Here is a 226448-nt window from a genome sequence, read left to right as displayed (position 1 = left end):
CGACATGGTCGAGACAGTCCGTCCCGTCGTGGTCTCATCGTGTGAGGATATCTCCATCGCGCCATCCGCGGTCATTGAGTGGGCAAGCTGGCAGATCTCTGGCGGCGAAACGCCTCCTTGGAAGTTAGTCGGCGAACAGGTCCGGGTGCGCCGGCGGGTCGGCCGGGTACACCAAAAGGCGGGTATCCTGCGGCCGAGCCGCCTCGGTAATGATCGCTCGTTCGATCTTTGCCGCTGAGAGGATATGAAACACCTGCTCACCGGCGGCGAGCAGGTAGTCGGTGATGATCCGCCGGTGGCACCGCCACCACACCGTTTCGGCGCACATTATGGCGCAGCGCTGGGTTGCGCCCAGCCGGCGCAAATGATCAAGCGCGCCACGGAAGCGCTCGCTCATGGCATAGTCGGCATAGTTGTGAAAACTCTTGTTCGTCCAAAACGCGTTCACCTCCGGCGCTACCTCGCGCACGCGACTGCGCAGCCCCCGAGCGGGGCCATGTGCTCATATTGTATGCCATGCGGCCGCAGGGAATCCGGGAGTAGCTCCCGGTTGTACTGCGGGTTAGTGCTGGAACGCGGCATCGTGCGCACATCGCCAAGCAGAGTCACCTCGACGCTTCGCAGCAGGCCGACGAATTCATCCAGCGGCCGCGTGCCGTGACCGATAGTGTAGAAGGGGTGTGCCATTCCGAATCTTCCTCTCCACCTACAATCCAATTTGGGGCTTGATCCGCCGCACGCCAGCGCCTCGGCGTCGGATTCGAGCGGAATGTCAGCAGCGGCCGATCCCTCCTTCGAGAGGAGGCTGATGAACCGAGAATTGGAACTTTGCGGCGGCATGATGGGTCCAATGCGCCGATCAGGATTCAAGGCTCTCCGGAATCCTTCAGTGCCGTCGCAGCGACTCGACGGTCGGCTTCATTGGTTCGCCCGGGAACGCCAAGCCCGTGATTGCTAGAAGAGCGCGGCCAGGCTGGGGCCACCGGATAGGCGTACATGATCCCCGGGTCCACGGAATCGAGAGCCGACGATCCCGCGAATAGCATCCACGTCTACCGCCGCGCTCCGGACGATGTCTGGAGAACGAAGCGTAGGGGAACCCGGGTCCCCGCCCAGTCCGTTGCCAGCTATGCAAGCGACTGTGCATCGCTTGCTGAACAGGCGATCGGATCTCCCGATCTGGCTCAGGTAGTTCTTACCCTATGGCTGGTCGCCATCGCTTTTTTCGCCAAGCTGCGCTCGGCGCGAACCTCGCAGGCAGCGTCCATCGGGCTCATCGTCGACGAACTCGTCACCGATGGCTTCAAATGCGTCTTTCCAGCGGTCGCTCCGTGCCGGTCAAGGTCGACGTGCCCGCCAAGGAGGATCGGACCCTGGTCTGCGTCCCGGCCGACGGCGTCGCTGCTCAAGCGAGGTGAAGAGCGGACCAGGAACTCGGTTTATCAAGCTGCTGACCACGCACATGGGAACGATGACGTGCGATCGTCGCCTAGCCCGACCGCACCTCGATTTTTCAGGGCCGGTGCAACCGAAATCCGGCATCGACGTAGAAGGACTCGGAGCTACTTGCATGACCTTCGAGAAAAAACAGAAGACAGTTGAAGAGCTGACCCGCCTCCGGGAGATGCGGGCCGGCACCACCGATCCCCTGGCGACGCGGCTGCTGCAGGACATCATTATGGAGCTCGAAATCGGCCTCGAGCTTGCATCACAGACGGGAGCATCGGATCAGGCGAGGCCAGCTCCTCCCGAGCCGCCACCTAAGTAGTCCGCTTTCACATCCGACCGGCCCGTCGAGCATCGTCGCAGACGCAGCGACAATTCGGCCGCACAATAGGCTTCAACGTCGGGAACGCTGCCGCGAGGGCTCTCGGCTTGCGAGCGACATCCTAATATAGCCGGCCCAAAAGGGCTCGGGGCCCTTCAGCCCGGGCGGTTAATCTATTGACGCGATAGGCTTCACTCCCAAGGCTCGAGGCAATGCTGGGAGCGAGGTACGCGGATTGCCGATCGTTCCCGGCACCATGCCGCAGGCCAAACGTGCAGCCTCATGAGTTCGACGTGCCTGTATTTCCTGGGGGCCGTCACACTGAAATGCAAAGGCCGCGAAAAACGACATTGCGCCGCGCTAGTGGCGGCAAACAAAGGAGCCCCGCCGAAGCGGGACCCCTCATTGGCCTGCTCCAGGCGATCACTTCTTGCTCGGACCTGAGCCCGACGAACCAGGAGAGCTGCTCTCGTTCGCGCTCGGCTGGTTTGCGCTCGGCTGGTTGGCCGTCGACGAGCTTCCGCTTTGCGATGGCGACTGACCCGTCGTACCCGACGGACTGGGTGAGCTCTGCCCCGTCGAAGACGGCTGGTTCTGCGCCTGACCCGAGTTCTGGCTCGGCGTCTGACTGGTCGCGTTCTGCTGGTTCGACGGCTGGCTGGTCTGGCCCTGAGCGGTACCGGTGCCGCTCTGGCCCTGACCTGTCGAGGTCTGAGTGCCCATCAGAGTCTGGGTGCCGGTCGAGGTCTGAGCCCCGGTCGACGACTGCGACTGGATGCTCTGGCTCGCCTGCTGGCTCAGCCGGCCGGAGACGCCGAGCGACGACACAGTGCGCATGTCGATGCTGCCGGTCACCGCGATTCCCTGCTGACGCTGATACACCGTGATTGCCTCACGGGTTTCCGGACCCCAGATGCCGTCGGCTTCACCATGCAGGATACCGCGCTCGATCAACACGCGCTGGATGACGCGGATGTCGTCCGGCGGAAGATCGACCACCGCCATCGTGCTGCCGCCGCTGCTCGCGCGCCGCCGCCGTGACCGGCGCCGGCGAAGCGCGCCCGCGGACCGACCGGGACTACGTCAACGATGCGGCGATCACGGTCGACGATCACGACTTCGTCCTCCACGACGAAAAAGCTATCGTCGCGATAGGCGGGGAAGACGTCGATCAGCGCCGGATAAGTCGAGACAGACGCGATGGTCACGCTCGGCGGGACCGCGATGCCGGCACGAACCTGGAAGTTGATCGAGCTCGCGTTAACGCGCGGAGCGTTGCTGGCCTGCAGAACCGATTGCTGCAGTGTCGTGCGCTGCTGCGCCGACACGGTCTTGCCGCTCTCGGTCTGGATCTGGCTGTTGGCAGTGGTCTGGCTCTGGGTCTGACCCTGCGTGTTGGTGTGGCCCTGGGCGGCGTTCTGGTTGGTGCCGGAGTTCGGATCCCGCTCCTGCGCGCTCTGGCCGGATCCGCTCTGCGGGCTGGACTTGTTGTCAGCCTTGTTGTCCGCCTTTGCGTCGGCCTTGCCCTTGTCCTGCGAGCGGTCCTCCGTCCGCTGCGTGTTGTCGCGCTCGGACTTGTTCTGACCGGCCGCCTGATCCTTGTCCTTCTGGCCGTGCTGCTGCGCGCGCTCCTTGTTGCTGTCGTGCTGCTCCTTGCTGGAGTCCTGCGAGTGGCGCGCATTGTCACGCTCAGACTCTCGCCCTTGGCCCGCCGTCGGATCCTTGCTGCTGTCGCGCTGACCTCCGGCGTGGCCACGCTCCTGCGTGCCGGATTCATCGCGTTGCGCCCGGCTGGACTCGCCGCCTGGCGCGGATGGTCCTTCGGCTCGGCCGCTGTCGCGAGATTCGGACCCGCGGCCCTGCGTTACTCCGTCGTTGTGGGAAGTACCTTCGCGGCTGGATGCGCCGCTGCCCATCCCGCCGCCGGAATGACCGCCCGCCGACATTCCCTTTTCGGTCGCCGCGCCGCCGGCGCTGCCCGCGCCACCGCCCACGCCTTGCGCAGACGCGAAGCCCACGCTCGCAAGCAGTACCGCCGTCGTGACCAGCAACCTACTCTTCACTCTCTTCAACATCAAAAACTCCTCCTCGATCGTGCGTGTGTTCTCAGATGAAACAGGACACAACCGACGCCCTTTCGACGGGGGTGTCCGTCGCGGGCAACCGGGAGGAGATGCAATCGTTCCTTGGATCTCCTTGCACCTCGGTTACGTCCGGCGATCCAACCACGGAGTAGCCCAAGACCAGTGGCACGTTGCGGGACGATGCGCCTCGAGAAGCTCGGCTCGGCGCATGTGCGCTCGGAGCCGAGCCAAGGCTTTGAGGAGCCGTGATCACCAGTGGTGGCGATGCCAGCGATCGTGGTGGACGACGCGGCGCGCATAGGGACCACCGTAATAGGCGAACGCGGGCCGAATGACACGACGATAGCGAGGCCCGTAGTAAGCCGGCGCGTACCCGCTGCTGTAGTAGGCGGTGGTGTAGCCGCCCCACGGATAGGGATCGTATCCCCCATAGTAGGCCGCCGGCGTATAGCCTCCGTAATATCTATAGCCCGGATAGCCGTAGCCATAACCATAGCCTGGCCCGTAGCCGTACGCCGAAGAGGCAATGCCGCCGATCACTGCGCCGGCGATCAGTCCTCCGGCGATGCCGGGCCCGAACCCGCCACCACGCCAGCGGGCCTCGGCGGGACTCGGTGCGGCCACGGCGCTGACGCCGAGCACGGCGGCTGTTGACAGAACAAGTAGGATTTTCTTCACCTCAAGCTCCTCCTCAATTGAGTTCAATGAAGCTGTAACGAAAGCGCTTTTGGCAGGTTGCAGGCGTCAAACCAAAGAACAAGAACGTCGATGAACAGACATTTATCTAGATGAATAGCCGTGTTGCGCGATCCGATAGATACCGAGGGTCGGCCCATTCGCACTTGAGATGCGTCAAGGCGAACATCGCCGCACCGGCGTAGAGATGATTGAACTCAGACTCCTACGCACTCCGGGCTCCGCGCCTCAATCCCGCTATATGGGGCCGACTCGGAGAGCGGCTCCGCCGATCATGATCGGCGTTGCATTGCGGCCACTGCCGCCGGGCCGGTTACGTCCTGGGATCCAAGCGTAGCTTCCCAGCGCGCCGCCTCAGTTCCAGTAAGCGGGACAAATCTCGCTACGTTGGGCCTAATCATTTGCGCAGCACTCGGTTTCTTCTTCATTCTTCCGGCTTGAGGACCCCCCGATAAGTCTCGCAACGCAGTCAACATAGCGCCATGAACCTGCGGAGGCACCGCCAGACCGGAGTGTTTGGAGAACCTTGAAAGCTGCTAACGAGAGGAAGTTGCGTGGCGGTCATGGTGCTCCCGTTTTTCCCGCTCGCTCCGAAGGATGTGCCGGGTGATTTTTCGATCACGCTTGAAGGCGCCTTTTGTAGCGTGGTATGCGGCCATTCCTGGCGTCTCCTTGGATTTGTCTCGCCCAGCGTAAGCCGGAGCTACCAGCACGAGCGTGAGGGCGCAGATCAGTACGCCGAACAAGTTCTTGGACTTCATGGGTTTTCTCCTCCGGAAGCAGAATACCTATCGGCCACTGAGCTCCTGGGGAGTTGAACGACGCAACTCTCCCACCTGGGATGCGGCTACTTGAGTTGCTGAATTGCCCCAAGCGTTCCTGACGTAAGTAGCGAGGTCTGCAATCTGCTGGTCCGAAAGCTTCCAGTCGAAGGCCGGCATCGATACCTGCGTCGGCCGGGCATCAGTCGTCGCCGCGTGCGCACCATTCAGGATCAACCTGATGATAGTGGTCGGGTCCCGGTCCTGTACGGCGCTGCTTCCCTGAAGCCGCGGAAACATAGCCGACACGCCCTGGCCTTCGGCCTGGTGGCATCCCGAACAATTGTCGACATAGAGCGCTCCGCCGGCGGCCATAGCTTTCGGATCTGGCTCAGCAACCTTGTCGTCCTCGGTAGCTGCTGGAATATCCTTGAGGTAAGTCGCCATAGCCTTGAGATCGTCATCGTTCAGCTTCGAGGTCGAGAAGGTGATCACCTCCGACATGGGACCGTAAGCGACGGTTCGGTCGTTCCGGCCTGTCTTGAGAAACGTGACGATCTCGTCGATGCTCCATTGCCCCAACCCCGACCGAACGTCGGCCGTCAAATTCGGGGCGTACCAATCCTGCAGCTTGCCGCCGCGCAAGGCGGACTGCTTCTCTGCGGAGCCCAGAACATTGGTGGGCGTGTGGCAGGCGCCACAATGTCCCAAGCCCTCGACCAGATATGCTCCGCGATTCCATTCGGGCGACTTTTGGTCGTCCGGCTTGAATGTTCCTGCCCGGAAGAACAGTTCGTTCCACCCCCTCATGACGAACCGGTCATTCAGCGGCCAAACAAGATCGTTCGGCGGAAGGGACTTTGATGCCGGCTCAAGCGAGCTCAAGAAGGCGTGGAGCGCATCTGAATCCTCGCGCGTCACCTTGGTGTACCAGGGATATGGGAACGCGGGGTAGAGATAGCTTCCATCCGCAGCAATTCCCTGATGTAGCGCCCCATAGAACTGATCATCGGACCAAGTGCCGATCCCGGTCTTTCGGTCCGGCGTGATGTTCGCCGAGTAGATCGTGCCGAACGGGGTCGGAATCGCGCGGCCGCCCGCAAATGGCTTGCCTCCGGGTGCCGTGTGGCAGGCCTCGCAGTCTCCGGCCGCGGCCAGATAGCGTCCTCTTTCTACTTGGCCGAAGGACAACTGCTCGCAGCGAGCGGGCGAAGCGAAACAAGCAAAGGCGCAGGAAGAAGCAAGCAATACGAGTTTCAGAGCACTGGATGACATCTTCCCGATCTCCTTACGCCTGAACCAACGGGCCGGGATTCTTGAGGTACTGCGTTCTGATGGCCTGCGCGGACCACAGCGCCAGCGCGGCAACAGTACCTGTCGGATTGTAGCCAGGGTTCTGCGGGAAAGTGGACGACCCCATCACAAAAAGATCTCGAAACGTCCCAATGTTGCAGGTAGCGGTTGAGAACGCTGTCCCGCGGGTTCGAACCCATGATCGCACCGCCGGTGTTGTGCGTCGTCTGGTATGGCGTGATGTCGTAATGTCCCTTACGGGGATTGCTCCTGATCTCCCGCGGCTTCATGGCCCGGGCGATCTGCTCTGCCTTGCCGGTCAGAAAATCCGACATTCTGTGCTCGTTGTCGGTGTAGTCGAAGGTCATCCGCATCAACGGCCTGCCCAGGAAATCGCGGTATGTCGGGTCGAGATCGAGGTAGTTTCCTCGATGGCTCATGACGGCGCCATGCGTGGCGACGGACATCGACCTGAGGTAGTCCCGGACGACCGCCCTCTTCCATTTGGCGCCCCATTTCGGAGTCCCGTCAGGCACCAAATGGGTCTCGATCGGCCGCCCGTTCGTGTTCCAGCAGGCGATATAGCCGCCTCCTAAAAACCCGAGATTGGAATGATCGAAGTTGTCTCCGTTGAATTCGTCAACGACCATTCCCAGCGCGCCGGCGCCGATGAACGGGTTCAGTATCTTGTCGTCGTAGAATACGTCGACACTGGACACGATCTGGTAGGCGTAGTTCTTGCCGAGCGTACCTGCTCCAGTGCTCGGGTCGTACGGTGTGCCGATCCCCGATAGCAGCAGCAGATGCACGTTGTGCAGAACGAACGCGCTGAGAACGATCAAATCAGCTGGCTGCTCGTACTCTTCACCTTGGGTATCGACATATGTGACGCTGACCGCCCGTTTCCTGTCGCTGTCGAGGTTGATCTTGATGACCTCGCACTCCGTCTTGAGCGCAAAGTTCTTCTTGCGAAGCAGAACCGGCAGAATCGTCGTTTGCGGGCTTGCCTTGGAGTAATTCCCGCAGCCGAACTTCTCGCAGAACCCGCAATAGGTGCATGGGCCGAGCTGCACCCCGAGTGGATTGGTATAAGCGCGAGACATGTTGGCGGAGGGAGCCGGGAAAGGCTTTAGGCCGACGTCATTCGCGGCCTGCGCGAAGAGTGTCGGGCCGTACGTCATCTCCATGGGAGGATTGGGATACTCTCTGGTCCGCGGGCCTTCGAACGGGTTTCCGCCGGGCTGGATTTGACCTTTGATATTCCCTGCCTTGCCCGAGATGCCGCAGAGGTACTCCCATTTGTCGAAGTACGGCTCCAGGTCGTCATACGTGACGCCCCAATCCTGGATAGTCATGTCCTGTGGTATTGCTGCCGCGCCGTAGCGATCCGTGTTGTGGCTCCGGGCGAGGAAATCGCTCGGCAGGAAACGCCAGTTCTGTCCATTCCAATGAATTCCCGCCCCGCCCACGCCCGTCCCTGGGAGAAAGGAGCCGAGTTGGCGCATTGGTAGAGCGGTCTCGCTCCTCGAGTTTCGGAAGCTCAGCGTCTCACGCGCAGGCTCTTGGAAGAGTGCATGGCGATAGTAATAGCGGAGCTCGTCTTGAATGAACGTTGTGGCAAAGTCGGTCGTCGTATCCCGCCAGCCACCGCGCTCAAGTGCCAAGACGTTCAGCCCGGCATCACTCAGTTCCTGGCCGAGCAGCGCGCCGGTCCAGCCGAACCCAACGAGGAGCGCATCCACGGGAGGGAGCTTGGTAGCCATCTTGAGGTCTCCCTATCCTTTCGGAGTCCAATGGGGACGGCCATAGAGTGACACCGGCGGTAATGGGTAGCGCTGGCCGTGCTTACTGACGAAGTCACGGTAATCGTATCGCGCGCCCGGAAAGCCGATCATCTTCCAGGCTGCCATATTCTTGTTTCCGCCGTACAAGGGATCTGCGAAGAATCCTTCCTGGGTATTGAGGAGGAGCTGCTTGAAGAATGCCTTCCCGTCGACCTGCTCGAGCTTTGCTTTTCCCTCCTCGAGGTCGCCGAGCACCTTGTCCTGCTGCTCCGCGCCGAGGTCCACGAAAGCCTTTCCACCGAACCCGTTTCGGCAATAGCCATCGACGGCTTTGATCGCGGCTCGATACAATTGGGCTGGCGCCATCCGTGATTGATAGCCCTGAGTTTCCGTGCCCTTTGCCCAAGGGCCACCCATGTACCAGCGTTCGGCTCGCCCGTACGCTCCTGCAAGCTGCCGGTCGATGAAGACCGTGACGCCAAGCTCACGCGCGCCCGGTCCTAGCTCGTCCTTGGGTATCAATCGGGAAACAACCGCATCCACCCAGGCAACTTCGTCTTGGGTGAAAAACTGATAGCCGCCCGTGGCAACTGGCGCCGGGTTGTTGGCTTCGCCCGGCGCCCAGGGGACCTGCTGCGAGATTGTGTCAGCCGTTGCGCTGCCGGAAGAAATCGCCAGGGAGGATCCGGCGACAATTCCCGCAGTGAGTAGCGCGCGGCGGTTGAGGCCAGGACTCGCGGCTCGTTCTGTGTTCGCCATCGCGGGCCCCTTATACCTTCGTGAAGGCTCCAACAACTTACGAGAAGCAATCAACGGCTCGCGAGAACCGCGGGTTCGCACGGTAGCCGGCGGCTTATCGAAGGTTGGTACGGTCCCGCACCATGTGATAAGCTCAAGGTTGGCTCTGCAGCAAGCGTACGAACTCCAACACGTTCTCCGCTTGAGCTGCCTTGAGACGACAGCTCTCCCGTTCTTCGCCGGGAGGCAGATCAGCAGCCTCCCGTTTTGCTCGGTCCGCCAGTTGCTTCAACCGCTCGGGGAGCGAGGAGAGCTGTACGTCAGGACTCCGACGCCGGCGTTTTCTCGGACTCTTTCGGACAGTTCGCCGAGCCAACCGCTGCATGTCGTGTTCCCTCCGAACGAGCACTCCGGCGTCTCGGCCTCTATTTGGAAGTGCCCTGCCGCGGCGAATTCGACCCGGTGGTCCCTTGAGATGAGCTGCCCGACTTGGAATCGGGCGGATTCACATTCATGGCTTCGAAAACCGACATTCCATGCGGGCCGATTGTCATCAGCACCGGATTGCCGTCCTTGCTTTTGGCCTGCACGACGAAGGATTCGGCTACGACCTTGACGTCGGTGAAGCCGGCCTTCTGCAGATCCTGCTGGATCTTTTGCGCCGCGGCAAGATTCTGGTTCGAGTTACCGGAAGGTTGTGATGAGGCCTGAGATCCGTTCGTGGCGTTCTGTGCGGCGGCGGGGGTCGCCAGCGCCATCAGCACGACGGCCGAACCCGCAATGAGCATCCTGTTCATGTGATGACCTTTCCAACTTGGAGGATTTAACATCCATATAGCTAACGGGCGGCCACTACGTTCCGAGACTTAGGGCCGACGCCGAGTAAAGGTCGGTACGTAAGCGAACACAGATGGTAAGGCCTCGCGCTCCCGACCCACGAGGCGGTTTGTACTCTGGCGCACAACTATCCTGAGCGCCTCCCATTCCGGGAGGCAGGGAGCTGCGATCAGACGCAGAGTATGGCTTCTTGTCGAGGGCACCTCTCTTGACGATTTTCGAGGGCCACCGGGTTTCGTCATGGAGCACGCTGCTGCGCGTGGGCCGAAGATAATCGCTTCTAGCAGCATGCCCCAGTGAATTAAGGGTCAGCTGACGTTGATACCCCGGCGGCCTCGGCTAGGCCACTACCGATGCCGCACTCACAGTCGGAGCCTTCACCCGCCGCGGCGCCACGCAGCAAAACTCTGGACGCGTCGATCACAAACACAGTGGCAAAGAACGGATACAAAGTGTCGCCCGTTTTAGCACGCTCGGGAGTTTCGTTTGGTTGGGAGCTGCGCTCTCGCGCAAGACCTATCCCCTAGGGCGGCTGCGCTCCTTTGACGAAGCAGCGCAGTTCTCACGGAAGGGTCGCATATGATGAACTCGAGCATAGCGAGAATGTCGTCCCTGCTACGATTGCAGCAAGGGCTCTCGTAAGTCGCAAGAAGCCTTTGTGCCTCTTCCAAGGCCCCAACCAGCACCTCGATATCGGTTCGGACTTTGATTTCTTGCGATGACATTTCCGTCTCTACGATCTCCTTCGCTCGGCAGCAGCGGCAATGCTGATGTTCCATGTCAATTCCCGATTCTAGACCGCAACAATGATTGCCTGTACGATGGGACGGATCGAGCGATGCTGGGAGTCGGGGCGTCCGTTAGTCCTGTCGGGAAAAACCTGACCCAGAAAACATCGAGGAAGTGCCAGCACGTGGGCGTTTTGCTGTCTCATTTGATACCCACCGGCAAGGAGGCCCCCACCTCAATCTCCCGGCGCGCAGCCCGCCGCCCCTTGATCCTCGTCTTCATCGCGGCAGCGATGCCTCTTGCGCTTTTTGCGGGTTGGGTCGTTTTCCTGAACGCGCAGCAGCAGCGCAGGGGCTCTCAGGCTGCCGCCGTGGAGACGCTCGACAGCGTCGTCAACCGGCTTGCCTCCGAAATCAGTCTCCAGCTCGAGATCGCCGAGACCGTCGCGGCGTCCGCAACACTCGACAAGCCGGACCTTGACGCGTTCTATCGCGAAGCGACGCGTGTCAACGAAGCACGTCCTCTTTGGCAGACGATTCAGCTCGTCGATCCTGATGGGAATCAGGTGCTTGATGTCAGCCGTCCACTCGGAGATGGGATGCGCGCCACCGCCGACCGAGAGAATTTCGAACAGATCCTGAAAACGAGAAAGCCGGCGATCGGCGGAATTGGGCCACGTGGTCCCATCACCGGCAAACGCGTGGTGGCCGTCAGGGCCCCTGTAGAGCGCGATGGGCAATTGAAGTTTGTACTCACGGTGGCCCTGGTGCCTGATGCAATAAGCCAGATTTTGAAGAGCGCAGGAGCCCCGGCCGGCTGGGTCGGTTTCGTGGTCGATGCCAAGGGGAACATCGTCGCCCGCACCTTCGGTGAACAATCCGAACTCGGACAATCTGCCAGCGCTACGGTCCGCCAGGCGATAGCCTCAGCGCCAGAAGGAAGCTACGTCAAAACCACGCCTGCCGGCGAACAAGTCGACTCGATCTACAAAGTCATCCCCGGAACCAGCGGATGGTCGGTCCATTTCGGAATACCGACGCAGGAACTGAATGGTCCCGTCCAGCGCTCAGCCATTTTCCTAGCCGGGGGTGGGGTATTGAGCTTCGTGTTGGCTCTGACTTTGGCCTGGTACACCATACGCGACATTTCGCTTCGCCGGCGCGAGCAAGAAGCGCAGGCAGCATTGGCACTCAGCGCAAGTGAAGAGCGACGGAGGCTGACGATTGATGCCGCAGATCTCGGCGTGTTCAGCTGTGATTTTGCGACCAGAGAAGCGATCGTGTCGCCCCGCGCCCGAGAGATGCTCCGGATAGACGGTTCGCGCTCCGAAGGAGATACGATCCTTCCGATCGATCGGATACTGAGCTGTATTGATCCCGCCGACCAGCGGAACTTTGAGGCTTCCTTGCTGAGTTGCCGTTCGGGAAACGTGGCGATTGCTGATTTCCGGACCGCTCCCCCTCACAGCCGGTGGCTGCGGGCCAGCGGGCGGCTGTCTCGCATCGATGATAAGAACTTGGACGTCGTGTATGGCGTCATTCTGGATATCGACGAGACCAAGCGAGCCGAGCTGGAGCGACAGCAACTGCTTCGACGTCTTTCCGAAGCGGAAGAAAATGAACGCCGTAGAATCGCAAGAGAGCTTCACGATCAGATCGGCCAGACGGTCACAGGTCTACTTCTCGGTCTGAAGAACCTGGAGCCGCTTCTGGGCACGAGCCCCAAACGCAAGCTCGGATTGGAGAGGCTCAATTGGCTGCAAGGACTCGCGAGAGGAATTGGGCGCGATATCCATCAAATCGCCTCTGACCTGCGCCCGACCGCCCTTGATGACCTGGGACTTTACAAGGCGCTGGAGGCATTCTGCGCGGAGATCCGGCGCCGGTTCGGGATCAGCGTTGATTTTCAGCCTCTGGGCAGAAGAGATCGTCTCGGCCAGGACGTCGAAATCGCGGTTTACCGCGCCGTCCAGGAGGCCGTGAACAACGTGGTCAAACACGCGCAAGCTCGAAACGTCAGCGTGGTCATCGACCGACGCACAACGGAGCTTAGGATCGTCGTCGAAGACGACGGGAACGGCTTCGACTTTCAGGAATTCTCGCAGGGTGAGAGCCGCCACGCAAAATTGGGCCTGTCCGTCATCGAGGAGCGCCTCACGCTGCTCGGTGGATCTTTGGCGATTGAATCTGAACCCGGCCACGGCACCTCTCTTTTCATGAGAATACCGGTGCCAATAGAGGAGATGGGCTATGTGCCCGATCCGGATCACGTTGACTGACGATCATCCGCTTGTTCTGGCCGGAATGAAGGCGTTGCTTCAGGACGTGCATGACATCGAGATCGTCGGGGAAGCAACGGATGGACAGGCCGCCCTAGACATCATTCGCCAGGCCACACCGGACATTGCCATCCTGGACATTTCACTTCCCGGTATCAGTGGCCTCGAAGTTGCTCGCACCTTAGCGACGCAGCTTCCTCAAGTTCGTCTTCTGGCGCTGACCGTGCACGAGGATCACGCCTACGTTCAGCCGATGCTGCAAGCGGGAGCTCGCGGCTATCTGCTGAAGCGCTCTGCGGCCGACGAACTCGAGCGCGCAGTTCGCGCGATCGCTGGCGGTGGTTTGTATCTGGATCCAGCAATAGCGGAGAAAGCACTTCCATCGGCGCAGGGCGCCCACTCGTCTTCCGGCGCTTCCACAGCCGGCGAGCTGACACCGCGCGAGAGTGAGGTCCTCAGATTCATCGCACAAGGATTCAGCAACAAGGAAATTGCCACTCAGCTAAGCATCAGCATCAAGACCGTCGAAACTTACAAGGCCAGGGCGGTCGAAAAGCTCGGACTGTTCACGCGTGCCGACATAGTGCGCTACGGCGTGGCCCTTGGCTGGTTGAGCCATTCGGGAAAGAGTGCGGATCAAGTTTGACCGGGAAGTAGGTGGGCCAAACGGCCGTGCGTACGTGCGGACGTCAGGATTATCCCGACAAGCCCCGCTCATCTCCTGACTGACCGATGGGACGCCGTCCACTATCTTGCGTGAAGCGGACGAGAGAACCAACGCGGATCGCCGGCCACGTTCTTTCCGGCTTCTGCGCTCCGCACCTTGTTGGATCGGATCAGGTTTGTGTGGAGGCACACATGAGAAATGTACTTTTTCGAGGACGTGCCGGTCGCCAGCTCTTTGCACAGTATGAGATACTGCCCGGGCTCGCTACCCGAACGAGCTCGCGGCTAGATGCCCGCACGGCGAGAACCGCTGGCATTTGCCTCGCTTGCATCTATCTCACCTGCCTTCTGTTCTCGGCATACGCGATTGCTTGACGGCAATAGGCGTGTGGCAACCGACACCGAGGAATGACGAAGTCAGATTCGTCGCCCCGATCCTTTGCAGGAACTCGCTCGATCATGGATACAGTCGTGGTGCTCCTGGTGCTCGGTATGTTGTTCACGGCTCTTTGTATCGCGGCGCTGGAGATCGCGGCACGTCGATTTTCCCGGACTCTTGAGCGTCAGCTTCCGATGTAACGTGCGGCGCACCCATCTCACTGCGCAAAGATTGCTCTTATGCAAGGTGAGGGCCGCCCCGATCGACGGCCCTCCAAGTTTGCGTTTATCGGCAGACACGCACGTGCTTGACGATACGCCGACCATGATAGCCGCGGGTGACTACGGTCCGCACGGTGCAGACCCTCCGATGATGATGATAGTGATAGCCAGCCTGCATCGTCTCGGATGTTGCCGCGGCGCCGACCGGTGGCGCCATCATCGCATTGGCAGGAACCAAGAACTGAGTGCCCGCAAGCAAAGCAGCGGCCGCAAATCCATAGGCGATTTTCTTCATAGTTTTTCCTTGTCGTACGCCCCCTCCGCACTCTAGGTCGGTCCAATGAATGCGGAGTGAACGACGATACTGACAATCGTCGTCGCGATCTTTCGCCGCAGATGCAGAATCGACGGCTGACTCGGTCGCGGAGACGGGTTGGGATTGAGGCGCATCCTAGTCCGCTTACATGTCCCGCAGGAACTGCCGAAGTTGCTTTTGATTATTAACGTTTCAAAAGTCGCCATCTCGAACGCACTGCCTTCAATGAGTAGAGCGAACAGCGGCCTTAATGGAAGGGAGTGAACAGGCACTCTCGCCAGAGCACAAGGGAGCCTGTCGTGCTTTCGCTGATGGATATCGCTGCCGTTCTGCTTACATTGTGTGCCGTCTTCGGCTGGCTCAATCACAAGTTCCTGCCGCTCTCCCGCAGCGTAGGTCTTCTCGTAATGAGCGTCCTGACGTCACTGCTCCTGATCGGCTTGGATGCGGCGTTTCCGACGATTCAACTACTAGACCAGCTTGCCAATGGGCTCCGGCAGATCGACTTTGCCGAAGTCGTGGTGAATGGGATGCTTGCATTTCTGCTGTTCGCCGGCGCGTTGCACGTAGATCTGGACACACTCAGAAGCCGCGCCATTCCGGTATTTATTCTGGCCGTCCTCGGCACCTCAATTTCAACCGTCCTCGTAGGCCTGATGTTCTGGTTCATCTGCGGCCTTTTGAACCTACCCGTATCGTTGGCTTGGGCATTCGTGTTCGGCGCACTGATCAGCCCGACTGACCCCGTTGCTGTCCTGAGTACGCTTCGCAACACCAAAGTGCCCAAAGAGCTGCAGATCGAGACGGAAGGCGAGGCATTGTTCAACGACGGCGTCGGGATTGTTCTGTTCACGATCATGCTTCGCTTTGCGAGCACCGGAGACGGCGGTCAGGTTTCGGCCGCCGATGTCGCTGAGTTACTCGTTCGCGAAGCTGGTGGAGGAATAATGTTGGGCTTGTTGACTGGCTATGTTGCGTATCGCGCGATGCGGCTCATCGACGACTACGCCATCGAGGTGCTGATCTCGCTTGCCCTCGTCACTGGAACCTACGCACTTGCGCTGCATCTGCACGTCAGTGGCCCGCTCTCCATGGTCGCCGCGGGCCTACTCATCGGCGACCGAGGACCTCGATACGCAATGAGTGAGCGGACACAAGGATATCTGTTCGCGCTCTGGACCCTCATCGACGAAATTCTCAACTCGGTCCTTTTTCTGCTCATCGGGCTCGAGACGTTGATACTGCGCTTCGATCCTCGCAGCCTCGGTCTGGCAGCAGCGACGGTGCCAATCGTTCTCTTCGCCCGCTTTGTTTCTGTTTCGGTTCAACCATTTCTGTTCGGATGGACTCGGCTGCTCTCCTTGCGCAACGCGCCTTTTCTCACCTGGGCCGGCGTCCGAGGCGGAATTTCAGTTGCACTCGCCCTGTCCATGCCGGATAACCCGGCCAAGGCCGCAATGCTCGCCTCAACCTATGGGGTCGTCCTGTTCAGCATCATCATCCAAGGCTCGACTCTAGGCTGGGTGGCAAAGCGGACGGTCGGACAATAAGTCTCGTCTCGAACTGTCGTTTAAGCGCGGGGCTAGACGCGCTCGCTCTACCCGGTTCAATCCTCGCAGCTGTCGATGCCAGCATCTGCGACCGCGCGTTTGGTTAGGACGCCGACTATATCGTTCAGGCGGGGCGAGGCAGAGCGGACCGCCATTGCCGCGCCGGCCCGATGGCGCTTCACCTGAAAACGGCGTGGCGACCTCGCGGCCGCGAAGTTGATGGAGAGCTCCGTGGCTACGCTTAAGCTCTGGTTTCTCGGCTGTCGACATGCTGATCGTGCGGCCTGCTCCTGGATGGGTCCTCCTCATCGGCTTGCCCTGCCACTATCTGCGGCCCTGCTGAACTTGCATCGGGGCACTTGCAGGCGCGCAGCGCCGGCGATCCTTGTGGCTCTGGCACAGTCTCCAGCCCTTGCCGCTTGGATCGCTCTCTTGCTTTGACGATATAGCTGTTGGATGAAAATGTCATCGCACGATGGATTCAGAAACCAACGGTCTCGCTGCCGCCCGCACTTAGGATACTCTCCCAAACCGGTTTGAGCACTCTCTTGATTGGGTTGATCGTTGCCGGGCCATGTTCGGTGTCCTCTCAGTTGGTACGGTGTCGTACACTCGCGACTCTGGCCGGGCACTCGGCGCGACAAAGTGTCCTAAACTCTTGACGCCAGAAACCAAGATAGCAGGCTCAAGTTGAGACCGCATTCTGAAGCTACAGGAGCCACAGATGCGGAGATTTACAATTGCGCTTTCTCTCACCGGCCTCATCGCGATTTCTCCGGTGGGCAGTAGCCAGGCTGCACCATTGACCGCGCTCTCGGCTGCCGCGAGCCCGACGCAGCACACGTCCACAGTGCAGGATAATCTCACGCAGATTCTGCTGGCGTGGCGGCTGGGGGATCGGCGCGGGACTACTTGCAGGAGCGTTGATAGGCTCCGCCATCGCGGCTCCCTACTATTATGAACCGCCGTACTACGGCTACCGGTACACGTACAGTTACGGTGGGTATTATCCAGCATACGCCTATACGCCTTACTGGGGAGGCTATGGCTGGGGACCGCGACCGTACGCTTGGGGGCCTCGGCCTTGGCGCTATAGCTACGGCTGGTCCGCGCCGCGGCCGTGGGGATATACCGTCCGGCACGCACACCCTTGGCGTCATAGCTACGGTTGGGCGCCAAGGTACCACCGGCATCATCATCATCACGCGGTCATCCGCGCGTATCATCGTTGGTGATGCACCGCGCTTCTAGCGAAGTGCCCGCACATTCACCCATCGGACGAACGCGCCGGACAGGCACTTTGCTGGGAAGCTACTGTACGGCTAAATTTGCCTGTTGCTGGCACGCGCTCATCCGCGCTGCAATGGTCGCTACGCTCTCGTGTTTGGTACTAATCATCCCGATCCGCGTCGTGGGTCAGGGCGCCCTGTGACGCCACCCTACCCGCAACGCAACGAGCGGATCTGGCGTGCTAAGAAGCAGGCGGGGCCCCTGGGCGAGCATCTGCCGAGATCCGCAAAGTTGGCATTCCAACGACGTCGTAGGTCGCAGAAGCCACGGAAATTCCTTCGCCATCGAGGCCCGACAAGATGTCCCGGCTGATCGCGTCCTTCAGCTCGCGAACACCGTGGATTGGAGCGAGAAAGCGAAGCGTCAACTCGAGCCAATTGTCGGTCAATCGCCAGTAAACGCGGGGATCAAAGTCCGACATTGTGTGACCGTAGACGCGCTTCATTTCGTCCGAGAACTCTTCGGCCGTCGACTTAAAACCCGCGGTATGCGCCCGCGCGGCGTCGACCAGCAACTCCTCGACCCTTGATCGGTCATCCTGGTACCGTACCGGTATCTTAATTTCATCCCATATAAACGGGAATTCTCTGGTGTAGTTGTAGACCGGCTCGTCGAACACCTTGCTGTTCGACACAGTCACGATGCGTCCCGTATATTGACGGCTTCTAATCCACATTGCAGGCGAATCCGACTGAACGGGTGGAGGTTGCCCCATCTCAAGAATGGTAGTCTGCATGAAACTCAGCGCGATCACGTCTCCGCGGACGCCTCCCATCACGATGCGATCACCGAGGTTGAATGTTCGGCCCCTTAGGATCACGAAGTATCCTGCCGTTGCTGTGATGACCTTCTGCAAAGCAAAAGCGAGCCCCGCCGACAGAAGACCAGCGGCGGTACCGAGCCGCGCTGGATCATCAAACCAGATCGAGAGCACACCGAGGACGAGGGTCACAGCGAGCAGAAGATTTATCGCCTGCCGCACCCAAAACAGGACTCTGTGCCAACTGACCAGTCTTTGCCCGAGCGCGACGACTCTGCGCAGCCCCCATCCGAGCGCAAGCACGCATCCTACGAGGCCGATCGTCAAGAGAAGCTTATGTGCGTTTTCGGGCGTCGCGCCGATCAGAGGGACACCGAAAAGCTTGAACCCGGGTGCGTGTGAGGGTTCCACCTCTGCTCTCATGCTGAATCAAAGATGCTGTGACGACGCCGCGGAGGCCACGGGGTTCCACTCGCCGCCACGCAAACGATGCCGAGAAGACCGCTTCCCTGGTTCAGGCGGTGGCTCCGGCCACCCTATCCGTCCGCGACGTTCGCGCCCGAGGACCTGGACGCCTTCCTGGTCCGCCTGCTCGATGGCGCCATGCCCGTCGCGGCCGCCGGGCCCACCCAGGCTGTCCCGAGCGCCGCAGGCTGGCCTGCTGCGGCTCGGTCGACGTCACGCGGGCGGTCCTCGACAGCCGCCCGACGCGGATGGCCGGGTTCGCCTGCCAGCGCAACTACATGGCCCTTCTTTTGGACCTGGAGGAGGTCCGCCCTCGTCCGCGGCGCCGACATCGGCGGCTCACCACCGAGGGGTGGGCAGACAGGCTGCTCGTCGCCGACAAGGTCACCCGCAAGCTGATCGCAGGCGGTCACCTGCGCGCCGTCACCGTGATCAACCCCGTGAACCGCTGCCCGGTCACGATCGTCCCGACGGAGGATATCGAGCGGTTCAACGCCGAATTCGTCACCTGTTCGCGCTCGCTCGCCAGCAAGGCCGGCATCACATGGCGTCAAGAAGGAGCTCGAGGCCGCCGGCGTGAAGCCAGCGATGGATCCGGAGGAGACCGGGGCAACAATCTACCGCCGCCGTGATCACGAGTTCTGAAACTCCTTCATGTCGAGGCGCAGACCGGCTTTGTTTGCTTGATCTGCCGTGACGTAAGGCAGGCCGTAATAGCTTAGTTTCGGGCTCCACTGCCCCGTCTGGCCCGGGTACGGGAAGGCATAGGTGCCTCCACCGGCAGACGCTTCCCGAGATATTACGATTGCCGCAAGCTTTCCGGCCCTATCGAATACTAAATCGGAGACATAGCCGTAACCCTGGCCTGCCTGCAAACGCGCGTAGTCTCCAATTATTTTCGAGATCGAGAACTCGTGCGACTCTTCTTGCGCCTGACCGGGATCAAAAAAGAGCCCATATTCTCGGGACCTCAAGTCGGAGAAGTCCGCCACGATAGCGCCTTCATGAACCGGCCGTAGTACCCGCTTGAACGGAATTCGAGAGATGAACTCCGGTTCGTCCTTGGTTCTAAATCCCTCAACGACCAAAGAAACGATCTGCCCGTCGTCTGCAACAATCACGTTTCGGACGCTCCCCAAATATTCACCTTTCAGCGAAAACACCGCACTCCCGAGCAACCGGGAGGCACGGTAGCCGCTATAAACCGTGTTTGCGAACTGCTGGGATTGGGCCGGCTGTTCCATCCCAACCGGCTTCGCCGTCTCGGCTCGTCCGATACCGGAAAGAGCTGAGTTTGCAATTGCACCAAGAAGAAGTGCGAGGGCGATCCTGCTCTTACCACGCATTCCAATACTCCTGCGACCTGAGATGCGACCGTTGCTCCTTACTCACAATCGCTTGCGGCGCTTCTAGTTCTACGCATCACCCAACAGATGGTCCGCTGCCGTGCCAAGCACAGGGAGCCCGCGTCCAACTATGAGCCCTCCCTGGAAAGCGCAGATGCGCCCACGAGCCAGCGAAGCGTTCAGCATGCTTTCGCTCACGATCCGTTTCGTTCCCGGTGCTTGAGCGCCTCGGGTAGACGAAGTCGCAAAGCCTGTGGATCAGGTCCTGCTGATTGTCAGGTTTCTCCTGACCCACCTTCACTTCAGCCTGACTGTGACACGGAGAGCACCCTCCCCACATCTGGACAAATGGTTTTCGCACGGAGGCGATCATGTTGAGGGAAGAACTCGAAAGCGGGCTTGCGCCGTCAAGTCAGACGCGATCGCTCAAACCGGCACAGGAAGCGCCGCCTGCCCGCCGATCAAGCAACGATCTGATCCGTCGGCTATCATCTTCATCACGCAGCCTGCTGGTTGAACGTTGCAGCGAGGTACGCCTGACCCCGAGACAAATGTTGCAAGAGCGGAATCTCCCGCTAAAGTATGCCTACTTCCTCGAAGACGGCGCAGCCTCCTTGACCGCCAGGGCCGGAGATTGCCTTCCAGTTGAAATCCAGACCATCGGAGCCAAGGACTTCATCGGCATTCCTTTGATCCTTGGAATGCGTGTCTCCTCTCACCGGTGCATCGTTCAGGTTCCGGGCAGAGCGCTGCAAATAGAAGCTGATGCACTGATTGAACTGGTGAGGACACGCACCGAAATCGAAAAATTGCTGTTGCGCTATGTTCAGGCTACTCTGATCCAAAGCTCGCAACTTGCAGCGTGCAACTCACGACACAGCTTGCAACAGCGGCTGGCTCGGTGGCTGTTGGTTGCACAGGACAAGTTAGCCTCTGACGAAATCCCGCTCACGCATCGATGCATGGCGCAGGCACTCGGAGTACGGCGCGCTGGCATCACAGCAACCATGGGCGAAATGGAAGGGCGAGGCATCGTCATGCAACGCCGTGCTCACATCGAGGTTTTGGATAAGGCGCGCCTGAAGGAGATGTCCTGCAACTGCTATCGTGTGATCTTGTCTGCCCATGAGAACTCCCTCAGTGCGACCGATACGCGAGAGATTTGTTCGTAATTGCAAGCTGGTCACACTGCGGCGGCCGGCACTCCAGAGCGAATCTGTCTCCGGTGCCTTGACCGAAGCAGCCAAGCCGTCAGTGTGGATGCCTGTCACCTCAAAGCAGTTCTCTGAACTGTGTTCGAAGTCACGAGTTCAGCTGAGCCATGGGTACATCGATCGTCACATTTAGCCCGCTATTCCCCCAACTGCGTGTCAGGGATCCCCTCAAGGCAATGATGCTTTTCGCTGCGAGATGAGATCCGAAACCGCTGGTCTTTGGTTCACCCGTAAGCAGCGGGCCGCCACTCTCTTTCCACGTCAGGCGAACGCGATCACCTTCCTGCCAAATGACGTCGAGCCTTCCCCCGGGCAATGAGAACGCGCCGTATTTGGCGGCATTTGTGGCGAGTTCATGGAAGATGAGTGCGAGCACGTTGGCTGCGTTCGGGCCGATCGGGATGTCAGCACCTTCCAGCCAACTCGTGTGTCCTGAGTACGGTAGGAGTATAGTCTTAAGAAGACCCTTTAGAGTTGAGCGCGGCGCGTTTCGTTCATCCGAAGGAGTGCGCATTGTGTCATGCGCCGCTGAAAGCGCCTGCAACGTGCGGGCCATGGCTTGCGCTAAGTCTTGAGCCGTACTTTCGCGATGCGCCGCCATATTTAGCAGCGACTGAACAACGGATAGTACGTTCTTCATTCGGTGCGACATTTCCCTAACAAGCATTTCCTGACGCTCGAGCGCCGCCGCCAATTTTCGGTCGTGGTCGGCCAGCCGGAGTGCCAAGCCTGCAAACGACGCCATCTCGGTTGCGATCTGGGCATGGTTAGCGTCGAAATGACCTTCATCTTTAGAGACAAGCCACAAGGTTCCAAGCGGCTCGTCTGCACCCCTGTAGAGAGGAACGAGCAGACATTCAGGCAAGGAGACGTTCGCGTCCTGAAGCCACTGGTAGACGCGCTCGGGCCTCTGCACCAAAATGGGCTTCCTCTGATCAAGGGTAACACCACAGGGGCTGTAGAACCTTGGCGTCACCGCGCCATTGAACTGCTGCAGGTCCCCGCGAAGGTGATGCCATCTGAAAATGCCAGGTGCAGGCTCAGTCTCATAAAGGCTCATGCCGCCAGACACCGCTTCGCACTGATCCATAGCCGTATCAACGAGAACGGGGAGCAGTTGCTGCGGATTGTCAATCATAGCGCGGGCGAGATCCCGCATGGGCAGCCGCTCCTGAAAAAGTCGCGGACGCACCGCACCCCTGAGGGCAAGCTGATCAGTGATGAAAACGGATGCGACTTCGGGCTGCATTGCCTTGTACCCTGCTAAGCGTCTACCAACCGATCACTGAAGACAGCCTACTATTTTGATAACCAGAAATATCAGTCCGGAAAAATACGGAAAAAGGGATCAAAGGGAAACATCGTCGCCTCTCCGGCTAGGGCTCGTAGAACGTAGAGCATAGAACGAGCACAGCCTGTTGGCACGTTTCCTCAGGAGGAGCTATCGTGTCGGGCCAAGCTGGCCCACGCCCGGGTCTCGGCTTTGTCATGCGACGGGTCCTCTTGCTCGGCGATTCGGTCAAACGGCACGGTGAGCAATACCCGTTGCCGTCCATTTCCACCTACGGGCGCCCGCAATGGACCAGACAAGGTTAGGAAGCGGCACAATGGTCCTCCCTCGACGCACTTCTGGTCGGCTTTGGCCGGACGGGCGCCCTGCTCGGGAACGAACTCAGCGATGCCGGACTGGCTGCATGTTCTGCTCAGGCGGGAGGGGTATTTGATGAACCACAAGAAGCTCTTCCGGCTCCATCGGGAAGAGAAGCTGGCGGTGCGTCGGCGTTGTGGCCGCAAGCGGGCGATCGAGACCAAGCTCCGATGCTGGTTCCTACGATGCCGAGGGACGTTGCGTCGCCTCATTCCGATCTATGAAAGCATTCGGCGTCATCAACAGGAGCGCGCGTGAACGGGGGTCTGCGTAATGACCTCACCATCCACCGAGACATGCTGGCTCGGGTCCGTATCGATCAAGAATTCCGGAGCCTTTAGGCAAACAGTATTCGCCGCACCAAAGGGGGCGCCAAACGCCCGCCGGCCCCATTCCTTGGCCATTGTCCACTTGGATGGTCCTGTCAGGATCTGCACCATGATGGTCCCGTCGTCCGGCTTCGCTTCGCGGGCGACCAGGACACCGCCCTGGTAGCCTCCACTCGCAATACGGACGTCCAGCGCTTCGAACACGTGCTCCACCCCGCTGGCGGTAACAACGCAGAGGAACGGCTTAAATCGCAAGAACTTGCCTGCGGCGACAAGGGCGTAGGCAGCGCGACCAAAATATTTCTTCAGAACGTGAGGTGTGGCACGGCCGACGATCAAGGGCATTCCGATCGAGGATCCATTGACGAAATGGCTCTCGTTGATTGTGCCAAGATCGACATCAGCGACCTTGCCGTCGACCAGGACATCGATGGCGCCTTGAAGATCGAGCGGTATCCCCAAGGCCCGAGCAAAGCTGTTGGCTGTTCCCAGCGGCAGAAGCCCCAAAACTACGCCCCTGTCGCGAAAATGGCGCGCAACCGAACTAACAGTTCCGTCCCCGCCACCCACAATGATGAGCTTTTGTCCTTTGGCGATTTCGTCACGGACGATGTCCGGCAGCTTCTCGGCATTCCGAACCGGATAAACTCCATCAAGTACGATCCCTGCTTGCAAAAGCTGTTCCTTGGCTTCCGACCAGTTGGCTGCACCTCGCCGCGAACGCGTATTCACGATGAGAACTGCTCGGCGGATTCCTTTGATCTCGCGCTCGATAGCCTCTTTTTCGGCGCGACGATCGGATACTTGCCGGTCATTACGAGTGATCATTTTCGCATTTTACCTTCGGGCTGACCTTCTGCTGATCGTGCGTCGGTGTGAGACGCCTGTTCGTCCCTTGGTGACCCATCCCTCGCTGAGTGACCGGCGCATTTGGGTGCGAGCCGGCCGTGCGACTTGCGTGTAACGAATGAAAGCCGAAGGAGGTCCGCTCCTGTCTGATTGCGGACCTTCTCTCGTCAGGCCCGGATCGGGACCGTGCGATGGACATGAAGAAGAGGATTTCGCACAGCCATCGGGGCCTGAAGCAGGACAGGGCCCGTGTGGCGGGGCTAAGAATGTTGCGGGTGTACTTCCGATCATCGTCGGGCTGCTGATCGCAACGGGCCGGTACTTGTTCGCCCTCCGGAGCAGCCAGATGGGTACCGACTCTTCCGCCAAGACACCGGTCGGCCGGTCCTACTTGGCTTGGAGGTTCTCGTTGCCGCTGACATCATAGAACAGTCGCAGTCACTGCGACGCCAACGAGTGTGGCCGTACTCGCTGGCGTTGTGCTGATTAGAACCTTCTGAGCTTCAGTTTGGAGGTCGCACCTGAAGGCCCCTTTCCGTGGTAGGAAAGGACCGAGAGGGGCGCGCGCCAAGCACCAGCGGGGCCCTCCGCCGCCGGGAGGGCCAACATAGCCGCGTCGTGATCGAAGATCAGTTGGTCGGATAGGCCGGACGCGAGGCGTGGCACTTTCTGGCAGCAACTCGAACTCGATTCGTCGCCGCACAAGCGGTCAGCTGCGGCGCCAACTTGCACTATACGGCGGAGCCGCTAATACCCTACGGTCGCGACTAACACATCAGTTCTAGGTTCTAACCCAAAGCAAGGAAACGAGAATACCAAGGCTCATGAACACCGAAAATCCGATAAGCCACCATGCACTACCGAGGCCAAACCTCCGCTGTCGCTCCGCGCCAGGCCAAGCCCTCACCTCTTGCGCAGCAGCTAGGCGAACCTGACCTGCACTATCCGGCGATCCGCCTGCTTCGTCGTCTGTCCCGAGCGGAGCCGCCGCAGGATCCGGGGCGTCGACCTTCTCCCGGCTCCTCCCCTGATCAATCGCGATACGCAACTGGTCGGTGTTCTCAATAGGTACATTCGCGTCGAGCACAGAAGGGCGTGGTGGTGACGCAGCGGATGCATGGTTACTATGGACACTCGAAGCCATCAATGGGCCTTCCTTCGCCGCATGAATCTCACGTTTCTCTGGCTCACCGGATGCCCGACAATCTCTGTTCAACTCTGGTGCGTCATTCGAGCCAGCGTCTACTCGGGCTTGAGCGACTCTTCGGACTGGATCACTGGTTCTTTGGCTTTACAGTTCGCTTCCGGAAACGGGGGACCTAGCTGATCCGCTTCTTGCCGGCGGCGCTCGACTTGCCTGCTCACTTTCTCGTTAAGCCTGGCGATCCTATCTGCTCGCGTCATCTGCTTCGCCCTTTCTGTTGCGGGTTGTTTGATTCGTCGCCATTTCAAAGAACTCGCCAACGCTGTCGTTTCACGGCAACCCGCCTTCGCTCTCTCCTCCCAAAACGCCTCCCGTCGGGAAAGGTTCGAGTGACCGAGTAGCGGGTTCGATACGGTCTTGTGCCTTCCGCTTATGGGCACGGTCTCCAAAGCAGCATCGCGTTGATCTCGGTTGCCGCAGCCCGCCGCCTTAGCTCCTGTTTTTCAGCCCGGCAAAGCGAAAGAGACCACCTGATCACTCACCTTCGGCAAAAGGATCGAATTGCCGCCCACCACAAATGTTACGTATTCTTTCCCGTTGTAGTTATAGATGGCCGGCATGGCGACAGCCGGCGCATCGACCAGGTTACTCCACAATTCCGTACCCGATTTCAGGTCCAAAGCGCGCACCCGCGAATCCATCGATGCGCCTATGAAGATCAGGCCTGATTGGGTAATCGCGGGTGCTCCGATCGTCACCGAGCCCCAGGATTTCGGCATGTAGAACCCGTATTTCTGCACTTGCCCAAAAGGCTCATTCCACAGACGCTTACCCGATTTCAGATCATAAGCTGCGATCATGCCATAAGGCGGATTCCAGCACGGCATACCGGCCCAGTTGAGGAAGGTCTCCAGTTTGAAGCCGTATGGAGCCCCCTCCTGAGCGTAGTAGCCTGAGCTTTCGCCATTTTGCGCCTGTTGCTTGAAATCTTCGCGCTTGATCAGCCGATAGATCTGCACGACGCTGCTGGAGTTCACGACGAACACGCCCGTGCGCGGATCGATGGCGCCGCCGCCCCATTCGGTCCCGCCCGTTGTCGGAGGATATGTGATCGTGCCCTGCAGACTGGGAGGCGTAAAGCGACCGTCGTAACGCAGCTTCTTGGCTTCCCGGCTGCAACTGCCGAAGCCGATCCAGTCGGCGAGCGGAAACACGCCCGGCCATTTGTCGGGTATCGTGGGAGCTGGCGTCGCCACATACGGCTGTGTTGGCGAAGCCTCTTCGCCCGGGACGTCAGATTTCGGCGCCGGTCGTTCTTCGATAGGATAGATCGGCTCCCCGGTCTCGCGATTGAGGACGAACAGGAAGCCTTGCTTTGTCGTCTGCACTAGCGCAGGGACCTTCTTTCCGTCCTTCTCCAGGTCGACCAAGGTGGGCGCTGCGTTGGTATCGAGGTCCCAAATGTCGTGGTGCACGAGCTGCCGGCTCCAGACCATCTTGCCTGTCTCCGCATCGAGTGCCGTTACGGAGGTTGCCAGCGGGATCTTCTCCTTCCGATCCCCTCCGTAGAAGTTGGGGCTCGGGGAGCTCACCGGGATGTAAAGGAGTCCCCTTTCGGCGTCGATCGAGATTGATGCCCAGACGTTTGAGGTCCCACTGTGCTGAGCAATGGTGGGGTCGAGCGCGTGAAAGGTCCATTTCAATTTTCCGGTGCGGGCGTCGAGCGCAAATACGGTACCCGGGGAGCCTGCTCGTCAGCCCAGTCCTTGCCTGCCCAGCCGAGATAGAGTGTGTCATGATAAACGGTCGGCGGCTGCAGAAGCGATAGCGGCCATTTCGCATTCACGGTGTTCCACTGGTTGACATCGACCATGCCATGCTGACCGAAATCGCTGCAAGACTTGCCGGTGTCGGCGTCGACGGCGTAGAGCTTGGCGTCCATCGTGCCGATGTAGACAATCTTCTGGCACTCCATTCCACCTTGCACATTCTCGGCCTGCCAGTAGGCTACGCCGCGGTTCTTCAGGTCCGGCTGCGTCAGCGCTTTGAGCACCGCGTGGGGGTCGAACTTCCATTTCTCTTTTCCGGTACCCGGATCGAGCGCTACGATCCGGTAGAACGGAGTGCCGACATACAGGGTTTTGTTGACAAACAGCGGCGTCGCGGACCAAACGCTCATTGGCTTCTCGCCAGTACCGTCAGAGACGTCGCCCGTGTGGTATTCCCAGGCCTTCCGTAAGCCCTTGACGTTCTCGGGCGTGATCTGGTCGGCCGTCGAAAACTTCTGTGCGTTGAGGTCACCGTTGAATGTCCCCCACGTATTCCGCGCGTTCATCCACTTGTCAGGTCCCTTGCGTGAGGGCTGTACCTGAGCAGTCGCCTCGGAGGAGCCTTCCTCTCCACTCGGCAGTCGGTTGGCAGAGCCATTTGTTGCAACTCCATCCTGGCCGACAGACAATGGTTCGCCTGCAGTCTGCGCCGGGCCCTTTGATTGTCCGAATGCGAGGGAGGGGGCCGCAAGGAGCAGGAGGCACGCTGCCAAAGAGAACGAAATTCCGTGGGTTGTACTCATCTGTTGCTCCTTGAAGAGGCGAGTAAAAAATTATTCTGGCTCGGATTTGAGAGAATGTAGACAATCCATCCGACGAGCCCGAATGCCATGGATCCGACGAGGATTGGCGTCTCCAGGAAGTAGGCGGCAAATGCGGTGCCGAGGAGATCGAACAAGACGAGGACGGCAAGAACGACCCTTAGCCATTTGCGTTTGTGTTGATAAAGCGCGAGGAACAGAGACGCCGCGGCGAGAAGGAGGGTGGTGACCAGCACGAGATAGGCTCCGCCGGAATGGGCGATTCCATTGCCCTGATCAAAAGTGGCGATCCCTGCCACGATGCAGCCAGCTAGAGAACTAGAGAGCAGCACCCAAAGCCCATAACTCGTGGGCCGAGCCGATGTTCTAACCATTCGTTTCCTCACGTTTCTCTTCTGTGGTCGCAGCCGGCCGAGGACGGAAGCGTCCGGTTTCAAATCGGCATTCGGTAGCCGTAGAATTCATGATCCTCGTTGTAACCGCCCTGTCCGGCGCCGAGATCGCTAAACTCGCGTACGAACTCTATGGCTTCGATCCATTTGACCATCTTGAAGCCCAGTTCGTTCTCACACCGGAGCCGCAGCGGCGCGCCGTGCAGCACACTGAGCGCATGACCGTTCATTTCGTAGGCCAGGATTGTCAGCCGGTGACGCATGTTGAACATCTCGTGGACGTCGTAGTAGCGGCCTCCGTCAGAGCCGTCCGCGAGCGAGTAGAAGACGGCGTAGCGAGCCTCTGGAAAGGGCTTCACCGCATCAAGGATATCGCTCATGCGCACGCCGCCCCACTCGGCCACGCCCGACCATCCTTGGATGCAGAAATGGGTGGTGATCTGTTTCTGCTTCGGCATCCGCTTGAGATCGGCCAGCGAGAATTCCCGGCTAGTCTCCACTAGCCCGCCGACCCGCAAGCGATAGTCGCGAAACTTGCCTTTGAGCAGACGTTCGTATTCGGCGGAGTTGGGCATAGTGCCGTTCGGCCAGAAATGCGGCGATATGTCAGATTTGCGCAACTCCGCGGTCGGTGCCCACCACTCCGCGACGGCCTTTATCCAGCCGACCATTAGACGCCCTGTCTTTTGCACCAGACGGGCGTGCTTGACCGTGAACGGCGAAGCGGCCCACCAAGCCAAGCCCACCAAAATGAGCGCCAGCAGGAACAGCGGAAATCCGACCCAGTGCTGGCTCTTCACCCCAGCGAACATGTGGTTGGTATTTTCCCGCAACCCAGTGATAAAAACCATTATCCCGTGCGCGAGGATGAAGAAGACAAACCAGGTGAATGAGATAAAATGTATCGAGCGGGCGACCTGCCGGTTGAGCACGGTCCCGAGCAAGCCTAGACGGTTGGAAATCGCAGGAGCCTGCAGGAGTCCTGTCGCAATGGAAACCGGCGCCGCTATGAAGACCGTCACGAAGTAGCTGAGCTGCTGCAGACCATTATAGCGGGTCCAGCTGGATTCCGTCGGAAAGTTCAGGGAGGCGTACTGGATGGCGGTCGAGAGGGCGTTCGGGAAGACGTCCCACGTCAGGGGCACAAGTCTCAGCCACTGATCCGTGGAGAACAGCATGACGTAGAAGACGAGGCCGTTCAGCACCCAAAGAAGATCAACAGAGAAGTGCCACCACCTGGCGAGGCCAATGGTGTGGCGCAGCCCGGGAATGCCGAGCCAGCCCGGAAGGCTCACCGCATCGTCCTTTGCGGTCCAGATACGATCCTTGGGTACGGGGTGCTGAAACCGGAACCACTCTGTGCCTGGCGTACAATCCCTGTTCCAATACAGGCGAGGATGATCGGCCAGTATCTGGATGCCCGCCCTCATGATCAACATCATGAAGAGCATGTTCAAGAAATGCTGGAGCTGGAGCCACCATGGAAAACCAGTATCGACGGAGGGTGCGTTTTGCGCGATTCCTGGATACCGTCTGATGAAGTTTTGGACGGTTGAGAGCTCTCGAAGATTTTGCGCCAAGGCTATCAGGAGGACTAATGCTGCAGCGCCGAGTGGGATGACCCACAAAACGTTGAACCATCGATTCCCGAGCCGGATGTGCGGAACGATGCCCTCACGGGGTGGCGTCCATTTCGAAAGCACGATCCGATCATCCGCCGAGCTCAGCGTGTCGTTGATTGCTCCATCCCGCGCATGTTTGATTTCGACAGAGTCGTGCATTCTGCCTCTCGTCGCTCTGACGGCCCGCTCTGCGGATCTCGAACGCGAAGTGTTCTAGGGAGCTGCGTGCGTGGGAGCTCGCACCACAGTTTCGCGGCAGCGACAACAGCGGTACCTAACAACATGAACGCAGGATCTTGCGTTCCGACTTATCGCTGTGCATTGTGCGGTAACGGACCAACCAAAGACTGCCGCCGGGGTTCAGCTCAGAACCCTTCTCTCTGGCTATCGTCTTAGCTCCTGCCGCCGCGCTTTGGCCTCTCTGGACCCGCACAGGCTGCTCGGCCCCCTTTGCTGCGTCTTCAAGCATGGCGATTTAACCACAGTGCGGTCGTGCCCGTTTAGGGTGGGTCGCTGCGCGAGGGCTAGTAACAGGCACTCGATCGCATACGCCAACGCTCATCAGTCGGGTACCACAACAACAGCTTCACTCGGCTATCCGGGCGTAGATTTTCTTTGCGATCACCTTCAGGGCGCGCCTCTTTTGCTCCTCCGACAACGCCGCATTGTTTTTGATTAATGGACAGAACAAGCCGATCATGAAGTTTGTCAGCGCAGCGTCGGTCGCGTGAGGATAGCGGCTCTTCAGCCCATAAAGGATGGTAGGTATTGCTCGCCCCCCCTGCGCGGCAATGAGCTTAGAATAAGATCTGATCTCCGTTTGGGTTTGAGGTAATGCCAAGTCCGAGTGGTTCGGATGAGGTGTGGGGCACTCCAGGGCTTTGGCTCCTTCCGAGCTCGCTAACACAACGGACGCAGCAATAATCCCGGCCGCTATAGTTCCGATCTGCTTACTGGACACGGCATCTTCTCCAACGACTTATGAGCTCTCAACGGAAGCGACCGCGTGCGAGCTTGCCAGAGTTCCGTAGTGACAGACTCCTGAAACGCCACAAATCTCTGGCACGTATCGCTATCGAGCCCCTCGGTTTGAACGTTGATGATTGACGACGAACTGCGGCCGCTGGTTCGCCGAACCTACGGATCGCCTTTGCCCGCCGTGACGCTCCCTAACAAGAGCTAGAGAAGCACCTCACCTGCCACGAAGGCTAGGACCAGGAAAATCAAGAAAATCGCGACGGCCGCGAAAAATAGCCACTTGGCGATCGCGGATGCGCCAGCGGCGATTCCACTGAAGCCCAAGAATCCTGCCACAATTGACACTAGAAAAAATATCAACGCCCACTTAAGCATGCCACGCTCCTACCGGCTTCGTCACAGACAGGTATGCCAATTCCGTGACTGATAGATCGAGGTCGACCGTTCGCAAAGCGCTGTCGGCCTACCCTGCGACAATCGCCATGAATTTTGGGCGTTCCGATCAAAACGCCCTGCCACGGTACAGGGTGGGTGCGCTAACGTACTCCTGACTAGCACTGCATTCGAGCGCTTGCCTGACCCGAGAACTCTGCGCCACAAGGAGACATGCCTTGGCCTCACGTTGGTGCAGGACTGTCACTGGTCATCGCGGTGATCAAGCCGCGGCCGAATAATTCGCGCAAAGTTTGTCCGCTTCCGCAACGGCTGGCGAAGCTCGTTTCGCAGCTGAAGCTCGTTTCGCAAGAGTTGCACTCAGCGCCAGCAGCGACTGCGGCCAGCACTGAGGTACACATCCGTACCGAGTGTCTCTGCAACGGCACCGCCGCTCGCGCATTTCCGTTGATGGCATGCAGCAAGGAGCAGAGCGTATGAAGACTTGTTATCACTCGAATAAATGGTGCGGCGCGGCTGCCGTGCTGGCTCTGGCGGTCCCGATTGGAGCGGCGCAGGCAGCGCCGATGCAGGCAGCGCCGATGATAACGGCGAGTGGAGCAGCCAAAAACGACGCCAATCTGGTGAAGGTTCAATGGAGGCATAACCGCCGCCATGGTTGGCATCATTGGCGGGACGGATACCGGCACCGCTATGGTCGGGGCTGGGGCCCAGCCGTAGGCGGCTTTGTGGCAGGTGCGGCGATTGGAAGCGCCCTCGCCAATAGCCGGGCGCAAGCTGCTGAGAACAACACGTATTGTTCCCAGCGGTACAAATCGTACGACCCGAGCTCCGGGACCTACATGGGCTACGACGGCATCAGGCACCCATGTCCCTAGGCCGGAGGTGTCCCGCGGCACCCCGCTGTTCGGCACGTCAAAAATCCGAAACTTGAGCAAAAGGAGATCTACCTATGAAGGCAACCTCATTCTTGGCTGCGGCATTTCTTGTTGGCGTATCATCCGTTGCGGTGGCGCAAAACGCACCGCGAGCCACCGGTCCTGCGGATCATGGCGCTGTGCAGAACTCGCCTCCCAACCAGTCGGTGGACCACCGCGCCGATGGTGGCAGCACCACCAGCAACAAGGGAACAAACAAGGCCGACGCGATCCAGTCAAACAGTAGCGAGGCGAGCGTTCGGCAGCAGATGGTCAACGACTTGCAGCAGGCCGGTTTCTCCGACGTAAAGGTACGGCCGCAGTCGTTCCTGGTGGAGGCTAGAGATCGGTCAGGAAATCCGGTGACGATGTTCGTTGGCCCCAACACTTTCGCCGAGGTGAAAACGATCGGGGCGAATGCGCAGAAGAACTCCTCAGACGCAAACTCATCCAGCGGCAGCGCCAATGCGACTTTGGATCACCCCGGCGGGGCCTTCACGTCGGGGCCTCCCAAGGACGGCCTGAGCTCGCAGTTGGTGGGTCTGCAGGTGTACAACAACTCGAAACAGGACATTGGCACGATCAAGGATGTTGCGCTGAATGAAAACGGCATCGACGGCTATATTCTTTCCGTGGGAGGATTCCTGGGCATCGGTGACCACTACGTTGCAGTACGACCTTCGGCGATCAATTTGAAGTTCGATCATGCGGCCAAGAAGTGGACCGCTACGATGGACACGACGGCCGACCAGTTGAAGTCGGCGCCTGAGTTCAAGTACCCAAGCAACGGGTAATAGTGTGAGGTGGAGCGGTTCGGCGGAACCGCTCCACCTTCCGGCTGTTGCTTCCAAGTCGATTCGGTTTGCCGGCTTAAAGCATGCTTGCCCGCGCTGAAAAACTGCTGGCTGATCTGGGCGAGACATTCTGGCTGGTCCCGATGCTCGTGGTGCTTTGCAGCCTGAGCGGCGCCTTCGCTCTCGTTCACATCGACCGGAGCAATGTGTCGCTCGCAAATCTGCAGGGTTGGTTGTACGATGGCGGCGCGACGGGCGCGCGTACCCTGCTTGGCACAGTCGCCGGCGCGACGATCGGCGTCGCGGGAACGGTGTTCTCCATTACCATCGCCGCCTTGTCTCTCGCTGCTGGTCAGATGGGGCCGCGGCTCCTGCGCAATTTCGTCCGCGATCGCGGCAATCAAGCCACGCTCGGGATGCTGCTCGGCACATTCTGCTATACCCTCGTGGTGCTGAGAAGCATTCGGACGGAGCCCGAGGGCGGCTTCGTCCCTCATCTATCACTGAGCGTTGGAATTCTGCTCGCTCTGGCTTGTGTGGCGATGCTCGTCTATTTCGTCGGTCACGTTGCCGGCCGGATCAACGTGGAAACTGTCGTCGAACTCGTCAGTGAAGACCTCGGCGGCGCTATGCGCCAGCTAACCGTCAAGGATCCGCAGCCGAAACCTCCTCCGGGCGAGTACTGGATCGGCTCCCTGCCCCTGAAGGACTCGCGGCGCGGTTATCTGCAACATCTTGACGAAGAGGGCCTGGCCACCTGGGCGGCTAAGCATAGAGTTACCATTCGGCTGTTGATCGGCCCCGGCGACTATGTTTTCCCGGGGGCGACCGTCGCTCTGGTTAACCCTCCCGTCGACGGTGCCGAAGCGGCTATCCGGAATGCGACGGCGCTGGGCGCAACAAGCAGCATTGCTTCCGATCTGCGCTTTGCCGTTCGCCAACTTGTCGAAGTCGCGGTGAGGGCTCTTTCCCCCGGCATCAACGATCCGCACACCGCCCTCTCGGTCCTGGATCGACTCGGCGCGGCGCTGTGCGACCTTGTGCCCCTGCATCTGCCATCAGGGGTGTCGATCCGAGGAAGTCAGCCGGTCCTGGTGGTGCCGCATGTGCAATACGATCAATTGCTCGGGACGATGTTCCATATGATCCGGCAAAGCGCAGGCGCGCAACCTGCAGTGTCGATCCGGATGATCGAGGTGATGACCCAGGTCGCAAGCTGCGAGCGCGATCCCGCCCGGCTCTCGGCGCTCTCCAGCCACGCCGACCTCGTCCTTGCGGACGCTCATCGCCTGATTGCCGCTCGCAGCGACAGGGAGGACGTCGAAGGCCGACATCAGCTGTTTACTCTGATGGTCCGGGCAGGTCCGATGGGGCGATTCACCGAAGAGATCTTGCCTCTGTCGGGTCTTGATACGCCAAAGGCTAACGCTGAGTCAGCCCCCTTCCGATCTGGGCGTTGAGCTCGGCGCCCGCCAGGATGAAGTAAGCTGCGACCCAGAGCCATGTCGTCAACACGGCAACTGCGTCGAGCGATCCGTAGGTCTTTTGATAGGCTGCGACGTGTTCACGTAGGTTGAGAATGCACAAGAACCGGCAATCAATCCGGTCGTAGCGAGGAGCCCGCCGGCCGAAGCAAGGTCCCATGTCGGCTTCGACCTGTTGGGTGAGTAGCGGTAGAGCGAGCGACAATCGCGATGATCATGCACACGAGCAGCGGCCACCGGATCAACATTGCCGTAGCCCTCCACCCGGCTGGAATTGGGAGGTAGCTGAGCAGGAGGGGAATCAACGCAATTAGGATCACGGCGCCGCCTGCGAGGATGATCAACGCCACGGTCAGCGACAGAGCGACGGCATTGAAGACAACAAGCCCACGCTCCTCGGAAACCGCGTAAGTCACGTTCAAGGCGGTCATGAGCGTCCCGGTGGCGTAACGCGCACTCCAGATCGAGATCCCTACACTGACCATCAGCCCGAGGCCGAAGGGCGGATGCGTGCCTTGCTCGAGCACTTTCAATCGTTCTGAAATGAGCGCAGTCGCCTCACCTGGCAGGATGATCTGGAGCGCATTGAGCTGTCGCACGATATCGTTGGGGTCGGCAACGAGACCGTAGACTGACACCAGCGCGGCAATGGCGGGGAAAATCGAGAGAAAGGAATAGAAGGCGACGGCGGCAGACAAGATCGAAATGTTGTGATCGTCCAGCTTGGCCCAAACGGCGGCCGCGACGGAGATGAGCCTGCGCACAAGTCCGGGGCCACCGGCGCTTACCACCTCGACGTTGCAATTTGCCTTTCCGTTCAGGTTGATCCCGTAGCCAGCTTTCACGAAAGCACACAAAGCCCCTCAGCTGCTGCTGGCGTTCCACGCCATCGTCGAGAGATGAATGGCCATCTCAACGGGCGCTGAGGGCCGCTCGAGGAAATGAATTTGCCGGGCCAAGAGAGCACCGCCCTCCGAAAGCGTACCCGCAAGTTTGGGAACCACAGCCTCGGACGCACTTTGGATCTGGAGCAACGCATTAAAGTCTCTACCCCGAATGGCCGAGCTTCCTCCGTCCGGATTCTCGTCTCCCCGCTTCCGGCCGACAGCCCGGGGAGGATGCGCCTGACGCTCCGGTTGGACAGGACCCATTTGGGAGTCAACGTCGAGCATCTGAGCCGGTGCGGACGCAGCAGAACGGCTGGGCGCATCGAACCTCCGGCAGGCTGCAGAACCTTGCGAACGCCGCTGCTGCGGCTGCGCTTGCGGTCATTCTGCCAAAAGCTGTACTCCGCGCGGCGTCGCCCCGACCATCCAGGAGCACGTAGGCACCTATCTGGTACCTAGAAGCTCGGCACCCAGTTGCGAAGGGGTGGCAATAGCTAGGAAAGCCGTTCGCCCGCGATCTTGTTGATGTGCTCGGGATGTGTCATCGGAAGCAGCCGGGCAAGTTTCCGAATGGGCCGCGCCCGCGAACTCCGTTTGTACGCTACCGCGCAAAGATTCTGAGCGCCTCGCATTCCCCGGAGGCACAGAGCTGCGGTCAAATCGTTGAGCAGTCGCTTCGGCCGCAGGCCGCCGCAGGCTGAAGCGCGTTCGGGGGCTTCATGCTGGAAGATGGATCCATCACACCTTTTCTTCGGCCACCTTGCGTACCGACAGTAAGCGCGCTCACGAACGCTCACGGCGACGTAAGCAGGCCGAGCGCAGAGTTCGGCACCAGCAGCCCTAAACCGAGATTGACCAATGAACGGGATTGGCGATGAGAAGCCGCCGACAGAGCCAGGTGCATGCAGATTTTCCGCCCAGGCGCTGACACGATCGCGAAGGTGCTCCTGGCCTCGTGCGGCGCCGCCCCGATCCTTTTGGTCGGGTTAGCCTACGGTATCATGAGCTCGCCTTACGCGACTGGACAAGATGTGACGCGCAACCAGCCGATTCCGTTCAGCCATCAGCATCACGTCGGCGGCTTGGGGCTTGATTGCCGCTACTGTCACACCTCGGTCGAAAAGGCGCGCTTCGCCGGGCTGCCACCGACCGAGACGTGCATGACCTGCCACTCCCAGCTTTGGACAAACGCAGGCATGCTCGCCCCGGTGCGTGCGAGCCTGGCGAAGGATGAGCCAATCGCCTGGCAGCGGGTGAACAAACTCCCCGACTACGTCTACTTCGACCATTCAATACATGTCGCGAAAGGGGTTGGATGCACAAGCTGCCACGGCGCGGTCGATCAGATGCCACTGATGCGCCAAGCGGCGCCCCTGACCATGCAATGGTGCATCGATTGCCACCGAGCGCCCGAGAAAGCACTGCGCCCGCGCGAGGCGGTGTTCGACACCGGATGGTCACCAGCAAAGAATCAGGAACAGCTCGGCCGCGAGCTAATGGCGAAGTACCACATTCGTGTTGATCATCTGACGGATTGCTCGGTATGTCACAGGTAGATGAGTTGCCCGTCAAACGGGTCTCACGCGTAGCCCGCCCCGAGCTGGACCGCCGGCAGGCATTGAGCTTCCTCGCAGCTGGCGTCGCGTCGGGACTGGCCGCTTGTAGCCGTCCGGACGAACAGATAATTCCTTACGTGAGAATGCCGGACCGCCTTGTGCCGGGCGAGCCCTTGAAATTTGCGACCACTCTGGCGCTCTCGGGCTACGGGCGTGGAGTGCTCGTTAGTTCCGTCGACGGGCGCCCGATCAAGGTCGAAGGCAACCCTAAGCATCCTGCGAGCCTCGGTGCGACCGACGTGTTCATGGAGGCCGCCGTTTTGTCCCTCTACGATCCGGACCGCTCGCGGACAACGCTTCACGAAGGGGCCATCGCTCCGGCTGAGGCATTCCGCGCAGCTGTGCTTGGCCAGAACCGACTGCTCAAGCAACGCAGTGGCGAGGGGCTACGACTTGTCACAGGTCGGGTGAGTTCGCCCACCCTGCTACGACAGATCGACGATCTGCTAGGGCAATTTCCGAAAGCCGCGTGGCATGCCTATGATCCCGCCGACGATGGCAGTGCCCGCGCCGGCGCAATGTTGGCCTACGGACGAGACATCGAGACAGTGCCACACCTCGCGCGCGCGCGCGTGGTAATCGCGCTTGGTGCCGACCCGCTGGGCCATGGTCCGGATCAACTCCGAAGCGCAAGGGGATTTGCCGAGCGCCGTCAGCCGCAGAACGAGGGCTTCTCGCGTTTTTACTGCCTTGAGGCGGCCCCGACGCTAACCGGGGCGAAAGCTGATCATCGGCTCGCCCTCCGGCCGGCGATCATCGGCGAAGTGGCGCTCGCGATTGCCAAGTCGCTTGGCGCAGCTGTCCGGGACGCCGCGGTGCCCGATCATTTGAAAGAACTCGTGCGGAAAATTAGCGCCGATCTGAACTCCAGTCCCGGCAGCGCCATCGTTCTCGCGGGCCGAACGCTTTCCGCCGAAGCCCACGCGGTCGTGCACTGGATCAACGCTCGCCTCAATGCGCCAGTGGACCTCATTGATCCAGTGGGCCGCACACCTGCCGGGCGCCAGCCCCAAGCGCTCGATGAACTGGTTCGCGATCTGAAAGGGGGCGGCGTCGATCAGCTCGTCACGCTCGGCGTCAACCCTGTGTACGACGCTCCTGCCGATCTCAATTTCTCCGACGCTTCCAGAAAAGCGCCGTTTCGACTGCACGCCGGCTGCTATGCGGACGAGACCGCAGAGCTTTCAAACTGGCACGTTCCCCTGAGCCATCCACTCGAGGCCTGGTCTGATCTGCGTAGCATCGACGGGACAGCCAGTCTGGTTCAGCCGCTGATCCGACCGCTCTATCGCAGCCATACGGAGCACGAATACATTGCGCTTCTCACGAACGGCGATATGGCCTCGCCGCGCGATCTCGTTCGACGGACTTGGCAGGCGCAGGCCGGAGCTGACTTCGAGACCTGGTGGACACGCGCGCTTCACGATGGTGTCATCGCCGGCAGTGCGGCGGACCCGTTGCGACCTGCAGAGCCCAAACTACCGCAGATGCCGGAACCTCGTGCCGCGTCCGAATTCCAGGTGGTGCTGCAGCCCGATCCAAGTATCTGGGATGGTTCGTTCGCAAACAATGCCTGGCTGCAAGAATGTCCGAAGCCCCTGACAAAACAGGTCTGGGGCAACGCTCTCGCGCTCAACCCTGAAGATGCTCGGCAGCTCGGTGTCTCCGTCGGCGAGGTCATCTCGATCCGATCAGGCGGGGCCACGATCGAGGCCCCCGTGCTTGTAGAGCCGAGTGCTGCCCTGGGTGTCGGTTGTCTGACGCTCGGCTATGGCCGCCATCGCGCCGGCGCTATCGGAAATGGCATCGGATGCGATGCAACTCGGCTTCGGACCACAAAAAGCCCATGGACCATCGCGGAAGCCGTCATCACAAGGACCGGCCGAAATCAAGAACCGCTCACAACCCAGAATATCGTCCGCGCTTCGGACTATGTTTCCGAGCTCTACCCGGTGCGCAAAGTCGCCGTTGCTGCAAGGACGCTCTCTGCTCCGGAAGCGGAGCGCCCCCCCAGTTTGCTGCCGGAAGCACCGCCTCGCAGCGGCGATGGAAACGCTTGGGCCATGGTCATCGACACCTCGGTGTGCATCGGCTGCAATGCATGCGTCGTCGCGTGTCAAGCCGAGAACAATGTGCCCGTGGTCGGCCCGGAAGAGGTCGCTCGTGGGCGAGACATGCACTGGTTGCGGGTGGACGCCTACGATCATGGAACAGCGACCAATCCGGCGCTCGGTTTCCAGCCGGTCCCGTGCATGCATTGCGAGCACGCCCCGTGTGAGCCTGTGTGCCCTGTCGCTGCTTCGGTTCACGATAGCGAAGGGCTCAACGCACAGGTCTACAACAGGTGCATCGGCACGCGGTTCTGCGAGGCCAATTGCCCCTACAAGGTACGTCGGTTCAATTTTCGGGGGTACGCCGACGGCCAGGAGTACGCCAACCTCGGCTTCGAATCCTATCTCGCTCAAAAGAATCCGGAGGTCACGGTGCGCGCTCGTGGCGTCATGGAGAAGTGTACTTACTGCGTCCAGCGGATCAGTTCGGCACGACGAGCGGCAGAGCGCGATGATCGGACAATCGGCACCGACGAAGTCCGCACCGCGTGCCAGAACGCATGTCCCACCGGGGCGATCGTATTTGGCGATCTCAATCAGGATGGATCCAGCGTCAATGGGCGCAAGTCTGATCCTCGACACTACGCCCTGCTTGGGCATTTGGACACGCGTCCCCGCACGACCTACCTCGCCGACGTTCGCAATCCTCCAACCGGGGGGGACGGCAAATGAGCGATGTCCTCGAACCGAATGCGGCCGCGCCGGCGCCTTGGGTTTCTGCGTACCGGGCCAGCGACGTCGAGATCACGCAAGCTGTGACGGCGCCTCTGTTCGCAAGCCCGGGAAAGTTCTGGTGGATTGCTCTCCTGGTCAGCGCGCCCTTCGTCGCGTGGCTTCTGGCAGCAATCGTCTGGGTGTTTTACGAGGGCATCGGTGTCTGGGGGGTCAATTCCACTGTCGTGTGGGGCGTTGCGATTGCCGACTACGTGTGGTGGATCGGCATCGGCAATGCAGGCACGCTGATCTCGGCAATGCTGTTGCTGACGCGGCAGCGATGGCGCGCCTCGATCAACCGGTTCGCAGAGGCCATGACGCTGTTCGCGGTCGCCATTGCGGGGCTCATGCCTATCGTGCATCTCGGACGACCGATCTACGCCTACTGGTTGGCGCCCTACCCCAACACGATGTCGCTGTGGCCGCAGTGGCGGAGCGCGCTCGTTTGGGATTTTTGGGCGATCATCAGTTATTTGCTGTTCTCGATCCTATTCTGGTACGTCAGCCTCATTCCGGACCTCGCAACCATGCGCGATCGGACGAGGTCGCGCACGGGTCAGCTGCTCTACGGGGCCTTTGCACTCGGGTGGAGCGGCTCGCTGCGGCACTGGCGTGCCCTGAGGATCCTTCATACGACGATGGCAGCACTCGGGGTACCGCTGGTTTGCTCGGTGCATTCCATCGTCGGGCTGGATTTCGCCGCAAGCCTGATGCCGGGCTGGCAGGAGAGCATTTTTCCGCCGTACTTCGTCGTGGGCGCGATGTACTCCGGGTTCGCCATGGTCGTTGTGCTTGCCTTGGCGATCCGCTGGGGGTTCGGACTTCAAGCCATCATAACGCGCAAGCACTTCGACGTCATCGGTCGTGTCTTGCTGATGTCCTCGATCGTGATGGGCTATTCCTACGCAACGGAATGGTTCATGGGCTGGTACGGGGGCGCCCGCAGCGACCGCAGTCTCGTCGCTTTTGAGTTTACCGGGACTTATGCACCGCTGTTCTGGGCGCTGCTGACCTGCAATGTCGTCCTGCCCCAGGCGCTCTGGTTTCCTCGCGTGCGAAGGTCCCTTGCCGCCCTATTTGCGATTGCGATCGCAATCAACATCGGGATGTGGCTTGAGCGCATTTTGATCGTCTGGAATACACTCTCTCATGGATACATGCCGAGCCTTTGGCGGGTGTTTCACTTCACCATCTGGGACTTGGCGTTCGTCATTGCACCGCTGGGCTTCTTTGCGTTTTTGTTCCTCATCTTCGTGCGGCTGATCCCTGCGGTTTCGATGTTCGACATGCGCGAGCTCGCGCACCGGGAGAACGTGGCATGAGTGGGCCTCTCCTGGCAGAATTTCCGGATGCCGCTACTCTGATTGGCGCCGCTCGGAGCCTGAAAGTCCGTTCCGATTGTGGCCTTCTCGATGCTTTCGCCCCCTTCCCCGTCGAGGATCTCGAGCAGCTGATCCCCGCCCGGCGCTCCGCTACTCCGGTCACGATGCTTTTGGCCGGGTTCTCCACGGCAGTGTTCGCCTTCGCCCTGCAGTGGTACAGCGCCGTCGTCGACTATCCCATCAACAGCGGCGGGCGCCCATTGAACTCGTGGCCGGTTTTTCTCCTCGTACCCTTTGAAGTCGGGATCTTCGCAGCTGCCCTCGCCGGATTCATCGCTCTGCTGTGGTCAACGGGGTTGCCGAAGCTCCACAATCCATTGTTCGACATCCCCGGCTTCGAACGGGCTTCGCAGGACCACTACTTCCTGCTCGCGCGCGGAGAGAGCGACGAGACCACGCTCGAGCTCCGCCACCTGCTTCGGACGGCCGGCGCAACGAGAGTCACGGAAGTGCGTGCGCCATGATCGGTCGCCTGGCAATCCCGCTGACGCTGGCACTGCTGCTTTCCGGCTGCAACGACATTTCGATGACACAGCAGCGGCGATATGGAACCTTTTCGCGCGCGGCTCTGTTCGAAAATCGGACCGAAGCACAGCCACTGCCGGAGGGCGCCGTGGCGCAGGGAGACATCGAACGTCAAAGGCAAGCGCAGCAGCGCCCGCCGATCGACGCGAGGCTGCTCGCGCGTGGCCGCGAGCGCTACGACATCTATTGTTCACCGTGCCACGGGCTGTCCGGAACGGGCAACGGAATGATCGTGCAGCGCGGGTTTCCGGCGCCGCCATCCTACCACGATAGCAGACTTCGGGCCGCGCCCGCCGAGCACTTTTTCCACGTGATCACCAATGGCTACGGGGTGATGTACTCGTACGCCGCCCGGGTTGATCCAAACGACCGGTGGGCGATCGTGGCCTACATAAGGGCACTTCAGGAATCTCAGGGCGCGAAGGTAGCGGATGCTCCCGAGCTACGAAGCAGGTTGCCATGAACTCAGATGCGACAATCGTTAGCTTCCATAATCTGCGCCGGCTTCCAGCCGTCTCGGGAATTCTGCTGCTGAGTGTCGCTCTGATCGTCGCAGCCGGATACAGGACACCGGTCCTCTCTCAGGGATGGCTGCTCGCGTTCGCCATCTGGAGTTGCGTGCCGATCGGCAGCATGATTTTGTTGCTGATACATTCACTAACCGGCGGCCAATGGGGCACCGCAACGGCCGCAATGTTGAGACCGTCCGCCGCGCTGTGCGCGGCGGTGGCCATCGCCTTCCTTCCAATGCTGACGACGTCCGGCCAACTCTACCCATGGGCACTGGACGGTTCGCACATCGCCCATGACGTTGGACGCTGGTACCTGAACTGGGCTTCCTATGCCTTGCGCGCCGCTGTTGCACTCGGCGGATGGTGCGTCCTCGGGATCACGTTTGCATTGGCCAAAGGTGGCCGTCTGCTCGCGGCGCTGGGACTTGCCTTCTACGGCGCTACCATCAGCCTAGTTGCGGTGGACTGGTTTCTTTCTGTCGAGCCGCACTACGTCGCGACTGCCTTTCCGGCGATGATTGCGATTCAACAGCTCGCGGCGACGCTGGCCTTTGTTGCGCTCCTGACCGCACCCACCCTCGATGAGTCTGCGGCATCCGATGTGGGTGCGCTGCTGCTCGCGGTCTTGCTTGGGGTCGTCTACCTGGAATTCATGACCTATGTTGTCGCTTGGTACGGCGATCTGCCCGACAAGGCCGCATGGTACCTGAAGCGAAGCTCTCCGGGTTGGGCAGCGACGATAGTCATTGCGTTTGCCTTGGGCGCAGCTTTGCCGTTCTGCATCTTGATCGTAGGCAAGTGTCGGCGGAGCCGTTACGGCCTACAATCGGCCGGCATATTGGTGCTGCTCGGCTCCGTTCTCCACTTCTGCTGGCTGATCGTTCCTGCCTTTGATCAGCAAGACGCCGTGCTCACCTGTGGCATGGGTGCGCTGGTCGCCTTGGGCATGAGTTCTTTTCTGATTGGAGCTGCCCTCAGTCCCGCTTTGGAGGCTCAGCATGCCGAATGAAGAGATGGACCGCCGGGCGCTGCCGCAATCTCCCGACGTTGCCACGCGCAAAATCCTCATTGCCGTCGGCGGCTACCTCGGTTTCGTCGGCCTGGCCATGGTGGCGATCTTTTTTTACGTTAAGGCAGATGCACCCGCCGCCTTCAAGCTGCCTATCGAACGACAATTCCCGCAGCCCGGCCTCCAAACTGCCCCGGACCAGGACCTCGCCAATGCATTGCAGAGCGAACGAAGTGCTCTGTCTCGGTACAGCTGGATCGACCGAGGCAGAGGTGTCGCAAGAATACCCATTGAGAAGGCCGTCGAGATCGTCATTGCCAGAGGCGACCGCGGTTACGATCCTCTGGACAAGTCAAACGCCCCGGAGGTCGAGAACATCAAGGGAGCGCAGCAATGAGAGTGCTTGCGCTAACGGTACTCATGGCCGTCTGGTCCTCGAGCGCCTTGTCGGCTTTGACGGAACAGCAGCTCAAAGATGTTGCACTGGCGCCACCTGAAGGAGCCAGGGCGCCGGCGACACTTGAGTTTCGGGACATGGATGGCAATGAAACGACCCTTGGCCACGCAATCGACGGCAGGCCGACCTTGCTGCTGCCGGCGGACTTCACGTGTACCCAAATCTGCGGCCCGGCGCTCACTATCGTTGCAAGCGCGCTACAGCAGACGGGATTGTTGGCCGGGCGCGACTACAGCCTCGTGGTGTTCGGGATCGATGCAGGGGATGATGCCGCCGCGGCTCGCAGATTCGCCGGCGGACAAGTCGGCGGCCCCGGGGTATCGGTTCTAGTCGGTAGCCAGGCAAGCATTGACCATCTCACCACGGCCATCGGTTATCGCCTCCAAACCGATGGCCAAAATAGCGCGGTCGCTCACCCAGCGGCGTTCCTCACGCTCACGCCTGACGGTCACGTTTCCCGTGCGTTTTCCAGCCTGGGTTTGCAACCACTCGATCTCAAACTCGGGATCCTGGAAGCCGGGGCCAGTGTGGGCGGACTGAGGAGCCGTATCGCCCTCCTCTGCTACGGATTTGATCCGGTTCACGGCATCTACACCCGGCGGGTCGACTCCGCCCTGAAGCTCGGCTGCGCATTGACCGTCGCACTTCTTGGGTTGGCGATAGTCATCATGTGCCGTCGGTCGCGACGCACCGGGGTGATGACATGACCACCGTTTTTACCCTGCCGGAGGCAAGCACGCACGCCGCTCGCGTCGATGGGATATTTGCGATTCTGGTGGTCGTGTCGGCGCTCACGCTTGCCCTCGTGTTCGGCTTGCTCGTCACGTTCGCCATCCGTTATCGCCGGGGCTCCAACGCCAAGCGCGGCCGGTTGCCAGAGATCGTGAACCGCGAATTCGAGGTGAGCTGGACGGCCGCGACCGGGTTCCTGTTCGTATTTCTGTTCTGGTGGGCCGCCTCGGCCGATGTGGGCGCGCTCACCGCTCCGACGAACGCGCTTGAGGTGCACGTGCTCGCCAAACAATGGATGTGGAAAACACAGCACTCGAACGGTGCTCGTGAAATCGACGAGCTCCATGTTCCGCTCGGACAGCCGGTTCGGCTGGTCATGACGTCCCAGGACGTCATTCACTCGTTCTTCGTGCCCGCGTTTCGCATCAAGCAGGACGTGCTGCCGGGGCGCAACACGGAGACCTGGTTCAAGGCGACCAAGCTTGGAGTTTTCCCGCTGCTGTGCGCCGAGTATTGCGGCACGGACCATTCAGCGATGCGCGGCCGGATCACGGTCATGGGTGAGGACGACTACGCTCGGTGGTTGAGCAGACAACCCGAAGGCGACGACCTCGCTCACCTCGGCGCCAAACTCTTCGTATCTCAAGGCTGCTCTGGGTGCCACGCAGCTTCTTCCAGCGTGCATGCCCCCAAGCTCAACGGCCTTTACGGCCGGACCGTTCAGTTGTCGGACGGTCGGCAACTGAAAGCAGACGATGCCTATCTCCGGGATTCGATCCTCCAGCCAAAGCGCGACATCGTCGCGGGGTTCGAACCACTCATGCCGAGCTTTGCGGGGCTGCTCGACGACGGGGAGGTACAAAGTCTGACCGCCTACATTCGCTCTCTCGGACAGGAGCAAGATCATGAGTGACGTGGTGCTCGCGGGCGAACTGCCGTTTCCGCCGCGTCCGGACTATCTGCGAGCGGGGAGCACGCTCGCATCTTGGCTCACCACCACCGATCACAAGCGCATCGCCATACTCTATGCGCTCACGATCACGGTCTTCTTCTTCATGGGCGGCGCAGCGATCACGGCGGTCCGCCTCGAGCTGTTCGTGCCGAACGGCTGGTTTCTGAGCTCCGATACCTACAATCGGCTGTTCTCGTTCCACGGCATCATCATGGTCTGGTTCTTCCTGGTGCCGTCGATCCCGAACACGTTCGGCAACTTCCTGATACCGCTGATGATCGGAGCGCCCGATGTGGCCTTTCCGCGCCTCAACCTGTTCAGCTGGTACCTGACGCTGGTCGGCGGGGTGTTCGCGGTCTACACCCTGATAGCGGGAGGCGTCGATACTGGTTGGACCTTCTACACCCCGTTCTCGACGATGTTCTCCAACACGCACGTCCTCACGGCCGCTGCCGCCGTGTTCGTCGTGGGTTTCGCCAGCATCGCAACCGGGGTGAATTTCATCGCGACAACGCACATGTTGCGCGCGCCGGGAATGACCTGGTTCAGACTGCCGCTGTTCGTCTGGTCGATCTACGCCACCTCGATCGTCATGGTGCTCTCGACTCCCGTGCTCGCGATCTCGTTGATGCTGGTCGTCGCAGAGCGCTGGTTGGGGCTGCCGATCTTCGATCCGGCACGCGGCGGCGATCCCATTCTCTTCCAGCACCTGTTCTGGTTCTACTCGCATCCCGCGGTCTACATCATGGTCCTCCCGGCCATGGGAGTGGTTTCCGAGATCATTCCTTGCTTCGCCCGACGCCGCCTCTTCGGATACGACTTCATGGTCTATGCCATCATTGCCATCGCGGGGATCGGCTTCTTCGTTTGGGGACACCACATGTTCGTGTCCGGACAATCGCCCTATGCGAGCCTCATCTTCTCGTTCCTTTCCTTCGTCATCGCCGTACCTTCGGCAATCAAGGTCTTCAATTGGACCGCATCGCTCTACCGAGGACAGATCAGCTTCAACTCGCCAATGCTCTATGCCCTCGGGTTCGTTGGATTGTTCACGACCGGCGGGTTGTCGGGGCTGTTTTTGGCGTCGATCCCGGTCGACGTGCACGTAACCGACACCTACTTCGTCGTAGCGCATTTCCACTACATCATGGTCGGCGGTTCGGTGTCCGCCTTCTTCGGTGCGCTGCACTTCTGGTGGCCAAAGATCACGGGGAAAATGTACCCGGAGTCCTGGGCGCAGTTTGCCGCCATCACGATGTATTTCGGCTTCAACATGACTTTCCTGCCGCAATTTTTCGCCGGGTACCTCGGAATGCCGCGGCGCTATCACACCTACCCGGCAGAGTTTCAAGTCTACAACGTCATGTCATCCGCTGGCGCGGCCGTTTTGGCCGCCGCTTATCTGCTTCCGCTGATGTACCTGACCTGGTCCCTTCTTCACGGCAAACGCGCGCCGAACAATCCTTGGGGCGCTACCGGGCTGGAGTGGACGACGACGTCGCCGCCGCCGCCGAACAACTTCGATATCCAGCCGCTTGTGGATCGTGGCCCTTACCAGTATCACGCCGAACGCGAGTCGGCCGGGACCGATGCCCCCGAAGTTCAGAACGCCAGGTCGCTACGATGACCGACGCAACCGCACTGCTTCGAGAACCGTGGGAGCGCTTCGAGCGCCAGCAACGAGCGGGAAAGTTCGGGATCTGGATCTTTCTTGCAAGCGAGACCCTGTTCTTCGGAGCACTTATGCTCACCTATGCCGTCTGCCGGGTCGAGCACCCGGACGCATTTGCGGCAGCTGGTCGCGCCACAAACATCTGGTTCGGCACGATCAACACCGCCATCCTGCTTACGAGCAGTCTCACCATTGCGGTCGCCTCCCAAGCTGCGGCCCAGAGCGAACGCTCCCGCACTCTCGTCCTCACCTGCCTAGGCCTGACTGCGGCGCTCGGATTCGCGTTCATCGTCGTGAAGGGCTTCGAATACAAGGAGGATATCGACAAACATCTGGTCCCCGGAGCCGGCTTTGCACTGTCAGAGGCGGCTGCGCAGCTTTTCTATGGTCTGTATTGGCTGGTTACCGGGGTACATGCGATCCATCTCACGATCGGCATCGTGCTTGTCGTCAGGCTGATCGTGCTTGGAGCAACCAGGCGAATTCGCCTGCGCGAGAATCCCGAAATAGAAGTCACCGCGCTCTATTGGCATCTCGTCGATATCGTCTGGATCTTTCTGTATCCGCTCATTTATTTGCCAGGGAGAGCCTCATGACTGGAAATCGATCGCATCCAAGCAGTTCGTCAGCTCTGTGGGTCAAGAACGGGGTCATCTGGGTCGCACTTCTCGCTTTGCTCTTATTGAGCATGTTCCTGGCTTACATTCCTATGGGCCCTATCACCGTCGCGTCGGGAGTTATCGTTGCCGTCATCAAGTCGAGCTTGGTCGTGGTCTTTTTCATGGAGCTCATCCAAGCTCGCGCATTGGTCAGGCTTGCCGCCGTCTCCGGCTTGATCTTTCTCGCGGCCATGTTCTTGCTTACTTTTGCAGATGTGCTGACCAGGACAGGGAAGATCTAGCCCCACCAAACAAAGCCGGTGCTCCAGCGTACCATTCTGACGAACGGCTGGCCGCCGACCGCGTTTTATCTTGCCGAAGGCGAGCAGCGTTGATTCTCCGCCATGCAGCGCTATTTTTTCGATCAGTGCGAAGGGCTCAAGGTGAGATTGGATCGGGTGGGCATGGTACTCCCGAATGAGGATGCGGCCCGGAAGGAGGCCCTGTGTGAGCTGGCCGAGGCGTTCCGCGAGGCCGCCCTGACCGACACGGGGACCCGTCCCGCAATCCGCATCAGAAACGAGCAACGCGTTGTGGAAACGGTGACTAGTCTTCTCCAAAGGGGCTGAGCTTGACACCTGGGGGACGTCGTCTCCCCCGCTCTGGGGGTAGTCCGGCTCCATTCGCCGGCATGCGGAACTCCTCTGGTTGGACCGAAGCTAACGGCGACGAATGAATCGCCGTCGGAGGACCCAACCAACCAGAACCGGCCGATGCGGCTGGGCATTCAGCTTCCGGCAGGCGGTTCAGGTCTGTGAACGCCTTTGCTCCCGCTACAGCGCTCCTAGCCACCACCCGCCTAGATCACCAGCTTGAGGCTGGGCCAACACAAAGAAAGCTTGCGCCGTCGGGCATCAGCTAGGCCGGCGGACCGACGCTTGTGAGCTGACGGGCGTACTCGCGATGAATCATTTGGAAGCAAGCACATGAGATCTGCCGAAGAAGGTCAGGATTAGTGATCTCGATGTGCCCGCGATGAGTGCTGATCACGCCCTGATCCTCGAGGTCGCTCAGGCATTCAGTCACGCTTGCGCGCCTCACGCCAAGTAACCTGCTGAGGACATCGTGGGTGAGCGGCAGGTTGTGATCATCCAAGCTTTGGCAGGCCACCAGCAGCCAGCGAGCCAGTCGCTGCTTGAGCGAATGGACTGCATTGCATACCCCAGATTGGGACGTCTGCACCACAACCACCGCAAGGTACCGGTGAAGGACCTGACGGAACGTGGGAAGACGGTTGGCCAACTCCAGGAAGTCGGGTGCGGAGAGCCGCAATGCCGAACCGCCCACCTGCACGATCCGCCGGTGCGGTGGAGCGTGAGCTTGGCCTGTCAGGAGAAGAAGCGCACCGACAGCGCCTTCGCTGCCAATGAGCCAAGCCTCCACATAGTCGTTCTCACCGACCTTCGCACTCACGGATACCAGCCCGTCCGTAATAAAATAGACATGTTCCAACGAGGAACGCCAGTGATGAAGGATTTGGCGAGGCCGAAGCCGCACTTCTTCTGCCCTGGACTTGATTGATTGGAATTCCTCTTTTGGAAGCAACCTGAGTAGCCGATTCCGTGAAACCGGCGCCGTCGCCTCGCTCCCCGTTGCTATATCGTTCAAGGCCGGGCTCCAGCACAACCGGGGGACTTTCCGGGATATGATTCCTCACATCAAACCCGAGCGCAAGCGGCGAAATTCCGCGCCGAACGGACACCTGGCTGGTATCGCTCAGCTTCTTGCGATCGTCGCTCTCCGTAGCCGAGCCTTGTTTGCATGGCAGTATTTGCTCTCCTCTAGTGCACTACTTGGGACAGGAGCAGAGAGATAACTGACGGCAGGCGAGTTTCGCAAACCTTTGAGCGTCTCGGTCGATGCACAGCGGCTGCCGCTTGGAACGAAAGCTGCTACATCTCCCAACGACGGCGCCCTCGAACACCTCCCTGTATCCACTCTGCCAGACACGCCCGTGCAACATCCCATTGCTCCTGCGACACGTTGTATGCGCGGTGTCGTACCAAACTCGGACGAGCAGGCAGGACTTAGCTCCGCTTTCGGAAGTAACTTGTCGTCTAAACGAAGGGCAGCTGGCGGCGACCAGCCCTGCTGAATAGCGGACCGGGTTCACAGGGTCCAAAGCGAGGCCACGATGTTGATCGACACCCAAATGGCCAACCAGATGCAGGACGCAATAGATGAAACGTTTCGAACTCTGCCTGAGATCTATAAGACCGACGAAGTAAAGCTGGAGATCGCGCGCGCCGTTGCGTTCAGCACGTTTCCATACCAGGCGGCCGCACGACGGGCCATTATTCAGATGTTCGCGACGCTCGATCGCGCGGTGAGAAATCGCAGGAAGCTGGCCAACCATCGAAACTAGTTCGACGGTCATAGCCGACACGACCAGAGTGCCGGTCGAGGGTACAACATGTAGCGCGCGAACTGTGGTTCCGGCGAAGTATCGCTCGGTATTGTAGATCCCAAGCGCCCTATCGAGAGGTGCCTTGATGCGACCCGCTGAACTAGCACACGCACGGGCTATTTTGGACGTGATCAGGCGAGCTCCAAAGAGGCGCGCTGCTTTTGTTGCCGCGGCGCCGCAATGCGCGCAGCGCACCGCGCAATTCAGGACACCGCGCAATTCAGGATCAGCTCAGGCGTGCAGTGTCGATGCTGATCTCAAACAGCGGGCCACGAGGGCCGCGCACGGAAAGGCGCCACTGCTGCCCAGGGTCCAGATTGCTTTCGAGCGTCTTCAGGGTCCGCAGCGCCTCGCGCCACGCTGCGTTATCGTCCGGCAGCTCTTCTCCATCGCGGTCGCTGAAGGATCTGTGATTGTGGATGTGGAAGAAGTATCGCGGCACTACGATGATCCTCGTCGGCGCATCGGCAGATATCATAGCTACAGATCCTGCTCCCGCAGAGGTTCAATGGCTCGATTTTCGGTACGCTTGCGCACAAAGCCGTGGGGCTCCCTCTGCTATTCGTGCCGCCCACGTCAATGGGCGCCATGGGCGGTGAAAATTTGTTACTCACGGGTACGATGGCTCGTGGAGCGCACGAGTTCTAACGAACGACTGGCGCCCCGCGGCGTTGTAGGTGCAACACCCACTTCCGCTCCCTCCTGTGCGAAAGTACCCGCATGAACGCGCGCACAACAAACGGCTCTCAATCGCGAAATGGCTCGCTCTGGAATCTTGCGGCTCTAGGCCAACTCCGAGGCGCGCTTACTGTTGACGACATTCGCAAGTCGCTTCCGATCGATCGGATGAGCGATGAAGACGTCGCGGCAACAATGGCCTATCTTGAAGAAAAAGGCATTGAGGTCCTAGTGGACCCGAAATTGCTCGTTGGGTCCCCCAGGCCCTCCCCCGAAGCACGTCGCCATCAACCAACCGTGAGATTAACCAAGACGGACCCGCCGCGCACTGATGGCGCGAATTGGCTCGCGAGCCGTCCGCCGGAGCAGCCGGCTTGGCATGGATCTTCCGGGCACTCCAGCTTACCGACGGCAGCTGTTGTGTTGGCAGGTGCGGTGGTTTGCATGTTATTCGCCATCCTGCTCTGGGTGTTGCGGTGAGCACTGGCTGCAGACTTCGTCGCAGGTTCTGTGCTCTGCCGTACGGACGTCGGTCCGCAATGGAGTGGGCGTGTGATGCCCGTATGGTTGAGCGCTGGCCTGTGGGGGGTACTGGGAGCTTCGTCGCTGGTGGCAGGAGCAGCTGTGGCTTACCTTGCGACACTGCCAAGATGGCTTGTCGCCGGAATAATGTCGTTTGGATGCGGCGTCCTGATTTCAGCGGTGGCGTACGATCTGCTCGAAGATGGCTATGAGGAAGGCGGACTATTGCCGATCCTTGCCGGTGCCCTCATCGGCTCACTGGCATATGCGCTCGCCGATCACATCGTTTCGAAACGCGGCGGGCATCACCGGAAGCAGTCGGGCGATCAACAGCAGCAAGCCGGAACGGGGGCCGGTATGGCGATCGCGGTTGGCTCGCTCCTGGACGGAATACCCGAAAGCGTCGTTCTCGGCCTCACGCTTTTGAGTGGAAAAGGCGTAAGCATCGCCATGCTCGCCGCGATCTTCCTCTCAAACTTTCCGGAGGGGCTCTCGAGCGCGGTCGGAATGCGCAAGGCGGGCCGCAGCGCGAAGTACATTTTCGGGCTGTGGATCACGATCGCCGTATTGTCCGGTCTGAGTTCGCTCTGCGGAGCAGCGTTTTTGGCCGGGGCCTCGCCAAAGCTGACTGCGACGGTGAACGCGATAGCGGCCGGCGCGCTCCTCACTATGGTCGTGAATACCATGATCCCAGAGGCCTTCGAGGTTGAGCAGAAGATTACCGGAGTGCTTGTGGTGGTCGGGCTTTTAGTTGCATTTGTTTTGTCAAACGCAAGTGGATGATGCCGGGCTTACCGAATTCTCGTGTGGCATCCGCCCCCGCGCCGGCGGTGAAGCCGGTCCGGGGTCGCGGGATCGAGCCGTGGATCCCGCTCGCGCGAGAGCATCTCACCCTCGACCGGAGAAGGGGCGGCGCGAGCCGGTCCGTCGCGGCGGCGCCGGAGGTCTTGCGACCTCGCGCGCCGTCCGACCGCGCCCGCGGCGCGCCCCCCGACGTCCTGCATGGACCACTGATAATCCGGCCGATAGCCTGCTCCACGACGACCACACATGCTTCCGCGCGATCCTTGCAGGTCGCGGGAGGGTGACGCGGTCGCCGGAGGCGAGAACCACCAAGATGGTCTCGCCGGAAGCCGGCAGTCGTTCGGAAAGGGCGATCGCCCGACGGGCGCCACCCGAGCGTGCCTGAAACCCTCTGAGACCCCAGTTTTCTCCGACGAGAGAGGCCTTTGGCACGGGGCGCGGCACCGCCTCCTTCAACCATCAGAGGGGCCGCTCCCCGAGAGACCTAGGCAGGGCAGAACCAAGACTACTTTTCCTAGGGGAAAAGACGCACCGAACGCCCGTTGACGCTGGCGGCCCCATGTGTGCTGGCGGCCATACGGCGAAGGCCGCAGCGTGATGTGAAATCGCTGCGGCCCGCGCCTGGTCAATGAAGCCGGGTGAAAAAGATCAAGTGAAGTATGCAGCCAGCCCCGGTACCGAAATTCTGACTTAGCCGGAGCTCGTTTGCAAATACAATTTCGGCGGAACCGAACTCCACTTTACGTGCATTTAGTTCCGACAGGGAACAGGGGTCTCGGGTCTTTAGTGTCGCGGTGCGACCCCTTCCGTCCGCCTGATCCAGGTAGCGAAACCTCGGCAGGAGTGTGCTTGCTGCGACGCTGCGCGTAGGTGGAGCGCAAGGAGAGTTGCGCAAAGAAGATCGTCCGGAGCGTGCCGCGGGTACAGCTACGGTACACTCGCGCTGACACGCTTCGCCTACTTTATGTAGGAAGCGCCGTGCCTCATGGGCCCGTTGGCGGCGGCGCCGACTTGACCGCGCGTTTGGGATTACGTGCGGACCTCTAGGCACCGGGGTCAGATGAGCTGTCGCGAACGCCGGCGACACCCGGGATCGCGTCCAGCCGGTTTTGCTTGTCACGCTTGCCAGGAGATGATGCGTCGATTGAACTCCCGCATTTGGGTTTCTGAAACAGCGGAACCATCACCGGCGCTCTGGTGTCCAGGTCTAGACCGCCAGAGCCGACCGATCGAAGCGCCGCAGCCAGGCGCCATCTTCTTCGCACCGCGAACCTGAGACCCCTCTTCTGGAGCAATCTAACCTGACGTCCTCACACATCCGGGGTGCGACGCCCTGAGTTCGCCGCTAAGTGGGCCATCCGCAACGGCAGAGCCGGAACGCTGCTATTCGTCGATAGACGCTCGTCGGGGAGCCCGCGGCTCCTTCTGGAGCGCGCCTCGGGGAGTGCCTCGAGAGAGCACGATGGAATGTTCGATGGCTTTGTGTGCGCGCTCCAGAAGTTTCCGCGTCTCCTCACTAACCGGCCGGTTCATAGAGTGCTCTCGGTCTGTGCAGCGGGAGCACAATAAAGCTCTTGGCTATGGGAAGCTCGCGAGTGCCCTTTGCCGGTGATGCAGGGCAACTGCCCTGCACCGCTATCGTTCAAAAGTATACTTATCCGGTCGCGACGAACCGAACCCCGCGTGTTCCCCGCAGTCCGGAGATCTCGAAACCCGGGGCATTCGTCCCCAGCTGCCTGAGCGATGGCGCGTTGCACGCGGTTTGCGGCGGTCGCCGGCCGGTCTCGGTCTGTCAAAGCTTCAGGTCGAACTGGCTGCGCAGCCGCCTAGCAATTGCTCGTTTCCTCGCAACGGTCCTGGTCCGGCTACGGCACGTCCCTTGTGATCTCGCCTTCGATGAACCTTCGTGCGGCAACCTCCAGCCTGATCTATGCCTCAAGCTGTCGTGGATAACGGCGAGCGATCGGCCGATCGAGAAAGTTCATGCGTTGTTGCCAAGCCCTCCGATGGTCTGCATTGAAGGTGTCCACCATCGATTTCGATCCTGTCCCCGATGTAATTCGCGCAGGGCAAATAGGTTTTGAATCCGAGAGCGGTTTTGGGTAGCTTGTGGCCGTTGGAGCTCGGACACTGAACGACCGTTCTGGGAGTTCGAGTTAGCGGACACAAGCTCAATCAGCCGCTCCGATTTACCTTAGCTTTACTTGGGTGTCTCCTAGCCTGTGCGGAAGCGCCTCCGCTTGGGCTGCAACCGCAGTGGCATGAAATGGTCTCGGCATCTAACAGAATTGCCCTCTTCATAGACGGCGCTAACCTCTACGCCACCTCCAGAAGCTTGGGCTTCGATCTTGACTATAGACGGCTGTTGAAAGAGTTCGAAGGGCGCGGCACGTTGGTACGCGCGTTCTACTATACCGCCGTTATCGAGGATCAGGAGTACTCGTCGATCCGGCCGCTGATCGACTGGCTCGACTACAATGGCTTCATGGTGGTCACGAAGGCGACGAAGGAATTTTTCGACGCCTCAGGACGGCGCAAGGTCAAGGGCAACATGGACATCGAACTGGCGGTCGACGCCATGGAGATGGCCGAGCGTCTCGACGAGATGGTGCTGTTCACAGGCGACGGCAATTTCCGTTCGCTGGTCGAGGCGGTGCAGCGGCGGGGCGTGCGCGTGACAGTCGTGTCGACGATATCAATCCAGCCGCCGATGATCGCCGACGAACTCAGGCGGCAGGCCGATGTCTTTGTCGATCTCGTGGAGCTCCAAGCGAGGGTGGGGCGAAATCCCCCCGAGCGCCCGCCGCCACCCGACCGCGGAGAACCCCGCTTACCGCACTTCATGCCGCGCGGGAGCAGCACCCGGCGTTCCGGAGAAGGCTCGAGCGGTTCCTAAATCTCATTTCTTTGACGCGGCAGCTCGCGTTCGTACTCTCGGCACACCGATGTAGCCGGCTGCAGCGACTCGGCGAGCGGCGCCAATTGGGCATGCCGCGCGCGCTGCTCTGCCCTCCAACTTCGTCACCGTCAGTCTGGGTGCGCGACGACTCCCGACCCAAGCCTCGGAGCGAGGATCCTCATTTGCCGCCGGCAGAACGGTCTCTCCGTGCTGCTACGGAGAGCGGACGCGATCGCCTGATCACTTCGGCTTGGGTGATCGCTTGGCCTTGCGGGCCGGACGCTTAGTCTCTCTGCCCAAGCGGCAGCCGGCCGCGGCTCAATTAAGCGTCGACGATGTCGCTCGTTTCCGATTTTTTGCCTACGTCTGTCGATTTGCCGCACACCGAACTCAGGATGGATCAGCCGCCGCTTGCGAATCCCGGGTAGAGGCTCATTCCTCCGTCGACGAATAGGGTGGCGCCAGTCACATAGTCTGCTGCGTCCGAAGCGAGCCATGCCACCGCCTGCGCGACGTCATGTGGTTCTCCGATCCGCTTGTACGGCACCAACGACATCAGCCCCCCGAGAGCCTCCGCGGTCTCCCAGGCGGGGCGATTGATGGGCGTTCGAATGGCGCCTGGAGCCACGCCATTGGCGCGAATTGCCAAGGGGGCGACTTCCTGGGCGACACTCCGCATCAATTGCATCACGCCCCCCTTCGAAGAAGCATAGTTGACGTGACCCGCCCATGGTATCTCCTGGTGCACCGAGCTCATGAAGACGAGCTTGCCTGCGGCGACCGAGACCTCGCTGACTACCCCGCGCCTCATGAACTCCCGGACAGCCTCCCGCGCGCACAGGAATTGGCCGGTGAGGTTCACGCCGATCACCTTGTTCCATTGCTCGAGCGTCAGTTCATGGAAAGCAGCATCGCGCTGCAGTCCCGCGTTGTTCACCAGGATGTGTAACGTTCCGAAATGCTCGATGGCCTGTGCGAACATCGACCTGACCTGCTCTTCATCGCTGACGTCCGCCCTGATCGCGATCGCCCGGCCGCCGGAAGTCTCGACGGAGTGGGCGACCTCCTCCGCCGCTGCCGGATCGACCACGTAGTTGACCACGACGTCGGCGCCGCTTGCTGCTAATCCGAGGGCGACCGCTTTTCCGATCCCGGAATTCGCTCCGGTGACCAGCGCCGGCTGGCCTTTGAGCACGAGGGGGTAGCGGCTGGCCGGATGGTCACGGCTGATTGCTATAGGCGCGGAAGCTGCTTCATCCATGTTTTCCTCCGGGCACGCCATCCGGTTTCGTCACTGGCTGTGCGGCTGCATTTCTGCCGCCGCGTTGGTTCGAGGGCTTTTCGACGTGCGTCAGGTTGTGCGCCGTGTTGACCAGCGCGATGTGCGAGAACGCCTGCGGGAAATTTCCGACCAGCCGGCGCCGCGAGACGTCATATTCCTCGGACAGCAGCCCAACGTCGTTGCAGAGACCTACAAGGCGCTCGAACAGCTTTACGGCGTCCTCATGCCGGCCGACCATGTGGTAGGCGTCCGCGAGCCAGAAGCTGCAAGCCAGAAACATGCCCTCTCCTGGCGGCAAGCCGTCGTCGGTCGAAGCGGTATCGTAGCGCCGGACGAAGCCCTCGGTCACAAGATCCCGCTCGATGGCGGAGATCGTGGAAATCACGCGGGAATCTTCCGGCGGAAGAAAGCCGACGGCCGGAATCAGGAGCAGGCTGGCGTCAAGTTGAGATTCCCCGTAGGCTTGGACAAACGATTTACGCTCCGGATCGAAGGCGCGCCTACAGACATCGTTGTGGATGTCGGCTCGGACTTCCTTCCATTCGTCGACAGGGCCTTCCATGCCGAACTCGCTGGCGCTCTTGATCGCGCGGTCGAAGGCGACCCAGGCCATCACCTTGGAATGCGTGAAATGCTTCCGGCCACTCCGAACCTCCCAGATACCTTCGTCCGGCTCGGTCCAGATCGATTTGAGATGGTGAAGGAGCGCGCATTGAATCTGCCAGGCCCGCTTGTTTTCGCGAAGTCCCCCGCGACGGGCCTGGTACAGCGCGTCCATGAGTTCGCCGTACACGTCTAGCTGGAGCTGCGCGTGTGCCGCGTTACCGATGCGAACGGGCTTGGACCCTTCGAACCCGGCGAGCCATGGGACTTCCCATTCCGTGAGGCGGCGCTCGCCCGTGACGCCGTACATGATCTGAAGCTGCGTCGCGCTCCCGGCGACGGCGCGCAAGAGCCAATCTCGCCAGCGGCGCGCCTCGTCGTAGTAGCCGGCGCCCATGAGAGCCAGGAGGGTCAGGGTCGCATCGCGAACCCAGCAGAAGCGGTAGTCCCAATTCCTCGATCCGCCGATCTGCTCGGGAAGCGAAGTGGTCGCCGCTGCTACGATCCCGCCGGAAGGCCTGAACGTTAGCGCCTTCAGCGTAATGACCGACCGCAGGACGGCATCCGAATAAGGGCCAGCCTCGTTGCAGCGCCCGGACCAATCACCCCAGAAGCGGTCCGTCTCGCTGAGGGCGTCCTCCGGATCGATAGGCTTCTCCGGGCGGAGGTAGGATGGCTGGTACGACAGCACGAATGTCACCTTCTGGGCGGCCCTAACGGAAAACGAGCCGATCGCTTTCTCGGATTCTGCCCCGCAATTCAACTACGGTCCTGAGCACCAGCATGTGTGCACCCGCGACGGCGCTCAGCGCGCCGTCATGCAGACGACTCGTCCAGGGCACCGTCACGCCGTAGTCGAAGCGCGCAACCAGTTCGGTGCACATTTCGACAGTCCCTTCGAGCCCTTCCACGATCCGGACGATTTTCGAACCGTTCACCTTGGGGGGCATGAAGTCGGTCAGCCGCACGCGACCACTAGCGGTCCTGAAGGTGGTCTCGAGGATCAACGATCCCGGCCGGTAGCGGCGGCAGGCTGAATGCTGTTCATCCGGTCGGATCACGTTGTTCTCGTCGCCGAGCAGCTTGGCGAACACGCTGTCCGAGTCGAAACGCGGCAAGCAAAGCCAGTCGATGGAACCGTCGAGGCCCACCAGGGCCGCGGTCTCGCAATCACCGATAAGCGCGTAATCCTCAATCCCGGACACACATGATTAAGTAGGAGGATGGGCTTCGGTTCCTTTATGAGGGGCTCAAGCCGGTTCGGCACTCGGTCAGCCGACCGCCACTTCAACAGCAAGCTGCTGCGAGCAGACCGGGACAAAAAGAGGACTGCCCCCCTAGCCGTGTACCCATGAAGCCGATCACAGTCGCGCCGGGCCAGTTCCTCCTCAAGGACATCGGCCTGTTTGCAGCCTCGTTCTGGATATTCGTCGATTCGCCAAGGCCGTACTCGCGAGGTGAACGGCGGCCTGCTCCCAGCGGGAAAGCCCGACGGGCGCCACCGAAGAGCAGCGTCCTCCTGCAAAATCCTCCTCGTGCTAGAGCACTTTCATGATTGCCGACATTGTTCGACCGTTACGATCAGGGATTGCGCCGCGAGAACGAGATGGCATATGCGGCGTTGCGGACATCCACCATTGGATCATCGGACTGCTCGATCCCGTCGGTGAGTTGGCCCGGCAGGAACAGGAGCTTCTTTTGCGCCTCCTCACTGTTCGCCACGGCTTTGTCGATCGTCAGCACGCCAAGATCCACCAGCTTGCGATCATCAGGCCAGGGCTTCGATGGGTCCTTGGTTGAGTCGCCGGCGGCAGCGAGTTGCGCCTTGAACCGGAAGGTCACCGGCCCCTGCTTCAGTCGTGAGGGCAGCTCCTCCATCAGGAAGTCCGGCGTCATCTTCGCAGCCTCCGCCTTGTCCAGGTGCACGAGCTTCTCGGGAATCATCTGGTAGCGAACGGCCTGTCGCTGACCACCTTTGTTGACGAACACAAACGCATTGATCCCGAAGTAGGCCTCGTTAGCAAAGCTGTTCGGCGTGGCGACCGTGGCGAAGGCAGCCGGGACAGTGGGGTGGCTTGCCACGAACTGCTCAAACTTCGTCGGCTTGGCCGCGTCCGGCGGGCTCTGCGCGATTGCGACGAGCAGGTCGCGAAACGCCTCGCTGGTCGCGACGGGAAAGAATTTCAGCGAATTGATCACGATATCCGTGTCGCTGCCGTCGGGCAGGTGAAATTTCACCGAGATGCCATGCGGATTGGCGTCATCCGATCCGTCGGGCAGATTTGGTACTCCCGTGGAGTCCGAGAACCGCACCGTCACCGGGATGTCGGTGCCGCCGAAATGCACGGCCTTGCTCAAGCCGGCAGCTTCCGGAGATGCCTTAAACTTCCCCTCGGCCACGACCCCCTTGGCGTGATTGGCACGGAATCCAGCGTGGACGCCGAATACCTTGTTCATCTGGTTGACGATCTGCTCCTCGACCGGCGCGTCCTCCGCTCGGGTGACAGCGGGCAAGGCCAGGCCAAACGTGACCAGCGCGGCGACGAAGTTGCGGTTCATCATCAGCGGCTTCTCCTCTAACGGATATTGCAGCATAGCAGCATAGCTAAGCAGACCAACAGGGGCCCTGTAACTCTAACGGACCTTTGACTGGTTGACCCCGTCCTGTCGCGTAAGCTCAGCATGAGCGCACTGGGACGCACCGGCGATCACGGATCTGGGTGCGTCCCTGGCGCGGCTTGTTGGCTGCCACACAATTGAGGGGGGCCGAACGCAAAAATCTTTAGGTGTCTTACGGACGCAATCGTCCAAAATGTCGAGGGACAACTATGTTTGCCAGAATGACTACTGTGAGTGTCATTGCTTGCACTGCGGCCGCATTAACCGCGATTGACGCGTCTTCTTTGGGAGGGCCCGAGTTCTTTCTCCCCCTCGATGACGCGGCACAGGTTGCGGCACGAAACGTCTCGGTGAAGGCGGTCGATTACCGGGGCAGTCCGGCGCTCGAGGTTCGCCGCCTTGTCTCGGGCGCTGCTCCGGACATAGACACCTTTGCTTTCGTGCCCAGCTTTGACTTTCATAACGGCACCATCGAGATCGAACTTGCCGGTAGCCCACTTCCCGACGCACCTCCAGGAGCGCGCGGGTTCGTTGGGGTGGTGTTTCGGGTCCAGACAAGTGATGGGTCCTTTGCCACCGAGGGCATTTACGTGCGCCCGACCAACGGCCGTGCGGAGGACCAAGTTCGGCGCAATCACTCAACGCAGTATTTCGCGTATCCAGGTTACGACTTTGCTCGCCTCCGCCGCGAGGCACCGGGCCAATACGAGTCCTACGTCGACTTGAGTCCGGGCGAATGGACGCCGGTGCGCATCGAGGTAAAAGATAACACCGCAAGGCTGTTTGTCGGCGATGCTTTGCAACCAGCTTTGATCGTCAACGATCTGAAGCACGGACCGGACGCGCACGGCAGCGTTGGGCTCTATGTCGACAACGGCACTGACGGGCATTTTCGGAAGCTCCGCGTCCGGCGTACGAGCTGACCTGTGGAAGCTGATACCTCACCTTCCCTATTGCTCCGTTGCCAAAGAGCGCCTCAGCCGCCGTGATGTCTGCTTTCCCTGCGTACACCGGACGTGAAGCTGAATTGCGCAGGCTTTAACTCGAACCGGACTTGAAATTTTCGACGCCGCGGTCATCGCGCGGCCTTGACGCGACGATCGAACAGCAAATCGAGGGCCGAAAACGCGAAGGGAGCGAGGCAGCCCGATCAAGTAGATCAACGCGACGATCAGATCGAACGCACCGCTTGCGATAAGGCTTGCTCCGCCACTGCCCCACAAGCCATAGCCAGCCATCACACCAAATCCGGCGAACCGCAGAACGGCTTCCCCCATGACTAGCGGCGCACGGGTGGTAAGGTCCCGGGAACATACGATGAGCATGATCCCCAAAAACATTGCCATGCAGCCGAACAGATGCATCAGCATACCGGATGGCTCGGTTGGCGATAGCGAACTCGAAAGTGACGGGAACTGAAGTGCAAATCCTGAGACAAGGCTCACGAGCGCCGTCCAGAATACAATTTGCGGATTCCGATCGATGTCGCCCAGGATTCCGAGATGATCTCGCCCACCATTCCGATTTGAAGTCGCCCACCCGTTCCGAAATGATGTCGCCCACCATTCCGGGATGATGTCGCCCGGGTGACGAGGCCTCTTCTGGCTCCCATAGGGTCAACTCTTTCGGCTTTGCGAAGGGGACCCTGGATGCCGACGGAGAGGCTTGCGATGCGCCGTGTGCGCGATGTGATCAGAATGAAGGCGGCCGGGCTGCCGAGCCGCGAGATTGCGCGACGGGTGGGCGCGGCGCCCTCGACGGTGCGCCTGGCGCTCCGGCGGTTCGAGGCCGCGGGCTTGAGCTGGCCGTTGCCAGACGACGTCACCGACACGGTTCTGGAACTTCGCCTGTTCGCGAAGACCGGCAATGGCAACCGTCAGGGTCACCGCCGCATCGCCGAGCCCGACTGGGCGACCGTGCACCGCGAGCTCAAACGCAAGCACGTGACGCTGTCGATCCTGTGGGAGGAATATATCGCCACCGAGCCCGGCGGATACCGGTACTCGCGCTTCTGTGAGCTCTACCGCGCCTGGGAGGACCGCCTGTCGGTGACGATGCGCCAGGCCCATGCGGCCGGCGACAAGTTGTTCGTCGACTATGCCGGCGATGGCGTGCCGGTGGTGGTCGACCGCCTGACCGGTGAGCGCAGAACGGCGCAGATCTTCGTCGCCGTGCTCGGCGCATCGAGCTTCACCTACGCGCAGGCGACGTGGACGCAGGGGCTCGCCGACTGGATCAGCGCCCATGTTGGCGCCTTCGCGGCGATCGGCGGCATACCGGCGCTGGTGGTGCCCGACAACACCAAGGTCGCGGTCATTAAGGCGAGCCTGTACGACCCGCAGATCAATCGTACCTACGCGGAGATGGCGGCGCATTACGGCACCGCCATCTTGCCGGCGCGGCCGCGCAAGCCGCGCGACAAGGCCAAGGTCGAGCAGGCCGTCCTCATCGTCGAGCGCTGGCTGCTCGGCCGCCTGCGCCATCGCACCTTCTACAGCCTGGCCGAGGTCAATGCGGCGATCGGCGAACTGCTCACGAGGCTGAATGAGGAACGGCCGATCCGGCGGCTCGGCGTGACACGCCGCCGGTTGCTCGAGGAGGTCGACCGGCCGGCGCTTAAGCCATTGCCGGCGTCCCCCCTATGTCCTCGCCGAGTGGCGGATCCGCCGCGTCAGTCTCGATTACCACGTCGAGGTGGAGAAGCATTACTACAGCGTTCCGCATCGCTTCGCCCGCGCCGAGGTCGAGGTGCGGTTCACGGCCCGTACCGTCGAGATCTTCCACAAGGGCGAGCGGATCGCCGCGCATCAGCGCATGAGCGGCAATCACAAACACACCACCGTGCCGGAGCACATGGCCTCCAGCCATCGGCGCTACGCCGGCTGGACCATCGCGCGTATCCGCCAGGACGCCGCCGCGATCGGGCCGGCGACCAGCGCGTTGTGCGACCTCATTCTCGACGAGCGCTCGCTCCCCGAGCAAGGCTTCCGCGCCTGCCTCGGCATCCTCAGGCTCGCCGCCTCCTATGGGCGCGAACGGCTGGACGCCGCGGCTGCGCGGGCAATCGACATCGGCGCGCGCACCTATGGCTCGGTCAAGTCGATCCTCGCCAACAATCTCGATCGGCGTTCTGCTCACCAGCGTTCCGCGGACGATGCGCCGATCCTGCATGCCAACATCCGCGGACCGCGCTACTACAATTAGGAGATCATCCCTTGCTCACCCATCCGACCCTCGACCGCCTCAACGCCCTCGGCCTCCACGGCATGGCCAAGGCCTTCGCCGACATCGAAGCCACCGGTGAGGCCGCAAGCCTCGGTCACACCGAATGGCTTGCGCTGCTGCTCGAACGTGAAGCCTCGCTGCGGCACGACAAACGGCTCGCCACTCGCCTGCGCTACGCCAAGCTGCGCCAGCAGGCGTGCGTCGAGGACATCGACTACCGCACCCCGCGCGGTCTCGACCGCCCGCTGTTCGCTAAGCTTGTCGAGGGCCGCTGGATCGACGACCACGTCAATCTCCTGATCTGCGGCCCGGCCGGCGTTGGCAAGAGTTGGCTCGCCTCGGCGCTCGGCCACAAGGCCTGTCGCGACAATCGCTCCGTGCTCTATCAGCGCGTCCCGCGACTGTTCGACGATCTGGCGCTCGCCCGCGGCGACGGCCGCCATCCACGCCTGTTGCGCGGCCTTGGCCGTGTCGATCTGCTGATCCTCGATGATTGGGGACTCGAGCCGCTCGACGCCGGTGCCCGTCACGACCTCCTGGAAATCCTCGAAGATCGCTACGGTCATCGCTCCACCATCGTCACCAGCCAGCTCCCCGTGGACCAGTGGCATCTGCTCATTGGAGATCCCACCTATGCCGACGCCGTGCTCGATCGCCTCGTCCACAATGCCCATCGGCTCGACCTCACCGGTGAGAGCCTGCGCCGAACCCGGCAATCCGCCCGAAAGACCTGAGCCCGTGGCGCTGTGGACATGCCGCTGCGCTTGGACAACGCAATCGCGTTGCCCACATGCCCACAGCAACTGCAGAAGAAGAAAAACAGGTTGAAGTCGCGATTCCAGATTGACCACGCGGCTTGACCGATGCCAGAGAACCAGCCGGCCAGAACGCCTCGCCGCTGGGGGAGATCAAATCGGAAAGCTGGGCGACATCGTCTCGGAATCCACGGGCGACTTCATATCGGTACGCCTGGGCGACTTCGTCGGAATCCGCATACAATTGCTTCATGCTATAAGTTTATCCATTCATACAGGGGCGCTGCCGCTATAGGATCTGCGTGCCGATCTGGCGCTCACGCTGTCGCGACAGCCGCGGACAACGCCAGGCTGAACCGCGTGCAGGTCCGTAACGGTCCCTGGCCGTACGACGGAACACCCGTAGACAAGGATTTTTCTGCACCTGCGGCGGCGGGAGCCAGGCCCACGGGATCTCATTGTGGTCGAAGGGAAGGCGATAAGGCCTTCTGGACCAAGACCGACGCCGCATGGCCGCACGATCCGGCAAGGGCTTCGAACTCCAGCTCAGCTGCCTCTGAATGGTCGCCTGGTCGTCCGTAAACCCAAGACCGCGAAGGAGACGGGCGATGGGCCCCATCGAAGGATCAGCCAGTTCACGTTGGAAGGAGATCGCGCGATGAAATATTCACCGGCGTCCTTCTTGTCCTTCGGCAATGCACCCTTGTGGCCGGCGGGCACGATCAGGTACTTGCCCCGCTTCCCGCGGTCGGGACCAGGGCCGCCCTGCGTATTCAGATCGGAAACAGTTAAGACTTTCGCACTCGTCCTTGGATCTAGCAGCCTGAGAATCCAGCTCCGAACAGTGCGACCAGCTCGGCTTCCATTTCAGCCTGAATCATATCTGCTTGTCTCGCCAAAAATGTGACGGCACTTACCATCTCGGGTATTGACCGATGTTCCCTCGGGGATGCTTTTGACGTCTGGCCGCTCCGCAAGCATTTTGACAAACAGGCGGAGCGGCCTGGAGCGTAATCAGGAACCTCGCGCACCGCTCATGATCGGCCCAAATCTCTCCCAGCTTTCTCCCTTAAATCGCATCATCTGGAGCTGCTCGATCGGGGCGAAATCGTCAGGGCCTGTTTTGATGCGTGTGCCAGTAATGTAAATTCCAATCTCAAAATCGAGGTTGGCTGCCTGCTTCATCACATTCTCACGGGTCAGCGTGTCGCCGCACTGACGCAGGACTTGCTCCAAGCCCTTAGCTACACCGTAGCCAAAGACGGTTGCTGAGTCATCGAGATCACCTTCAGGGTACCACTTTGTCATGAAAGATCGCCACTCGTTCATCGATGCATCGTTCTTCCACTCTGAATCCTTGGGGTCCTTGAGGTATGCTGTAGACAGGATGCCTTGGCTGGCCTCGAAGCCCGCCGGTTTGATGACCCCGCCTATAGAGCCAGAGACGTTGGTCAAGAACTGCACGGGATGCCACCCTAGTTCGGCTACTTTCTTGATGGCTTGAGCGGCAAACTTTGGGGTTGCGATATTGACGAAGATGTCGGGGTTTGCGCCCTTGATCTGCACCACCTGGGAATCGACGGTAGGCGAGCTCGTCTCATACGCTGCCTCGACAACGATAAGCTTGCCGGCTTGGTCGCCGAGGCCATCCTTCAAGCCCGTGACGTAGTCTTTCCCAAAATCGTCATTCTGATAAAGCACACCGACAGTCTTGCCGGGGTAGTTCTGCAGAATGTACTTGCCGTAGATGCGAGCTTCGACCTGGTAACTGGGCTGCCATCCCATAGTCCACGGGAAGTTTTTCGGGTCGTTCCATTTGGCTGCTCCGGTCGAGACAAATAGTTGCGGCACCTTCTTGGAGTTCATGTACTTCTGGATTGCGGTGTTACCGGGCGTGCCCAAGGGGTTGAAGATCAGCAGCACTTCATCGCTCTCTACCAGCTTGCGGGCTTGCTCGACGGTCTTCGGCGGGCTGTACGTATCATCATAGGAGACGAAGTTGATCTTGCGGCCGTTGATGCCGCCTTCGGAGTTAATCTTGTTGAAATAGGCGGCTTCGGTCTTTCCGATCGTCGCATAGGCCGATGCAGGACCAGAGTACGGCATAATGTTGCCGACCTTGATCTCAGTGTCCGAGGCGCCAGGGTCGTATTTCTTTTGAGCATTAGCGCTTGATGAGATCGCTGCAACAAGTGCCGCTGTGATTGCGGTCGAATAGACAAGCTTGACGTAAGAATGACGCATCGTTGTCCTCCCTTGAAGCACAAACTGTTCAGCCATTCTGGTGAGCTGTTCAGCCGCGCATCAGTGAGTATGCATGAGAAGCGTCCGCGGCAGCAACGAAACGTGCCTGCCATTTCACTTAAGCAGTCGGAAATCCAACCTTTGGACGCAGCGCACAATTCCTTCCGCAGGAATTAGCGGTGCAGGCGGGCTGCATGTTGAGCTTGCGCAGCATAGAACTTGGCCGGCGAGCCAGGTCACGGTCATGGCGTAATTGATGATCGCCTCAACAGCCGCCGCTCCACGATCTTGAACGTTTCCGACTGCTACGAGCCGAGGCCATCTGCTCGTGTGCATCAGACAACTTTGTGGCGGAGGCGTATCGTGAGGCACCTTTCGTATACTCCGCCTTTGCTTCCTGGCGCTGGCTCGGGTGTCAGAAGGATCGTGGTAGTGGCCAGACTTGACCCCGGAGTACCCCCCCTTAACTACTTCAAGCTCGTCGAAATGGCGCTCATGGCCGGGCGGCGACACTGTCACAAGAACGCGCTCGATCTTGTCTCAGGTATTAGCGATGCAGTGTGGCACGCCGGGCGGTAGGAATAGTAGGTGCCCGTGTAGCGCGAAAGCGTTCCTGGCCGACCCGTCCAGAGGCATTCGCCGGTCATTTAGTCGAGGGGATCGTTTCCCTTCGGCTCTTGCAAGAATTTAGGGACGTGTCCCCGGTCGCGCTGGGCGGGACGTTCGGATGGGTCGCGACCGAGCTTTGACTGCAGCTCGACGAGGTCGGTGAAGACGTCCGCCTGGCGCCGCAGCTCGTCGGCGATCATCGGCGGCTGGCTGGCGATCGTGGAAATCACGGTGACCCGCACACCGCGGCGTTGCACCGCCTCGACAAGGGAGCGGAAATCGCCGTCACCGGAGAACAGCACCATCTGGTCGATGTGCTCAGCGAGCTCCATGGCGTTCACGGCGAGCTCGATGTCCATGTTGCCCTTCACCTTGCGGCGGCCGGAGGCGTCGATGAACTCCTTGGTCGCCTTGGTGACGACGGTGTAGCCGTTGTAGTCGAGCCAGTCGATCAGCGGCCGGATCGAGGAGTACTCCTGATCCTCGATGATCGCGGTGTAGTAGAACGCCCTAAGCAGCGTCCCGCGGCTCTGAAACTCCTTCAGCAGGCGCTTGTAATCGATATCGAAGCCCAGAGTTTTTGCCGTCGCGTAGAGATTGGCTCCATCGATGAACAGCGCGATCTTATCGGCAGGTGAGTGGGACATCTGTCCAGGCTTTCGGTGGAGCAACTCGGGCTTAAAGCATCCCGGAAATCTGCGACGCGGATGTTTGGTCGCATCCTATATGGATGGCTACCGGAGATCGTCGAGTAGCGTCAAACATTTAAGCTTCAAATAAGATCAGGCCTGTGCGGGCATGGAACTCTACCACTGCCCGAAAGTTCTCCTGTCAAATTTGTAATGTATCCTCGATTTCCAAGTGCGTAGTGAAGGTTTCCCTGATGAACGCCGGCGATTTTGCTCTCTTTGATCTGTCTATACAAAGACGGGGTCGTGGCTGGCGATGGTCCGTCATTGACCGGTCAGGCACCCCTCTGTTGGCTGGCAGCGAGTGCAGCAGGACTGCAGCTCGTTACAAGGCCACCAGGGCGGTCTTCCAAATGTTATTGACGGCTCCGTATCGAAATCAAACTTCCCCAGCAGCCTGGTCGCTCGCCTCGAACATTGAGGCGCGACGCACCTCCCAGACTCGAGGAGAAGGCGCGGGTTAGAATCGGGGGGCTTATAAGCAAGCGCGCCGGTCCTCACGACCTGGTGAGGGACAGAAGATTTCCTCAAAGCTGATCAGAGCCCGACAAGAGCAGCGGAACGCATCTGATCACTGCACCTTTCGGCCGAGGTCTCTCAGGAGCGAGTGGAGAAAATCACTCGCATGGTCGTACCGCGCGCCGCCGCTCGCAATTTCACGGGCCCGCGGCTCCACTACACTACCTACGGTTTCTGGACCGAGTAGATCAGCTTTTTCAGACCATTGATTCAGAAGGCTATCAGGAATGTATTCCGAAGACCCGAACAACCTCATAAGGCATTCCTCGGCTTCGACTTTGTGGTCGTGATGAGCTTTCGCCGCGTAGAAAACGAATAGTCCACGAAAGGCATCACGGGAAACGGCTGGTTTTGCCATTGCAATGTCCCCGCAAAATTGAACGCCCAACGAAGAGGCCACCCAAAGGCGGCCCCAGAAGTTCATTTAGATCGACTTAAAAAAGCGTGCTAAAACGCCTGCCGCAGCGTTGCCGTTGCTTCAGAACCCGGGTGAAAATAGATGCGGATGAACGTGCCAGCCCCGGTCACAGGAGCATGCCAAGATGATTCGCTTCTGCCAACTAAAATCTGACGACTGCCGGGAATTCTGGCAACCCCAAACCTATGTTAGTTTAGTGTCGTACTCATCGAGCCGTTCGGCGGGCGAAGTACCATGATCGCGATCAGGTCACGTGCTTCACGAGCTCGGCAACGCCTTGAGTTTGAATATGGACAGCTGCGTGACGGAGGTCGCAGCAAAAAGAAAGGGCCAGTGCGATGGCGCACGAACACTAACTGGAACTTTGGTGCAATGCTCAGCGCCCCCGCCCGTTGGAGCCGCGGTTGGACTAGAGCTTGGTACTCATAACCCCGATCAGCGCGCGGCACGGAGTTGGAGCTTTGTCGTTCATTGTCGGCATGGCGAGAGACAGTTGTCCGTTAAAGGGCCGCTAGGTTGCTGGCACGCACGGGACCGCCGGAGGGAGATTGGATATAGCGCGCGCTCCCAAGCCGACCCTCCTGACCCAAGCCGTCACTCGTCGCTGTGCGATTCAGGACGCGCCGAAATTCGCTAACCCTTACGCATCAGCAAAGTCCAGACAGGCGACGCACCGTCCCAACCGCGAAGGCGCCCCGACAGCCGCACCTTCAGCCCGGCTTCCGTGATCCGCTCGACAACAAGATGCAGCGCGATCACGTCGCCCTCTGACAGTTCCACACAGCCTCGCTTGCGCGACCATACCGCGCCCGGGAAGCGAAACAAATTCGCTTTCAGCCATCGGCCGCTCCGCTCCGACAGCGGTTGTAAGTCGACCTGAGCGCCGGGCCTGGGCCGCAGCCTGACATCCGCCCGTCGCAGCCAATTCGGAATCCAGCCCATGCAAATGACTACCCGTTACTTTCCACGTCTGTCTAGGCTCGTCCGTCTGAATAGATCCGCTGCCCGAAGTCAAGGTCGTCCCGTCTTTCAGAGTAGACTGGACATTTGCACCCCGCGCCGAGCGGCGCCTATTGCCGTTAGCCGAAGAGCGCCCGGCGTCGTGATGTCCGCTGCCGCTGATAAGCCGGACGCCTATATGGATTTGCCTCGACGGCAGCTTTTGTGAAGGGTTTCGGATGCGGGCCCATGACGGCGTCGCCGCGCACACGGGGGCCGGCGTCCGAAAGCCTCCACAGGAGGAAACCGCGCTGGGGGGACGTGGGACGATGCCGCGTGATCGAGCTAGTCGCGTCAAACAACCTTCAGACGATCAGGACGATCGCCTATGGGGATTTAATGTTTGGCGGCACCTGTACTTTCAATGGCTTGGCTATAGCAAAAATACCACACCACACAATCTAAACGTGAGCTCCTCATATTTGAAGGCCATGAGGCAAACTGATCTCCGGCGGCTGGAAAGCCCCCGGAGCTATCAGAGCCGAAACTGTTTCGAGCTGCTCGTTGAGCATCACCGCATTTGTAAGTCTGCTTACGTAAAGATGCCTGGACAGGGGCCAACTAGCGCGACGTTGCACACAATCGCGATCGAGGATTCGAGCTGGCTCTTGTGCAATGGTTGGTGCTCCGCCACGAACTTCCAGATCAGCACGTCCTCGATCATCGGATCGTCGCCAGCTACGCACCAATTGCCCCGCTCGTCACAATGAGCTGTCGCCTATTGCTTCGCCGTGTCGCCAGCCGCGGCGTTCTACCGCGCGAGCGGTTTAGTCCTCTGACCCCGGAACGGACATTGGCCTTGTCGTAATCACTCCAATGAGCCCGCAAAGATACGAACTCTCGAAAAGTTGGTAACAAAAAAGCCCCGGACGATGCCGGGGCCTTTCGGTGCGAATTTCAGATATCAATAGTTGTGCTGCTATCGCGAGAGCGTCGTCGACCTCAGGCGCACTATGGCGAGGTTAGCTCCCGAAAATACTTTTCAGGAAGCTTTTCACGTCTTCGTGCGCCTTCTTCGTAGCACCTTCGCTGTAGGCAGCGGTGACCCTTTTTCGTAACATGGATCATTCGGCCCAGTCGGCTGCTGGGTTTCGACGTTCACAATATTCCCGCCGCCTGCTTCTGCAAAATGACAATTTCGCAGAGAATTAATTTGAGCAAATTTCGCTTCTTGTCTGAACAGAGGTGCGTCGAATACGTGATGCGCCTCCGGATACTCGATATATTTAACGTTCTTGCCGGCTTTCGAGAGACGATCCGAATATTCCCTGCAATTCTTCGACGGAACCCAGTCGTCCGCCGAGCCATGCAGCAAAAGAAGCGGACTCGTGATTTCGGCATCCTCGTTGTAGGCGACGTTGCAGATCGGGTAGACGCCAATATGCGCAACAAACTTCACCTCAGTGTTCAACATATTCTGGAAGCGTTGCAGATCAGAGTAGATGGCGGACGGCCCGCCATGGGAAAATCCCATGACGGCAATCTTCGACGCGTCGACCTGCGGGTGTTTCGCGAGAATATTCAGCGCACCATAGGCATCGGCAACTCTCACGATCGGCGAAATCTTGCCGAGATCCGCAAATGAGTAAACGCCGCGGCTACTGAAACTATCGACGACAAAGGCACCGATTCCTGCTTCGTTGAGTGCACGAGCCCAGGTATCGACTTGACCTTCACTTCCACCGACCGCAGGAGCGCCGTGCATCAAGACGACGACCGGCTGTCTACCTTCCATTTTTGGCAGCCTCAGCTGCCCAGCGATCATGACAGGTGTCCCCTGCTTCCCTTGAAGAAAGTCGGAGGCGGAAACGTTGCTCGACTCGAACGCGAGCATCGCTTGTCGAGCATATTGGGCTTCTGCAGTCGACGTTGCTGTAATCACGCTCGCAAACAAACACGCAATGAAACGGTTTTTCATGACAATACCCTTCACAGCACGGAGGAACGCGTAAAATGACTTTAAGTGATCTGCTGGCCTCTCCCCGACCGTCAGCATTATCCTGCCTTTCGAGGGTCATGGCTGACCATAGACATACTTTTGTTGGGGCCAGTTACTCGCACGAACTTACAAAGCAATTGGCGCGACCGTCAACAAGACAACTGTGCAGCGCACGTGAATTGCTGCTCGTTGTTTGTTCTGGCCGATACTACAAGAGGTGAGATTTTCTCCTTGGCAGCCGGGGCAGCGCTGCCGCCGATCTATCAAACCCAAGCGTATGTGCGTTTAGAGGGCTTGCTTCCTATTCCGCCAACCTCATGCCGGTGTTTCGCAGGGCAGCTCACTACGTCGACAATATTTTCAAGGGAACTGCCCTTCGTCAAATTCCAGTCGAACAGGCAGCAACTTTCGACCTCGCTATAAACCTGAAAACGGCGGCGTCGCTCGGCCTGACCTTTCCTGACAGCCTGATTGCTCGGGCTGACACGGTAATTGAATAAGGGAGAGTCAGCTTAGCTGCCGTAGCTGACCTGCGGCGCGCAAGCCGTGAGGCCCGCTTGTGACAGATATTAGGAGGCTTACCGAACATAAAAATACTTGATTCTGCCCGCTCGACACCTTCTAAAGTCGGAGGCTGATATGGAGCTTTGTCATGCGGCGTCGCGAGTTCACGCGGCTGGTTGGCGGTGCAATAGTTTTAGCCGTGAGTGATATTTCCTTTGCAGTAGCACAGGATCGCGTTCGCCGTATCGGAGCCCTTATTACGACCCCCTTGGCAAAAGCGGTTCTCGAGAAAGTTCTCGGCGAACGGGGGTGGACCTTGGGCCGAAACCTGCTGATCGATTATCGGATTACCGGGGGCGAGACCGAACGGTCGCGGCAGGGAGCCCGTGAATTGCTTGCTGCAAATCCTGACGTGATATTTGCCACAACGAATACGTCGATGGCTGCTCTCCAAGCCGAAGGCTCCCGCGTTCCCACGGTGTTTGCCATGGTGAGCGATCCTGTCGGGATGCATTACGTCGCAAGCTTCGCCCGTCCCGGCGGAAACGTGACAGGATTTACCCCATTTGAGCCTACACTTGGCGGCAAGTGGATATCTCTGTTGAAGGAAGTTGCGCCAGACTTGGTCAGAGTAGGGGTGATCTATAACCCAGAGCCGGGAAACAACTCGGCCGCATTCCGACACTCGATCGATGAGGTTGCGAAACGGACCGGGATAGCTTCGATTGAGACACCCGAGAGAGATGTCGCTGGGATCGAAGAGCTTATCTTTTCATTCAGGGAGAAGCCCAACAGCGGATTGATCTTCTTGCCCGACGCGGTCACTGCGGTTCAAAAAGATCGGATGGTTGCAATTGTCACGGAGTGTCGACTTCCGGCCGTTTATTCGCTTCGGCTCTTTTGCGACGCGGGCGGATTGATTTCTTACGGGCCCGATCTGAAAAAATGTACGCTGGCGCCGCCTCATACGTCGATCGAATATTACGAGGCGCGAAGCCTGCCGAGATGCCCGTACAGGCTCCGACAGAGTTTGAGTTGATCATAAACCAGAAAGCGGCAAGGCAAGTTGGAGTGCGGCTACCCAGCGCTCTCATTGCGCGCGCTGATGATGTTATCGAATAGCTCGGCGACGTTGCGCTATCCTCTCAGCCGTCCTGCCGGCTGTCGCCCTACCGCGCGAGCGGTTTAGTCCTTTGGCCCAAACCGGAAGTCGGCCCTAGTCCAGCAGCGGCCTGTTATGCTTTGATGCGTGGCTGAGAATTACCAGTTTTAGGGGGCATTTTTTGGCCGGAGAGCGGGTGGCACGGCGATTGGCGGCGGTACTGGCAGCTGATGTCGCCGGGTACAGCCGCCTCATGGGCGCCGATGAGGAAGGGACCCTGACCCGTCTCAAGTCGGTCAGGAGGAACCTCGTTGATCCGATCATCGCTTCGCATCGCGGCCGCATCGTCAAAACAACCGGTGATGGGATGCTAGTCGAATTCGCCAGTGTGGTGGATGCGATGCGCTGTGCGATTGAAGTGCAAGAGGGTATGGCTGGGCAAGATGCTGCCGGACTATCCCATACGCGAATCGAATTTCGTATCGGCATTCACGTCGGTGACATCATCATTGATGACAACGACATCTTTGGCGACGGCGTCAACATCGCGGCACGTCTTGAAGGCATAGCCGAGCCGGGCGGCGTCTGTATCTCCGATGACGCTTATCGCCAGGTCCGCGACCGTATCAAAAACGTATTCGACGACAAGGGGGAGATAGCGCTGAAAAACATCGCGCGACCCGTGCGGGTGTTCGAGCTCGCTGGTGTCAAGCAGCCTGGACTCAAAATTGTCGAACCGACGAATAAACTAGCCCTACCCGACAAGCCATCTATCGCCGTGCTGCCGTTCCAAAATATGAGCGGCGATCCCGAGCAGGAATATTTCGCCGACGGTATGGTCGAGGACATCATTACGGCGTTGTCGCGGTTCAAATCCCTCTTTGTTATCGCGCGAAACTCCTCGTTTGTATACAAGGGCAAACTCATCGACATCGAGCAAGTCGGGCGTGAACTGGGTGTCCGGTACGTGTTGGAAGGTAGCGTTCGCAAGTCGGCAAACCGCGTACGTATAACGGGACAGCTGATCGACACCGGAACAGGAGCGCATCACTGGGCTGACCGTTTCGAAGGTGATTTAGCCGACATCTTCGATCTACAGGACCGGATGACCGAAAATGTGGTAGGAGCGATCGTGCCGGCCATGGAGAGGGCTGAAATAGAACGTGCGACCCGAAAGCCTACAGACAACCTTGATGCGTACACCCTGTTTTTGCGCGGCCAAGCCAAGTTATATCAGCAGCTTGCGGACCGGGAAGCTAACAGGGAGGCACTCCGACTGTTCAAGAGGGCTATTGAATTAGATCCTGATTATGCATCTGCCTTCGCCCGAGCTGCCAGTTGTTACGCCTTTGCAAAAACGAACGGATGGCTCGCAGAGACCGAGGACGAAATTAGCGATGCCTCAAGGCTCGTGCATCGTGCCGTCGAACTCGGAAAGCACGATGCAAATGTACTGGCTGAATGTGGCTGGACCCTCAGTCTTGTTGTTCGCGATCTCGATGGAGGCTCCGCGCTGATCGACAGGTCGATCGCGCTGAACCCGAATGTCATTGAAGCCCTCAATTGGGGTGGATGGACGAAGTTGTGGCTGGGAGAGCCCGAAGAGGCGGTTCAGCGGTTCACAAGAGCTTTGCGGCTGAGCCCATTGGACCCGTGGGCCGTACGGATGCGGATCGGGATAGCGCATGCGTACTTCTTTCTGGAGCGATACGAGCAGGCGGCATCGTTAGCGGTGGGCGCCCTTCGCGAAACTCCAGATTATCAGGCGGGACTACGGATCGCCGCGGCAAGCAACGCCATGGCAGGTAACGGGGAGCAAGCGAGGAAGTTAGTGATACGACTTCAGGACCTCAACCCAGTGCTGCGTCTTTCTAAGTTGAAAAGCGTACTTGGACCTTACCGGCACGTCGAACACGTGCACCGATATGAAGAGGCATTGCGAGCAGCTGGGCTCGCAGAGTAACCGGTCGCACAAAGTGGGCTGTCTTATCAGCGCTACAGGCGTGACCAGCTCACAGCTCAGCCCAAGTCAAAGTGTCCGCGCCGGTTAGCAGGGCGAAGGCCCTGCACGCCTGCCGCATAATCAGTCGATCACAGTGCTTTCGGAATTCGGAATACAGTCCCGAAGCCGAACGCGAACAGGCCGATGGAGACGGCAGTTCGCCCCGCGCGCCTACGTCAACGTCCAGATCCGTCCATAGTGCGATGGGATATTCAGATCTATTCGCTGAAGCGAAGGCACGTTCCCCAGATCTAGAGCGCCGCCATGCAGCTCTTCGACGTAATCCCCGCCTATCGGAAACCAGAACGGTACGGTCCGGTCGGTATCGCCAACATTCACGGCCACCAAGGTGTAGCGACCGCCATCGTAGCGGGCGAACAGAAGAACACCGAACTGCTGATACCGGTCCCAGTCATTGAAGAAGAAGTACGTGCCCTGACGAATGTGGTCGCGCTGCCGCCGAATTCGCAGTAGCTTGCGGACCAAGCTCACGATCGGCCGGCCGGACTCATCGTAGAAGAAATCCCAGCGCAATGGCCGCAGCAGAGAGACGCGGCCCATTCCGAAATCGGGCAGATGATAGTTTTCGGCGAATTCCTCGCCTTGCCAGAGCATCGGAATCCCCTTGCTCATCAGCAGGCCGATCAAATAGGGCTGCAGCATGTACCAGCGCGCCCGGTCGCCCTCGGCGAACAGCGGATTGCCGGCTTCGTCCGGATTGGAGGTGCCGAAGTTGCACAGGAAGCGTTCGTGGTCGTGGTTCTCGACATATTGAAGCGCTGTCTTGGGAATGGCGTCGCCGTTGACGGTCTCCCGGTCGGGGTAGCCGAAGAGACCAAGCTGCAGACCGAGGTCGGCGAGCCGGCCGCGATCCCCTTGGGCCACCGCGCGTGCCGCGCCGTAGGTGCCGTTCTGCCAGGTGCAGTTGGAATAGGTGGAGCGCAGCACCTCCTCCGGAGCTTCGAGCTGTTCGGCCATCTGCACGAGGGTCACCGGCTTGCCGGCGCCTGCGTCGAAGCGGCTCCAGTACGGGCGACCCGCCGCGATGTTCGCCCTGGTCAGCTGGTGCGTCTCATAGACCAGGCTCGCATAGCCCACGCCCATCGGCCCGTCCCAGTAGTTCGGAACGCAGTCGTAGCGAAAGCCGTCGACGTGATAGACTTCGAGCCAATGGTGATTGGCCGTAAAAAAGTAGTCCCGCGTGATCTCCCGATTGAAATCCGTGCTCTTGCCGAAGTTGCTGAAGTAGTCCTTGGCAAACGGCCCCATGAACGGATTATCGCGGTACCGCAGCCGCGTGTAGGCGTCGTAGTACGGGAAATCCACGCCCGTATGGCCATAGACGACGTCCACGATCACCGCGATCCCGTGCTGGTGGCAGATGTCGACTAGCTGCTGGAAATCCGACCGCTTGCCGAAACGCTCGTCGACGCCGAAATAGCCGATCGGCAGATAGCCCCAATCGACCGAGTTGCCGACGTTGGACAGCGGCATGATCTCGATGACGTTGATCCCGAGGTCGGCGAGGTAGGCGACCAGCCCGCGAGCCCGGTCGAGGTCGTTGCCAAACTCCGCGATGTTCACCTCATACAGGATCAGGTCTGCCAGCGCGGGCGTTCGCCATTGCGCCTCGCCGGCACTCCAGAGGTAGGGCTGGTAGCCCAGAGTGAAGGCGGATTGCCTGCCGACACCGAACTCGCGCGCAAATGGGTCGACGATCCAGTCGAGCGTTCCGACGTTCGGGTTGGTGATGGTGTAGCGATAGACATAGCGACCCGGACTGCCCCAGGCCGAGCCCGGCACCGCGGGCGGCGTCCCGGCGACGGGGACCGTGACCGACCAGAAGTCGCCATATGGAGCACGAACGCTGTGCGCCAGCCGAAACTCCCGGGCCGGCATCTCCTGCAGGAACTGGTCCGCCTCATGGATGATCTTCACGGTGACGACGTTGCCGTCGGCCGCCGACACCCAGGGCATCCAGAGTCCGAACGTCACCGCGCCGTTGCTTTCCACGGCGCCCAAGGATCCGAGTGGCATCAGGTTCATGCCACGAGACCCTCCAACGACTTCCACTGAATGTTGCGAAAGAGCACGCGACCCGTATGAGTTTGCAGGCCGATGAAGCGCGGGTCCTGAGCGGTGGACGGCAGCCCGCGGCGCGGGGACTGCGGATCGCCCGCGAAATGGAAAATGTTCACCGTCTGCTCGTTCAGCGCGACGGTGATGTCGGCACCATCGACGGTGATCTCATAGCTGTTCCATTCTCCCACCGGATGGACCGTCAGCGGACCGTCGGTCGGCCCCTTGAAGGAGTAGACCGCACCCGTCCTGTGGATGGGCGCATTGTCCGGCCGGGCCAGTTCGTCGATCTGAATCTCGAAGCCGAAGTTGACGCCGACATAGGCCGTGTTGTCGTAGCCCTCGTTCCGGGGGTCCGGGAAGCCGATGAAGACGCCCGAATTGTCGTCCGGCGCCGTCGTCATCCATTGCAGCCGCAAAACATAGCGAGGCGGCGTCCGGCGCTTCAGCCAGAGCAGCCCCAGATCGGTCCCCGTTCGTGCCTCGAGAACCCCGCGCCGGACCCGGAACGAGCCAGGGTCGTCCCGGCCGGGCTGGTTGCTGATCATCGACATTGTCCAGTCCCCGAGAGAGGTGCCATCGAACAGCGTCTCGAAACCCGCCTCGGCCGCGAAGGCAGGAGGCGTCATGATCAGGTCGCCGGTGCGGCGCGAGAGCGCTATCCCGGTCAGCATCGGGTTGGGCGAACCGATGCTCGGGAAGAGCGCCGGGCCGGCCGCATACAGGTTCTCGGTGTGATGGAAGCGTCCGTTGCCGTCCGTGACGCTCGTGGTCGGATCGGTGCCCATCCAAAGTGTCCCGGCTTCATGATGGGTCGTCCCGAGCCCGTCCTGGTTGCTCTGGAGCACCTGCATGGGCTGACCGTTGGCCAAGACGGCGGCGACCTTTTGCATCGCCGCATCCATGACGGCCCAGAGATCCTGATCGCGCTGCGTCGGTGTCAGCGCAACCGATGCACGACGAACGCCGTATTCGTCTGTCCGCGAGCTCAGATCGACGCGGCCTGGATGAGCGGCGGGATTGGCCGGATCGGCGGGCTCCATCTCTCCGAGCCCTCTGATTGCAATTGCGACATGCGTGTCGGTCGAGGTCTTCAGCTGATCGAAAAAGTCGACGTCGGGCACCTTGCGGTAGAGCTCGTCCTCGGCGCCGCTGGTGTTGCCGCCGCCGCTCGCGGAGATCTGAAGGTGGAAGTGGCCGATCAGATCACCATTCGGGCGCGTTGCCCGTCCCTTCACGAACAGGGCCGCAGTCTGCAGCTCGTTCACCGCCGGCGAAAGCCCGGAAATCGCCGACCGCGGCACGCGGATGACAAGGTTCGAGCGAAGGTGCGCAATCAGATTCTTGCCGATGAGCGACAGGGTCGGAAGTCCGGTGGCATCGAACGATGCGAGAGCCAGCCGCGCGTTCTCGATCGTGCCGAGCGCGATGACAACGGCACCACCGGGTGCCAGATCTATCGGACCTCGACTAGTGTCGATGCCTGAGATGCGCCAGGTCCCTGCCGCGGTGGGGACGCTGCGCAGCGTCAGCACATGCGTGTCGGGCAGCACCATGAATTCCTTGACCGAATCATTGCCGTTGGAGTCGCTCGCCGCAGTCCGAGCCGCCTTCATCAGCAGCGGAACGACGCTGAACTTGTTCAGCGGGAAGAACCCCGCGTGTGGCGGGCGCGCCTGCACAGCCAGCGGCGCTTCCAGCTTCAGCAGGTTTAGGAGGTCGTTTTGCGAAAGTCCGCCGCTCGACGACAGGCCAAGCAACTGTGCGGGGTCGGCGCCCGACTTCAGCAGCGGAGATGGCGGGAGCGCGTCGAGCGCGAACGCTCCGGGCACGCTCGACAAACTGTCGAAGAGCCGGCGACGCAGCGCATTCTGCAATTCGCCGAAAATGAAGTCGTTCGCCTCGTCGACACCGATCTGGCGAGAACTCTCATCGAAATAGCGGCTGTTCAGATCGACTACGGTGTTTGCGGGCCAACCCAACATCTCCTCGTCCAGCAGACGAGGCGACCAACCGCCCCAATAGAGCGATCTGCCCCCGAGCGTGTACGCTAGTCCTTTGAAGGGAATAGTCGACTTCCATGGAATTCCCCAGACCTCGTTGCGTGGGGGCTCCGGCTGCGGCAGGCTTTCGTTCAAAAGGAACGGATTAGCCGGATCGGCAAACCCTTGGATCCCCGTGTTCTGAACATGCTCAGGGACGGTGAACATCCCGGCATCGACGACCAGCGTCCTCAATCCGCCACCCGTTTGTTTCTGGCGGAACCACAAATGCTCAGCCATCGCAGAACCGAACGTCCCGCCTCCCACGATGATGAAATCGAACGGACGCCCGCCTGCGGATTTCCAGGCATCAACTTCCGCGAGATTGTTGCAGAGATAGCGGCCTTGAATGTCTTTGGTGAACGAGGTCGTTTCCGTAGTGATTGGCATTGCCCGTCTCCTGGTGCAATCCTCGGACTCGCCTGAGTGTTAAGACACGGCTTCCTTCAACCTTAAATGAGCTAATTCACAGATTGCTCTTCTTTCACTGCCGAGGCCCGGTGCGACGACGGCCTCTTAGGCCGCCAAGTTCCAAATCCTCGCACAAGAGCCCGGAACCTGTTGAGTCAGAAACGCTGAAGCTCCGCCGAACTTCGCGCAAGCTGCTGGATACCGTCCACGCCCCCAGCCCTGCTCCGCTACTACGTCGCGAGCCACCGAACTGGTTGCGGCATTCGGCTTTGCCATCTCGATCACCTTGAAGGATGCGGACCAACTTTCGACCAATGGCCATATCCGGTGACGCTGTGGCGGGCTGATGCTGTTCGCCGAAGTCCAAAAAGCTGCGCCCCGGCTTGCGGGCCATCTGCGTACAACCATACCGAAGCCTAGGTTGCGAGGCGCGAAAGCTAGTAGCTTTGCTGCGATCGAGGAACTGCGGAGCTTCAACAATATTCTGTCATGATCAACAAGGAGGGATCCGCATGCCGATCCAGACCGTGATGGACAGTACCGGCGACAGCCGTCACTTCTTCGACTCGGACGATGCACGAGAATTAGCCAAGGCGGAGCAGCGGTTCCGCGAGCTGACGAACGTCGGCTTCACCGCTGCGGTCCGGACCGGTTCAGGTCAGGTGTCGCAGATCCGATCGTTCGACCCCACGGCGGAAGAAACTCTTTTCTTCCCCCGGCTGGTCGGCGGCTGAATTGCTGAGCCGTGTGGCTGTTCAGGCCGTCGCGGCCGGATGAACGCTCACGGATGAGGGCTGCAAAGGCGCTGTTCATTAGACACGGCGCCGAGAGCACTCCGGAAGGACGCGCGCTGCTGCTGCTGCGGCATTACCTCTCGCCTGTCCAACGGCGGCAATTCGCGGAGAAGGGTTATTTCGAGGTAATCGGTGGCGACACGGGCAACCGCTACAGAATCTATGCGGGAGCGGCTGCGAATGTCTGCGAGGTCGGCGAAAACGGCCGTCCAAGGATCGGCTTGTGTTTCCTGCCCGTTGGCGACCTTTCCGATTGGAGACGTCATGCTGGCCCAGAAGATCGCGCTCGAAACGTGCGAGGGCAGCGCGCTCGCAGTAGCCCGAAAGTTCACTCCCAGCCGTTTCTTGTTCAGCCGGTCCCGCCCGCTTCGGTAGCGGCGGCGTTGCGTCGCGCGTCGGTGGCGTCGCGTGTTGCCCATCGCCGCTGGCAAACCGCAGCGGTAGGCCTGGAGCGATAGGTAGAGTGGAAGTCGTCCCACTCAGGGGCCGACAGCCGCCTTGACCCAAGCCGGACATTCGATGCCAAACACTGGCGTTCCGCACATCTCTGCCAGGAGGTGGTCGCAACAAACATATCTCAGATCCGCATCGAGGATGGCCAAGCTCACCGGCGCGAGGTGAAATACCTCTGGCTCAGTCGCGGCCTTGTTGTTGGTGACCTGGTGTGACGCATGAACCCCATGGCCCTACCGCGACGTCACAGAGGCCCCAAAGATACAATGTAGGCACACACTGCTCCAGAACCTCACGCATCGCGAGAAGTCCCTTACAGAGGGGCGCGGGAACTACCTCGGGGGCCGAGAAGGCAGCATTCGTAGGATGACCGATCGGCTGCCGGTTCAAGGCCGAGCAGATGACCGCGATCGCGGTAGTCTAGTGCTCCTATCGGCACGCAGGCGACGATCCGGCGCTCGGAGAAGGAGCTGTCGAGCTCGGCTCGAATTGGATGCGCGTTCCACAACTGATCACGAAGGGAGCTGCGAGATCAGCGGTTCTCATGGAAGCATCTACATTGACCCCCTTAGAGCCGCGAGGCACGGCCACTCCAGCGGAGCCAAGGCTGGGGTGAGAACGGGATGCGTAACATCCTCAAGGGACCTCGCAACTGACCAGGACGCAACCCGACACCGGAGCGGCGACCGTTACGTGAGAACAGCGCGTCCGTTCAACTCACTCGCGGTAACGACAAAATTCGTCGCCGTTTTCATATTCAAAGCAGATTTTGACGCGGCGACGCGGCCGATCCTCATCGCGGAATCGCGAGCGACGGTCCATATCTTCATCATCGCGCTGCGTCCGCCAATTGCCGCCCGTGGTGCGATGGTCCATATCTTCCATCATACGTCCCATATGCTGCTGACGCATGCGGTCCATACCCGTGCGATCCTCATCGCGCTGTGTTGTCCAGTCACGCTTAACGCGGGTATCTTCAGCGGCCTTACGCTCCCTCTCGCGCGCCTGATCGGACTGCTGCGGCGTACGGTCCGGCTGAACAGGAGTCGTCTGGGTCTCGTTCGAGCCGGGTGCAGTCTCGGGTTGTTGAGCAAGGGCGAAGCCGGCGACTAGGAAAGAGGAGAGGAACAGAACGGTCGCTGAAGCTGACTTACGCATGTCATATGCTCGTGGCAATTCTCCTCAACCGAGCGAGCGACGGATTGTTTCTGCTAAGGCCGCACCTTTTTTAAGATGCGGTGCAAGGTGGCAAGGCGGCAAGGAAGCAAGGAAGCAAGGAAGCGTCCCCTCAGCACAAGGCCGGCGGAAGGAGCCGCTCTCCGCCGATATTGCAGCGCGGAGCTAAACGCTTCCGGTTTGAAACGACAGTTGCTCTCGTCGGCGGAAACGGGCCCTCCATTCAAATGCGGGGTGCTGGGCGTGGTCAGGGCCGCCGGAGCGGTAGCGGCTGGCGATACCGCGCGGGTTCGGGTCCCGTCCTCCTCTTTTCGCGCGTTGCCGGCGCTGTAGGACACTTCAGGAGGCGCTCGCCCTCGCTCGTTCGCGCGCCTCGCGCCGCCGTTCGCGACGTTCGCGGCGCCGCTTGGCACGGTCAGCGGGTTGCCGCAGCGGAGCAACCTGCGTCGCAGCGACTATCGGCGCCGGAGCCTCCTCGACCAAAGGCGCCTGGATCGGTTCGGTCGCAGCGGGGCGGGCTTCCATGAACTCGAGCACTGCCCGTCCTTTTGCCGTGATCTTCCACCCGCCAACGATCCGTTCGACCAGCCGGTGCGAAAAGATGTCGAGATCGGGCACCCGCGCGGCCAGGCGCTTGGTCCGGTCCGCCCAGTCGCGACCGCTGGTCGCCAGGATCGCCATGTCGCGCTTGAGGTCCTCCATCACGGCGAAGCCGTCCGGATAGCTCACCAGGATCTTGAGGACCGTCACCTGGAAATTCACGCCCCCTCCGGATCAATCAGCGCCACATCGTGGGTGCACGGGACAGCGCGTCGTGGCCGACCCGCCTTAGCCCATCGGGCGAAACCTCGCCTCTGGTGGCGGCCTCCAGGATTTTCGAAGCGACGTGAGTCCGTGCTCCAATCTCGCGGTGCGAAACGCTTTCGCAGACGTCGTCCAGGACCGCGCGCAAAAGCGCGGTTGTCTCCGTATCAAACATGAGGCGCCCCAGAGGGAAAGGGGTAGCGTAGCCCGGTTTTGCCGGCTGGGGATTCAGGCATGTTAAGCTTCCGGGAAAAATGCAGTCGAAGGTATGAGGGAGCCAAGAGTGTCGGGGGCGAGTGTGATTGCGGCTCCGGTCGGTTCTTGCCGGCGGACTATCTGGTTCTCTTGCTGGAGATATCATCGGCTTCGAAGCCAACGCGCTGCATCAGACTAGAAAGCGGTATCAACCCGAACGCCATCATCCCAGCAGAGACTGCGAAAAAGTTCAGGTCGAGACTCGCATTCCAGCGTAGCAGCAGATAACCGCCCGCAGCAGCGATCAGCGCGCGGGTCAGAGCTCCGAGCAGCGAAGGCGCGAGCCGCCGGGTGGCTTGGCCTACACAGTACAGCACAAAGCCGAGACCGAAGAACCCAAAGAAGGGGCCGACATCGTGCAGGTACTGCACGCCCGCCTGGATGGTCGCGGGGTCGTCGTTGAAAAGGCCGATCCATTGGCGCGCTAACAGCGCGCCGACGAGTCCTATTGTGGCGGTCACCGCAGCGCCTATAACCGCGCCCGTCCAGGCGGCGCGCCGCGCACGCTCGATCAGTCCGGCGCCAAGGCTGGCGCTGACAACCATGCCGACCGGGCCGCCCACACCGTAGGAGATCGGCACAAGCAGGAACTCTAGACGTGAGGCTGAGCCATACCCTGCCAAAGCAGCGATACCATGGGAGCCGACGTAAGCGGTCACAAGCGTCAGCGTTACATTGGTGCTCGCCGCGATGATGGCAGAGACGCCGCCGATCTTGAGGATCGTCAAGGCAGGCGCGAGCGCCAGGCGCGGTGGGGTTGGCGAAGGCCGCAACAAGCCCATATGGCCCCACAGGTAGATTGCGTAGGCAAGTGTTCCGAGAGCGTAGTTGATCAACAGTGCGACGCCACCGCCGATTGGGCCAAGCGCGGGAATGCCGAAGCCGCCGAAAATCAGAAGCGGTGATAGCGGCACCAGCAGCGTTGCGCCTGAGCACACTACAATGACCGGCAGTCGCAAGTTTCCGGTGCCGCGCACCGCCGCCATCAGCAAGTTGAATGTCCAGATCAGCGTCGCTCCGCCAAAGACCACCGTCGAATATTGCAGGGAGATCTGTAGCGAAGCGCCATGCCCGCCCATCGCACGATAGATCAAGGGCCCCAGCCCATACATGAATGCGGTGGTTGCCAATCCAAGCGGCAGCGCCAACCCGATCGCGTACCAAGGGTAGGAGCTTGCCTCGGCGAATTCGCCGCGTCCTAGCGCCCGCGCCACCGAAGTGACGATACCACCGCCTGTCGCACCCTGGGAGATCGCTACGGTAAGCGCGAGCAGCGGGAAGACCAGCGTCACTCCGGCGAGAGCGTCGAGCCCGAGCTTTGCGATGAAGTAAACCTCGAGAAGTCCCATCAGCACCTGGACGAGCATCACGGTCGAATTCGGGACCGCCAAGCGGAGGATCGTCAAGGCGACCGGATGGCCTAGCAGCGCGTCAAGTCGGTCATCGCGCAGCGTCATGCGCGCCGTGTGCGGCTTTGAATCGGCGATATTCGCGGGTCCGTTCACGATCACTTCCTCTCGTTGCAGAGAGCGACATGACCACGGCCGCCGAACGCGGCCCAACCATATGAATTGACACGCTCTGTTAGCAAAACTAACAATCTAAAAATGGTCCGTTTACCGCCACTCGAAGCCATGCGCGTGTTTGAGGTCGCCGCTCGTCATGGCAGCTATTCCAGAGCGGCTGAAGAACTTCACATCACTCATGGAGCGGTAAGCCAAAGGATTCGGCAGATCGAAGAGCGGGTCGGGATCAAGCTTTTCGAGCGAATGGGGCACCGAATGGTACCCACGCCGGACGGGCGACGTCTCTATGATCGAGTTGCGCGCTCGTTAGCCGAACTAACCGGGGCACTCACTTCGCTGAGATCTTCCCCCATGGATGCCGAAGTCACGGTGAGCTTGCTACCGGTGATGGCGGCCCGCTGGCTGTTGCCGCGCTTGCCCCGATTCAACGAGCATTACCCCCACATCCACGTCAACGTGAAGTCGGATCGGCAACTCGCCAATTTCAAGTCGGACAAGGTCGATATCGCGTTACGTCTCGGCACCGGAACCTGGAAGGGGCTTCACGCCATCCGGCTGATGGACGAGGAGATCTTCCCGGTCTGCAGCCCGCGCTACAACGGAGGGCAGTTCACGCGAGACCCGTCGGCATTCGTGAATGAGCGGTTGTTAATCGATCCGAACGTCCCCTGGTCGACCTGGTTCAAATCGCTCGGAGTGCAGATCGACCGGAAGATCGTCGGCAACTCCTTCGCCGATGCGAATCTGCTGATGGAGGCGGCGATCGACGGGCAAGGAATTGCGCTCGCGCGCCGCTCGGTCACTCGCGCCGATCTGCTCAACGGCAAATTGGTCCGGTTGTCCGACCATAACTGCCGCCTGCCATTATCGCACTTCCTCGTTCATCCGCCGTTGCTAGAGAGCAATGCGCCGGCGATGGCGTTCCGTGATTGGATGCTGGCGGAGGCCATGGAAGGCTTGGCCTTGCAGCACTAGGTCCGCATTCGCCTCCAAATCGGCCGAGATTGACGGCCGAATCGGCCGAACAGGTGGTACACACCGGTGGTCACAAAACTCGGCCGGGCTTTTTAGGAATCCTTGTTTTCCGCGGATTTTCGCGCATTGGGGGCATCGGGGGAGAGATTCCCACTTTCCCCGCCGCCAGCTCCCTCCTCCGGTTAACTAGCACCATCTGGAGCTCGCCTCGCGCGTGCTGCCTTGCGCTTTTGCTTGGCTGCCTTCGCGGCCGCGACGTCGAAGTTAGTGCGTCGACGCCGCTTGTGCGGCACTGGCGGAGAGTTCAGAGCCGGGATGTCGTAGCGCGGATATTTTTCGATCTCCGCCGCCATGGTCTCGATCCAACGGTCTCCATAGTCGTTGCCCGCATTGGAATCCTTCGGGCGGTGGCCCGTGATGAAACCCTCAACCTCGCGGTCCATCTTGACGTGCCTGGCCACGCTCTTGAACAGGTGTCGCCATCCGTGGTTCGGTTTGACGTCGTACGGGATCCCGAGGCCATGCACCCATTCGCCGATCCGTTCGGCGATCTTGTGGAATTGCGGATGCCGCACAGTTCCACCGCGGCGGCGCTCCGGATCGTAGAACAGCGGCTTCTTGAGCTTGGTGCGGAGCGCCACATAGTCCAGGAAACGCTGACCTTCGGGCCTTGCTCGATGATGTGCGAGTGGATGGGCACTACGCGCCATGTCTTGGTCTTCTCGGGCGAGGGCTTGATCCGTGGGCCCATGCCTATTACTCGGGTCTGACTTGTCCAAGTCCAGCGCTCAGCCAGCAGAGCTGTATTTCCGCCGGTATCCGAACGTGACACGCGGCTCATTCGAGTGGTACCACCTCGCGCTACCTGGATCGCGCCAGCAACATTTCCATGCACCACGCAGTGTTGGAGGCCTCGAAACTTTACGACGGAACGTCGTAATCCGTCCCTCCGGATTGGGCGTGTACGCGTACGTCTGCAGGTCGGAACTTTCCGTCCGCACGGCGGCATCCTCCTGCACGACCACGTAAACGTGGTTGCTCTCGACTGAGACCGAAATGACCGTACCCGCATCTCGGTCGTAGAGGTGCGCGATCGTCGCACCGTCACCCGGCTTAGGATCAAACCGGTGCAACATTCCGCGCGCCGCATTGAGGGCTCCGTGCGCGACTTCCTGACTTTCAGACATCATCGGCTGCTCCTCTTTGGAGATCATGACCATGCATATGCTCGCTTTCTGCCGCGCTTCGGGCGTCGCTATCTCGAAAATACACTTTCGATTCTGTCGAGCAAAGCGATCGCGAGCGGAGAAGTCGGCACGCAACACCGATTGTCGACTTTCCCGGATGGCATTTAGAGAAGGCCCTTCCTGCCGGCGAAGAGGCAGCTGCGAGCGGCAAGGATGAGGGTCTGCATCAAAACTTCCGTCCGAGGGAAAGCCGTCCAATCGCTGTATCTGCACGGGCGTCAGGGCCATTTGATTAGCTGTGGAAAATTTCCAATCGGATGACGGTCAAGAAGCGAGCCACACAATCGAGCAGCGACGAGATGAGTTAAATGCACAACGGCGATGGCCCCGACGCGGACACAAACAGCGCGCGACGGCGGTGACGCATGCGCAGCTTTTGGGATCCCGTGCTCCCTCACCCCAGCCAGGTCGCGCTCACAGAAATCCACGGAAAAGCCGATCTGTCTCGCAGTGGTTTCCTTCCCTATTTATGGACGACCGTTAGGCGTGACGCGTCACCGGTGAGGCTCAATCACCCATTTGCCAGCCCGAAGCCGAGCCTCGGTGGCGTGCCAATGCGCGTGATGAGGGCCGGCGTGGGCGAGCCGTGGCCCACGACGCACTGCGAGCGATTCCACCGCCCCCACGCCATCTGGTCGGCCTGTCGCCGGACCAGATCGGCTCGGGCTTGATCTCGGCGTACGGTCGCCCGATCTGCTTGCGATACTTGTGCGCCAGATCGTGCATGTGCTTCCGCACGCCCGCGGCGAGTCCGCGGACCGCGACGTTGCGTTCGGCGAGTTGGGCTCGGAAGCGCTTGTCGGCGCTGGCTGGCTGCATCGAGACCGCGCCAGGCGTCCGTAGACCTGAGCGTCGAGCGCCGTCATCGGCGTGCGCGGCTTGAGCGTCATGCGAGCCTCCGGCGTCGGTTGCCCGGCTATGTGAAGCGGGCGAGCACGTTGTCGAATCCCTTTTGGCTGTACTTGCCTCCGGCGACGACGATCTCGGCTGCGCGCTCGATGAACATGGCCGGGTCGAGGCCGGTCTCGCCGTTCATCCTTGCCTCGATGACGGCGGCTGCGCATGCGTTGGCGACGACGTACGCCGGAGGCTCGCGCGAGTCCGCGAGGCGTGCCCGGTATGCCGCCGTCCTGTCTTTGCCTGTGCGCTTGCGCGTGCTGTCCATGCACGCATTGTCAGTCACCGGTGACAACGTCAGCAAACGATCCGGTCGACATGACCCTGAACGCGAGAAGCCCCGCAGGGGGTCTCACCGGGGTGAGTGCTGCGGGGCTTCAGGTGCGGCGTGTCCTCGCGGAGCGAGTTGGATCGACATGCAGCAACAGGACGATCGCGCCGGCCCCGGCGAAGGTCAACAGGGCTCCGCTGTCGTGCCGACAAAAAAATAGGCCCGGTCTCCCGGCCCAGTTTGTCAACCCATCCAGCCGGGCTTCATCCGGCTGCCTGAGAGCGATCATGGTCGCCGGCGTTCCGGCGAAGGTCAACGGCAGTATGACTACGGGCCAATCGCCTCTAGAACAGCGCCGGCCCCCACGCGTCCGGCCGGATGGGCGGGCCGCAGGATTCTGATTCTTCACCCTGACGGTCGAGCGGGTCTACGAGACGAGTTCTCATGCGACGCAGAGTCGACTTCGCCTCCTCGACGTCGAATCCGTTCGCCCTCAGATAGGCGAACGCGCGCCGCACGATGGCGACGTCCTCTTCGCTCAGGATTCCGACGTTCGGCATGGTCGTCAGCGCCACGACCATGGCCATGGCCACCTGCTCGGCCGTCGGAGCTGTGCGCTGGTCCATCGACGAGCGCCAGCGCGCCGTCCGCATCCTGCCCTGGGCCCGCTTCACCTCCTGCGGGACGCGGCGACTGCTTTTGGTGAACCGCGCGTCCGGCCGCATGGGGTCACGGAAGAACATCGTCTTGCTGGTGTCGTCGAGCTCCGCGATCTTGTCGACGTCCTCCGGGGTGAGCATGCTCTGTTTCGTCATCGTTGCCTCCACAACATGTCAGCCGGCTGACCGGCCACCTGCTGGGGATTCTACGGGCTGCGCCTGCAAAGCCGAAGTGGGCGATGAGGCCGGAGGCCATGCGACCAGGGCGCCGCAGGCGGTGCGTTCGCGCCCACAGCGTGCTGCGCCATCGATGGCACCAGCCTGCGGCGCTACGGCAGACGTCGAGGAGAGGAGATTCTAGGAGTGGCCGGGCTTGCCGGCGATGGCTGCGCGTCGGGAGGCGTCAGGCCTCGCGGCTGTCGGCCTACTGCACGGTCTCGTGGTCGGCGTGCAACACACCCTCGCCGTCGATGTCGATGCGACGACCACCCCAATGCATCCACGTCGACGAATGCGAGGGTGGACTACCGACGTGGCGTGGCAGGCGACGGCACGCATGCGTCGACGACGATGGCTCCGCAGGACGACAGGACGGATCAGCGAGGGGCTGGTCGGTGTTGCCGGTGGCGACCGCTGCGCTGGCGACGTTCGCATCGGACACGAGAACGGTGGCCGGAGCCGGCACGATGGCGACTTCGATGGCTTCGAAGACGAGGGAAGGCTGTTCGATTGAGCCGGTATCATTCCTTGCTATATATCTGGAAGCATCGCGGAATGACGGTAGGAGCACCTTCAGCCACTTGTAAACGCAAGACTTCTCACGTCGGCCGGACCTGATGATGAAGCTGGCGACACCCTCCGTGTCGTGGAGGTCGAAGCCGAGCCTAGCGTACAGCTCGAGCTGCGCCTGGATGATCGCACGGGAGTCCGCGCCCTGGTTGGCTCGGGTGATCGTGCCCGCCGTTTCCTTGCGCTTGCCGCCTTGGGCCTTACGAGCCTCCGGCAGCTCGGCGCCGACCAGGCCCTCGGCCTCGTGAACCAGCGCGTCGCGGCCGCGGTTGTCGCCGTCGTAGTAGCGGGTCTTGATGGAGGGCCGGTTGGCGCAGCGCCACCTGAGCTGCTTGCGCATGATCTTGCGCACGTCTTCCGGCAGCTCCTCGCCGGGAGGGATGCCGAGGGCCTGGCGGATGAGCGGGATGCCCGCACCCTTGAGCCATTCGCCGTAGGCGGTCGACGACGGCGCCTTCAGCGCCGACAGGAACGCCTGATCGTGCGTACGGAATCCTTCGGTGATCGCCTCTTTCCAGCAGTCGTTCATGGTGTTGTAGCGGAAGTTGGACTGCGTGGGCTCGGCCAGCTCCTCGCCCGCATTCTTCAGCTTCGCATGCTGGCGGCGCATCGCCTTGCGGTCGACGGCGAGCGTCGGCAGGCCGGCGGCGAAATCCTTGAGGTCCGGGAAGTTCTCGAAGCAGGCGACGCTCCACCTGGGCGCCAGCGGATTCTTGGTCTTGCCCTTGTTCTCGTGGCCAGGATCCGCGCCGAGCGGGATCAGCGCGCTGACGAGCGCGTCCTGGATCATGTTGAATGTTCTCACCGGGGCCGTCCGCGACTTGCCGCAGACGCCGACTTCGGCACCGGGGGGAGAATCCAGATGAGGTGTGGATTCTCGACGTTTCCGTCCTTGTCGAGACGATAGACGATCAGGGCCGGCAGCAGGCCGACGCCGAGCACGCGGACGAGGTCCCTACGCAGCTGCTTGAGGCTCTTCCACTTGCCGTCGAGGTCACAGACGAGCTGGCCCCGGACCTTCCACCAGCCAATCGTCAGATACTCGCGGTCGCGCAGGAACAGCGCCTCTTCCGAGGCCCCGTCGTAGACCTCCCTTTTGTTCAGGCCGTACTGCGCGTCCTTCGGCAGGCGGGCGTTGTAGAGCGCCAGACCCATGATGCCGAGCTCGGACGACAGGGCCGTACCGTTGCCGTCGGGGTCCTTATAGCAGTCGGAGAACGGCATAAAGGTGCGGTCGGCGCGGATCACCATGCCGTTCTGAACGAAACCGACTTCCAAGCGGTCCGCCCGGCGCTGGCGCTCGCGCTCCGGCTTCTCGCGCTTGAACGTGGCGCGCTCGATGGCTTCGGCCTGGGCCTTCGCCTTCACTGGATCGTTCTCGATCTTCTTCGGAGCGCGAGCCCTCTTCGGCTTCTCGTCCTCAAGCTCTTCGTCGAGGATCCGGTTGGCGAGCTCCATCATGGAGCTCATCTTCCGGTTCTGCTTGGCGTCGGCGTTGCGCTTGAGCCATTTTTTTTTCGAAATTAGCGCGCTTCCTCGGGGCGATGGTCGCCGGGTCGAAGCGCTCGGACTGCGGCAAAGGCTGGGTGATCACGCGCTCGTTGCCGTAGGCGTCGAACAGCGTGACGACCCGGCGGTGGTCGATCGTCGGCGCGATCTCCTCGCGACGGCGCGCCTCCTGCTCCCACGGGAATCCTTGCCACTCCTCGCCACGCTTCCAGGACCAGCTCGGGGTCCAGTCGGCGGGCACAGGTGCGGCATCCGCCATCTCGGCCAGCCGCGCCTCCACGCGCGCGATCAGCTCCAGCGTGCCCGGTTCGGGCTGCAGCATGGCCTGGACCTCGGGCGAGTAGGCGCACGACGCTTCGCCGCCACCGCAGATGGCGGGCGCGAGTCCTTGGTCCTGGCTGGTCTGGGCGGTGTGCATGCTGTCGATCCAGGGGATACGATAGCCGCTACGCGCGCAACCCGCAAGGACTCGAAATACACAGGTGGCGCCCTAGTGTGCCCGGACGCCTCCGAGCCACCCCTCGCCCGGTTCCAACAATTCGAGATTCGTAATGTCGTCATCGTCGGCTTGGCCGTCGACAATTCTAGATTCGTAATGTCGGAACCGGAGGCCGACTCGGCTAACCCATTGATCCGACAACAAACGAGATTACGAGACTAGAATCGTCGCTCAGTCCAGGTTGCGCCGGCGACGGACGTAGGCGCGCGCTGCCTCAGGGGTCTCATCCTGTTCGACCGGCCCTCGGTCCGCGTGCGGGACGCCGTCCCAGTATGTTTTCGGATCGTCGAGCCATTCTTGCGATGGTGGCGCTCCGATCACGATTTCGTGAGCCGTGGCGAATTTGCGCCATTTGTCAGCAAGTTGCACGGGGCTCCTCTCGCGGAGCGCGAGCGGGCTTTCGGAGTCGGGGACGATCCGCCCGACCGGATCCAGCCTTGGATTGCGGGGGTCGGCCCTCATCATCCCAACCAAAATTTGCTCGACCAGGTGGGAGCGCGAGACCCCGCGCTCGGCCGCCCGCATGGACAGCAACTCCAAAATATCTGGGTGCATCCGGAGCGTAAGTCGATTTGCTTTTGCCTCGCTCGCCGCCTCGGCGGATGGGCGCGGCGGAAGGCGGCCGTGGCCGTGGAAGCCCGGTATTTTCGAATCCTTAGCCATGATTCAAGTCCTTCATTGCAATGGCACACACTGTGGTCTACAAACCTACCCAATGATGGCAGGTTGGTACACGATGGCATACGCTTCTACCAAGGATTCGTCTACCGAAGCTTACTGGCGCCGGACGGTCGAAGAGGACCGCGCCGAGAGCGCGCCGCCGCCCCCGCCGCGGCCCGAGGAGGACGAACGATGACCGATCTCCCGCATCCGGCACTTACCCTTTTGTTGCACACACGCTGGGACGATGCGTTCGCGTGGCTGATCGACCGGAGCCGCTCGATGATCGGCGCCGACGGCGCTGAGGGGCTTTGGCGCATGTTCGGCGAGGGCGGCGACCTGAGGCAGGAGATCCCCGGCGTGGTTGACGCGCTCTACGGGCTGGGCCGGGAGGATTGCGGCGAGCTGGCGCTGGCCTGGCAGATGATGTGCTGCGACCCGCGCCGCCCGGAATCGTTCAACGCCGTGGTGCCCCAGCTCGCCTGGTCGCTGCGGCACCGCTCCGTGATCACGAATGCCGCGGAGGAGACCCTGCTGCGCGCCCGTCTGCACCTGTGGTGGGAAGCCGCCGCCGGAAAGTGGGGCGACCACAAGGACTCGATTTTCGCGATCACCGCCCGGCTGGCGGATAAAGAGGAGATTCATGACCGTCACCGAACGCAGCAGGAGGCCGACGAACAGCCCGAGATGACAGAACCGGATCCCGCGGCGCCGACCGTCGTCGTGATGCCCAAGGACCGCGCCGAGGAAAAAGGCCTGCCGCAGGCGTGGAAGGATCTGCGCGACGAACCGCTGCCGCTCGTCGTCTGCCGCGACGCCGCCGAGGTGCGCGAGCGCCTGCAGGACGAATATCCGCACGCGTGGCGCGAGGTGGCGATGCTGACGCAGGACCTGCGCAGCGGCGAGCCGGCGAGGATCAAGCCGAGCTTGTTGTTGTCGCAGCCGGGCACCGGAAAAACGCGTCTGATCAGGAGGCTCGCCGAGCTGATTTCTCCGCAGATGTACGTCAGCCGCTTTGATGCAGCGAGCGCTTTCGATGGCATGTACGGCGGAACGCCGAAGGGCTGGACTAGCGCCCAGGCGTCCGTACCGGCGCGCGCCGTGCTGGCGTCGCGGACCGCGAACCCGATCGCGTTGGTCGACGAGATCGAGAAGGCGTCGGAGAGCACGCACAACGGCAATCTATGGTCGGCGATGACGCCGTTCCTGGAGCGCGAGACGTCGCGCAGGCACCCGGAGAGCGGCATCGACGCCGAACTCGACCTGTCCTACGTGATCCACCTGGCCACGGCCAACTCGGTCGAGCGCCTGCCCTCGCAGCTGCGCGACCGATTCCGGGCCATCAAGATCCCGGCGCCCACGCTGGCGCACCTGCCGCGGCTGGCGGCGCTGGTGATGCGCGACCTCGCGGCCGAGGACGATGCGCGCGCACACGACGAGCCGCTCGCCGCGGACGAGCTGGAGATCATCGGCAGGGCCTGGGCGCGGGAGCGCTTCAGCATGCGCAAGCTGCAGCGCCTGGTCGGCGCGACGCTGGAGGCGCGCGACATGTGCGCACGGAGGCATTGATGTCATTGGAAGAGAAGCTGCTGCGGAACGACGTCGAGAGCTACCTGCGCGGCGAGGAGCCGCCGGCCGATGTGCTGGCTGTCGCGCCAAGGCTCGAGCAATGGGCACCTGGGATAACGAGGGCGCCTGACGGCGGGTATGCCCTGACGCTGTGTGGACTCCCGTTCGGACATCCACGCGTTCCGGACGGAAAGCCGACTACCACCGGCGAGATCGTTTGGCTCGACCGCAAGGGGCGGTGGGCGCGGACGTTGACGCGGCTCTGGAATCTCGGCGAGCCGGAGGGCACCGAGATTCCGATCGACGGGGTCGAGCTATGAGCGGCGACGAAGAGCATGTGGCGCGACTGCTGGAGCGCCTGCAGACCGGATGGCGGCCGACGCCAGACGAGATCGACATGCGCGTCCGGCAGCGGAGGATCTACGCCTGGTCCTTCGCGCCTTCGTTCTCGCTACCCGAAGCGGTGATCATCGGAAGCCCGGAGAGCCGCAAGGGCGTGATCCGGACGGATGTGATCCTCTGGATCGACGCCGGCCTCCGCTGGGCGCTGTGCGAGGACGGGCTCTGGTGGCTGGAGAGGGAAGCTAAAACGCCTTAGGTATCCAAAAGGCGCGGACTTCGCTCGGCGCTCTCAGCAAATTCTTCGACGACCGCCTCACGAGGCGCTTCCGTTTCGCCGGGGCGTCGGGGATGATCTGTGCGTGATCGAGCTTGGTGCGGTTCAATTCCGCCTCGCTGGCCGAGATCTGGTGAGAAGCGTTCGGTTCGATCCCGACGCCTGCGGACGCCGCGGGCAAAGCCGGCACGGAGCCGGGGCCACTCGCGGGCGCTGCCTTCCGTATGGGGGCGGCGCCCGCGTTTCAAACGTAAGAGATCTGAGACCTCGCCCCTGAATCTAAGAGATTTGAGACCTCGATAAGGAATTTGAGACCATGGCCGACGGCCGCCTGTTCGATAGCAGCTCGATGACGCCGCCGCCGGCGCCTGAGATCGACGCCATGACGTGCACGGTCGAGAACGTGGCGAGCGACGTGAAGACAGAGATGAGCAAGAGCATGCTCGACATGTTTGTGTACGGCGGCCCGGCGCCCTGGCCGGAGAAGCCGTTCCACTACCAGACGCTGACCAGATATCGGGTGATCTGATGATCGAACACGACGACGCGTATTATCAGTCCGAGCCATACGGCGCCGCGATCAACGAGGCCCTGCAGGAGGCGAGCTACGACCCAGACGTCGGCGGTGGCGTCCCGAACAGGCCGGAGGAAGAATTCGACGGCCGCTTCATCGCGGCGCTGCTAGAGCGCGGCCTGGTCGTCAGAAAGCTGAATCCTACCGGGTCGCACCGCTTCCCGAGCATGGCGCCGAAGCCATACTCTGGTGGATTTCCGTACCCGTCCTTCATCGTTTCAATTCGGGACCGCGCCTGATGTCCGCCAAGCGCGCCGACCGCACCGCCGCCCGGGAGGCTGCCTACCGCGGCCCGACGAATCCTTTCGATCACGGATCCCGGCGCCACCGCTACTTCGCGAAGGCGCGCCAGCACGTCGACAACATGGACGCCGCGTTCAGGGATCTGGAGGCCGTCTACGGCACGATCGGACAGCGGAAGGAGATGCGTGATGCGTGAGATCGAGGATCTCGCAATCGACGTCGTCGTGCAGGCGGTCCGCGAAGCCGTGCGACCGACGCCTAGCATCTTCTCGCTGGTTAGAGACCTCCGTCATCCGCGGCATCAGGTGGTGCACGGCGACTGGGAGAAGCGGCGGCCGGCCAAGCGGCGCAAGAAGAGGGATCGCTGATGCCCTGGGTGACGCGCAATGCCTTCCGTGCCTGGGCCGTTCTGATCGACGCCGCGACGGTGATCGACGGGGTTGTTAAGCCGGGAGCGCCTGCGCTCGTCCGCGCTTATGTAGATGGCCTCATCACGCTCGACGAGTTGCGGGAGCAGGCTTGCGTCCATGTGGAATCCCAGCGGAAGGAGAGCGCGTGATGACCGTCGCCGAAATGCCTGAAGACGGTTTCAGCCAGGAAAGCCAGCTGGACATCGTGCAGCTGGCGGCGGAGCGGCGGATGGCACCGAGCGACCTGTTCTGGTTTGTCAAAACGATTGTCAGGCGAGAGACGGAGCCCCCCGCGCCGTTGAGAGAAGCTGCTGAAGCTATCGCGGACAAGCTCCTCAACGAGTGTAGGGAGCGCAAGTGGGAAGACGGCTTCTACGCCGAGCCTGAGGTTCGCGACGAGTGGTTCGAGATCGTCATGGCTGAGCTTCAGCTCCTGAAATCAGGCCAGCACCCGTCCTCCTCGTGACGCCCGGTCCGGTGCATGCAGCCGTCGGCGAGGAGCCGCACGGCGATCTCCTTCCAGAGTGAGCCGGGATCGTAGCTCTGCAGCGCCTCCGCGCGCGTCAACCAGACGACGCGGAAGCACTTGAGGCATTCGACGCGCAGGTCCTCGGACCTGATCTCCGCGAGCGTGCGATCGGCGCGCGGGCGCGACGTCTCGGCCCTGGGGTCCGCCAGCACGCTCGCCCACCAAGGCGAGCCACGGATTCCTGCGCGGGAGACGGGTGCCGAGACGCAATGACTAACGGAAGCGCGGGCGCGGCGCCCACTCCGGGATCTCGACGACCAAGTCGGGAATGAAGCCGGTATTCGGCTCCCAGGCATAACCAGCCGGATTGCAGACTATGCGAGTCCCGTCGCCGCCGGCGCCGCTCACGACCCCGTCGCTTCCCACGATGTAGTCGTGACTGTCGTGGACATGCCCGTGGATCCAGAGCGCCGGCTGGTGCTCCACGATGATGTCGGAGAGATCGCTGATGAACGACGCGTTGAGGGGCTCGTCCTCATAGCGCTCGTGCAGCGAGCCGGGGTGCGGCGCATGGTGGGTGACAACGACGGTCGGGCCGTCGTGCTCCTCCGAAAGGCGGTCGGTCAGCCAGCGCCGCTCGGCCAAGTGGCGCTTGAGGGCCTCGACGGGCGTGAAGGGCTTGGGGAATTCGGCGCCGTTCGAAGTCCTGATGAATTTGTTGTCGTTCATGTAGCGTCCGGCGTGGAGGCCGTGCGCCTGGCTCTCGGCATCGAAGCGGTAGTCGGTCCACATCGTGCAGCCGAGGAAGCGGACGCCGTCGATCACCGGCACTTCGGTCGCATCCAAAAACCTCACGTTGGTCCGGCGCGCCCGGTCGCGGATCTCGGCCGCGGCGTCTTCCAGGATGGATCCGTAATACTCGTGGTTGCCGGCTACGAAGAGCACCTCCTTGCCCCACAGCGCGCGCTGATTGGTCAGCCAGCTCACCGCCCGGTAGGCGTGGTGGACGTCCCCGGCGAAAACCGCGACGTCGAAATCGAGTCCTTCGGGGACGTCGTAGCCGTGAGACCAGGCCTCGCCGTGCAGGTCGGATGCGATGAAGATTTTCATGCCGGGACGATCGCTCCGGCACCGGCAAGAGGCAACGTCGGAATGTTGGACGGAATCTGCCCCCGGCCCGATCGGGGGCGAAATCGGGTCCTTGGGACGTCGGCCTAAGCCGTTGATTTCACTGGTGGGGGAGGCAGGACTCGAACCTGCGAAGCCATGAGGCGGCTGATTTACAGTCAGCTCCCTTTGCCACTCGGGACACTCCCCCGCTCGACGGCAGCACAATCGGGCCGGACCTTGCCGGCGACCGAAGACGGCCATGGAACGTGAAGGCCGCGACAGCCCGGATGGGGGCGCGACCGGGCGCGGTTATCGGCGAAGCGATGGGGTAAAGTCAACCGAGGCGAACAGCTAAAATCGCCCCCGACACCACCCAAATTGCCATATTCCGGGACCCGTGACACAAGCGAGCCCATGAAGGATCGAAAATTCAACCCGAGGGGCCCCCGCGGCGGGTCTAAGCCCTTCAACAGGCCCGGAAAATCGGCCGGTCGCCCGGCCCGCCGCGATCGCGATTCGGACGCCGACGGGCTTGTCATCCTCTATGGCTGGCACACCGTCTCCATGGCGCTCGCCAACCCCCAGCGGCAGATCCGCAAGCTGACGCTGACCGAGAACGCCGCAAGGCGTCTGGCGGACGAGAACATCGCGATCCCGGTCACGCCCGAGATCGTCCGGCCCCAGGAGATCGACCGGCTGCTGTCGCCCAACGCCGTGCACCAGGGCCTGCTCGCCGAGGCCGATCCCCTGCCCTCGCCCGACATCGAGGATTTGGAGCAGGACGGCATGGTGCTGGTGCTCGACCAGATCACCGATCCGCACAATGTCGGCGCCATCCTGCGCTCGGCGGCCGCCTTTGCGGTGAAGGCGATCGTCACCACCGCGCGTCACAGTCCGGAAGCGACCGGCGTGCTGGCCAAGGCCGCCTCCGGCGCGCTGGAGTTGGTCCCGATGGTGACGGTGCAAAACCTCGCCCGCGCATTGACCACGATGAACGAGCTCGGCTTCCAGACTGTCGGGCTGGACAGTGAAGGCAGTGCGGATCTTTCCGAGGTCACCCTGCGCGAGCCGCTCGCGCTGGTGCTGGGCGCGGAAGGCAAGGGCCTGCGGCAATTGACACGCGAGACCTGCAGCGTCGTGGCGCGGCTCGACATGCCCGGAGAGATCAAGAGTCTCAACGTCTCGAATGCCGCCGTGCTCTCGCTCTATGTCGGCGCGAGCCGGCTCGGGCTGATGAAGCGGTAACAAAACAGAACGCCCGTCCGCATCGCGGACGGGCGTCTCGTTGGCTCAACCGATCAAGCGATCAGTAATAGCGGCGCAGCACACGGTGGCCGCCATAATACGGCGCATGGCGCGGGGCGTAGCCGTAGCGCGGACCGTAGCCGTAATGCGTGCGCGGCAGATAGCCGGCGCGCGGGCCGTAGCCGTAGCGATACGGACGGTAATACGGGCGGCGGTAGGGATAGGCGGCCGGCGCTTCGACCGCGGCGGCGCGATAGCCATAGCCGTGCCCATAGCCATAGCCACGGCCGTAGCCGTAATTGGCGGGCGCAACCACCGCGTCCTCACGGTAGGTCGGATACGGCGCGAAGGCGCCCGGGCCGGTGTAGGTCGGGCCCTGGTTGACGTGATAATATTGCGTGGTGGGCTCGGCGAGACGCTCATAGGCGCCGTAGCCGTACCCGGTCCCATAACCGCCGCAGCCGGTGTTACAGCCGGAATAGACCGGCGCGACCGGCTGGCACGGATCGAAGCCGCAGGCCGCGGCGGGCGCGGTGGCGGCGAACATCACGGCAGCCGCCGCGACCAGTCCCGAAATCATCTGACGCATTACTCTCTCCTGTTGATTTCCGTTTTTTGGATTGTCGTTTCTTAACCCGGCGGCTTGCCGGGCATCTCTGCACGCGGCCGCGGCCGAGGACGCCGCGGCTGGTCGTTGAACTCAGGCGCGAGGATCACCGGCGGCGGATTGACGGGCACGTCCATCTGCGGCGGCAGCGGCGCCGATTGGGCGCCCCAGCTCTGGTGATAGCTATCGGGCGGCTTGGGCAATTTGCGGTTCGCGGGCGGTTCGACCTCGAGCCGGCCATAGCCGGGCCGCAGGCCCAGCGTCGGGTAGTAGTGGCCGACGTCCGTGGGCTGGCGCTCGGCGACATAGCGTCCGCCATAGATCGTGGGCTGCACCTGGACGTTCTTCCCCAGGCCCCAGGTCCCCTCGATCACGGCATAGGACGCGTCGATGTTGTTGATGATGATGGGCACGCCGGGGCGACCGGGAACGACGATATCGAAGCCGCCGCCGGCAAACGCCGTCGCGGGCAGTCCGATCAGAAAGGCAGCGAGCGCCACAGCGCGCATGAGGGGACCCCATTTATTCGGCGACAACCTACCCGATGGCGGCGCAGAGAGGGTTAAGGCCCTCTCACCAATTGCCGGTAAGCCTAATGTGTAAGGATTGCGCGCCGCTCAAATGCGCCAAAGCGAACTAGCGAAGCATTAACGCCGCCGGATCCTGCAGTCCGGAACCGTCGCGCGTGCTCACTTCCGTTTGACTATGGCTGACGAAAATCCGGCGGTTTCAGCGGAACGTCCGGCGCCCTCGGCATTTAGCCCCCGTCAACAAAACGGGAGCCAAACAATCATGAACATCAAACTTCTCGGAGCCACGGCGATTGCGGCGACCTTGGTGACGGGCTCTGCCATGGCGCAGGCCGTGATCACCAATCCCGGCCGCTGCGCGGCGCAATTCCCCAACGCCAACTGCCAGAACGTCGGACCGGGAAATCCGTACACCGATAGCGGCTATCGGCATCGTCGCGTGTCCTATCGCCAGACCAACAACGGCGATTGGAATAACGACTGGAACAGGAGCCGCACCGGCTTCTGGCCGACCGACGTCGCCGCCGGCGCAGTCGGAGCAGCCGCTGGCGTGGCCGGCGCGGCCATCGGGACTGCGGGCGCGATCGCAACCGCCCCGTTCCGTGCCACCAACGACGCCTACGCCTACGACAATGGCTGGGATAATTCGTGGAATAATTCTTGGGACAACCGCGGCTGGGACACCCGCACCTACGCCCAGCGCAACGGCTTCGTCTGCACGCCCGGCACCTGGTTCAAGGGCGAAGACGGCCGCCGCCACATCTGCCAGTAAGGCGGTTTGAACCGAACGCGACAGATCGGGCGGCCCTCGTGGCCGCCTGATTCATGTCTGCATCGGGGCTCCCGGGTTCTGGCACTTTCCGGTCAAGTCTGGTATTGCGGCGCGCACGGGCGGACAGCCCCGGCCTAGGCCGGGCCTGCCCCGCTTCTCCAGGCGTCGCCGGCTTAGCTCAGCGGTAGAGCAGCGGTTTTGTAAACCGAAGGTCGGGGGTTCAATCCCCTCAGCCGGCACCACCGATTTAGCCAACACCGCGGCCTGATAGATCGGGGCACTCCTCCGTCTAACGACAGCTAGAATCGATTTCCCACGCAATCACGTCAGAGCTTTCCGGGCGACCGTTACACTCAACTCGAGCAGCGGGTGCTTCTCGTTCCTGACTATAATGAGGACCTGCGCCCCCTTTGCCGACGCAACGTCTCTGGCAATCGAGGTCGCCATTGCGATCGCCTCTCTTTCGGCGGCTTCCGGGCCGGGCAAATCCACCCCATCCTCGTCGACCGCAGCGAAAAAGTCGTCCTTGATATCGAAGTAGAACTTCATGGCTCAGAGCGACGGATTGAGATGAAGGTAAAGCACGTCGAAGTCTGCTATTTCGCGCAACCTGGCTTCATCAAGAATCGATATTCTTCCCCGCTCCAGGTCCAACACGCGCTGAGCACGTAGCTGCTGAACGACCCGATTCATGTGGACCACACTCGTGCCGACGGCGTCGGCGAGGAGTGCCTGAGAGGCCGGAAAATCGAAGGACAGGCCGTCCGCTCGGCCGATCGCCTTCAATCTGGTGTAAAGCTCAAGCACGAGATGCGCCACGCGGCTTGTGGCTTCGCGTTGACCAACGTTGCAAATCCACTCCCGGAAGATCGCGGCGTCGGTCAGTGTATCGCGCCAAAGCGCTTCGGCCACGTTAGGCCGCTTTCTTATCAGTGAGCGCACCGCTGCATGCGGAATGAAGCCGAGAACGCTATCGCCAAGCGTGCTGACGTCATGGTCCATCACATGTAGAAAGAGACCCTGCAGATCGGGAATGTCGCCGGGTTGGTGAAAGGCCATGATTTGGCGGTGGCCATTGCCGACGATCTTTGATCTCAGGATAAAGCCATCAACGACAAGGCAGCACGCCGAAGGTCGATCTCCGAGAGAAACGACCGGCTGACCGCCAGCCATCCGTTTCACCGTGATTGGCAGATGACGGATAGCGGCCTCGTCCTCTTCATCAATTTCGGTGCTGACCCGCAACCGCCTCAAGAAAGGCTCGAAAATTTCCGCGTTATTCATCGTTAGCTCCGGTCGGCAAACGAATTTTTGTCACGTTCGTTCCAAACCGGACCGCTAGCTATTGTCTCACGCGAAGCAAAGGGACTGCCGCAAATTCCAACCCTCGGCGGAACCCACGGGAACGGCGTCAATTCATCTTGCCGCGAAGCCTTGGAGCGAAATTTGACGCGCAACGCTCACTTCGAATGCTTCGGTGCGCTGCTTTGCTGGAAGTGCTCGGCGCCTGATATCTCCACCCAGGCATGTTTCGACTGTTCGAAAACCGAGCGGATGGGCGCCGGGTAGTTCGGAACCGCGATCGCGCCCACGGCAACGCCGATCATCGCAGGCAGATTGTCCGCCTTCCAATAGACCGTCGAACCGCACTCGGGGCAAAAATAGCTGCGGACCTTGCCGCCGCTTGCGGCTGTCCGGACGTACTCCTTCGACGTCCCTGAGATCCTGACGCCCTCCGCCGGATAGAACGCACCGACCCCGAACGGCGCGCCGGTTCGACGCTGGCAGTCAATGCAGTGGCAGGCGACGACGAGGCTGGAAGGTCCTGGAAGCGACAGCGCGAGAGCGCCGCACCTGCATTGGGCATCGATCATCGAAGCTCCTTCCTCCTCAATTGGCTGACAGGTTCTGTCGCTCGGCTGGAGCGCAGGGCAATCCAGGACTGACCCTCACTCCTTCGCAACCTCGAACGCCAGCAGTGCGTTGCCGGCGACGCCGCCCCACTGGCCGTAGCCGGAATTGGTGTAGAGCATTCCGCCGGCGATGATCGGCCCCGGGCCGTCGATCGCGCCGCCATGAGCAGGGGCGCCGTTCACCGTCGTATAGTCTCGCGCCGTGTCGTATTCCCACAACAGCTTTCCGTCGGCCGTCGCGTAGGCGCGCAGAAAGCCGCTGACGCCGCCGGAAAACACGACGCCGGGGATCAGGCTCACGGCAGCCGACAGCGCAGGGCTGCATTGGAGGCGATCGCCACAGGCGACAGGAGATACTTCCATCGCAATTTTCCCACTGGCGAGGTCGAGGCCGAACAGACCGCCGCCTTGGGTGGCATCGAGCCGCCGCGTACCATCGCGCAGGAACCGCACGTCGGAGTTCGCGACATAGATGCGATCCTGGTCGGCGGCCGAGCCCCACTCGCTGCCGCCGAGCGCACCGCCCTTCCCGATCCGCGTCTGCCACAGGATCTTGCCGCCATCATCCGGATCGAGCGCGTGCACGACGCCGGACTTCTGCGCGATGGCAAGAACGCGCCTGCCGTCACGCAAGGTCACGAGGATCGGCGACTGGCCAAAATCGTGGTCGGGCCCGTGATCTTCAGGACAATTGGTCTTGTCCGCACCGAAGCACGCGACGATGAAGGCGTCGCTCGGCGTCGCCTGCTGCTTCCAGAGCAGCTTACCGGTCGCAAGCTCGAAAGCGAGGACCGCATCGGCGGTTGCGGCGGGTGGATTCGAATAGGAATTGCTGGTCGCGACGTAGACGGCGTTGCGTTTCGGATCAATCGTCGGTGCCGACCACACCGCCGCGCCGGACGGGCCGAACAGCTGCGTGCCTCTCGCATTCTTGCCGGTCGGATGCGCCACCTCAGGGATCGTGTAGGCCTGCCACACCGGCTTGCCGGTCACTGCCTCGAGCGCGACCACGCTGCCGCGGAAAGTACAGCATTCGTAACTGGCCTGCGAACCGGCGGCCTCCTCGAGCGAGGAGACCGGGATATAGAGCACGCCGGAATGCAGCGTCGGCGCTCCGGTGATGCGCGCTGCCGGGTGCTCCTCGACCTTGGTCTTCCAGATCAGCGCACCAGTCAGTGCGTTCACCGCATAGGCATTGGCGCGCAGGTCACCGAAGAAGATCGCGAACTGATCGGTGCCGGGAAGCGGCCCGAAGCTGATCGCCGCGCGAACCGCGGCATCGGTCGGCAGCGTCCACCTCGTGCAGCCGCTTCGCGCGTCGAGCGCGTGCACCTTGCGGTCAGTGCCGCCGATAAACAGCAGACCGCCCACGATGGTCGGCGGCGCAAACGACACCGAGGCGCCGGGAAAGGCATAAGCCCATTTCAACCGCAGGCGCGGTACTTCTTCCCCGGTCAGGCCGGCCATTTCGGTCGACTGGAAGCGGCTGTTGGCAGCGTCGACGCCCCATCCATTCCAGCGCGGACCATCGAGCGGCTGCGGAAAGAAATTGACCTGCTGCGTGCAGCGTCCCTCCGCATCGACTGCATTGTCGCCCACCGCGGCCTTGCCGGTGACGAAGGCGGCAATCGCGCGCCGTTCCGAGTCGCTGCGGTCCTTCGCCATTGCCGCCATGCTTCCAGAAGTCAGCGTTCCCAGCACATGATCGAACGACATCGCCTGCATGGCACCGCGGCCTGGCACACGGCTCTGGCCATCACCGCCATCGTGACATTGCGCGCAGTGGCTTGCGTAGAGCGCAGCGCCGTCCTGCTGCGCCAACGCGGGCGCGCAGCACCAGACAAGCATGGCGACGGCGACAACACTCGGTCTCATGGCGTGCTCCAACATCGTCACCGCAATGCGAGACGGCATCATGCAACCCAAAGTATAGCGCGAGGGCAATCACTCACGCAACGGACGTTCCGCCCGCGTCCGTCATATCCCCCGGGCAGTGAGGACACGATCGGGCAGTTCATCGAGCCGCCACAGCCCGAGGCTCTTGTCGCGCCAGCCGCCACTGCCCTCTTCGCAACGCTCGTTGATCAGCACGCGCGGCGCCGGCCAGTCGAACGGCGCCTTCTCCATGTTCAGCGCCCGCCAGTCACCGTCCGCGCAATCGCGATTGTCGTCCCATTCGGGAAACGTCGTGACCAGCAGGAAACGTGCGCCGCTGGCGCGAAAGTTCGCGACGGCGCGGACGATGTTGTCGAAACTCAAATGCACCAGGCAGTCCCGGCACAGCACCACATCGGCGCGCGGCAGTGCATCGCGCGTGATGTCGGCAACGAGAAACCGGCCTGACAACTCACCGCCAGCCACGCGCTTGCGATTGGCCGCGATCAGCGACGGCACGATGTCGATGCCGGTGTAGTCGAGATGCAGCTTCAGGCGGCCGATCCACCCCGCGTCGCCGCAGGGCGCATCGAGCAGCGAGCGCGCGCCGAGCCGTTGCAGCAGTGCAGGAAGCATCTCGCGGACCGCGACGGTCGCGGGATCCTCCGAGCCGAGGCCCGACACCGAACTGGCCGCACCCCACAGGTTGGTCTTCTCGATGCGCTCGAACCGCGCGGCCAGATCGAGGCCGACAAAATTCTCGCGGTCGGCGGTGAACCGCTCATGGGCGAGCACGGGTGGGCGCTTGGAGATCATCGTCCGGACCTTAAGATTACGTTGTGAACACTGTGGTCATGCGTTCCATCCAGATCTCATCCCATCCTCAAACCGGTTTCTGCCACTCCATGATGTGGAAGTAAGGCACCCGGCGATGAAAGGCATTCCTGTCGGGGTCGCCGCCGCTGGGCTGCGGCTCGACGAAAGGCGCAACAGGAGCCCCTGATCGAGTAGCAGCGTCATGTAGGTGCTGAGCGGACGATGCCAGTTCAGAATTCGGATGCCGCGCCAAGTCACCCAAGTCGGCCGCTCCTCCATGTAATGATCGATGTTGAAGCGCAAGGCGCCGTCGCCGTCACGCGTCCAGCCGTCGGGCGGACCCGCGGTGTTGAAGCTGGTCAGATTGGCAATCAGCAGCGTACCGCCCGGCCGCAGCGCTGCCACGATCTTCCCGATCGCCGCACCGAGATGGGGCATGTCGACCAGGCTGAGATAGCTGACGACCAGATCAAATGGCGCTTCGATCTCCATTGTTTCAGCTCGGCCAAGCCGGTAGTCGCCCTGCGGGTCCAATTTCATGGCACGCGCGAGCAGCGCTTCGGTCGGGTCGATGCCAGTGGTGCGGATGCCGGCGCGCTGCATGATGCGACAGAAGCGCCCCTCGCCGCAGCCAACGTCGAGCGCATTGCGGAAGCCGCGCCCTTCGATCCGCGCTCGCATCGGCGCGTCCAGCACGAAGCGGCGACCATAGTCGCCGTCTTCACCCTGCTCGACGATCCAAGCAGCCGCGGACGCGGTCCAGCCGTCGCTGATATCCTCGTTCATGGATCGACCTTCGGGAATGGACGTTGGCCGCACGCATTTCGGGCGCGGCTACTGACCACAGATTGGATCAGAGTTCAACATGAGGTAGCATGCGCATCCCATGCGTCCCTATACCAGCCGAGAGATCGCCAAGATCACCGCGGGTGCTGTCGCGGCGATCGTCGCAACGGGCTTCCTGTTCGCGATCGCGATGTCCCTCTTGCTGCCGCAATAAATCAGCTGCTTGCCGGGGCGCCGTGCCGCCGGAGTTTGTGCCACCCAGCCGGTTGCTGTCGCTCACCAGCATCTTGGCCGTGGAAAGCACTTGGCCAGGGTCGAGGACGACGCTTCAAGCTCGGTGGACGCCGCGCCCACCGTCTTGATCTCGCCGGCTGCGCGCTCAAAGCCGTCGGCAAGGTTGACCATATCGCGCTTGCGCTGATGGGCGGCTTGCTTCTCAACCTCGATCTGCGCTGCCGTGAGACGACCTCGATCCGTGGTTTTTGAAGATTTGTCTTTGAAGATTTGTCCTGGCCATGTCCCGATCGCGTCCCGCCGGCAGTTTGGGGAGCGATCCGGGCATGGTCAGGCGGAACCCGTCAAGGGCGTCGGCCGTTGTCGACCCATGCGGATCAGGGAAGAAAATCGAAACATGTTTCTGCTGGCCACGGTGACGCTGTGCTGTAGCGCCTTGGCCGGGGCTGTTGCGCTGTTCGAACAGGCTCCCTGGCCGGCTCCGGCAAAGCAGCGGGCTGAAACGGTAGCAATAGACGGGACCACGCCGACGCCGGTTCGGGTGGTCGGGGCGCCGTTCGAGCCCAACCTCAATCCGCGGGAGCGCTAGCGCTCACCCCGGCGAGACGTCGGCGCCCTCCTCCGGACGGCGTTTGGCGCGGGCCAACTCCTCAACGAACGCGATCACCTCCGCCCGTTTGTCGGGCTGCAGCGATAGGAACGCGCGGACGAGCCTCAAGCCCTCGGCTTCGGCTGAATGGTCTGCTTTGGCATCCATTCCCCACTGTCGGGCGGCCGGGAAAAATATGCAATCCCCCACCCAACACCTTCTTGATTCGGCCGGCCAGCTTTGCTGGAATGGCGCCAACAGGGGTGCACCATGAAGTGGATCGCGGAACGCGACGCGCTGATCGCGCAGACAATGGCTTTCGTCCAATCGGTAACCGGCAAAAAGGATGACTTGCATCCACCGGAGATCCCGACGGCGACAGTGGCCGCGTCGGTGCAGATCGCCCCCGTCAACACCATCATCGGGACCGAGCCACTTAAGGCCGCTCCGCCGCAGCCGTTACCTCTCCCGTCGCCCCGGGTGGCGAGCCACGACGTCCGCACCGAAATACAGGCCCGCATCGCCAATTTCCGCAAGCATCAGGAGCGGTTCGAGCGGGAGCGCGAGGAATATTGCGCGGCCACCCTGACCAAATTGCGGGCCGCCATCCGCGAGCCCTCCTCCCGTCCACCGGCTGACAAGTAAAGCCGGATCTCCCGTCGCTGGCCTAAAGCCAGGACCACACTAGCCAGAGATTGGCCGCGCAGGCGCCGAACAGGGCCAGCGTGAGGGGCAGCAGCATGTGCCCGCAAGAGGTTTTCAGGTCCGTCGTCATGACCGAAAACATCCGCTGATTCCGCCAAATGAGTCCCGTGGATTCTTTTTTTCGGGATTCAGGACTCGTTAAGGACTCAGGACCCGGCGGCCCTGATCACGGCCGCGTGATCGACCGGCGAGTGGAACCCCTACCCCGTCAAATTCGTTAATGCGCTTTCCAGGAGCGGGAACAATGCCCTACGCCCTGTTCTGCAACGATGCCCAGATCAGCAAGGCCTATCCTGACGAGTCCGACGTCTGGAGGCTCGCGGAGCGAAGTGGCCTCGTCGTGGACGTAACTGCGGATGACAACCGTCCCGGGCCACGCCGGGTGCTCGACAACGATTACGAGATCAAGCCGTGCCGGGCCGCACAGGGCGAGGACCCGGCCCGGAACAAGGCCGAGGCTGATCGCCAAGCGAGGATGGAGCTTGAGCTGAATTCCTAAAGAGGAATCGAAGCTGGGAAGCCAGAGCTCACGAAAAGCTTAGGGGGTCGCGGTGGCCAGTGACGCCTGCTCGCCCGCCAGAGCCACGCAGGCCTTCCGGCGATGCAGCCCACGGATCGCGCCGGTGACCTTCAGCACCTTACCGGAGGAGCACGAGGCGTCCTTGACGAAGGCCACCTCGTAGGGTGCCAGCATCAGAGGCTCGGATTTGAGGATTGTTTGGGCAGCGCACGGCAAACTGACGAAGCACGAGAGCACCACAGCCGACACCAAGATACGCATGTCCGTCGTCCCACCAGCCCGGTAATTGTCATATAACGCGTTCCGGCGCGCGAGTTCCGTAAGCTGCAAAAATTATTTTTGCTTTACCCGAGCTCCATGACGCGCGCGAGAAAGCGCCCGCCAGAACGTTTGCCTGCAAATGACGCGCCAGATGGTTGACGCGATGCAAACAAAGGACTTGCGAACGAGGGCTGGGCAAACGAAAGGCCGGCGAGAGCCGGCCTTTGTCAGGTCGTGGGTCGCTGGTGGCGCGTCAGTAGCGCGAGGCTGCCGGACCGCCCCAGCCGAAGCGGTAATTCACGCCGACCTTGACGGTATGCTCGTCCTCCCGGCCGCGGACGCCGACGACGTCAGCCGGACCGGAGGTGATCGTCGTGTTGCCGAAGTTGTAATATTGGTACTCGGCCTTGGCGGACCAGTTCGGCGCGAACATGTATTCGAGGCCAGCGCCAACGGTATAGCCGTCCTTGCTGTTGCCAGTGGCGGTGAAGGGCTGCGGGACGCCGGCGACATTGACGCCAAGACCGCCATTGCGCCAGGCATAACCGCCCTTGGCGTAAAGCAGCGCCGGTCCCCAGGTGTAGCCGATGCGACCGGTCACCGAGCCGAGCTGGTCGGTATTGGAGGTCACCTGCGTGCCCAGCGGGAACGTAGCGCCGCCGTTGTTGGCGGGCAGCCAGGAATACTGGGCCTCGACACCCATGACCCAATTGGGCGCGAACTGATAGTCGAAGCCGCCCTGAACACCGCCGAGGAAGCGCGCGTCGCTCGACTGGAAGCTGCTGTCACCGGCAAAGGCGCCGCCGACATGGCCACCGATGTAGAAGCCGGTCCAGTTGTAGATCACCTGCGGCGGCGTGTAGGCCGGAGCCTTGGTGTAGGTGCGCGCCTGCATGTCGGCTGCGGCAGCCGGAGCAGCCAGCGCAAGCAGGGCAACCGCGCCCAGCAAAATCCTCTTCATGATTATCCCCGTTCTTTCAATTCGACACTCAGGAAACAACGTGGCGTGAATTGGGTTGCTTCGAGGCGATGCCGGAACGTTGATCGTTCGTTACTGTGACGGAGCGGCAACAGCGCGATTTTGTTCCGTCGGACAGGCGCGTGCCGACGGTTTTTTCCGTCGGAAACAAAACCTTCCGTAACGATTAGTCGCAACGCGAAACCACCCCGTTCAAAGCTCCCCGAAATGTGATCCGGCAGCTCCGGCTGGCTTTGTCTATCACCAAGCGATGAAGGTGGGCTTTGCGCTACCGCGTCATCTTTTCAAGTTCCGGAAAGGGTACGTAAACCGCGCCCGCGCACAGCTCGCTCGCGCGATCGACGACGCGGTCCGCCCGGCCGTTGACGAAGATCACGGCGCGCTCCCTCATGGCCTTGTAGGTGCCGTCGGTCTCGCGTGGGGTGAAGTGCAGGCAACTGACGTAGAACTGGCGGCCTCCGACCTCGCGCTGCGCCGGCTCGGCCATGCTGGCGTCACGCACGCCGACGGGATTGTTCAGATAGCTGCGCATCAAGGCCAGCGTGTCGCCACGGAAATTATCCGGGAACGGTTGTGGACCTCCGGCCTGGGTCCCCTCCATCAGGGTTGGACGGTCACCATCGCTGCCGAAACATCCCGTGAGCGCCAGCGGCAGTGCCAGCATCAACGCCAAGCTCACTGCGCGTTCCGCTAGTCGCCGCACCGCTTACGCTCTCCGCTCGATCAGTCTCGGAGACGTTCCAGCCCCAAGGTTGCAATGATGCATGTCTACAGGTGTTTTGCCCGACGAGTCAAACGGATTCTGTAAAATCCGCAAATACGCCACCCCTTAAACCATTGATATATCTACGACCCGCTACTGTGCATGGGGTTGTTTTCGAGGTTTTGTTTGCGGCCGCCAAATCTGGGACGTTGCTCGCGGGCTTCAGCATGGTCATACCGGCCCGCCGCCAGCACCTCGAGCTTTCGCGCAAGGCGTGACGAACGGGCCGGGCCTGAATTCCTCACGCGGCGGCCGGGGCAATGCTAGGACGCCGCCGCGCAGGCTCAGTCGTTAGCTGCGCTTCTCCATCGTCGCCGGCTTGGTCACGTCCGGCTGCGTCTTCAGCGACTTCTTCGCTGACAGATGCTTGTGGTGGTGGCGATGCTTGCGCACGGTCTTGTGCTCGTCCGGTGTGACGGCGGCGTTGGCGTTCATCGCCTTCGACTTGGTGTCCACCTTGGCATCGGCCTTGACGTCCGAAGCCTTGACATCCGAAGCCTTGGCGTTGGCCTTGAGGCCGGCATCGGCTTTCGCGGCGGTGGTCGACACCTTGGTCTGGCTCTGGTCTGCCTTGATCACCGGCGTGGTCGTGGTGGTCTCGGCTGCGAAGGCCGGGGCTGCGATCACGGAGGCTGCGAGCAAGGCTGCGGAAATGGTCTTCAACATGGTTGGTCTCCTCTTGGAAGGATCTTGAGGCGGGCGCCCTCTCGCCAACCCTTTGATCGTAGGTTGGAGCCTAGGAGGCTCGCACTGAACCCAATCTGAAGCCCACAGCAGGCTCCCGTTCATCTGGATGACAAGTTTGTCATCCGCCCTAGGCCAGGATGCCGGGAATGTTTTTGCCTGATGGGTGTTCCGGTCTTTGGGCAATCGTGTAGGATCGCCACGTTCCATACCGGAGAACTTATATGCGCAAACTCTCAATGCTTCTTGTGCCGGGACTTGTCGCCGTGTCGTTGGCAGCGGCTCCGGTGCTGACCAGCGCCTATGCCGCCGGCAGCGATGAGCCCTCCTCGCCACCGAAATCCGACACCTCGACCAAGAAGGGCAAGAAGAAGAGCTCCTCGGTCAGCGATCCGAAATTCCTTGCTGCCTATCGCACCGCCTACACCACGATCTTTGACAATCACGACTACACCGGCGCGATCGGCCAGCTGAAGTCGCTCAAGCGCGACGACGTCGCCGACGTCGCCAATCTGATCGGCTACTCCTATCGCAAGCTCGGCGACTACCAGTCGTCGAAGGTCTATTACGAGCTCGCGCTGAAGGACGATCCGAACCACGTCCGCACCTGGCAGTATTATGGCCTCTGGCAGCTCGAGCAGGGCAACCGCGAGCAGGCGCAGTATCACCTGAACAAGCTCGCCTCGCTCGCCGGCACCGACAGCTCCGAATATCGCTCGCTCGCCGCCGCGCTCGACAAGCCGACCGGAGCGACCCTCGTCTATTAAGAACATCGCATCTCCGAATGGGACGAACGGGCACAACCTCAGGGTTGTGCCCGTTCTGCGTTCTCGGTTAGCCTCTCGCATCAAACACTCTCTTGGTAAATCGGTGCGCAATGGACAAGTGGCTGCGATCCGCGATCGACTACATCGGCTCCTGGATCGAATTCCAGCACACCACAATCCAGCAGCCGGGCGTCATGGTCGCCTTCGTCCATCGCGGCGAGGTGGTTGCCGAGCATGCGTTCGGCCTCGCCAATCTCGACACCGGCGAGAAGCTCACCCCGCGCCATCGCTTCCGCATCGCCTCGCACTCGAAGAGCTTCACCTCGGCCGGCGTCATGAAGCTGCGCGAGCAGCGCAAGCTCCGGCTCGACGATTCCATCGGCCAACATGTCGCCGGCCTGCATCCGCGCGTCGCCGAAACGACGATTGCGCAAGTGCTCTCGCACACCGCGGGACTGACGCGCGACGGCGCCGATTCCGGCCAGTTCATCGACAGCCGTCCCTATCTCGACGCGAACGAGCTGCTCGCGGAATTGAAGCGGCCGACCGTAATCGAGCCGGGCACACGCTTCAAATATTCCAATCACGGCTTTGGGCTGATCGGTCTCGTCATCGAGGCCGTGACGAAGGAGCCCTACCCGGTCTGGATCAAGCGCGAGATCATCGAACCTGCGGGCCTGCGCGAGACCGAGCCGGACGCGCCGCTTCCCAAGGGCGCGTCGTTCGCGCGCGGCCACACTCGCAAGCTGCCGTACGGAGAGCGATGCGTGATCCCCGGCGACAATCCCGCGCACGCGATGGCCTCCGCCGCCGGCTTCATCGCGACCGCCGCCGATACCGCCCGCTTCTACGCGCAGCTCGCGCCCAATGCGAAAAAGAGCGTGCTATCGGTCGCAAGCCGCCGCGAGATGACGCGAAACCATTGGCGCGTGCCGCAAAGCTTCGAGGCCTATTACGGCCTCGGCGTCAACGCCGGCAAAACCGACGGCTGGGATTGGTTGGGCCATGGCGGCGGCTTTCAAGGTTACATCTCCAGGACCTGCTCCATCCCCGCTTGCGAGCTCGCGATCAGCATCCTCAGCAACTCCATCGACGGCGCGGCCCCGTTCTGGATGGACGGCGCGATGCAGATCCTGCGCGTCTTCCAGTCCCATGGTGCACCCGACCGCCGCGTGCGCGACTGGACCGGCCGTTGGTGGACCATCTGGGGCGCGAACGACCTCGTGCCGGTCGGCAACCGCGTGCTGGTCGCCAATCCCCAGTTCAACAACCCGTTCATGGACGCCGCCGAGATCGAGGTCACCGGCCGCGACACCGGCAAGCTCGCCTGGGCCGCCGGTTACTCCAGCCACGGCGAGCCGGTGCGCCGCGTCCGCGACAAGCGCGGCAAGGTCAGTGACGTCTGGATCGCGGGCGCCAACATCAAGCCTGCGGCCGTCGTGGCGCGTGAGATCGGACGAAGATACAAGCCGCGCAAGCGACGGGCTACTCCCGAATGAGAGTCTCGACTTCGCTCCGAAGAGCCTGCCGCGAGCCGTCGCGCGAATAGAACATGTGGCCGCCGGGATAGACCACGAACTTGACCCGCTGCGTTGCGAAGGCCGGCAACTGGTCGAGCACCCGCTTCGATCCGAAATAGGGGGTGGCGAGATCGAACAGGCCGTGCGCGACCAGCACGTTCAGCTTCGCATCCGTGGCGAGGATCTGGCGCAGCTCGGAGACCGACTGCGGCGGGTTGATGCCGCGGCCGAAATCCCAATGGCCTTCGACGGCGCCGTTCAACACCTCGTAGGAGCCGTCGGGCCGCCAGTTGAGCTTGTGTGTCAACAGGTCAACCGCCGCACTCGTCAGCGGCGCCTGCAGCGCATCGCCGGAGGGATCACCGAACCGCGAGCTGCTCGAATCCGGATAGGGATCAAGGCCGCGTACCGAGCCATCGTAGCGCCCCGTCACCTTGCCGTTCTTGCGGTCGAATTCGCGGCGGAATTCGCCGACGTCGAAGCGGCCGGCAAGCCGACGGCTCACCGCCTGGTCGATGCCGGTGAGCTCGGCGACCTTGTCGGCAAGACGATTGGTGGCCTCCTTGTCCGCCTCGCCCTTGACGAGGTCGGCCAGGAATTCGCCGCGTGCGTAAGCCTCGACGTCGGCGAGATCGGCGCGCTTGACCGGGCCTTTCGCCTCGCGCGCCACCGCCACATAGCTCGGCAGCGTCGCGACATATTGCAGGAGGCTGGTGCCGGTGAATTCGCGGAAGTCCAGGAGCGGCGACACCAGGATCAATCCCCTGACGCCGACGCCGTGCTGGAGCTGCAACTGCCGCACCACCTTCGGCCCGCGAATGCCGCCATAGCTTTCGCCGGCGACGTATTTCGGCGAGGTCAGCCGGTCGTGCTTCTCGAGCCAGCGGCGGATCACCAACGCGAGCGAATTGACGTCGCCGTCGACGGAGTAGAACGATTTGCGCGCGTCATCGCCGGTCGCGACGAAGCGGCTGTAGCCGGTGCTGACGGGGTCGATGAAGACGAGATCGGTGAAATCGAGCCAGGTCTCCGCGTTCGGCTTCACCTCGGGCGAGGCGGACGGCGACAGCGCTTCGCCATCGAGCGGCAGCCGCCACGGCCCGGCCGCGCCGAACTGGAGCCATGCCGACGACGCACCGGGCCCGCCATTGAACAGGAACGTCACCGGGCGCGTCGCACGGTCTGCGCCGTCGAGCTCATAGGATGTATAGGCGATGTCGGCCACCGGCTCACCCTTGCCGTCGAACACGCGGATCGAACCAGCGGTCGCTGCGAAATTGAGGCTGCGGCCGGGAAGATCGAGTTTCTGCTTCGTGGTCGAATCCGACGGAAGACGGTGCGGCTCGGCGGATGGCGATGCATTCTGCGACGCGCTTTGTGCGCCGCCGCGCCCGCCCTTCTGTCCGGCTGGCGCTGCCGCCTCGGCGCGCGGCTGCGGCGGATCGTCGGCGCGCGCCAATCCTGCGAGCGCGAATGCCGATACCGCCAGCACCAGGGTCGCACAGCGGAGCACCGGCATATTCATATTCATGGTCGTTCTCCCTGCCCGGCGACGACCACCGGTGCGGACCGCAAGGCTAGCGCGGAATTGCGACGGTTTGGGGGATCATGGCTCCGGCGGCGCCTGAAGAGCCCGGTGGGCCACAAATCGACCCGGTTTCATCCTCAAATCGGAATGGGCAGTTGCCGGACTGCTGTGAAGGGTGGTCATCCTCGACAATCGGGGTCGAGATCGTTAGACGAGCCCGGCGGAACTTTCTCGAGCCAGCGGCCCTGCCCGGAAACCATGACCAAGCCAGCGCGATACGACCAGATCGCCTTCGTCGCCAGCCCGAGCAGCGAGGCGCAAGCCGCCTTCGGCCAGCTCACCAGGGACTTCGGCAATTGCGATCCGAAGGACGCCGACATCGTGGTCGCACTCGGCGGCGACGGGCTCATGCTCCAGACGCTGCATCAGCACATGCATACGGGCAAGCCGATCTACGGCATGCACCGCGGCACCGTCGGCTTCCTGATGAACGAGTACTCGACCGTCGATCTTCGAGCCCGCCTCGAGGCGGCGCAGGAATCAGAAATCCACCCCCTCCTGATGCGCGCGACCGATGCCAACGACCGCGTCCACCTGCATCACGCCATCAACGAGGTCGCCCTGTTCCGGCAGACCTACCAGGCCGCGCGCCTGCGGATCCTGATCGACGAGCGCGAGCGCATGTCCGAGCTGATCGCCGACGGCATCATGGTGGCAACGCCAGCCGGCTCGACCGCCTACAATCTGTCCGCCCAAGGACCGATCCTGCCGATCAACGCCGCGCTGCTGGCGCTGACGCCGATCAGCGCCTTCCGCCCACGACGCTGGCGCGGCGCGCTGCTGCCGAACACGGCTTATGTCGTGATTGAGGTGCTGGAGGGCGACAAGCGCCCCGTGGCGGCGGTCGCCGACCACGACGAGGTGCGCGATGTTCGCCGCGTCGAGGTGCTGTCCGACAAGACCATCTCGATGCGCATGCTGTTCGACCCCGGTCACAGCCTGGAAGAGCGCATTCTGCGCGAACAGTTCGGCTCCTGAGCCGCCCGCCGGACTGCCGATCGCAACCCTTCATTAACCCCCGGCGAGATATGGTTAACGAAAGTTGACCACTTCGGCCCGGGCTCCATGTTCCGCATCGATTTCAACAAGCTGCGTTTCCTCGTCTGCGACGACAATCCGCACATGCGCCGCATCCTGCGGACGCTGCTGCATTCCTTTGGCGCGCGTGAAGTCTACGAGGCCGAGGACGGGGCCACGGCGCTGGAAATGTACAGCCATTACGTGCCCGACATCGTCATCACCGACTGGGCGATGCCGATCTTCGATGGGCTCGAGCTGGCGCAGATGATCCGGCAGCCGGAATCCAAGGGCAATCCCTACGCGCCGATCATCATGCTGACCGGCCATTCCGAGAAGCGCCGCGTCACGGTGGCGCGCGATGCCGGCGTCACCGAATTCCTGGCCAAGCCGATCTCGGCCAAGGGGCTCTACCAGCGCATCCTCAACGTGGTCGCCAGTCCCCGCCCCTTCATCAAGACCAAGACCTATTTCGGCCCGGACCGCCGCCGCAACATCAACTCAGCCTATATGGGCCCCGAGCGCCGCGTCGGCGAAAAGCACGAGGTGCTGCAGCAACCCTCGCTGCTCGACAAGGCCCGCTCCTCCATCTAGCGCAACGTCTCTCACGATCGAGGCCGATATCATGGCGAAGAACAGCGCAAGAGACATCGAGATCACGGCCTTCGCCACGCATCAAATCATCACGCAGCCCAACCCGCTGCGGTCGGTCCTGCGCCGCGTCGAAGACAAAGACATGGACGATCCGATCGGCCGCGCCGAACAGGCGCTCGCGGGCCTTGCTGGCGAGTTCAAGGACTGGATGGCGACCGAGATCAACCGGCTGTCGGCCGCCTACGTCGCCATCCGGCACGACGGCTTCAGCAAGGACAGGCGCGACGAGTTGTTTCGCGCCGCGCACGACATCAAGGGCGATGCCGCGACTTTCGGCTATCCGGCGGCGGCGGGCGTAGCCGAGAGCCTGTGCCGCGTCATCGAGCACGCGCCCGATCTCGAAAAGGTACCGGCCGAGCTGTTCACGCACCACATCAACGCCATCCTTGCCATCGTGCACGAGAACACGAAGCTCGACAGCATCAGCGTCTCCGCCGAACTCAACCGGCGCCTGCGCAAGGTCGCCGACGACTATCTCGCCGACGCCAACCGCGATCGCCCCGAGCATCTCGAGGTGATCCTGGCACCGAGTATCGCGCCGGCGGGGTAGCTTCGCCGTTCGCGAGGTGTTGTAGGGTGGGCAAAGCGAAGCGTGCCCACCAATCGACATGAATTGTGCGGAGAGACGGTGGGCACGGCGCAATGCGCCTTTTGCCCACCCTACACGTCTCGTTACGCCGCAATCAGATCGTCATAGACCGGATCAACCTTCTCGTCCGCGACCAGCTCGTCGCAGAACAGCCTTGCCTCTTCGCGCGCGGATTCGGTGGCGAAGCGGCGGAGCAGGACCATCAGCGGCTCGGTCGCGCCGCGGTCGGTCTCGCAATGGGTGAGCACGCGCTCGACCATGCGGCGGCGCAGCCTCGCTGCATTGTCGTCGCTGTCGACGAAGCCCTGCTCGTGGCAGGCATCGAGCGCGACCTGGAAGGCTGCAAACGTCGCCTCGGGAAGCCCGGCGCGGCGGAGCAGCGCGTGCAGGCTGTTGCCGCCGCGATCGTGCAGCAGCGCGGACACGCGCGCCAGCGGCAGCTCGGCGAGCTCAGCCAGCGCCGCATCGAACAGGTCGAGATTGCTCGACAGCAGCGCGCGCAGAATGAGACCCGCGGTGAGCTGGCCGGTGATGCGCAGGTGCCGAACAAGCCCTTCCATGTCTTCGCCGCGCGAGCGCGCCGCAATGTTCATGGTGGAGCGGTCGCGCGCCTCGGTCGCGATGCGCTCGGCGCGGTCGGCAGTCAGCCAGTTCCGGGCTACGACGAATTGGGCCAGCGTCTCCGAGAGTTTGGCCACCAGCGCGGCGCGCGTGGCAGACGGCAGATCCTCCAGCACCAGCATCGCCTCGCGGATCGCGGCGAGATGGCCGTGACGCTCGACGATGCGATCCCAGGAGAAGGGCGCAAGCTCGGCATGAGGATTTTCGATCAGCTCAAGCGCTGCCGCCGCGCAGCCGACTTCGGCAATGGCGGCGCAGACCGATACCGGCAGCGCGATGCGGCGGGCGACCGCGCACTGCACCTCGTCGTTGCCGGTCGCGACGATGTCGACGAGATCGGCGTCGATCAGCAGCGGAGAATGTTCGAGCACGGACAGCGCGACGGTCGGCTGGTCCGCCGACAGCGCCCGCACGATCGACGCCGGTGCCTCGGTACTGCGCGCAAACGCCTCGGCCATCGCCTGCCGCACCAGCGGCGAGGGATCGTCAAGCAGCATCAGAAGCGCGCCTTCAGCGGCAATACGGTCGTCATGGGAAAGGTCTGAGATCAGCCAGGCCCGGGCCAGCGCCCGCGTCGCCTCGGCCCGCTCGCCGGCGGGCGCCGTCCTGATCCAATTGATGAACTGCCGAACAATCATGGTGCTTCCGGCTTACGCAACGAAGACGAAGCGGTGACGGCTTGTCACCTGCAACACAAAATAAACCACGACGCTTAATAAAGCGTTCACCATAACTGGCTGGTTTTATTGACGTTTTGTTAAGGGAACAAAGGCGGCCCGTTCACGCACCGGGCCCTGCGCAGCAGCGTTCCCGCTGCGACGTGTCCGAGACACGGGAGTGCGTATTAGCTTGAGAACGTGCCGCTGCGATCGCTGAACAGATCAAGCGGCTGGGGCGGCCGGACGTCAGGCGTCCCCGATGCGGCCGAGGTCGCGGGTGCGACCGAAGTGAGCGAGGCATTGTTGCCCCACAATTTCTGCACGGTCGTCGAGACCGGCTGGGTGGTGTCGCCGGGCTGATAGATCGAGCGAAACACCGGCGTGATCGGTGTATTGTCCGCGGCCGTCGTTGGCACTGTCGCGCTGACCGGCATCACCGCGCGTGTGTTCGGAAAGGTCTGGAGATACGCGGCATTGTCGATCAGCGGCGCGGCAGGCTGTACGCCGTTGGCGCTCGCGACCTGCGTGGTCGACGTGCCGCCATACATCGCCATCGCGCTGCGGGTGGTTTTCGAATTTGCCGCGCCGGCGTAGCGTGCATCCAGCACGGAATAGACCTCGGAGATGCTGCGCGCGCGGCCGTCCTTGGCGTAGAAGATCGAGCGATTGGCGGACGCCGCGTTAGGAAACAACCGCGCGCCAACCGCTTGCGGATTGTCCTCGGCATTGGCGATCAGTTTCGCGGCGCCGCCGACGCCCATGAAATGCGCCATGTAGAGTTCGCTGTCGGACGGCCTGCGGCCGAGCAGGCCGGTGAGCTTGAAGCTGTTCGACTGCGTCAGCGCAGCCGCCATGCTGGAGGCGGCCTCCGGATCGTCGCGCAGCTTCATGATCGACCGCTTCATCGCGGGATCATCGACGGTGTAGGTGCCCGACGACGTCCTGGTGATGGCGTCCGAATAGTTGCCATAGCCGAGCTGGGTGCCCGCTTCCTTCACCGTGCCAAGCCAGGTCTGGTCGATGAACTGGTAGAGCCCGTGCGCGGATGACGTAGTCGCCCCCGCCGTGGGATCGAAATCCGATTCCATCTTGGCGGTGGTCAGCATGTACTGGAAGCTGACGCCACCTACGTTCGAGGCCTGCTTGATCGCACTGGCGACGCGTGCCCGCGACGGATCAAGGACCGCCGCCTGTGAGACACTGGAATTGTCGACCGACATGATGAAGTGCCCGCCCGCATGGCGTTGAGGCGCGCCGGCAATTCGACGCCCTGTCGTCTCACCGTGGGACAGATATGGTTAATGCGGGGTAAATTCGGGCCGCCAGCGCTGCCCTCCGCATGACGGCAGGACTACTTCTTGTACACCGCGTCCGGATCGAACAGCCTGTCCGCATCGACAAAGACGAGCCTGGCGCCGCCGTCTTCGGCCTCGACCTTGCGGTAGAAGCAGGACCGGCGGCCGGTGTGACACGCAGCGCCGATCTGCTCGACGCGCAGCCAGACCGCATCCTGATCGCAATCGGTGCGGATCTCGAGCACGCGCTGGGTCTGACCTGAGGTCTCACCTTTTCGCCACAAGGCATTGCGCGAGCGGCTGAAGTACCAGGCTTCGCCGGTCGCGATGGTCTTGCGCAGCGCCTCGTCATTCATGTGCGCGACCATCAGCACGTCGCCGGTGGAAAATTCGGTCGCGACGACCGTGACGAGCCCGGCCGCATCGAGATCTCGGAAGGAAGGCGAGACCTTCCTCGGTTTCATGGGAGTGAGCGGACACAACGCCCTCGCCGGTCTATTCGCGAGGTCAGCGCTGCAGGCCTCGCACCAGGGACAGAAAACGCGCCTGTTCCGCCGGATTGTCGCGGAACATGCCGGTGAAGCGGCTGGTGAAGGTGGAGGCACCATGCTTGGCGACGCCGCGCACCGACATGCAGGTATGCTCGGCCTCGATCAGCACGGCAACGCCGCGCGGCTTGAGGATCTCGTCGATCGCTGCCGCGATCTGCGCGGTCATGTGCTCCTGGGTCTGGAGCCGGCGGGCGAAGATGTCGGTGAGGCGCGCAAGCTTCGACAGGCCGACCACGCGTTCCACCGGCGTATAGGCAATGTGCGCCTTGCCGTAGAACGGCATCATGTGATGCTCGCATTGAGAGGTGAACTCGATGTCGCGCACAAGGACGAAGTCGTCATAGCCGGCGGTCTCGCCGAAGGTGCGATCGAGCACCTCGGCCGGGCACTGGTGGTAGCCCTGATAGAGTTCGTCGAAAGCCTCGACCACGCGGCGCGGCGTGTCGAGCAGTCCCTCGCGGTTGGTGTTCTCGCCGATATAGGCAAGCAGCGTCTTCACCGCCTGCTCGGCCTCGGCGCGCGCCGGGCGCGGCTGGTCGGCGCGGACGGCGGCTGCAAGGAATTCGGAAGGATCGAGCTCCGCCGGACGGCTCTCGGGCTGCCGATCGGAGGGCTTGTTGGGGCGGATGGATTTGATGGTAGCGTCCATGTCGACTCCGTTCGACGGCCTTGCGGCCGGAGTGTCACCGGCAGACGGGGCGGCGAGCCGCCGGACGCCTGAGAGAACAGTTTCGGCGAAAAGGTCTTCAAATTATAACGCCGGCAGCACGGTTCTGGATCACACCATCGCTGCGGCGCTGGACTGTTTTTCCGCCAGTTCCGACCTTATATAGGGCCGTGGACGGCGCACGCCAAGGCCGGTCCTGCTGGACTCCATCACATGCTGAACGACATTTATAACAAGCGGATCATCGAACTGGCCGGGAATATTCCGCGGCTCGGGCGGTTGCCGGATCCCGATGCCACTGCCACCGCCCATTCCAAGCTGTGCGGGTCGACCGTCAAGGTCGACCTCAACATGGAGGGCGAGAAGGTCACTGACTTCGCCCATGACGTGAAGGCCTGCGCGCTGGGACAAGCTTCTTCCTCCATCATGGCAAGTCAGATCGTCGGATCGACTGCGAGCGAACTCCGTGAGTTACGCGAAACTGTTCGCAAGATGCTGAAGGAGAACGGCGCGCCTCCTGAAGGCAAATGGGAAGAGATCAAGTTCCTCGAGCCGGTCCGCGACTACAAGGCGCGCCACGCCTCGACGCTCCTGACCTTCGATGCCGTGGTCGATGCCATCGGCCAGATCGAGGCGAAGGCGAAGCAGCCGGCTGCGGCGCAAGGCTGATTCCGGAGGCTGATCCGGGCTCGTCGCTCGACCCGGAAATAGATCAGAGATTCGAGGCTACTTCTGCGACGCCGCAACCGGCGTGGCCACGCCGCCCGTGGGCACCAGGGCTTCCGCCGTCTTGGTCGACTTCGCAGGCTGCTCCGGTTCCGCACCGAACCTCGCCTGGGTCTTCGGTGCAAGCTCCGCCATTGCCGGCGCGGAGATGTCGACATGCGGCAGCACGTCGGCCACGAGATCCGTCGTCACGAGATTGGTCAGCTTGAGCTCGCCTGCATCGAGCTGATGCAGATCTTCCCAGGGCGGGACGCTGAGCGCGAGCGACAGCAGATCGCCGGCACCGCCCATGTCGAACGTGTATTTGGCAAGCCGGCCGATGTCGCGCTCCACGATCATCAGGTCCTGCGCGCTGTAGCTCGCCGCCTTGGCATCGTCGGCGCGATCGCCCATCCAGATCTGGTGAACCCGGACATGGGCCGCTTCCGGCACGTAGCGCTTCTTGCCCGCCAACAGCAGGAACACGCACATGGATTCGCAATAGGCCTCCGGCGCGACTGCCGGACGGGCCGACTGCCCGCCGCGGTTCTGAACGCTAACGCCGACCGTGGTCAGAAGTCCGAGATTGCGGAAGCGCCGGCCGAGCGTGATCGCGTCGTTGACGGAACCGCCGCTGGAATCCAGCACCACGGTGGCGCCGCCGAGCTGGCGCCCGCGGGAAAACTCTTCGAAGTCCCGGGGCGTATCGGCGGTGATGATGCCGACTGCACTGACCCAACCGCGGCAATTCGGCTCGCAGGCGACCCAATTGAACTTCATCGGCAGCTTGCGCTCTTCGAGGGCAGCACCGGCCCGGGCAGACGACCCGAGCGTCGCGACGGCGCCAGCCAGCACGACTCCACAAGCAGCGGTTCCCACCAGCAACCAGCCGCGAAGATTGAGCGCCTTCAGAAGTTTCAAACTGGTCCCTTCCCCAAGTCCCAAGCTTTAGCCCAAGCCTTACGGCGAGCCGACTCAGCCAAGCCCCGTTCCGACATTCCAATGAGTCTCACATGGACGTCACAAAAATGGTATCCGGGGGAATACAGCTCGTCCATAGGCATTTGCTGCACTGCTCCCAAAAAGCACGCAAAATATGACGTACAAACAACAGCTTACAGTTCCCTGCACCGGAACCGCGCAAAACCTCGCCCACGATCTCAGCAAAGCGCCCATGAAGCAATCAGCCCGCGAGCCATGTTCCAATCCCGTCGCGGGCGCGCTCCGGCTTCCACGCAGATTCGCCCGCGCGCTGATCTGGCTCTACCGCCACACGCTCTCGCCGCTGGTTGGCTACAATTGCCGGCACCTGCCGACCTGCTCCACCTATGGCGACGAGGCAATCGAACGGTTCGGGCTGTGGGCCGGCGGCTGGATGACGCTCGCACGCCTGCTCCGTTGCAACCCTTTCGGCACCTCGGGCATCGACAACGTGCCCCTCACCGCACCACAGGGCGCGCGCTGGTACTTGCCTTGGCGCTACGGCCGCTGGCGCGGCGTCAACGCATCCTGAGCATGATGCGGCGCCTCAGGTGTCGCTACCTTGAGTGGAACCGAAACTCTCTCCTCGCGTTGCTGTGATGCTCCCGCGGGAGGAAACAACAATGCGCTGGAAAATCAGCCCTCATTTTCACGTCAGACTTGGACCGGATTCCCGGGGTGGTTCGCGAGGCCACGATCCCAGAACCCTCGACATGCTCGCCATCATCGCCCTGCTGCTGCTCGTGGTCGGCTCCGGCTGGTATCTGGAGACGAGTCTTGCCACGCCGCCTAGCACAACGGCGTTCATCGTACCGAGCCAGAGCGTGCACTGGTAATTAGCGGGACCAGAAAAAGCGTCCGGGTGGCGGCGGGACCGGCTCAGGCGGACGTGGCCGCTTCGGACGCAGCGGTTTCGGCGACGGCTCGGCGGACGAGGTGGTCTCCGCCCCCGGCGCCGTCTCGCTTCCCGGCACCTTCACCGCCAGCAGCAAGTTCGACTCGTGCATCCGCCAGCGGTAGCCGACGCCGAAATCGATCGGCTGGGCGCGCGTGAACAGCGCGGCGTAGCGTTCCTGGTAGCGGCCGGGAAATTCGCCGATCGGTCCGAGATAGCGGCCGAACGGGAAGAACCGCCATTGCCGCGAATTGTAGCTCGAAAGCGGAATGCCGGAATCGTCCTGGACGATGGTCGCGCTGTTGGCGAGCAACCAGTCGCGCGCCACGGTGAAATTGCCGGAGTGCAGCAAATAGGACGCACTCTTGATCAGGCTGTTGCCGGGTCCGAGCGTCTCGCAGAACTTCAGGAATCCTGCCGCGCGTGCACCTGAATTGGAGAGATCGGTCGAGAAATAATACAGCGTGCGCGCCTCGCCGTCGGGGCCCGCAAAGGTGATGCGGGCGCCGCGCGTCGCGTTCGGTCCTGGATTGTCGTTGCCGACATGCACGCCGCCCCTGTCGTCGAGTGCGACCATCTCGACATTGCGGATGATCTTGCCGGAGCGGACGAGGAAGACGTAGAGGATCGGCAAGGTGCCGTTGACCTGGTTGGTGTGCAGGTCGACCTTCATTTGCTTGGTGATGAAGAAGGAAAAACTCAGGATGGAGCCGAGCGAGCGCTCGACATTATAGAGCGCGGCGCCGACCGAACTGCGCGGCAATCGCGTCAGGTCAGCCACTGCACCGACCGGCTCCAGCGCGCCAAGCACGTAAGTGCTGGCCTTGGGATAGAAGCCGTTGGCGTAGAGGAAGTCGGGGCCGCTGAACCAATAAAACATGGTCGGCTTGGTCGCCGCCAAATTGACGTCGGCCCAGTTGCGGATCTTCGCGAGCTGGCGCTCCTCGAGCTGGGCGAAGGCACTGTCGAAGAATCTCGCGTGGCGTTGCCAACCCGAGTCCTTTGTGAGCGGCACCAGCGGCGAATCCGCCGAAGGCTGCATGCCCGCGAGGAAGCGCGCGGTGTCGTCGAAGGTTGCCTCGGCAGCACGTGCGGACGAGACGGCCGCAGCCAGCAAGGCGAGAGCCACGGCCGCAATTCTCATGGGTCGAAACATGTCTATTCGCGATTGTGTGACGTGCCAGCGGCTACCGGCCGCCTGCGGAAAACAGCATAAATCAACAGGCCCGAGACCATGACGAGCATCCCCGATAGCGATTGCACCGGCCGCTCAGTCAATAAATAGTACATCATGAACGCGGTCACGAGCAGGAACACGAGCGGCGTGAACGGGTATCCCCAGGCACGATAGGGCCGCGGCAAATCGGGATCCGTGATGCGCAGCTTGATCACGCCGGCGACCGTGAAGAACGAGCAGAACAGCAGCGCGAACTGGATGAAGTCGAGCACGGCCTCGAAGCTGCGCGTGAACAGCAGCAAATTGGCGACGGCGAGCTGAAACAGGATGGCATAGGCCGGCGCGCCGCGCACCGATCTCCGCGAGAACACGCGCAGCGCCGGAATATCCTCCCCCATCGTCATCATCACGCGCGGGCCGATCCACATCATCGCGCTGATCGAGGAGATCAGGCCGAAACAGATCATCGCGCCGACGATCCGGCCGCCGAGATTGCCGAAGATCGCGCTGCCGGCGACGCTGGCGACGTCGAGCTGACCCGCGAGCGCGCCCACCGGCGTAGAATGGAGAAACACCGCATTCAGCGCGACGTACAGCACGAGCACGATCAGCGTGCCCGCGAGCAGCGCACGCGGCAGGTCCCGCTGCGGCATGTTCATCTCGCCGATGATGTAGGTCGCGGCATTCCAGCCCGAGAACGAATACATCACGAATACGAGCCCGATCGCGAAAGGCGCGCTGACGATATGCACGAGATCACCCGCCTGCGGCGTGAAGGCGATCGGCTGCGGCACGCCGACGATGAAGCCGGCGACCAGGAAGGCAACGATCAGCACGACCTTCAGGATGGTCGAGATCAACTGGAACGTCGAGGAATGCCTGACCCCGGTCAGTTGCACGAGCGAGACCAGCCACACCACGGCGATGGCAAGCGGGATCGGCGGCACATCGGGGACCACCGATTTGGCGTATTCGCCGAAGGCCATCGCGGCGAGCGCGACGGGTGCTGCAAAGCCAACCGTCGCCGACACCCAGCCGGCGAGAAAGCCGAAGGCGGGATGATAGGCTCGGCCGAGGAAATTGTATTCGCCGCTCGAGCGCGGAAACATGGCGCCGAGCTCGCTGTAGGAGAACACCCCGCACAGCGCGACGATGCCGCCGACCGTCCAAAGCAAGAGGATCGAGAAGCCCGAGGGAATGTCCTTGACCTGGAAGCCGAGGCTGGTGAAGACGCCGACCCCGATCATGTCGGCCACGACGATGGCGGTTGCGACCAGAACGGAGACCCCCGACCCGCTTCCGGTCAGCCGGCCGGTCCAGGGTGCAGTACCCGCATCTGATGCCGTCATCGCCGTCCTCAACCTCAGGCGTCACGTCTCGTGGGAAGCATCGTGCAGCTCGGTCCAGTCAATTCAAGCAGGGTTAACAAGGGTTAAATGAGGCGGGGCCGAATCGGTACTGCAGCACCATCAATGCACGATGCGGGCAATAAAGCGTCGTAAACACCGGGACATCCCGTCTCCCTCCCCCCACAATCACGACACGATTGCGTGGTCCCTTTGAGCGTTCCGGATGTGGGGAAGTTTCTCCGGACACTTAACGTCGCCTAAACGCCCATCGGCTCAATTGCCTTAATGATTGCCGATGGACTTGTGGTCATGACTTGGGGTCATGGGTGAATGGTCGGGGCCGTTCCGAAGCCGAGAGCTGACATCCGCGCTGACCGGACCACGTCCGGCGCACGCGGTCGTGCGCTTCGGACCGCTCTGATCTCAGCCTTGGTGCCGTTGTCGCTGACGCTGGTTCAATGCGGCAAGGCACCCAATCCGGCAGCGCTCGCGGCAAACTCACAGGCCAACGTCCAAGGCAACGTCCCAGCCAACGTCCAGGTCGTCGCGAAGACAAACCAGCTCGCAAGCAGCGACACGTTCGAGGATCGCTTCCCGGCCCCCCAGTTCAGGGAGCGCTTCCCATCCGCGAGCGAGGGTTTTCTGCAACGGCAGATGTCGGACTTCTCACCCAAGCGCGCCGTGCAGCCGCAGCCGGAGCAGGCGCCTTACAAGGTTGCTTCGCTCGCGCCGCAGGCCCCCTACCAGCGTCCGCCACGCGAGGACCTGACGACGCTCGTCAGCATGAAATCGTCAGCCTTCCCCTATTTCGGCAACAACCCTGCCTCCGACGCGCCATTCCTCAACATCTCCAAGGGCGACCGCCGCGGCCACCGCAGCTATTCCGGGCGCGTGTTCTGGCAGGACGAGACTTACAACGATAACCGCGTCCTGATGCACGTGCCCGAACATTTCGACGTGCGGAAGCCAGGCGTGATCGTGGTGTTCTTCCACGGCAATGGCGCGACGCTGGAGCGCGACGTGCGCGACCGCCAGCTGGTGCCGCAACAGATCACTGATTCCGGCGCCAACGCCATCCTGCTCGCACCGCAGATGGCAGTCGATGCCGCCGATTCCAGCGCAGGAAAATTCTGGCAGGCTGGCGGCCTCAAGCGCTTCATCGACGAGTCGGCGAACCATCTCGCCCGCCTCACTGGCGATCCCAACAGCGCCCGCGCCTTCGCCAACATGCCGATCGTGATCGTCGGCTACAGCGGCGGCTTCCTGCCGACGGCCTGGAGCCTCGAGGTTGGTGGCATCAGTGACCGTGTCCGCGGCGTCGTGTTGCTCGACGCCGTCTATGGCGAGATGGACAAGTTCGCCTCATGGATCGAGAGCCACCGCTCCGGCTTCTTCGTCAGCTCCTACACCCGCTACACCGCGCGGCGCGACCGCGAACTGATGAGCACGCTGCGGCAGAAAGGCATAACCGTCTCCGAAGACATGGACGGCCCCTTGCGTCCGGGCAGCGTGGTGTTCGTCGAAACCGGGGACGGCATCACGCATCGTGACTATGTGACGCGAGCGTGGACGCGGGACCCGCTCAAGGACGTCCTCGTGAAGATGTCGGCGACGCCATCACTCGCGCTCACGCGCGTGGCCTCCACCAATCCATCCCCGTCGAGCCGGTAAGCCCGCGATATTGCGCCGTCGGTATTTTGGCTAGGTGGGCCTGTAACTGTCGCAGGCCCTGATCTGCCTCAGGTCTTTGGCAGCTTCGGAATGCTTTCGGCAAAGCCGTTGAAGCAGGCCAGCCGCTCGTCCTCTTCCTTGAAGAAACGGCAATCGGCGTAGCCCTTGGCCTTGGCCGGCTTCGGCTTTGGCGTCGGCGGGATCACGGCGTCGTAGCAATTGAGCCGGTCCTTGGTGCCGTCATCGAGCTCCAGGCAAGCCTGCAGCCGCGCCGCGATGGATTGTGGCTTGCCCTTCGGCGCGGCAGCCGGCTTGGCCGCAGCCTCCTTGGTGCCCGCCTTGGTCCCTTTGGGCTTGACCTGCACCAACGGCTTGTCTCCGATCATTGGTGGCTTGTCGGCTTGCGCGAAAGCGGAAGCTGAATAGAGCACCGCGGCAACCGCCAGAATCATCCTCATCTCAGTCAACCCTCTTTGGTCCCCATGACCGGCCTTCTAGCCTCCCGGCGCGCGGTTTGCCAAGCACCTTGCGCACACAGGCACGCTTCCGTTCAGGCCGGGGCGGCTGTTGCCGGCCGGGGCCGGGTCAGGACGACCAGGATCAGCGCCACCACCACGAAACCGACTGCGACGAAGCCGAGCGTATGCAGGAGCTCGCGGGCGAACAGCAGTCCGCCGACGGCAGAGCCGACCGCCTGGCCGATATAAAGGACGGAGGTGTTGAGTGCGACGGTCGCCGATGCCAGCGACGGTGCGGCCGAGACCAGCCGCACCTGCTGCATCGAATTGGTCGAGGCAAAACCGAGGCCCCAGATCGCGACCGCACCCGCCATCAACGCGAGCGTGCCGGCGCCGAGTGCCCAGCCCGTGATTCCTGCAAGCAGCAGGCAGGTGAACAGCAGCGAGGTGCGATAGGGTCCCGAGGTGTCGACGATGCGGGTCGCGATGACAACGCCGAGGAAGCCGCAGACGCCATAGAGAGCGAACACCAGGCCGATCGCATCGGGCCCTGCGCCGGTCAGCTTGTTGAGCAGCGGCCCCATGAAGGTGAACACCACGAACTGCCCGGACATCTGCAACATCGTGATCGCAAGCAGAAGCCGGATCGTTCTGTTGCGACCGACCGCGCTCCAGGTCTTCAGATCCACCGGCGTCCCCTTCAAGCCCCCGGCAGCCGCATTAGCAACAGCAGGAAGCTGACGCAACCGAGCGCGCCGATTCCGCCATAGGCCGCGCGCCAGCCATAGCGGCTGGCGATGAAGGTGATCAGCGGCAGGCCGACGGCGGCAGCGAGCGACCAGCCGAGAAAGATGTAGGCAATCGTGCTGCCGCGACGCTCCACCGGCACGATCAACGCCGCCGTACCAGCGGCCTGCGGCGTGTAAAGCGCGCCGACCGCGAGCATCACCAGGCGGATGACGAGGAGGCTCGCATAGTCGGGCGCAAAGGCCGAAGCCAGATTGCCGAAAGCGAGCACCGCCAGCGTCGTGGCGAGTAACGCCCGGCGCTCGATCCGGCTGGTGAGCCAGGCCGTCAGCGGCGAGCCGATGCACAGGATGACAGCCCCGAAGGTGATCAGGAGCGCGGCCGCATGGATGCTGACGTCGAGCCCCGTCGCCAATTCCGGCAGCATGCCCGCCGGTGCCAAGACCGAGCAGCCAGTGACGAGATTGCCGAGCATCAGGGCGGTTGGCGCGAAACGGCCGGCGCGTGCATTTTCCATGCAAACGCATGTAGAGCCGCCTTGCGACCAGTTAAAGGGCATTGCCCGGAATAGTTCGTGCCGCGCCTCCGCTTTGGCGCGCCGGTTTCTTGGAAATGCCGGATTGCGCAGGCCGAATCGCCTGATATATCGCTCGTTCCCGCTTACCTGCGCTCGTTCGCAGGAGTGAGCCTCAGGAGACATGCCATGACCGACCAGCCCAACGACCCATCCAAGGACCAATCCAAGTCCGAGCAGCCCAAATCCGAATCCGGCTTCCAGTACAGCCTCAGCAATTTGAGACCCGTGACCCCACCGGAAAAAATCACCCTCACCTTTCCGGACGGCGCCCGGCGCGAATACGCCAAGAGCATCACCGGGCTCGAACTCGCCAAAGGCATTTCGCCGTCGCTGGCCAAGCGCGCGGTCGCGATGGCGCTCGACGGCGTGGTCTCCGACCTCGACGATCCCATCGAAGCCGATGCCAGGATCGAGCTGATCAACCGCGACGATCCACGCGCGCTCGAGCTGATCCGCCATGACTGCGCCCACGTGCTGGCCGAAGCCGTGCAGACGCTGTGGCCGGGCACGCAGGTCACCATCGGTCCCGTGATCGAGAACGGCTTCTATTACGATTTCTTCCGCAACGAGCCGTTCACGCCGGAGGACTTTGCCGCGATCGAGAAAAAGATGCGCGAGCTCATCGCGCGCGACAAACCTTTCACGAAAGAGGTTTGGGATCGCGAAAAGACCAAACAGGTGTTCCGCGACAAGGGCGAAGCGTTCAAGGTCGAGCTGGTCGACGCCATTCCCGGCAACGAGCCGATCAAGATCTATTACCAGGGCGACTGGTTCGATCTCTGCCGCGGCCCGCACATGACATCGACCGGTAAGGTCGGCAACGCCTTCAAGCTGATGAAGGTGGCCGGCGCCTATTGGCGGGGCGACAGCAACAACCCGATGCTGACCCGCATCTACGGCACGGCATTCGCCAAGCAGGAGGACCTCGACGCTTATCTGAAGCAGATCGAGGAAGCGGAAAAGCGCGACCATCGCAAGCTCGGGCGCGAGCTCGACCTCTTCCATTTCCAGGAGGAAGGCCCGGGCGTCGTGTTCTGGCACGCCAAGGGCTGGACCATCTTCCAGCAGCTGATCGCCTATATGCGGCGGCGCCTGGCCGGCGACTACAGCGAGGTCAACGCCCCGCAGATCCTCGACAAGTCGCTGTGGGAGACCTCCGGCCATTGGGGCTGGTACCGCGAGAACATGTTCGCGGCGCAGTCGGCCGGCGAGGAGGCCGAAGACAAGCGCTGGTTCGCGCTGAAGCCGATGAACTGCCCAGGCCACGTGCAGATCTTCAAGCATGGCCTGAAGAGCTACCGCGACCTGCCGCTGCGGCTCGCCGAGTTCGGCGTGGTGCACCGCTACGAGCCGTCCGGCGCGATGCACGGATTGATGCGCGTGCGCGGCTTCACCCAGGATGACGCGCACATCTTCTGCATGGAGGATCAGCTCGCCGACGAGTGCCTGAAGATCAACGAGCTGATCCTGTCGACCTATGCCGATTTCGGCTTCACCGGCGATCTCACTGTGAAGCTGTCGACCCGGCCGGAGAAACGCGTCGGCACCGACGCGATGTGGGATCACGCCGAGCGCGTGATGGCGACGGTGCTGCGCGAGATCCAGTCGCAGAACAATCACATCAAGACCGAGATCAATCCGGGCGAAGGCGCCTTCTACGGACCGAAGTTCGAATATGTGCTGCGCGACGCCATTGGCCGCGACTGGCAGTGCGGCACCACGCAGGTCGACTTCAACCTGCCGGAACGGTTCGGTGCGTTCTACATCGACCACGACAGCGGCAAGAAGCCGCCGGTCATGGTGCACCGCGCGATCTGCGGTTCGATGGAGCGCTTCATCGGCATCCTGATCGAGCACTATGCCGGCAACTTCCCGCTCTGGCTGTCGCCGGTGCAGGTGGTGGTCACCACCATCACGTCGGAAGCCGACGAGTATGCCAAGCAGGTGCTGGAGCAGGTCCGGCGTGCGGGACTTCGAGCCGAGATCGACCTGCGCAACGAAAAGATCAACTACAAGGTCCGCGAGCATTCGCTCGCCAAGATTCCGGCACTGCTCGTGGTCGGCAAGAAAGAGGCGGAGACGCAGTCGGTCTCGATCCGCCGGCTCGGCAGCGACGGGCAGCAAGTGACGACGACGGTGGAAGCCATCGCCGCCCTCGTCGACGAAGCGACCCCGCCGGATGTGAAGCGAGCGCGCAGCGCGGCCTCGACATCTGAAATCGGTCTAAACTCGCTTTCGGTTGCGGGCGTGCATTCCTATGTGGGGATTGCACGCCCGACGACCAGCCGAAGAGGAAACCGCAGTGCCCGACGCCATCGAACTCCTGAAGACCCGCCGCTCGGTCAAGCCGCGCGAGATGTCCGGACCCGGCCCCTCCCCCGCCGAGCTCGAGACCATCCTCACCATCGGCGCGCGCGTGCCCGACCATGGCAAGCTCGCGCCCTGGCGCTTCATCATCTTCGAGGGCGATGCGCGCCAGCGCGCCGGCGAGGTGATCGCAAAGGTGTTCGCCCGGAAGAATCCCGGCGCGGCGGCGGCCGATGTCGAGACCGAGCGCAAACGCCTCATGGATGCGCCGCTGGTGATCGGCATCGTCAGCTTCACGAAGCCGCATCCGAAGGTGCCGGCCTTCGAGCAGGAATTGTCGGCCGGGGCCAGCGTTATGAACATCGTCACGGCCGCGGCGGCGCTCGGCTACGGCGCCTGCTGGCTGACCGGCTGGTTCGCGTTCGATCGCGACGTGCTGGATGGCCTCGGCCTCAAGCCGGACGAGAAGCTCGCGGGCTTCGTCCATATCGGCAAGCCGACCAGGCCGAGCGAAGACCGTCCGCGACCGGTCCTTTCTGAAATCGTGACGCGATTTTAATCGAAGGCGTGTTGACGCCTTCGACGTCTTGCGGCTTTGATCCCGGCGAGGGAGGGAGCCCGGATGAAGCGTCGTGAATTTCTGGTCGGAGCCGCGCTGCTGGCCGGCACGATGGCGCGAAGCCGCGCCGCCGACGTCCCCGCGCCGTGGTCCGACGGGCTCGACCGTATCACAGCGTATTTCGACAACGAGGTGACGAATGGCCGGCTGCCCGGCGCCGTGGTGCTGGTCCAGCAGCACGGCAAGCCGGTCTATCTGAAGACTATTGGCGTGCGCGACACCAGGACCGGTCTCGCGATGACGCCCGATACAATCTTCGCCATCCACTCGATGACCAAGCCGATCACCTGCCTTGGCGCGATGATGCTGATCGACGAGGGCAAGCTCGCGCTCACCGACCCCGTGTCGAAATACGTTCCCCTCTTCGCCGACACCAAGGTGGGCCTCGAGGTCACCAATCCCGACGGCACGTTGCACCTGGATCTCGTGGCCCCGGTCCGTCCCGTCAACATCGAGGATCTCCTGCGGCACACCTCGGGCATCAGCTACGACTACATCGGCGGCAAATGGGTCGAGCAGGCCTACAAGGCCGCAAATATCTTCGAAGGTCAATTCAACAACAGGGAATTCGCCCAACGCATCGCAAGGCTGCCGCTGGCACGGCAACCGGGAACGCTGTGGCGCTACGGTCATTCCACTGACGTCCTCGGCAGCGTCATCGAGATCATCTCGGGCCAGACGCTGTACGAATTCCTCAAGCAGCGCATCTTCGATCCGCTCGGCATGAGCAGCACCAAGTTCGCGCTGGCGACCGAGGACGAGCTTGCGCGGATGGCGCGGCCGCTGCCGAACGACAACATCCTGCTCGCCGCCGAGCGCGAGCGCCTCGATCACCCCGAATGGCAGTCCGGCGGCGGCGGGCTGCTCTCGACCATCACCGACTACCAGCGATTCGCGCAGATGCTGCTCAATGGCGGCGAGTTCGACGGCAAGCGCTATCTGAGCCCCGCTGCCTTCAAGGCCATGACGACCGATCACGTCGGGCCGGGCTCGGGCGTCGGACGCGATTACTTCTATTTTCCGGGCGACGGCTTCGGCTATGGCTATGGCCTCGCGGTGCGGACCGATCCCGGCAACGCCAAACCGCCGCCGCCGGGCTCACTCGGCGAGTTGAAATGGGACAGTGGCAGTGGCACCTATTTCGGCGTCGATCCCAAGCTCGACATGGTCTACCTGCTGATGCAGCAGACCCAGAACGAGCGCAGCCGCATCACGCCGGCCTTCAAGGCGCTGGTCTACGACTGCTATCCGTCCGAGTTACGCCGTCCGTGAATCTCGCTCGCCGAAATCGGCGAGCAGCTTTGCGATCTCGGCGGCGTATACTCCCATCATCCTCGTCATTGCGAGCGCAGCGAAGCAATCCGGACTGCCCACGCGGAAAGACTCTGGATTGGTTCGCTGCGCTCGCAATGACGGAGTCCGTGGGTGGAAGCGTCGCACTTTCATCGCATTCCGGATCGCAGACGCACCTTCGCATCCTCGCGGCTTGTTCGCCCGAGCTTTGCCTCGATGCCTTACCCTCAAATGAAAGAGGGCGCAGGGAAGACCGGGTGCCGGCTGGCACCCGCGGTCCACTGTGCGAGATTGTCGTGAACAAAATTGCACAGCAGCATACAGGTGAAGCCAAAACATCCGGCCTTCCCTGCGCAGTGGCTTTACGGCTTATGTCGCGCTCTCCCCGGGGAGCGATGCACTATTGCCCCCGTCGCCTTGCGGATGGCTGACGCGTGCGCCCGGTTGGGCAACCCACATCACCGCAACGCTTGACGCACAGACCCCGGGCGTCAGGACCACACGATTTTGCCGTACGCCGATCACACCGGTCGTGTGCGCGAGGCCTTCGCTCACGGTTGCCCGCCCTGCGAAGCCGATCGCGCCGATGTGACTAACGTCCACCGCCGTCCGGCCCGCGTTCGTGACGATCGCGATACGCCCCTCTTCCTTGAGCCGGGTTGCGGCGACACATACGTCGTTTCCGAAATTCGGTAAAGCGGAATATTTTCGCGGCTCGCGTTGACCGACAATTTGGGTGTTTTGCCCGTCGGGCAACGCAAGGTCTTGTAGCCCGGATGAGCGAAGCGACATCCGGGATTCCTGACCACGAGCTGTCCTGGTATCGCTTCGCTCACCCGGGCTACGGGACTTATCGGACTGCACGCGCAGTCCCGACTAGTCCTCGCTGGACGTCGCCAAGCGGTTGCGCAGATGGGCCTGCGACAACAGAAAGAACAATGCGCGCTCGCCATGATATTTGGCGGACGGCCGAGTGCGCTCGAAGCCATCGGCAAATTTCTTGCCGGATTGGTCGCACACCTGCCACCGCCAGCCGAACCGCTTACGCCTGGTGAGGATCACTTCGAACATGCCGACGAGCTTGGTCCCCTGCTCCTTGCCGGTCTCGCAGACGCACGAGCCTGCTCCGGCCTCCCCCGTTGGAGTGATGTCCGACATATAACGCGGCAGGATGGAAAGCGAATAAAATTGATTATCGGAAATAGGTATCTTGCACCGGCTGTGAGGAAGTCGCGGCGCCGCTGGAATAAGCCGGCGGTGCCGGTGTTGATCGGTCCTGCTTGGTAGCGCTGCCAGAGCTGTTCAAATCGAAACGCCAACAATCGCAACAGCAAGCGGAGCAGCGGAAAGCATCTGCTTTCGCACACGGGACTGGCGGTAATGAGATATGGGAATCCATGCGCTGAATGAGAAGTGTTCACCAGGCACGAAGACCAGCGTCGGGCCGCATGCGGCATCACCGCTCAAGCACTACCGCGCGACGACCTCGACTTCGCCGTCGACGCCGTTGACGACATTGAAGCCGCGCTCGTAGACCTTGCCCTCGTTCTTGGCGATGGCGCGGTATTCGCCTTCGGAGAGCACGACGCGGGGAAAGGCGCCGATCGATTCCTTGATGACGTCGCCGCCCGGGGTCAGTACCGACCAGGCGGTGTTGGCGAGCGCCTCGCCGCCCCTGTCGCTGACGAGCTTGAGCGTGATGACGGCAGCGCGGTGGGTGATGGTGACGTCGGTGAGCTTGCTGGCCTGGACGCGGATGTCCGAGCGCACCACCGAATTGGCGTCGCCGTAATTCGAGATGATGTAGTAGGTGCCCTCCGGCAGCAGCACGACGTCGCCGGCGGCCACGTTCGGCACCAGGGAGGCGCGTTCGCCGGATTCGAACTGGCTCCCCTTGTAGATCGCGAACGAGATCTGGTTCTGCGGAATGCGACTGGTGCCGACGCGGCCCTCGATGCGCAAGCCGCCGGCGGGCAGCACGAAGGACTCGCGATCGGTCTCGGCTTTCAGGCTGACGGTGCGCACCGCGCTGACGAGGCCAAAGGCGACATGCACGACGTAATTGCCGGGCGGCAACACGATGTTTGGCGTGGCATTACGATCTTCGCGAATCAGCTTGAAGGTGCCGTTCTCGTCGGGACGATCGGCAAACACGCGCCAGACCAGGCCGCTGGTGATCGGCGGGGTATCCTTGCCGTATTTCGCGGTCAGCGACAGCACGCCCTGTCCGGGCACCGCCGCGTTGAGCGGCGGGGCGGATGGCACAGTCGTGACCGCGGGCGGCGGCATGCTGGGCGTGGTCGGCTGCAACAGGGTCGGCGGCAGGCTCGGCGGTCCGGCACCCGGGCCGGAGGGCGGCGCCAGACTGACGGCACCGCCGGGATCGGGCACCGAAGCGGGCGGCACCGGCGGCGGACGATCGGAGAAAAGCTGCGCCTGCGCAGCATTTTGGCCAAGAGTATAGAGGCAGGCAGCAAGGACCAGCACCGGCAGCAGCGATGTGCTGCGCCGCCATCCGATGATGCCGTCACCCCCGAGAGTCATGCCACCTGCTTTTTCACCGAAAACGCGGCAAATTCAAGCCTCTGGATCCCCGAGAAATACGGCCAATACGGTTCTTTGGAACCCGGCTGACGCCTGCGTGATTACCCCAGGGGCACCCGTCCCTCGCCATACTCCTGCCCCGCGCGCTTCCCAAACCGGCATAAACCATGCTTCGGCCCGGTTCTGGCGGAGCGCGAGTGCGGTGCCTAGTCTGACGGCGGGTCCCGGCGTAGGAGAGTTTCGGTGCTGGACATATTGAAGGGTCGGGGTTCGAACAGCGATAAGGTCGGCGAGAAAGTCGGCTTGGGCAGCATCCGCCGGCCGGTCATCGGCCTTGCCCTCGGCGGCGGCGCGGCGCGCGGCTTCGCTCATATCGGCATTATCAGGACCCTGCTCGCCAACGGAATCGTGCCTGACGTCGTGGTCGGCACCTCGATCGGCGCAGTGGTCGGCGGCCTCTATGCAGCCGGCCGGCTCGATACGCTGGAAGAATGGGGCCGCAGCCTGCAAGGCATGCGCAACATCCTCGGCTATCTCGACATCCGCCTCAACGGCTCCGGCCTGATCGGCGGCGAGAAGCTGGCGACCCGGCTCGAGGCTGCCTGCGGCCAGAGCCAGATCGAGGATCTCCCGGTCAAGTTCGCCGCCGTCGCGACCGAGGTCCGCACCGGCCACGAGATCTGGCTGACGCGCGGCCGCGTGGTCGACGCGATGCGCGCCTCCTACGCGCTGCCCGGCATCTTCTCTCCGGTCCTGATCGGCGATCGCTGGCTGGTCGACGGCGCATTGGTGAACCCGGTGCCGGTCTCGGCCGCCCGCGCGCTCGGCGCGGAAATCGTCATCGCCGCAAATCTTTCCAGCGACATCTTCACCTATTCGACGACGGTCTATTCGCACGGCGCGATGCCTGAACCGGTGATCCCCGCGACCGAAGAGCCGGCGTCAAAGCGGCGCTTCCCGAGATTCTTCTCGCCTGAGAAGACGGTGAAGCGCGAGTTCTTCGGCGGCGGCAGCGCCCGGCCCGGCCTCTCCTCGGTGATGGTCGACGCTTTCAACATCATGCAGGACCGTATCACCCGGGCCCGCCTCGCCGGCGATCCGCCCGACATGCTGATCACACCGCGGATCGGCCAATTCGGCTGGTTCGATTTCCACCGCTCCGAAGACCTCATCGCGCTGGGCACCCGCGCAGCCGAGCGTGCGCTGGAGTCCATCCAGGAGGCAATCCACGAACTGGCGCCCGCGCCCGAGGGCGCCGCGCCCAAAGCCGACCAGCAGGCCTGATCAGGCGGTCTACTGATCAGGCAGTCTTGATGTAGTCGCGCAGAGCTTCCTGCTCGGCCTCGTATTCCTGCACCCGACGCTTGACGATGTCGCCGATCGAGATCAGGCCGACCACCTTGCCGTTGTCGACCACGGGCAGATGGCGGAACTTGCCGGTGGTCATCATCTCCATGAGTTCGGCGACCGTGTCGGTCTCCTTGCAGGTGACCACCTTGCGGGTCATGACCTGCGAGACCGGCTCCTCCAGCGCGCCGGCGCCGCGCTCGCCGATCACCCGGACGATGTCGCGTTCCGACAGGATGCCTTCCAGCCGGCTCTGGTTCATCACCAGCACCGCGCCGATCTTCTTGTCGGCGAGCAGTTTGACCGCGGCAGCCAGCTTGGCGTCGGGCTCGACGCTCATGATCTGGTGGCCCTTGGTGTTGAGAATCGAACGTACCGTCATTGTCGCCTCCCTGAATCGCAACCGTCCGCTGTTCGCGGTCCGGACTTGTTCTTCGAGTCTTCAACTAACAGTTTCAGCGCCGGTTTCACGTTCAGGCGCTTTGCGAAGCATCGCCGCTAGCGGCCTGTCGCTTCGGAACATTCTTCTCGGGAATGATGGATGAATTCGGGCGGCGCCGCAAGCGCCGCTTCAAATGCGGTCTGAAATGTCCCGTGATGACGCATCCGCAGCATCACTTCGCACGCGCGGCACCGGATCGAACAGCGCGAACAGCAACAGGCCGGCAAGGAAGCCGCCGATATGCGCCTGCCAGGCGACGCTCGTGGTCTCGCTGTCGACGCCAATCGCGCCGACGCCGAAGACGATGTTGACGCCGAACCACACCGCAAGAAAACCGAGCACCCGCCCGTCGCGCAACGCGCGCGACAGCGGCAGCGCCGGAACTCTTGCGGCGGTATCGGCATCCGATCGGCTGAACGACAGGAAGCTGCCGCGAACGAAGGCGAAGCGGATCGCCGCCGCCATCGCGCCGGACACCGAGGCCGAGGCGCCGATCATCGGCGCCACCGCGTGCTCATGGGTGACGAGATGGGCGAGCGCGCCGGCCGCCGCGGTCACCGCGAGGAACAGGAAGAACCTGATGGCGCCAAAGCGCCGCGCCAGCGCGCTGCCGAACGGCAACAGCCACAGCACGTTGAAGCCGAGATGGGTGAGATTGGCATGCAGAAGCGAATAGGTGACGAAGCTCCAGACCTTGGCGCCGGCTCCGCCGGGGATCTCCAGATTGAGCAGCGAGGAATCGTAGCGCTTGGGGATGAAGCCGAAGACGTCGATGGTCCAGTTCTCGAGCTCCGGCGGCAGCAGCACCCGCAGATGGATCACCGCGAGCAGGAGGATATAGGCGGTCAGCGCGAACGGCAGCGTCAGGATCGGCTCGCGCGGAGCCTCCTCAACGACGGCCGGCACCCCCAGCGAAGCATCTTGCGACGAAGGATCTTGCGGCGGAGAATTTGGCGGGAATTCCAAGGGCGGCTTCGCTTTCAGGCGCGATCGGAGCGACAGGCTTCACGACAGGCCTTGGAGATAGTCGCCTTTGCCCGCGCTGCGCAAGTGCACAAAAGGAAAAGGCAGGGCCCTGGGAAAGCCCTGCCTATCCGTGTCGGACTTCCGGTACCCAGAGAGACGGGAGTATCCCCACCCCTCCCCGCGGCCGGTGACCAAACTGTTTGACGCCTGTGTACAGGCCTCGCCGAGAACCTGGAGAAAAGCGGCGAGGCTTGCGACCGCGATCACCATAGCAGCGGGGCGGTGCACGGAAAGCGCATAGTTAATTTAACGTTAACGACGCAAAGGCAGCGCCAGGAGCACCGAAAATGCCGCTGCGGCATGGACGCTGCAAAGCCCCTCCTGCACAACAACACAGGGATCGCGGCTGCACTGAAGCGGGACAGGTTTGTCCCGCGAGGTTGCGCCCCGGGGTAAGCGTTCAGCCATGAAACATCCGTCGAGCCGCGAGTTCTTCGCATATTGGGACACCAAGCGGGGCACCGCGCGAGCCCCTGACCGGGCCGATATCGATCCGGCCGCCGTGCGCGGCCTGCTCGGTGACATCTTCGTGCTGTCCTGCGAGCCCCATCTCGGCTTTCCGTTCCGCGTCGCCGGCACGCGCGTCTGCGCCCTCGCAGGGCGCGACCTCAAGGATGCGAGCTTTGCGGCGCTGTTCAACGAGGCTAGCCGCCGCGAGATCGAGGAGATCACGACCATCGTCGCCGATGAGAGCCTCGGGGCAATCGCCGGCGTCACCGCCGCGCGCGAGGACGGCAGCAAGGCGTATCTCGAGCTGCTGCTGCTGCCGTTCAACGCCCGCCCGCATACACCGGTGAGCGTGACGGGCGTGCTCGCGCCGTTCGACGACGAATGCGGCGCGCTGGGCCCGTTCGCCCTCACCTCCTGGCGCTATCTGCACCAGCCGGAAAAACTGCTGCCGCGCGCGATCCGCAAGCTGCAGATCGCACGCGGGCTGATGGTCTATGAGGGGCTGCGCTAGCAGTGCACCGCGCTCACGGCATCGCCAGATGCCAGGCGCCGTTCAGAAAGCCGTCGCCGGTGACGTCGCCGGGCTTGGTGTCCTTGGCAAAGGTGTAGAGCGGCTTGCCCTTGTAGGCCCACTGCTTCGAGCCATCGTCGCGCGTGATGACGGTGTAGCCGTCGGCGGCGGCATCGCTCGCCTCGGCCTTCAGCACCGGCCAGTTGGTCGCACACGGACCATTGCAGGCCGACTTGCTGTCAGCATCCTTGTCGAAAGTATAGAGCGACATGCCCTTGGCGTCGGTAAGCACGTTCCCTTTGTCGGTCTTGCCGTTCTTGGTCGGCGGTGCCGCGAAGGCAGCGGGAAGCAGCGCCAGCGATATTGCGAGCGTGAGCGCGAGGCGGATCGATGACGTCATGGTCTCTCCTGTCAGGCAATGGGCTTGCATGGGTAGGACGCCGCGCGAGCCGTCGTATTCCTGAGATCGCGGCAAAGATATTTTTCGCTGCAAGCCTCGTCGCATCGGAATAAACTGGGATGATGGAGATGGACGACGGATCGACATGAGCAAGCCGCATTGGCGTCCCGCCCGCGCCTCCGATCTGCCGGCGATCAGCAAGATCGCAGCGCAAATCCATCCCGATCTGCCTGAACGCCCCGAGGTGCTTGCGGAAAAGATGCGGCTCTATCCCTATGGCTGCCGCGTGATCGTCGCGGACGACGGGATCGTCGGCTACGGTCTGGCGCATCCCTGGATGCAGCACCGGATTCCGCCGCTCGACGGCTTCCTCGAGCAATTGCCCGGCGATGCGGATTGCCTCTATTTGCATGACATCGCGGTGCTGCCCGACTTTCGCGGCGGCGTCGCGCGCGACTATGTCGTTGCGACCGAACAGCTCGCGCGCGCGTCAGGAATCGCGACGCTCGCATTGGTGTCGGTCTACGCCACGCGGCCGCTGTGGGAGCGTCTCGGCTTTCGGCCGGTCACGGCGGATGCGGAGCTGCGGGTAAAGCTCGCGACCTACGGCGACAGCGCAACCTACATGCTGCGCGATCTCGCCGCTCACACCTGATTTCTGAGACGATGCCGCCGGCGCAATCCGGCGGCATCATTGCCGTCCGCGCTGGGCAGCGCCAGTCAGGCGCGATGCTTCTTTTTAGTCTTCGGCTTCTTCCCGGCGGCGCCCTTCTCCAGACCACGACGTGACCGAGGGCTCAGCGTGGCCCGGCTTGTTCTTGTGCTTTTTCTTCTTTGCGAAGGAAGGAGCATCGTCGAATTTCGGTGTGCGTTCGCCGTACGGCTTTTCGTGCGGTTTACCGTGTGGCTTGCCGTGAGGCTTGCCTTGCGGTTTGAACCCGTTCGGCTCGCGCGCGCGTTCGCCCTGGCGTTCACGATGATCGCTGTCGCCGATCTCGCGCCGCGGCGCGTGGGGCCGCTCTTCCGAAGCCGCCTGTCGCTGCGGCGCATCCGCCATCGGCTCGAGGCGGATATTGTCTTCCTTGTCCGGACGCTTGATCTTCACGGCGAAGGATTCCGCGACCCGCTCGGAAATTTCGAACTCGGTCGTGGTGTCCATGATCTTGATCGCGCCGATATCGTTCTTGTCGATGCCGCCACGACGGCAGATCATCGGCAACAGCCAGCGCGCTTCCGCGTTCTTTTTTCGTCCGATGTTGGCCCGGAACCAGACGCTGCCATCCGCCATGCCATGTTTCGACGACGATTTTCCCGCTTTGGGCCGCGCCCTTTCGGGCCGATCATCGCCACGCGATGCGCGGATATCGTCGCGCGGTGCGCGCGTATCATTGCGGCCGCGATCCTCGCGCGGCCGACTGCTCCGCTCGCCGGGATCCATAATGTCTTCGGGCGACGGCAGCCGCGCGCGATAGAGCCGTGCGAGTGACGCGGCGATCTCCTCGGCCGACCGCTCGGCCAATAGCGCCTGCGCCAGCGCCAGATCGTCGGCGGTGGTCTCCTCCGTGAACAGCACGTCCTTCATGCGCTCGTGATCGAGCTTGCGGATCTCATCCGGCTGCGGCGCCGTCCCCCAGACCGCGTCGATGCCCGAGACGTTCAGCAGCATTTCCGCACGCCGCCGCCGCACGGGCGGCACCAGCATGACGCTCGTCCCCTTGCGGCCCGCGCGGCCGGTGCGGCCGGAGCGATGCTGCATGACCTCGGCGTCGTTGGGCAGGTCGGCATGAATGACGAGATCGAGGCTCGGCAGATCGATGCCCCGGGCGGCGACGTCGGTCGCCACGCAGACGCGCGAGCGTCCGTCGCGCAGCGACTGCAGCGCCGTGGTTCGCTCGTTCTGCGTCAATTCGCCTGACAAAGCGACCACGGAGAAGCCGCGCTCCAGCAGTGCCGCCTGCAAGTGCCGGACGCCGTCGCGCGTGCTGCAGAATACCAGCGCGCTCGGCGCCTCGTAAAGCGCAGCACGTTGACGACCGCGTGCTCGGCATCGCCGGGCGCGATCCGGATCGCGCGGTACTCGATATCGGCATGACCGCCTTCGTCGCCGGCGACCTCGATCCGGAACGCCCGCTGCTGATACTGCTTGGCCAGCGCGACGATACCGCGCGGGAACGTCGCCGAGAACATCAGCGTGCGGCGCGTGTCCGGCGTGGTCTTGAGGATGAACTCCATGTCCTCGCGAAAGCCGAGATTGAGCATCTCGTCGGCCTCGTCGAGCACGACCACCTTCAATTCCGAGATATCGAGACGGCCGCGTCGCAAATGATCGCACAACCGGCCGGGCGTGCCGACGACGATATGAGCGCCGGCCGCAAGCTCGCGCTGCTCGCGCCTGGGATCCATGCCGCCGACGCAGGAGACGACGCGCCCGCTCGCATGCTCGTACAGCCAGGCCAACTCGCGATGGACCTGCAAGGCAAGCTCGCGGGTCGGCGCCACGATCAGGGCAAGCGGTGCACCCGCCCGCTCGAACCGCTCGGCGTCGCCCAACAGGTCCTTGGCCATGGCCAGCCCATAGGCCAGGGTCTTGCCGGAGCCGGTCTGTGCCGAGACCAAGAGATCGCGGTCAGCGGCCTCGTCCGTGAGTACGGCGAGCTGAACGGGGGTCGGACGGTCGTAATTGCGCTCGGCCAAAGCTCGGGCGAGCGGCGCACTCATGGTCGGAAAAGACACGGGATAAACCTTGGTTGGTCCAGGCGCGGAACGTCGAGCCGCGCGACCCGAAGCTGCGTAGGCGGCAAATGGTCCAGCCGCACGCGTGGTGATCTGATTTGGACGCTCTTTACGCCAAGTGCGGGCAAATCACCATGCCTATGACGCATGGCTTTGGTGATGCCGAGAATAAGCTTACTGGCCAGCTCGACCCACTACATCCAGCGTTTTCGGGGCATTTTACTGCATATAGCGGGATTTTGGGGCGAGGCTGCAGATTTTCACGGCCACCTCGCTTAAATTATGCGCGGTTGAAGCTGCCGGAGACGCACAACAGGGCTAAGCTCAGGCCGATTGGACTAGGGAGCACGACGATGCGACTGGCAGTCATTTCCGATATCCACGGCAACCTTGCCGCGCTCGAGGCGGTGCTGGCCGACATCAAGGCGCGTGGCGTCGATCGTACGGTCAACCTTGGCGATTGCGTCACCAGCCCGTTGTGGCCGAAAGAGACTTTCGAAGCGCTCGAGGCGCTGTCGTTGCCGACCGTACGCGGAAACCATGATCGCTGGATTGAGGAGTTTCCGGACGACAAGCTCTCGTCGGCGGGTCTGTTTGCGCGCAACGCATTGACTGCGGAGCAACGTCTCGCACTCCACAGCCTGCCTTCCCAAATACGGCTGGACGATGGGATCCTGGCCTGCCACGGCACGCCCGACAACGATACGACATGCCTGCTGGAAGAAACGCTCGACGACGGCCGCTTCGTACCGGCACGCCGCGACGTGCTGGCAATGCGCCTCGCGAGTGAGCCGACGGCGCGTGTGGTCCTGTGTGGTCATAGCCACCGCCAGGCCGTCGTTCACGGACCTCATGACTGTCTGGTTCTCAATCCAGGGAGCGTTGGTTGCCCGGTCTTCGCAGACATTCCCGTTGCCGCAAACCTGGAATACCGCTCGCCGCACGCGCGATATGCAATCCTCACGAAGCGACAAAGGGGCTGGCAGGCCGAACTCTTGGCCCTCGAATACGATTGGGACGCCGCATCGTCCCGTGCCCTCGCCAACGACCACCCGAAATGGGCGCGGGCCATATCGTCGGGATATGTCAAATAGCTGCTGGCATCGCTCGACCCAAATCGAGCCGCACGGAAGAACGGGAGAACACATGGCCGACGGCATTTCGCTTGCCGACAAGCTCGCGACATTTGGGGATTTCTGGTCTCCACGCACGATCACAACCTTCAACGACTGCGACGTGATGGTGGTGAAGGTGAAGGGAGAGTTCACCTGGCACAAGCACGACGACACCGACGATTTCTTTCTCGTCCTGAAAGGCAGTTTGGAGATCGAATTACGGGATCGCACGGTGACGCTTGGTCCGGGCGAACTCTATGTCGTGCCCAAAGGTGTTGAGCATCGCCCGGTCGCGCGCGAGGAGGTTCATCTCATGTTGATCGAGCCGACCGGCACGCCGAACACGGGCGACAAGACGACCGCAGCCGCGCGCAAGTTCGCATAGAGGGCAACTCGCCCGGCGCAGCCCTAATCCCTGGAGGTCACCAGGCTGCTGAAGCCGCCGACCAGTCTAGCTCTTGCCCGCACAAGAGTGTCCCTGGCCGCGCGGCTCAGTGCGCGGATGGCGCGCCAGGCGTCGGTTGCCTGCAGCCACGCCTTCACCTCGGAGTACTTGCCGTACGCCCAGGCAAAAGCCGGAATCCGCATCAGCTTGTCACGGGTGAGATGGAACAGGCGCTCGACCAGCACGAGCTTGAGCAGCTCGCCGATGATGAACGTCACGGCCCCGCTCACGATCTGACCGGTTGCGGCGAGATAGGCTGCCACGGGCTTGACCGGCTCCAAGATAATGACGGGTACCGAAAACAAGGCGAGCGAGCAATAAGGCGACAGCGATCTGATCCAGCCCCGCAATCGCTTCAATTGGAGATGCCGCCCGATCCAGCGCGAGATTGGCCTCGCCACGGCCATGAAGACCGCATCCACCAGGAAGTAGATGGCGGCCGCGATGTAGGTCAGGGGCTTCAGGATCTGCTTCACGATGAACTCTCCCGTGAACTGAAAGCCGAAACCCGGGCCTAAGTTTCACCCGGGCGTGAATAACTCGCGAATTTTCGATGGAACTTTTCGTGTACGGGCCCGCCGCTGCCCGGTTCAGATCTCCGCATAGATCTCCAAAAGATTGCCGTCGGGGTCGCGGAAGAACAGCGTCCGATGCCCGAACGACTGGTTCGTCGGCGGTGACAGCAGCGCCACGCCGTGGCGTGCGAGTTCGTCGGCACACGCATCGACTTCGGCCGCGGACACCTTGAAGGCCAGTTGCAGCGAGGCACTGCCTGCCGGCGTCGGCGCGTCAGCCGCGGTCCGGCTTGGCCTTGCAAGAGCCAGCGTGTTGGGGCCCAAGCCGTACTCGATCCAGTTCGGCGACAGCTCCCGCAGCAGCGGAAATGCGAGAACCTCCTGGTAGAAGCGCCGCATCGCCACCATGTCGCGCGCGAAAATGACGGTGTAGTCGATCGCACGGATGGCGCGGAAGGGGGAGCGGGAGCGTTGGATCGGTTCGGTTGTCATCTCGTCCTTCATTCAAAACGCCGGCCCGTAGCCCGTATGGAGCGTAGCGGAATACGGGGAGCCCCAGGCGAGAATCCCGGATTACGCTGCGCTCCGTCCGGGGCTACAGGGCTCGCGAGACTTTATCGCAACAAACCGCCACTGTAACGGACCGCATAGAGCGGCACGCCATCCTGCCGCGCAATCGTCTCGACACCGTGGAAACGATCGAGCGCGCCCTCGACCTCGTTCCGATAAATCATGCCTGCCTGCTCGAACAGATGCGGGCCCCGAAACGGATACTCGACGCTGACATCCAGCAACGCCTGGCGCAGGAATTTGTAGATTGCGAGGAAGATGTCTCGATCCGTGATCTCCGCACGGACGCCACCGCTGTAGCTCATCGACCAAACGACGCGGTCATCCCGGGACACGGTTTCTTGGCCAACGAAAAACCCCATCCCGAAATAGATATCGCGATAGGCATAGGGTGCCGCACGATGCTCGAGCTGCTTTGAGCCTCTGAGCGGCGGTGGCGTCGTCGTCCATCCCCGCATAGGTATGGCGCTTGGCTTCGACCAGGAACGCTGCGAGATCTCCGGGGATGGACGACATCGGTTATTCCACCAGTTCCGGCCACGGCACGATGGTCGACTTCACCGTCTTCATCGCCATGGCATCCCTGACCGCCTGTGCGACGCCTTCTTCCGTGAACGGATAGATCGTTTGCATCTTCAGCCAGGGATATTTGCCCGCCGTGCGATGGAGCATGTCGACGCCGAGCGGCAGATCGTTGGCGGTAAAACCCCAGGAGCCCAGCACGTTGATATCCTTGGTGCAGATGCGGTGCCACGAAGTCTCGATCGAGCCGGCGTCGGTGAACTGGCCCATCTCGACATAAGTGCCACCGTCGCGCAGCATCTCGATGCCTTCGGGGCCGGCGGAGGGATGGCCCGAGCAATCCATCACCAGATCGGCGCCGAAGCCGCCGACGATGTCGCGCACGCGCGCGATGCGTGCCTCGGGCGATTTGATCTCCTCGATGTTCACCGTCGCCTCGGCGCCGAACTCGCGCGCGAGCTTGAGCCGCGGCTCCTCCGGCGCCCCGACGCAGATCACGCGCCCTGCTCCCATCTCCTGCGCGGCGGCGACCGCGAGAATGCCGATCGGGCCCGAGCCCTGGATCACCACAGTGTCGCCCCAGGAAAAACCGCCGGCGCGGCTGGCGCGATTGAAGGCGCGGATACAGGACGTCAGCGGCTCCGACAGCGCACCCAACCGCAGCGACATGTCGTCAGGCAATTTGTAGATCTTGGTGCCCGGCAGCATGTCGAGATCGACATAGACATATTCGGCCCAGCCGCCCCACATGTGAGGCGCCTTGTCGAAGCCGAGATAGCGGCCGTAATAGACCGGCGTCAGGCATTTGTTGGCGGTCAGGGGATAATGGATGCAGTAATAGCAGCTGCCGCAGGGCATCAGCGGCGGGATCATCACTTTTGATCCGACCTTGAGCGGCTTGCTCATGAAGTCCTCGGTGAATTCGTCGCCGCATTCGACGATGATTCCGCCGAGCTCGTGGCCGAGCGTGAACGGCCATGGCAGCGGCTTCGGCCAGTGCCCTTTCAGGATGTGCAGGTCGGTGCCGCAGACGCCGCACGCGCCGACCTTGATCAGCGCGGCCTTTTTGCCGACCTTCGGCCACGGCACGCTGCGGATGACGGGCTCGCTGCCCGGCCCTGCGTGGGTGCAGACGCGGATCTGGTCCATGGCGTGTCCTCGATGCCCGTCTGTTATGATTGATTGGTGCGGGCTGAAGCGAAGCGTATGTGAGATGCGCGCTGGTGCCAAGCCGCGGTCTCGTAACCCGCATGAGCGAAGCGACATGCGGGGCCAGCATTCCCGGATATCGCTTCGCTCATCCGGGCTACGGGACCCTGGTCTCCACACACCCAAGTGCCTTGAGCGCTCGACGGCGAACGTGTAGGCACGGCGCCAAAGTCCCACCCCAGGTGCCCGCTTGAACCCCCTCCCTCAAAATCCCGTGGTCGCGTCCGGCTCGTTCGCAGCGATGAGGTCGGTGCCCTACCGGCTCCAGTTCATCGCTTACGTGCTGGCGATGATGGCCGACAATATCGAGCATGTGATCAGCTATTGGGTGGTGTTCCAGAAATTCCATTCGCCGGCGTTGGCCGGCTTTGCGGTGCTGTCACACTGGCTGCCGTTCCTGCTGTTCTCGGTCGCGGTTGGCGGACTGGCCGACCGGGTCGATCCGCGCCGCATCATCCAGTGCGGCATGCTGCTGTTCATTGTTGCCTCGGCCGGATGGGGTTTCTTCTTCATCACCGACGCCATCCAGATGTGGCACGCCATGCTGCTGCTGGTGGTCCATGGCTGCGCCGGCGTGTTGTGGCAGACGCCGAACCAGCTTTTGCTCTACGATCTCGTCGGTCCCGCTGATCTTCCGAGCGCGGTGCGGCTGAATGCGATGGCGCGCTATCTCGGCATTCTGGTCGGACCTGCCGTCGGCGGAATCATCATGCTGACGCTCGGCACCTCGCACGGCATCATCTTCAACACGCTGTTCTATCTGCCGATGCTGCTGTGGCTGTTCTGGGCGCCGGTGCGGGACAAGAGTGTCGCGGTGCGGCGCTTCGCCGTGCGCGGCCTTGCCGACATCATGCTGACCATCCGCGCCATCGGCACGCAGCCGGTGCTGACGGCGATGACTTGGCTTGCCGGCCTCACCTCCTTCATGATCGGCAATGCCTATCACGCCCAGATGCCAGGCTTTGCCGGCGATCTCGGCCACGGCGATCCCGGAATCTCCTACAGCGTGCTGCTCGCGGCCGATGCCGCCGGCGCACTGCTCGCCGGCATCGCGCTGGAATCCTGGGGGCGGCTCAAGGGCACGCCGCGCACCGCGATCATGCTCGCCATGCTGTGGAGCGTGGCGCTGCTCGGCTTCGCCTCGGTGCGGATCTATCCGGTCGCGATCGTGCTGTTGTTCTTTGCAGGCTTCTTCGAGCTGTCGTTCAATACCATGGCGCAGGCGCTGGTGCAGTTGAACGCGCCGTCCGACATTCGCGGTCGCGTCGTCGGCCTCTACAACATGGCGGGGCTCGGGATGCGGGCGTTCAGCGGCATCACGGTCGGACTGTTCGGTGCGGCGATCGGCATTCACTGGTCGCTCGGGCTCTCGGCCGCGGTGCTGCTGGCGCTGCTATGTCTTCTCTATGGGCGCGCGACGAGGAAGACGGCCGGTTGACTCCGGCGTCTCCCCACCGCACGCTTGATATAGGGTTTGGGGAGATGAAGCGTTGCGCAATCGCTGGGGCATACTTGCGATCCTGTTCGTCGTTCGCCTCACCATCGCATTCCAGTTCCAGAGCGTAGCCGCGGTCGCGCCGCTGCTGCAGCAGAGCTTCGGCGTCGGGCTCGCCGATATCGGCATCCTGATCGGACTCTATTTCACACCGGGCATCGTGCTGGCGCTGCCGGGCGGCGCGATTGGCCGGACGCTTGGCGACAAGCCCACCACGATCGTGGCGCTGCTGCTGATGACGGCGGGCAGTCTCGTCATGGCCATCACCGACGTCTGGGGCTGGCAGATGGCGGGCCGGCTCGCCTCCGGCGCCGGCGGCGTGCTGCTGACCGTGCAGCTCACCAAGATGGGCACCGACTGGTTTGCGGGGAAGGAGATCGCTACCGCGATGGCGATCTTCGTCAACTCCTGGCCGGCCGGCGTTGCGATCTCGCTGCTGGTGCTGCCGGCGATCGGCACGGCCTATGGCGCGGGCGCCGTGTTCCTCGTGGCCGGCGCGCTCACCGCGATCGGCATTGTGCTGATCACGTTCTACCAAGCACCGCCGGGAGCAACCGCCAGCGCGGCCGGCTCCGGGCGGCTTGATCCGCTCGCGCTTCTGGCGGTGATCGTCGCGGGCGCGATCTGGGGCCTCTATAATGTCGGCTTCGCCATGATCTTCTCGTTCGGCCCCTCGCTGCTCGCCGAGCGCGGCTGGAGCATTGCCGCGGCGGGATCGGCGATCAGCCTCGTGATGTGGCTGTCGGTGATCTCGGTGCCGGCAGGCGGTTATCTCGCCGATCGCTTCAAGCGGCCGTTCGTGCTGGCTATCGTGGCCAGCCTGGTGGTGGCCGGGCTGCTGGCCTGGCTGACCCGGTCCGACGCCGTGATCACGATCCTCGTCCTGATCGGCCTGATCGGCGGCCATCCGGCCGGGCCGATCATGAGCCTGACCGCCCGCGTGCTCGTGCCGGAAACCAGGGCGATCGGGATGGGCGTGTTCTACACTCTCTTCTATGCCGCGATGATGCTAGGACCGGCGGTGGCGGGCCGGCTCGCCAAATCGGCCGGCACGGCCGCGGTCGCGCTCGACCTCGGCGCGCTGACAGTGCTGGCCTGCCCGCCCCTGATGTGGCTTTTCGAACGCATTGTGTCTGTTCGTCATCGCCGCGCCCGATCCTAACGCGGCATTAACCCTGTGCACCTTAGGGTCGTCCCGGACTCCGCCAGGCGGGGGGTCGGGTTGTGAAAATGGCGTTGGCGCACAAAAGATTTCTTCCGGCCGCCGAGGAACGTCGGCGTTTCCAGCGGGTGAAGGTTCACCTGCTCGGCCGCTACATGCTGCCGGACCGCCGTGAATTCCCCTGCCAGGTGATCAACATGTCGCCGGGCGGGCTGGCGCTGCTGGCCCCCGGCATCGGCAATGTCGGCGACCGCGTGGTCGCCTATCTCGACCATATCGGCCGCGTCGAGGGCAAGATCACCCGCATCATCGACAATGGCTTCGCCATGACGGTCGGTGCCACGCCGCGAAAGCGCGACAAGCTTGCGGCACAGCTGACCTGGCTCGCCAACCGCGACATCCTCAATTTGCCGGAAGACCGCCGCCACGATCGTATCGTGCCGCGCAATCCGATCGCGGTGCTGACGCTCGAGGACGGCACCAAGATGACCTGCCGCATCATCGACCTCTCGCTGTCGGGCGCCGCCATCGCCGCGGAGAACCGCCCCCCGCTGAAATCGACGGTTCTGCTCGGCCGGGTGCAGGGCCGCGTGGTCCGAAACCTCGAAGATGGCTTCGCGCTCGAGTTCATGCATTCCCAGCCAATTGAAACTCTCGAAGAGAGCGTTACCGCGCGGTAAAGCGCGAAGGCACCAAAACCACTGCATTTCCAGTACTGAAGGCGGCCTCCGCGATGCGGACGCCGCCTTTTTCATGGGTGGCGTCGAGGCTCGCGCGGGTTAACGCGGAGGCTGCGGGAGCGTGCAAACAACGGTTCCGCCAGCGTTTCCGCGTTAATCCATAAAATTTGAATCAATTGCAGTCATATCGAATTTTATTCAAGTTTGACTCAAGTATAGATCGAATTCGCCGCGTGTTTTACTTGCATTCGTCTCGACTTGACTTGACTGACTTAGCGGCAACTCAAAAGCTGCCTGCGCAATGTGGTCCCAACAAGAAACGGGGGCCGCAATGTTTGATTTCAGGGGACAGGGGAAGGGATTGGCGCTCGCCGCCATGCTCTTCGGAATGAGCGCGGCAGCGCAGGCCGGCGAAGGCCGTCTGCTCTACGCAAGCCTCGGCGACACCACGCGTGCGCCGATCGGCTGGGTCGAGTTCTGTGCGGACAATGCCGCTCAGTGCCAGGGCGCACCGACGCAACCGCGTGACATCGTGATGTCGCAGGCTGCATGGCGCGACCTCGTCAAGGTCAATCGCTGGGTCAACGAGACCGTCAAGCCTTTGACCGACCAGGAGCACTGGGGCGTGATCGAAAAGTGGTCGCTGCCGTCGGACGGTTACGGCGACTGCGAGGACTACGTGCTGTTGAAGCGCAAGATGCTAATCGATGCCGGATGGCCGCGCGAGGCCCTGCTCATCACCGTGGTGCGCGACAAGAAGGGCGAAGGACACGCGGTGCTGACGGTGAAGACCGACAAGGGCGAGTTCGTTCTCGACAATCAGAACGAGAACGTCGTTGCCTGGACGGAGACCGGCTACCGCTTCGTCAAGCGCCAGTCGCAGAGCGATCCCAATGTCTGGGTCTCGCTCGGCGACACCAAGCCGGCGGTCTCCACCGCCAGCGCAAGGGATCAGTAGAGACAAACGAAAGAGATACGCGACCCGGTCACATCCCCACCCCTCCCCGTCCCAGACCGGTTCGCGCGCGGCCAGCCATCCCCCAATGGCTGGCCGCAACTTTTTTAGGGTGTACTTCGCTTAGTTCTGCGGCGCCTGCCGCGACCAGGGCACGCGCGCGACGGTGAAATCGCGCCATGTGCTTTGCAGGACGGGTTGCACCCCGATCGACGCGCGCGCCTGCCAGCCTGCGATCGCCGCCGCGGCGATGGTGCCGTCGGGCTCGGCATCAAGCCCGTCCAGCAATGATGCCGTAACCGCCATGTCGTTGACGGCGCCAAGCTGCTCCTGCAAGCCGGAGAGCCTTCGCGAGAATTTTCGCGTGGATTTGCGGTCTGCGAACAGCGGCAGCAGAAACTCGCTGAGATAGCGCAGCCGCTTGGTCGCGAGCCGCAGGCGGTGCAACTGTTCGGCGGAAAGCGACTTGAAGCGGCGGCCGCGCTTGAGCACCTTGGCGTATTGCGCCGATAGGATGCGTGCCGCGAAGTCGGCCGCGGGTTCGGCGAGCTGGCCGAGATCCTCGGTGGCGACGTCGTTGCGCCAGCCCCGCGCCTCGATCCAGTTGCCGAGGCCGAGCAGGAACATGGCGCAGCGGCGATCTTCGAGGGCGCCATGCGCCTTGCGATAGGCGTCGGACTGGCGCCCGGCCGCAGCCAGGCCCAGTGCATCGAAGCCCGCGACCGACGGACAGGCTGTTGCGATCTTCGGCAAGGTATCGAGCCGGAACACATCCCAGTCGCGCGCGGCGGAGAGCTCTTGCGCCAGCCATCTGGCTTCCAACCGTAGCGCATCGAGATTGCTGAGCGCGCCGACCGACCCCATCAGATCCAACGCCGATCGAAGCCGGCGCAGCGAGACGCGCAGCTGATGGATTCCTTCCGGATTGCGGCCATCCTCGGCCGCCGGCAGCGACTGAAGCAAATGGAGGAAGCAGGAACGCAGGATTGTCGCGAACGCCTCGTCCAATGTCACCGACGGATCGAGACGAAGTTTTCGCGGACGCCGCGCCGAGGGTGGCTTGTCGGCGGCAAGATCGAAGCCGCGTGCCGATTTGGAGCGAATGGACGGCTTTACGTCGCCGTGCTCCGCGAGCCGCAGCGCGATCTCGTAGAGCGCGCTCGCGCTGCCGCTCTTGAGCTCCAGCTCGATCTCGCTCACCGGCAGTGAACGGTCGCCGGCCGTCAACTCACCCTGGTCGAAGGCGATCTCGACCGTGCCTGACGGCAGTTCGATCGGCCGCGCATGGCGATGGACATCGGCAGTGAAGACCGATTCGAGCGGCTGCGCTTCCAGGTTGCCGCGAAGCTTCTCGGGAATGAACGGCATTGCCAAACCGAGATCGGGCGCAAGCGACAGTACCCTCATCTCCCACTCACCACGGCGGAGCGGATCGTCCACCGCATCGGTCTTCACGGTCTGCACGAAGCGCGCGCCGCTCTGACGAACGCGCAAGCTCAAGCCGTGGCGACGCAACGTCCGCTCCGGCGTGTCGTAATAGACGGACTTGAGATGTTTGCGCGCGCCCTTGTTGCGCGCGTTCATCGCGATCACAGGCGCGGCCTTGAAATGCGCCATGCGATCGGCATCGACGAAAAGCTTGAGCTCGATCTCACCGGCACCATGCGCGGCAGCGCTCGACCGCAGTGGTTCCGTTGCCGGTTCCGCGTCTTGCAATGGCGTCTGATCGATCACAGGTTCCGCGACGAGTTCGGCCGGCTCACGCTGCCTGAAGAAGCCAGCAACGACTTGCGTTCTCTTGTTTTCCCTTGCAACAGGATTTCCATCCCGCGCGCTCGGAGCCTTGCGAACCGGCGTTGCGTCTGACTTCAGCATTTACGGTAACATGACAGTTCGATGACAGAGCGCCATCCTATAGCCGGTGTGGCTCGCGAGGAATAGTCACGTGACGTCGCAGCGCCCTGCCGTCCACACGAGGCTGGGAGCGCACAATCCAGCTTGACCACAGGAACTAAATTGCCGCTGGGCACAGCAAGCGATCGAGTTGACTGCGAATCCCGCCCTTCTCGAAACCGAGATGAACGCGTCAGCGAGCTTGACTCATGCCAACCTTCCCGCAATCGGTGGCGATGGCGTCGAGCGCGCTGCCCTGTCCCTCCGGCCGTTGCTTCATCGGCTAGCGGCACAGGCAATCACAAGGAGTTGGCATGACGTCGTTCCGTCCCGTCATCGCGTTGTCCAGGGGCCTCGAAGTCCTTCGGGTGATCAATCAGGAACGGCAGTCGACCGTCGGCTCGCTGCACAAGGCGACGGGGCTGAACAAGTCAACGATCGTCCGCATGCTCGAGACGCTGGAACATGAAGGTTATGTGGTACGTCGTACCGAGCCGGCCAGCTACGCGCCGACGGGACGGGCGCTGCTGCTCAGCGCAGGCTATGATGAGCCGACCTGGATTGGCGGCATCGCCGAACCCATCCTGAACAAATTCCGCAAGCAGATCCATTGGCCGTCAGACATCGCGGTGCTCGATCAGGAGTCCATGGTCATCGCCCACACGACGCGCGTCGATGGATCGCTGCTGTTCAGCCGCCCGCCGGGTTTTCGCTTTCCCGTCCTCGGCACCTCGATGGGACGCGCCTATCTCGCCTTCTGCGAACCCGCCGAGCAGGAGCGCATTGCCGCACGGCTGGCCCTTGGTCCGGAGCCCTGGAACGATCTGGCGCGCAATCCCGGCAGACTTGCCAAAGTGCTGCGCACGATCCGTAGCGCGGGGTTCGCAGTCATGGACGAGACCTACAGCCGCCGCGTCTTCGGGGGCGCAGTGTGGGCGATCGGCGTACCCGTCGTTTTGCGGAATCGCCTGTTCGGCAGCATGAACGTGATGATGCTTCGCGAGGCGGTCGGTCTGGAGGACGGTGTGCGGCGCTTCGTACCGCCGATGAAGAAGGTCGCTTCCGCACTTGCCGAGGCGCTCGGTGCCAAGCTTGCTGCGCCGGGTTCTCCTGCAGGTCGGCGATGATCATTTCACACAGTGAAACGATATTTTGATTTCTTGACCCCCCTTCCTGCCCGTGTGACACCTCGTTGCAGGCGGCTGCCGGCTGCCCAATGACACAGGGAAAAGGGGAGGCCGAAGTGCGGACATCCGCGAGAATTTGGGCTGCCGCGATGGCATGCCTGACGATGGCCGCTTCTGAAACGGCTTTGGCCGAAGCCTGGCCGACCCGGGCAATCAGGATCGTCGTCTCCACGCCGGCAGGCGGCATCACCGATGCCTTCGCCCGCGCCTATGGCGACTATATCTCGCAGAAGCTTGGCCAGCCGGTCATTGTCGAAAACAAAACCGGAGCCAGCGGTGCGCTGGCGGCACAGTCGGTGAAGGATTCCCCGGCCGACGGCTACACGCTGATGTACACGATCTCGTCCACCTTGCTCGGTAACCGGCTGTTGTTGAAATCGCTGGCCTATGATCCGGACAAGGATTTCACGATCGTCGCCATGACGCCTTCGGGGCATCTGCCGCTGGTGGTCCATTCCGCCACCAATGCAAAGACGATCGAAGAGTTCGTCGCGTACGCACGTGGCAACAAGGTCACGGCCGGCTCGTACGGCATCGGCTCGTTCGCACATATTGCGATCGCCGAGCTCAACCGGCAATTCGGTCTCGACATTTCCATCGTGCATTACCGCGGCGAAGCGCCGATGTGGCAGGATTTGGCCGCCGGGGTGATCCAGGCGGCGGTCGGCAGCTATCAGGCCGCGCTGCCGGTGCTCGATACCGGCATCGGCCGCCCGATTGCCGTGCCGACACCGGTGCGCATGAAGAAGCTGCCCGAGACCAGGACATTTGCTGAGCAAGGGGTCACGGGCAATGTCTTCCAGCTCATCAGTTTTACCGCGCTGGTGGCGCCCGCTGCGATACCGGCAGACCGGATCGACATGCTCGCCAAGCTGATGGTCGAAGGCGGCAAGACGGAGCGCGTGCAGAAGCTGCTCGATGCCTTCGGCGTCGACCAGCCGGCCATAGATCGCGCATCCTCGATTGCGCTCTACGAAAAGGAAGGGCCGGTCTGGCTCGAGTCGATCAAGACTCTCGGGTTGGAGCCGCAATAGCCGTCGCCGCGCCCAGCCGGGTGCGGACACCTCCTGGAGGTCAGACCCCGAGCACGTCCGCGAGCCGCAACTCGTCGGCGGCGGGATCCTTCAGGAACAGCTCGGCCTCGATCTCGTTCAGATGCGACAACATCTGCGCGCGCGCGGCCTCCCTGTCGCATTTGCGGATCGCGGAGACGATTCCGGCGTGATGATCGGTGCCGCAGGCCGGCGTGTCGTGCCGGCGGTAGAGCAGGATGATCAGCGAGGAGCGCGCGATCAGCTCCTTGAGAAAACCAAGATAGATGCTGTGGCCACTCATCTCGGCGACGAGTCGATGGAAGTCGCCGGAGAGGCGGACCGAAGCACGCGCATCGCCACGCAGCTCCGCCTCGCGCTCCTCGGCAAGATGCCGCTGGAGACGCCCGATCCAGGCCGGCGACACCGCGTCAACGGCGTGATCGACGATTGTCGGCTCGATCAGGCGGCGCGCCTCGAACACTTCGCGGGCGTCCGCAGGCGTCGGCCGCGCGACGAAGGCGCCGCGGTTCTTCTCGATGTTGACGATGCCTTCATGCGCGAGCTGTTGCAGCGCGGTGCGAACCAGCGTTCGGCTTGCTCCGTAGATCTCGCCGATCTCGTCCTCGCCGAGTTTCGTGCCGGGCAACAGGCGATGCTCGAGGATCGCCGCAGTCACACCTTCCCGGATGCGGCTGACGCGATCGCTCGCATCTGGCGCGTCGGATTTCGGTCGGGACTTGACGGCCATGGGGGTGAGGACTCGATCGTCGACGAGGGCGTTGAATCCTAATCGACCAGCTGTATCCAATCACAGGCGAAACTTTATACAATCCGCGCCTGTTTTGTGTGCACGCAACTGCGAAGGCAGCGAACCGCCCAAGCCCGTGGGATTCGATCTAACGATCTGACTCCGCTGCACTGTTTTGGAATTCGGCCGGCCGAGAACGATTCAAGCGCGATTGGCATGGACCTTGCGGAGAGAGGCGCAGCATCGCCCTCGCCCCGGACACGCCATGGCCACTCCCGCCGCCCTCGAACTGGTCGCCGTCACCAAGCGCTACGACACGACGCTGGCGGTCGACACCGTCAATTTGAAGATCCCGGCCGGCACCTATTGTTGCCTGCTCGGCCCCTCCGGCTGCGGCAAGACCTCGACCTTACGCATGATCGCCGGCCACGAGGCCGTCAGCGAAGGCGACATCATCCTGGGTCCGCAGAACGTCACGGATCTCGAACCCGCCAAGCGCGGCACGGCGATGATGTTCCAGTCCTACGCGCTGTTTCCGCACCTCACCGTGCTCGACAACGTGGCGTTTGCCCTGAAAATGCGCGGCATCGACCGGGCGACGCGGCACAAGCGCGCCGGCGAGTTGCTCGAGCTGGTGGCGATGACGCCCTATGCGGCCCGCCTCCCCGCACAGCTGTCCGGCGGCCAGCAGCAGCGCGTCGCACTCGCCCGCGCGCTGATCACCGAGCCGCAGATCCTGTTGCTCGACGAGCCGCTCTCGGCACTCGATCCGTTCCTGCGGGTTAGGATGCGCGGCGAATTGAAGCGGCTACAGCGCGAACTCGGCATCAGCTTCGTTCAGGTCACGCACGGCCAGGAAGAGGCGATGGCGCTGGCCGACCACATCGTGGTGATGAACCAGGGCAGGATCGAACAGCAGGGAAGCGCCCGCGACATCTTCCATCACCCCCGCACCGAATTCGTGGCGCGCTTCATCGGCGGTCACAACGTCCTCAGCGACGCAGGCAAACTCATCGCCGTGCGCGCCGATCAGCTCGGCATCGCGCCGTTCACTGACGGCGCCTTCGGCGCGCCCGCGCTACTGACCCAGACCGAGTACCAGGGCTCCTACATCGCCGTCTCGCTCACGCTCGACGACGGGACCGCCCTTTTTTCCCACCTTCCCGAGGCCGCCTTCGACGTCCACCAGTTCCGGCCGGGCGATCGCGTGCTGGCCATCTGGGATCCCGCCAAGGCGCAACGTCTGCAATAGCGCCGATCAATCACCGGAATGCGCAACAGAGGAGTGAGTGATATGACCGAAACGACCAGGAAGAAGGGCCTTAGCCGCCGCACGCTACTGAAGAGCACCGCGGGTCTCGCCGGACTTGCCGCGGGCTCCGGCGCCATCACAGGCTTTCCCTATGTAATGTCGGCCGAGCCGAAGGTGCTGCGCTATCTCGGCACCGCAGTGAACGAGGGTGACGAGATCTCCAAGCAGTGCCTGAAGGACACCGGCATCAAGATCGAATATATCACCGCGACCACCGACGACGTCACCAAGCGCGTGATGACCCAGCCGAATTCCTTCGACGTGCTGGACACCGAATATTTCGCGCTAAAGAAGATCGTGCCGTCGGGCAACATCCTTGCCCTCGACGCGAGGAAGATCAAGGAATTCGACAACATCACGCCGGTCTTCACCAAGGGCGTCACGCCCGGCGGCAAGAAGATCGGCGGCCAGGGCACCGCACCCTGGAAGGTGCTCTATCTCGAAGGCAAGGACTCCAAGAAGTTCGCGACGTCTGCCACCGAGTTCGTCACGCTGATCCCGACCGTCTACAACGCCGACACGCTCGGCATTCGCCCCGATATCATCAAGCGTCCGATCAGCTCGTGGGCCGAGCTGCTCAACCCCGAGTTCAAGGGCAAGGCCTCGATCCTCAACATCCCCTCGATCGGCATCATGGATGCCGCGATGGTCGTGGAAGCCACCGGCAAGTACAAATATGCCGACAAGGGCAACATGACCAAGGAAGAGATCGATCTCACCATGAAGGTGATGACCGAGGCCAAGAAGGCGGGCCAGTTCCGCGCCTTCTGGAAAGACTTCAACGAGAGCGTCAACCTGATGGCCTCGGGCGAGACCGTGATCCAGTCGATGTGGTCGCCGGCGGTGACGAAGGTCCGCTCGATGGGGATTGCCTGCACCTTCCAGCCGCTCAAGGAAGGCTATCGCTCCTGGGCCTCCGGCTTCTGCGTCTCCAAGGGCGTCTCGGGTGCGAAGCTCGAATGGGCCTATGAGTTCGTCAACTGGTTCCTGTCCGGCTATGCCGGCGCCTATCTCAACCGCCAGGGCTACTACTCGGCCGTGCTCTCCACCGCGAAGGCGCATATGGAGCCTTACGAGTGGGCCTATTGGATGGAAGGCAAGGCGGCCGAGAAGGACATCAAGGCGCCCGACGGCTCGCTGCTCGAGAAGGCTGGCGCCGTGCGCGACGGCGGCTCCTACGAGGACCGCATGGGCGGCGTCGCGTGCTGGAACGCCGTGATGGACGAGAACGACTACATGGTCCGCAAGTGGAACGAGTTCATCGCGGCGTAATCTGATGGACACGTCGGAGGACATTTTGCAACAGGCATCTCCGGACCTGGTCCGGGGATCGGAGACGGCGCGCCGCAGCAAAGCGGCGCGGCTGTCACCCTCCTTCATCTCCTGGCTCCAGGCCGGGCCGATGATGCTGGTGTTCCTCGCCTTCTTCCTGATCCCGCTCGTCTTCGTCGTCATCGTCTCGTTCTGGGACTACAACGAATACCAGTTGCTGCCGGCCTTCTCGGGCCGCGGCTACACCGACACGTTCGAGGGCTGCATCGCGCAGCTCCCCGATCTCTGCACGATCGCCAAGACTTATCTGAAGACGCTGAAGCTTTGTTTCATCGTGTGGGTCATCACACTCTTCATCGGCTTCTGGGTCGCCTACTTCCTCGCCTTTCACGTCAAGTCGAAAACTTGGCAGATGGGACTGTCGCTGCTCTGCACGATCCCGTTCTGGACCTCCAACGTGATCCGCATGATCGCCTGGATTCCGCTGCTCGGGCGCAATGGCCTTGTCAACTCAGGCTTGGTGAAGACGGGGCTGATCAACCATCCCGTTGAATGGCTGCTGTTCTCCGAATTCTCCGTGGTGCTGGCGCTGGTGCACCTCTTCACCTTCTTCATGGTGGTGCCGATCTTCAACTCAATGGTTCGCATCGACAAATCGCTCATCGAGGCCGCCTATGACGCCGGGGCGACCGGTTTCCAGACGCTCGTCAACGTCATCATTCCCCTGGCAAAACCCGGCATCGTGATCGGCTCGATCTTCGTCATCACCATCGTGATGGGCGACTTCATCACCATCGGCGTGATGGGCGGGCAGCAGATCGCGGCCGCCGGCAAGATCATCGAGACGCGGGTGAATGCGCTGCAATTCCCGGCAGCAGCGGCCAATGCCGTGATCCTGCTCGTCATCACGTTCCTGATCATCACCATGATGTCGCGTATCGTCGACATCAAGAAGGAGCTCTAGAGCATGAAGGAAGGACGCCCGCGCTCTTTCTACGTGCTCGCGATCTTCTTCGCGGCCTACACGCTGTTCCTCTACGGCCCGATGATCGCGATCTATGTGCTGTCGTTCCAGGGACCGCAGGGCGGCCTCACCTTCCCGATGAACGGTGTATCGACTTTCTGGATCGCAAAATTGTTCCAGGGCACCGGCATCGTCGATCTCGGCGCCGCCTTCCGCCGTTCGCTGCTGCTTGGCATTATCGTGATGATCGTCACCGTCGTGCTGTCGGTCGCAGCGGGCATGGCGTTTCGCCGCAAGTTCAAGGCGCAAAGCATCCTGTTCTACTCCGCGATCGCGAGCCTCATCGTGCCCTCGATCATCACCTCGCTCGGCATCTCGCTTGAATTCCGCATCATCGACGATCTGATCAAGGCGCATTGGAACGAGAATTTCGAGACCTCGATGGGTCTGCTCACCTCGGGCCTCGGTGCACATCTGACCTGGACGCTGCCGTTCGGCCTTCTCATCATGTTCGCGATCTTCAATCGCTTCGATCCCAGGCTCGAGGAAGCCGCGCGCGATCTCGGTGCGACACCGTGGCAGGCGTTCCGTCATGTCGTGCTGCCGATCATCCTGCCCTCCGTGATCGGCATTGGACTGTTCGGCTTCACACTGTCCTGGGACGAACTCGCGCGTTCCAGCCAGGCGATCGGGGCGGTGAACACGCTGCCTCTCGATCTCCAGGGCCTCACCACCACCGTGACGAACCCCGACATCTATGCGCTCGGCACCGTGATCTCGGCCGTCTCGTTCACGGTGATCGCGCTTGCGCTTGGCACCATCCACATGCTCAACAAGCGACAGGCGGCCAAAGGCTCGGACGCCGGCAAAGGGCTTGTCTGAGAAGGGGCTTGTCTGATCCGATGCGGCTTCACGTCGTCAATCCCAACACCACTGCGTCCATGACGGTGAAGATCGCCGCTGCCGCGCGCGCGGTCGCCCTGCCCGACACCGTGATCGATGCGCGCCAGCCCACGATGGGCCCGGTCTCGATCGAGGGATTTTACGACGAGGCGTTCGCGGTGCCGGGCATGCTCGGCTGCATCCGCGAGGCCGACCGCGACGGCGCGGATGCGCATGTCATCGCCTGCTTCGACGACACCGGCCTCGACGCCGCGCGCGCTGCGGCAAGGGCACCAGTGATCGGCATTGGCGAGGCCGGCTTCCACATGGCGAGCCTGATTGCCGCGCGCTTCGCCGTGGTGACGACGCTCGGTGTCTCCATCGTGCCGATCGAGCATAATTTGCGGAAATACGGCCTCGCCGAACGCTGCGCGCGCGTCCGCGCCGCCGAGGTGCCGGTGCTCGCGCTCGAGGAGCGCAACACCGATGCGCTCGCAAAAATCTCTACGGAAATCACGGCCGCGATCCGCGACGATCGCGCAGAGGCCATCGTGCTCGGTTGCGCCGGCATGGCCGATCTCGCCAATGAACTCGCCGCCACACACAGCCTGCCCGTGATCGACGGCGTCGCCGCCGCGGTGACCTTGGCAGAATCACTGGTGCGACTGGGACTGAAGACCTCCCGGCTCGGGCCCTACGCGGCGCCGCGCTCGAAGACCTATTCCGGTCCGTTTTCGCTGTTTCAGCCCTGATCTCTGCCTCTGACGGGGGCACGGATGCCCTAAGGCATCCTGATTGTTGGTTTTTTTGCTCTTAGCCTCTTTTTGGTCCCATTCCTTGCCGACACGTAACGCTTTCGGGACGCCCCGGTAACCTCAGGTTGCCGGTCTTCGCCACTCACCAAGTTTCAATTTGGGTTTTGTCAGCGATGATCGATCTCGCAGAGGACACACGGTCCCATCCCCTCCTTCGCCTTGGCGCCCAGCCTATCGCGCTGACCGCCGCCGCGCTCCTGCTCCTGATCGCGGGGGTGACCTCGATCGCGATCTGGCGTGCCTATACCGGTGCGGCCCCTGAGACCGACCGGGTGGTGGCGTCGCGGCAGCTGCAGGCTCGCACCGCACAGGCATCCGAGCAGCTGGTCGAGAAGACCAAGGGGCTGGAGGCAACCCAGCAGGAATCGATTGACCAGCTCCAGGTCGTGCAAGACCAGCTCCAGAGTGTGAAGCGCTTGCTCGCATTCCAGCAGGCCGACACCAAGCGTCTGTCCGAGCAGGTCACGACACTCAACGAGTCCATCGATGGCCTGCGGCAATCCTTTGCCAGCGCCCGGGCGAGCGAGGCGGAGACTCCCTCAGTTACCCGCAGGAAACCTGCACGGCATCGTGTCCATGCCAGTGCACGCAAGCGCTCGCGCGGCTGAGCAGCCGGCGCCGCCACCCTTAAATTTTTGGACTTGTGAACTGGATCACATTCGCCCGTGTGATTCCAAGCGATGCTCGCCGTTACCGGATGGCGTGAGCCGATTTCAATGTCCGGGGCTGGCAAGGTCGTTGACGGTATATTGCGTCAACGGCCTTGTTTTTTGACGGGTACCGCCGCCTATTCGCAGACATCCACGGGGCGGATGCGCCAGCCCGATGGCGTCATGACGCGCTTCCGCACAACGTAGCAGCCGCCATAACCGCCATCATCGTATCCGGTACCATAGTAATATGGATTGCCGTAATACGGTTGGCCGTAGCCGTAATACCCGCCGTAGTAACCTGCGCCGGCGATACCGGCACCGATGGCGACGCCTGGCCAGAAGCCACCGCCATGCCAGTGGCCGCCATGACCCCAGCCGCCACCATGGCCCCAGCCACCGCCGCCATGACCCCAGCCGCCGTGACCGCCCGCTTGTGCCGCCTGCGGCATCGACGACCCAACCGCCACCACAGCCAGCGCCGTCAACATCATCTTCCGTAACATCACTCGATCCTCTGCGTGGATACCCTCCACGCTCCAAAGCAGGACCAAGCTAATCGGCTTGAGGCGTTCCTGACAGCCTCACTGTCTCACTTCCCCGCGAGCGTCAGCAGCCGCGGCAGATGCTCTTGAGCTTCTTGTCGAGCAGCCGGTTCTCGGCGTTGACGGCGGCGTCGGTGGACCCACCTGCGCCGGTCCCAGTGGTGACGCCGGGTGCATTCGCACCGGACGATTGGGCGGTCCCCAGACTGTTGGTGCCTGGCGCGGGAGCCGGAGAATTGGCGACACCTCCGGCCGATCCTGTGGAGCCGCCGGTGGCTTGCGCGAACGATGCGGCCGGCACCGCGGCAAGGGCGAAGATCACGATCACGGTCTTGATTGAACGGGCTATAGGCAATCTGGCCATTGAAATTCTCCTTCGCCGATCAACCGCCGCAGCAAGGACCGGTTCCGGAACAAATGCCGTCGCATCAGCTTGAAACCGGGAAGGCGGGCACGATCACGCGCAAGCTGATCTTCTGCTCCGCAAACAGAAAGGCGCAGTCACGATGAACGATCGCGATGCTTTTGCAGAAGGCGAACGCGCGGCGCGTAAAAACATTCCGGCGGAAGCCAATCCGTACCAGGACGGTAGCGATGAGCATGCCCTATGGTCCGCGGGGCACGAGAAGGTCGCAAGCGCAATAGAAGCGCGCGAGTCCGAAGGAAGCTGAGTTCACCCGATCCGCTTGAGGCCCTTTGTGAAGCGCGGTCCATTGGCGACGTAGAACTTCGCAGCACTCCCCATCTTCTGCACCTGAGCATCGTCGAGCGTGCGGATCACCCGCGCCGGCGAGCCGATGATCAGGGACCGTTCGGGAAACTCCTTGCCCTCGGTGATGACGGAGCCGGCGCCGACGATGCTGTTGCGCCCGATCCTGGCGCCGTTCATCACGATTGAGCCCATGCCGACGAGTGCGCCCTCCTCGATGGTGCAGCCGTGCAGGATGACGTTATGCCCGACCGTACAGTTCCTGCCGATCTGAAGCGGAAAACCGAGATCGGTGTGGCAGGTCGAGCCGTCCTGCACGTTGGCGCCCTCGCCGATCTCGATCCACTCATTGTCGCCGCGCAGCACCGCGCCGAACCAGACGCTCGCGCCCGGCTTCAGGCGCACGCGGCCGATCACGGTAGCGGTCTCCGCGATGAAGTAGTTGCCGTCGGCGGGAAGGTCGGGCGCCTGCCCGTCGAGCTCGTAGATCGCCATGAGGGTCTCCTGTCGCGTCAACCCCAGCCATAGCGAAACGGCGGCCTTGACGCAAAGGGCCGCCGCGCAGGCAGCCCTACAGCGGCGCGCATCAGACCAGAACGCCGGCCGCGCGGAGCGTCATCAGGAAGAAGGTGCCGCTCATCATGCTCCAGAAGCCGGCGATGACGGTCGCCATCATCACGAATTCGACGCGGCGGCTCTCCACCTGCCTGCCGCGCAGAGTATTGCGCATGATGATGAAAGGCGCCGCGAACACCAGGAACGGAACCGCCGCGAAGGTCTTCGGCGCCACGCCGTCCTGCAACAGACCGAAGCCGGCCGGCCGCTGTGCGACCGTCTGGTATCCGCTCACGAGCGCTCCCGCGAGCGCGAAACCAATGCCGATCGAGAAGAATGTGTTGAGAGCTTCAGGTGTCATCGGAACAGTCCGCCCTTACGCAACGCGAGGTACCTTCCTGTGACAAAGAGTGCCGGTTAACGCTACATTATCCTTAAGGGAAGGTTAACGCCGCCAGCCGTTCCACGCAGGCCTCTCTCCCTTCCCTGCAGCCGGCCAACGCTCCGCGAAATCGCCACCACGTGGCATATTCGCCGCTGATTCGTCGGCCATCGGCCGACTTCCGGCTCATTCGCGCGGCTCATGACGGTGTTTTCGGCAATTTCCCCTCAATCTCCCCGGGTGCGCACCCGGGCCCACGTCGTCCCGATCGTGCTCGGCGGCATTGCCGCGGTGTGCGCCGTCGCGCTCGTCGCCTATTTGTTGTGGCCGACCTGGGGGCCGAGCGGCGCGAACGCCCCGGACAAGCTGCCGGTGAGCGTCGGCGGCACGCTGTTCAACCTGCCGACCAACGCGATCCGCATGAAGATCCAGCGCCACTCCGGGCCACAGGAGCGGATCGATCTCGACTTCCTGTACCCTTCGCTGGAGCCGCCGGGCGCGCCGAAGCACGTCACCGCCGATAGCGTGGATGCGGCGATGCAGCCGATCGACCGCATCTTCCTGTCGATCGCCGCACATCGCGATGCGCTCTCGCCCGAGCAGCGCACCGCCACGATTTATCCACGCTATCTCGACCAGGCCGCGGCAATGCCTCAGGATGGGCTGACGATGCGGATATTCCGCGCTGACACGCCTTACGGCACCGAGGATCTCTATTCTGCCGCAAGTCCCGCGCTGACCGCGCGCTGCACGCGCGATGGTGCGACGCCCGGCATGTGCCTCGCCGAACGCCGCGTCGGCGGCGCCGACCTCACCTTCCGCTTTCCGCGCAGCTGGCTGTCGCAGTGGCGCGATACGGCGGAAGCGATGGAGAAGCTGACGGCGCAGCTGCGCGGCCCGAAGGGCTGAACGCGACCGCGCGACCTGCGCCTCCAAAACAAAAACTGCGAAAACAACCCCATGCACAGTAGCCAAGCTCCTGTAATGCTTCGTATTTTTCGAAGTCAGCTTCGCGCGTATGGTGTCAGGATGGGGCGGCGGCGAAGCTGTTGCTCGTCCTTGCGAGCGAAGCGAAGCAATCTCGGCTACATTGCCTTTTCATCTCAATGCACGATGCCGTGCTCGTCCGACTCACGGACCGAACCGGCAGGCATCCGCGACAGAGGTTAGTCATGATTCTCCGCAGAAGTGACGGTGTGTGGCTAAATGAACCGCAGCGATGGGCGGCAAAGGGTGATGACCTGCGGATCCTCACGGACAAGGCCACGGATTTCTGGCGCGAAACCCATTACGGCTTCAATCGCGATAGCGGACATTTCCTGGGCTTTCCGACAGGCGAAGCATTCACCGCAGATTTGCGTGTTCAGGGCGATTTCCGGGCGCTCTATGATCAGGCGGGCATCATGGTGCGCCTCGACGCGCATCATTGGGTCAAAGCCGGAATCGAATTGTCAGATGGCCGCGCTATGCTCGCGAGCGTGCTGACAAACGGGCAATCAGACTGGGCGACAGCACCCTATGAGCATAATGCCAGCGACTTCTGGGTCCGCGCGACCATCGCCAACGGTGTCCTTCGTCTGCAAGTTTCGGCCGACGGCAAATCCTGGCCCCTCATGCGGCTGGCGGCGTTTCCTAAAGCAAACTCCTACCTTGTGGGACCGATGGCCTGCACACCCGAACGGGCGGGGCTAGAAGTCGTATTCTCGACGTTTCGTCTGACACCTCCCCCGGAAAAGACCTGCACGACCTGAGCTGAACATCACCCTTGCAGAAATATGTTCTTGCAAGAAAGCAAAGGCATGGAGCCGCGCCCGCGCGGCCCCGTTGAGCGAGACGATCGCCGAACTATTCCTGGTCGACGAGGTCGTCCTCGAGGATCGCCATCTGGAATTGGAACGAGCGATCATCGTCCTCGTCGTCGACGAAGAGCACACCGATGAATTCCTCGCCGATATAGACCTCGGCGGAATCATCCTTCTTTGGCCGCGGCACGACGCGGATCTTGGGATTGCCGAATACGCGCTTCAAATACGCGTCGAGCTTCCTAACTTCCTTGACGTCCACGGCAAGTCTCCAATCGAAATCTGGGTTGGCGCGGGTTTTAGGACGAGACGCGACCAACCGCCAGCATGAATTGCCAAAGAATTTTTGGACGAAAGGGGCGGAAAATCCGCCCCTTCCGACAAGCTCGAAGGCCCGCCTCAGAGGCCCATCTCAGAGTCCCATGGCGTTGATCATCTGATCCATGGTGCGCGACGGCTCGGCGCAGCCAGCTTCGCCGACGACCTTGGCAGGCACGCCTGCGACCGTCACGTTGTGCGGCACCGGTTTGACCACGACCGAGCCCGCCGCGATGCGCGCGCAATGACCAATTTCAATGTTGCCGAGGATCTTCGCGCCGGCGCCGATCAGGACGCCGTGGCGGATTTTCGGATGGCGGTCCTCGTTCTCCTTGCCGGTGCCGCCGAGCGTAACGCCATGCAGGATCGAGACGTCGTCCTCGATCAGCGCAGTCTCACCGCAGACGAAGCCGGTGGCGTGGTCGAGGAAGATGCCGCGGCCGATGCGCGCGGCGGGATTGATGTCGGTCTGGAATACCGCAGACGCCCGGCTCTGCAGATAATACGCAAAATCCTTGCGGCCCTTCAGATAGAGCCAATGCGCGAGGCGGTGGGTCTGGATGGCGTGAAAGCCCTTGAAATAGAGCAAGGGATCGATGAAGCGCGAGGTCGCGGGGTCGCGATCGTAGACGGCGACGAGATCGGCGCGGAAGGCGTTGCCGAGATCGGGATCGTCGCGCAGCGCCTCGTCATAGGTCTGGCGCACGAGATCGCCCGACAGCGCGGAATGATCGAGCCGGTCGGCGACCCGATGGATCACCGCATCTTCCAGGCGGCTGTGATGCAGCACCGTCGAATAGATGAAGGTCGCAAGCTCCGGCTCGCGATGGACGATGTCCTCCGCTTCGCCGCGGATCCGATCCCAGATCGGATCAAGCGTTGCAAGCTTTCCTCCCGGATTGACCTGATGCACTGCCATGAGATCTGCTCTTTCGAATTGGCTCGTTTCACTGGTTCTATAACACAGTCTAGGCGACAAAGTCCTGACGTGCTTGCCTGAGAGTGAACAGTGCGTTGCCCGGCGGGGGCATGCCAACGCGTTGAATCACAACAGTTTCTTCCGACACCCCGGGCGGCAAGGTCGGCTCAAAATGGTCAGGGTTTCGCCAAATTCAAGCCGGGCGGCGTCAAACTATTGGTGAATTCCGCCTCAACGGTAATTGCGGGCATGGTCCGAGTGAGGACGGAGCGGATTTGACCATCACCACCGATCATGCGCGCGCGGGCGCCGCGGGCTCACTCTGGCTGCGGCTCGCCGCCATCGCCCTGCCGCTCCTGTTGATCGCGCCGGCATTCTGGAACCGCTATCCGCTGTTGCAATGGGATACCGGAGGCTATCTGGCGCGCTGGTACGAGGGCTATCTCGTCCCGAGCCGCTCCACCGTGTTCGGCATCTATCTGCACTATGGCGAAAGTTCAGGGTTCTGGATCAACCTCGCGGTCCAGTCGCTGGCCACGCTGTGGCTGTTGCAACTCACCTTGCGCGTGCTCTCGATGATGCAGACGTTCCGTTTCGTCGTGATCAGCCTGCTCCTGATCCTGTCGACTGCGCTGCCCTGGCTTGCGAGCATGCTGCTCACCGACATTTTTGCAGGCCTGTCGGTGCTGTCGCTATTCCTGCTGGTCGTCGGCGGGCCGCGGACCTCGGCGCTCGAAAAAATCTCGCTGTTCGTCTTCACGGCCTTTGCCGCCGCGACCCACAGCGCCACGCTCGGCGTGCTGCTCGGGCTCTGCATCGCCGGCTGGATGGCGCGGCCGTTGCTGGGGCCCCGGCTTCCGATCGCCGGATTGGCCCAAGCGAGCCTCACCATCCTCGCTGGCGGCCTGATGCTGGTGTCGGCGAACCATGCCTTGTCGGGCAAGTGGACATGGACGCCCGGCGGCACCGGCGTCGCCTTCGGCCGCATGATGCAGGACGGCATCGTTGCGCGTTATCTCAATGACCATTGCCCACGCGAAAAACTCAAGCTCTGCCCCTATCGCGACCAATTGCCGGCGAGCGCCGACGAATTCCTGTGGGGCAAGAGCATGTTCAACACGCTCGGCCGCTTCGAAGGCATGAACGACGAGATGGGCACCATCGTCGTGGGTTCGCTCGCCGACTATCCGGCTTGGCAGGCCGGCGCGGCCTTGCAGGCGCTGGGCCAGCAATTGCTGCACGTGGCGACCGGCGAAGGCACCAATGGCTGGATCCCGCACACCCGCGGCATCATCGAACGTTATGTCCCCTCGCAGGCCGCGCCGATGCGCGCCGCGCGCCAGCAGAATTGGGGACTCGATTTCGACACCATCAACTGGCTGCACGTTCCCGTCGCGCTGGCCTCGATGCTGGCGCTGGTCGCGCTGCTGGCGCATGCCCTCGCGAACCGCCGGCTCGACGACCTGACCTTGCTGGCGGCGACCATCACGCTGGCGCTGCTCGGCAACGCCTTCATCTGCGGCGTGATCTCCGGCCCGCACGACCGCTATGGCGCGCGGATGGTGTGGGTTGCGACCTTCACCGTGCTGATGGCGCTGGCGCGCCGCCTTGGGGAAGACAGCAAAGCGCGGTGAGATTGGGGTGAAGCGCCATCGTGCCTGGTTTCGTCCGAGCAGCGATCGCGTTTATCCAGTAAGACCAGCGCATCGTTGGTTCTCAAGGGTGTTTGGAGCCCTTCATCGCCCCCGCAAATCGGCACACGCGGCGGGGCGGTGGCATGAGCACGACCAGCCGTTAGTCAGCCGGCTGCGTGAAAACGGACCCAAGTGCGAGACGGTCAGTGCCGTACAACAACTGAGGCGTTCCGCGGCTAGCTCTTTGTGCCGGTGCCGCCGGCACCGGAAGAATGATTTCGGAAGCGACCCTCCAGTCCTTCCCGACGCGAAGCCAGTTGCTGATCATGAGAAACGGCCTGGCTGTTCCATCTTGCCCCGCATAAGAGACGGTGATGTTCATCGGCACATAGGACTCGGCGACGTCGCGCGTCAGGCCGACAACCCTGAGCTTCGAAAAATCTGGCTCGAGTACGACCGGACCGGGCTACCGATATCATGCAGCTATTGATCAATCGCCGCGTTACCCCAAAAGCCGGCCCAGTTTCCCTCGGACGGGATCGCGCTCTTGGCCACCAAAAGGGCCGAGGGCGATTGCCAGAACATCCGATGCAGAGCCTTGAAATCATGCTTGTTTGCCAATTTCATCAGCCTTCCGAACTTCGATTTGATTGCGCTGAGCGTCGCAGCATTCAGCGGCTCTCTGCTGACGGCGGGAGCAGACGCGGCAGACACGGTGGTAAGAGCCACAGCAGTGAGGGTGACAAGAAGTGCCTTATACATGCAGGAATGTCCATTCCAATGCGTCGCTCACATCATGACAACACTTGTTGCGTTCCGCGATTGGAGGTGTTCACGTCCGTGAGCTGAAGTGTCGTCAGGACGTTTCAGCACTCTACGGATGCCTGGCTTAAAATGGTCGAGCGGGAGCGCGCGGGCTCCCGGCGCCACAGCGCCGGGAGCGGCACCGTCACCTCGTGAGGGCGGCTTTTTCGATCACCTCAGCGACCTGCTTCGCATGGACGACGAGCGAGGCATGGCTGCCGGTGACTTCCGTCGTCTGGGCGTGGATCCTGGCCGCGAACGACTTCTGGGCCTCGGGCGCGAGGACTTTGTCCTTCGTGCTGATGACGTAGAACGTCGGCTTGTCATGCCAGGCCGCAACGTCGACCGGGGCTTCGAATGCAACGTGGTTCAGCGGAAGCTGCGAGTTGGCCAGGTGCGCGGCGATCTCCGGAGGAAGGTCAGCCGCGACGGCTGACGGAAACACCTTTGGATCGATGTACAGATTGCCCTTCGCATCGGGGTGGATCGCCTTGCCGCCTTCGGTCGGCGGACCGGCCTTTGCCAGCGACGCCAGGGATTCACCGACCTCCGGCGCAAAGGCGGACACATAAACCAGCGCCGAAACCTTGGGATCGTTGCCGGCTTGCGTGATCACCACGCCGCCCCATGAGTGGCCGACCAGAACGGTCCTGCCGGCTTGCTTCGCGAGCGCCTGTTTGGTCGCATCGACGTCGGCGGCGAGCGAAGTGAGTGGATTTTCGACGAGCGTGACGTTGTAGCCTTTCTTGGTGAGAATATCGGCAACCGGCTGCCAGCTCGTCTGGTCTACGAAGGCGCCGTGCACGAGCACGACGTTGTGCGCTGCCCCCTTGGGCAGTTCGGCGGAATGTACGGCTCCGACCAACGTCGTTCCGGCCAGGAGGACGGTGGCGGCTGAGAGGAGAATAGTTCGCATTGTTTGTTCCTGTTGGCATGTCGGACGAAAGTAGTCCGGGGGAATGGACAGGCGTTTCCAGCAAGGTCGCGGTTCTTCCATCTGCCGTTGGCGAAATGGTTGCCGCACGTCCGGTCGGCCCGCCGTGGCATGACGTATTCCGTGGACCTCTCGGACGATAGGGACCAATCGTCCGTGTCTTGTGTCCGATCGTCCGCGGTTCTAGTCTCGGGGGATGGATATACTCACCCAGGTGCTCGATCGGGTTCGTCTCGGCGGGACGCTGCTCTTTCACTTCGAGCTCGGCCATCCCTGGCATCTTGAGTTGCCGGCGCGCCCCTACGCCCTGTTTCACTATCTCAGCCAAGGTTCAGCGACCCTCGCGCTCGAACAGGGAGAGGAAATCCAGATCACCGGGGGCGATTTTGTCATCATCACACGTGGCGAGCCCCATGTGTTTTATTCGGATCGCCGGGCCGAGCCTTTGCGCATCGTGGATATCGAACGGTCGTCGCCACGCCTCGGATTCGTTCGTCACGGCAGCCGTGCAAAGCCGCTCTCGACCATGCTCTGCGGCAATTTCACGGTGTCGCGGCCGACGTTTGGCAGCGTGCTGGAGTTGCTTCCACCCGTGCTCTTGCTGAAGCCGACGTCCGACCGTGGTTGGCTTGAAGCCATCCTGCGCCGCATGATGAGCGAGTCCGCGCTCGAGCGTCCTGGCCAAGGCGTCGCGCTTTCACGACTGACGGAAGTGCTCTTCGTCGAGGTGCTGCGAAGCTGGATCGCGTCTCTCAGTCCCGGGCAAGGCGGCTGGATCGGGGCCATTTCTGACCCCCATATCGGACCGGCGCTGAAGCTGATTCACGAAAGTCCGGAGCAGCTTTGGACGCTGAGCGACCTAGGCCGTCGCGTCGGGCTCGGGCGCTCGGCATTTTCGGCGCGCTTCACTAGGCTCGTGGGCCAGCCCATGCAACGTTATGTGATCGAACGCCGGATGGCGGAGGCGGCGTTCCTGCTGGAAACCAGCGACGAACCGATCGCACGGATTGCCAACCGGATCGGTTACGAGACTGCAGCGGCGTTTTCGAAGTTGTTTCACCGGCACATTGGTCAGTCGCCCGGCCGTTACCGGGCTGCGCGACGCGCCGACGGAGCCCGTGCGCAGTTGGACGGATCGGAATTGCAAGTATCCGGTTGACCTCGATAAAGCTGTGGCTTCGAGCTGAGTCTCATATGCGCCCTTAGCGAACCCCGATCCCTAGGTACAGGAATGGACGGTTGCCGAAGGGAGTGGATGGCCCACTGTAACGAGACATTTCAGGATAGCTGAAACCGCCTCATCGCCTCAGGCGCGGCGTGAGAGGAAATCGAGCACGCCAGTCTTGTAGACCTTGTCGCCGACTGCGCGCATGTGATCGCGACCGGGAATATCGAGCACTTCCGAACCCGGGATGATGGCACCGAGTGCGCTGGCCGAACCCGCGACGTCGTCGGTGCTGCCGACCGCGATCAGCACGGGCACGTCGATGCGCGCGGCTTCGTCCTTCGTCATGAGATCGCGCGTGCCGCGCAGGCAGGCGGCCAGCGCCTTGCGGTCGGAACGGGTTTGGTCTGCAAAAGCACGAAACGTGCGTCCGACGGGATCGGAGACGTCGTCGAGCGAGGGCGCTTCCAGCGCCTTCGCGACGTTCTCGCCGGGCCCGGTGCCCTCGATCAGGCCGCCGATGCCGATGCCGCCAAGGATTGCCGAACGCAGGCGCTGCGGCTCGTTGAGGGAGAGCCAGGCCGTCATCCGTCCGCCCATCGAATAGCCCATGAGATCGGCCTGCGGGATGGCGAGGTGATCCATCAGCGCGAGCACGTCGGCGGCCATGGTCGGGATGGAGTACTGCGCGGGCTCGTAGAGCTTTGCGCTTTCGCCATGGCCGCGATTGTCGAGCGCAATGACACGGCGGCCGTTCTTGCGCAGTTCCGAGACCCAGGTCGGATAGACCCAGTTCACGTTCTTGCTGGAGGCAAAGCCGTGCACCAGGATGATCGGATCGCCCTCGCCTTCGTCGAGATAGGCAATTTCAACGGCGCCGTTGTGAAAGCTCGGCATCATCAGTTCCGCAATCTTGAGGGGAAGAGGTATCTTAGGCCGTGACGGCAGGGCTTGCCAGAACGGCTTCGGCGGCGATCCGCGCCTGGCGAAGTCGCCGCGCCCGTCTGCGATCGCACCAGGCCTGGGTCAGGCGCTCCGTCGTCGCCTTGATCGAGGACAACAGGCCGAGCAGCGTCAACGCCGCACCGAACAGCCAGAGTGCAAGATTGAACGCCCCGCCGATCAGCAGCAGCGCGCCGCGGCCGAGCAGCTTCAGAATCGCGCGCGTCTTGCCGCCCTGCGCTTCCGCGAGCCGCGCCGCGCGTGCGACGTCCTTGGGACCTTCAGCGATGCGCAAGCTATCCATCGCGCCGCGCGTGCCGGTCTTCTCGACCACGCGCGTGACATCCTTGCCGAGCCGAACCAGCGCGCCGGCCTTCTCGGCGCGGAACGCGGCCTTGATCGCGCTCAAGGTCTGGCCCGGCCGCAGCACCGAGCCGGAGGCAACCGCGTTCTGGAGCATCGGCGTATCGACGACCTCGCGCGCGGACCGGCCGGCCCATGCCGCTAGTCCCTCGCCGAGCCGGCCGACCTTGCGCGCGTCCTTCACCAGCGTCAGCCCGGCGCGAACCGGCGCGGCACCGCCGACGGAGACGTAGGTCACGGCCGTGACCGCGAGACCCGCGGCCGCAAGGCCCAGCACCAGGCGATCGGTCTCCTCGCCCATGGCGAGGTGCTTGCCCTCGCGGACGACGTCCCTGATGTCGCCGATGACGAAGAGATCGCCGGCCACGGTTCCCGACAAGCTCGCAACATCATCCGCGTTGCCGGTAACGAGACCGGCGGCAAACCGTTTTGCGAAATGCGAGGTGGAGTTTTCGGCTTTGACCGCGTCACCGACACGGCTCGGGAGGTCGTCAGGCAGCGCGATGTTGCGGTCGCGCGCCAGTGCGACAAAACTGTCGGCAAGATCGGCATCGCCCGATGCGAGCGCGACCTCGATGTTGTTTTGAATCAGGCGGTCGTTGTGCCGCAGCAGCGCGTCGAGCTTGATCTCTGAGAGCGCGGCGGGATCGTCCTGGGCGGCCAGAATCGCCCCGGCCTCGCGGGCGTGCGGTGCTACCTGCGCGAGCATGAAGCCGCATGCCGCGATACCGGTCAACGCTGTGCTGATTCGCAACCACTTCATGCGGAGAGCCTGGACGGTCCTGAGATCGTTGACGCCTAACGGTTGTCTTTCGTCGCAATTACGCTCGTCCACAGACATAGTATGCCAAAATTGCGACACAACGTCCCCGACGAAAGAAGGGCTTCTCTCAGGCCGCAAGATTGTGTCGAATTTGCATGAGCAAATGAGCATGGGGCATTGCGGAGCTTTCGGTTCCGCTGGACTAGCAATCATCTCCACCCACCAGTATGGTCCGCGGCGCCTTAATAATGCCGCGGCAGTCGTGATTGTGTCTGCCGCCATTGCCACTCCAGGATGAGTACGATGTCCGACCATGTCGTCCCGCACTTCCACAACGATGCCGGTGTCCCCGTCATCGAGATCGGCTCGCAAGAGTTCATGTGCGTGGGCGCCAACCCTCCGTTCGATCATCCGCACGTCTTCCTCGACCTCGGCAACGACAACGAGATCATCTGCCCGTACTGCTCGACTCTGTACCGTTTCGCCGCCGACCTGAAGGCGGGCGAAGCCCGTCCGCCGGAATGCGTCCTGAAGGACAAGGTGGCCTGACCGCTTCCATCGGCCAGGGGTGGCGCTCTCCCGAACGATTGTCATCGCCGGTGCCGGCATCGGTGGACTGACGGCTGCGCTTGCGCTCGCGGCCCGCGGCTTCCGCATCATCGTGCTGGAAAAGGCCGAGCGGCTCGAGGAAGTCGGCGCCGGTCTGCAACTCTCCCCGAACGCCAGCCGCGTGCTGGTCGAGCTCGGGCTCACCGAGCGCCTCAAGTTGCGCGCCGTGATCCCGGAGGCAGTCTCGATCATGAGCGCGCGGGCCGGCGGTGAGCTTTTGCGCATGCCGCTGGGAGAAGCCGCCGCCGAGCGCGCCGGCGCCCCCTATTGGGTGGTGCACCGCGCCGACCTGCAATCCGCCCTCGCCGGCGCAGTTTCCGACCATCCCCATATCGACCTGAAACTCGGCGCGACCTTCGAAGACGTCGCGCCTCACGCCAAGGGGCTCACGGTGGTTCATCGCAGCGGCACGATCCGGCGCAGCGATCTCGCCAGTGCGCTGATCGGCGCCGACGGTATCTGGTCGACGGTGCGCCAGCATCTATTCCCCGAGGTGCAGCCGCGCTTCTCCGGGCTGATTGCCTGGCGCGGTACGCTCGATGCCACGCAACTGCCGAAGGACTACACAGCGCGCCGGGTCCAGCTCTGGATGGGCCCGAATGCCCATCTCGTCGCCTACCCGATCGCGGGCGGACGCCAGATCAACGTGGTCGCGGTGCTGCCGGGCACTTGGAACAGGCCGGGCTGGAGCACGCCCGGCGATCCCCGCGAAGTGCTGGACGCCTTCGCCGCGCCGCGCTGGCCGCCGCCGGCGCGCATGATGCTCGGCACAGTCGACAGCTGGCGGAAATGGGCGCTGTTCGGCGTCCCCGACGACTGCCCCTGGAGTAAAGGCCCGGTCGCGCTGCTCGGCGACGCCGTGCATGCGATGCTGCCGTTTGCGGCCCAGGGCGCCGGCATGGCGATCGAGGACGCCGCAGTGCTCGCGCAGCATTTGAGCCCTGAGATCGCCGAGACCACCGCGGGCATCACGGCAGCGCTGAGACAATACGGCCGGACGCGCCAGGCGCGCGTGCGGCGGGTGCAGCGGACCGCGCGGCAGCAGGGCCGCATCTATCATTTCAGTGGGCCGCTCGCGTTCGCGCGCGATCTTGCGGTCCGCGCCCTCGGCCCGGAACGCATGCTGGCACGGCAGGACTGGATCTACGGCTGGCGGCCCTGACGCGAGGCGCTGATGTCAGGACGTTTCAGCGCACGGCTCTTGTCGATTTCGGGCCAGGCTTGATCGGGCCAGGATTGGCTGCGGGCGCCGCGGCGGCCGGCGTCGCCTCGGGGGGCGTTTCCCGGCACTTGTTGCGGCGCCAAGCGTCATCGGCCATCTGCGCCTGCCCGCGTACTGCGATGTAGTCGTTGCGATAGGCAAGCTCCGACACCACGGCGCCGCCCGCGCCGGTCTGTGCCTTGTCCATCAGCCTCTGCAAATCGCCGGTGCGGTTGGCGATCGACTTGCGCTCGCCTTCGAGCTGCTTGCAATCGTACAATTCGTACTTGGCGGGATCGGCAAAGGCCGGAGCGACCGTCTCGCTCATGCCGGCGCAGCCGGACAGCGCGAAGTCGGCCGCGAGCAGCGCGGCGACCACGCAGCACGGGCGCAGGCGATATTGGATCAAAGCTGACATGCCGGATGAATAGTCCCCGTCGATTGAGAATGCCTAAAGCAACAACAGATGTCCGGATTGAGGCTTTGCCTTGTGCCGCCGGCTCGCCTAAGGAAGAACCACCCCTCCGGCCTGCAAATGCCAATTCCAGACCGCCGGCAAGGGACTTAAGTGGCTGATCTCGTTGGATCAAGCGGGCATGGCGGAATTGGTAGACGCAAGGGACTTAAAATCCCTCGGCGCGCAAGCGCTGTGCCGGTTCGACCCCGGCTGCCCGCACCACGAAAGCTGCGCGGAGGATCCCGCCGCGCGCGGCGGCCGCGAGCGCTGATACCTCATCAATTCCTGTCTGCTCCTGCACCGCCTGCCAGCCATCCCGAAACGTTGCTTGTGCAACGCAGCATTGAAGATAGATAAGGGCCTCAAATCAGAGGTGAGCTTCTTGTCCGACGTCAATGCCGACGACTGGGTGTCCTCGGGACACCGTCCCATGGGTTTCCCCGAATTCGTCATCGTGATCGCGTCGATCATGGCGCTGAATCCGCTTGCGATGGACATGATGCTCCCGGCACTGCCCAATATCGGGTCGGCCTTCAATATCCCCGTCGCCAACCATCTTCAGCTGGTGCTGTCGACCTTCCTGATCGGCTTTGGCGCGGGGCAGTTCGTCATGGGCCCGCTGTCGGATCGCTTTGGCCGCCGCCCGGTGCTGCTCGGCGGGATGGCGGTCTATGCGGTGGCAAGCGTGCTGGCGATTGCGGCGCCGTCGTTCGAGACGCTGCTGCTGGCACGCGCACTGCAGGGTTTCGGTACCTCGGCGACTCGCGTGATCGCGACCTCGATCGTGCGCGACTGTTACGTCGGCCGCCGCATGGCGAGCGTGATGTCGCTTGCGATGATGATCTTCATCGCCGTCCCCGTGATCGCCCCTTCGTTCGGACAGGCGGTGCTGCTGGTGACGCAATGGCGCGGCATCTTCGTCGTGCTGATGCTCTACGGGCTGCTCGCGCTTGCATGGTCCGTGCTGCGGCTTCCGGAGACCCTGCCTGAGAGCGAACGCAGGTCGCTTGCGCCGGCCGACGTGCTCACGGCCTACTGGCAGACCGTGACCCATCGCCAAACCCTCGGCTATGCGCTCGCCGCCGGTAGCGTCATGGGCGCGCTGTTCGCCTACGTATTTTTGGCTCAGCAAGTTTTTGTCGGCATCTATCACCTCGGCCATTATTTTCCGCTCGCCTTCGCCGGGATCGCGGCCGGCACCGCCATTGCCGGCTTTCTCAATGCGCGATTCGTCGGGACCCTCGGCATGCGCGTGATCTCGCACGGCGCGCTGACGCTCTACACCGCGGTGGCGGGAGTGATGCTGCTGACGGAAAGCCTCGCCGCGTTGCCGCTTCCCCTGTTCATGGTGCTCTCGGCGCTGATGATGTTCTCGTTCGGCATGATGGTCGCCAACTTCACTGCACTCGCCATGGAGCCGCAGGGCCACATCGCCGGCACGGCGTCCTCGCTCTACGGCTCGATCACCACGCTGATCGGCATCGCCGTCGGCATGGCCATCGGACAAAGCTTCGACGGCACGTTGCTGCCGTTCTCGGTCGGCTTCTTCGTGTCGTCCCTCGCCGCGCTCGCGATCGTGCTGGTGGTGGAGAGAGGACGGTTGTTCAGCCCGCATCATCGCGCCATCGGCTGAGGAACTCCGTGGCGCTCTCGATGTTGTACTGCAACAATTTGAAAGGGCGCTTCAATGGAACCGAAACACCGTAAAGACCACGACGCCGCGGAACGGGCGGAGACGGAACGCACGCCGTCGAGCGTCGAAAAGACCGCCGTCACCGTGCCATTCGCGAGTGAAGGGCTCGAGCGGGTCCGCGACAGCCACTGCTGAGCAAGACGCCTATTCCGTTGCGCGCCTGCTGGCGCTGAAATCGTCCGCAATGCCTTCAGGTGCCGCGCCGCTTCCACGGGGCGGCACCATCAGCACAACCACTTCCCGCGTGAGACCGGGCCGGCCCCATAGCTGCGCCTGTATGATAAGTTCCCGCCTGATGAAATGCCCGGCGCGCCCGGCCACCGAGTCCATCCACCGGCTGCAGTCATCCTGATCGCGAAAACAGAGCGCGGCCCAGCCGCGCTCCAGCGTCGTCTTGTGCGGCAAGCCCCCGGGATATTGATCCTCGAACGGCCGCACGTGGTGCGGGTGGTCCGGGCTGTAGAAGGCTGTCGCGAAGGCCAGTGAATCGTCGCCGCTGACGGCGGCGAGCGGCTCGTCCGTCAGTTCGCGCCAGTCGCGTGTCAATCGGCTCGCCGCCTGCGCGTAGAAATTGCGCCCCTCCTCGTAACCGTGATGGTTGCGATAGACCGCGTGGGTCGGCGCGGCGACGAGGACGGCCGTGAGCGCGACACCGGCCACGACCACGGTGAGGTTGACGGTGTAAAAGCGCTCGATGGAATAATTTGTGCCGCAGACCACGAGAATGGCGAACAGAAACAACCCTTGCAAAGCCCATAGCGACGGCAGATCGGTGCCCATCACGAGCGAGATCAGGACCGGCAGCGCAATCGTACCGACGGCAACGTAAAAGAGGAGCCGCAGGCCCGGATTCATCGCCGCGAAATCGTCCGGAAACTGCTTCAGCCGCGTGCCGGCGATCAATACCCAGCTGACGGCTGACACACTCATGGCCGCCAACAGGCCCAAAAGGAAGTTCCTGACATCAGCAGCAGAACTCGCCGCAGTGCCGTTGGCATGATTCAGCGCGTAGGTGAAGGTCGATGCCCCCGTGGTCGCGAGCCAATGAAGATGCGGTGACAGCGCCGCAAGCCCGACGACGACCGAAATCCAGGGCGAGGCGGAAGTGAAATAGGCGCGTCGCGCCGGATGCGCCAGCGCGGCAAACGTGAAGCTCGCGACAAGGAAGATCGAATAATATTTGCCGACCATGGCCAGTGCCGTCGTGCATCCCACGGCAACCGCCCACGACGCCGCTCGGGTCTCGAATGCGCGCAGGAAGCACCAGGTCGCCAGCGGCCAGACCGCCAGCAGCACCGCATTGGCGTTGAAGCGCTGGGCATGGAATTGCTAGGCCGGCGTCAGCATCAGGAGCAACAGCACGAGGACGCGCTTGTGCCCCCTCACGAATTGCCGCGCGATCCGATCGACGAAGACCAGCGCGAGCCCGGCGTTGGCCATCGCCATCAATTGCAGCGACCAGTCGGTGAGCGGAAAAATGGCGCTCCAGCTCGCGGCAACCCAGCCGGTCAATGGCGGATGCTTGGGATAGCCCCACGCGAAATGCCGCCCCAGCGTCCAGGCCTCCAGCGTATCGGGGTGCAGACCGCTGCCGGCATAGGCGACTGCCAGATAGAGCGTCCAGATCCCGACGAAGCAGGCGACGAGAAGCGGCACGGCCCAGCCCGTCTCGACGCCATCGAGCCAACGCCGGAATGGCCGGCGCCATCGTGCCGGCGCGCGATCGGACCGTTCGGCCATCGCCTGGAATGCAAAATCGATCGGCACTGGAATCAAATGGAGGAAGGAAGATGATGCGCGAGCACGACACATCTAGTTCTGGATCGAAACAAATAGCAATGACCGCAGACTGGGAACGTTGAAAGCATCCGCTTTCTCAGCCGGCGTAAGGTCAACAAAGGACCGAGACTGGCAAAAGAGCGGCGCCGCTGATGACAGCGGCGCCGCATGATGATCCGGACGAAAGGAAGGGCCTTTGCCCTACTCCGACTTGTCGACGTTCCAGAACAGCGGGGTCGCGGGACCGTCGAGCACGCCGGTCAGCGATTTGCGCCAGCCGCTCGGCAGGAGATACTGCCCCAGCGGGATGTAGATCACCTGCTCATAGGCTTCCTTCTGGATGTCAGCGGCGATCTTCTTCTGATCGTCGAGCGAGGCGGCGCGAACGAAGTCGTCCTTGAGCTTTTCGATCTTGGCGTTCTCGGCCCAACCGAACCAGCCCTTCTTGCCTTGGCCGCCGATCGAGAGATTGGCGATCGGGTTGGAGACGTCGGCCGCGACCCAGTTGGTGAAGAACATGTTCCAGCCGCCCTCTTTCGGAGGCTTCTGACTGGCGCGGCGGCTCACCACCGTCTGCCAATCGGTCGCTTGCAGGTCGACCTTGAAGCCGGCCTCGCGCAGCAACTGAGCCGCAACGATCGGCTGCGCCTTCAGCGTCGTGACATCGCCGGGGGCCATGATCACGATCGGGGTGCCGTCATAGCCGGACTCGGCGAGCGCCTTCTTGGCTTCGGCCATGCCGTTGCCCTTCACCAGGGTCTCGGCACCGGCCTCCGTCGCGAACGGCGTATCGCACACGAAGAAGGCGCCACAGACCTTCTGATATTTGGCGTTGCCGACGAGCGCGTCGAGAACGTCCTTCTGGTTTATCGCCAGAAAGGCAGCACGGCGCACTTTGACATTATCGAACGGCGGATAAAGGAAGTTCATCCGGCCGAGCGTCTGGAAACCGAACTTGTTCGAGACCTCGATCGTGATGTCCTTGTTCGCTTCCAGTAACGGGAGCATGTCGTAAGGCAGATTTTCCACGAAGTCGATGTCGCCCGACTGCAACGCGTTCACCGCGGTCTGCGAGTCCGGCATGGTGATCCACTCGACGCGGTCGACCTTCACCACCTTGCCGCCGGAGGTCCAGCTCGACGGCTCCTTGCGCGGCACGTAATCGGTGTTCTTGACGTAGACCGCCTTCACGCCCGGCTGGAATTCCGACTGCACGAACTTGAAGGGCCCCGAACCGATCTGCTCGGGGATCTGCTTGTCAGGCGGCGTCTCGGCGAGGCGCTTCGGCATCATGAAGGCAACGCGGGAGGACGGCTTGCCGATCGAGTCGAGCACGAGGCCGTAGGGCTCCTTCAGTTTCAGCGTGATGGTCTTGGCATCGGTCGGCTCGATGCTGGCGGTGAAGTCGAGCAGTTTCTGGCCCATGCCATCGACTGCGGCCCAGCGCTTGAGCGAGGCGACGCAGTCCTCCGCCGTCACCGGCGCACCGTCATGCCACTTCAGGCCGTCGCGCAGCGTGAACGTGTAGGTGAGCTTGTCGTCGGAGATCTTCCAGTCCGCCATCTGCGGCTGGATCTTGAAGTTCGAATCGGGCGCCACGAGCGTGTCGTAGATCATGTAGCCATGGTCACGCGTGATGTAGGCCGTGGTGAAGATCGGATCGATGATGCGCAGATCCGAATGCATCACCGCCGTGATGGTCTTGCCGGCCGCAAGCACCGGCGAGGCCAGTGCGGTCGAAAGCGCGACGACCGACAGCGCAAGTTTGGAGGCGAACGCGCGAGGCCCCCGGCGCATCAACTTAAACATAAAAAGTTCTCCTGACGTGAAACTGTTCAAAGGCAGGTTATTGATTGAGCATCCGGTTCGTTCTTTAGGCGAACTAACCTCATGCAATGCCTTTATCTTTTCGAGACTTGCAGACGGTGCCGAGCGCGTCAATCCGGTTTCGCTGCAAGCCCAAGCGGCGCGCACACGGGCTCCACAAGGATCGGTTTGGCTCTACAACACTCTCCGCCTGTCCTGCCCCGCGCCGATGCAATGCGCGTTCCATGTTCCAAAGCCCAAGAGACATTGGAGAGACATTGAGATGAATCCAGCCAATCTTCCCTTCGATTCCGAAGCGATGCTCCAGGGTCTGCGCGGCTGGGTGGAATGCGAAAGCCCGACCTGGGACGCGAGCGCCGTGAACCGCATGCTCGATATCGCAGCGCGGGAGATGGCGATCATGGGTGCGACGATCGAGCGCATCGCCGGTCGCCAGGGCTTTGGCGGCGTGATCCGCGCCCGCTTTCCGCATCCGAAGCAGGGCGAACCGGGCATCCTGATCGCCGGACACATGGATACGGTCCACCCCACAGGCACCATTGAGAAGCTGAAATGGCGCCGCGAGGGTAACAAGTGCTATGGCCCCGGCATCTACGACATGAAGGGCGGCAATTATCTTTCGCTGGAAGCCATCCGACAACTGGCCCGCGCCTCGTTCACGACGCCACTGCCGATCACCGTGCTGTTCACGCCCGACGAGGAAGTCGGCACACCCTCCACGCGCGATATCATCGAGGCGGAAGCCGCGCGCAACAAATACGTGCTGGTGCCGGAGCCCGGCCGCGCCGACAACGGCGTCACCACCGGACGTTACGCCATCGCGCGCTTCAATCTCGAGGCGACCGGCCGTCCCAGCCACGCCGGCGCGACCTTGTCGGCGGGCCGCTCGGCGATTCGCGAGATGGCGCGGCAAATCCTCGCCATCGATGCGATGACGGGCGAAGACTGCACGTTTTCAGTCGGCGTCGTGCACGGGGGTCAATGGGTCAATTGCGTTGCCACGACCGCCACCGGCGAAGCGCTTTCGATGGCCAAGCGCCAGGCTGACCTCGATCGCGGCGTCGAGAGGATGCTGGCGCTCTCCGGTACAACCAATGATGTCACCTTCAAGGTGACGCGCGGCGTGACACGTCCGGTTTGGGAGCCCGATGCCGGCACCATGGCGCTGTATGAAAGGGCGCGCGGGATCGCCAAGTCGCTTGGCGCAGAACTGCCGCATGCGAGCGCCGGCGGCGGCTCCGACGGCAATTTCACGGGCGCAATGGGCATCCCGACTCTCGACGGCCTGGGCGTGCGTGGCGGCAACGGCCACACGCTCGAAGAGTATATCGAGGTTGAAAGTCTGGTCGAACGCGGCCGGCTGATGGCGGGGCTGCTCGCGACTCTGGAGTAACGGCGCGAGCCACATCGCCAAAACCGGGCCAGATCACCGAAACAAGTTGACCGCACTGCAAAAACGGTGGCCCGGATGGCATGGGAATTGCTGAAATGTTAGGCTGGTGGCAGAACCCCAGGCTCCAGCCGCTGTCTCTGATTTGACTCTCATCTGACGGGATCCAACTTGCTCGGATATCTCCTTCGCCGAATTCTCGCCGCCGTGCCTGTGATGGGCGTGGTGGCGCTGTTCGTCTTCCTCCTGCTCCGCCTCACCCCGGGCGATCCCGCCGCGATTCTGGCCGGCGACAACGCCACGCCGGAGCGGCTCGAGCGCATCCGCACCTCGCTCGGCCTCAATGAGCCGCTGATCGTGCAGTTCATCACCTGGCTGAACAAGCTGCTGCATGGCGATCTCGGAACGTCACTCATCTCCAACCTTCCGGTGATGAAGATGATCGGCCAGCGGGTCGAGCCGTCGATCTCGATCGCGCTGTCGACCATCATCCTCGCCGTCATCGTCGCGGTTCCCCTAGGTGTGATCGCGGCGTGGAAGCACGGCACCTGGATCGACCGCTTCGTGATGGGCCTGTCCGTGCTCGGCTTCTCGGTGCCGGTGTTCGTGGTCGGCTACATCCTGATCGAGGTCTTCGCGATCGACCTGCGCTGGGTGCCGGTGCAGGGCTTCCGCAGCATCTCGAACGGGTTTGGGCCGTTCTTCGAGCGCATCATCCTGCCGACCTGTGCGCTGTCCTTCATCTATATCGCGTTGATCGCGCGCATGACGCGCGCGGCGATGCTCGACGTGCTCGGGGAGGACTACGTCCGCACCGCGCGGGCAAAAGGCATCAACGAAGTCGCCGTGATGATGCGGCACGCGCTGCGCAACGCGGCCGTGCCCGTGATCACGGTGATCGGCACCGGCTTTGCGCTTTTGATCTCCGGGGTCGTCGTCACCGAGAGCGTGTTCAACATCCCCGGCATCGGCCGCCTCACGGTGGATGCGGTGCTGGCGCGCGACTATCCGGTGATCCAGGCGATGATCTTGCTGACGTCGCTGATCTATGTCGTCGTCAATCTCCTGATCGACGTCGCCTACACGCTGCTCGATCCCCGGATCCGGTACTAGGGCTAAGGATAACAACAAAAATGTCGGTCGATACCCTTCCCCAGTCCTCCATCCCGATCACGTCGCCGCTGCGACCGCGCCTCGGATTCCTGACCTCGACGCCGATCATCGCGGCGGCGACCATCTGCCTGGTGTTGGTTGTGCTGATCTCGATCCTGGCGCCGTTGATCGCGCCGTATGATCCGATCCAGCTTGCGCCCTCGCAGCGGCTGAAGCCCTCTTCGGCGCAATTCCTGCTCGGCACCGACGCCTATGGCCGCGACCTGCTGTCGCGCGTGATGTATGGCGGACGCATTTCGCTTCTGATCGGCATCGGCTCGGCGATCATGTCGATCGTCATTGGGTTGGCGATCGGCCTCGTCTCCGGCTTCTTCAAGCTGGTCGATTCCGTCATGATGCGGATCATGGACGGCCTGATGGCAATGCCGAGCATCCTGCTGGCAATCGCCGTGGTGTCGCTGTCCGGCGCCAGCCTCTGGACGGTGCTGATCGCGATCACGATCCCCGAAGTTCCGCGCGTGGCACGCCTGGTGCGTTCGGTCGTGCTGTCGGCGCGCGAAGAGCCCTATGTTGAAGCGGCGATCTCGGTCGGCACATCCCTGCCAAAGATCATGTGGCGGCATTTGATGCCGAACACGATCGCACCTCTGATCGTGCAGGGCAGTTACGTCTGCGCGTCCGCGATCCTTACTGAGGCCATCCTCTCCTTCCTCGGCGCCGGCATCTCGCCGGAGACGCCAACCTGGGGCAACATCATGGCCGAGGGCCGTCAGTACTTCCAGCTCAAGCCGACGCTGATCTTCTGGCCGGGCCTGCTGCTCTCGATCGCCATCCTCAGCATCAATTTGATCGGCGACGCCGCCCGCGATGCACTCGATCCGCGCATGAAGCAGCGGGAAGGCAAATGATGACCGATCAAGTGATGACCAGCCCCATCCTCGACATCAACAACCTCGTCGTGTCCGTCGGCAAGAAGCCGAATGCTGCAAACATCCTCGACGGCATCTCGATCCAGGTGCACGAGCGCGAGACGCTGTGCCTTGTCGGCGAAAGCGGCTCAGGCAAGTCGGTGACCTCCCTGACCACGATGGGTCTGCTGCCGAAGGGCACGCTCGTTCCCACCGGCGGCAGCGTCAAGCTGGTCGGCGAGGAGATTCTCACCGCGACCGACCGCCGCCTGCGGCAGCTCCGCGCGACCCGAATGGCGATGATCTTCCAGGAGCCGATGACGGCACTCAATCCGGTGATGCCGGTCGGCCGTCAGATCGACGAAGTCCTGCGCGCGCACACCAAACTCGACGCGAAGGCGCGCAAGAAGCGTATCCTCGACATGATGGAGCAGGTGCGCCTGCCCCAGGTTGAGCGTATCTTTGCCTCCTACCCTCACCGACTCTCCGGCGGTCAGCGCCAGCGCATCATGATCGCGATGGCGCTCGTGCTCGAACCGAAGCTGCTCATTGCGGACGAACCGACCACCGCGCTCGACGTCACCACGCAGAAGCAGATCTTGACCCTGATCCGCGACCTCCAGCGCGATCACGGAACCGCCGTGCTGTTCATCACCCACGACATGGGCGTGGTCGCCGAGATCGCCGACCGCGTCGCCGTGATGCGGCAGGGCCGACTGGTCGAGACCGGAACGCTGGATTCCATCCTGCGCAATCCGACCATGGAGTACACCCGCAACCTGCTTTCCGCAGTACCGAGCCTGGTGCCGCGCGCGGCACGGCTTGAGACCAAGGAACCGGTGGTGCTGGAAGCCAACGAGCTTGGGAAGGTCTACGGCGAGCGCGCGTTCTTCGGTAAAGGCCGCGAGGTCGTCGCTGCCGACAAGGTCACGCTGACGCTACGCAAGGGTCGCACGCTCGGCATCGTCGGCGAGAGCGGTTCGGGCAAATCGACCGTGGCGCGCTGCATCGTCCGCCTGATCGACCCGACTTCGGGCGGCGTGCGCCTCTCCGGCCGCGAGATCTCGGACATTTCGCGGCGGCTGTTGCAGCCGCATCGGAAGAAGATCCAGATCGTATTCCAGGACCCCTACCGCTCGCTCAACCCGCGCGTCACCGTCGGCGAAAGCATCGCGGAAGGCCCGATCAATTACGGCGTGTCGCATGCCGACGCAACGAAGCGTGCGCGCGAATTGCTCGAGCTGGTCGGCCTGCCCGCCGATGCGGTCGCGCGCTATCCGCACCAGTTCTCCGGCGGCCAGCGTCAGCGCATTGCGATCGCCCGCGCGCTCGCACTCGATCCCGACGTGCTGGTCGCGGACGAGGCGGTCTCCGCCCTCGACGTCTCCGTGCAGGCGCAAGTGCTGGAACTGTTCGACGAGATCCAGCAGCGGCTCGGCATCGCCATCCTGTTCATCACTCACGATCTACGCGTCGCAGCACAGATCTGCGACGAGGTCATGGTGATGCAACACGGCCGCGTCGTCGAGCAGGGTCCGGCCGCCGAAGTGCTGACGCATCCGAAGGAGGCGTACACCAGAGCCTTGCTCGAGGCAGCGCCAGGCCGCGGCTGGGATTTTGCGAACTTCCGGCCGGTGGCCGAGGGCGCGGCGGCCAGCGCCTAGTCTCTCGCCTCGTCATTGCGAGCGCAGCGAAGCAATCCAGACTGTCCCCGCGGAGGGATTCTGGATTGCTTCGCTTCGCTCGCAATGACGGCGGTTGCGACAAGCATTCCCAAAACGGCTTGACGCCATGCGCGGCGCGATTGCTTCCCGGCTTGCTCTCGCCGCAAGCACAGGGCTAACGTCGCGCACTTTCAATTGCTGGACTTGAGTTGATGACACGTATCGCCGTCGGCGGCTTCCTGCACGAGACCAACACCTTCGCTCCGACGAAGGCGACGTTCGCGGACTTCCAGCACGGCGGCGGCTGGCCGGCGATGACGCAAGGTCCCGACGTGCTGAAGGTGATGCGCCGCATCAATGTCGGCCTCGCCGGTTTCGTCGACAGCGCCGAGGCCCACGGCTGGGAACTCATTCCAACGATTGCCTGCGGCGCGAGCCCTTCGGCGCATGTCACCAAGGACGCCTTCGAGCGCATCGTGAAGGTCATGGTCGATGGCATTGCAGCCGCCGGCCCGATCGACGCCGTCTATCTCGATCTGCACGGCGCGATGGTCACGGAACATCTCGACGACGGCGAAGGCGAGATTCTCGCGCGCGTGCGCCGCGTCATCGGCAAGGGCATTCCGCTTGTCGCGAGCCTCGACCTGCACGCCAACGTCACGCCCGAGATGATAGAGCATGCGGACGCGCTGATCGCCTACCGCACCTATCCCCATGTCGACATGGCCGAGACCGGCCGCGCCTGCGCGCAATATCTCGCAATGCTTCTGAAGACAAAGCAGCGTTTCGCAAAGGCCTTCCGGCAATTGCCGTTCCTGATTCCGATCAGCTGGCAGTGCACCAACGACCAGCCGACCAAGGGCATCTACGAAAAGCTTGCCGCGCTGGAGAACGACGCGGTTCCGACGCTGTCCTTCGCGCCCGGCTTCCCCGCCGCCGATTTCCGCGATTGCGGGCCGAGCGTGTTCGCCTATGGCAAGACGCAAGCCGATGCCGACCGCGCGGCGGATGCGATCGTTAAGCTGATCGAAAGCCACGAGGACGATTTCGACGGCAAGATCTGGTCACCTGATGACGGCGTACGCCACGCGATGGAACTCTCGAAGGGCGCCAGCAAGCCGATCATCATCGCCGACACCCAGGACAATCCCGGCGCCGGCGGCGATTCCGACACCACCGGCATGCTACGCGCGCTGGTCCGCAACAAGGCCAGCGCCGCGACTGGCGCGATCTACGATCCGGAATCGGCCGAGGCCGCGCACGCAGCCGGCGCCGGTGCCACCGTGACGCTGTCGCTCGGCGGCAAGTCCGGCATTCCCGGCGACGAGCCCTATCGTGCGACCTTCGTCGTCGAAAAACTTTCGGACGGCCGCTTCATCGCGCCCGGTCCCTACTACGGCGGCCGCGAGATGGAGATGGGCCCGTCGGCCTGCCTTCGCATCGGCGATGTCCGGGTCGTCGTATCCTCACATAAGGCGCAGCTCGCCGACCAGGCAATGTACCGCTATGTCGGCATCGAGCCGACCGAAGAGAAGATTTTGGTCAACAAGAGCTCGGTGCACTTCCGCGCCGATTTCGAGCCGATCGCAGAAAAGCTGATGATCTGCGCCGCCCCCGGCGCGATGCCCGCGGACACAGCCACGCTGCCATGGACGCGCCTGCGGCCGGGCATCCGCATCAAGCCGAACGGCCCGATTTTCACTCCCTCCTCACGCTAACTGGACAGAACACATGCCCACGATCGACCGCATCGACGGCTATGCCGACGAACTCACTGCTATCAGGCGCGACCTTCACGCCCATCCGGAAATCGGCTTCGAGGAAGTGCGCACCTCCGAATCGTCGCGGACAAGCTGAAGAGCTGGGGCATCGAGGTGCATCGCGGTCTCGGCGGCACCGGCGTGATCGGAGTCATCAAGGGCAAGGGTTCGAGCGGCAAGCGTATCGGGCTTCGCGCCGACATGGATGCGCTGCCGATGGAGGAGAACACCAATCTGAAATGGAGCTCGAAAATCCCCGGGCGCTTCCACGGCTGTGGCCATGACGGCCACACCACCATGCTGCTCGGCACCGCGCGCTACCTCGCGGAAACCAGGAACTTCGACGGCACAGTGCACCTGATCTTCCAGCCGGCCGAGGAAGGTCTCGGCGGCGCCCGCGCGATGATCAAGGACGGGCTGTTCGAGAAATTTCCCTGCGACGAACTCTACGGCCTGCACAACGCGCCCGACCTCAACCACGGCGAGATCGCGATCCTGCCCGGCCCCGCGATGGCCAGCGCCGACTTCTTCGACCTCCGCATCACTGGCTACGGCGCGCACGGTGCGATGCCCGAACGCTCCAAGGACGCGGTGATCATCGCGACCACGCTGGCGCAGGCGATCCAGACCATCGTCAGCCGCAACGTCGAGCCGCTGCAGGCCGCCGTCGTCTCGATCACGCAGATTCACGCCGGTTCGGCGTACAACGTCATCCCCGGCGAAGCGCATCTTTGCGGCACCATCCGCACTTTCTCGAAAGAAGTCCGCATCCTGATCAGCGAACGCATTCGCACGATCTGCGCCGGCATTGCGAGCGCCTATCAGTGCGTGATCGACGTCGACATCCGCGACACCTTCGATGTGCTGGTCAACCAGGTCGAGCAGTCCAAGGTGGTCGAGGAGGTCGCGCGCACCATCGTCGACCCCGCCAACGTGATCACCCGCGCCCAGCCGAAGATGGGCAGCGAGGATTTTGCCGACATGCTTCAAACCATTCCCGGCGCCTATTTCTGGGTCGGCCACGACGGCTCGGTGCCCGTGCACAATCCCGGCTTCGTGCTCGACGACAAGATCCTGCCGATCGGTGCCAGCATGTTCGCCCGGATCATCGAGACCCGGATGCCGGCGGGTGCCCATGCATAAAAAGGGTGTCGAAGAGGAAGTCACCTCGCTGCACGATCTCTCTGCGGTCGATCTGATCGCGGGCTATCGCGCCAAGCAGTTCTCGCCGAGCGAGGTGCTGGAAGACGTGCTCGCGCACGTCGCCGCGTGGGAGCCGCACCTCAAGGCGCTTTATGCATTCGATCCCGACGGCGCGCGCGAGACCGCGAAGGCCTCGACCGCGCGCTGGTCCGGGGGCGAGCCGTCCGGAGCGCTCGACGGCGTGCCGGTGACGGTGAAGGACAACATCGCGACCAAAGGCGTGCCGGTGCCGCTGGGCGCGGCCAGCGTCAAGCTCGTGCCGGCCGAGAAGGACGCACCGCCCGCCGCGCGCCTGCGCGAAGCCGGCGCGATCATCTTTGCCAAGACCACCATGCCCGATTACGGTATGCTGTCCTCGGGGCTGTCCTCCTTCCACGCGCTCGCCCGCAATCCCTGGGACCTCTCCAAGAACCCCGGCGGCTCCAGCGCCGGCGCGGGCGCCGCTGCGGCGGCTGGCTATGGTCCGCTGCATCTCGGCACCGATATCGGCGGCTCGGTCCGCCTGCCCGCGGGCTGGTGCGGCCTCGTCGGATTGAAGCCGAGCTTTGGCCGCGTGCCGATCGATCCCACCTATGTCGGCCGCGTCGCCGGCCCCATGACCCGCACCGTTGACGATTGCGCGCTGATGATGAGCGTGATCGCAAAACCCGACCGGCGCGACGGCATGAGCCTTCCAGCGGAGCCCCTCAACTGGAAGGGGCCGGAGAAATCCCCGCGCAAACTGCGCATCGGATTGATGCTCGATCCCGGCGTTGGCCTGGCGCTGGAGAAACCGGGGCGCGAGGTCGCGGTAAAGGCGGCGAAAGCGTTCGAATCCGCAGGCGCCGTCGTCACCGAGGTCGACGGCATCCTCACGCGCGAGATGCTCGACGGGCTCGACAGCTTCTGGCGCGCACGGATGTGGGACGATCTGTCCAAGCTGACGCCCGCCGAACAGGCAAAGGTGCTGCCCTACATTTTCAAGTGGGGCGAGTCCGGCGCGAAGCTCTCGGGCGTCGACGTCATCAGGGGCTTCAACCAGACCATGGCAATCCGCGCTGCGGCATCAAAGCTGTTCTGCGAGCTCGACTATGTGATCTCGCCGACCGCGCCGAACGTGAATTATCCGGCGGAGTGGGCCTCGCCGACCAACGATCCCATGAAGCCGTTCGAACACATTGCCTATACCGTGCCATGGAATATGTCGGAGAATCCGGCGATCTCCATCAACGGCGGCTTCGACGCCAAGGGTTTTCCCATCGGCGTGCAGATCGTCGGCCGCCGCTTCGACGATATCGGCGTGCTTGGCATGGCCAAGGCTTTCGAGAGCCTGCGCGGGCCGCAGAAGCCCTGGCCGAGCCCGCCGGCGAATTAGATACACTCCGTCATGGCCGGGCTTGTTGTTTAGACTGGCCATCCGCGTTCTCTTACTGGCCGCCACATGCCCAGTCCGCGCAAGACGGACGCTGGCGGCTATGCATGACGTCTCTTCGAGACAGAATTCAGGACAGGGAAGGAAACCACCATGGCGTATGAGACGATCAAATACGAGGTCGCCGAGCAGATCCTCACCATCACGCTGAACCGGCCCGACAAGCTCAACGCCTTCAACGCGCAGATGCAAGGAGAGCTGATCGACGCGTTCGACGCCGCCGACAAGGACGACGACGTCCGCGCCATCATCGTCACAGGCGCCGGTCGCGGGTTTTGCGCGGGCGCAGATCTTTCGTCGGGCGCGGACACCTTTGATCGCGACGCGCGTCGCGGACCGGTGAAGCGCTTCGCCGACGGCAAGGTCGACTACAGTGATTCTCCAGGTGCGCGACGGCGGTGGCCAGGTGACACTGCGCATCTTCAAATGCCTGAAACCGGTGATTGCCGCGGTGAACGGTCCCGCGGTCGGCATCGGTGTTACCATGCAGCTCGCGATGGACATCCGCATCGCCTCCGATGCCGCGCGCTTCGGCTTCGTGTTCTCCCAGCGCGGCATCGTGCCGGAGGCGGCCTCGAGCTGGTTCCTGCCGCGCATCGTCGGCATCTCGCAGGCGCTGGAATGGTGCTATTCGGGCCGCGTCTTCCCGGCGCAGGAAGCCCTCGCAGGACGTCTCGTCAGCAAGGTCGTGGCCCCCGATGATCTGCTGCCGACCGCCCGGGCGCTCGCCAAGGAATTCGCGGCCAAGACCGCGCCGGTATCGGTGGCGCTGATCCGGCAGATGATGTGGCGCATGATGGGCGCTGACGACCCGATGGAAGCCCACAAGGTCGACAGCCGTGGCATCTACGCCCGCGGCCGCTCCGACGACGTGAAGGAAGGCGTGGTGTCGTTCCTGGAAAAGCGCCCTGCGCAGTTCAAGAACAAGGTATCGAGCGATATGCCGGATTATTTCCCGTGGTGGACTGAGCGGGAGTACAAGTGACCTTGTAGGCACTTAGTCCATCAACAACGCCACACGCCCGATCGCCTTGCGGTCGATCAGCAACCGCATCGCCTTCGCAACCTCCTCCAGCGGCAGGCGGTGCGAGACGTGGGGCCGCAGCTTGCCCTCTTCCGCCCATGTGAGCAGCGCCCTCAGGCGCACTTCGCCAAGCGCTGGATTTTTCCGCACGGCCTCGCCGGCACGCACGCCGAGCACGCTGGCGCCTTTGATCAGCAAGAGATTGGTTTTCGCCGAGCCGATGCCGCCGGTGAAGCCGATCACCAGCAGCCGTGCGCCCCAGGCGATGCAACGCATCGAGTTTTCGAACACTTCTCCGCCGACGGGATCGAACACGACGTCGGCACCGCGCCCGTCGGTAATACGTTTGACAGCATCACGAAACGGCTCGCGATCGTAGCGCACGAGATGATCGGCGCCACGCGCCTTGGCGACCGCGAGCTTTTCGTCGCTGGACGCCGTCGCGATCACGGTGGCACCCAGCATCTTGCCGATCTCCACGGCAGCAAGGCCCACGCCACCGCCGGCGCCATGCACCAGCAGCACCTCGCCCGGCGCCACCCGGCCGCGGTCGATCAGCGCGTGATAGGCGGTGCCGTGCCCGGCGAGATAGGTCGCGGCTTCCGCATAGTCGAACGTCGATGGCATCGGGGTGAGCTGCGACGGCGTCACCACGGCTTCATCCGTGAAGGCACCGTGTCGCATCTTGACGATGACCTTGTCGCCGAGGAAGACGCCACTCGCCTCTGCGCCGACCTCGGTCACGTCGCCGGCCGCCTCCATGCCCGGCGTGAACGGCAGCTCCGGCTTGAGCTGATATTCGCCGGCCGCCATCAGCACGTCGGGAAAATTCAGGCCGGCGGCACGGATCGCGACGCGCACTTCGCCCGGCTTCAGCTCGCGCGACGGAAACTCTTCGAGCTGCAATTTTTCGGGCGCGCCGAGCGCGCGGCAAACGACAGCCCGCACCATCAGGCCGCGCTCACCTTGCCGCGCAGCAGCGCCTCGCGGATCAACGGCAGGCGGTCATTGCCGAAATACATGTCGGTCTTGCCGAGAAAGATCGTCGGCGAGCCAAAGCCGCCGCGGGCGACGACTTCTTCGGTGTTGGCCTTGAGCTGATCCTTGATCCCCTGCCCCGAAATGCCCGCGAAGAATTTCTGCTCATCGACGCCGACCTTCCTGCAGATCTCCGCGAGCACTGAATCCTGCGAGATGTCCTTGTCCTCGCCCCAATAGGTCTCGAACACCGCCGTGGCGAAAGGCACCGATTCCTGCCCGAGCCAGATGCAGCCGCGCATCGCTTTCACGCTGTTCACCGGAAATACCGTCGGCGGCATCTTGATCGCGAGACCGGCCGAGCGCGACCAGTCGGCAAGGTCCTTTTTCATGTAGCGCGCCTTCAGCGGCACCGGCGTCTCACGCTGCGCGTAGACACTTGGGTTGACCGTATTGAAGATGCCGCCCACCAGGATCGGCCGCCAGATGATCTCCGCGCCAACCTCCCTGGCCAGCGGCTGGATGTTGTGGAAGGCGAGATAGGTCCAGGGGCTGGAACAGTCGAAGAAGAATTCGATCATGGCGTTTCCGGTCCGGCGCCGCCGGTTTCAAGGCGACTTTTGTTGTTCTGTACCTCGACGTTAAGACATGGCAGGAAGGGGCGCAATCATAACCCGCCGAGAGGGCCGCCATGCTGTTTCCAACCACGATCGCCGGCTCCTTGCCGAAGCCGGAATGGCTCGCCGAACCCAACATGCTCTGGGCGCCCTGGAAGTCGCAAGGCGACGAGCTCGTCCGCGCCAAGCGCGATGCGACGATGCTTGCCGTTAAAGTCCAGGAGGACGCCGGGATCGACATCGTCACTGAGGGCGAGCAGGCCCGGCAACATTTCGTCCACGGTTTCCTGGAGAAGATCGAGGGCATCGATTTCGCCCACAAGGTCGAGATGGGTATCCGCAAGGATCGCTACAAGGCGATGGTGCCGCAGGTCGTCGCCCCGCTCCGGCTGAAGAGCCGCGTCCACGCCGACGAGGCGCGTGTCGCCCGCGCGCACACGATGAAGAAGCTGAAATTCACCCTGCCCGGCCCGATGACCATCATCGACACCATTGCCGATCGCTACTATGGCGACCGCGTCAAGATGGCCTTTGCGTTCGCCGAACTGCTGAACGAGGAAGCCAAGGCGCTCCAGGCCGACGGCGTCGATCTCGTGCAGTTCGACGAGCCCGCGTTCAACGTCTACATGGACGAGGTCAACGATTGGGGCATCAAGGCGCTGGAGCGCGCCGCGCAGGGCCTGACCTGTGCCACCGCCGTGCATATTTGCTACGGCTACGGCATCAAGGCCAACACCGACTGGAAGGAAACGCTCGGCGCGCAATGGCGGCAGTACGAGCAGATATTTCCCGCGATCGACGCCAGCCCAATCCAGCAGGTCGCGATCGAGTGCCGCAACTCGAAGGTGCCGCTCGACCTGCTTGCGCTGCTCAAGACCAAGATCGTGCAGGCCGGCGTGATCGACGTCGCCAGCGACACGGTGGAGACGGCCGAGGATGTCGTGCAGGTGATCGACGCGGTGTCGAAATTCGTACCCAAGAGCAACATCATCGCCACCACCAATTGCGGCATGGCGCCGATGCGGCGCGAGATCGCCGAAGCCAAGCTGATGGCGCTCGGCGCGGGTGCCGCGCTGGCACGCGAGAAGCTGGGTTAGGGATGTGATCCGTCTGGCGTTCACCATTGCAACGCTTGCCGCGTTCGCGCTGTCGGCGCGCGCAGAGGATCGTTCCGTGCTTCTCAATTGCAAGGCAATCGTGGACCGTGCGTCGAAGGATGCGAATGCCGCGAGCGAAGCCGAGCTGACGCGCTGCCGCCAAGTGATCCGCGAATGGGCGCTGCGCGATGCGCGGACGACAGTGGATGAGCACGGCAAGCCGCTGCGCTAGCGGCGCGCGGTCGGATGCAGCACAAGTTGATATCCAGCGATGATCGCGCGCAGCGTGGAAGGCGGCGTCAGCAGCATCGGGTGATCGAGGGCGCTCGTATGCGGGGTGTAGCCCGCGGGTGACCACTGCAGCGCCTTGCCCTGCGCGAGGAGGAAGCAGTCATCGCCCTGTTGCACCATCGCGCCGTCAGGCAATTCCGCGAGCGGCATCGACAGCACATGCAGCCGCTTCTTGCCACGATCGAGCCGCTCCCGATGCAGTACGGCATCCATCGCCTTGGCGCTGATGCCGCGGGCGTCGTTGCCCATCTCCCATGCAACGCGAAATCGCTTCGCATCGTCGCGGCGGCAGAAGAAGCAGGGCCGATGGCCGGCGGCAAAAGCCGTGGCCTCGTCGAGGAAGAACAGCTCGGTCCAGCTCCGCCGCGCCATCACCGGCCGACGCCAGCCGCGGAATTCGCACAGGCAGGTGATCCAGGCCGGCGACGACCAGCGCTTTTTCAGCAGCGTCTTCGTCGCGGGATCATGAATGATGCCGCGGTTGCCGGTGAACATGCCGCGGTGCGGTGTCGCGATGATCTCGCCGGTCGGCGTGACGCGGTTTTGCAGGGGCATGGTCGCCTCCACCCGTCATTGCGAGGAGCGAAGCGACGAAGCAATCCAGACTGTTTCCGCGGACACATTTCTGGATTGCTTCGCTGCGCTCGCAATGACGGCGATAATCACGCCGCCCCGTCGCGAAGCGGCGGGTGATAGGAGAGGGCGGTGTCCCAGGGGAAGAAGATCCAGGTGTCCTGCGAGACTTCGGTGATGAAGGTATCGACCAGCGGACGTCCCTTCGGCTTGGCGTAGACAGTTGCGAAATGCGCGTCGGGGAGCATCGCGCGCACCAGCTTGCCGGTCTTGCCGGTGTCGACGAGATCGTCGACGATCAGGAGCCCCTTGCCGGTGCCGCCGCCGAGCTTCATCACGTCTTCGGAGATGCCCTTCAGCACTTTAAGGTCGCCCTGCTTGTCGTGGTCGTAGCTGGCGATGCAGACCGTATCGATCACGCGCACGCCAAGCTCGCGCGCCACGATCGCCGCCGGCACAAGCCCGCCGCGGGTGATCGCGATCACCGCATGAAACGGACCAACTTCATTGAGCCGCCAGGTCAGTGCCCGGCAATCCCGGTGGAACTGGTCCCACGACACCGGAAAGGGGCGGCCCGCCCGTTCTTCCGCACTTAGTTCCGGTGCTTCACCAGCCATCGTCGTCTCCTGCTTCGTCTGCCGGCAGCTAGGTTGCTAGCGGGTGATGTTCAATCCCGCCAGCATTTCCTTCACCGCCGCCATTGCGGCTGCGAGCTTGTCCGCATCGCGCGAGCGCACCACCAGATTGGTGTTCGGCTTCTGCTCTTCATCCATGAAGGGATAGCTGCCGATGATGGTGTCGGGATGTTGGGCGGCAATCGCCCGCAGCGGGCTGCCGATGTCGCCTTCCCGCGCATTGGCGCGGACCGATTCAGAGAGCATGCGCACGCCCGATTTCAGCTTGGGCGAGACGATGTCCATCATCGCCTGCATGATCGAGGGCACGCCCGCCATCACGATGACATTGCCGATCTTGAAGCCGGGAGCGAGGATGGTCGCGCTCTGGATCAGCTCGGCACCATCAGGAATGCGGGCCATGCGCAGGCGGGCCTCGTTGAGGTCCTGCTCGCTCCAGCGCTCGCGGAAACGGGCGACCACCTCCGGGTGATGGTCGATGCCGACGCCGAACGCCTTGGCGACGCTATCAGCGGTGATGTCGTCATGGGTCGGCCCGATGCCACCTGTGGTGAAGACATAGGTGTAGCGATGCCGCAGTGCATCCAACGCGGCAATGATGTCGGACTCGTCGTCGGAGACGACCCGGACCTCCTTCAGGTCGATGCCGATATTGGTCAGGTATTCGGCGATGAAGCCGATGTTCTTGTCCTTGGTCCGGCCGGACAGGATTTCGTCCCCAATGACCAGAATACCCGCCGTGACGATCTCGCTCATACCTCAAGTCCCTCACCTATCGGCCCGACTTTGCCGAGGTAACGCGTTGAAGTCACGCGGTTTTGCTGCCGAAATAAGCAGTCCTCAGCCATTTTTTCAGGCAAGCCGCCGGCCATCCCCGGCAAATGTCCTCTCCCCATGCTTATCGCGCTGGCCCGGCCCTTGCTACCGCATGAAAGTCATGCACTCTTGCCGCATGGCCAGGACGTTGCGGTCTTCACCAGGGCCTCGCGACCTGTCGAATGGCGCAACGCCTTGCGGAGACAAGTCGGGATCTATGGCAGTCGCGTTTGATGAAATGAACATTCCCGGTGGGGACCTTCGCCCCGCCTATCAGGAGCTGGCGCGCTGGCTCAAGGAGACGCCTCCCGAGGCGCTCGAATATCGCCGCCAGGAGGCCGAGCTCCTCTTCCGCCGCATCGGCATTACCTTCGCGGTCTATGGCGACTCCGAGTCCACGGAGCGCCTGATCCCCTTCGATGTGATCCCGCGGATCATGTCCGGCAAGGAATGGTCACTGCTGGAGAAGGGCCTGAAGCAGCGCGTGCGCGCGCTCAACATGTTCCTGCGCGACATCTATCACGGGCGCGATATCCTCCGTGCCGAGATCGTGCCCGACGACCTCATCTTTCAGAACCCGGTCTTCCGTCCCGAGATGAACGGCCAGCAGGTGCCGCACGACGTCTACGTGCACATCGCCGGCATCGACATCGTCCGGGTCGATGCCGAGGACTTCATCGTGCTGGAGGACAATGCACGCACGCCCTCGGGCGTGTCCTACATGCTGGAAAACCGCGAGATCATGATGCGGCTGTTTCCGGACCTGTTCGCCCGCCACAGGGTGGCGCCGGTCGAACGCTATCCGGACGAGCTGCTATCCGCCTTGCGCTCGGTGGCGCCGCAAAGCGCCTCCGGCGAGCCGACCGTCGCGTTGCTCACGCCGGGCGTCTACAACTCGGCCTATTACGAGCACTCCTTCCTCGCCGACAAGCTCGGTATCGAGCTGGTCGAGGGCCGTGACCTCATCGTCAAGAACAACGAAGTGTTCATGCGGACGACCGAGGGCGTGAAACGGGTCGACGTGATCTACCGCCGCGTCGACGACGACTACCTCGATCCCCTCACCTTCCGCCCCGACTCCGCCCTCGGCGTGCCCGGGCTGATGTCGGCCTATGCGGCCGGCAACATCACGCTCGCCAACGCGGTCGGCACCGGCATCGCCGACGACAAGGCGATCTACTCCTACATGCCGGACATCGTAAAATTCTACCTCGGCGAGGAGCCGATCCTGAAGAACGTGCAGACCTGGCGCTGCCGCGAGCCGAAGGATCTCGCCTATGTGCTGGACCATCTGAGCGAGCTCGTCGTGAAGGAGGTGCACGGCTCCGGCGGCTACGGCATGCTGATCGGCCCTGCCGCGACCAAGGCGACGATTGAAGCCTTCCGCGAGAAGCTCAAACGCGAGCCCGAGGGCTTCATTGCGCAGCCGACGCTGGCGCTCTCGACCTGCCCGACCTGCACGGCATCCGGCCTTGCGCCCCGCCACGTCGACCTGCGGCCGTTCGTGCTCACCGGCAGCAAGAGCACCACGATCGTCCCCGGCGGGTTGACACGCGTTGCCCTGAAGGAAGGCTCCCTGGTGGTGAATTCGAGCCAGGGCGGCGGCACCAAAGATACCTGGATCCTGGACGAGTAGAGAGTGCTGTCGCGTACCGCCGAAAACCTCTATTGGCTCGCCCGCTACGTCGAACGGGCCGAATATCTCGCGCGCACCATCGATGCGACGCTGCGCGTCACCGCGCTTCCCGCCGCCTATATCGGCAAGACCAACGAATGGGACTCGGCGCTTTTGACCGCCGGCGTCGCCGCAAGCTTCTATCAGCAGTACGAAGAAGCCAACGAGCGCAACGTCGTCGATTATCTCTCGTTCTCGGCGGATAATCCGTCCTCGATCAGGAATTGCATCGAGGCCGCGCGGCTGAATTCGCGCTCGGTGCGCACAGCGCTGACGAGCGAGATGTGGGATACCATCAACTCGGCCTGGATCGAGTTGCAGGAGGTCTGGAGCAGAGGGACCTCCACGCGCGAGGATCTCGCAAAGTTCCTGCGCTTCGTGCAGGAGACCTCGCTGCGCTTCGACGGCTCGGCCTACCGGACCATGCTGCGCAACGACGCCTACTGGTTCTCGCGGATGGGCCTGCATCTCGAACGCGCCGACAACACTGCGCGCATTCTCGACGTGAAATACCATGTGCTGCTGCCCGAGGAGGAGCATGTCGGCGGCCCGCTCGATTTCTACCAATGGACCTCGATCCTGCGCTCGGTCTCGGCGCTGACGGCCTATCACTGGGTCTATCGCGAGACGCTGAAACCCTGGCTGATCGCGGACCTCTTGATCCTCAACGATTCGCTGCCGCGTTCACTGGCGAGCTGCTACGGCAACCTCGTGCGCAATCTCGATCAGATCGGGGTAGCCTATGGCCGCCAGGGTCCGGCCCAGCGCCATGCCCGCGGCATCCGCAACCGGCTGGAACACAGCAATATGAACGACATTTTCCAGCATGGCGTGCATGAATTCATTCAGGAATTCATCTTGGACAATTCCAGGCTGGGCGAAATCATCACGAAGCAGTATTTGATCTGATACTGCTGTCATTCCGGGGACGCCCGCAGGGCTAGCCCGGATCGATGACGCTACAACAACGGTCCACCATGCGCCTGCGAATCCTGCACACCACGACCTATCGCTACGAGCCGCAGGCCACGAGCGTGATCCAGATCCTGCGCATGACGCCCGGCAGCCATGACGGGCAATATGTGGCGGAGTGGCAGATCGACGTGTCGACCGACACCAAGCTCGACACGCACGAGGACGCGTTCGGCAACGTCACCCACGTGCTGTCCTGCGGACCGGTCGGCGACATCAAGATCACCGCCGAGGGCCTGATCGAGACCCACGACACCGGCGGCGTTCTGCGCGGCGCCGACGAGCGCTTTCCGGCCGGCATGTTCTTGCGGGCCACCGACCTTACCACGGTCAATCCCGCGATGAATGCGGTCGCGCGCCAGCTGCGCAGCGAGGCCGAGAGCGACACGCTGGGCTTCCTGCACACGCTGATGACGCAAATCAGCGATCACATGACCTTCGACGAGGACCCGACCAACAGCGGCACGTCGGCGGCGGAAGCGTTCACGCTCAAGCGCGGCGTCTGCCAGGACTACGCGCACATCTTCATCGCCTGCGCCCGCAGCGGCGGCGTGCCGGCGCGCTTCGTCTCCGGCCACTTCCTGCGCTCCGACGGCACGGTGCATCAGGACGCGGGCCATGCCTGGGCGGAGGCCTATGTCGACGGTCTCGGCTGGGTCGGCTTCGATCCCGCCAACAGCATCTGCGCCACGGACGCCCACGTCCGGGTCGCGATCGGGCTCGATTATCTCGGCGCCGCCCCCGTGCGCGGCACCCGCTATGGCGGCGGCGCGGAGACGCTGTCGGTGGCGGTCAAGGTCGAGCAGGCCGGCCGCGGCGGCCAGTCGCAATCGCAGTCCCAGCGGCAGAGCTGAACCGCGCCCCGCGCGCCCCTCACCCATGGTCGGTTTCCACCCTGCCGCCCCGCGGCAATCGGGGGTTGGAGCGGCCCTTGAAATTGGCTAGTAATCCGCGCAAACGCGTTCGGGGACAGGAAATGACCTATTGTTGCGGAATTCTAGTTCGGGACGGTCTGGTGATGATCGCCGACACCCGCACCAATGCCGGCCTCGACAACGTCTCGACCTTCCGCAAGCTCCACATCTTCTCCAAGCCCGGCGACCGCATTATGGCGATTGCCAGCGCCGGCAACCTCGCCATCAGCCAGTCGGTGCTCTCGACGCTGACCGAGGGCCTCGAAGACCCCGACACCGGTGAGATCGAGACGCTGATGAACGCGCCGACCATGTTCCAGGCCGCCCAGCGCATTGGCCGGGCGATCCGGGCCGTGCACGCGACCGAGGGCCCCGCACTGAGGTCTGAGGACGTATCGTTCGACGTGTCCTTCCTGTTCGGGGGCCAGATCAACGGCGCGCGCATGCGCCTGTTCATGGTCTACACCGCCGGCAATTTCATCGAATGCACCACCGACACACCCTATCTGCAGATCGGCGAGCACAAATACGGCAAGCCGGTGCTCGACCGCGCCATGCATTACGACGTCGAACTCTACGAGGCGCTGAAGACCGGGCTGATCTCGATGGATTCGACCATGCGCTCGAATCTCGGCGTCGGCCTGCCGATCGACGTTCTGGTGGTGCGCGCCGACGCCTGCGAGGCCGACCTCAACCACCGCATCGAGGCGGGCGAGCCCTATTTCCACGATTTGCGCTCGCGCTGGTCGGCGGCCTTGCGCGCCGCGCATCAGAACATTCCGCGGCCGCCCTACAAGAACGAAAAAGAATCCAAAACTTGACAGATCAAGAGAAAAGGCAGGAAACGATGAGTGAAGCGAAAAAGATCGCAGTGGTGACGGGCGCCGGCACTGGAGTCGGGCGCGCGGCGTCGCTGGCGCTGATGAACATAGGCTTCACCGTGGTGCTGGTCGGGCGCCGGCCGGACATGCTCGAGGAGACGGCCAAGCTCGGCCCCGCGGGAAAAAGCCTCTGCGTCACCGCCGACATGACCAAGCCGGACTCGATTGCGGCACTGTTCGACAAGGTGAAGGCCACCTATGGCCGGCTCGACGTGCTCTTCAACAATGCCGGCATGGGCGCACCGCCGGTGAATTTCGAGGATCTCAGCCTCGAGCAGTGGCAGGCGGTGGTGAACACCAATCTCACCGGCCCGTTCCTGTGCACCCAGCACGCCTTCCGCATCATGAAGGACCAGAGCCCGCGCGGCGGCCGCATCATCAACAACGGCTCGATCTCGGCGCATGCGCCGCGGCCGTTCTCGGCGGCCTATACCTCGACCAAGCACGCCATCACCGGCCTCACCAAGGCCTCCAACCTCGACGGCCGCATGTACGACATCGCGGTCGGCCAGGTCGACATCGGCAACGCCGCAACGCCCATGACCGACCGCATGGTCAACGGCCCCGGCGTGCTGCAGCCCGACGGCACGTCGAAGCAGGAACCGCGCATGGATGCGAAGGCGGTCGGCGATGCCGTCGCCTACATGGCCGGCCTGCCCCTCGATGCCAACGTGCTGACCATGACCGTCATGGCAACCAAGATGCCGTTCGTGGGACGGGGCTGAATCAGAAAACGCGAAAACAACCCCATGCACAGTAGGCGGCATGGGGTTGCAGCCTCGCTCCGCAAGCGGACGTGAAGTCGGCTAAATCTCCGCACTGCTTCAACAATCGTCATTGCGAGCGCAGCGAAGCAATCCAGACTACCACCGCGGCAAGATTCTGGATTGCTTCGTCGCGCCAGCGCAAAATTACTTCACAATTTTGTCGCGGGCTCCTCGCAATGACGGGGAGAGAGCGAGCTCCTACTCCAAACTCTCCACCCGGCGCAGACTCGGAAACAGCTTCATCCACAACAGCGCCACCGCAACCGTGCAGACGCCGCCCAGCACGGCTGCCGGCATCGCGCCGAACAGTGCGGCAGCCACCCCGCTCTCGAACTGGCCGAGTTGGTTGGAGGCGTTGATGAAGAGGAAGTTCACCGCACCGACCCGGCCACGCATCTCGTCGGGCGTCGCGAGCTGCACCAGCGAGAAGCGGATCACGACGCTGATCGTATCGGCCGCGCCGAGAACGGCGAGCGCGAGCACCGAGAGCCACATCCAGGACGACAGCGCGAACACGATCGTTGCGACGCCGAACACGATCACTGCCTGAAACATGCGCGGGCCCACATGCCGCGAAATGGCGTGACGGGCCAGCACCATGGTCATCAGCAGCGCGCCGACCGCGGGCGCGGCGCGCAGGATCCCGAGCCCCATCGGACCGGTCTGGAGGATATCTCGGGCATAGATCGGCAGAAGCGCGGTGACGCCGCCGAACAGGACCGCGAACAGATCGAGCGAGATAGTGCCGAGGATCGCGGGATTGCCGCGGATGAAGCGGACGCCGGCGAAGATATTGTCGGCGCCCGCCATGTCCTTGGCGATCGCCTGCGGGCGCGGCCGGATGAAGCCGGTCAGGATCATCCCGAAGATCCAGAACAGCACCATGACCGCGTAGGCGAGATGCGGCGCAACCGCGTAGGCAAAACCGCCTAGCGCCGGACCGGTAATGGTCGCGACCTGCGCCGCACCGCTGGAGACGGCGGTGGCGCGCTGGAGCGAGCCCTGCGGCGCGATCGCCGGCAGCAGCGCCGCGGTGGTCGGGCTCTCAAACGCGCCGGCAATGCCGAGCACGAAGGTGGCCACGAAAATCTGAACTTCGCTGACCAAGCCGAGATAGGTGATGACGCCGAGATAGAGCGCGGTCGCTGCTTCCACGAGTTGGCAGAGCTGGACCACGCGCTTGCGCTCGTAGCGGTCGGCGGCATGGCCGGCGATGAACACCAGCAGCGCCGTGGGCAGGAATTGCACGAGGCCGACCATGCCGAGATCGAAGGCCGAGCCGGTGAGATCGTAGATCTGCCAGCCGATCGCGACCGCCGCAATCTGGCTGGAGAAACGCGACAGGCTGCGCGAGAGCAGAAAGAACAGAAAGGCGCGATGGGAGAGGAGCGCGCGGGCACTGACCGGCGGGTTTCCCGATATGGGCTGGTCTGGCATCGCCTCTTCGGTCACGCTCGGGCTATCCGGCTCCTGATGTCGACGTGCTCCGCGTGGCTGACGCGGACCTGCTTGTCAACAGCGAGACGCTTCGACAATCTCCCGGCATTGCGTTTGCAACGCAGGGGTGGCCATAATCATCGGGGTTTGGGGACATCATGCTGCGGCTGCAATCGGCACTCGGCGTTTTCGCATTGCTGTTGATCGCCTTGGTCCTGAGCGAGAATCGCCGCGCGGCCTCGCTGCGCCAGGCGGCGATCGGCCTCGTCGCCACCTTCGTCACCGCGATTGTTCTCCTGAAGGTGCCCGTCGTCGCGCGCGCGTTCGGTGCCATCAACGACGCGGTGGGCGCGATCTCGGCGGCCTCGCGCGCCGGCTCCTCCTTCGTGTTCGGCTATGTCGGCGGCGGTCCCCTGCCCTTCGACCTGAAAGCACCGGGTGCCGATTTCGTCCTGGCGTTCCAGGCGCTGCCGATCGTGCTGATCATGAGCGTGCTGACGACGCTCTTGTTCTATTGGCGCGTGCTGCCGCCGGTCGTGCGCGGCATGGCCTGGCTGCTGGAGCGGACGCTCGGCGTCGGCGGCGCGGTCGGACTCTCGACCGCCGCCAACATCTTTCTCGGCATGGTCGAGGCGCCGCTGTTCGTGCGGCCTTATCTCGCGCAAATGACCCGCAGCGAGTTGTTCCTGGTGATGACCGGCGGCATGGCCGGCATCGCCGGCACGGTGCTGGTGCTGTATGCGACGCTCCTTGCTCCCCTCATTCCCGACGCAGCCGCCCATTTCGTCATCGCCTCGGTGCTGGGTGCCCCGGCCGCGATCCTGGTCAGCCTCATCATGGTGCCGGAGACATCCGACAAGCGCACCGGCGGCGCGCTGGAGGCTCCCGAGATGGAGGTCTCCAGCACGATGGACGCGATCGTGAAAGGGACGGGCGCGGGGATCGAGCTGCTGATCAACATCGTCGCCATGCTGCTGGTGCTGGTGGCGCTGGTCTATCTCGTCAATGCGATCCTCGGCCTGCTGCCTGATGTCGGCGGCGCTGCGATCTCGTTGCAGCGCCTGCTCGGCCTCGTGATGGCGCCGGTGTGCTGGCTCATGGGATTGCCGTGGGACCAGGCGATCACCGCCGGCAGCCTGATGGGCACGAAAACCGTGCTGAACGAGCTGATCGCCTATGTCGACTTCTCGAAGCTGCCGCCCGGCACGCTCGATCCGCGCTCGCGCCTGATCATGCTCTATGCGATGTGCGGCTTCGCCAATTTCGCCAGCCTCGGCATCATGATCGGCGGTCTCGGCGTGATGGCGCCGGAACGGCGCGAGGAAATCAATGCGCTCGGGCTGAAGTCGATCGTGTCGGGAACGCTGACGACGTGTCTGATGGGAGCAGTGGTGGGGGTGTTGACGTGAAGCTTGTGTGAGGCTGGCGCCCTCGCAGCTCCGATGGGGCGCAGCGCAATCGCGACAATCCTTCCATGTTAATCTCTTCAGGAGATTCGGCTGGAATTGATTCATGAGCAACAGCGCAGGCCAGCGGGCATTTCAAAATGCCCGGCTGCAGAAACGGCAAAAAGCCGAGCTAGGGCCGTTGCTCGCGCGCGCCCTCCAGCTGCACAAGGCGGGACTTGTCCCTGAGGCCAAGACGGCCTATCGCGAACTCCTGGAGCTTGCGCCCGACCAATTCATCGCGCTGCATTTGCTGGGCGCTTTGGAGTCTGAAGCCAAAAACTATCGGCAGGCGCAAATTTTGCTGAGCCGAGCGGTGGCCTTGGATCCGCGATCTGCCGAAGCCCATATGAGCCTGGGCGTCGCGCTCAACGGGCTGAAACGTCACAATGAGGCCCGCGAGAGCTATCGGAAGGCCCTCGCCCTTCGACCCAACTACGCCTTGGCCCTGTCCAATCTCGGCAACGCAAGCGCGGCCCTTGAACTTTATCAGGAAGCGCTCGAGAGCTACGACAAGGCGCTCGCAATCGACGGAAGACTTTCCGAAGCCCATAACGGCCGGGGTTGGGCGCTCTGCCGTGTGCGCGCCTATGACGAAGCGATCGCAAGCTTAAACCGCGCGCTATCGATCAAGCCTGACTACGCCTCGGCGCTGTCGACCCGCGCCGTTGCATTGCGGGAGCTTCAGCGATTTGACGAAGCCATGGCGGATTGCAATCGCGCAATCGCCCTCGCACCCGACGACGCGAATGGATGGCTCTGGCGGGCCAGTATCTTGCTCCTGACCCGGCAAGTTGCCGAAGCATTGTCCGATTGCGAGAAGGCTCTCGCGGCCGATCCCGGCTTCTCTCAGGCCCACAGCCTGCTCGGCCAATGTCTCGCGGCACTTGGCCGGGTCGACGAAGCCCTCGCCAGTTTCGACAGAGCTCTCGACATCGAGCCTGATCAGAGCACGATCTCCAGCAAGATATTCACCCTCGATTTCATGGCCGACGCCAGCGTTGCGCAGCATCAGCAAGCGCGACATGTATGGTGGGAGCAGATCGGTGCGAAGATCGCCTCAGCAGCGGCGGGATCGCATGAGAACAGCCGCGATCCGGATCGCCGTCTGGTGCTGGGTTATGTCTCGTCGGATTTTCACACACATTCAGCGGCGTTCATTTTCAAGCCGGTCCTGCAGCACCATGATCGGGCACAGTTCGAGATCGTGTGCTACGCTTGTTCACCGAAAACGGATGCGACGACCAGCGAATTTCAGGGGATCGCCGATCGCTGGCGCGACGCCTCGCAATGGTCCGACGATCGCCTCGCCGCTCAGATCCGCGCCGACGGCGTCGATATCCTGATCGATCTGTCCGGCCACACCAGCGGAAACCGCCTCGGTGTGTTTGCGCGCAAACCGGCACCTATTCAGGCGCATGGCTGGGGCCATGGTACCGGGACCGGGTTGCCAACCATCGATTATCTATTCTCGGACCCGGTCGCGATTCCTGCCGCGGTTCGGCATCTGTTTGCGGAGACCATCGTTGACCTGCCGTGCTTTGTGACGCTGGCGCCGCTGCCACCCGGGATTGCGCGGGCGCCGACGCCGGCGCTCGCGAACGGCTTCATCACATTCGGTGTCTTCAACCGCATCAGCAAGATTTCGAACGAGGCGGTGGAAGTCTGGTCTAGGATTCTCGAGCGGGTGCCGGGTTCGCGACTGCTGATCAAGGATACTGCACTGGACGCTCAGCTGGTCCGCGACAATCTGCTGGCGCGGTTTGCCGCTTGCCAGTTGCCGGCCGAATGCGTCGATCTGCTCGGAGCCACGTCGCGAGACGAACATCTGGTAACGTTCAATCGCGTCGATATTGGCCTCGACCCATTCCCGCAGAATGGCGGCGTCAGCACGTGGGAAGCCTTGCAGATGGGCGTGCCGGTGGTGGCGAAGCTCGGTCACAGCCTGCCGAGCCGTGCTGCCGGCTCCATCCTCACCGCGCTGGGCCTGCCGGAGTGGGTCGCGGACAGCGATGAGGCCTATGTCGAAATCGCAGCGAGCCGTGGGTTGCAGATCGGCGAGCTCGATAAGTTGCGCGGCGAACTGCCCGGACAGATCAGGGCTGCCGCCGCCGGCAACCCAATCTCATACGTGCAAGCGGTGGACGATGCCTATCGCGCGATGTGGAAACGCTATTGCAACGACGGCGGCTGATCTCCGCCTCGCCTACGCCTTAAACTCCACGGTCCTGAACTCCGCCGGCAGGATCACCTCCAGCAGTTCGACGTCGTCCGAATAGTCCAGGATCATGTGCTTGATCTTCGGCGGCTGGGTCCAGGCGCTACCTTCTTTCATCAGCGTCTCGCCCTCTCCGTCCATATAGGTCTTCACCCAGCCCTTGAGCACGTAGACCATCTGGAATTCGACGTCGTGAAAGTGCAGCTTCGACACTTCGTCCGGATTGCAGGGGCCTTGCAGCCGGATCACGTGCGCCTGCGCGAGGCCGTGGCTGGCGGCGGCGATGCCGAGGTCGCGATATTTCGCGTAGGTACGCAGACCGTCGGCTTTGAAGTCTTCCTCGCGGTGATGGCTGATCGCAATGCGCTGCTTGGGCCGCGCCGGTTTCTTGGCGGATGACTTTGCCGTTGTCGTGGGGGCTTTTGCCTTCACCGCCGTGCGCGCCGTGGATCGTGCTGCGGGTTTGGCCCCGCTACGCCTCTTCACCGCGGCTTGCGATGCGCTGCGCGATTTTGCTTTCTTGGCCACGGGCGGCCTCCCCTGTTGTTATGGGGAGAGGCTAGCACAGAATGCGAAATCGCAGGGCGGGTTAGCGCTAACGTACCCACCACTTCTTTGCGCAAGCGTTGAAGCATGGGGGGTTACACTGACGCTAACCCACCCTACAGCTCCGCCCTTCAATGCAGCCGGAATACTCCGTCCACCGCGCGCAACTCGGCCGGCTTGATCAGCTTGGAATGCGCCACTGTCACCGAGTGAAGCGGTCCGTCGAGCTTTTCCTGCCAGAACGCCAGAAAATCCTTCAGCGCCGGAAATTTCGGAAACATGTCGTAGTCCTGCCAGACGTAAGTCTGGAGCAGCGAGGGATGATCCGGCATCCGGTAGAGAATCTGCGCCGTCGTCATTCCGTAACCCAGCAGCTGTTTCCGGAAATCGTCCGAAACGGCTCCACTCCGCAAGCCCATGCCAACCTCCTTTGCAGGAGCGCATTCAAGGAGTGGCTTTCCGGTGCGCCTTAAGAGCCACCCGCTGCTGATGCGCTCACATAAGAGAAATGTGACGCAAACTGACAATCCATCTCAAGCCCAAAAGTTTAACAAGCTGTTGAAATTCAATGCGTTAGCAGCAGATCTAGCTCCGTGCTAATACTGCGCCGAGCGCGATTAACGATGGAAAGAGATTTTGGCAGGCGGCGCCTCCGAGTGCTATTTTTCTGCTACAAGCCCTTGCTCCCGCCAAAATCCTGCCTTATCTCAGTTGTGCCTGCGCTGGCACTCGCCGGCGTAGACTGCTAACAACCCAAAATTCCCAAATCGTGCAAAAGCTTAGGAGAACTGCATGAATTTCCGTCCGCTTCACGACCGCGTCGTGGTCAAGCGCATCGACGCAGAAGAGAAGACCGCTGGCGGCATCATCATTCCCGACACGGCGAAGGAAAAGCCCTCGCAGGGCGAGATCGTCGCCGTCGGCCCGGGTGGCCGCGACGAAGCTGGCAAGCTGATCCCGATCGACCTGAAGGTCGGCGACCGCGTGCTGTTCGGTAAGTGGTCCGGCACCGAGGTCAAGATCGACAACGTCGACCTGCTGATCATGAAGGAAAGCGACATCATGGGCGTCCTCGACGTCCCCGCTTCCAAGAAGAAGGCGGCCTAAGAGCCCCTCTCTTATCCAGTTAAACACCTAAGGAAAAAATCCAGATGCCAGCTAAAGAAGTCAAATTCTCGGTCGATGCGCGCGACAAGATGCTTCGCGGCGTCGACATTCTCGCCAACGCGGTGAAGGTCACGCTCGGTCCGAAGGGCCGCAACGTCGTGCTCGACAAGTCGTTCGGCGCTCCCCGCATCACCAAGGACGGCGTCACCGTCGCCAAGGAGATCGAGCTCGAGGACAAGTTCGAGAACATGGGCGCGCAGATGGTGCGCGAAGTCGCCTCCAAGTCCGCTGACGCGGCCGGCGACGGCACCACCACCGCGACCGTGCTGGCCCAGGCGATCGTGCGCGAAGGCGCCAAGTCGGTTGCCGCCGGCATGAACCCGATGGATCTGAAGCGCGGTATCGATCTCGCGGTCGAAGCCGTCGTTGCGGACCTCGTCAAGAACTCCAAGAAGGTGACCTCGAACGACGAGATCGCCCAGGTCGGCACCATCTCGGCCAACGGCGACGCGGAGATCGGCAAGTTCCTCGCCGACGCCATGAAGAAGGTCGGCAACGAGGGTGTCATCACCGTCGAGGAAGCCAAGTCGCTCGAGACCGAGCTCGACGTCGTCGAGGGCATGCAGTTCGACCGCGGCTACATCTCGCCCTACTTCGTCACCAACGCCGACAAGATGCGCGTTGAGATGGACGACGCCTACATCCTCATCAACGAGAAGAAGCTCTCCTCGCTGAACGAGCTGCTGCCGCTGCTCGAGGCAGTGGTGCAGACCGGCAAGCCGCTGGTCATCGTCGCCGAGGACGTCGAAGGCGAAGCGCTTGCCACCCTGGTCGTGAACCGTCTCCGTGGCGGCCTGAAGGTCGCGGCCGTCAAGGCTCCGGGCTTCGGCGATCGCCGCAAGGCCATGCTGCAGGACATCGCGATCCTGACCGGTGGCCAGGCGATCTCGGAAGATCTCGGCATCAAGCTCGAGAACGTCACGCTCAACATGCTCGGTCGCGCCAAGAAGGTGATGATCGACAAGGAGAACACCACGATCGTCAACGGCGCCGGCAAGAAGGCCGACATCGAAGCGCGCGTGTCGCAGATCAAGGCGCAGATCGAGGAAACCACCTCGGACTACGACCGTGAGAAGCTCCAGGAGCGTCTTGCCAAGCTCGCAGGCGGCGTCGCGGTGATCCGCGTCGGCGGCGCGACCGAGGTCGAGGTGAAGGAGCGCAAGGATCGCGTTGATGACGCGATGCATGCGACCCGCGCGGCGGTCGAGGAAGGCATCGTCCCGGGCGGCGGCGTCGCCCTGCTCCGTGCCTCCGAGCAGCTCAAGGGCCTGCGCACCAAGAACGACGACCAGAAGACCGGCGTCGAGATCGTGCGCAAGGCGCTCTCCGCGCCCGCTCGCCAGATCGCGATCAACGCCGGTGAAGATGGCTCCGTGATCGTCGGCAAGGTCCTCGAGAACAAGTCGTACGCCTACGGCTTCGACTCCCAGACCGGCGAATATGTTGACCTCGTCAAGAAGGGCATCATCGACCCGACCAAGGTGGTCCGTACCGCGATCCAGAACGCAGCCTCGGTTGCGGCGCTCTTGATCACCACGGAAGCCATGGTCGCCGAGCTGCCCAAGAAGGGCGGCTCCGGTCCGGCGATGCCCCCGGGCGGCGGCATGGGCGGCATGGATTTCTGATCCAGCCATTCCGGCAAACGACAAAATGCGGAACCCCGGCAGCGATGCCGGGGTTTTGTTTTTCTTCGGTGGTCCCATCCCGGAGCAGCGCGGAGCCCGGAATGACAGTGGGGCTTCACCACACCTTCCCCAGCCGCTCCATGTGTGGTTCGCCGTGCTGGTCGAGCGACCAGAATATCCGCGTCACCTTGCCGACCAGATTGTCCATCGGCACGAATCCGATCGACGACATCACGCGGCTGTCACTCGAGTTGTCGCGATTGTCGCCGAGCACGAAGAAATGGCCCGGCGGCACGGTGTAGACGTCGGTGTTGTCGTAGTAGCCGTTGTCGACACAGTCCTGCGTCACGTAGGACGCGCCGTTCGGCAGCGTCTCGCGCCAGCGCTTGGCCTTCGCACCATCATCCACGCCGCAGGTGGAGCCGGCGAATGCCTGCTTCAGAGCGACGCGCGTCACGGGGCGGTCGTTGAGGATGAGTTGGCCCTGCCGCATCTGGATGCGATCACCGGGCAGCCCGACCACGCGCTTGACATAGTCGACCGAGGTGTCCTTTGGCGTCCGGAACACGACGACGTCACCATACTCGGGATCGGTGGCCCGGACACGCCCGGAGATCCACGACGGCGCGAAGGGAAACGAATAACGGCCATAGCCATAGGCATATTTTGCAGCAAAGACGTAGTCGCCGACGACCAGCGTCGGCGTCATCGAGCCGGACGGGATGTTGAACGGCTGAAACAGGAAGATGCGAAACAGGAACGGCGGCGACCACAGCACCGGAATCAGGAGGATCAGGATGACGATCGCCTTCCATTCCCGCGCTTTGGCCTGCGGGTGGATGGTTTCCTGAAGAGTGGTCATGCGCCTGCCCTGATCAAGCCCGTAGTCGTCGCGAGATTACGCAACCCTCGCGCGTACGCAATCCCATAACTTGGTCGCGCGCGCGCGGATCGCGTTCACGGGTCGCAATCAACCGCGCGTGAGATCGCTGAAGCAGCGGCGGATCCATTCGATGGTGAGCCGCGTCGCCGGATCGCGCTTGAGATGGTTCTGCACCAGCAGCCAGACGTCGCGGCGCCCAGGCAGCAGCGTGGCGCGCAGGCGGCGATCGCCGAGTAAGTCCGCGCAGACGTGCTCCGGCAACACGCCGGCGGCCTGATGCGCGCGGATCAGGTTACGGATGACGCGAACGTTGTCGGTAACGCAGCGCGCGTGGGCTTGCTTCATACGCAGGAATTGCATCTCGGGAATGGCACCGAGTTCGTCCGGATAGGCGCACAGCACCGGCTCGCCTTCGGTCGTGACAGGCTCAAAATAATAGAGCTTGACGTCACCGAGCCTGGAGATCGCGAAGTCGCCCTTGTCGGGCTTGCGCAGCCGGATAGCGAGATCGGCTTCCCAGCGCGAGAACTTGACGTTCTCGCTCGAGGTGAGGAATTGCAGCGTCAGGCCGGAATTGGCGCGCAGGAAGTCGCTCGCGCGCGGCGACAGAACCTCCTCGGCAACCGTGTTGGTGGAGGCGATACGCAGGCGTCCCACCGGGCCTGCAAGACTCTCGCCGACGCGACCGATCTCGGCGGCATGTGCGGCCATCGCCTCGACATGCGCCAGCACCGCCTCGCAACTCCGCGTCGGCCGGCGCTGGCCGTCCACCGCATCGAACAGCGGCACGCCGAGATCGCGCTGGATGCGCGCGAGCCTGCGGCCGACGGTGGTCTCGTCGATGCGCAGCCGCGCGCTGGCGCCGGCATAGGTGCCCTCGTCCCTGACCGCGGCGATGATGCGCAGATCGTCCCAGTTCATGGCGATGAGCCTAGCAGGCACGACGGGCTCCTGCAAATTTGCAGCCATATGCTGCAATAGTCCTGCACATTGGCAGGCCGCCGCCGCGCTACTGTGGCGCCATCCGATATGCCTTAGGAAGGCCCGACCCGCATGACCGCCCCAAAAACCCTGCTTGAATTGTCCGGCGCCGATCTCACTCCGCCCAGGCTCGCCGATTCCTGCCTCGTGCTAATCGACATCCAGAACGAATATTGCGCCGGGCCGCTCGCCTTGCCGGACGCGGAGCCCGCAATCGCCGCCGCCGCGCGCCTGCTCGCCCGCGCGAGGGCGAGCGGCGCTGCGATCTTCCATATCGCGCACAAGGGACGTGCCGGCAGCCTGTTCGACCGCGAGGCCGCGCGCGGCGCGATCGTCAGGAACGTGGCGCCGCTCGCCAGCGAAGCCGTGATCGAAAAAGCGCTGCCGAACGCTTTTGCCGGCACCGACCTGCAAGTCCGGCTGGCCGCAACCGGACGCACGAACATCGTGCTGGCCGGTTTCATGACCCATATGTGCATCAGCTCGACCACCCGCGCCGCGCTCGACCTCGGCCTGCGCACGACGATCGCAGCCGATGCCTGCGCCACACGCGATCTTCCCGACGGCCGCGGCGGAGCGCTCTCCGCAAGGATCATCCACGAGGTCGCCCTGGCCGAATTGTCGGACCGGTTTGCGATCATCGCACAAACCGAGACGTTGACCTGAAGGAGCGTAGGCGATGCTGCAACTCTATTTCTCACCGATGGCCTGCTCGCTTGCGAGCCGCATCGCGCTGATGGAAGCGGGCATCGAGGCCCGCTATCATCCGGTCCATCTCCAGACCAAGCAGGTCGTGGACGACGGCAGCGATTTCCTCGGCGTTTCCCCAAAGGGCGCGGTGCCGGTCCTGGTGCTGGAAAATGGCGAACGGCTGACCGAAAGCGCCGCGGTGCTGCAATACATCGCCGACCTAAAGCCGCAGGCGGGCCTTGCACCCGCCTTCGGAAATCCCGACCGGTATCGGCTCCAGGAATGGCTCAGTTTCGTCGGGGCCGAGATCCACAAGGCGTTCCTGTTTCCAACCTTCTGGTACAAGGACGACGCCTCGCTCGCCAAGCCGCGTGCAAGAATAGCGCAGACATTATCGATGCCTGCCGCGCATCTGACGGACCGCGAATTCCTCGTCGGCGACAGCTTCACCGTCGCGGATGCCCATCTCACCTGGGCTTTGCTGTTGCTCCGTCCCGCGGGAATCGACGTCGCGCAATGGCCATCGTTGTCGGCCTATCTCGCGCGCATGCAGGCGCGACCGGCCGTGCGGGACGCGATTGCGACCGAAATGGCCGTCCGCAAGACGATGGCGGCGAGCCCGGCGTGACAGGATGTCACGGCCGGGAAATCTGAGCGGTGCTCCGGCAGGGCATTGATGTCGGCGCGGCATGCGCTAATCTGGAGGGATATTTTTCGACATTTCCTTGGAAGGCATTCATGCGTGCTCTTTCCAGATTTTGCCCGGCCGGACTTTGCCTTGCCCTCCTGGCCTGCTGGCTTTCCGTTGCGCCGGCATCGGCGGAAACCCGCGTCGCCCTGGTGATCGGCAATGGCGCCTATGCCAGTACGGCGCAGCTTCCCAACCCGTCGCACGATGCCGAAGACGTCGCCGCCTCGCTCAAGCGCAGCGGCTTCGAGGTGCTCCAGGGCATTGACCTGCGCCAAGCTGACATGCAGGACCTCACCATCCGCTTCGCGCGCGCCGCGAGCAAAGCCGACGTCGCCATGTTCTACTACAGCGGCCATGCGATGCAGTACAACGGCGTGAACTATCTGATGCCTGTCGATGCCGTGCTGAGCGACGAAGCCGATTTGAAGCGCTTCGTGCGGGTGGACGACATCGTGAACGACCTGCAGCAGGCCAAGAACCTGCGCATCCTCATCCTCGATTCCTGCCGCGACAATCCGCTGGCCGAAACCTTGAAACGCTCCGCCGGCATGACGCGCGGCGCCTCGATCGGGCGGGGCCTGTCGAAAGTCGAAGCACCGCGCGGCACGATCGTGTCGTTCTCAACCCAGTCCGGGCAGACGGCGGCCGATGGCAGCGGCCGCAACAGCCCCTATACGACGGCGTTCCTGAAGCACATCGAGGAGCCGCAGGAGATCGGCGAAGTCTTTCGCGACATCAGCAGCGACGTCTACGATTCCAGCGGCAAGACCCAACTCCCGGAGCTGTCGCTGTCGATCATCGGCAAGTTCTACCTGAACGGACCGGTGTCGGTCACGGTGGCGCCGGCGGCGCCACAAGCCGCGCCCCGGGCTGACCCTTGCGCAGCAGCAGAAGCACACTGGAAGGCTGCCGACGGCATCGGCACGCTGGGCGCTTTCGAGGATCACCTCGCGAGATTCCCGAATTGCATCTTCGCCACGCTCGCCAAAGCTCGGATCGAGGGGCTGAAGCAGAAGGTGGCGCTCGCGCCGTCAGGCAACGGCCGGAGCGGCGGAAGCAAGGATTTTGACGGCAGCTGGGACGTGACGTTGAACTGCTTGGCCACCGGCAAGGCGCAGGGCTTCACCAGACCTCTGGTCGCCACCGTCACGAACGGCGTGCTTCATGCCGAGGCGCAGGGTCCGGGCAACAACATCAACCGGCTCGAGATCGACGGCCAGATCCCGGCGGACGGCAAGACCACCTTGAGCGCGCGCGGCACGACGGGAGCGAGCGCGTACACGCTGAACAATCTCGCGCCCGGCTCGCCCTACGCCTTTACCGTCGATGCGCAGTTCGATCGCACCCGCGGCACCGGCAAGCGCAACGAGGCGCGGGCCTGCAATCTGGTTTTCGTCAAACGCTAGCTGCGCATCCCCGGCCGGTCACACGCCCGTCTGGCTGATGAACTTGGTGTTGAAATAACCCTCCATCGCCTCGGTGCCGCCCTCCGAGCCGTAGCCGGAATCCTTGATGCCGCCGAACGGCACTTCGGGCAGCGCCAGACCAAAACTGTTGATCGACATCATGCCGGCTTCGACTGCCGAACCGATCGCAGCCGCCGTCTTTGCCGAGCTTGTGAAGGCGTAGGACGCCAGCCCGAACGGCAAGCGGTTGGCCTCCTCGACCACCTCGTCGAACGACGAGAAGCGTGAAATCAGCGCGAGCGGGCCGAACGGCTCCTCGTTCATGGCGCGCGCATCCTTCGGCACGTCGCTCACTACGGTCGGCTCGAAGAAATGGCCCTTGTTGCCGACGCGTTTGCCGCCGGTCTCGAGCTTTGCACCCTTGCCGACGGCATCCTGCACCATGTCCTCAATGGCGGTGACGCGGCGCGGATTCGCGAGCGAACCCATTTTGGAGTCGGGATCGAGGCCGTTGCCGACCTTGAAGGCCTTGGCGCTGTCGACAAAGGTGTCGACGAATTCACGGAACACGTCATCCTGCACCAGCATCCGCGTCGGCGAGATGCACACCTGCCCGGCATTGCGATATTTTGCCGCCGCCAGAATTTTCGCGGCCGATGCGACGTCGGCGTCCTTGAAAACGATCGCCGGCGCATGACCGCCGAGCTCCATGGTGGCACGCTTCATGTGCAGGCCCGCGAGCGCATTGAGCTGCTTGCCGACATGGGTCGAGCCCGTGAACGAGATCTTGCGGATCACCGGATGCGGAATGAGATATTCCGAGATCTCCGAGGGAATACCGTATACAAGGTTGATGACGCCATCGGGCACGCCAGCGTCCGCAAACGCGCGGATCAGCTGTGCGGGCGAGGCCGGCGTCTCCTCCGGGGCCTTGACGATGATCGAGCAGCCGGCGCCGAGTGCGGCGGAGAGCTTGCGCACGACCTGATTGATCGGAAAGTTCCAGGGCGTGAACGCCGCAACCGGGCCGACCGGCTCCTTGATCGCGAGCTGGTAGATGCCCGGCCCACGCGCAGGGATCAGGCGGCCATAGGCGCGTTTGGCTTCCTCCGCAAACCACTCGATCACGTCGGCGGCAGCCATCACCTCCATCTTGGCCTCGCCAAGAGTCTTGCCCTGTTCCATCGTGAGCAGCGGCGCGATCTCGTCATTGCGCTCGCGCATGATCGCGGCCGCCTTGCGCATGATGCGGCAGCGCTCGAAGGGAGCAACGTTTCGCCAGATCTTGAAGCCGGCGCTGGCTGCGGCGAGTGCCTCGTCGAGGTCGGACCGTCCGGCATGGGCGACGGTGCCGATCACCTCTTCAGTCGCGGGATTGCGGACCTCGATCACCTTGCCCGAATGGGCCGGTCGCCATTTGCCGCCAATGAAAAGCTGGGTGTTCGAATAGGCCAACGGATTCTCCTGTGGTCGCTTTTTCTGCGCTAGGTCGGGATGGGAGTGGCTCGGTGACAAATCGCGTCCGCCGCCTTTGTCATCTCCGGCCCAAGATAGGAGCGGAAGCGTGGCTCGGCGACCAGAGCGCCGAAATCGGCCATGCGTGTCACCCCACCGCCGGCCACAAAGAGGAATCGCCCGGCGATCTCGGCAAGGATGTCGAGGTGCCAGGCCGCCGTCGGATGCATGCAGAGCACGACCAGCCGACCCTCGTCGCGCAGCTTGCGGAAGAAATCGAGCATGAAGCCGATATAGCCATCCTGCAGGTTGAACTGCGGTTCGTCGAACAGGTGAACCAGCGGCGTCCGGGTTGGCGACGGCGCCAGGAAGGCGGACGGAATGCGCTTCCGGAAGCGCCTGACCTGATAGGATTGGTGATAGTGGATCGCGAGCCGGTCGCGCTCGCGATATTTGACACCATGGATATCGGTGCCCGCGACCAGCACGCGCCCGGAGGTCGGGGCGTTCGAGCCCGTCATCATCTCGAACAAGGTCGTCTTGCCGGCGCCATTCGGGCCGACGACACCGACGATATCAGGTTCGTCCAGCGACAGGTTTGCCTGTAGCGTGAATGTCGGTCGGCGGATCACGCGGCCCCGTGTATAGACCTTTCGAACGTCGTCGAGAACGAGCAGCGGTGCGGCCACTTATTGTACTCCCAGCAAGCGCTGACGAAGCCCGCGGTCATCGCGCAAGGCCGCGGCCTCCCCGGTCCAGACGATCCGGCCGCGATCGATCACCGCGGCATGGTCTGCGACCGACAGCGCGATCTCGGCGTTCTGCTCCACGACCAGTGAGGCAATACCCTCATCCTTCATGCGCAGGATCGTCGCAAGCACGTCGCCGACGATTTTCGGCGCCAGTCCCTGGCTCGGCTCGTCGAACAGCACCAGTCCCGGCGAGCCGACCAGCGCGCGGGCGATCGCCACCATCTGCATTTCGCCGCCCGACAGGTTTTCGCAGTCGCGCTCCATGAGATATTCGAGCGGTGAGAAGATCGCAGCGGCCTCCTTGACGCTCCAGTGGCGAAAGCGCGTGCGCTTTTGCGCGATCGACAGGTTGCGCGCAACCGTCAATGTCGGACACAGCCGGCGGTCGTCGGGTACCCAGCCGATGCCGGCGCGCGCAATCTCGTGGGTCGGATCGCGCGTGACGTCGTGACCGTCGAAACAAACGGAGCCGCGGCGCGGACGCGTCAGCCCCAGAATCGAGCGGAGCATGGTCGTCTTGCCGGCGCCGTTAGGGCCGAGCAGCGCAAACACCTTGGCGTGCTCGATGGCAAGCGAGGCGCCGAACAGCGCCTGGGTCTCGCCGTAAAAGGTATCGACCGCGTCCACTTCGAGGATCATGCGAACTTCCCGAGATTGGAGCGCCGCACCCATTCGTTCTGCTGCAGTTCGTGTGGCGTTCCGCGCGCCACCACCTGGCCCCAATGGATGACCGAGATCCGGTCAGCCAACGAGAACAGGAACTCCATATCGTGCTCGATCGCGACGATGGTCAGCCGCCCCTTCAGGCGAGCAATCAGGGCTGCGAGCCGGTGCACCCCGTCGGAGCCGAGGCCGGAGGTCGGCTCGTCCAGGCACACCACCCGGGGCGCCTGCGCCAGGGCGACCGCGATCTCCAGCGCGCGCCGGTCGCCATAGGACAGGTCCTTGGCGCGGATGTCGCCTTTGTCGGCAAGCCCGACTGCCGCCAGCGATTCAGAGGCCTTCGCGGCAAGCCGGCTGTCGCCCGCCGCTGCGCGCGCGACATCGTGGCCACGGGCGCGAAACTCGGGCAAGCCCATCATGACGTTGTCACGCGCGGAGAATTCGTCGAACAGTGTCATGATCTGAAACGAGCGGGCGATGCCCTTGGCGGCGATGCGGTGCGGGCTGAGGCCCGTGACATCCTCGCCGGCGAGCAGGACTCGACCACGATTCGGTTTCACCCGGCCGGTGAGGACATTGAAGAACGTGGTTTTGCCGGCACCGTTCGGGCCCATCACACCGTGAAACTCGCCCTCCGCGACCGCGAGATCGACGCTCTCCAGCACGACGCGGTCGCCGAAGCGGACATGAACGGCCGCGGCTTCGATCATGTTCATCGCCCGCTCCCGAACAGCAGCCGCATCGCCGAGGTACCGCGCTGCCGTAAGGCGCCGAGTGAGTGCTGCTGCACGGCAGCGGATATCGCGCCGGCAATGCCTTCGGGGCGAAACAGCACGATGGCGATGAAGAGCAGACCAAAATAGAGCATCCAGGCATTGGTCAGCGCACCGATCACGTCTCGGGCGGTGAGGAAGAGAAATACGCCAATCACCGGACCCCAGAAGCTGACGAGGCCACCGCCGACGAGCGTCATCATCACGACGTAGCCGGATTGATGCAGGCTCATGACGTCGGGGAATGCGGCGAGCTGCGCCATGGCGAACAATCCGCCGGCAAACCCCGAGACGGCGGCCGACAGCGCAAAGATCGCGACTTTGTAGAGCCACACATTATAGCCGAGATGGCTCGCGCGAACTTCGCTCTGCCTGATCGCAGCGACCACGCGGCCATAGGGCGAGTGCACCAGCCTCCACAATGCGGCGGTGCCGACCGCAAAGACGGCGAGCACGAAATAGTAGAACGCGACATTGTCGTTGAGATCGAACGACACAAGCCCGAAATCGGCCGGCAACCGTTTGATCTTGAGAAGGCCGTCTTCGCCGCCGGTGATCCGGTGCGATTTTATCGCCAACGTCCAGAAGATCTGGCCGAAGGCAATCGTCATGAAGGCATAATAGATGCCGCGCCTGTGCGAGATGAACAGCGCCACCAGCACGCCGGCGAGACCTGCCGCCGCGGCCGCGGCAATCAGGCATATCCAGAGATTGGCGACGATGTCGAACTGACAGAGACCGAACGCGTAGGCGCCGATGCCGAAATAGGCACCATGACCGAACGACGGAAGTCCGGCGGTGCCCAGCACCAGGTTGAATGCGAGCGCATAGAGCGACCAGATCAGGATCTCGATCCCGAGATAGGAATAGAGCCCGATCCGCGTGATCCAGAGCGGCACCGTTGCAAGCACGAGCCAGAGCACCAGCATCGTCGGCGTCACGAGGCGCGCAGCGTCCGGTGAAGATTTTGGTCCCACAATCATTCCCTTTAGGCCTCGAGCACGCTTTTTTTGCCCCAGAGGCCGCGCGCGCGGAACGTCACGACGGCCACGAGCAAGATGTACATCGACAACAGCGACCATTCGGACGCGTAGGCGCCGGCAAGGCCGACACACAGTCCGACCAAAAGACCCGCCACGACCGCACCCCAAAAGCTGCCGACGCCCCCGAGCACGATCACCAGGAACGCAGGAATGACCGCATCGACGCCCATATGCGGGCGAATGCCCCAGATCGGCGCGACGATGATGCCCGCGATCGCGGCCAGCATCGTGCCGAACACGAAGACCAGCATCCGCAACCGCGACAGGTTGATGCCGAGCGCGCGAACGATCTCGCTGTCATGCGCGCCGGCCTTGACGGTCGCACCGAACGAGGTCTTTTCGATCAACAGCCAGACCAGGCCGATGACCCCGGCCGCGATGCCCGCTGCGTAGAAGCGATAGGTCGACCAGATCAGGTCGCCGAACAGGAAGCCGCCGTTGATGGCGGACGGCACCTGCAGCACGTAGTCGCGCGTGCCCCACACCAGGCGGATCATCTCTTCGATCACCATCGCGGCGCCGAAGGTCAGGAGCAGCCCGTAGAGCGGATCCTTGCCGTAAGTGCGCCGCATGCAGAGCTCGATCAGCATGCCGACCAGACTCACGATCACGGGAGCAATGATCAACGTCGCCGCATAGCGCCAGCCGAGCGGCAGCGCGAGCCACGCTTTCGCAAGTTCCATCGGCAATGGAGGGCGCGGCCCCGTGAGCTGCATGGCGACATAAGCCCCGAGCGCGAACAGGGAGCCGTGCGCGAGGTTGATCTGCTCCATCAGCCCGACGATGAGCATGAAGCCGAGTGCGATCAGCGCGAACAACAGGCCGAGCGTCAGGCCGTTGAGGAGATGCGGAAGAAGGTCGAACAAGGTTTTTGGCTCTCGCAACTGGCATGTGTCATCCGGGAGGCTGACGGTCCCGGAGGCGCGGCGCGCGAGATGCGCGCCGCTCGTTCTGCGATGTGACGCACCGTCTCTAGGAGTCGACGGTCGGCACCTGCTCGTAGGGGGTGAGCTTGCACTTGCCGGGTGCCGCATCATCGGCGGCCGATTTCGGCTCCGTCCAGCTGATGATCTCGAACAGATCGGTATTGTCGACCGGCTTGGCGTTGCGCCGCGCCAGATAGATCGTCTGCTGCATCTGGTGCGTCATCGGATCCATGTAGGCGTCGAAATGCTGCATGCGATCGGTCGCCGAGACCTTCAGGTTCTCGAGCTCCTTGATGATCTTGACGTTGTTGGTCGACCCTGCCCGCTCGATCGCACGGAGCAGTTCGCGCGTGGACATGTAGCCGTTGTAGGAGACGTTGCCCGGCACCGGGATCGGGCCGTCCTTGTTGGCGGCCTGCCACTTCTTGACGAATTCGGCGACGCCGGGCAGCGGCAGCTTGTGATACCAAGTGGTGCCGAACACGCCGAACAGGCTGTCAGGCGCACCCCATACGTCGGGCCAGTCCTGCTGGTTGTTGATCCAGGCCGGCTTGCCGTCGAGCTTGAGCTGCGCCACCTGCTCGCGCAATGCCTTGATATCGTCGCCGCCAACTGCGGTCGCCACAACATCGGGCTTGGCCTGCTGGATCTTCAGCAGATAGGCAGTAAAGTCGCGCGTGTTCTGCGGCACCAGCAGATTGTCGAGGATCTTGCCACCGGCGCTCTCGACCTGCGTCCTGGTCGCGGCAGACGTCGTGTGACCCCAGACATAGTCGTTGGTCAGCAGCATCCAGTTCTTGCCGATGGAGTCCACCGCGTTCTTGACCGACGCCTTGGAAAAATTGGTGCCGTTGCCGTCCCATACGAATTTCACGCGCGAGCAGTTCTCCCCGGCTTCGCTGGGCGCGGAGGAATTGGTGTTCATGTAGATCACACCATATTTGCTGGCGACCTGCGTGATCGCGTTGGCGACGCCCGAATGCAGCGCGCCGATCAGGATGGTGCAGTCCTCGCGAGTGATGAAACGTTCCGCGACGCGGCTGCCCGTGGCTGGCGTCGTCTCGGTGTCCGCCGTGATGAAAGTGACCTGGCGCCCGAGTACGCCCCCTTTGGCGTTGATCTCGTCGATCGCCATCTTGATGCCGCGGAAATCATCCTGGCCGCTGTTGCCGTATTGACCGCTGGCATCGCAGGTCAGGCCCAGCTTGATCGGTTTCGCGCCTTGCGCCCAGGCATGATTCTCCCGCCACGGCCCAAAGAAGCTTCCGGTGCCGCCGATGACACTCGCCATCAAGCCGCCCTTCAGAACGCTTCGCCGTGAGATCTGACGCCCTCTCATCGTGTCCTCCCGTTTCCGAAGTCTTTTGCTTCTTGTGGGATTAGAATATTCATTCCATATGTTATGTAAAGTAGAATATTTGATCCAAATGGTGAAATGCCGTTAAACAGGCGGCCGATCCGGAGATCCGACTCGATGAACAAGGCGGCTGGCGCCATGACTTATGACGAACTGCGCGGCGCGATCGCGCAGCGGCACCGGGCACTGTCCGGCCGGTTACAGCAGATCGCGGAGTTCGTGCTCGATCACCCGACTGATGTCGCACTCGGCACCGTGGCCGAGGTGGCGCAGCGCTCAGGGGTGCCGCCGTCGGCGATCGTTCGCTTCGCGCATGCGCTCGGGTTCGGCGGCTTCACCGAGATGCAGCAGGTGTTCCGCTCCCGTCTCGTCGCCGGCGTCGCGCCAAGCTACAAGGCGCGCCTCGCCCGCATGAAGAGCCAGGAGAAGTCAGTGCTCGGCCGCCAGCCGGCCGCGGTCTTGTCGCGTTTCGTGTCCGAAGCGCAATCATCGCTGGTCACGCTCAGCCAATCCGTCCATGCGCGCGAACTCGACGCCGCAACCGCGATCCTTGCCAAGGCACGTGACATCTATCTGCTCGGCCTGGGCGGCTCGTTCCCGGTTGCGATCCACCTCGCCTACGTGCTGCGCAAGCTCGGACGGCGCGTCGTCCTGCTCGACGGCCTTGGCGGCAGCATCCACGAGCAGTCGCACGCGGCGACATCAGACGACGCGCTGGTCGCGATCAGCTTCCGAAATTACTATCCGGATACGGCGCGCTTGTTTCCTGAACTCGTCGCGCGGGGCGTGCCCACGATTTCCATCACCGACAGCCTTTTGAGCCCGATCGTCGAGGGCGCGAGCGTCGTGTTCGAGATCCAGGACATGCCTGAGCCCGCGCTGCGTACGCTTGTCGCACCGATGTGCCTCGTGCAGGCGTTGGCGATCGGCCTCGACCTCGCCGCAGACTGACATTCACAACAGGAACAAGATCATGACATCGCATGACACCAACAAGCTTCTGGCAGGCAAAGTTGCACTGGTGACCGGCGCGGGACGCGGGCTCGGCCGCGCTTTTGCAGAGAAGCTTGCCGCGCTCGGCGCTGACGTCGCTATCCACGGCATGCGCGAGAACGGGCCGGCCGAGTATGGCGAGGGCACCACCCTCACCGCGGTCGCCGTCGAGATCGGCCGCGAATTCGGCGTTCGCAGCCAGCGCGTGCTCGGCGATCTCACCAAGGGCGAGGACATCGCACGCGTCATCGCGGAGACCGAAGCGGCACTCGGCCCGATCGACATTCTCGTGCACAATGCCGGGGGCGATATCGCGGCCGGCGGCGGCAAGCCCGATCCGAACGATGCGGTGAATATCAAGGAGGCCGACGTGCGCGCGGTGCTGGAGCGCAATCTGCTCTCCACCATCCTGACATGCCAGGCGGTCGCGCGCGGCATGATGGAGCGCCGACGCGGCCGCATCGTGACGCTTGGCTCCGTCGCCGCTTTCAAGGGACGTACCCAAGGCTCGATCTATGCGGTCTCGAAGGCCGGCGTGACCCATTACACGCGATGCCTGGCCGACCAGCTCCGCCCCTACGACGTCGCCGTCAACTGCATCGCGCCCGGAGATACCCGCACCGGCCGCTTCCTCGGAACGCGTGCAGTCGACCCCGACAGAATGGTCGAGACCGGCACGCTCGACCGGATCGCAACCGTCGACGAGGTCGCGCGCGTTGTCGAATTCTTCGCAGGGCCCATAGGCGCCTTCGTTTCCGGTCAGGTGCTGCGGATCGACGGCGGCGGGCAGTGCTGGCCGGGCTAAAACGCACGCGCGAAGCGAAACAGAAAAGGGCCGCTGCAAGCGGCCCTTTGCGTGATCTCGAATTGACTGAGCCTAGTCCACGCGCGCCAGCACCGCGAGCTTGCGGATGCCTTTGTTGCGGTAGGCGTCGAGGAACGCGTAATAATCCTTGAACGACACGCAGCCGTTGGAATCGCCGTTGGGCCCGAGCATGAAGGTATGCGCGAGCAGGCCGTCGCGGCCGTAGATCGCGCTCACCGCCAATCGGGGTCAGGCGCAGCGCAGGCACGCCGTGAAACAGCGCCTCGCGCGGTTTCAGCGTGTAGATATGCGGCGGCGTCACACCGCGCATGCGGACGCGCGAGGAGCGCGGGTCGTCGAGGTTGGAACCGAGGCCGGAATGCGCCTCGAGCTTGGTGCCGTCGGGCAAGTAAACCGTTTTAGCGGAGATGTCGTAGACCGCGGTGTCACGCTCATAGGGCGCCGAACCGCCGAGCATGGGGTTCTGCTCCTCGGCGCGATGGAGGCGGTCACGCTGGCGTCGGCCGAGGCATAGGCGAGCAGCCCACCGGACGGCTCGCGCTTGCCCCAGAGCTTTTCCACCATCGACTGGCGCGGTCCGGTAATCGACATCACCGCAGCCTTGGCGCGATCGGCAATCGATTTTGGCTTCGCCTCAGGCGCCGGCACGATCTCGGCCGGATCTGCCGAGGCAAGCTGCAGCGGCGCGTCAGCGCCGCGCTTGGACTTCGCAGCGTCAGCGATCTTGGCGGGACCTGGCTTCAGGACTTCCGCGACCCTCGCGATCACGCTCGGCTTCGGCGCGTCCTTGGCTTCGGCGACCTTGGTTGCGGGCGCGGCGCTGGCCGCATTCGATGTCACGCCTTGGGTCGCAGCCGCGGCAAAGCGATCGTTGAACATCTCGCGCGAGATCGGCGCTGCCACCTGCAACCGGTCGGGCAAGAGCGCAAAGGCGTCCTTGACGGCCTCACCGGCCTCGCGCAGCGCGACCCTGGGCGCCCGCTTGATCACGGGCTCGTCGTAGCCGCTGCTGCCGACGGTCGGATAGACGCTGGCGGCAAAGATGTTGCTGTAGATGGTCCAGCCGGCGCCAAGCACGACGCAGCCGATCACGGCGGCGCCAAGCACGTTTTGGGTGGTCATTTTCCGGGAAGGCTTCCGATAGGAATTGCTCGAGAATCCTTTGGACCTTCGTGCCGCGATGCCTTGCGCAGCGATACTCGTACTCATTCGCCTTGCGTCCAGAACGGTGTCACTCGGTCCCCCTTCGAAGCGCCGCTGGTCACGATCCGGGAACAGCATCTCGCAGAGGGTCGGAGCGTCATTAAGGCCACTTTTAGTTAAATGCGGATTAAGTTCGGGCGGATGTGAGGCAACCCGTTCGGGTGTCCCATTTCGAGAAAAAAGCCCGCAGAACTACGAACTTAAGGGCGTCTGTTAACTATAATTCTCGGCGGGATTGGCGTTGCCGGCGACCGTCTCCGGCCGCATCTCTAAGGCCATCCAACCAAGTCGTTTTCGTGGTGTTCAATACCCGGAAGATAGCGGGGAAGCGTTGCGCGAGGCTGGTGCGCAAGCACCCTCTGCTCCGCAGCCGCAGCGCGGTTGTCAGCAGCTACACCGCGCACGCGAGCAGGTGCCCTGACCGAAAGTTGATCGCACCGCACTGGAAAAGGCCGCAGCGAGAAAATAGCTACGGCAACCGGCACTTTTCAGCAGCCTCTGCGTGTGATACGGTACCGTATCAAGATCGCCTTGAACTGTGCCGAGCACGCAAACGGAGGCTGGCATGAGAGAGTTCGTGCGCGCAGGGTTTTTCGCTCTGGCGGGGTCGTTTCTGTTGATCGGACACGCGATTGCCCAGCCTGCCGCCAATGTGGGCTGCACGGCGACGCCATCTGCTGCCGGTACGCAGACCTGGCGCTGCGACAACGGCATCACGATCGTTGCCGAAAGCGGTGCCAGATTTGAACTTAAGGACGCTAACCGCGACGGACATATAGACTCGGTGGAGTTGAGCAGCAAAGCGCTGCTGGTCGAGGTGCCCAAGAAGCCCGGCGGCAATCCCTTCAAGGTGCTGACGCCGCAGGCGATCGCCGCGGTGCGCGGCACGAAATGGGCGGTCGATGTCGCAGAGGCCAAGACCTCCGTCTTCGTGGCTGACGGCCGTGTCGGCGTGAGCCGCAGGAATGGTGGGCGCAGCGTGGTATTAGACCGTGGCCAAGGCGTCGACGTGGAAGCCACAGGCCCGTTGACGGTCAAGACATGGGGCCAGCCGCGCGTCGACGCGTTGATGGCAAGACTTGGTCAGTAAGACTTGGCCAATGGTTCGGGTCACCTGGGCGCGGCGAACAGCATTTGGACGATAGAGAAATTGCAACACGACCACATGAGTAGCCGACGCGTTCAGATCCTGGTGGCACTCGTCCTCACCGCACTGTGGGGCGCGGGCATCTATGCCGGTCACGCCAACGGTCATCTGCGGTTTCTCGATCGCCTCGAGGCGACGCTGGCGGATTGGCGGACGCAGGTCCGCGGCGTGCGGGTTCCGCCCGATCTCGTCACCATCGTCGCGATCGACGACACCGTCGTGAAGCGCGGCGGCAGCTATCCGCTGCCGCGCGCCGATCTCGCCCGCGTCGTCGACACCATCGTGCAGTTCAAGCCGAAGGTCGTCGCGATCGACCTGCTGCTGGTCGATCGCAGCGCTGCGATCGGCGACGCTACGCTGGCAAATACGCTGGCTACGGGTCCCATCGTCCTTGCCGCCGCAGCGATCTTCCCGTCCGCCAGCGAGACCGTGGAGACCAGCGGCCAAGGCCCCCTCGCCGCCCTGCCGCAGGCCGAGCGCTTCCTGCTGCCCTTGCCGGCGTTCGCCGATCATGCCGAAGTCGGCGTCGTCAATGTTGCGACCGGACAATCGGGCTCACCGCTCTCGGTGCCGATGCTGTTCCGGACGAGCGACAAGGTCGAGCTGTCCTTTCCGTTGCGGGTCGCGGCGCGCGCGCTCGACAAGTCGCTGACGATCGCGCCGGACCATCTGATGCTCGGCGACCGCGCGGTGCCCACCGATACCGACTTCGCGTTACCGATCACCTATTACGGCCCGCGCCGGACCATCCGCACCGTCAGCGCACAGAGCATCTTCGACGGCACGTTAAGTCGCGCGGCGATCGAGAACCGGATCGTCGTGATCGGGGCCTCGGTCGCCGGCGGCGGTGATTTTTTCCCAACACCGT

At 62.6% G+C, this 226448-nt stretch carries 213 protein-coding genes, 3 tRNA genes and 18 pseudogenes (1 of these 234 only partly in view); 114 read left to right on the top strand and 120 right to left on the bottom strand.

Going from position 1 to position 226448, the window contains the following annotated elements; translation table 11 throughout:
* Positions 1-124 precede the first annotated feature (124 nt).
* Positions 125-687, bottom strand: a pseudogene (locus tag AB3L03_RS32815) (DUF488 family protein).
* 883 nt (positions 688-1570) lie between these two features.
* Here AB3L03_RS32815 and AB3L03_RS32810 point away from each other — a divergent pair.
* A complete protein-coding gene (locus tag AB3L03_RS32810) occupies positions 1571-1768 on the top strand; it encodes a hypothetical protein (RefSeq protein WP_204512627.1) in 198 nt (65 codons plus the stop codon).
* Between the two features lie 423 nt (positions 1769-2191).
* On the opposite strand, the gene AB3L03_RS32805 is transcribed toward AB3L03_RS32810, so the two are convergent.
* The 8 genes from AB3L03_RS32805 to AB3L03_RS32770 all read right to left on the bottom strand — a co-directional run bounded on the left by AB3L03_RS32805 (position 2192) and on the right by AB3L03_RS32770 (position 9888).
* Positions 2192-2773, bottom strand: a complete 582-nt coding sequence (locus AB3L03_RS32805) for a peptidoglycan-binding protein (RefSeq protein ID WP_368507778.1) — start codon at positions 2771-2773, stop codon at positions 2192-2194.
* The gene (locus tag AB3L03_RS32800; RefSeq protein WP_368507777.1) at positions 2719-3843 is read right to left on the bottom strand and encodes a hypothetical protein; all 1125 of its coding nucleotides are present in this window, start codon (positions 3841-3843) and stop codon (positions 2719-2721) included. The genes AB3L03_RS32805 and AB3L03_RS32800 overlap by 55 nt, the downstream gene beginning before the upstream one ends.
* A 258-nt stretch (positions 3844-4101) precedes the next feature.
* Positions 4102-4530 carry a hypothetical protein gene (locus tag AB3L03_RS32795; RefSeq protein ID WP_368507776.1) on the bottom strand — a complete coding sequence of 143 codons (429 nt, stop codon included), beginning with the start codon at positions 4528-4530 and terminating at the stop codon, positions 4102-4104.
* Between the two features lie 554 nt (positions 4531-5084).
* Complete coding sequence (locus tag AB3L03_RS32790) at positions 5085-5309, bottom strand: hypothetical protein (RefSeq protein ID WP_368507775.1); 225 nt, start codon at positions 5307-5309, stop codon at positions 5085-5087.
* A gap of 27 nt (positions 5310-5336) precedes the next feature.
* Positions 5337-6584, bottom strand: a complete 1248-nt coding sequence (locus AB3L03_RS32785; protein WP_368507774.1) for a cytochrome c — start codon at positions 6582-6584, stop codon at positions 5337-5339.
* Positions 6566-8365, bottom strand: a complete 1800-nt coding sequence (locus AB3L03_RS32780; protein ID WP_368507773.1) for a GMC family oxidoreductase — start codon at positions 8363-8365, stop codon at positions 6566-6568. Before AB3L03_RS32780 ends, AB3L03_RS32785 begins: the two co-directional genes overlap by 19 nt.
* A gap of 12 nt (positions 8366-8377) precedes the next feature.
* On the bottom strand, positions 8378-9145 hold the full coding sequence (locus tag AB3L03_RS32775; RefSeq protein ID WP_204512634.1) for a gluconate 2-dehydrogenase subunit 3 family protein: 768 nt from the start codon (positions 9143-9145) through the stop codon (positions 8378-8380).
* A 404-nt stretch (positions 9146-9549) separates the two neighbouring features.
* A complete protein-coding gene (locus AB3L03_RS32770; protein WP_204512635.1) occupies positions 9550-9888 on the bottom strand; it encodes a hypothetical protein in 339 nt (112 codons plus the stop codon).
* Between the two features lie 986 nt (positions 9889-10874).
* On the opposite strand from AB3L03_RS32770, the gene AB3L03_RS32765 reads away from it, so the two are divergent.
* Positions 10875-12968: an ATP-binding protein gene (locus AB3L03_RS32765; protein ID WP_368507772.1), complete on the top strand. Its 2094-nt coding sequence runs from the start codon at positions 10875-10877 to the stop codon at positions 12966-12968.
* The gene (locus AB3L03_RS32760; protein WP_085402319.1) at positions 12940-13614 is read left to right on the top strand and encodes a response regulator transcription factor; all 675 of its coding nucleotides are present in this window, start codon (positions 12940-12942) and stop codon (positions 13612-13614) included. The genes AB3L03_RS32765 and AB3L03_RS32760 overlap by 29 nt, the downstream gene beginning before the upstream one ends.
* 684 nt (positions 13615-14298) lie before the next feature.
* On the opposite strand, the gene AB3L03_RS32755 is transcribed toward AB3L03_RS32760, so the two are convergent.
* A complete protein-coding gene (locus AB3L03_RS32755) occupies positions 14299-14529 on the bottom strand; it encodes a hypothetical protein (protein WP_368507771.1) in 231 nt (76 codons plus the stop codon).
* Between the two features lie 320 nt (positions 14530-14849).
* On the opposite strand from AB3L03_RS32755, the gene AB3L03_RS32750 reads away from it, so the two are divergent.
* On the top strand, positions 14850-16100 hold the full coding sequence (locus AB3L03_RS32750) for a cation:proton antiporter (RefSeq protein ID WP_368507770.1): 1251 nt from the start codon (positions 14850-14852) through the stop codon (positions 16098-16100).
* 1471 nt (positions 16101-17571) lie between these two features.
* On the opposite strand, the gene AB3L03_RS32745 is transcribed toward AB3L03_RS32750, so the two are convergent.
* Positions 17572-18561, bottom strand: coding sequence for a mechanosensitive ion channel family protein (locus AB3L03_RS32745; RefSeq protein WP_368507769.1), 990 nt, complete (start codon positions 18559-18561; stop codon positions 17572-17574).
* A gap of 302 nt (positions 18562-18863) precedes the next feature.
* On the opposite strand from AB3L03_RS32745, the gene AB3L03_RS32740 reads away from it, so the two are divergent.
* Positions 18864-19247, top strand: coding sequence for a hypothetical protein (locus AB3L03_RS32740; RefSeq protein ID WP_368507768.1), 384 nt, complete (start codon positions 18864-18866; stop codon positions 19245-19247).
* On the opposite strand, the gene AB3L03_RS32735 is transcribed toward AB3L03_RS32740, so the two are convergent.
* Entirely contained in the window at positions 19248-19961 is a 714-nt protein-coding gene (locus AB3L03_RS32735) for a PRC-barrel domain-containing protein (protein ID WP_368507767.1), read from the bottom strand.
* A gap of 371 nt (positions 19962-20332) precedes the next feature.
* Here AB3L03_RS32735 and AB3L03_RS32730 point away from each other — a divergent pair, with 371 nt between their 5' ends.
* Entirely contained in the window at positions 20333-21133 is an 801-nt protein-coding gene (locus AB3L03_RS32730) for a Crp/Fnr family transcriptional regulator (RefSeq protein ID WP_368507766.1), read from the top strand.
* A 130-nt stretch (positions 21134-21263) separates the two neighbouring features.
* Here the strand turns inward: AB3L03_RS32730 and AB3L03_RS32725 are convergent, their stop codons facing one another.
* Entirely contained in the window at positions 21264-22424 is a 1161-nt protein-coding gene (locus AB3L03_RS32725; protein ID WP_368507765.1) for a sensor histidine kinase, read from the bottom strand.
* A gap of 441 nt (positions 22425-22865) precedes the next feature.
* On the opposite strand from AB3L03_RS32725, the pseudogene AB3L03_RS32720 reads away from it, so the two are divergent.
* Positions 22866-23005, top strand: a pseudogene (locus AB3L03_RS32720) (IS3 family transposase); the annotation flags it as partial.
* 57 nt (positions 23006-23062) lie between these two features.
* On the opposite strand, the gene AB3L03_RS32715 reads toward AB3L03_RS32720, so the two are convergent.
* Positions 23063-23980 carry a diacylglycerol kinase family protein gene (locus tag AB3L03_RS32715; protein ID WP_368507764.1) on the bottom strand — a complete coding sequence of 306 codons (918 nt, stop codon included), beginning with the start codon at positions 23978-23980 and terminating at the stop codon, positions 23063-23065.
* A 402-nt stretch (positions 23981-24382) separates the two neighbouring features.
* On the opposite strand from AB3L03_RS32715, the pseudogene AB3L03_RS32710 reads away from it, so the two are divergent.
* Positions 24383-24487 (top strand): annotated as a pseudogene (locus AB3L03_RS32710) (hypothetical protein); the annotation flags it as partial.
* Between the two features lie 1161 nt (positions 24488-25648).
* Here AB3L03_RS32710 and AB3L03_RS32705 read toward each other — a convergent pair.
* From AB3L03_RS32705 to AB3L03_RS32680, 6 genes and pseudogenes are all read right to left on the bottom strand, one after another.
* Positions 25649-26848, bottom strand: a complete 1200-nt coding sequence (locus AB3L03_RS32705) for a PQQ-binding-like beta-propeller repeat protein (RefSeq protein ID WP_368507763.1) — start codon at positions 26846-26848, stop codon at positions 25649-25651.
* A 380-nt stretch (positions 26849-27228) separates the two neighbouring features.
* Positions 27229-27324: pseudogene (locus tag AB3L03_RS32700) on the bottom strand (hypothetical protein); the annotation flags it as partial.
* A gap of 389 nt (positions 27325-27713) precedes the next feature.
* Positions 27714-28034 (bottom strand): hypothetical protein, encoded by a 321-nt coding sequence (locus AB3L03_RS32695; RefSeq protein ID WP_368507762.1) that lies wholly within the window; start codon positions 28032-28034, stop codon positions 27714-27716.
* 134 nt (positions 28035-28168) lie between these two features.
* Positions 28169-29908: a molybdopterin-dependent oxidoreductase gene (locus AB3L03_RS32690; protein ID WP_368507761.1), complete on the bottom strand. Its 1740-nt coding sequence runs from the start codon at positions 29906-29908 to the stop codon at positions 28169-28171.
* 427 nt (positions 29909-30335) lie between these two features.
* On the bottom strand, positions 30336-30710 hold the full coding sequence (locus tag AB3L03_RS32685; protein WP_368507760.1) for a hypothetical protein: 375 nt from the start codon (positions 30708-30710) through the stop codon (positions 30336-30338).
* Between the two features lie 218 nt (positions 30711-30928).
* Positions 30929-31102: a DUF1328 domain-containing protein gene (locus tag AB3L03_RS32680; RefSeq protein ID WP_368507759.1), complete on the bottom strand. Its 174-nt coding sequence runs from the start codon at positions 31100-31102 to the stop codon at positions 30929-30931.
* Positions 31103-31575: 473 nt separating this feature from the next.
* On the opposite strand from AB3L03_RS32680, the gene AB3L03_RS32675 reads away from it, so the two are divergent.
* The 3 genes from AB3L03_RS32675 to AB3L03_RS32665 all read left to right on the top strand — a co-directional run bounded on the left by AB3L03_RS32675 (position 31576) and on the right by AB3L03_RS32665 (position 34291).
* Positions 31576-31998 carry a BA14K family protein gene (locus tag AB3L03_RS32675; protein WP_368507758.1) on the top strand — a complete coding sequence of 141 codons (423 nt, stop codon included), beginning with the start codon at positions 31576-31578 and terminating at the stop codon, positions 31996-31998.
* A 74-nt stretch (positions 31999-32072) separates the two neighbouring features.
* On the top strand, positions 32073-32831 hold the full coding sequence (locus AB3L03_RS32670) for a PRC-barrel domain-containing protein (RefSeq protein WP_368507757.1): 759 nt from the start codon (positions 32073-32075) through the stop codon (positions 32829-32831).
* Positions 32832-32914: 83 nt separating this feature from the next.
* Positions 32915-34291, top strand: coding sequence for a DUF2254 domain-containing protein (locus tag AB3L03_RS32665; protein ID WP_368507756.1), 1377 nt, complete (start codon positions 32915-32917; stop codon positions 34289-34291).
* On the opposite strand, the gene AB3L03_RS32660 is transcribed toward AB3L03_RS32665, so the two are convergent.
* Positions 34254-34475: a YhjD/YihY/BrkB family envelope integrity protein gene (locus tag AB3L03_RS32660; protein WP_368507755.1), complete on the bottom strand. Its 222-nt coding sequence runs from the start codon at positions 34473-34475 to the stop codon at positions 34254-34256. The two genes, AB3L03_RS32665 and AB3L03_RS32660, sit on opposite strands and share 38 nt — an antisense overlap.
* Positions 34429-35160 (bottom strand): YihY/virulence factor BrkB family protein, encoded by a 732-nt coding sequence (locus AB3L03_RS32655; protein ID WP_368507754.1) that lies wholly within the window; start codon positions 35158-35160, stop codon positions 34429-34431. The genes AB3L03_RS32660 and AB3L03_RS32655 overlap by 47 nt, the downstream gene beginning before the upstream one ends.
* Before the next feature lie 944 nt (positions 35161-36104).
* Here AB3L03_RS32655 and AB3L03_RS32650 point away from each other — a divergent pair.
* From AB3L03_RS32650 to AB3L03_RS32595, 12 genes are read left to right on the top strand one after another with little or no spacing between them, the layout of a single operon-like run.
* On the top strand, positions 36105-36758 hold the full coding sequence (locus AB3L03_RS32650; protein ID WP_368507753.1) for a cytochrome c3 family protein: 654 nt from the start codon (positions 36105-36107) through the stop codon (positions 36756-36758).
* Positions 36746-39601: a 4Fe-4S dicluster domain-containing protein gene (locus AB3L03_RS32645; RefSeq protein WP_368507752.1), complete on the top strand. Its 2856-nt coding sequence runs from the start codon at positions 36746-36748 to the stop codon at positions 39599-39601. Before AB3L03_RS32650 ends, AB3L03_RS32645 begins: the two co-directional genes overlap by 13 nt.
* Positions 39598-40965 carry an NrfD/PsrC family molybdoenzyme membrane anchor subunit gene (gene nrfD, locus AB3L03_RS32640; RefSeq protein ID WP_368507751.1) on the top strand — a complete coding sequence of 456 codons (1368 nt, stop codon included), beginning with the start codon at positions 39598-39600 and terminating at the stop codon, positions 40963-40965. Before AB3L03_RS32645 ends, nrfD begins: the two co-directional genes overlap by 4 nt.
* The gene (locus tag AB3L03_RS32635; RefSeq protein ID WP_368507750.1) at positions 40962-41489 is read left to right on the top strand and encodes a DUF3341 domain-containing protein; all 528 of its coding nucleotides are present in this window, start codon (positions 40962-40964) and stop codon (positions 41487-41489) included. The genes nrfD and AB3L03_RS32635 overlap by 4 nt, the downstream gene beginning before the upstream one ends.
* Positions 41486-42013, top strand: a complete 528-nt coding sequence (locus AB3L03_RS32630) for a cytochrome c (RefSeq protein ID WP_368507749.1) — start codon at positions 41486-41488, stop codon at positions 42011-42013. Before AB3L03_RS32635 ends, AB3L03_RS32630 begins: the two co-directional genes overlap by 4 nt.
* Entirely contained in the window at positions 42010-43071 is a 1062-nt protein-coding gene (locus AB3L03_RS32625; protein WP_368507748.1) for a hypothetical protein, read from the top strand. The genes AB3L03_RS32630 and AB3L03_RS32625 overlap by 4 nt, the downstream gene beginning before the upstream one ends.
* Positions 43061-43468, top strand: coding sequence for a hypothetical protein (locus tag AB3L03_RS32620; RefSeq protein ID WP_368507747.1), 408 nt, complete (start codon positions 43061-43063; stop codon positions 43466-43468). Before AB3L03_RS32625 ends, AB3L03_RS32620 begins: the two co-directional genes overlap by 11 nt.
* On the top strand, positions 43465-44235 hold the full coding sequence (locus tag AB3L03_RS32615; protein ID WP_368507746.1) for an SCO family protein: 771 nt from the start codon (positions 43465-43467) through the stop codon (positions 44233-44235). The genes AB3L03_RS32620 and AB3L03_RS32615 overlap by 4 nt, the downstream gene beginning before the upstream one ends.
* Complete coding sequence (gene coxB, locus AB3L03_RS32610) at positions 44232-45173, top strand: cytochrome c oxidase subunit II (RefSeq protein ID WP_368507745.1); 942 nt, start codon at positions 44232-44234, stop codon at positions 45171-45173. Before AB3L03_RS32615 ends, coxB begins: the two co-directional genes overlap by 4 nt.
* The gene (locus tag AB3L03_RS32605; RefSeq protein WP_368507744.1) at positions 45166-46839 is read left to right on the top strand and encodes a cbb3-type cytochrome c oxidase subunit I; all 1674 of its coding nucleotides are present in this window, start codon (positions 45166-45168) and stop codon (positions 46837-46839) included. Before coxB ends, AB3L03_RS32605 begins: the two co-directional genes overlap by 8 nt.
* On the top strand, positions 46836-47480 hold the full coding sequence (locus AB3L03_RS32600; RefSeq protein ID WP_368507743.1) for a cytochrome c oxidase subunit 3: 645 nt from the start codon (positions 46836-46838) through the stop codon (positions 47478-47480). Before AB3L03_RS32605 ends, AB3L03_RS32600 begins: the two co-directional genes overlap by 4 nt.
* Complete coding sequence (locus AB3L03_RS32595) at positions 47477-47785, top strand: cytochrome C oxidase subunit IV family protein (RefSeq protein WP_368507742.1); 309 nt, start codon at positions 47477-47479, stop codon at positions 47783-47785. Before AB3L03_RS32600 ends, AB3L03_RS32595 begins: the two co-directional genes overlap by 4 nt.
* 616 nt (positions 47786-48401) lie before the next feature.
* Here the strand turns inward: AB3L03_RS32595 and AB3L03_RS32590 are convergent.
* On the bottom strand, positions 48402-48995 hold the full coding sequence (locus tag AB3L03_RS32590) for a Crp/Fnr family transcriptional regulator (protein ID WP_368507741.1): 594 nt from the start codon (positions 48993-48995) through the stop codon (positions 48402-48404).
* Between the two features lie 682 nt (positions 48996-49677).
* Here AB3L03_RS32590 and AB3L03_RS32585 point away from each other — a divergent pair.
* Positions 49678-49908: a hypothetical protein gene (locus AB3L03_RS32585; RefSeq protein WP_204512666.1), complete on the top strand. Its 231-nt coding sequence runs from the start codon at positions 49678-49680 to the stop codon at positions 49906-49908.
* Between the two features lie 268 nt (positions 49909-50176).
* Here AB3L03_RS32585 and AB3L03_RS32580 read toward each other — a convergent pair whose 3' ends face one another.
* A complete protein-coding gene (locus AB3L03_RS32580; protein ID WP_210350923.1) occupies positions 50177-50428 on the bottom strand; it encodes a tRNA 5-methylaminomethyl-2-thiouridine synthase in 252 nt (83 codons plus the stop codon).
* Between the two features lie 242 nt (positions 50429-50670).
* Here AB3L03_RS32580 and AB3L03_RS32575 point away from each other — a divergent pair, with 242 nt between their 5' ends.
* The 3 genes from AB3L03_RS32575 (at position 50671) to AB3L03_RS32565 (ending at position 54850) form a co-directional block, all read left to right on the top strand.
* Positions 50671-51108, top strand: a complete 438-nt coding sequence (locus AB3L03_RS32575) for an RNA polymerase sigma factor region1.1 domain-containing protein (protein ID WP_368507740.1) — start codon at positions 50671-50673, stop codon at positions 51106-51108.
* A 222-nt stretch (positions 51109-51330) separates the two neighbouring features.
* Positions 51331-51933 carry a ZIP family metal transporter gene (locus tag AB3L03_RS32570; RefSeq protein WP_368507739.1) on the top strand — a complete coding sequence of 201 codons (603 nt, stop codon included), beginning with the start codon at positions 51331-51333 and terminating at the stop codon, positions 51931-51933.
* A gap of 2287 nt (positions 51934-54220) precedes the next feature.
* Positions 54221-54850, top strand: coding sequence for an NYN domain-containing protein (locus AB3L03_RS32565; protein ID WP_368507738.1), 630 nt, complete (start codon positions 54221-54223; stop codon positions 54848-54850).
* A gap of 403 nt (positions 54851-55253) precedes the next feature.
* Here the strand turns inward: AB3L03_RS32565 and AB3L03_RS32560 are convergent, their stop codons facing one another.
* From AB3L03_RS32560 to AB3L03_RS32550, 3 genes and pseudogenes are all read right to left on the bottom strand, one after another.
* A complete protein-coding gene (locus tag AB3L03_RS32560) occupies positions 55254-56114 on the bottom strand; it encodes an SDR family oxidoreductase (RefSeq protein ID WP_368507737.1) in 861 nt (286 codons plus the stop codon).
* A pseudogene (locus tag AB3L03_RS32555) lies at positions 56107-57943 on the bottom strand (glycoside hydrolase family 15 protein). Before AB3L03_RS32555 ends, AB3L03_RS32560 begins: the two are co-directional and overlap by 8 nt.
* A 376-nt stretch (positions 57944-58319) precedes the next feature.
* The gene (locus AB3L03_RS32550) at positions 58320-59300 is read right to left on the bottom strand and encodes a catalase family peroxidase (protein ID WP_368507736.1); all 981 of its coding nucleotides are present in this window, start codon (positions 59298-59300) and stop codon (positions 58320-58322) included.
* A 266-nt stretch (positions 59301-59566) separates the two neighbouring features.
* Between AB3L03_RS32550 and AB3L03_RS32545 the strand changes: the two genes are divergently transcribed.
* A complete protein-coding gene (locus tag AB3L03_RS32545; protein WP_368507735.1) occupies positions 59567-60280 on the top strand; it encodes a hypothetical protein in 714 nt (237 codons plus the stop codon).
* Positions 60281-60307: 27 nt separating this feature from the next.
* On the opposite strand, the gene AB3L03_RS32540 is transcribed toward AB3L03_RS32545, so the two are convergent.
* Positions 60308-60727, bottom strand: a complete 420-nt coding sequence (locus tag AB3L03_RS32540; RefSeq protein ID WP_368507734.1) for a hypothetical protein — start codon at positions 60725-60727, stop codon at positions 60308-60310.
* 300 nt (positions 60728-61027) lie between these two features.
* On the opposite strand from AB3L03_RS32540, the pseudogene istA reads away from it, so the two are divergent.
* Both istA and istB read left to right on the top strand, forming a co-directional pair.
* Positions 61028-62561 (top strand): annotated as a pseudogene (istA, locus tag AB3L03_RS32535) (IS21 family transposase).
* 11 nt (positions 62562-62572) lie between these two features.
* On the top strand, positions 62573-63316 hold the full coding sequence (gene istB / locus AB3L03_RS32530) for an IS21-like element helper ATPase IstB (RefSeq protein WP_007605871.1): 744 nt from the start codon (positions 62573-62575) through the stop codon (positions 63314-63316).
* Between the two features lie 567 nt (positions 63317-63883).
* Here the strand turns inward: istB and AB3L03_RS32525 are convergent.
* The 7 genes from AB3L03_RS32525 to AB3L03_RS32495 form a co-directional block, all read right to left on the bottom strand.
* Positions 63884-64159: a DUF1254 domain-containing protein gene (locus tag AB3L03_RS32525; RefSeq protein WP_368509100.1), complete on the bottom strand. Its 276-nt coding sequence runs from the start codon at positions 64157-64159 to the stop codon at positions 63884-63886.
* A gap of 192 nt (positions 64160-64351) precedes the next feature.
* Positions 64352-65581 (bottom strand): ABC transporter substrate-binding protein, encoded by a 1230-nt coding sequence (locus AB3L03_RS32520; RefSeq protein WP_368507733.1) that lies wholly within the window; start codon positions 65579-65581, stop codon positions 64352-64354.
* A 647-nt stretch (positions 65582-66228) separates the two neighbouring features.
* Positions 66229-66837: an NYN domain-containing protein gene (locus tag AB3L03_RS32515; protein ID WP_368507732.1), complete on the bottom strand. Its 609-nt coding sequence runs from the start codon at positions 66835-66837 to the stop codon at positions 66229-66231.
* Between the two features lie 613 nt (positions 66838-67450).
* Positions 67451-67756: a hypothetical protein gene (locus AB3L03_RS32510; RefSeq protein WP_368507731.1), complete on the bottom strand. Its 306-nt coding sequence runs from the start codon at positions 67754-67756 to the stop codon at positions 67451-67453.
* A gap of 693 nt (positions 67757-68449) precedes the next feature.
* The gene (locus AB3L03_RS32505) at positions 68450-68596 is read right to left on the bottom strand and encodes a hypothetical protein (RefSeq protein ID WP_368507730.1); all 147 of its coding nucleotides are present in this window, start codon (positions 68594-68596) and stop codon (positions 68450-68452) included.
* A gap of 751 nt (positions 68597-69347) precedes the next feature.
* Positions 69348-69479 (bottom strand): hypothetical protein, encoded by a 132-nt coding sequence (locus AB3L03_RS32500; RefSeq protein WP_283806965.1) that lies wholly within the window; start codon positions 69477-69479, stop codon positions 69348-69350.
* Between the two features lie 330 nt (positions 69480-69809).
* Positions 69810-70733, bottom strand: coding sequence for a dienelactone hydrolase family protein (locus tag AB3L03_RS32495; protein ID WP_368507729.1), 924 nt, complete (start codon positions 70731-70733; stop codon positions 69810-69812).
* A 338-nt stretch (positions 70734-71071) separates the two neighbouring features.
* On the opposite strand from AB3L03_RS32495, the gene AB3L03_RS32490 reads away from it, so the two are divergent.
* The 4 genes from AB3L03_RS32490 to AB3L03_RS32475 all read left to right on the top strand — a co-directional run bounded on the left by AB3L03_RS32490 (position 71072) and on the right by AB3L03_RS32475 (position 74323).
* Complete coding sequence (locus AB3L03_RS32490) at positions 71072-71254, top strand: ABC transporter substrate binding protein (protein WP_368507728.1); 183 nt, start codon at positions 71072-71074, stop codon at positions 71252-71254.
* A gap of 152 nt (positions 71255-71406) precedes the next feature.
* Positions 71407-72297 (top strand): ABC transporter substrate-binding protein, encoded by an 891-nt coding sequence (locus AB3L03_RS32485; protein ID WP_368507727.1) that lies wholly within the window; start codon positions 71407-71409, stop codon positions 72295-72297.
* Entirely contained in the window at positions 72264-72380 is a 117-nt protein-coding gene (locus AB3L03_RS32480; protein WP_368507726.1) for a hypothetical protein, read from the top strand. The genes AB3L03_RS32485 and AB3L03_RS32480 overlap by 34 nt, the downstream gene beginning before the upstream one ends.
* 176 nt (positions 72381-72556) lie before the next feature.
* Positions 72557-74323 (top strand): adenylate/guanylate cyclase domain-containing protein, encoded by a 1767-nt coding sequence (locus tag AB3L03_RS32475; RefSeq protein ID WP_368507725.1) that lies wholly within the window; start codon positions 72557-72559, stop codon positions 74321-74323.
* A gap of 210 nt (positions 74324-74533) precedes the next feature.
* On the opposite strand, the gene AB3L03_RS32470 is transcribed toward AB3L03_RS32475, so the two are convergent.
* Both AB3L03_RS32470 and AB3L03_RS32465 read right to left on the bottom strand, forming a co-directional pair.
* Positions 74534-76408 (bottom strand): alpha-amylase family glycosyl hydrolase, encoded by a 1875-nt coding sequence (locus AB3L03_RS32470; RefSeq protein WP_368507724.1) that lies wholly within the window; start codon positions 76406-76408, stop codon positions 74534-74536.
* Complete coding sequence (locus tag AB3L03_RS32465; protein WP_368507723.1) at positions 76405-78873, bottom strand: family 16 glycoside hydrolase; 2469 nt, start codon at positions 78871-78873, stop codon at positions 76405-76407. The genes AB3L03_RS32470 and AB3L03_RS32465 overlap by 4 nt, the downstream gene beginning before the upstream one ends.
* Before the next feature lie 533 nt (positions 78874-79406).
* Here AB3L03_RS32465 and AB3L03_RS32460 point away from each other — a divergent pair.
* Together AB3L03_RS32460 and AB3L03_RS32455 are read left to right on the top strand one after the other, a co-directional pair.
* Positions 79407-79628: a hypothetical protein gene (locus AB3L03_RS32460; RefSeq protein ID WP_368507426.1), complete on the top strand. Its 222-nt coding sequence runs from the start codon at positions 79407-79409 to the stop codon at positions 79626-79628.
* A 53-nt stretch (positions 79629-79681) separates the two neighbouring features.
* A pseudogene (locus AB3L03_RS32455) lies at positions 79682-80063 on the top strand (hypothetical protein).
* A 795-nt stretch (positions 80064-80858) separates the two neighbouring features.
* Here the strand turns inward: AB3L03_RS32455 and AB3L03_RS32450 are convergent.
* The 4 genes from AB3L03_RS32450 to AB3L03_RS32435 form a co-directional block, all read right to left on the bottom strand.
* The gene (locus tag AB3L03_RS32450) at positions 80859-81299 is read right to left on the bottom strand and encodes a hypothetical protein (protein WP_368507722.1); all 441 of its coding nucleotides are present in this window, start codon (positions 81297-81299) and stop codon (positions 80859-80861) included.
* A gap of 357 nt (positions 81300-81656) precedes the next feature.
* A complete protein-coding gene (locus tag AB3L03_RS32445) occupies positions 81657-82079 on the bottom strand; it encodes a hypothetical protein (protein WP_368507721.1) in 423 nt (140 codons plus the stop codon).
* A gap of 16 nt (positions 82080-82095) precedes the next feature.
* Complete coding sequence (locus AB3L03_RS32440) at positions 82096-82296, bottom strand: hypothetical protein (RefSeq protein WP_368507428.1); 201 nt, start codon at positions 82294-82296, stop codon at positions 82096-82098.
* A gap of 157 nt (positions 82297-82453) precedes the next feature.
* On the bottom strand, positions 82454-83887 hold the full coding sequence (locus tag AB3L03_RS32435) for an MATE family efflux transporter (protein ID WP_368507720.1): 1434 nt from the start codon (positions 83885-83887) through the stop codon (positions 82454-82456).
* Positions 83888-83983: 96 nt separating this feature from the next.
* On the opposite strand from AB3L03_RS32435, the gene gcvA reads away from it, so the two are divergent.
* Complete coding sequence (gene gcvA, locus AB3L03_RS32430) at positions 83984-84877, top strand: transcriptional regulator GcvA (protein ID WP_368507719.1); 894 nt, start codon at positions 83984-83986, stop codon at positions 84875-84877.
* Positions 84878-85059: 182 nt separating this feature from the next.
* Here the strand turns inward: gcvA and AB3L03_RS32425 are convergent, their stop codons facing one another.
* From AB3L03_RS32425 to AB3L03_RS32390, 8 genes are all read right to left on the bottom strand, one after another.
* Entirely contained in the window at positions 85060-85587 is a 528-nt protein-coding gene (locus tag AB3L03_RS32425; RefSeq protein ID WP_368507718.1) for a hypothetical protein, read from the bottom strand.
* Positions 85588-85665: 78 nt separating this feature from the next.
* Positions 85666-86352: a hypothetical protein gene (locus tag AB3L03_RS32420; protein WP_368507717.1), complete on the bottom strand. Its 687-nt coding sequence runs from the start codon at positions 86350-86352 to the stop codon at positions 85666-85668.
* Positions 86353-87040: 688 nt separating this feature from the next.
* On the bottom strand, positions 87041-87289 hold the full coding sequence (locus AB3L03_RS32415) for a hypothetical protein (RefSeq protein WP_368507716.1): 249 nt from the start codon (positions 87287-87289) through the stop codon (positions 87041-87043).
* Positions 87290-87636: 347 nt separating this feature from the next.
* Complete coding sequence (locus AB3L03_RS32410; protein WP_368507715.1) at positions 87637-88107, bottom strand: hypothetical protein; 471 nt, start codon at positions 88105-88107, stop codon at positions 87637-87639.
* A 268-nt stretch (positions 88108-88375) separates the two neighbouring features.
* A complete protein-coding gene (locus AB3L03_RS32405; RefSeq protein WP_368507714.1) occupies positions 88376-89545 on the bottom strand; it encodes a hypothetical protein in 1170 nt (389 codons plus the stop codon).
* Positions 89542-90210 carry a hypothetical protein gene (locus tag AB3L03_RS32400; RefSeq protein WP_368507713.1) on the bottom strand — a complete coding sequence of 223 codons (669 nt, stop codon included), beginning with the start codon at positions 90208-90210 and terminating at the stop codon, positions 89542-89544. Before AB3L03_RS32400 ends, AB3L03_RS32405 begins: the two co-directional genes overlap by 4 nt.
* The gene (locus AB3L03_RS32395; protein ID WP_368507712.1) at positions 90161-90667 is read right to left on the bottom strand and encodes a hypothetical protein; all 507 of its coding nucleotides are present in this window, start codon (positions 90665-90667) and stop codon (positions 90161-90163) included. The genes AB3L03_RS32400 and AB3L03_RS32395 overlap by 50 nt, the downstream gene beginning before the upstream one ends.
* A gap of 252 nt (positions 90668-90919) precedes the next feature.
* A complete protein-coding gene (locus AB3L03_RS32390; protein ID WP_368507711.1) occupies positions 90920-91411 on the bottom strand; it encodes a hypothetical protein in 492 nt (163 codons plus the stop codon).
* 189 nt (positions 91412-91600) lie between these two features.
* Between AB3L03_RS32390 and AB3L03_RS32385 the strand changes: the two genes are divergently transcribed.
* The 9 genes from AB3L03_RS32385 (at position 91601) to AB3L03_RS32345 (ending at position 95286) form a co-directional block, all read left to right on the top strand.
* The gene (locus tag AB3L03_RS32385) at positions 91601-92977 is read left to right on the top strand and encodes an AAA family ATPase (protein ID WP_368507710.1); all 1377 of its coding nucleotides are present in this window, start codon (positions 91601-91603) and stop codon (positions 92975-92977) included.
* Positions 92977-93297: a hypothetical protein gene (locus AB3L03_RS32380; RefSeq protein ID WP_368507709.1), complete on the top strand. Its 321-nt coding sequence runs from the start codon at positions 92977-92979 to the stop codon at positions 93295-93297. Before AB3L03_RS32385 ends, AB3L03_RS32380 begins: the two co-directional genes overlap by 1 nt.
* Positions 93294-93575, top strand: a complete 282-nt coding sequence (locus AB3L03_RS32375) for a hypothetical protein (protein ID WP_007602691.1) — start codon at positions 93294-93296, stop codon at positions 93573-93575. Before AB3L03_RS32380 ends, AB3L03_RS32375 begins: the two co-directional genes overlap by 4 nt.
* A 334-nt stretch (positions 93576-93909) precedes the next feature.
* Entirely contained in the window at positions 93910-94122 is a 213-nt protein-coding gene (locus tag AB3L03_RS32370) for a hypothetical protein (protein WP_368507708.1), read from the top strand.
* Entirely contained in the window at positions 94122-94406 is a 285-nt protein-coding gene (locus AB3L03_RS32365) for a hypothetical protein (protein WP_368507707.1), read from the top strand. Before AB3L03_RS32370 ends, AB3L03_RS32365 begins: the two co-directional genes overlap by 1 nt.
* The gene (locus tag AB3L03_RS32360; RefSeq protein WP_368507706.1) at positions 94406-94606 is read left to right on the top strand and encodes a hypothetical protein; all 201 of its coding nucleotides are present in this window, start codon (positions 94406-94408) and stop codon (positions 94604-94606) included. Before AB3L03_RS32365 ends, AB3L03_RS32360 begins: the two co-directional genes overlap by 1 nt.
* Positions 94599-94778 (top strand): hypothetical protein, encoded by a 180-nt coding sequence (locus AB3L03_RS32355; RefSeq protein ID WP_368507705.1) that lies wholly within the window; start codon positions 94599-94601, stop codon positions 94776-94778. The genes AB3L03_RS32360 and AB3L03_RS32355 overlap by 8 nt, the downstream gene beginning before the upstream one ends.
* On the top strand, positions 94778-94969 hold the full coding sequence (locus AB3L03_RS32350; protein WP_368507704.1) for a hypothetical protein: 192 nt from the start codon (positions 94778-94780) through the stop codon (positions 94967-94969). The genes AB3L03_RS32355 and AB3L03_RS32350 overlap by 1 nt, the downstream gene beginning before the upstream one ends.
* Complete coding sequence (locus tag AB3L03_RS32345; protein ID WP_368507703.1) at positions 94969-95286, top strand: hypothetical protein; 318 nt, start codon at positions 94969-94971, stop codon at positions 95284-95286. Before AB3L03_RS32350 ends, AB3L03_RS32345 begins: the two co-directional genes overlap by 1 nt.
* Here AB3L03_RS32345 and AB3L03_RS32340 read toward each other — a convergent pair.
* The 3 genes from AB3L03_RS32340 to AB3L03_RS32330 form a co-directional block, all read right to left on the bottom strand.
* Positions 95247-95501: a hypothetical protein gene (locus AB3L03_RS32340; RefSeq protein ID WP_368507702.1), complete on the bottom strand. Its 255-nt coding sequence runs from the start codon at positions 95499-95501 to the stop codon at positions 95247-95249. The genes AB3L03_RS32345 and AB3L03_RS32340 overlap by 40 nt on opposite strands.
* 61 nt (positions 95502-95562) lie before the next feature.
* Entirely contained in the window at positions 95563-96399 is an 837-nt protein-coding gene (locus tag AB3L03_RS32335; RefSeq protein WP_368507701.1) for a metallophosphoesterase, read from the bottom strand.
* A gap of 122 nt (positions 96400-96521) precedes the next feature.
* Positions 96522-96607 (bottom strand) — tRNA-Tyr (locus tag AB3L03_RS32330).
* 206 nt (positions 96608-96813) lie between these two features.
* Between AB3L03_RS32330 and rlmB the strand changes: the two genes are divergently transcribed.
* Positions 96814-97644 carry a 23S rRNA (guanosine(2251)-2'-O)-methyltransferase RlmB gene (gene rlmB, locus AB3L03_RS32325; protein ID WP_368507700.1) on the top strand — a complete coding sequence of 277 codons (831 nt, stop codon included), beginning with the start codon at positions 96814-96816 and terminating at the stop codon, positions 97642-97644.
* Between the two features lie 61 nt (positions 97645-97705).
* Here rlmB and AB3L03_RS32320 read toward each other — a convergent pair whose 3' ends face one another.
* Positions 97706-98233 carry a hypothetical protein gene (locus AB3L03_RS32320; RefSeq protein ID WP_018458106.1) on the bottom strand — a complete coding sequence of 176 codons (528 nt, stop codon included), beginning with the start codon at positions 98231-98233 and terminating at the stop codon, positions 97706-97708.
* Between the two features lie 41 nt (positions 98234-98274).
* Entirely contained in the window at positions 98275-98760 is a 486-nt protein-coding gene (locus tag AB3L03_RS32315) for a hypothetical protein (RefSeq protein WP_018458105.1), read from the bottom strand.
* Positions 98761-99043: 283 nt separating this feature from the next.
* Between AB3L03_RS32315 and AB3L03_RS32310 the strand changes: the two genes are divergently transcribed.
* Positions 99044-99553 (top strand): hypothetical protein, encoded by a 510-nt coding sequence (locus tag AB3L03_RS32310; RefSeq protein WP_085396282.1) that lies wholly within the window; start codon positions 99044-99046, stop codon positions 99551-99553.
* Positions 99554-99720: 167 nt separating this feature from the next.
* Positions 99721-99795: transfer RNA gene (locus tag AB3L03_RS32305), tRNA-Thr, on the top strand.
* Positions 99796-99874: 79 nt separating this feature from the next.
* Here AB3L03_RS32305 and AB3L03_RS32300 read toward each other — a convergent pair.
* The 7 genes and pseudogenes from AB3L03_RS32300 to AB3L03_RS32270 form a co-directional block, all read right to left on the bottom strand.
* A complete protein-coding gene (locus tag AB3L03_RS32300; RefSeq protein WP_085396202.1) occupies positions 99875-100102 on the bottom strand; it encodes a hypothetical protein in 228 nt (75 codons plus the stop codon).
* A 3-nt stretch (positions 100103-100105) separates the two neighbouring features.
* A complete protein-coding gene (locus AB3L03_RS32295) occupies positions 100106-100837 on the bottom strand; it encodes a Crp/Fnr family transcriptional regulator (RefSeq protein WP_018455399.1) in 732 nt (243 codons plus the stop codon).
* 176 nt (positions 100838-101013) lie between these two features.
* On the bottom strand, positions 101014-101427 hold the full coding sequence (locus tag AB3L03_RS32290) for a GFA family protein (protein WP_085384991.1): 414 nt from the start codon (positions 101425-101427) through the stop codon (positions 101014-101016).
* A 75-nt stretch (positions 101428-101502) separates the two neighbouring features.
* Entirely contained in the window at positions 101503-103341 is a 1839-nt protein-coding gene (locus tag AB3L03_RS32285; protein WP_162496537.1) for a PQQ-binding-like beta-propeller repeat protein, read from the bottom strand.
* A gap of 102 nt (positions 103342-103443) precedes the next feature.
* Entirely contained in the window at positions 103444-104157 is a 714-nt protein-coding gene (locus tag AB3L03_RS32280; protein WP_085351159.1) for a class I SAM-dependent methyltransferase, read from the bottom strand.
* A 67-nt stretch (positions 104158-104224) separates the two neighbouring features.
* Positions 104225-104943 (bottom strand): annotated as a pseudogene (locus tag AB3L03_RS32275) (class I SAM-dependent methyltransferase).
* Between the two features lie 826 nt (positions 104944-105769).
* Entirely contained in the window at positions 105770-105934 is a 165-nt protein-coding gene (locus AB3L03_RS32270; protein WP_368507699.1) for a hypothetical protein, read from the bottom strand.
* A 102-nt stretch (positions 105935-106036) separates the two neighbouring features.
* Between AB3L03_RS32270 and AB3L03_RS32265 the strand changes: the two genes are divergently transcribed.
* Positions 106037-106411 (top strand): hypothetical protein, encoded by a 375-nt coding sequence (locus tag AB3L03_RS32265; RefSeq protein WP_018455392.1) that lies wholly within the window; start codon positions 106037-106039, stop codon positions 106409-106411.
* A 304-nt stretch (positions 106412-106715) separates the two neighbouring features.
* Positions 106716-106970 carry a hypothetical protein gene (locus AB3L03_RS32260; RefSeq protein WP_085351157.1) on the top strand — a complete coding sequence of 85 codons (255 nt, stop codon included), beginning with the start codon at positions 106716-106718 and terminating at the stop codon, positions 106968-106970.
* 39 nt (positions 106971-107009) lie between these two features.
* Here the strand turns inward: AB3L03_RS32260 and AB3L03_RS32255 are convergent, their stop codons facing one another.
* The 4 genes from AB3L03_RS32255 to AB3L03_RS32240 all read right to left on the bottom strand — a co-directional run bounded on the left by AB3L03_RS32255 (position 107010) and on the right by AB3L03_RS32240 (position 109660).
* A complete protein-coding gene (locus AB3L03_RS32255; protein ID WP_018455389.1) occupies positions 107010-107252 on the bottom strand; it encodes a hypothetical protein in 243 nt (80 codons plus the stop codon).
* Between the two features lie 253 nt (positions 107253-107505).
* On the bottom strand, positions 107506-108213 hold the full coding sequence (locus AB3L03_RS32250) for an outer membrane protein (protein ID WP_368507698.1): 708 nt from the start codon (positions 108211-108213) through the stop codon (positions 107506-107508).
* Between the two features lie 286 nt (positions 108214-108499).
* Positions 108500-108895, bottom strand: a complete 396-nt coding sequence (locus AB3L03_RS32245) for a hypothetical protein (protein ID WP_018455387.1) — start codon at positions 108893-108895, stop codon at positions 108500-108502.
* Positions 108896-109285: 390 nt separating this feature from the next.
* Positions 109286-109660, bottom strand: a complete 375-nt coding sequence (locus tag AB3L03_RS32240) for a hypothetical protein (RefSeq protein ID WP_368507697.1) — start codon at positions 109658-109660, stop codon at positions 109286-109288.
* A gap of 242 nt (positions 109661-109902) precedes the next feature.
* On the opposite strand from AB3L03_RS32240, the gene AB3L03_RS32235 reads away from it, so the two are divergent.
* Both AB3L03_RS32235 and AB3L03_RS32230 read left to right on the top strand, forming a co-directional pair.
* A complete protein-coding gene (locus AB3L03_RS32235; RefSeq protein ID WP_368507696.1) occupies positions 109903-110445 on the top strand; it encodes a tetratricopeptide repeat protein in 543 nt (180 codons plus the stop codon).
* Between the two features lie 110 nt (positions 110446-110555).
* Positions 110556-111944, top strand: a complete 1389-nt coding sequence (locus AB3L03_RS32230) for a serine hydrolase domain-containing protein (protein WP_368507695.1) — start codon at positions 110556-110558, stop codon at positions 111942-111944.
* Here AB3L03_RS32230 and AB3L03_RS32225 read toward each other — a convergent pair.
* A complete protein-coding gene (locus AB3L03_RS32225) occupies positions 111931-113496 on the bottom strand; it encodes a S10 family peptidase (RefSeq protein ID WP_368507694.1) in 1566 nt (521 codons plus the stop codon). The two genes, AB3L03_RS32230 and AB3L03_RS32225, sit on opposite strands and share 14 nt — an antisense overlap.
* 255 nt (positions 113497-113751) lie before the next feature.
* On the opposite strand from AB3L03_RS32225, the gene AB3L03_RS32220 reads away from it, so the two are divergent.
* The 3 genes from AB3L03_RS32220 (at position 113752) to AB3L03_RS32210 (ending at position 115774) form a co-directional block, all read left to right on the top strand.
* A complete protein-coding gene (locus AB3L03_RS32220; protein WP_018455381.1) occupies positions 113752-114531 on the top strand; it encodes an NAD kinase in 780 nt (259 codons plus the stop codon).
* 87 nt (positions 114532-114618) lie between these two features.
* Complete coding sequence (locus AB3L03_RS32215) at positions 114619-115164, top strand: response regulator (protein ID WP_007611745.1); 546 nt, start codon at positions 114619-114621, stop codon at positions 115162-115164.
* Positions 115165-115195: 31 nt separating this feature from the next.
* Positions 115196-115774: an Hpt domain-containing protein gene (locus tag AB3L03_RS32210; RefSeq protein WP_368507693.1), complete on the top strand. Its 579-nt coding sequence runs from the start codon at positions 115196-115198 to the stop codon at positions 115772-115774.
* Positions 115775-115896: 122 nt separating this feature from the next.
* On the opposite strand, the gene AB3L03_RS32205 is transcribed toward AB3L03_RS32210, so the two are convergent.
* From AB3L03_RS32205 to folE, 4 genes and pseudogenes are all read right to left on the bottom strand, one after another.
* The gene (locus AB3L03_RS32205) at positions 115897-117072 is read right to left on the bottom strand and encodes a DUF2336 domain-containing protein (protein ID WP_368507692.1); all 1176 of its coding nucleotides are present in this window, start codon (positions 117070-117072) and stop codon (positions 115897-115899) included.
* 206 nt (positions 117073-117278) lie between these two features.
* Positions 117279-118313, bottom strand: coding sequence for a transglycosylase (locus tag AB3L03_RS32200; RefSeq protein WP_018455378.1), 1035 nt, complete (start codon positions 118311-118313; stop codon positions 117279-117281).
* Positions 118314-118444: 131 nt separating this feature from the next.
* Positions 118445-118868: pseudogene (gene hisI, locus AB3L03_RS32195) on the bottom strand (phosphoribosyl-AMP cyclohydrolase).
* Between the two features lie 27 nt (positions 118869-118895).
* Positions 118896-119588, bottom strand: coding sequence for a GTP cyclohydrolase I FolE (gene folE, locus AB3L03_RS32190; RefSeq protein ID WP_007602630.1), 693 nt, complete (start codon positions 119586-119588; stop codon positions 118896-118898).
* A 231-nt stretch (positions 119589-119819) separates the two neighbouring features.
* On the opposite strand from folE, the gene AB3L03_RS32185 reads away from it, so the two are divergent.
* Entirely contained in the window at positions 119820-120275 is a 456-nt protein-coding gene (locus tag AB3L03_RS32185) for an iron-sulfur cluster assembly scaffold protein (protein WP_368507691.1), read from the top strand.
* A 57-nt stretch (positions 120276-120332) separates the two neighbouring features.
* Here the strand turns inward: AB3L03_RS32185 and AB3L03_RS32180 are convergent, their stop codons facing one another.
* Positions 120333-121232 (bottom strand): hypothetical protein, encoded by a 900-nt coding sequence (locus tag AB3L03_RS32180; RefSeq protein WP_085385003.1) that lies wholly within the window; start codon positions 121230-121232, stop codon positions 120333-120335.
* Positions 121233-121485: 253 nt separating this feature from the next.
* On the opposite strand from AB3L03_RS32180, the gene yidD reads away from it, so the two are divergent.
* Both yidD and AB3L03_RS32170 read left to right on the top strand, forming a co-directional pair.
* Positions 121486-121824: a membrane protein insertion efficiency factor YidD gene (gene yidD, locus AB3L03_RS32175; RefSeq protein ID WP_018455375.1), complete on the top strand. Its 339-nt coding sequence runs from the start codon at positions 121486-121488 to the stop codon at positions 121822-121824.
* A gap of 91 nt (positions 121825-121915) precedes the next feature.
* Complete coding sequence (locus AB3L03_RS32170) at positions 121916-122128, top strand: hypothetical protein (RefSeq protein ID WP_026232939.1); 213 nt, start codon at positions 121916-121918, stop codon at positions 122126-122128.
* Here AB3L03_RS32170 and AB3L03_RS32165 read toward each other — a convergent pair whose 3' ends face one another.
* On the bottom strand, positions 122129-123343 hold the full coding sequence (locus AB3L03_RS32165; RefSeq protein WP_368507690.1) for a hypothetical protein: 1215 nt from the start codon (positions 123341-123343) through the stop codon (positions 122129-122131). It lies immediately after the preceding gene.
* Between the two features lie 2 nt (positions 123344-123345).
* On the bottom strand, positions 123346-124713 hold the full coding sequence (locus tag AB3L03_RS32160) for an APC family permease (protein WP_018455372.1): 1368 nt from the start codon (positions 124711-124713) through the stop codon (positions 123346-123348).
* Positions 124714-125043: 330 nt separating this feature from the next.
* Between AB3L03_RS32160 and AB3L03_RS32155 the strand changes: the two genes are divergently transcribed.
* Positions 125044-126384, top strand: a complete 1341-nt coding sequence (locus AB3L03_RS32155) for an alpha/beta hydrolase (protein WP_368507689.1) — start codon at positions 125044-125046, stop codon at positions 126382-126384.
* Positions 126385-126452: 68 nt separating this feature from the next.
* Here AB3L03_RS32155 and AB3L03_RS32150 read toward each other — a convergent pair whose 3' ends face one another.
* On the bottom strand, positions 126453-126842 hold the full coding sequence (locus AB3L03_RS32150) for a hypothetical protein (RefSeq protein ID WP_085385007.1): 390 nt from the start codon (positions 126840-126842) through the stop codon (positions 126453-126455).
* Between the two features lie 92 nt (positions 126843-126934).
* Positions 126935-128106 (bottom strand): annotated as a pseudogene (locus tag AB3L03_RS32145) (MFS transporter).
* Between the two features lie 186 nt (positions 128107-128292).
* Here AB3L03_RS32145 and thrS point away from each other — a divergent pair.
* From thrS to AB3L03_RS32130, 3 genes and pseudogenes are all read left to right on the top strand, one after another.
* Positions 128293-130371 (top strand): annotated as a pseudogene (thrS, locus tag AB3L03_RS32140) (threonine--tRNA ligase); the annotation flags it as partial.
* A 97-nt stretch (positions 130372-130468) separates the two neighbouring features.
* Positions 130469-131032: a nitroreductase gene (locus AB3L03_RS32135; protein ID WP_085385010.1), complete on the top strand. Its 564-nt coding sequence runs from the start codon at positions 130469-130471 to the stop codon at positions 131030-131032.
* Positions 131033-131095: 63 nt separating this feature from the next.
* Positions 131096-132364 (top strand): serine hydrolase domain-containing protein, encoded by a 1269-nt coding sequence (locus tag AB3L03_RS32130; RefSeq protein WP_368507688.1) that lies wholly within the window; start codon positions 131096-131098, stop codon positions 132362-132364.
* A gap of 390 nt (positions 132365-132754) precedes the next feature.
* Here the strand turns inward: AB3L03_RS32130 and AB3L03_RS32125 are convergent, their stop codons facing one another.
* From AB3L03_RS32125 to AB3L03_RS32115, 3 genes are all read right to left on the bottom strand, one after another.
* Positions 132755-133177, bottom strand: coding sequence for a hypothetical protein (locus AB3L03_RS32125; RefSeq protein ID WP_368507687.1), 423 nt, complete (start codon positions 133175-133177; stop codon positions 132755-132757).
* A gap of 84 nt (positions 133178-133261) precedes the next feature.
* Entirely contained in the window at positions 133262-133543 is a 282-nt protein-coding gene (locus tag AB3L03_RS32120) for a hypothetical protein (RefSeq protein WP_018455363.1), read from the bottom strand.
* A 312-nt stretch (positions 133544-133855) separates the two neighbouring features.
* Complete coding sequence (locus AB3L03_RS32115; RefSeq protein WP_204511590.1) at positions 133856-134929, bottom strand: hypothetical protein; 1074 nt, start codon at positions 134927-134929, stop codon at positions 133856-133858.
* A gap of 243 nt (positions 134930-135172) precedes the next feature.
* On the opposite strand from AB3L03_RS32115, the gene AB3L03_RS32110 reads away from it, so the two are divergent.
* Positions 135173-136213, top strand: a complete 1041-nt coding sequence (locus tag AB3L03_RS32110; RefSeq protein WP_085361736.1) for a patatin-like phospholipase family protein — start codon at positions 135173-135175, stop codon at positions 136211-136213.
* Between the two features lie 16 nt (positions 136214-136229).
* Here AB3L03_RS32110 and AB3L03_RS32105 read toward each other — a convergent pair whose 3' ends face one another.
* Both AB3L03_RS32105 and AB3L03_RS32100 read right to left on the bottom strand, forming a co-directional pair.
* Positions 136230-136658 (bottom strand): CBS domain-containing protein, encoded by a 429-nt coding sequence (locus AB3L03_RS32105; RefSeq protein WP_085351136.1) that lies wholly within the window; start codon positions 136656-136658, stop codon positions 136230-136232.
* A gap of 189 nt (positions 136659-136847) precedes the next feature.
* Positions 136848-137624 (bottom strand): rhomboid family intramembrane serine protease, encoded by a 777-nt coding sequence (locus tag AB3L03_RS32100; RefSeq protein WP_368507686.1) that lies wholly within the window; start codon positions 137622-137624, stop codon positions 136848-136850.
* Between the two features lie 526 nt (positions 137625-138150).
* Between AB3L03_RS32100 and AB3L03_RS32095 the strand changes: the two genes are divergently transcribed.
* Positions 138151-138705 (top strand): PAS domain-containing protein, encoded by a 555-nt coding sequence (locus AB3L03_RS32095; RefSeq protein ID WP_085361735.1) that lies wholly within the window; start codon positions 138151-138153, stop codon positions 138703-138705.
* Positions 138706-138718: 13 nt separating this feature from the next.
* Here the strand turns inward: AB3L03_RS32095 and AB3L03_RS32090 are convergent, their stop codons facing one another.
* Complete coding sequence (locus tag AB3L03_RS32090; RefSeq protein ID WP_368507685.1) at positions 138719-139105, bottom strand: hypothetical protein; 387 nt, start codon at positions 139103-139105, stop codon at positions 138719-138721.
* A 145-nt stretch (positions 139106-139250) separates the two neighbouring features.
* Between AB3L03_RS32090 and AB3L03_RS32085 the strand changes: the two genes are divergently transcribed.
* Positions 139251-139760: a GNAT family N-acetyltransferase gene (locus AB3L03_RS32085; protein ID WP_247335658.1), complete on the top strand. Its 510-nt coding sequence runs from the start codon at positions 139251-139253 to the stop codon at positions 139758-139760.
* Positions 139761-139825: 65 nt separating this feature from the next.
* On the opposite strand, the pseudogene AB3L03_RS32080 reads toward AB3L03_RS32085, so the two are convergent.
* A pseudogene (locus tag AB3L03_RS32080) lies at positions 139826-141823 on the bottom strand (DEAD/DEAH box helicase).
* 368 nt (positions 141824-142191) lie between these two features.
* On the opposite strand from AB3L03_RS32080, the gene AB3L03_RS32075 reads away from it, so the two are divergent.
* Together AB3L03_RS32075 and AB3L03_RS32070 are read left to right on the top strand one after the other, a co-directional pair.
* Positions 142192-142932 carry a metallophosphoesterase gene (locus AB3L03_RS32075; protein WP_007602584.1) on the top strand — a complete coding sequence of 247 codons (741 nt, stop codon included), beginning with the start codon at positions 142192-142194 and terminating at the stop codon, positions 142930-142932.
* 52 nt (positions 142933-142984) lie between these two features.
* Positions 142985-143338 carry a cupin domain-containing protein gene (locus tag AB3L03_RS32070; protein WP_368507684.1) on the top strand — a complete coding sequence of 118 codons (354 nt, stop codon included), beginning with the start codon at positions 142985-142987 and terminating at the stop codon, positions 143336-143338.
* Positions 143339-143361: 23 nt separating this feature from the next.
* On the opposite strand, the gene AB3L03_RS32065 is transcribed toward AB3L03_RS32070, so the two are convergent.
* The 4 genes from AB3L03_RS32065 to AB3L03_RS32050 form a co-directional block, all read right to left on the bottom strand.
* Positions 143362-143874, bottom strand: a complete 513-nt coding sequence (locus AB3L03_RS32065; protein ID WP_018455352.1) for a hypothetical protein — start codon at positions 143872-143874, stop codon at positions 143362-143364.
* 114 nt (positions 143875-143988) lie between these two features.
* A complete protein-coding gene (locus tag AB3L03_RS32060; RefSeq protein WP_368507683.1) occupies positions 143989-144417 on the bottom strand; it encodes a VOC family protein in 429 nt (142 codons plus the stop codon).
* 110 nt (positions 144418-144527) lie between these two features.
* Complete coding sequence (locus AB3L03_RS32055; RefSeq protein ID WP_368509099.1) at positions 144528-144845, bottom strand: DUF5680 domain-containing protein; 318 nt, start codon at positions 144843-144845, stop codon at positions 144528-144530.
* Positions 144846-145002: 157 nt separating this feature from the next.
* Positions 145003-146154: a zinc-binding dehydrogenase gene (locus AB3L03_RS32050; protein WP_204511595.1), complete on the bottom strand. Its 1152-nt coding sequence runs from the start codon at positions 146152-146154 to the stop codon at positions 145003-145005.
* Positions 146155-146455: 301 nt separating this feature from the next.
* Between AB3L03_RS32050 and AB3L03_RS32045 the strand changes: the two genes are divergently transcribed.
* From AB3L03_RS32045 to AB3L03_RS32030, 4 genes are all read left to right on the top strand, one after another.
* Positions 146456-147652 (top strand): MFS transporter, encoded by a 1197-nt coding sequence (locus AB3L03_RS32045; RefSeq protein ID WP_204513960.1) that lies wholly within the window; start codon positions 146456-146458, stop codon positions 147650-147652.
* Positions 147653-147704: 52 nt separating this feature from the next.
* Positions 147705-148871: a CynX/NimT family MFS transporter gene (locus AB3L03_RS32040; protein ID WP_204511596.1), complete on the top strand. Its 1167-nt coding sequence runs from the start codon at positions 147705-147707 to the stop codon at positions 148869-148871.
* A gap of 68 nt (positions 148872-148939) precedes the next feature.
* Complete coding sequence (locus AB3L03_RS32035; protein WP_085396156.1) at positions 148940-149551, top strand: PilZ domain-containing protein; 612 nt, start codon at positions 148940-148942, stop codon at positions 149549-149551.
* Between the two features lie 331 nt (positions 149552-149882).
* Positions 149883-150509 carry a transglutaminase-like cysteine peptidase gene (locus AB3L03_RS32030; RefSeq protein WP_026232931.1) on the top strand — a complete coding sequence of 209 codons (627 nt, stop codon included), beginning with the start codon at positions 149883-149885 and terminating at the stop codon, positions 150507-150509.
* Positions 150510-150629: 120 nt separating this feature from the next.
* On the opposite strand, the gene AB3L03_RS32025 is transcribed toward AB3L03_RS32030, so the two are convergent.
* Positions 150630-152381: a CYTH and CHAD domain-containing protein gene (locus AB3L03_RS32025; RefSeq protein ID WP_204511597.1), complete on the bottom strand. Its 1752-nt coding sequence runs from the start codon at positions 152379-152381 to the stop codon at positions 150630-150632.
* Between the two features lie 332 nt (positions 152382-152713).
* Between AB3L03_RS32025 and AB3L03_RS32020 the strand changes: the two genes are divergently transcribed.
* Together AB3L03_RS32020 and AB3L03_RS32015 are read left to right on the top strand one after the other, a co-directional pair.
* Positions 152714-153526, top strand: a complete 813-nt coding sequence (locus AB3L03_RS32020) for a helix-turn-helix domain-containing protein (RefSeq protein ID WP_018455343.1) — start codon at positions 152714-152716, stop codon at positions 153524-153526.
* A gap of 164 nt (positions 153527-153690) precedes the next feature.
* Complete coding sequence (locus AB3L03_RS32015) at positions 153691-154620, top strand: Bug family tripartite tricarboxylate transporter substrate binding protein (protein WP_368507682.1); 930 nt, start codon at positions 153691-153693, stop codon at positions 154618-154620.
* A 40-nt stretch (positions 154621-154660) separates the two neighbouring features.
* Here the strand turns inward: AB3L03_RS32015 and AB3L03_RS32010 are convergent, their stop codons facing one another.
* Positions 154661-155368: a GntR family transcriptional regulator gene (locus tag AB3L03_RS32010; protein ID WP_085351121.1), complete on the bottom strand. Its 708-nt coding sequence runs from the start codon at positions 155366-155368 to the stop codon at positions 154661-154663.
* A gap of 265 nt (positions 155369-155633) precedes the next feature.
* Here AB3L03_RS32010 and AB3L03_RS32005 point away from each other — a divergent pair, with 265 nt between their 5' ends.
* The 6 genes from AB3L03_RS32005 (at position 155634) to AB3L03_RS31980 (ending at position 161221) form a co-directional block, all read left to right on the top strand.
* Positions 155634-156620 carry an ABC transporter ATP-binding protein gene (locus AB3L03_RS32005; RefSeq protein ID WP_018455340.1) on the top strand — a complete coding sequence of 329 codons (987 nt, stop codon included), beginning with the start codon at positions 155634-155636 and terminating at the stop codon, positions 156618-156620.
* A 42-nt stretch (positions 156621-156662) separates the two neighbouring features.
* The gene (locus AB3L03_RS32000; protein ID WP_007602563.1) at positions 156663-157952 is read left to right on the top strand and encodes a PotD/PotF family extracellular solute-binding protein; all 1290 of its coding nucleotides are present in this window, start codon (positions 156663-156665) and stop codon (positions 157950-157952) included.
* 4 nt (positions 157953-157956) lie between these two features.
* Entirely contained in the window at positions 157957-158916 is a 960-nt protein-coding gene (locus AB3L03_RS31995) for an ABC transporter permease (protein ID WP_018455339.1), read from the top strand.
* A 3-nt stretch (positions 158917-158919) separates the two neighbouring features.
* On the top strand, positions 158920-159798 hold the full coding sequence (locus AB3L03_RS31990; RefSeq protein WP_085396140.1) for an ABC transporter permease: 879 nt from the start codon (positions 158920-158922) through the stop codon (positions 159796-159798).
* Positions 159799-159818: 20 nt separating this feature from the next.
* Entirely contained in the window at positions 159819-160550 is a 732-nt protein-coding gene (locus tag AB3L03_RS31985) for an aspartate/glutamate racemase family protein (protein WP_085361723.1), read from the top strand.
* A 176-nt stretch (positions 160551-160726) separates the two neighbouring features.
* Entirely contained in the window at positions 160727-161221 is a 495-nt protein-coding gene (locus AB3L03_RS31980) for a hypothetical protein (protein ID WP_085351116.1), read from the top strand.
* Positions 161222-161400: 179 nt separating this feature from the next.
* Here the strand turns inward: AB3L03_RS31980 and AB3L03_RS31975 are convergent, their stop codons facing one another.
* From AB3L03_RS31975 to AB3L03_RS31955, 5 genes are all read right to left on the bottom strand, one after another.
* Positions 161401-161769 (bottom strand): hypothetical protein, encoded by a 369-nt coding sequence (locus AB3L03_RS31975; RefSeq protein ID WP_026232928.1) that lies wholly within the window; start codon positions 161767-161769, stop codon positions 161401-161403.
* Positions 161770-161872: 103 nt separating this feature from the next.
* Positions 161873-162172, bottom strand: a complete 300-nt coding sequence (locus AB3L03_RS31970) for a hypothetical protein (protein ID WP_026232927.1) — start codon at positions 162170-162172, stop codon at positions 161873-161875.
* A 64-nt stretch (positions 162173-162236) separates the two neighbouring features.
* Positions 162237-162410 (bottom strand): hypothetical protein, encoded by a 174-nt coding sequence (locus AB3L03_RS31965; RefSeq protein WP_018455333.1) that lies wholly within the window; start codon positions 162408-162410, stop codon positions 162237-162239.
* 71 nt (positions 162411-162481) lie between these two features.
* Entirely contained in the window at positions 162482-163012 is a 531-nt protein-coding gene (locus AB3L03_RS31960; RefSeq protein WP_018455332.1) for a gamma carbonic anhydrase family protein, read from the bottom strand.
* 91 nt (positions 163013-163103) lie between these two features.
* Positions 163104-163433 carry a hypothetical protein gene (locus tag AB3L03_RS31955; protein WP_007602553.1) on the bottom strand — a complete coding sequence of 110 codons (330 nt, stop codon included), beginning with the start codon at positions 163431-163433 and terminating at the stop codon, positions 163104-163106.
* Positions 163434-163655: 222 nt separating this feature from the next.
* On the opposite strand from AB3L03_RS31955, the gene AB3L03_RS31950 reads away from it, so the two are divergent.
* Together AB3L03_RS31950 and AB3L03_RS31945 are read left to right on the top strand one after the other, a co-directional pair.
* Entirely contained in the window at positions 163656-164363 is a 708-nt protein-coding gene (locus AB3L03_RS31950; RefSeq protein ID WP_085351113.1) for a hypothetical protein, read from the top strand.
* Between the two features lie 263 nt (positions 164364-164626).
* Positions 164627-165210: pseudogene (locus AB3L03_RS31945) on the top strand (DUF1349 domain-containing protein).
* Between the two features lie 89 nt (positions 165211-165299).
* Here AB3L03_RS31945 and AB3L03_RS31940 read toward each other — a convergent pair.
* Both AB3L03_RS31940 and cysE read right to left on the bottom strand, forming a co-directional pair.
* Positions 165300-165518: a DUF3126 family protein gene (locus AB3L03_RS31940; RefSeq protein WP_007602550.1), complete on the bottom strand. Its 219-nt coding sequence runs from the start codon at positions 165516-165518 to the stop codon at positions 165300-165302.
* A 150-nt stretch (positions 165519-165668) separates the two neighbouring features.
* Positions 165669-166493 (bottom strand): serine O-acetyltransferase, encoded by an 825-nt coding sequence (gene cysE / locus AB3L03_RS31935; protein WP_007602549.1) that lies wholly within the window; start codon positions 166491-166493, stop codon positions 165669-165671.
* 275 nt (positions 166494-166768) lie between these two features.
* Here cysE and AB3L03_RS31930 point away from each other — a divergent pair, with 275 nt between their 5' ends.
* A complete protein-coding gene (locus AB3L03_RS31930; RefSeq protein WP_247361961.1) occupies positions 166769-168127 on the top strand; it encodes a hypothetical protein in 1359 nt (452 codons plus the stop codon).
* 160 nt (positions 168128-168287) lie between these two features.
* Here the strand turns inward: AB3L03_RS31930 and AB3L03_RS31925 are convergent.
* Both AB3L03_RS31925 and AB3L03_RS31920 read right to left on the bottom strand, forming a co-directional pair.
* Positions 168288-168889: pseudogene (locus tag AB3L03_RS31925) on the bottom strand (hypothetical protein).
* Between the two features lie 187 nt (positions 168890-169076).
* Positions 169077-169847 carry an alpha/beta fold hydrolase gene (locus tag AB3L03_RS31920; protein ID WP_026232924.1) on the bottom strand — a complete coding sequence of 257 codons (771 nt, stop codon included), beginning with the start codon at positions 169845-169847 and terminating at the stop codon, positions 169077-169079.
* Positions 169848-170061: 214 nt separating this feature from the next.
* Between AB3L03_RS31920 and AB3L03_RS31915 the strand changes: the two genes are divergently transcribed.
* Positions 170062-171024, top strand: a complete 963-nt coding sequence (locus AB3L03_RS31915; RefSeq protein WP_368507681.1) for a cupin domain-containing protein — start codon at positions 170062-170064, stop codon at positions 171022-171024.
* Positions 171025-171171: 147 nt separating this feature from the next.
* Here AB3L03_RS31915 and AB3L03_RS31910 read toward each other — a convergent pair whose 3' ends face one another.
* Positions 171172-171927 (bottom strand): alpha/beta fold hydrolase, encoded by a 756-nt coding sequence (locus AB3L03_RS31910; RefSeq protein WP_026232923.1) that lies wholly within the window; start codon positions 171925-171927, stop codon positions 171172-171174.
* 34 nt (positions 171928-171961) lie between these two features.
* On the bottom strand, positions 171962-173098 hold the full coding sequence (locus AB3L03_RS31905; RefSeq protein ID WP_204511607.1) for a hypothetical protein: 1137 nt from the start codon (positions 173096-173098) through the stop codon (positions 171962-171964).
* 303 nt (positions 173099-173401) lie between these two features.
* Between AB3L03_RS31905 and AB3L03_RS31900 the strand changes: the two genes are divergently transcribed.
* Both AB3L03_RS31900 and AB3L03_RS31895 read left to right on the top strand, forming a co-directional pair.
* On the top strand, positions 173402-173647 hold the full coding sequence (locus AB3L03_RS31900) for a zinc-finger domain-containing protein (protein WP_007602543.1): 246 nt from the start codon (positions 173402-173404) through the stop codon (positions 173645-173647).
* Positions 173648-173666: 19 nt separating this feature from the next.
* Positions 173667-174869, top strand: a complete 1203-nt coding sequence (locus AB3L03_RS31895; protein ID WP_085351109.1) for an FAD-dependent monooxygenase — start codon at positions 173667-173669, stop codon at positions 174867-174869.
* 25 nt (positions 174870-174894) lie between these two features.
* Here AB3L03_RS31895 and AB3L03_RS31890 read toward each other — a convergent pair whose 3' ends face one another.
* Complete coding sequence (locus AB3L03_RS31890) at positions 174895-175326, bottom strand: twin-arginine translocation pathway signal (RefSeq protein WP_085351108.1); 432 nt, start codon at positions 175324-175326, stop codon at positions 174895-174897.
* 172 nt (positions 175327-175498) lie between these two features.
* Here AB3L03_RS31890 and AB3L03_RS31885 point away from each other — a divergent pair.
* Positions 175499-175587, top strand: a tRNA-Leu gene (locus AB3L03_RS31885).
* 160 nt (positions 175588-175747) lie between these two features.
* Complete coding sequence (locus AB3L03_RS31880) at positions 175748-176998, top strand: multidrug effflux MFS transporter (RefSeq protein ID WP_368507680.1); 1251 nt, start codon at positions 175748-175750, stop codon at positions 176996-176998.
* 204 nt (positions 176999-177202) lie between these two features.
* Here the strand turns inward: AB3L03_RS31880 and AB3L03_RS31875 are convergent.
* A pseudogene (locus AB3L03_RS31875) lies at positions 177203-178798 on the bottom strand (glycosyltransferase family 39 protein).
* A 240-nt stretch (positions 178799-179038) separates the two neighbouring features.
* Positions 179039-180646: an ABC transporter substrate-binding protein gene (locus AB3L03_RS31870; RefSeq protein ID WP_247361948.1), complete on the bottom strand. Its 1608-nt coding sequence runs from the start codon at positions 180644-180646 to the stop codon at positions 179039-179041.
* Between the two features lie 280 nt (positions 180647-180926).
* Between AB3L03_RS31870 and AB3L03_RS31865 the strand changes: the two genes are divergently transcribed.
* From AB3L03_RS31865 to AB3L03_RS31830, 8 genes and pseudogenes are all read left to right on the top strand, one after another.
* Entirely contained in the window at positions 180927-182057 is a 1131-nt protein-coding gene (locus tag AB3L03_RS31865) for a M20/M25/M40 family metallo-hydrolase (RefSeq protein ID WP_085361718.1), read from the top strand.
* 168 nt (positions 182058-182225) lie between these two features.
* Positions 182226-183167, top strand: a complete 942-nt coding sequence (locus AB3L03_RS31860; RefSeq protein WP_007602533.1) for an ABC transporter permease — start codon at positions 182226-182228, stop codon at positions 183165-183167.
* 20 nt (positions 183168-183187) lie between these two features.
* Positions 183188-184075, top strand: a complete 888-nt coding sequence (locus AB3L03_RS31855; RefSeq protein ID WP_085351104.1) for an ABC transporter permease — start codon at positions 183188-183190, stop codon at positions 184073-184075.
* Positions 184076-184089: 14 nt separating this feature from the next.
* Complete coding sequence (locus AB3L03_RS31850) at positions 184090-185739, top strand: ABC transporter ATP-binding protein (RefSeq protein ID WP_085361872.1); 1650 nt, start codon at positions 184090-184092, stop codon at positions 185737-185739.
* A 212-nt stretch (positions 185740-185951) separates the two neighbouring features.
* Positions 185952-187457: a M81 family metallopeptidase gene (locus AB3L03_RS31845; protein ID WP_368507679.1), complete on the top strand. Its 1506-nt coding sequence runs from the start codon at positions 185952-185954 to the stop codon at positions 187455-187457.
* Between the two features lie 13 nt (positions 187458-187470).
* Positions 187471-188642, top strand: a pseudogene (locus AB3L03_RS31840) (M20 aminoacylase family protein).
* Positions 188635-190056 (top strand): amidase, encoded by a 1422-nt coding sequence (locus tag AB3L03_RS31835; protein ID WP_204511611.1) that lies wholly within the window; start codon positions 188635-188637, stop codon positions 190054-190056. Before AB3L03_RS31840 ends, AB3L03_RS31835 begins: the two are co-directional and overlap by 8 nt.
* A 150-nt stretch (positions 190057-190206) precedes the next feature.
* Positions 190207-191098, top strand: a pseudogene (locus AB3L03_RS31830) (crotonase/enoyl-CoA hydratase family protein).
* 12 nt (positions 191099-191110) lie between these two features.
* Here the strand turns inward: AB3L03_RS31830 and AB3L03_RS31825 are convergent.
* The gene (locus tag AB3L03_RS31825; protein WP_085361714.1) at positions 191111-192088 is read right to left on the bottom strand and encodes an NADPH:quinone oxidoreductase family protein; all 978 of its coding nucleotides are present in this window, start codon (positions 192086-192088) and stop codon (positions 191111-191113) included.
* Entirely contained in the window at positions 192088-192696 is a 609-nt protein-coding gene (locus tag AB3L03_RS31820) for a 2-hydroxychromene-2-carboxylate isomerase (protein WP_368507678.1), read from the bottom strand. The genes AB3L03_RS31825 and AB3L03_RS31820 overlap by 1 nt, the downstream gene beginning before the upstream one ends.
* A gap of 110 nt (positions 192697-192806) precedes the next feature.
* Between AB3L03_RS31820 and AB3L03_RS31815 the strand changes: the two genes are divergently transcribed.
* Both AB3L03_RS31815 and AB3L03_RS31810 read left to right on the top strand, forming a co-directional pair.
* Positions 192807-193829 carry a methionine synthase gene (locus AB3L03_RS31815; RefSeq protein ID WP_085351098.1) on the top strand — a complete coding sequence of 341 codons (1023 nt, stop codon included), beginning with the start codon at positions 192807-192809 and terminating at the stop codon, positions 193827-193829.
* Between the two features lie 4 nt (positions 193830-193833).
* Positions 193834-194061, top strand: a complete 228-nt coding sequence (locus AB3L03_RS31810; RefSeq protein WP_368507677.1) for a hypothetical protein — start codon at positions 193834-193836, stop codon at positions 194059-194061.
* Here the strand turns inward: AB3L03_RS31810 and AB3L03_RS31805 are convergent.
* The 3 genes from AB3L03_RS31805 to AB3L03_RS31795 all read right to left on the bottom strand — a co-directional run bounded on the left by AB3L03_RS31805 (position 194058) and on the right by AB3L03_RS31795 (position 196084).
* Complete coding sequence (locus AB3L03_RS31805) at positions 194058-194675, bottom strand: hypothetical protein (RefSeq protein WP_368507676.1); 618 nt, start codon at positions 194673-194675, stop codon at positions 194058-194060. The genes AB3L03_RS31810 and AB3L03_RS31805 overlap by 4 nt on opposite strands.
* A gap of 107 nt (positions 194676-194782) precedes the next feature.
* Positions 194783-195310, bottom strand: a complete 528-nt coding sequence (gene gpt, locus AB3L03_RS31800; protein ID WP_007602504.1) for a xanthine phosphoribosyltransferase — start codon at positions 195308-195310, stop codon at positions 194783-194785.
* A 36-nt stretch (positions 195311-195346) separates the two neighbouring features.
* Positions 195347-196084 (bottom strand): molybdopterin-binding protein, encoded by a 738-nt coding sequence (locus tag AB3L03_RS31795; RefSeq protein WP_018455305.1) that lies wholly within the window; start codon positions 196082-196084, stop codon positions 195347-195349.
* 277 nt (positions 196085-196361) lie between these two features.
* Here AB3L03_RS31795 and AB3L03_RS31790 point away from each other — a divergent pair, with 277 nt between their 5' ends.
* From AB3L03_RS31790 to AB3L03_RS31770, 5 genes are all read left to right on the top strand, one after another.
* Positions 196362-197780 (top strand): circularly permuted type 2 ATP-grasp protein, encoded by a 1419-nt coding sequence (locus AB3L03_RS31790; RefSeq protein ID WP_027518749.1) that lies wholly within the window; start codon positions 196362-196364, stop codon positions 197778-197780.
* Between the two features lie 3 nt (positions 197781-197783).
* The gene (locus AB3L03_RS31785) at positions 197784-198728 is read left to right on the top strand and encodes an alpha-E domain-containing protein (protein ID WP_018455303.1); all 945 of its coding nucleotides are present in this window, start codon (positions 197784-197786) and stop codon (positions 198726-198728) included.
* Between the two features lie 68 nt (positions 198729-198796).
* Positions 198797-199645, top strand: a complete 849-nt coding sequence (locus AB3L03_RS31780) for a transglutaminase family protein (RefSeq protein WP_007611900.1) — start codon at positions 198797-198799, stop codon at positions 199643-199645.
* A gap of 122 nt (positions 199646-199767) precedes the next feature.
* Positions 199768-200526 (top strand): proteasome-type protease, encoded by a 759-nt coding sequence (locus tag AB3L03_RS31775; protein WP_026232918.1) that lies wholly within the window; start codon positions 199768-199770, stop codon positions 200524-200526.
* Between the two features lie 26 nt (positions 200527-200552).
* Positions 200553-201311: an SDR family oxidoreductase gene (locus tag AB3L03_RS31770; protein WP_085361712.1), complete on the top strand. Its 759-nt coding sequence runs from the start codon at positions 200553-200555 to the stop codon at positions 201309-201311.
* A gap of 240 nt (positions 201312-201551) precedes the next feature.
* Here the strand turns inward: AB3L03_RS31770 and AB3L03_RS31765 are convergent, their stop codons facing one another.
* Positions 201552-202790 carry an MFS transporter gene (locus tag AB3L03_RS31765; protein WP_368507675.1) on the bottom strand — a complete coding sequence of 413 codons (1239 nt, stop codon included), beginning with the start codon at positions 202788-202790 and terminating at the stop codon, positions 201552-201554.
* A 158-nt stretch (positions 202791-202948) separates the two neighbouring features.
* Between AB3L03_RS31765 and AB3L03_RS31760 the strand changes: the two genes are divergently transcribed.
* On the top strand, positions 202949-204199 hold the full coding sequence (locus AB3L03_RS31760; RefSeq protein ID WP_368507674.1) for a NupC/NupG family nucleoside CNT transporter: 1251 nt from the start codon (positions 202949-202951) through the stop codon (positions 204197-204199).
* 103 nt (positions 204200-204302) lie between these two features.
* Entirely contained in the window at positions 204303-206429 is a 2127-nt protein-coding gene (locus AB3L03_RS31755) for a tetratricopeptide repeat protein (protein WP_368507673.1), read from the top strand.
* Positions 206430-206441: 12 nt separating this feature from the next.
* Here the strand turns inward: AB3L03_RS31755 and AB3L03_RS31750 are convergent, their stop codons facing one another.
* Positions 206442-206981, bottom strand: coding sequence for a cupin domain-containing protein (locus AB3L03_RS31750; RefSeq protein WP_085351092.1), 540 nt, complete (start codon positions 206979-206981; stop codon positions 206442-206444).
* Positions 206982-207130: 149 nt separating this feature from the next.
* Positions 207131-207418: an usg protein gene (locus AB3L03_RS31745; RefSeq protein WP_007611911.1), complete on the bottom strand. Its 288-nt coding sequence runs from the start codon at positions 207416-207418 to the stop codon at positions 207131-207133.
* 373 nt (positions 207419-207791) lie between these two features.
* On the opposite strand from AB3L03_RS31745, the gene AB3L03_RS31740 reads away from it, so the two are divergent.
* Together AB3L03_RS31740 and groL are read left to right on the top strand one after the other, a co-directional pair.
* Entirely contained in the window at positions 207792-208106 is a 315-nt protein-coding gene (locus AB3L03_RS31740) for a co-chaperone GroES (RefSeq protein ID WP_007611913.1), read from the top strand.
* Between the two features lie 44 nt (positions 208107-208150).
* Positions 208151-209791 (top strand): chaperonin GroEL, encoded by a 1641-nt coding sequence (gene groL, locus AB3L03_RS31735; RefSeq protein ID WP_368507672.1) that lies wholly within the window; start codon positions 208151-208153, stop codon positions 209789-209791.
* Positions 209792-209906: 115 nt separating this feature from the next.
* Here the strand turns inward: groL and lepB are convergent, their stop codons facing one another.
* Positions 209907-210653: a signal peptidase I gene (gene lepB, locus AB3L03_RS31730; RefSeq protein ID WP_018455622.1), complete on the bottom strand. Its 747-nt coding sequence runs from the start codon at positions 210651-210653 to the stop codon at positions 209907-209909.
* A 108-nt stretch (positions 210654-210761) separates the two neighbouring features.
* Positions 210762-211595: a LysR family transcriptional regulator gene (locus tag AB3L03_RS31725; RefSeq protein ID WP_368509098.1), complete on the bottom strand. Its 834-nt coding sequence runs from the start codon at positions 211593-211595 to the stop codon at positions 210762-210764.
* Positions 211596-211727: 132 nt separating this feature from the next.
* Between AB3L03_RS31725 and AB3L03_RS31720 the strand changes: the two genes are divergently transcribed.
* From AB3L03_RS31720 to AB3L03_RS31710, 3 genes are all read left to right on the top strand, one after another.
* Positions 211728-212321, top strand: a complete 594-nt coding sequence (locus tag AB3L03_RS31720; RefSeq protein ID WP_018455620.1) for a cysteine hydrolase family protein — start codon at positions 211728-211730, stop codon at positions 212319-212321.
* 13 nt (positions 212322-212334) lie between these two features.
* Positions 212335-212973: a glutathione binding-like protein gene (locus AB3L03_RS31715; RefSeq protein ID WP_085361708.1), complete on the top strand. Its 639-nt coding sequence runs from the start codon at positions 212335-212337 to the stop codon at positions 212971-212973.
* 110 nt (positions 212974-213083) lie between these two features.
* Entirely contained in the window at positions 213084-214442 is a 1359-nt protein-coding gene (locus AB3L03_RS31710; RefSeq protein WP_204511619.1) for a caspase family protein, read from the top strand.
* Positions 214443-214460: 18 nt separating this feature from the next.
* Here AB3L03_RS31710 and AB3L03_RS31705 read toward each other — a convergent pair whose 3' ends face one another.
* The 7 genes from AB3L03_RS31705 to AB3L03_RS31675 all read right to left on the bottom strand — a co-directional run bounded on the left by AB3L03_RS31705 (position 214461) and on the right by AB3L03_RS31675 (position 221393).
* Positions 214461-215897 carry an NAD-dependent succinate-semialdehyde dehydrogenase gene (locus AB3L03_RS31705; protein WP_368507671.1) on the bottom strand — a complete coding sequence of 479 codons (1437 nt, stop codon included), beginning with the start codon at positions 215895-215897 and terminating at the stop codon, positions 214461-214463.
* 29 nt (positions 215898-215926) lie between these two features.
* Complete coding sequence (locus AB3L03_RS31700; RefSeq protein ID WP_085351085.1) at positions 215927-216586, bottom strand: ATP-binding cassette domain-containing protein; 660 nt, start codon at positions 216584-216586, stop codon at positions 215927-215929.
* Positions 216587-217288, bottom strand: coding sequence for an ABC transporter ATP-binding protein (locus AB3L03_RS31695; protein WP_247297324.1), 702 nt, complete (start codon positions 217286-217288; stop codon positions 216587-216589).
* Complete coding sequence (locus AB3L03_RS31690) at positions 217285-218028, bottom strand: ABC transporter ATP-binding protein (protein ID WP_247297322.1); 744 nt, start codon at positions 218026-218028, stop codon at positions 217285-217287. Before AB3L03_RS31690 ends, AB3L03_RS31695 begins: the two co-directional genes overlap by 4 nt.
* On the bottom strand, positions 218025-219068 hold the full coding sequence (locus tag AB3L03_RS31685) for a branched-chain amino acid ABC transporter permease (protein ID WP_368507670.1): 1044 nt from the start codon (positions 219066-219068) through the stop codon (positions 218025-218027). Before AB3L03_RS31685 ends, AB3L03_RS31690 begins: the two co-directional genes overlap by 4 nt.
* Positions 219069-219073: 5 nt before the next feature.
* A complete protein-coding gene (locus AB3L03_RS31680; RefSeq protein WP_085351081.1) occupies positions 219074-219994 on the bottom strand; it encodes a branched-chain amino acid ABC transporter permease in 921 nt (306 codons plus the stop codon).
* Between the two features lie 106 nt (positions 219995-220100).
* On the bottom strand, positions 220101-221393 hold the full coding sequence (locus AB3L03_RS31675; RefSeq protein ID WP_240544041.1) for an ABC transporter substrate-binding protein: 1293 nt from the start codon (positions 221391-221393) through the stop codon (positions 220101-220103).
* Between the two features lie 135 nt (positions 221394-221528).
* Here AB3L03_RS31675 and AB3L03_RS31670 point away from each other — a divergent pair, with 135 nt between their 5' ends.
* Positions 221529-222362: a MurR/RpiR family transcriptional regulator gene (locus tag AB3L03_RS31670; RefSeq protein ID WP_018455610.1), complete on the top strand. Its 834-nt coding sequence runs from the start codon at positions 221529-221531 to the stop codon at positions 222360-222362.
* 22 nt (positions 222363-222384) lie between these two features.
* Entirely contained in the window at positions 222385-223209 is an 825-nt protein-coding gene (locus tag AB3L03_RS31665; protein ID WP_368507669.1) for an SDR family NAD(P)-dependent oxidoreductase, read from the top strand.
* 72 nt (positions 223210-223281) lie between these two features.
* Here AB3L03_RS31665 and AB3L03_RS31660 read toward each other — a convergent pair.
* Positions 223282-224352, bottom strand: a pseudogene (locus tag AB3L03_RS31660) (tlde1 domain-containing protein).
* A 646-nt stretch (positions 224353-224998) separates the two neighbouring features.
* Here AB3L03_RS31660 and AB3L03_RS31655 point away from each other — a divergent pair.
* Complete coding sequence (locus AB3L03_RS31655) at positions 224999-225523, top strand: FecR domain-containing protein (RefSeq protein ID WP_026232987.1); 525 nt, start codon at positions 224999-225001, stop codon at positions 225521-225523.
* A 75-nt stretch (positions 225524-225598) separates the two neighbouring features.
* Positions 225599-226448, top strand: partial view of a CHASE2 domain-containing protein gene (locus AB3L03_RS31650; protein WP_368507668.1) — the 5' end (the start) only. 1040 nt of this gene lie beyond the right edge of the window; only the first 850 of its 1890 coding nucleotides appear in the window; its start codon is at positions 225599-225601; its stop codon lies beyond the right edge, outside the window.

The sequence above is a fragment of the Bradyrhizobium lupini genome (genome assembly GCF_040939785.1).
Taxonomy (GTDB): Bacteria; Pseudomonadota; Alphaproteobacteria; order Rhizobiales; family Xanthobacteraceae; genus Bradyrhizobium; species Bradyrhizobium canariense_D.
This window is presented reverse-complemented; position numbering and strand designations above follow the sequence as displayed.

What these genes read in the sequence shown, in the direction of transcription:
- AB3L03_RS32810 (WP_204512627.1), top strand. Translation starts at nt 1,571, where the DNA reads ATGACCTTCGAGAAAAAACAGAAGACAGTTGAAGAGCTGACCCGCCTC.
- AB3L03_RS32805 (WP_368507778.1), bottom strand. Translation starts at nt 2,773, where the DNA reads ATGGCGGTGGTCGATCTTCCGCCGGACGACATCCGCGTCATCCAGCGC.
- AB3L03_RS32800 (WP_368507777.1), bottom strand. Translation starts at nt 3,843, where the DNA reads ATGTTGAAGAGAGTGAAGAGTAGGTTGCTGGTCACGACGGCGGTACTG.
- AB3L03_RS32790 (WP_368507775.1), bottom strand. Translation starts at nt 5,309, where the DNA reads ATGAAGTCCAAGAACTTGTTCGGCGTACTGATCTGCGCCCTCACGCTC.
- AB3L03_RS32785 (WP_368507774.1), bottom strand. Translation starts at nt 6,584, where the DNA reads ATGTCATCCAGTGCTCTGAAACTCGTATTGCTTGCTTCTTCCTGCGCC.
- AB3L03_RS32780 (WP_368507773.1), bottom strand. Translation starts at nt 8,365, where the DNA reads ATGGCTACCAAGCTCCCTCCCGTGGATGCGCTCCTCGTTGGGTTCGGC.
- AB3L03_RS32775 (WP_204512634.1), bottom strand. Translation starts at nt 9,145, where the DNA reads ATGGCGAACACAGAACGAGCCGCGAGTCCTGGCCTCAACCGCCGCGCG.
- AB3L03_RS32760 (WP_085402319.1), top strand. Translation starts at nt 12,940, where the DNA reads ATGTGCCCGATCCGGATCACGTTGACTGACGATCATCCGCTTGTTCTG.
- AB3L03_RS32755 (WP_368507771.1), bottom strand. Translation starts at nt 14,529, where the DNA reads ATGAAGAAAATCGCCTATGGATTTGCGGCCGCTGCTTTGCTTGCGGGC.
- AB3L03_RS32740 (WP_368507768.1), top strand. Translation starts at nt 18,864, where the DNA reads ATGGCCGGGTTCGCCTGCCAGCGCAACTACATGGCCCTTCTTTTGGAC.
- AB3L03_RS32735 (WP_368507767.1), bottom strand. Translation starts at nt 19,961, where the DNA reads ATGCGTGGTAAGAGCAGGATCGCCCTCGCACTTCTTCTTGGTGCAATT.
- AB3L03_RS32730 (WP_368507766.1), top strand. Translation starts at nt 20,333, where the DNA reads ATGTTGAGGGAAGAACTCGAAAGCGGGCTTGCGCCGTCAAGTCAGACG.
- AB3L03_RS32725 (WP_368507765.1), bottom strand. Translation starts at nt 22,424, where the DNA reads ATGCAGCCCGAAGTCGCATCCGTTTTCATCACTGATCAGCTTGCCCTC.
- AB3L03_RS32715 (WP_368507764.1), bottom strand. Translation starts at nt 23,980, where the DNA reads ATGATCACTCGTAATGACCGGCAAGTATCCGATCGTCGCGCCGAAAAA.
- AB3L03_RS32690 (WP_368507761.1), bottom strand. Translation starts at nt 29,908, where the DNA reads ATGCACGACTCTGTCGAAATCAAACATGCGCGGGATGGAGCAATCAAC.
- AB3L03_RS32680 (WP_368507759.1), bottom strand. Translation starts at nt 31,102, where the DNA reads ATGCTTAAGTGGGCGTTGATATTTTTTCTAGTGTCAATTGTGGCAGGA.
- AB3L03_RS32675 (WP_368507758.1), top strand. Translation starts at nt 31,576, where the DNA reads ATGCAGCAAGGAGCAGAGCGTATGAAGACTTGTTATCACTCGAATAAA.
- AB3L03_RS32670 (WP_368507757.1), top strand. Translation starts at nt 32,073, where the DNA reads ATGAAGGCAACCTCATTCTTGGCTGCGGCATTTCTTGTTGGCGTATCA.
- AB3L03_RS32665 (WP_368507756.1), top strand. Translation starts at nt 32,915, where the DNA reads ATGCTTGCCCGCGCTGAAAAACTGCTGGCTGATCTGGGCGAGACATTC.
- AB3L03_RS32660 (WP_368507755.1), bottom strand. Translation starts at nt 34,475, where the DNA reads ATGGGACCTTGCTTCGGCCGGCGGGCTCCTCGCTACGACCGGATTGAT.
- AB3L03_RS32650 (WP_368507753.1), top strand. Translation starts at nt 36,105, where the DNA reads ATGCAGATTTTCCGCCCAGGCGCTGACACGATCGCGAAGGTGCTCCTG.
- AB3L03_RS32645 (WP_368507752.1), top strand. Translation starts at nt 36,746, where the DNA reads ATGTCACAGGTAGATGAGTTGCCCGTCAAACGGGTCTCACGCGTAGCC.
- nrfD (WP_368507751.1), top strand. Translation starts at nt 39,598, where the DNA reads ATGAGCGATGTCCTCGAACCGAATGCGGCCGCGCCGGCGCCTTGGGTT.
- AB3L03_RS32635 (WP_368507750.1), top strand. Translation starts at nt 40,962, where the DNA reads ATGAGTGGGCCTCTCCTGGCAGAATTTCCGGATGCCGCTACTCTGATT.
- AB3L03_RS32630 (WP_368507749.1), top strand. Translation starts at nt 41,486, where the DNA reads ATGATCGGTCGCCTGGCAATCCCGCTGACGCTGGCACTGCTGCTTTCC.
- AB3L03_RS32625 (WP_368507748.1), top strand. Translation starts at nt 42,010, where the DNA reads ATGAACTCAGATGCGACAATCGTTAGCTTCCATAATCTGCGCCGGCTT.
- AB3L03_RS32620 (WP_368507747.1), top strand. Translation starts at nt 43,061, where the DNA reads ATGCCGAATGAAGAGATGGACCGCCGGGCGCTGCCGCAATCTCCCGAC.
- AB3L03_RS32615 (WP_368507746.1), top strand. Translation starts at nt 43,465, where the DNA reads ATGAGAGTGCTTGCGCTAACGGTACTCATGGCCGTCTGGTCCTCGAGC.
- coxB (WP_368507745.1), top strand. Translation starts at nt 44,232, where the DNA reads ATGACCACCGTTTTTACCCTGCCGGAGGCAAGCACGCACGCCGCTCGC.
- AB3L03_RS32605 (WP_368507744.1), top strand. Translation starts at nt 45,166, where the DNA reads ATGAGTGACGTGGTGCTCGCGGGCGAACTGCCGTTTCCGCCGCGTCCG.
- AB3L03_RS32600 (WP_368507743.1), top strand. Translation starts at nt 46,836, where the DNA reads ATGACCGACGCAACCGCACTGCTTCGAGAACCGTGGGAGCGCTTCGAG.
- AB3L03_RS32595 (WP_368507742.1), top strand. Translation starts at nt 47,477, where the DNA reads ATGACTGGAAATCGATCGCATCCAAGCAGTTCGTCAGCTCTGTGGGTC.
- AB3L03_RS32585 (WP_204512666.1), top strand. Translation starts at nt 49,678, where the DNA reads ATGTTGATCGACACCCAAATGGCCAACCAGATGCAGGACGCAATAGAT.
- AB3L03_RS32580 (WP_210350923.1), bottom strand. Translation starts at nt 50,428, where the DNA reads ATGATATCTGCCGATGCGCCGACGAGGATCATCGTAGTGCCGCGATAC.
- AB3L03_RS32575 (WP_368507740.1), top strand. Translation starts at nt 50,671, where the DNA reads ATGAACGCGCGCACAACAAACGGCTCTCAATCGCGAAATGGCTCGCTC.
- AB3L03_RS32565 (WP_368507738.1), top strand. Translation starts at nt 54,221, where the DNA reads ATGGTCTCGGCATCTAACAGAATTGCCCTCTTCATAGACGGCGCTAAC.
- AB3L03_RS32560 (WP_368507737.1), bottom strand. Translation starts at nt 56,114, where the DNA reads ATGGATGAAGCAGCTTCCGCGCCTATAGCAATCAGCCGTGACCATCCG.
- AB3L03_RS32550 (WP_368507736.1), bottom strand. Translation starts at nt 59,300, where the DNA reads ATGATGAACCGCAACTTCGTCGCCGCGCTGGTCACGTTTGGCCTGGCC.
- AB3L03_RS32545 (WP_368507735.1), top strand. Translation starts at nt 59,567, where the DNA reads ATGTTTGCCAGAATGACTACTGTGAGTGTCATTGCTTGCACTGCGGCC.
- AB3L03_RS32540 (WP_368507734.1), bottom strand. Translation starts at nt 60,727, where the DNA reads ATGCTGATGCATCTGTTCGGCTGCATGGCAATGTTTTTGGGGATCATG.
- AB3L03_RS32520 (WP_368507733.1), bottom strand. Translation starts at nt 65,581, where the DNA reads ATGCGTCATTCTTACGTCAAGCTTGTCTATTCGACCGCAATCACAGCG.
- AB3L03_RS32515 (WP_368507732.1), bottom strand. Translation starts at nt 66,837, where the DNA reads ATGTCCCACTCACCTGCCGATAAGATCGCGCTGTTCATCGATGGAGCC.
- AB3L03_RS32510 (WP_368507731.1), bottom strand. Translation starts at nt 67,756, where the DNA reads ATGGCAAAACCAGCCGTTTCCCGTGATGCCTTTCGTGGACTATTCGTT.
- AB3L03_RS32500 (WP_283806965.1), bottom strand. Translation starts at nt 69,479, where the DNA reads ATGATCGAGGACGTGCTGATCTGGAAGTTCGTGGCGGAGCACCAACCA.
- AB3L03_RS32495 (WP_368507729.1), bottom strand. Translation starts at nt 70,733, where the DNA reads ATGAAAAACCGTTTCATTGCGTGTTTGTTTGCGAGCGTGATTACAGCA.
- AB3L03_RS32490 (WP_368507728.1), top strand. Translation starts at nt 71,072, where the DNA reads ATGCCGGTGTTTCGCAGGGCAGCTCACTACGTCGACAATATTTTCAAG.
- AB3L03_RS32485 (WP_368507727.1), top strand. Translation starts at nt 71,407, where the DNA reads ATGCGGCGTCGCGAGTTCACGCGGCTGGTTGGCGGTGCAATAGTTTTA.
- AB3L03_RS32480 (WP_368507726.1), top strand. Translation starts at nt 72,264, where the DNA reads ATGCCCGTACAGGCTCCGACAGAGTTTGAGTTGATCATAAACCAGAAA.
- AB3L03_RS32470 (WP_368507724.1), bottom strand. Translation starts at nt 76,408, where the DNA reads ATGAACCTGATGCCACTCGGATCCTTGGGCGCCGTGGAAAGCAACGGC.
- AB3L03_RS32465 (WP_368507723.1), bottom strand. Translation starts at nt 78,873, where the DNA reads ATGCCAATCACTACGGAAACGACCTCGTTCACCAAAGACATTCAAGGC.
- AB3L03_RS32460 (WP_368507426.1), top strand. Translation starts at nt 79,407, where the DNA reads ATGCCGATCCAGACCGTGATGGACAGTACCGGCGACAGCCGTCACTTC.
- AB3L03_RS32450 (WP_368507722.1), bottom strand. Translation starts at nt 81,299, where the DNA reads ATGCGTAAGTCAGCTTCAGCGACCGTTCTGTTCCTCTCCTCTTTCCTA.
- AB3L03_RS32440 (WP_368507428.1), bottom strand. Translation starts at nt 82,296, where the DNA reads ATGTTTGATACGGAGACAACCGCGCTTTTGCGCGCGGTCCTGGACGAC.
- gcvA (WP_368507719.1), top strand. Translation starts at nt 83,984, where the DNA reads ATGGTCCGTTTACCGCCACTCGAAGCCATGCGCGTGTTTGAGGTCGCC.
- AB3L03_RS32425 (WP_368507718.1), bottom strand. Translation starts at nt 85,587, where the DNA reads ATGGCGCGTAGTGCCCATCCACTCGCACATCATCGAGCAAGGCCCGAA.
- AB3L03_RS32420 (WP_368507717.1), bottom strand. Translation starts at nt 86,352, where the DNA reads ATGGCCCTGACGCCCGTGCAGATACAGCGATTGGACGGCTTTCCCTCG.
- AB3L03_RS32415 (WP_368507716.1), bottom strand. Translation starts at nt 87,289, where the DNA reads ATGGACAGCACGCGCAAGCGCACAGGCAAAGACAGGACGGCGGCATAC.
- AB3L03_RS32410 (WP_368507715.1), bottom strand. Translation starts at nt 88,107, where the DNA reads ATGACGAAACAGAGCATGCTCACCCCGGAGGACGTCGACAAGATCGCG.
- AB3L03_RS32400 (WP_368507713.1), bottom strand. Translation starts at nt 90,210, where the DNA reads ATGAGCTCCATGATGGAGCTCGCCAACCGGATCCTCGACGAAGAGCTT.
- AB3L03_RS32395 (WP_368507712.1), bottom strand. Translation starts at nt 90,667, where the DNA reads ATGCACACCGCCCAGACCAGCCAGGACCAAGGACTCGCGCCCGCCATC.
- AB3L03_RS32390 (WP_368507711.1), bottom strand. Translation starts at nt 91,411, where the DNA reads ATGGCTAAGGATTCGAAAATACCGGGCTTCCACGGCCACGGCCGCCTT.
- AB3L03_RS32385 (WP_368507710.1), top strand. Translation starts at nt 91,601, where the DNA reads ATGACCGATCTCCCGCATCCGGCACTTACCCTTTTGTTGCACACACGC.
- AB3L03_RS32380 (WP_368507709.1), top strand. Translation starts at nt 92,977, where the DNA reads ATGTCATTGGAAGAGAAGCTGCTGCGGAACGACGTCGAGAGCTACCTG.
- AB3L03_RS32375 (WP_007602691.1), top strand. Translation starts at nt 93,294, where the DNA reads ATGAGCGGCGACGAAGAGCATGTGGCGCGACTGCTGGAGCGCCTGCAG.
- AB3L03_RS32370 (WP_368507708.1), top strand. Translation starts at nt 93,910, where the DNA reads ATGGCCGACGGCCGCCTGTTCGATAGCAGCTCGATGACGCCGCCGCCG.
- AB3L03_RS32365 (WP_368507707.1), top strand. Translation starts at nt 94,122, where the DNA reads ATGATCGAACACGACGACGCGTATTATCAGTCCGAGCCATACGGCGCC.
- AB3L03_RS32360 (WP_368507706.1), top strand. Translation starts at nt 94,406, where the DNA reads ATGTCCGCCAAGCGCGCCGACCGCACCGCCGCCCGGGAGGCTGCCTAC.
- AB3L03_RS32355 (WP_368507705.1), top strand. Translation starts at nt 94,599, where the DNA reads ATGCGTGAGATCGAGGATCTCGCAATCGACGTCGTCGTGCAGGCGGTC.
- AB3L03_RS32350 (WP_368507704.1), top strand. Translation starts at nt 94,778, where the DNA reads ATGCCCTGGGTGACGCGCAATGCCTTCCGTGCCTGGGCCGTTCTGATC.
- AB3L03_RS32345 (WP_368507703.1), top strand. Translation starts at nt 94,969, where the DNA reads ATGACCGTCGCCGAAATGCCTGAAGACGGTTTCAGCCAGGAAAGCCAG.
- AB3L03_RS32335 (WP_368507701.1), bottom strand. Translation starts at nt 96,399, where the DNA reads ATGAAAATCTTCATCGCATCCGACCTGCACGGCGAGGCCTGGTCTCAC.
- rlmB (WP_368507700.1), top strand. Translation starts at nt 96,814, where the DNA reads ATGAAGGATCGAAAATTCAACCCGAGGGGCCCCCGCGGCGGGTCTAAG.
- AB3L03_RS32320 (WP_018458106.1), bottom strand. Translation starts at nt 98,233, where the DNA reads ATGCGTCAGATGATTTCGGGACTGGTCGCGGCGGCTGCCGTGATGTTC.
- AB3L03_RS32315 (WP_018458105.1), bottom strand. Translation starts at nt 98,760, where the DNA reads ATGCGCGCTGTGGCGCTCGCTGCCTTTCTGATCGGACTGCCCGCGACG.
- AB3L03_RS32310 (WP_085396282.1), top strand. Translation starts at nt 99,044, where the DNA reads ATGAACATCAAACTTCTCGGAGCCACGGCGATTGCGGCGACCTTGGTG.
- AB3L03_RS32300 (WP_085396202.1), bottom strand. Translation starts at nt 100,102, where the DNA reads ATGAAGTTCTACTTCGATATCAAGGACGACTTTTTCGCTGCGGTCGAC.
- AB3L03_RS32295 (WP_018455399.1), bottom strand. Translation starts at nt 100,837, where the DNA reads ATGAATAACGCGGAAATTTTCGAGCCTTTCTTGAGGCGGTTGCGGGTC.
- AB3L03_RS32290 (WP_085384991.1), bottom strand. Translation starts at nt 101,427, where the DNA reads ATGATCGATGCCCAATGCAGGTGCGGCGCTCTCGCGCTGTCGCTTCCA.
- AB3L03_RS32285 (WP_162496537.1), bottom strand. Translation starts at nt 103,341, where the DNA reads ATGAGACCGAGTGTTGTCGCCGTCGCCATGCTTGTCTGGTGCTGCGCG.
- AB3L03_RS32280 (WP_085351159.1), bottom strand. Translation starts at nt 104,157, where the DNA reads ATGATCTCCAAGCGCCCACCCGTGCTCGCCCATGAGCGGTTCACCGCC.
- AB3L03_RS32270 (WP_368507699.1), bottom strand. Translation starts at nt 105,934, where the DNA reads ATGGATGCCAAAGCAGACCATTCAGCCGAAGCCGAGGGCTTGAGGCTC.
- AB3L03_RS32265 (WP_018455392.1), top strand. Translation starts at nt 106,037, where the DNA reads ATGAAGTGGATCGCGGAACGCGACGCGCTGATCGCGCAGACAATGGCT.
- AB3L03_RS32260 (WP_085351157.1), top strand. Translation starts at nt 106,716, where the DNA reads ATGCCCTACGCCCTGTTCTGCAACGATGCCCAGATCAGCAAGGCCTAT.
- AB3L03_RS32255 (WP_018455389.1), bottom strand. Translation starts at nt 107,252, where the DNA reads ATGCGTATCTTGGTGTCGGCTGTGGTGCTCTCGTGCTTCGTCAGTTTG.
- AB3L03_RS32250 (WP_368507698.1), bottom strand. Translation starts at nt 108,213, where the DNA reads ATGAAGAGGATTTTGCTGGGCGCGGTTGCCCTGCTTGCGCTGGCTGCT.
- AB3L03_RS32245 (WP_018455387.1), bottom strand. Translation starts at nt 108,895, where the DNA reads ATGCTGGCACTGCCGCTGGCGCTCACGGGATGTTTCGGCAGCGATGGT.
- AB3L03_RS32240 (WP_368507697.1), bottom strand. Translation starts at nt 109,660, where the DNA reads ATGTTGAAGACCATTTCCGCAGCCTTGCTCGCAGCCTCCGTGATCGCA.
- AB3L03_RS32235 (WP_368507696.1), top strand. Translation starts at nt 109,903, where the DNA reads ATGCGCAAACTCTCAATGCTTCTTGTGCCGGGACTTGTCGCCGTGTCG.
- AB3L03_RS32230 (WP_368507695.1), top strand. Translation starts at nt 110,556, where the DNA reads ATGGACAAGTGGCTGCGATCCGCGATCGACTACATCGGCTCCTGGATC.
- AB3L03_RS32225 (WP_368507694.1), bottom strand. Translation starts at nt 113,496, where the DNA reads ATGAATATGAATATGCCGGTGCTCCGCTGTGCGACCCTGGTGCTGGCG.
- AB3L03_RS32220 (WP_018455381.1), top strand. Translation starts at nt 113,752, where the DNA reads ATGACCAAGCCAGCGCGATACGACCAGATCGCCTTCGTCGCCAGCCCG.
- AB3L03_RS32215 (WP_007611745.1), top strand. Translation starts at nt 114,619, where the DNA reads ATGTTCCGCATCGATTTCAACAAGCTGCGTTTCCTCGTCTGCGACGAC.
- AB3L03_RS32210 (WP_368507693.1), top strand. Translation starts at nt 115,196, where the DNA reads ATGGCGAAGAACAGCGCAAGAGACATCGAGATCACGGCCTTCGCCACG.
- AB3L03_RS32205 (WP_368507692.1), bottom strand. Translation starts at nt 117,072, where the DNA reads ATGATTGTTCGGCAGTTCATCAATTGGATCAGGACGGCGCCCGCCGGC.
- AB3L03_RS32200 (WP_018455378.1), bottom strand. Translation starts at nt 118,313, where the DNA reads ATGTCGGTCGACAATTCCAGTGTCTCACAGGCGGCGGTCCTTGATCCG.
- folE (WP_007602630.1), bottom strand. Translation starts at nt 119,588, where the DNA reads ATGGACGCTACCATCAAATCCATCCGCCCCAACAAGCCCTCCGATCGG.
- AB3L03_RS32185 (WP_368507691.1), top strand. Translation starts at nt 119,820, where the DNA reads ATGCTGAACGACATTTATAACAAGCGGATCATCGAACTGGCCGGGAAT.
- yidD (WP_018455375.1), top strand. Translation starts at nt 121,486, where the DNA reads ATGAAGCAATCAGCCCGCGAGCCATGTTCCAATCCCGTCGCGGGCGCG.
- AB3L03_RS32170 (WP_026232939.1), top strand. Translation starts at nt 121,916, where the DNA reads ATGCGCTGGAAAATCAGCCCTCATTTTCACGTCAGACTTGGACCGGAT.
- AB3L03_RS32165 (WP_368507690.1), bottom strand. Translation starts at nt 123,343, where the DNA reads ATGTTTCGACCCATGAGAATTGCGGCCGTGGCTCTCGCCTTGCTGGCT.
- AB3L03_RS32160 (WP_018455372.1), bottom strand. Translation starts at nt 124,713, where the DNA reads ATGACGGCATCAGATGCGGGTACTGCACCCTGGACCGGCCGGCTGACC.
- AB3L03_RS32155 (WP_368507689.1), top strand. Translation starts at nt 125,044, where the DNA reads ATGGTCGGGGCCGTTCCGAAGCCGAGAGCTGACATCCGCGCTGACCGG.
- AB3L03_RS32150 (WP_085385007.1), bottom strand. Translation starts at nt 126,842, where the DNA reads ATGAGGATGATTCTGGCGGTTGCCGCGGTGCTCTATTCAGCTTCCGCT.
- AB3L03_RS32130 (WP_368507688.1), top strand. Translation starts at nt 131,096, where the DNA reads ATGAAGCGTCGTGAATTTCTGGTCGGAGCCGCGCTGCTGGCCGGCACG.
- AB3L03_RS32125 (WP_368507687.1), bottom strand. Translation starts at nt 133,177, where the DNA reads ATGTCGCTTCGCTCATCCGGGCTACAAGACCTTGCGTTGCCCGACGGG.
- AB3L03_RS32120 (WP_018455363.1), bottom strand. Translation starts at nt 133,543, where the DNA reads ATGTCGGACATCACTCCAACGGGGGAGGCCGGAGCAGGCTCGTGCGTC.
- AB3L03_RS32115 (WP_204511590.1), bottom strand. Translation starts at nt 134,929, where the DNA reads ATGACTCTCGGGGGTGACGGCATCATCGGATGGCGGCGCAGCACATCG.
- AB3L03_RS32105 (WP_085351136.1), bottom strand. Translation starts at nt 136,658, where the DNA reads ATGACGGTACGTTCGATTCTCAACACCAAGGGCCACCAGATCATGAGC.
- AB3L03_RS32095 (WP_085361735.1), top strand. Translation starts at nt 138,151, where the DNA reads ATGAAACATCCGTCGAGCCGCGAGTTCTTCGCATATTGGGACACCAAG.
- AB3L03_RS32090 (WP_368507685.1), bottom strand. Translation starts at nt 139,105, where the DNA reads ATGACGTCATCGATCCGCCTCGCGCTCACGCTCGCAATATCGCTGGCG.
- AB3L03_RS32085 (WP_247335658.1), top strand. Translation starts at nt 139,251, where the DNA reads ATGAGCAAGCCGCATTGGCGTCCCGCCCGCGCCTCCGATCTGCCGGCG.
- AB3L03_RS32075 (WP_007602584.1), top strand. Translation starts at nt 142,192, where the DNA reads ATGCGACTGGCAGTCATTTCCGATATCCACGGCAACCTTGCCGCGCTC.
- AB3L03_RS32070 (WP_368507684.1), top strand. Translation starts at nt 142,985, where the DNA reads ATGGCCGACGGCATTTCGCTTGCCGACAAGCTCGCGACATTTGGGGAT.
- AB3L03_RS32060 (WP_368507683.1), bottom strand. Translation starts at nt 144,417, where the DNA reads ATGAAGGACGAGATGACAACCGAACCGATCCAACGCTCCCGCTCCCCC.
- AB3L03_RS32055 (WP_368509099.1), bottom strand. Translation starts at nt 144,845, where the DNA reads ATGGGGTTTTTCGTTGGCCAAGAAACCGTGTCCCGGGATGACCGCGTC.
- AB3L03_RS32050 (WP_204511595.1), bottom strand. Translation starts at nt 146,154, where the DNA reads ATGGACCAGATCCGCGTCTGCACCCACGCAGGGCCGGGCAGCGAGCCC.
- AB3L03_RS32045 (WP_204513960.1), top strand. Translation starts at nt 146,456, where the DNA reads ATGAGGTCGGTGCCCTACCGGCTCCAGTTCATCGCTTACGTGCTGGCG.
- AB3L03_RS32035 (WP_085396156.1), top strand. Translation starts at nt 148,940, where the DNA reads ATGGCGTTGGCGCACAAAAGATTTCTTCCGGCCGCCGAGGAACGTCGG.
- AB3L03_RS32030 (WP_026232931.1), top strand. Translation starts at nt 149,883, where the DNA reads ATGTTTGATTTCAGGGGACAGGGGAAGGGATTGGCGCTCGCCGCCATG.
- AB3L03_RS32025 (WP_204511597.1), bottom strand. Translation starts at nt 152,381, where the DNA reads ATGCTGAAGTCAGACGCAACGCCGGTTCGCAAGGCTCCGAGCGCGCGG.
- AB3L03_RS32020 (WP_018455343.1), top strand. Translation starts at nt 152,714, where the DNA reads ATGACGTCGTTCCGTCCCGTCATCGCGTTGTCCAGGGGCCTCGAAGTC.
- AB3L03_RS32015 (WP_368507682.1), top strand. Translation starts at nt 153,691, where the DNA reads ATGGCCGCTTCTGAAACGGCTTTGGCCGAAGCCTGGCCGACCCGGGCA.
- AB3L03_RS32010 (WP_085351121.1), bottom strand. Translation starts at nt 155,368, where the DNA reads ATGGCCGTCAAGTCCCGACCGAAATCCGACGCGCCAGATGCGAGCGAT.
- AB3L03_RS32005 (WP_018455340.1), top strand. Translation starts at nt 155,634, where the DNA reads ATGGCCACTCCCGCCGCCCTCGAACTGGTCGCCGTCACCAAGCGCTAC.
- AB3L03_RS32000 (WP_007602563.1), top strand. Translation starts at nt 156,663, where the DNA reads ATGACCGAAACGACCAGGAAGAAGGGCCTTAGCCGCCGCACGCTACTG.
- AB3L03_RS31995 (WP_018455339.1), top strand. Translation starts at nt 157,957, where the DNA reads ATGGACACGTCGGAGGACATTTTGCAACAGGCATCTCCGGACCTGGTC.
- AB3L03_RS31990 (WP_085396140.1), top strand. Translation starts at nt 158,920, where the DNA reads ATGAAGGAAGGACGCCCGCGCTCTTTCTACGTGCTCGCGATCTTCTTC.
- AB3L03_RS31985 (WP_085361723.1), top strand. Translation starts at nt 159,819, where the DNA reads ATGCGGCTTCACGTCGTCAATCCCAACACCACTGCGTCCATGACGGTG.
- AB3L03_RS31980 (WP_085351116.1), top strand. Translation starts at nt 160,727, where the DNA reads ATGATCGATCTCGCAGAGGACACACGGTCCCATCCCCTCCTTCGCCTT.
- AB3L03_RS31975 (WP_026232928.1), bottom strand. Translation starts at nt 161,769, where the DNA reads ATGTTACGGAAGATGATGTTGACGGCGCTGGCTGTGGTGGCGGTTGGG.
- AB3L03_RS31970 (WP_026232927.1), bottom strand. Translation starts at nt 162,172, where the DNA reads ATGGCCAGATTGCCTATAGCCCGTTCAATCAAGACCGTGATCGTGATC.
- AB3L03_RS31965 (WP_018455333.1), bottom strand. Translation starts at nt 162,410, where the DNA reads ATGCTCATCGCTACCGTCCTGGTACGGATTGGCTTCCGCCGGAATGTT.
- AB3L03_RS31960 (WP_018455332.1), bottom strand. Translation starts at nt 163,012, where the DNA reads ATGGCGATCTACGAGCTCGACGGGCAGGCGCCCGACCTTCCCGCCGAC.
- AB3L03_RS31955 (WP_007602553.1), bottom strand. Translation starts at nt 163,433, where the DNA reads ATGACACCTGAAGCTCTCAACACATTCTTCTCGATCGGCATTGGTTTC.
- AB3L03_RS31950 (WP_085351113.1), top strand. Translation starts at nt 163,656, where the DNA reads ATGACGGTGTTTTCGGCAATTTCCCCTCAATCTCCCCGGGTGCGCACC.
- cysE (WP_007602549.1), bottom strand. Translation starts at nt 166,493, where the DNA reads ATGGCAGTGCATCAGGTCAATCCGGGAGGAAAGCTTGCAACGCTTGAT.
- AB3L03_RS31920 (WP_026232924.1), bottom strand. Translation starts at nt 169,847, where the DNA reads ATGCGAACTATTCTCCTCTCAGCCGCCACCGTCCTCCTGGCCGGAACG.
- AB3L03_RS31915 (WP_368507681.1), top strand. Translation starts at nt 170,062, where the DNA reads ATGGATATACTCACCCAGGTGCTCGATCGGGTTCGTCTCGGCGGGACG.
- AB3L03_RS31910 (WP_026232923.1), bottom strand. Translation starts at nt 171,927, where the DNA reads ATGCCGAGCTTTCACAACGGCGCCGTTGAAATTGCCTATCTCGACGAA.
- AB3L03_RS31905 (WP_204511607.1), bottom strand. Translation starts at nt 173,098, where the DNA reads ATGAAGTGGTTGCGAATCAGCACAGCGTTGACCGGTATCGCGGCATGC.
- AB3L03_RS31900 (WP_007602543.1), top strand. Translation starts at nt 173,402, where the DNA reads ATGTCCGACCATGTCGTCCCGCACTTCCACAACGATGCCGGTGTCCCC.
- AB3L03_RS31890 (WP_085351108.1), bottom strand. Translation starts at nt 175,326, where the DNA reads ATGTCAGCTTTGATCCAATATCGCCTGCGCCCGTGCTGCGTGGTCGCC.
- AB3L03_RS31870 (WP_247361948.1), bottom strand. Translation starts at nt 180,646, where the DNA reads ATGTTTAAGTTGATGCGCCGGGGGCCTCGCGCGTTCGCCTCCAAACTT.
- AB3L03_RS31865 (WP_085361718.1), top strand. Translation starts at nt 180,927, where the DNA reads ATGAATCCAGCCAATCTTCCCTTCGATTCCGAAGCGATGCTCCAGGGT.
- AB3L03_RS31855 (WP_085351104.1), top strand. Translation starts at nt 183,188, where the DNA reads ATGTCGGTCGATACCCTTCCCCAGTCCTCCATCCCGATCACGTCGCCG.
- AB3L03_RS31850 (WP_085361872.1), top strand. Translation starts at nt 184,090, where the DNA reads ATGACCAGCCCCATCCTCGACATCAACAACCTCGTCGTGTCCGTCGGC.
- AB3L03_RS31845 (WP_368507679.1), top strand. Translation starts at nt 185,952, where the DNA reads ATGACACGTATCGCCGTCGGCGGCTTCCTGCACGAGACCAACACCTTC.
- AB3L03_RS31835 (WP_204511611.1), top strand. Translation starts at nt 188,635, where the DNA reads ATGCATAAAAAGGGTGTCGAAGAGGAAGTCACCTCGCTGCACGATCTC.
- AB3L03_RS31825 (WP_085361714.1), bottom strand. Translation starts at nt 192,088, where the DNA reads ATGGTGCGGGCTGTCGTTTGCCGCGCGCTCGGCGCGCCCGAAAAATTG.
- AB3L03_RS31820 (WP_368507678.1), bottom strand. Translation starts at nt 192,696, where the DNA reads ATGATCGAATTCTTCTTCGACTGTTCCAGCCCCTGGACCTATCTCGCC.
- AB3L03_RS31815 (WP_085351098.1), top strand. Translation starts at nt 192,807, where the DNA reads ATGCTGTTTCCAACCACGATCGCCGGCTCCTTGCCGAAGCCGGAATGG.
- AB3L03_RS31805 (WP_368507676.1), bottom strand. Translation starts at nt 194,675, where the DNA reads ATGCCCCTGCAAAACCGCGTCACGCCGACCGGCGAGATCATCGCGACA.
- gpt (WP_007602504.1), bottom strand. Translation starts at nt 195,310, where the DNA reads ATGGCTGGTGAAGCACCGGAACTAAGTGCGGAAGAACGGGCGGGCCGC.
- AB3L03_RS31795 (WP_018455305.1), bottom strand. Translation starts at nt 196,084, where the DNA reads ATGAGCGAGATCGTCACGGCGGGTATTCTGGTCATTGGGGACGAAATC.
- AB3L03_RS31790 (WP_027518749.1), top strand. Translation starts at nt 196,362, where the DNA reads ATGGCAGTCGCGTTTGATGAAATGAACATTCCCGGTGGGGACCTTCGC.
- AB3L03_RS31780 (WP_007611900.1), top strand. Translation starts at nt 198,797, where the DNA reads ATGCGCCTGCGAATCCTGCACACCACGACCTATCGCTACGAGCCGCAG.
- AB3L03_RS31775 (WP_026232918.1), top strand. Translation starts at nt 199,768, where the DNA reads ATGACCTATTGTTGCGGAATTCTAGTTCGGGACGGTCTGGTGATGATC.
- AB3L03_RS31770 (WP_085361712.1), top strand. Translation starts at nt 200,553, where the DNA reads ATGAGTGAAGCGAAAAAGATCGCAGTGGTGACGGGCGCCGGCACTGGA.
- AB3L03_RS31765 (WP_368507675.1), bottom strand. Translation starts at nt 202,790, where the DNA reads ATGCCAGACCAGCCCATATCGGGAAACCCGCCGGTCAGTGCCCGCGCG.
- AB3L03_RS31760 (WP_368507674.1), top strand. Translation starts at nt 202,949, where the DNA reads ATGCTGCGGCTGCAATCGGCACTCGGCGTTTTCGCATTGCTGTTGATC.
- AB3L03_RS31755 (WP_368507673.1), top strand. Translation starts at nt 204,303, where the DNA reads ATGAGCAACAGCGCAGGCCAGCGGGCATTTCAAAATGCCCGGCTGCAG.
- AB3L03_RS31745 (WP_007611911.1), bottom strand. Translation starts at nt 207,418, where the DNA reads ATGGGCTTGCGGAGTGGAGCCGTTTCGGACGATTTCCGGAAACAGCTG.
- AB3L03_RS31740 (WP_007611913.1), top strand. Translation starts at nt 207,792, where the DNA reads ATGAATTTCCGTCCGCTTCACGACCGCGTCGTGGTCAAGCGCATCGAC.
- groL (WP_368507672.1), top strand. Translation starts at nt 208,151, where the DNA reads ATGCCAGCTAAAGAAGTCAAATTCTCGGTCGATGCGCGCGACAAGATG.
- lepB (WP_018455622.1), bottom strand. Translation starts at nt 210,653, where the DNA reads ATGACCACTCTTCAGGAAACCATCCACCCGCAGGCCAAAGCGCGGGAA.
- AB3L03_RS31725 (WP_368509098.1), bottom strand. Translation starts at nt 211,595, where the DNA reads ATGAACTGGGACGATCTGCGCATCATCGCCGCGGTCAGGGACGAGGGC.
- AB3L03_RS31720 (WP_018455620.1), top strand. Translation starts at nt 211,728, where the DNA reads ATGACCGCCCCAAAAACCCTGCTTGAATTGTCCGGCGCCGATCTCACT.
- AB3L03_RS31715 (WP_085361708.1), top strand. Translation starts at nt 212,335, where the DNA reads ATGCTGCAACTCTATTTCTCACCGATGGCCTGCTCGCTTGCGAGCCGC.
- AB3L03_RS31710 (WP_204511619.1), top strand. Translation starts at nt 213,084, where the DNA reads ATGCGTGCTCTTTCCAGATTTTGCCCGGCCGGACTTTGCCTTGCCCTC.
- AB3L03_RS31695 (WP_247297324.1), bottom strand. Translation starts at nt 217,288, where the DNA reads ATGATCCTCGAAGTGGACGCGGTCGATACCTTTTACGGCGAGACCCAG.
- AB3L03_RS31690 (WP_247297322.1), bottom strand. Translation starts at nt 218,028, where the DNA reads ATGAACATGATCGAAGCCGCGGCCGTTCATGTCCGCTTCGGCGACCGC.
- AB3L03_RS31685 (WP_368507670.1), bottom strand. Translation starts at nt 219,068, where the DNA reads ATGATTGTGGGACCAAAATCTTCACCGGACGCTGCGCGCCTCGTGACG.
- AB3L03_RS31675 (WP_240544041.1), bottom strand. Translation starts at nt 221,393, where the DNA reads ATGAGAGGGCGTCAGATCTCACGGCGAAGCGTTCTGAAGGGCGGCTTG.
- AB3L03_RS31670 (WP_018455610.1), top strand. Translation starts at nt 221,529, where the DNA reads ATGAACAAGGCGGCTGGCGCCATGACTTATGACGAACTGCGCGGCGCG.
- AB3L03_RS31665 (WP_368507669.1), top strand. Translation starts at nt 222,385, where the DNA reads ATGACATCGCATGACACCAACAAGCTTCTGGCAGGCAAAGTTGCACTG.
- AB3L03_RS31655 (WP_026232987.1), top strand. Translation starts at nt 224,999, where the DNA reads ATGAGAGAGTTCGTGCGCGCAGGGTTTTTCGCTCTGGCGGGGTCGTTT.